This window comes from Plantactinospora sp. CNZ320 (assembly GCF_002846275.1).
In genome coordinates this window covers 4,464,504-4,694,234 of the sequence record NZ_PJMP01000001.1, presented here as the reverse complement: position 1 = coordinate 4,694,234, position 229,731 = coordinate 4,464,504, and the positions used below count along the sequence as shown (strand labels likewise).

The 229,731-nt window shown below is 71.3% G+C and carries 205 protein-coding genes, 2 tRNA genes, 3 pseudogenes and 1 riboswitch (2 of these 211 running past the window's edge); of the genes and pseudogenes, 125 read left to right on the top strand and 85 right to left on the bottom strand.

Features of this window, described 5'->3' with window-relative positions:
• Window positions 1–203: the 3' portion of a C39 family peptidase gene (locus tag CLT71_RS20865; RefSeq protein WP_101367426.1), read on the top strand. The gene continues 493 nt to the left of window position 1, outside the view; 203 of the gene's 696 nt are visible here — the last part of the coding sequence; the start codon falls outside the window, past its left edge; it ends in the stop codon at window positions 201–203.
• Between the two features lie 130 nt (window positions 204–333).
• On the opposite strand, the gene CLT71_RS20860 is transcribed toward CLT71_RS20865, so the two are convergent.
• On the bottom strand, window positions 334–1,050 hold the full coding sequence (locus tag CLT71_RS20860) for a phenylalanine--tRNA ligase beta subunit-related protein (RefSeq protein WP_101368587.1): 717 nt from the start codon (window positions 1,048–1,050) through the stop codon (window positions 334–336).
• A gap of 80 nt (window positions 1,051–1,130) precedes the next feature.
• Between CLT71_RS20860 and pdxR the strand changes: the two genes are divergently transcribed.
• Window positions 1,131–2,696, top strand: coding sequence for a MocR-like pyridoxine biosynthesis transcription factor PdxR (gene pdxR, locus CLT71_RS20855; RefSeq protein ID WP_101368586.1), 1,566 nt, complete (start codon window positions 1,131–1,133; stop codon window positions 2,694–2,696).
• A gap of 30 nt (window positions 2,697–2,726) precedes the next feature.
• Window positions 2,727–3,587: an SMP-30/gluconolactonase/LRE family protein gene (locus CLT71_RS20850; protein WP_199187669.1), complete on the top strand. Its 861-nt coding sequence runs from the start codon at window positions 2,727–2,729 to the stop codon at window positions 3,585–3,587.
• Between the two features lie 95 nt (window positions 3,588–3,682).
• Here CLT71_RS20850 and CLT71_RS20845 read toward each other — a convergent pair whose 3' ends face one another.
• Together CLT71_RS20845 and CLT71_RS20840 are read right to left on the bottom strand one after the other, a co-directional pair.
• Window positions 3,683–4,717 carry a hemolysin family protein gene (locus CLT71_RS20845; RefSeq protein ID WP_101368585.1) on the bottom strand — a complete coding sequence of 345 codons (1,035 nt, stop codon included), beginning with the start codon at window positions 4,715–4,717 and terminating at the stop codon, window positions 3,683–3,685.
• The gene (locus CLT71_RS20840; protein ID WP_101368584.1) at window positions 4,714–6,066 is read right to left on the bottom strand and encodes a hemolysin family protein; all 1,353 of its coding nucleotides are present in this window, start codon (window positions 6,064–6,066) and stop codon (window positions 4,714–4,716) included. Before CLT71_RS20840 ends, CLT71_RS20845 begins: the two co-directional genes overlap by 4 nt.
• A gap of 306 nt (window positions 6,067–6,372) precedes the next feature.
• Here CLT71_RS20840 and CLT71_RS20835 point away from each other — a divergent pair, with 306 nt between their 5' ends.
• Together CLT71_RS20835 and CLT71_RS20830 are read left to right on the top strand one after the other, a co-directional pair.
• Window positions 6,373–8,685 (top strand): excinuclease ABC subunit UvrA, encoded by a 2,313-nt coding sequence (locus CLT71_RS20835; protein WP_101368583.1) that lies wholly within the window; start codon window positions 6,373–6,375, stop codon window positions 8,683–8,685.
• Window positions 8,682–9,077 carry a hypothetical protein gene (locus tag CLT71_RS20830; protein ID WP_101368582.1) on the top strand — a complete coding sequence of 132 codons (396 nt, stop codon included), beginning with the start codon at window positions 8,682–8,684 and terminating at the stop codon, window positions 9,075–9,077. The genes CLT71_RS20835 and CLT71_RS20830 overlap by 4 nt, the downstream gene beginning before the upstream one ends.
• Window positions 9,078–9,148: 71 nt before the next feature.
• On the opposite strand, the gene CLT71_RS20825 is transcribed toward CLT71_RS20830, so the two are convergent.
• Window positions 9,149–10,318: a low temperature requirement protein A gene (locus tag CLT71_RS20825; RefSeq protein WP_158242273.1), complete on the bottom strand. Its 1,170-nt coding sequence runs from the start codon at window positions 10,316–10,318 to the stop codon at window positions 9,149–9,151.
• Window positions 10,319–10,655: 337 nt separating this feature from the next.
• Here CLT71_RS20825 and CLT71_RS20820 point away from each other — a divergent pair, with 337 nt between their 5' ends.
• The gene (locus tag CLT71_RS20820) at window positions 10,656–11,465 is read left to right on the top strand and encodes a SigB/SigF/SigG family RNA polymerase sigma factor (RefSeq protein ID WP_101366880.1); all 810 of its coding nucleotides are present in this window, start codon (window positions 10,656–10,658) and stop codon (window positions 11,463–11,465) included.
• A 146-nt stretch (window positions 11,466–11,611) separates the two neighbouring features.
• On the opposite strand, the gene CLT71_RS20815 is transcribed toward CLT71_RS20820, so the two are convergent.
• The 13 genes and pseudogenes from CLT71_RS20815 to CLT71_RS20755 all read right to left on the bottom strand — a co-directional run bounded on the left by CLT71_RS20815 (window position 11,612) and on the right by CLT71_RS20755 (window position 22,282).
• Window positions 11,612–12,199, bottom strand: coding sequence for a hypothetical protein (locus CLT71_RS20815; protein ID WP_101368580.1), 588 nt, complete (start codon window positions 12,197–12,199; stop codon window positions 11,612–11,614).
• Between the two features lie 474 nt (window positions 12,200–12,673).
• Window positions 12,674–12,868: pseudogene (locus CLT71_RS20810) on the bottom strand (type II toxin-antitoxin system YoeB family toxin); the annotation flags it as partial.
• A gap of 76 nt (window positions 12,869–12,944) precedes the next feature.
• Window positions 12,945–13,187 (bottom strand): type II toxin-antitoxin system prevent-host-death family antitoxin, encoded by a 243-nt coding sequence (locus CLT71_RS20805; protein ID WP_199187668.1) that lies wholly within the window; start codon window positions 13,185–13,187, stop codon window positions 12,945–12,947.
• A gap of 77 nt (window positions 13,188–13,264) precedes the next feature.
• Window positions 13,265–13,337 (bottom strand) — tRNA-Lys (locus tag CLT71_RS20800).
• Between the two features lie 252 nt (window positions 13,338–13,589).
• Window positions 13,590–14,387 carry an ABC transporter permease gene (locus CLT71_RS20795; protein ID WP_101368578.1) on the bottom strand — a complete coding sequence of 266 codons (798 nt, stop codon included), beginning with the start codon at window positions 14,385–14,387 and terminating at the stop codon, window positions 13,590–13,592.
• Complete coding sequence (locus CLT71_RS20790; RefSeq protein WP_101368577.1) at window positions 14,384–15,307, bottom strand: ATP-binding cassette domain-containing protein; 924 nt, start codon at window positions 15,305–15,307, stop codon at window positions 14,384–14,386. Before CLT71_RS20790 ends, CLT71_RS20795 begins: the two co-directional genes overlap by 4 nt.
• The gene (locus tag CLT71_RS20785; protein WP_101368576.1) at window positions 15,304–15,675 is read right to left on the bottom strand and encodes a hypothetical protein; all 372 of its coding nucleotides are present in this window, start codon (window positions 15,673–15,675) and stop codon (window positions 15,304–15,306) included. The genes CLT71_RS20790 and CLT71_RS20785 overlap by 4 nt, the downstream gene beginning before the upstream one ends.
• Window positions 15,663–16,322: a helix-turn-helix domain-containing protein gene (locus CLT71_RS20780; protein WP_486483370.1), complete on the bottom strand. Its 660-nt coding sequence runs from the start codon at window positions 16,320–16,322 to the stop codon at window positions 15,663–15,665. Before CLT71_RS20780 ends, CLT71_RS20785 begins: the two co-directional genes overlap by 13 nt.
• A 45-nt stretch (window positions 16,323–16,367) precedes the next feature.
• Window positions 16,368–18,470, bottom strand: coding sequence for a xanthine dehydrogenase family protein molybdopterin-binding subunit (locus CLT71_RS20775; RefSeq protein WP_101368575.1), 2,103 nt, complete (start codon window positions 18,468–18,470; stop codon window positions 16,368–16,370).
• Window positions 18,467–19,468 (bottom strand): FAD binding domain-containing protein, encoded by a 1,002-nt coding sequence (locus CLT71_RS20770; RefSeq protein ID WP_101368574.1) that lies wholly within the window; start codon window positions 19,466–19,468, stop codon window positions 18,467–18,469. The genes CLT71_RS20775 and CLT71_RS20770 overlap by 4 nt, the downstream gene beginning before the upstream one ends.
• Window positions 19,465–20,019, bottom strand: a complete 555-nt coding sequence (locus tag CLT71_RS20765; RefSeq protein ID WP_101368573.1) for a 2Fe-2S iron-sulfur cluster-binding protein — start codon at window positions 20,017–20,019, stop codon at window positions 19,465–19,467. Before CLT71_RS20765 ends, CLT71_RS20770 begins: the two co-directional genes overlap by 4 nt.
• Before the next feature lie 65 nt (window positions 20,020–20,084).
• Window positions 20,085–21,446, bottom strand: a complete 1,362-nt coding sequence (locus CLT71_RS20760) for an outer membrane protein assembly factor BamB family protein (RefSeq protein ID WP_101368572.1) — start codon at window positions 21,444–21,446, stop codon at window positions 20,085–20,087.
• A gap of 116 nt (window positions 21,447–21,562) precedes the next feature.
• The gene (locus CLT71_RS20755) at window positions 21,563–22,282 is read right to left on the bottom strand and encodes a protein phosphatase 2C domain-containing protein (RefSeq protein WP_101368571.1); all 720 of its coding nucleotides are present in this window, start codon (window positions 22,280–22,282) and stop codon (window positions 21,563–21,565) included.
• 63 nt (window positions 22,283–22,345) lie between these two features.
• Here CLT71_RS20755 and CLT71_RS20750 point away from each other — a divergent pair, with 63 nt between their 5' ends.
• The 4 genes from CLT71_RS20750 to CLT71_RS20735 all read left to right on the top strand — a co-directional run bounded on the left by CLT71_RS20750 (window position 22,346) and on the right by CLT71_RS20735 (window position 27,375).
• Window positions 22,346–23,326: an AAA family ATPase gene (locus tag CLT71_RS20750; protein ID WP_101368570.1), complete on the top strand. Its 981-nt coding sequence runs from the start codon at window positions 22,346–22,348 to the stop codon at window positions 23,324–23,326.
• Between the two features lie 338 nt (window positions 23,327–23,664).
• Entirely contained in the window at window positions 23,665–25,497 is a 1,833-nt protein-coding gene (locus tag CLT71_RS20745; protein ID WP_101368569.1) for an SCO2524 family protein, read from the top strand.
• Between the two features lies 1 nt (window position 25,498).
• Complete coding sequence (locus tag CLT71_RS20740) at window positions 25,499–26,416, top strand: SCO2523 family variant P-loop protein (RefSeq protein WP_101368568.1); 918 nt, start codon at window positions 25,499–25,501, stop codon at window positions 26,414–26,416.
• Window positions 26,416–27,375, top strand: a complete 960-nt coding sequence (locus CLT71_RS20735) for an SCO2522 family protein (protein ID WP_101368567.1) — start codon at window positions 26,416–26,418, stop codon at window positions 27,373–27,375. The genes CLT71_RS20740 and CLT71_RS20735 overlap by 1 nt, the downstream gene beginning before the upstream one ends.
• A 107-nt stretch (window positions 27,376–27,482) precedes the next feature.
• On the opposite strand, the gene CLT71_RS20730 is transcribed toward CLT71_RS20735, so the two are convergent.
• On the bottom strand, window positions 27,483–31,844 hold the full coding sequence (locus CLT71_RS20730) for a HEAT repeat domain-containing protein (protein WP_101368566.1): 4,362 nt from the start codon (window positions 31,842–31,844) through the stop codon (window positions 27,483–27,485).
• A 241-nt stretch (window positions 31,845–32,085) separates the two neighbouring features.
• Here CLT71_RS20730 and CLT71_RS20725 point away from each other — a divergent pair, with 241 nt between their 5' ends.
• A complete protein-coding gene (locus CLT71_RS20725; protein WP_101368565.1) occupies window positions 32,086–33,018 on the top strand; it encodes an SCO2521 family protein in 933 nt (310 codons plus the stop codon).
• Between the two features lie 23 nt (window positions 33,019–33,041).
• On the opposite strand, the gene CLT71_RS20720 is transcribed toward CLT71_RS20725, so the two are convergent.
• From CLT71_RS20720 to CLT71_RS20710, 3 genes are all read right to left on the bottom strand, one after another.
• Window positions 33,042–33,278: a hypothetical protein gene (locus tag CLT71_RS20720; protein ID WP_101368564.1), complete on the bottom strand. Its 237-nt coding sequence runs from the start codon at window positions 33,276–33,278 to the stop codon at window positions 33,042–33,044.
• 79 nt (window positions 33,279–33,357) lie between these two features.
• Window positions 33,358–33,819, bottom strand: coding sequence for a large conductance mechanosensitive channel protein MscL (gene mscL, locus CLT71_RS20715; protein WP_101368563.1), 462 nt, complete (start codon window positions 33,817–33,819; stop codon window positions 33,358–33,360).
• Window positions 33,820–33,922: 103 nt separating this feature from the next.
• A complete protein-coding gene (locus CLT71_RS20710; RefSeq protein ID WP_101368562.1) occupies window positions 33,923–34,276 on the bottom strand; it encodes an STAS domain-containing protein in 354 nt (117 codons plus the stop codon).
• A 169-nt stretch (window positions 34,277–34,445) separates the two neighbouring features.
• On the opposite strand from CLT71_RS20710, the gene CLT71_RS20705 reads away from it, so the two are divergent.
• On the top strand, window positions 34,446–35,438 hold the full coding sequence (locus tag CLT71_RS20705) for an NAD-dependent epimerase/dehydratase family protein (protein WP_101368561.1): 993 nt from the start codon (window positions 34,446–34,448) through the stop codon (window positions 35,436–35,438).
• 11 nt (window positions 35,439–35,449) lie between these two features.
• On the opposite strand, the gene CLT71_RS20700 is transcribed toward CLT71_RS20705, so the two are convergent.
• Entirely contained in the window at window positions 35,450–36,493 is a 1,044-nt protein-coding gene (locus tag CLT71_RS20700) for a DUF4352 domain-containing protein (RefSeq protein WP_101368560.1), read from the bottom strand.
• A gap of 158 nt (window positions 36,494–36,651) precedes the next feature.
• On the opposite strand from CLT71_RS20700, the gene CLT71_RS20695 reads away from it, so the two are divergent.
• Both CLT71_RS20695 and CLT71_RS20690 read left to right on the top strand, forming a co-directional pair.
• Entirely contained in the window at window positions 36,652–37,608 is a 957-nt protein-coding gene (locus tag CLT71_RS20695; RefSeq protein WP_101368559.1) for a threonine/serine dehydratase family protein, read from the top strand.
• A gap of 127 nt (window positions 37,609–37,735) precedes the next feature.
• A complete protein-coding gene (locus CLT71_RS20690) occupies window positions 37,736–38,164 on the top strand; it encodes a hypothetical protein (protein ID WP_101368558.1) in 429 nt (142 codons plus the stop codon).
• Between the two features lie 27 nt (window positions 38,165–38,191).
• Here the strand turns inward: CLT71_RS20690 and CLT71_RS20685 are convergent, their stop codons facing one another.
• A complete protein-coding gene (locus tag CLT71_RS20685) occupies window positions 38,192–38,647 on the bottom strand; it encodes a winged helix-turn-helix transcriptional regulator (RefSeq protein WP_101368557.1) in 456 nt (151 codons plus the stop codon).
• A 123-nt stretch (window positions 38,648–38,770) separates the two neighbouring features.
• Here CLT71_RS20685 and CLT71_RS20680 point away from each other — a divergent pair, with 123 nt between their 5' ends.
• Window positions 38,771–40,276 carry an MFS transporter gene (locus CLT71_RS20680; protein ID WP_486483369.1) on the top strand — a complete coding sequence of 502 codons (1,506 nt, stop codon included), beginning with the start codon at window positions 38,771–38,773 and terminating at the stop codon, window positions 40,274–40,276.
• Between the two features lie 88 nt (window positions 40,277–40,364).
• On the opposite strand, the gene CLT71_RS20675 is transcribed toward CLT71_RS20680, so the two are convergent.
• Window positions 40,365–41,582, bottom strand: coding sequence for a family 16 glycosylhydrolase (locus tag CLT71_RS20675; protein ID WP_101368556.1), 1,218 nt, complete (start codon window positions 41,580–41,582; stop codon window positions 40,365–40,367).
• A 113-nt stretch (window positions 41,583–41,695) separates the two neighbouring features.
• On the opposite strand from CLT71_RS20675, the gene CLT71_RS20670 reads away from it, so the two are divergent.
• Together CLT71_RS20670 and CLT71_RS20665 are read left to right on the top strand one after the other, a co-directional pair.
• A complete protein-coding gene (locus tag CLT71_RS20670; RefSeq protein WP_101368555.1) occupies window positions 41,696–42,364 on the top strand; it encodes a HEAT repeat domain-containing protein in 669 nt (222 codons plus the stop codon).
• A gap of 7 nt (window positions 42,365–42,371) precedes the next feature.
• Entirely contained in the window at window positions 42,372–43,373 is a 1,002-nt protein-coding gene (locus CLT71_RS20665; RefSeq protein WP_101371638.1) for a MerR family transcriptional regulator, read from the top strand.
• A gap of 15 nt (window positions 43,374–43,388) precedes the next feature.
• Here CLT71_RS20665 and CLT71_RS20660 read toward each other — a convergent pair whose 3' ends face one another.
• A complete protein-coding gene (locus CLT71_RS20660; RefSeq protein ID WP_101368554.1) occupies window positions 43,389–45,476 on the bottom strand; it encodes a S9 family peptidase in 2,088 nt (695 codons plus the stop codon).
• Window positions 45,477–45,556: 80 nt separating this feature from the next.
• On the opposite strand from CLT71_RS20660, the gene CLT71_RS20655 reads away from it, so the two are divergent.
• Complete coding sequence (locus tag CLT71_RS20655; RefSeq protein ID WP_486483707.1) at window positions 45,557–47,053, top strand: FAD-binding oxidoreductase; 1,497 nt, start codon at window positions 45,557–45,559, stop codon at window positions 47,051–47,053.
• A 115-nt stretch (window positions 47,054–47,168) separates the two neighbouring features.
• Here CLT71_RS20655 and CLT71_RS20650 read toward each other — a convergent pair whose 3' ends face one another.
• From CLT71_RS20650 to CLT71_RS20635, 4 genes and pseudogenes are all read right to left on the bottom strand, one after another.
• Entirely contained in the window at window positions 47,169–47,756 is a 588-nt protein-coding gene (locus CLT71_RS20650; protein ID WP_143743519.1) for a hypothetical protein, read from the bottom strand.
• Window positions 47,740–49,005 carry a hypothetical protein gene (locus CLT71_RS20645; RefSeq protein WP_101368551.1) on the bottom strand — a complete coding sequence of 422 codons (1,266 nt, stop codon included), beginning with the start codon at window positions 49,003–49,005 and terminating at the stop codon, window positions 47,740–47,742. Before CLT71_RS20645 ends, CLT71_RS20650 begins: the two co-directional genes overlap by 17 nt.
• 409 nt (window positions 49,006–49,414) lie before the next feature.
• Window positions 49,415–49,960, bottom strand: a pseudogene (locus tag CLT71_RS20640) (M23 family metallopeptidase); the annotation flags it as partial.
• A 224-nt stretch (window positions 49,961–50,184) separates the two neighbouring features.
• Entirely contained in the window at window positions 50,185–52,305 is a 2,121-nt protein-coding gene (locus CLT71_RS20635; protein ID WP_101368549.1) for a SpoIIE family protein phosphatase, read from the bottom strand.
• Between the two features lie 341 nt (window positions 52,306–52,646).
• Between CLT71_RS20635 and CLT71_RS20630 the strand changes: the two genes are divergently transcribed.
• Entirely contained in the window at window positions 52,647–57,026 is a 4,380-nt protein-coding gene (locus tag CLT71_RS20630) for a HAMP domain-containing protein (RefSeq protein ID WP_101368548.1), read from the top strand.
• Window positions 57,027–57,059: 33 nt separating this feature from the next.
• Complete coding sequence (locus CLT71_RS20625; protein WP_101368547.1) at window positions 57,060–57,614, top strand: response regulator; 555 nt, start codon at window positions 57,060–57,062, stop codon at window positions 57,612–57,614.
• Between the two features lie 33 nt (window positions 57,615–57,647).
• Here the strand turns inward: CLT71_RS20625 and CLT71_RS20620 are convergent, their stop codons facing one another.
• A complete protein-coding gene (locus CLT71_RS20620; RefSeq protein ID WP_101368546.1) occupies window positions 57,648–57,983 on the bottom strand; it encodes an STAS domain-containing protein in 336 nt (111 codons plus the stop codon).
• A 202-nt stretch (window positions 57,984–58,185) separates the two neighbouring features.
• On the opposite strand from CLT71_RS20620, the gene hemL reads away from it, so the two are divergent.
• The 8 genes from hemL to CLT71_RS20580 all read left to right on the top strand — a co-directional run bounded on the left by hemL (window position 58,186) and on the right by CLT71_RS20580 (window position 66,035).
• Complete coding sequence (hemL, locus tag CLT71_RS20615; protein WP_101368545.1) at window positions 58,186–59,523, top strand: glutamate-1-semialdehyde 2,1-aminomutase; 1,338 nt, start codon at window positions 58,186–58,188, stop codon at window positions 59,521–59,523.
• A 5-nt stretch (window positions 59,524–59,528) separates the two neighbouring features.
• Window positions 59,529–60,179, top strand: a complete 651-nt coding sequence (locus CLT71_RS20610) for a histidine phosphatase family protein (RefSeq protein ID WP_101368544.1) — start codon at window positions 59,529–59,531, stop codon at window positions 60,177–60,179.
• Window positions 60,179–60,787 carry a TlpA disulfide reductase family protein gene (locus tag CLT71_RS20605; protein WP_101368543.1) on the top strand — a complete coding sequence of 203 codons (609 nt, stop codon included), beginning with the start codon at window positions 60,179–60,181 and terminating at the stop codon, window positions 60,785–60,787. Before CLT71_RS20610 ends, CLT71_RS20605 begins: the two co-directional genes overlap by 1 nt.
• Before the next feature lie 70 nt (window positions 60,788–60,857).
• Window positions 60,858–61,703, top strand: coding sequence for a sulfite exporter TauE/SafE family protein (locus CLT71_RS20600; RefSeq protein ID WP_101368542.1), 846 nt, complete (start codon window positions 60,858–60,860; stop codon window positions 61,701–61,703).
• Window positions 61,704–61,876: 173 nt separating this feature from the next.
• Window positions 61,877–63,391, top strand: a complete 1,515-nt coding sequence (locus tag CLT71_RS20595; protein WP_486483706.1) for a cytochrome c biogenesis protein ResB — start codon at window positions 61,877–61,879, stop codon at window positions 63,389–63,391.
• Window positions 63,391–64,401, top strand: a complete 1,011-nt coding sequence (gene ccsB, locus CLT71_RS20590) for a c-type cytochrome biogenesis protein CcsB (protein ID WP_101368541.1) — start codon at window positions 63,391–63,393, stop codon at window positions 64,399–64,401. Before CLT71_RS20595 ends, ccsB begins: the two co-directional genes overlap by 1 nt.
• 131 nt (window positions 64,402–64,532) lie before the next feature.
• On the top strand, window positions 64,533–64,961 hold the full coding sequence (locus CLT71_RS20585) for a VOC family protein (protein WP_101368540.1): 429 nt from the start codon (window positions 64,533–64,535) through the stop codon (window positions 64,959–64,961).
• Between the two features lie 102 nt (window positions 64,962–65,063).
• Window positions 65,064–66,035 carry an IS481 family transposase gene (locus CLT71_RS20580; protein WP_101368539.1) on the top strand — a complete coding sequence of 324 codons (972 nt, stop codon included), beginning with the start codon at window positions 65,064–65,066 and terminating at the stop codon, window positions 66,033–66,035.
• Here CLT71_RS20580 and CLT71_RS20575 read toward each other — a convergent pair.
• The 3 genes from CLT71_RS20575 to CLT71_RS20565 all read right to left on the bottom strand — a co-directional run bounded on the left by CLT71_RS20575 (window position 66,032) and on the right by CLT71_RS20565 (window position 68,768).
• The gene (locus CLT71_RS20575) at window positions 66,032–67,348 is read right to left on the bottom strand and encodes an RNA polymerase sigma factor (protein ID WP_101368538.1); all 1,317 of its coding nucleotides are present in this window, start codon (window positions 67,346–67,348) and stop codon (window positions 66,032–66,034) included. The genes CLT71_RS20580 and CLT71_RS20575 overlap by 4 nt on opposite strands.
• A 146-nt stretch (window positions 67,349–67,494) precedes the next feature.
• Window positions 67,495–67,869: a YciI family protein gene (locus CLT71_RS20570; RefSeq protein ID WP_101368537.1), complete on the bottom strand. Its 375-nt coding sequence runs from the start codon at window positions 67,867–67,869 to the stop codon at window positions 67,495–67,497.
• A 146-nt stretch (window positions 67,870–68,015) separates the two neighbouring features.
• Complete coding sequence (locus CLT71_RS20565; RefSeq protein WP_486483368.1) at window positions 68,016–68,768, bottom strand: DUF998 domain-containing protein; 753 nt, start codon at window positions 68,766–68,768, stop codon at window positions 68,016–68,018.
• Between the two features lie 201 nt (window positions 68,769–68,969).
• Between CLT71_RS20565 and CLT71_RS20560 the strand changes: the two genes are divergently transcribed.
• The 5 genes from CLT71_RS20560 to CLT71_RS20540 all read left to right on the top strand — a co-directional run bounded on the left by CLT71_RS20560 (window position 68,970) and on the right by CLT71_RS20540 (window position 76,066).
• Window positions 68,970–69,599: a LysE family translocator gene (locus tag CLT71_RS20560; RefSeq protein WP_101368536.1), complete on the top strand. Its 630-nt coding sequence runs from the start codon at window positions 68,970–68,972 to the stop codon at window positions 69,597–69,599.
• Between the two features lie 177 nt (window positions 69,600–69,776).
• On the top strand, window positions 69,777–70,181 hold the full coding sequence (locus tag CLT71_RS20555) for a hypothetical protein (protein WP_101368535.1): 405 nt from the start codon (window positions 69,777–69,779) through the stop codon (window positions 70,179–70,181).
• Window positions 70,182–70,287: 106 nt separating this feature from the next.
• Window positions 70,288–71,751, top strand: a complete 1,464-nt coding sequence (locus CLT71_RS20550) for a menaquinone biosynthesis decarboxylase (protein WP_101368534.1) — start codon at window positions 70,288–70,290, stop codon at window positions 71,749–71,751.
• Entirely contained in the window at window positions 71,727–72,659 is a 933-nt protein-coding gene (mqnP, locus tag CLT71_RS20545; RefSeq protein ID WP_101371635.1) for a menaquinone biosynthesis prenyltransferase MqnP, read from the top strand. Before CLT71_RS20550 ends, mqnP begins: the two co-directional genes overlap by 25 nt.
• A gap of 170 nt (window positions 72,660–72,829) precedes the next feature.
• Entirely contained in the window at window positions 72,830–76,066 is a 3,237-nt protein-coding gene (locus CLT71_RS20540; protein ID WP_143743518.1) for a MalT transcriptional regulator family protein, read from the top strand.
• 58 nt (window positions 76,067–76,124) lie between these two features.
• On the opposite strand, the gene CLT71_RS20535 is transcribed toward CLT71_RS20540, so the two are convergent.
• The 4 genes from CLT71_RS20535 to CLT71_RS20520 form a co-directional block, all read right to left on the bottom strand.
• Window positions 76,125–76,772, bottom strand: a complete 648-nt coding sequence (locus CLT71_RS20535; RefSeq protein WP_101368532.1) for a hypothetical protein — start codon at window positions 76,770–76,772, stop codon at window positions 76,125–76,127.
• Window positions 76,769–76,993, bottom strand: coding sequence for a zf-HC2 domain-containing protein (locus CLT71_RS20530; RefSeq protein WP_101368531.1), 225 nt, complete (start codon window positions 76,991–76,993; stop codon window positions 76,769–76,771). Before CLT71_RS20530 ends, CLT71_RS20535 begins: the two co-directional genes overlap by 4 nt.
• Before the next feature lie 9 nt (window positions 76,994–77,002).
• Window positions 77,003–78,244 (bottom strand): GNAT family N-acetyltransferase, encoded by a 1,242-nt coding sequence (locus CLT71_RS20525; RefSeq protein ID WP_158242272.1) that lies wholly within the window; start codon window positions 78,242–78,244, stop codon window positions 77,003–77,005.
• 64 nt (window positions 78,245–78,308) lie between these two features.
• Window positions 78,309–79,511 (bottom strand): terpene synthase family protein, encoded by a 1,203-nt coding sequence (locus CLT71_RS20520; RefSeq protein ID WP_101368529.1) that lies wholly within the window; start codon window positions 79,509–79,511, stop codon window positions 78,309–78,311.
• A gap of 194 nt (window positions 79,512–79,705) precedes the next feature.
• Between CLT71_RS20520 and CLT71_RS20515 the strand changes: the two genes are divergently transcribed.
• The gene (locus CLT71_RS20515) at window positions 79,706–80,335 is read left to right on the top strand and encodes a UbiX family flavin prenyltransferase (protein ID WP_101368528.1); all 630 of its coding nucleotides are present in this window, start codon (window positions 79,706–79,708) and stop codon (window positions 80,333–80,335) included.
• Window positions 80,336–80,435: 100 nt separating this feature from the next.
• On the opposite strand, the gene CLT71_RS20510 is transcribed toward CLT71_RS20515, so the two are convergent.
• Window positions 80,436–80,717, bottom strand: coding sequence for a BldC family transcriptional regulator (locus tag CLT71_RS20510; RefSeq protein WP_101368527.1), 282 nt, complete (start codon window positions 80,715–80,717; stop codon window positions 80,436–80,438).
• 248 nt (window positions 80,718–80,965) lie between these two features.
• Here CLT71_RS20510 and CLT71_RS20505 point away from each other — a divergent pair, with 248 nt between their 5' ends.
• Window positions 80,966–81,418 (top strand): Lrp/AsnC family transcriptional regulator, encoded by a 453-nt coding sequence (locus CLT71_RS20505; RefSeq protein WP_101368526.1) that lies wholly within the window; start codon window positions 80,966–80,968, stop codon window positions 81,416–81,418.
• A gap of 39 nt (window positions 81,419–81,457) precedes the next feature.
• The gene (cds1, locus tag CLT71_RS20500; RefSeq protein WP_101368525.1) at window positions 81,458–82,549 is read left to right on the top strand and encodes an L-cysteine desulfhydrase Cds1; all 1,092 of its coding nucleotides are present in this window, start codon (window positions 81,458–81,460) and stop codon (window positions 82,547–82,549) included.
• A 24-nt stretch (window positions 82,550–82,573) separates the two neighbouring features.
• Here cds1 and CLT71_RS20495 read toward each other — a convergent pair whose 3' ends face one another.
• The 4 genes from CLT71_RS20495 to CLT71_RS20470 form a co-directional block, all read right to left on the bottom strand.
• The gene (locus CLT71_RS20495) at window positions 82,574–83,194 is read right to left on the bottom strand and encodes a putative glycolipid-binding domain-containing protein (protein ID WP_486483367.1); all 621 of its coding nucleotides are present in this window, start codon (window positions 83,192–83,194) and stop codon (window positions 82,574–82,576) included.
• Window positions 83,195–83,354: 160 nt separating this feature from the next.
• Window positions 83,355–85,079: a DEAD/DEAH box helicase gene (locus CLT71_RS20490; RefSeq protein WP_486483705.1), complete on the bottom strand. Its 1,725-nt coding sequence runs from the start codon at window positions 85,077–85,079 to the stop codon at window positions 83,355–83,357.
• A gap of 433 nt (window positions 85,080–85,512) precedes the next feature.
• Entirely contained in the window at window positions 85,513–88,086 is a 2,574-nt protein-coding gene (locus CLT71_RS20485) for a hypothetical protein (protein WP_158242271.1), read from the bottom strand.
• 196 nt (window positions 88,087–88,282) lie between these two features.
• A complete protein-coding gene (locus CLT71_RS20470) occupies window positions 88,283–89,767 on the bottom strand; it encodes an NlpC/P60 family protein (RefSeq protein ID WP_101368522.1) in 1,485 nt (494 codons plus the stop codon).
• A 253-nt stretch (window positions 89,768–90,020) separates the two neighbouring features.
• On the opposite strand from CLT71_RS20470, the gene CLT71_RS20465 reads away from it, so the two are divergent.
• The 3 genes from CLT71_RS20465 to CLT71_RS20455 all read left to right on the top strand — a co-directional run bounded on the left by CLT71_RS20465 (window position 90,021) and on the right by CLT71_RS20455 (window position 92,082).
• Window positions 90,021–91,241 carry a radical SAM protein gene (locus CLT71_RS20465; protein ID WP_101368521.1) on the top strand — a complete coding sequence of 407 codons (1,221 nt, stop codon included), beginning with the start codon at window positions 90,021–90,023 and terminating at the stop codon, window positions 91,239–91,241.
• Between the two features lie 118 nt (window positions 91,242–91,359).
• A complete protein-coding gene (locus CLT71_RS20460; protein ID WP_101368520.1) occupies window positions 91,360–91,788 on the top strand; it encodes a hypothetical protein in 429 nt (142 codons plus the stop codon).
• Between the two features lie 12 nt (window positions 91,789–91,800).
• On the top strand, window positions 91,801–92,082 hold the full coding sequence (locus CLT71_RS20455; protein ID WP_101368519.1) for a DUF4229 domain-containing protein: 282 nt from the start codon (window positions 91,801–91,803) through the stop codon (window positions 92,080–92,082).
• A 145-nt stretch (window positions 92,083–92,227) separates the two neighbouring features.
• Here CLT71_RS20455 and CLT71_RS20450 read toward each other — a convergent pair whose 3' ends face one another.
• Window positions 92,228–93,586, bottom strand: coding sequence for a C39 family peptidase (locus CLT71_RS20450; RefSeq protein WP_101368518.1), 1,359 nt, complete (start codon window positions 93,584–93,586; stop codon window positions 92,228–92,230).
• Between the two features lie 209 nt (window positions 93,587–93,795).
• On the opposite strand from CLT71_RS20450, the gene CLT71_RS20445 reads away from it, so the two are divergent.
• Together CLT71_RS20445 and CLT71_RS20440 are read left to right on the top strand one after the other, a co-directional pair.
• Window positions 93,796–95,706: a M14 family metallopeptidase gene (locus CLT71_RS20445; RefSeq protein WP_101368517.1), complete on the top strand. Its 1,911-nt coding sequence runs from the start codon at window positions 93,796–93,798 to the stop codon at window positions 95,704–95,706.
• 183 nt (window positions 95,707–95,889) lie between these two features.
• Window positions 95,890–97,371 (top strand): discoidin domain-containing protein, encoded by a 1,482-nt coding sequence (locus CLT71_RS20440; RefSeq protein WP_199187667.1) that lies wholly within the window; start codon window positions 95,890–95,892, stop codon window positions 97,369–97,371.
• A 52-nt stretch (window positions 97,372–97,423) separates the two neighbouring features.
• Here the strand turns inward: CLT71_RS20440 and recQ are convergent, their stop codons facing one another.
• Entirely contained in the window at window positions 97,424–99,304 is a 1,881-nt protein-coding gene (gene recQ / locus CLT71_RS20435) for a DNA helicase RecQ (RefSeq protein WP_101368515.1), read from the bottom strand.
• A gap of 102 nt (window positions 99,305–99,406) precedes the next feature.
• On the opposite strand from recQ, the gene CLT71_RS20430 reads away from it, so the two are divergent.
• The 5 genes from CLT71_RS20430 (at window position 99,407) to CLT71_RS20410 (ending at window position 103,848) form a co-directional block, all read left to right on the top strand.
• On the top strand, window positions 99,407–99,781 hold the full coding sequence (locus CLT71_RS20430; protein ID WP_101368514.1) for a metalloregulator ArsR/SmtB family transcription factor: 375 nt from the start codon (window positions 99,407–99,409) through the stop codon (window positions 99,779–99,781).
• The gene (locus tag CLT71_RS37520; protein WP_199187666.1) at window positions 99,781–100,695 is read left to right on the top strand and encodes an SRPBCC domain-containing protein; all 915 of its coding nucleotides are present in this window, start codon (window positions 99,781–99,783) and stop codon (window positions 100,693–100,695) included. Before CLT71_RS20430 ends, CLT71_RS37520 begins: the two co-directional genes overlap by 1 nt.
• An 88-nt stretch (window positions 100,696–100,783) precedes the next feature.
• Window positions 100,784–100,881: riboswitch (cobalamin riboswitch) on the top strand.
• Between the two features lie 104 nt (window positions 100,882–100,985).
• A complete protein-coding gene (locus CLT71_RS20420) occupies window positions 100,986–101,918 on the top strand; it encodes an ABC transporter substrate-binding protein (RefSeq protein WP_101368513.1) in 933 nt (310 codons plus the stop codon).
• A complete protein-coding gene (locus CLT71_RS20415) occupies window positions 101,915–103,039 on the top strand; it encodes an iron ABC transporter permease (RefSeq protein ID WP_101368512.1) in 1,125 nt (374 codons plus the stop codon). The genes CLT71_RS20420 and CLT71_RS20415 overlap by 4 nt, the downstream gene beginning before the upstream one ends.
• Window positions 103,036–103,848 (top strand): ABC transporter ATP-binding protein, encoded by an 813-nt coding sequence (locus tag CLT71_RS20410; protein ID WP_101368511.1) that lies wholly within the window; start codon window positions 103,036–103,038, stop codon window positions 103,846–103,848. The genes CLT71_RS20415 and CLT71_RS20410 overlap by 4 nt, the downstream gene beginning before the upstream one ends.
• A 123-nt stretch (window positions 103,849–103,971) precedes the next feature.
• Here CLT71_RS20410 and CLT71_RS20405 read toward each other — a convergent pair whose 3' ends face one another.
• The 6 genes from CLT71_RS20405 to CLT71_RS20380 all read right to left on the bottom strand — a co-directional run bounded on the left by CLT71_RS20405 (window position 103,972) and on the right by CLT71_RS20380 (window position 110,255).
• Window positions 103,972–104,709 (bottom strand): ABC transporter permease, encoded by a 738-nt coding sequence (locus tag CLT71_RS20405; protein WP_101371631.1) that lies wholly within the window; start codon window positions 104,707–104,709, stop codon window positions 103,972–103,974.
• A gap of 14 nt (window positions 104,710–104,723) precedes the next feature.
• Window positions 104,724–105,638, bottom strand: coding sequence for an ABC transporter ATP-binding protein (locus CLT71_RS20400; RefSeq protein WP_101368510.1), 915 nt, complete (start codon window positions 105,636–105,638; stop codon window positions 104,724–104,726).
• Complete coding sequence (locus CLT71_RS20395; RefSeq protein WP_101368509.1) at window positions 105,638–105,958, bottom strand: winged helix-turn-helix domain-containing protein; 321 nt, start codon at window positions 105,956–105,958, stop codon at window positions 105,638–105,640. The genes CLT71_RS20400 and CLT71_RS20395 overlap by 1 nt, the downstream gene beginning before the upstream one ends.
• On the bottom strand, window positions 105,955–106,638 hold the full coding sequence (locus CLT71_RS20390) for a transporter (protein WP_101368508.1): 684 nt from the start codon (window positions 106,636–106,638) through the stop codon (window positions 105,955–105,957). The genes CLT71_RS20395 and CLT71_RS20390 overlap by 4 nt, the downstream gene beginning before the upstream one ends.
• A gap of 122 nt (window positions 106,639–106,760) precedes the next feature.
• On the bottom strand, window positions 106,761–107,906 hold the full coding sequence (locus tag CLT71_RS20385; protein ID WP_486483704.1) for a serine hydrolase domain-containing protein: 1,146 nt from the start codon (window positions 107,904–107,906) through the stop codon (window positions 106,761–106,763).
• A 351-nt stretch (window positions 107,907–108,257) separates the two neighbouring features.
• Window positions 108,258–110,255 (bottom strand): helicase domain-containing protein, encoded by a 1,998-nt coding sequence (locus tag CLT71_RS20380; protein ID WP_101368506.1) that lies wholly within the window; start codon window positions 110,253–110,255, stop codon window positions 108,258–108,260.
• Window positions 110,256–110,620: 365 nt separating this feature from the next.
• Here CLT71_RS20380 and CLT71_RS20375 point away from each other — a divergent pair, with 365 nt between their 5' ends.
• From CLT71_RS20375 to CLT71_RS20365, 3 genes are read left to right on the top strand one after another with little or no spacing between them, the layout of a single operon-like run.
• Window positions 110,621–111,205, top strand: a complete 585-nt coding sequence (locus tag CLT71_RS20375; protein WP_101368505.1) for a helix-turn-helix domain-containing protein — start codon at window positions 110,621–110,623, stop codon at window positions 111,203–111,205.
• Window positions 111,206–111,255: 50 nt separating this feature from the next.
• Window positions 111,256–112,572: an MFS transporter gene (locus tag CLT71_RS20370; protein WP_101368504.1), complete on the top strand. Its 1,317-nt coding sequence runs from the start codon at window positions 111,256–111,258 to the stop codon at window positions 112,570–112,572.
• Entirely contained in the window at window positions 112,569–113,417 is an 849-nt protein-coding gene (locus CLT71_RS20365; RefSeq protein WP_101368503.1) for a menaquinone biosynthesis protein, read from the top strand. The genes CLT71_RS20370 and CLT71_RS20365 overlap by 4 nt, the downstream gene beginning before the upstream one ends.
• Window positions 113,418–113,467: 50 nt before the next feature.
• Here CLT71_RS20365 and CLT71_RS20360 read toward each other — a convergent pair whose 3' ends face one another.
• Entirely contained in the window at window positions 113,468–114,424 is a 957-nt protein-coding gene (locus tag CLT71_RS20360) for a serine hydrolase (RefSeq protein ID WP_101368502.1), read from the bottom strand.
• Window positions 114,424–115,383, bottom strand: a complete 960-nt coding sequence (locus CLT71_RS20355) for a hypothetical protein (RefSeq protein ID WP_101368501.1) — start codon at window positions 115,381–115,383, stop codon at window positions 114,424–114,426. The genes CLT71_RS20360 and CLT71_RS20355 overlap by 1 nt, the downstream gene beginning before the upstream one ends.
• A gap of 393 nt (window positions 115,384–115,776) precedes the next feature.
• On the opposite strand from CLT71_RS20355, the gene paaA reads away from it, so the two are divergent.
• The 7 genes from paaA (at window position 115,777) to CLT71_RS20320 (ending at window position 121,420) form a co-directional block, all read left to right on the top strand.
• Window positions 115,777–116,847 carry a 1,2-phenylacetyl-CoA epoxidase subunit PaaA gene (paaA, locus tag CLT71_RS20350; RefSeq protein WP_101368500.1) on the top strand — a complete coding sequence of 357 codons (1,071 nt, stop codon included), beginning with the start codon at window positions 115,777–115,779 and terminating at the stop codon, window positions 116,845–116,847.
• Window positions 116,844–117,146, top strand: coding sequence for a 1,2-phenylacetyl-CoA epoxidase subunit PaaB (gene paaB, locus CLT71_RS20345; protein ID WP_199187665.1), 303 nt, complete (start codon window positions 116,844–116,846; stop codon window positions 117,144–117,146). The genes paaA and paaB overlap by 4 nt, the downstream gene beginning before the upstream one ends.
• Entirely contained in the window at window positions 117,143–117,889 is a 747-nt protein-coding gene (gene paaC / locus CLT71_RS20340) for a 1,2-phenylacetyl-CoA epoxidase subunit PaaC (RefSeq protein ID WP_101368498.1), read from the top strand. The genes paaB and paaC overlap by 4 nt, the downstream gene beginning before the upstream one ends.
• The gene (gene paaD, locus CLT71_RS20335; RefSeq protein ID WP_486483366.1) at window positions 117,886–118,395 is read left to right on the top strand and encodes a 1,2-phenylacetyl-CoA epoxidase subunit PaaD; all 510 of its coding nucleotides are present in this window, start codon (window positions 117,886–117,888) and stop codon (window positions 118,393–118,395) included. The genes paaC and paaD overlap by 4 nt, the downstream gene beginning before the upstream one ends.
• Complete coding sequence (gene paaE / locus CLT71_RS20330) at window positions 118,392–119,504, top strand: 1,2-phenylacetyl-CoA epoxidase subunit PaaE (protein ID WP_101368496.1); 1,113 nt, start codon at window positions 118,392–118,394, stop codon at window positions 119,502–119,504. The genes paaD and paaE overlap by 4 nt, the downstream gene beginning before the upstream one ends.
• Before the next feature lie 183 nt (window positions 119,505–119,687).
• Window positions 119,688–119,963, top strand: coding sequence for a hypothetical protein (locus CLT71_RS20325; RefSeq protein ID WP_101368495.1), 276 nt, complete (start codon window positions 119,688–119,690; stop codon window positions 119,961–119,963).
• A 164-nt stretch (window positions 119,964–120,127) separates the two neighbouring features.
• Window positions 120,128–121,420, top strand: coding sequence for a phospholipase D-like domain-containing protein (locus tag CLT71_RS20320; protein WP_158242270.1), 1,293 nt, complete (start codon window positions 120,128–120,130; stop codon window positions 121,418–121,420).
• A 23-nt stretch (window positions 121,421–121,443) separates the two neighbouring features.
• On the opposite strand, the gene CLT71_RS20315 is transcribed toward CLT71_RS20320, so the two are convergent.
• Window positions 121,444–121,929 (bottom strand): hypothetical protein, encoded by a 486-nt coding sequence (locus CLT71_RS20315; protein ID WP_101368493.1) that lies wholly within the window; start codon window positions 121,927–121,929, stop codon window positions 121,444–121,446.
• Between the two features lie 50 nt (window positions 121,930–121,979).
• On the opposite strand from CLT71_RS20315, the gene mqnC reads away from it, so the two are divergent.
• From mqnC to CLT71_RS20220, 19 genes are all read left to right on the top strand, one after another.
• On the top strand, window positions 121,980–123,170 hold the full coding sequence (gene mqnC / locus CLT71_RS20310) for a cyclic dehypoxanthinyl futalosine synthase (protein ID WP_101368492.1): 1,191 nt from the start codon (window positions 121,980–121,982) through the stop codon (window positions 123,168–123,170).
• A 392-nt stretch (window positions 123,171–123,562) separates the two neighbouring features.
• The gene (locus tag CLT71_RS20305) at window positions 123,563–124,273 is read left to right on the top strand and encodes a demethylmenaquinone methyltransferase (RefSeq protein WP_101368491.1); all 711 of its coding nucleotides are present in this window, start codon (window positions 123,563–123,565) and stop codon (window positions 124,271–124,273) included.
• Window positions 124,274–124,342: 69 nt separating this feature from the next.
• Entirely contained in the window at window positions 124,343–125,137 is a 795-nt protein-coding gene (locus CLT71_RS20300) for a hypothetical protein (protein WP_101368490.1), read from the top strand.
• 236 nt (window positions 125,138–125,373) lie between these two features.
• Complete coding sequence (locus CLT71_RS20295; RefSeq protein WP_101368489.1) at window positions 125,374–126,651, top strand: geranylgeranyl reductase family protein; 1,278 nt, start codon at window positions 125,374–125,376, stop codon at window positions 126,649–126,651.
• Between the two features lie 120 nt (window positions 126,652–126,771).
• Entirely contained in the window at window positions 126,772–127,137 is a 366-nt protein-coding gene (locus CLT71_RS20290) for an NADH-quinone oxidoreductase subunit A (protein ID WP_101368488.1), read from the top strand.
• A gap of 13 nt (window positions 127,138–127,150) precedes the next feature.
• Window positions 127,151–127,825 carry a NuoB/complex I 20 kDa subunit family protein gene (locus CLT71_RS20285; RefSeq protein WP_101368487.1) on the top strand — a complete coding sequence of 225 codons (675 nt, stop codon included), beginning with the start codon at window positions 127,151–127,153 and terminating at the stop codon, window positions 127,823–127,825.
• The gene (locus tag CLT71_RS20280) at window positions 127,822–128,565 is read left to right on the top strand and encodes an NADH-quinone oxidoreductase subunit C (protein ID WP_101368486.1); all 744 of its coding nucleotides are present in this window, start codon (window positions 127,822–127,824) and stop codon (window positions 128,563–128,565) included. Before CLT71_RS20285 ends, CLT71_RS20280 begins: the two co-directional genes overlap by 4 nt.
• Window positions 128,562–129,896: an NADH-quinone oxidoreductase subunit D gene (locus tag CLT71_RS20275; RefSeq protein WP_101368485.1), complete on the top strand. Its 1,335-nt coding sequence runs from the start codon at window positions 128,562–128,564 to the stop codon at window positions 129,894–129,896. Before CLT71_RS20280 ends, CLT71_RS20275 begins: the two co-directional genes overlap by 4 nt.
• Entirely contained in the window at window positions 129,897–131,015 is a 1,119-nt protein-coding gene (gene nuoE / locus CLT71_RS20270) for an NADH-quinone oxidoreductase subunit NuoE (protein WP_101368484.1), read from the top strand.
• Window positions 131,012–132,331, top strand: coding sequence for an NADH-quinone oxidoreductase subunit NuoF (gene nuoF, locus CLT71_RS20265; RefSeq protein ID WP_101368483.1), 1,320 nt, complete (start codon window positions 131,012–131,014; stop codon window positions 132,329–132,331). The genes nuoE and nuoF overlap by 4 nt, the downstream gene beginning before the upstream one ends.
• Window positions 132,332–132,497: 166 nt before the next feature.
• Window positions 132,498–134,993, top strand: coding sequence for an NADH-quinone oxidoreductase subunit G (locus CLT71_RS20260; protein WP_101368482.1), 2,496 nt, complete (start codon window positions 132,498–132,500; stop codon window positions 134,991–134,993).
• A gap of 5 nt (window positions 134,994–134,998) precedes the next feature.
• Window positions 134,999–136,396: an NADH-quinone oxidoreductase subunit NuoH gene (gene nuoH / locus CLT71_RS20255; protein WP_101371630.1), complete on the top strand. Its 1,398-nt coding sequence runs from the start codon at window positions 134,999–135,001 to the stop codon at window positions 136,394–136,396.
• Window position 136,397: 1 nt separating this feature from the next.
• Window positions 136,398–136,988 carry a NuoI/complex I 23 kDa subunit family protein gene (nuoI, locus tag CLT71_RS20250; protein ID WP_486483365.1) on the top strand — a complete coding sequence of 197 codons (591 nt, stop codon included), beginning with the start codon at window positions 136,398–136,400 and terminating at the stop codon, window positions 136,986–136,988.
• Window positions 136,985–137,755: an NADH-quinone oxidoreductase subunit J gene (locus CLT71_RS20245; protein WP_101368480.1), complete on the top strand. Its 771-nt coding sequence runs from the start codon at window positions 136,985–136,987 to the stop codon at window positions 137,753–137,755. Before nuoI ends, CLT71_RS20245 begins: the two co-directional genes overlap by 4 nt.
• 2 nt (window positions 137,756–137,757) lie before the next feature.
• Entirely contained in the window at window positions 137,758–138,075 is a 318-nt protein-coding gene (gene nuoK / locus CLT71_RS20240) for an NADH-quinone oxidoreductase subunit NuoK (protein ID WP_199187664.1), read from the top strand.
• Between the two features lie 13 nt (window positions 138,076–138,088).
• Window positions 138,089–140,005 (top strand): NADH-quinone oxidoreductase subunit L, encoded by a 1,917-nt coding sequence (nuoL, locus tag CLT71_RS20235; protein ID WP_101368479.1) that lies wholly within the window; start codon window positions 138,089–138,091, stop codon window positions 140,003–140,005.
• A gap of 82 nt (window positions 140,006–140,087) precedes the next feature.
• Complete coding sequence (locus CLT71_RS20230) at window positions 140,088–141,623, top strand: NADH-quinone oxidoreductase subunit M (RefSeq protein WP_101368478.1); 1,536 nt, start codon at window positions 140,088–140,090, stop codon at window positions 141,621–141,623.
• 34 nt (window positions 141,624–141,657) lie between these two features.
• Window positions 141,658–143,217 (top strand): NADH-quinone oxidoreductase subunit NuoN, encoded by a 1,560-nt coding sequence (nuoN, locus tag CLT71_RS20225; RefSeq protein WP_101368477.1) that lies wholly within the window; start codon window positions 141,658–141,660, stop codon window positions 143,215–143,217.
• A gap of 66 nt (window positions 143,218–143,283) precedes the next feature.
• The gene (locus CLT71_RS20220; protein WP_101368476.1) at window positions 143,284–144,327 is read left to right on the top strand and encodes a polyprenyl synthetase family protein; all 1,044 of its coding nucleotides are present in this window, start codon (window positions 143,284–143,286) and stop codon (window positions 144,325–144,327) included.
• A gap of 137 nt (window positions 144,328–144,464) precedes the next feature.
• On the opposite strand, the gene CLT71_RS20215 is transcribed toward CLT71_RS20220, so the two are convergent.
• The gene (locus CLT71_RS20215; protein ID WP_101368475.1) at window positions 144,465–145,742 is read right to left on the bottom strand and encodes an MFS transporter; all 1,278 of its coding nucleotides are present in this window, start codon (window positions 145,740–145,742) and stop codon (window positions 144,465–144,467) included.
• Between the two features lie 152 nt (window positions 145,743–145,894).
• On the opposite strand from CLT71_RS20215, the gene CLT71_RS20210 reads away from it, so the two are divergent.
• The 4 genes from CLT71_RS20210 (at window position 145,895) to CLT71_RS20195 (ending at window position 149,005) form a co-directional block, all read left to right on the top strand.
• Window positions 145,895–146,677 (top strand): helix-turn-helix domain-containing protein, encoded by a 783-nt coding sequence (locus tag CLT71_RS20210; RefSeq protein ID WP_101368474.1) that lies wholly within the window; start codon window positions 145,895–145,897, stop codon window positions 146,675–146,677.
• A 288-nt stretch (window positions 146,678–146,965) separates the two neighbouring features.
• On the top strand, window positions 146,966–147,481 hold the full coding sequence (locus tag CLT71_RS20205; protein ID WP_101371628.1) for a sigma-70 family RNA polymerase sigma factor: 516 nt from the start codon (window positions 146,966–146,968) through the stop codon (window positions 147,479–147,481).
• On the top strand, window positions 147,478–148,173 hold the full coding sequence (locus tag CLT71_RS20200) for a zf-HC2 domain-containing protein (protein WP_101368473.1): 696 nt from the start codon (window positions 147,478–147,480) through the stop codon (window positions 148,171–148,173). The genes CLT71_RS20205 and CLT71_RS20200 overlap by 4 nt, the downstream gene beginning before the upstream one ends.
• Before the next feature lie 241 nt (window positions 148,174–148,414).
• Complete coding sequence (locus CLT71_RS20195; RefSeq protein ID WP_101368472.1) at window positions 148,415–149,005, top strand: DoxX family protein; 591 nt, start codon at window positions 148,415–148,417, stop codon at window positions 149,003–149,005.
• A 123-nt stretch (window positions 149,006–149,128) separates the two neighbouring features.
• On the opposite strand, the gene CLT71_RS20190 is transcribed toward CLT71_RS20195, so the two are convergent.
• A complete protein-coding gene (locus CLT71_RS20190) occupies window positions 149,129–150,739 on the bottom strand; it encodes an ATP-binding cassette domain-containing protein (RefSeq protein WP_101368471.1) in 1,611 nt (536 codons plus the stop codon).
• A gap of 89 nt (window positions 150,740–150,828) precedes the next feature.
• On the opposite strand from CLT71_RS20190, the gene CLT71_RS20185 reads away from it, so the two are divergent.
• The gene (locus CLT71_RS20185; protein ID WP_101368470.1) at window positions 150,829–151,506 is read left to right on the top strand and encodes a TetR/AcrR family transcriptional regulator C-terminal domain-containing protein; all 678 of its coding nucleotides are present in this window, start codon (window positions 150,829–150,831) and stop codon (window positions 151,504–151,506) included.
• A 27-nt stretch (window positions 151,507–151,533) separates the two neighbouring features.
• On the opposite strand, the gene CLT71_RS20180 is transcribed toward CLT71_RS20185, so the two are convergent.
• Window positions 151,534–153,198, bottom strand: a complete 1,665-nt coding sequence (locus CLT71_RS20180) for a glycosyltransferase (RefSeq protein ID WP_101368469.1) — start codon at window positions 153,196–153,198, stop codon at window positions 151,534–151,536.
• A gap of 282 nt (window positions 153,199–153,480) precedes the next feature.
• On the opposite strand from CLT71_RS20180, the gene CLT71_RS20175 reads away from it, so the two are divergent.
• Together CLT71_RS20175 and CLT71_RS20170 are read left to right on the top strand one after the other, a co-directional pair.
• The gene (locus CLT71_RS20175) at window positions 153,481–154,488 is read left to right on the top strand and encodes a glycosyltransferase family 2 protein (protein WP_101368468.1); all 1,008 of its coding nucleotides are present in this window, start codon (window positions 153,481–153,483) and stop codon (window positions 154,486–154,488) included.
• Window positions 154,485–155,669 (top strand): glycosyltransferase family protein, encoded by a 1,185-nt coding sequence (locus CLT71_RS20170; protein ID WP_486483364.1) that lies wholly within the window; start codon window positions 154,485–154,487, stop codon window positions 155,667–155,669. The genes CLT71_RS20175 and CLT71_RS20170 overlap by 4 nt, the downstream gene beginning before the upstream one ends.
• 79 nt (window positions 155,670–155,748) lie before the next feature.
• On the opposite strand, the gene rarD is transcribed toward CLT71_RS20170, so the two are convergent.
• The 3 genes from rarD to eccE all read right to left on the bottom strand — a co-directional run bounded on the left by rarD (window position 155,749) and on the right by eccE (window position 159,261).
• On the bottom strand, window positions 155,749–156,681 hold the full coding sequence (gene rarD / locus CLT71_RS20165) for an EamA family transporter RarD (RefSeq protein WP_101368467.1): 933 nt from the start codon (window positions 156,679–156,681) through the stop codon (window positions 155,749–155,751).
• Window positions 156,682–156,932: 251 nt separating this feature from the next.
• Window positions 156,933–157,319, bottom strand: a complete 387-nt coding sequence (locus tag CLT71_RS20160; RefSeq protein WP_101368466.1) for a phage holin family protein — start codon at window positions 157,317–157,319, stop codon at window positions 156,933–156,935.
• Window positions 157,320–157,386: 67 nt separating this feature from the next.
• Window positions 157,387–159,261 carry a type VII secretion protein EccE gene (gene eccE, locus CLT71_RS20155; RefSeq protein ID WP_486483363.1) on the bottom strand — a complete coding sequence of 625 codons (1,875 nt, stop codon included), beginning with the start codon at window positions 159,259–159,261 and terminating at the stop codon, window positions 157,387–157,389.
• A gap of 102 nt (window positions 159,262–159,363) precedes the next feature.
• Between eccE and eccB the strand changes: the two genes are divergently transcribed.
• From eccB to CLT71_RS20140, 3 genes are all read left to right on the top strand, one after another.
• Window positions 159,364–160,764 (top strand): type VII secretion protein EccB, encoded by a 1,401-nt coding sequence (gene eccB / locus CLT71_RS20150; RefSeq protein ID WP_101368464.1) that lies wholly within the window; start codon window positions 159,364–159,366, stop codon window positions 160,762–160,764.
• Between the two features lie 255 nt (window positions 160,765–161,019).
• On the top strand, window positions 161,020–161,340 hold the full coding sequence (locus tag CLT71_RS20145) for a WXG100 family type VII secretion target (RefSeq protein ID WP_101368463.1): 321 nt from the start codon (window positions 161,020–161,022) through the stop codon (window positions 161,338–161,340).
• 23 nt (window positions 161,341–161,363) lie between these two features.
• The gene (locus CLT71_RS20140; RefSeq protein ID WP_101368462.1) at window positions 161,364–161,657 is read left to right on the top strand and encodes a WXG100 family type VII secretion target; all 294 of its coding nucleotides are present in this window, start codon (window positions 161,364–161,366) and stop codon (window positions 161,655–161,657) included.
• A 110-nt stretch (window positions 161,658–161,767) separates the two neighbouring features.
• On the opposite strand, the gene mycP is transcribed toward CLT71_RS20140, so the two are convergent.
• Window positions 161,768–163,027: a type VII secretion-associated serine protease mycosin gene (gene mycP, locus CLT71_RS20135; RefSeq protein ID WP_101368461.1), complete on the bottom strand. Its 1,260-nt coding sequence runs from the start codon at window positions 163,025–163,027 to the stop codon at window positions 161,768–161,770.
• Window positions 163,028–163,213: 186 nt separating this feature from the next.
• Between mycP and CLT71_RS20125 the strand changes: the two genes are divergently transcribed.
• Window positions 163,214–166,525 (top strand): SseB family protein, encoded by a 3,312-nt coding sequence (locus CLT71_RS20125; protein WP_486483362.1) that lies wholly within the window; start codon window positions 163,214–163,216, stop codon window positions 166,523–166,525.
• Complete coding sequence (locus CLT71_RS20120; RefSeq protein ID WP_101368460.1) at window positions 166,522–166,887, top strand: hypothetical protein; 366 nt, start codon at window positions 166,522–166,524, stop codon at window positions 166,885–166,887. The genes CLT71_RS20125 and CLT71_RS20120 overlap by 4 nt, the downstream gene beginning before the upstream one ends.
• Before the next feature lie 29 nt (window positions 166,888–166,916).
• Here CLT71_RS20120 and CLT71_RS20115 read toward each other — a convergent pair whose 3' ends face one another.
• The gene (locus CLT71_RS20115) at window positions 166,917–167,858 is read right to left on the bottom strand and encodes an alpha/beta fold hydrolase (RefSeq protein ID WP_101368459.1); all 942 of its coding nucleotides are present in this window, start codon (window positions 167,856–167,858) and stop codon (window positions 166,917–166,919) included.
• Window positions 167,855–167,995 carry a hypothetical protein gene (locus CLT71_RS37075; protein ID WP_158242269.1) on the bottom strand — a complete coding sequence of 47 codons (141 nt, stop codon included), beginning with the start codon at window positions 167,993–167,995 and terminating at the stop codon, window positions 167,855–167,857. Before CLT71_RS37075 ends, CLT71_RS20115 begins: the two co-directional genes overlap by 4 nt.
• A 178-nt stretch (window positions 167,996–168,173) precedes the next feature.
• Between CLT71_RS37075 and CLT71_RS20110 the strand changes: the two genes are divergently transcribed.
• A complete protein-coding gene (locus CLT71_RS20110; protein WP_101368458.1) occupies window positions 168,174–169,340 on the top strand; it encodes a C45 family autoproteolytic acyltransferase/hydrolase in 1,167 nt (388 codons plus the stop codon).
• A gap of 141 nt (window positions 169,341–169,481) precedes the next feature.
• Here the strand turns inward: CLT71_RS20110 and CLT71_RS20105 are convergent, their stop codons facing one another.
• Together CLT71_RS20105 and acs are read right to left on the bottom strand one after the other, a co-directional pair.
• Window positions 169,482–171,794 (bottom strand): immune inhibitor A domain-containing protein, encoded by a 2,313-nt coding sequence (locus CLT71_RS20105; protein WP_199187663.1) that lies wholly within the window; start codon window positions 171,792–171,794, stop codon window positions 169,482–169,484.
• A gap of 451 nt (window positions 171,795–172,245) precedes the next feature.
• Window positions 172,246–174,213 carry an acetate--CoA ligase gene (gene acs / locus CLT71_RS20100; protein ID WP_101368457.1) on the bottom strand — a complete coding sequence of 656 codons (1,968 nt, stop codon included), beginning with the start codon at window positions 174,211–174,213 and terminating at the stop codon, window positions 172,246–172,248.
• A 255-nt stretch (window positions 174,214–174,468) separates the two neighbouring features.
• Between acs and CLT71_RS20095 the strand changes: the two genes are divergently transcribed.
• Entirely contained in the window at window positions 174,469–175,236 is a 768-nt protein-coding gene (locus CLT71_RS20095) for an oxidoreductase (RefSeq protein ID WP_101371624.1), read from the top strand.
• A 67-nt stretch (window positions 175,237–175,303) separates the two neighbouring features.
• On the opposite strand, the gene CLT71_RS20090 is transcribed toward CLT71_RS20095, so the two are convergent.
• The 4 genes from CLT71_RS20090 to CLT71_RS20075 form a co-directional block, all read right to left on the bottom strand.
• Complete coding sequence (locus CLT71_RS20090) at window positions 175,304–176,104, bottom strand: HAD-IB family hydrolase (RefSeq protein ID WP_101368456.1); 801 nt, start codon at window positions 176,102–176,104, stop codon at window positions 175,304–175,306.
• 597 nt (window positions 176,105–176,701) lie between these two features.
• Complete coding sequence (locus tag CLT71_RS20085; protein WP_101368455.1) at window positions 176,702–177,100, bottom strand: hypothetical protein; 399 nt, start codon at window positions 177,098–177,100, stop codon at window positions 176,702–176,704.
• Window positions 177,101–177,272: 172 nt separating this feature from the next.
• Window positions 177,273–177,686 carry a VOC family protein gene (locus CLT71_RS20080; RefSeq protein WP_101371623.1) on the bottom strand — a complete coding sequence of 138 codons (414 nt, stop codon included), beginning with the start codon at window positions 177,684–177,686 and terminating at the stop codon, window positions 177,273–177,275.
• Window positions 177,687–177,793: 107 nt separating this feature from the next.
• Window positions 177,794–178,846 (bottom strand): alpha/beta hydrolase, encoded by a 1,053-nt coding sequence (locus tag CLT71_RS20075; RefSeq protein WP_101368454.1) that lies wholly within the window; start codon window positions 178,844–178,846, stop codon window positions 177,794–177,796.
• Between the two features lie 442 nt (window positions 178,847–179,288).
• On the opposite strand from CLT71_RS20075, the gene ssd reads away from it, so the two are divergent.
• From ssd to CLT71_RS20030, 10 genes and pseudogenes are all read left to right on the top strand, one after another.
• The gene (ssd, locus tag CLT71_RS20070) at window positions 179,289–180,353 is read left to right on the top strand and encodes a septum site-determining protein Ssd (RefSeq protein ID WP_199187931.1); all 1,065 of its coding nucleotides are present in this window, start codon (window positions 179,289–179,291) and stop codon (window positions 180,351–180,353) included.
• Window positions 180,354–180,483: 130 nt separating this feature from the next.
• Entirely contained in the window at window positions 180,484–181,764 is a 1,281-nt protein-coding gene (locus tag CLT71_RS20065; RefSeq protein WP_101368452.1) for a TadA family conjugal transfer-associated ATPase, read from the top strand.
• 218 nt (window positions 181,765–181,982) lie between these two features.
• Window positions 181,983–182,624 (top strand): hypothetical protein, encoded by a 642-nt coding sequence (locus CLT71_RS20060; protein ID WP_101368451.1) that lies wholly within the window; start codon window positions 181,983–181,985, stop codon window positions 182,622–182,624.
• Window positions 182,625–182,956: 332 nt separating this feature from the next.
• Window positions 182,957–183,547: a type II secretion system F family protein gene (locus CLT71_RS38135; protein WP_486483703.1), complete on the top strand. Its 591-nt coding sequence runs from the start codon at window positions 182,957–182,959 to the stop codon at window positions 183,545–183,547.
• 21 nt (window positions 183,548–183,568) lie between these two features.
• Complete coding sequence (locus CLT71_RS20050; RefSeq protein WP_101368449.1) at window positions 183,569–183,739, top strand: DUF4244 domain-containing protein; 171 nt, start codon at window positions 183,569–183,571, stop codon at window positions 183,737–183,739.
• Window positions 183,736–184,104, top strand: a complete 369-nt coding sequence (locus CLT71_RS37515) for a TadE family type IV pilus minor pilin (RefSeq protein ID WP_199187662.1) — start codon at window positions 183,736–183,738, stop codon at window positions 184,102–184,104. The genes CLT71_RS20050 and CLT71_RS37515 overlap by 4 nt, the downstream gene beginning before the upstream one ends.
• A 161-nt stretch (window positions 184,105–184,265) precedes the next feature.
• Window positions 184,266–184,787, top strand: coding sequence for an Rv3654c family TadE-like protein (locus CLT71_RS20040; protein ID WP_486483702.1), 522 nt, complete (start codon window positions 184,266–184,268; stop codon window positions 184,785–184,787).
• 53 nt (window positions 184,788–184,840) lie between these two features.
• Window positions 184,841–185,212: pseudogene (locus tag CLT71_RS38130) on the top strand (transposase); the annotation flags it as partial.
• The gene (locus CLT71_RS36550; protein WP_486483701.1) at window positions 185,204–186,100 is read left to right on the top strand and encodes a DUF4253 domain-containing protein; all 897 of its coding nucleotides are present in this window, start codon (window positions 185,204–185,206) and stop codon (window positions 186,098–186,100) included. The pseudogene CLT71_RS38130 and the gene CLT71_RS36550, both read left to right, overlap by 9 nt.
• Before the next feature lie 27 nt (window positions 186,101–186,127).
• Window positions 186,128–186,352 carry a hypothetical protein gene (locus tag CLT71_RS20030; protein WP_101368447.1) on the top strand — a complete coding sequence of 75 codons (225 nt, stop codon included), beginning with the start codon at window positions 186,128–186,130 and terminating at the stop codon, window positions 186,350–186,352.
• 132 nt (window positions 186,353–186,484) lie between these two features.
• On the opposite strand, the gene CLT71_RS20025 is transcribed toward CLT71_RS20030, so the two are convergent.
• Complete coding sequence (locus CLT71_RS20025; RefSeq protein WP_101368446.1) at window positions 186,485–187,927, bottom strand: fibronectin type III domain-containing protein; 1,443 nt, start codon at window positions 187,925–187,927, stop codon at window positions 186,485–186,487.
• 374 nt (window positions 187,928–188,301) lie between these two features.
• On the opposite strand from CLT71_RS20025, the gene CLT71_RS20020 reads away from it, so the two are divergent.
• Complete coding sequence (locus CLT71_RS20020; RefSeq protein ID WP_486483361.1) at window positions 188,302–189,024, top strand: glycoside hydrolase family 12 protein; 723 nt, start codon at window positions 188,302–188,304, stop codon at window positions 189,022–189,024.
• A gap of 82 nt (window positions 189,025–189,106) precedes the next feature.
• On the opposite strand, the gene CLT71_RS20015 is transcribed toward CLT71_RS20020, so the two are convergent.
• Both CLT71_RS20015 and CLT71_RS20010 read right to left on the bottom strand, forming a co-directional pair.
• Window positions 189,107–189,466: a DoxX family protein gene (locus tag CLT71_RS20015; RefSeq protein ID WP_199187661.1), complete on the bottom strand. Its 360-nt coding sequence runs from the start codon at window positions 189,464–189,466 to the stop codon at window positions 189,107–189,109.
• Window positions 189,463–189,759: a hypothetical protein gene (locus tag CLT71_RS20010; protein WP_101368444.1), complete on the bottom strand. Its 297-nt coding sequence runs from the start codon at window positions 189,757–189,759 to the stop codon at window positions 189,463–189,465. The genes CLT71_RS20015 and CLT71_RS20010 overlap by 4 nt, the downstream gene beginning before the upstream one ends.
• A 90-nt stretch (window positions 189,760–189,849) precedes the next feature.
• On the opposite strand from CLT71_RS20010, the gene CLT71_RS20005 reads away from it, so the two are divergent.
• Window positions 189,850–190,689 (top strand): sigma-70 family RNA polymerase sigma factor, encoded by an 840-nt coding sequence (locus CLT71_RS20005; protein ID WP_199187660.1) that lies wholly within the window; start codon window positions 189,850–189,852, stop codon window positions 190,687–190,689.
• Window positions 190,690–190,795: 106 nt separating this feature from the next.
• Here the strand turns inward: CLT71_RS20005 and CLT71_RS20000 are convergent, their stop codons facing one another.
• Together CLT71_RS20000 and CLT71_RS19995 are read right to left on the bottom strand one after the other, a co-directional pair.
• Window positions 190,796–191,005, bottom strand: coding sequence for a hypothetical protein (locus tag CLT71_RS20000; protein WP_101368442.1), 210 nt, complete (start codon window positions 191,003–191,005; stop codon window positions 190,796–190,798).
• A gap of 83 nt (window positions 191,006–191,088) precedes the next feature.
• Window positions 191,089–193,527 (bottom strand): DEAD/DEAH box helicase, encoded by a 2,439-nt coding sequence (locus CLT71_RS19995; protein WP_486483700.1) that lies wholly within the window; start codon window positions 193,525–193,527, stop codon window positions 191,089–191,091.
• 204 nt (window positions 193,528–193,731) lie between these two features.
• Between CLT71_RS19995 and CLT71_RS19990 the strand changes: the two genes are divergently transcribed.
• The 6 genes from CLT71_RS19990 to topA all read left to right on the top strand — a co-directional run bounded on the left by CLT71_RS19990 (window position 193,732) and on the right by topA (window position 202,203).
• Complete coding sequence (locus tag CLT71_RS19990; protein ID WP_101368440.1) at window positions 193,732–194,088, top strand: STAS domain-containing protein; 357 nt, start codon at window positions 193,732–193,734, stop codon at window positions 194,086–194,088.
• Between the two features lie 37 nt (window positions 194,089–194,125).
• The gene (locus CLT71_RS19985; protein ID WP_101368439.1) at window positions 194,126–194,563 is read left to right on the top strand and encodes an ATP-binding protein; all 438 of its coding nucleotides are present in this window, start codon (window positions 194,126–194,128) and stop codon (window positions 194,561–194,563) included.
• Between the two features lie 309 nt (window positions 194,564–194,872).
• Window positions 194,873–197,257, top strand: coding sequence for a sodium-translocating pyrophosphatase (locus CLT71_RS19980; RefSeq protein WP_101368438.1), 2,385 nt, complete (start codon window positions 194,873–194,875; stop codon window positions 197,255–197,257).
• Window positions 197,258–197,460: 203 nt separating this feature from the next.
• The gene (locus CLT71_RS19975; protein ID WP_101368437.1) at window positions 197,461–198,003 is read left to right on the top strand and encodes a hypothetical protein; all 543 of its coding nucleotides are present in this window, start codon (window positions 197,461–197,463) and stop codon (window positions 198,001–198,003) included.
• Window positions 198,004–198,224: 221 nt separating this feature from the next.
• Complete coding sequence (locus tag CLT71_RS19965) at window positions 198,225–198,932, top strand: hypothetical protein (RefSeq protein WP_486483699.1); 708 nt, start codon at window positions 198,225–198,227, stop codon at window positions 198,930–198,932.
• A gap of 382 nt (window positions 198,933–199,314) precedes the next feature.
• Entirely contained in the window at window positions 199,315–202,203 is a 2,889-nt protein-coding gene (topA, locus tag CLT71_RS19960; protein WP_101368436.1) for a type I DNA topoisomerase, read from the top strand.
• Between the two features lie 79 nt (window positions 202,204–202,282).
• On the opposite strand, the gene CLT71_RS19955 is transcribed toward topA, so the two are convergent.
• Together CLT71_RS19955 and CLT71_RS19950 are read right to left on the bottom strand one after the other, a co-directional pair.
• On the bottom strand, window positions 202,283–203,206 hold the full coding sequence (locus CLT71_RS19955; RefSeq protein ID WP_158242267.1) for a GNAT family N-acetyltransferase: 924 nt from the start codon (window positions 203,204–203,206) through the stop codon (window positions 202,283–202,285).
• 51 nt (window positions 203,207–203,257) lie between these two features.
• Window positions 203,258–204,580: a D-arabinono-1,4-lactone oxidase gene (locus CLT71_RS19950; protein WP_101368434.1), complete on the bottom strand. Its 1,323-nt coding sequence runs from the start codon at window positions 204,578–204,580 to the stop codon at window positions 203,258–203,260.
• A 273-nt stretch (window positions 204,581–204,853) separates the two neighbouring features.
• On the opposite strand from CLT71_RS19950, the gene CLT71_RS19945 reads away from it, so the two are divergent.
• On the top strand, window positions 204,854–205,420 hold the full coding sequence (locus CLT71_RS19945) for a TetR family transcriptional regulator (protein ID WP_101371620.1): 567 nt from the start codon (window positions 204,854–204,856) through the stop codon (window positions 205,418–205,420).
• Window positions 205,421–205,448: 28 nt separating this feature from the next.
• Here the strand turns inward: CLT71_RS19945 and CLT71_RS19940 are convergent, their stop codons facing one another.
• Window positions 205,449–206,669 (bottom strand): amino acid deaminase/aldolase, encoded by a 1,221-nt coding sequence (locus CLT71_RS19940; RefSeq protein ID WP_101368433.1) that lies wholly within the window; start codon window positions 206,667–206,669, stop codon window positions 205,449–205,451.
• Between the two features lie 366 nt (window positions 206,670–207,035).
• Between CLT71_RS19940 and tmk the strand changes: the two genes are divergently transcribed.
• The 7 genes from tmk to CLT71_RS19905 all read left to right on the top strand — a co-directional run bounded on the left by tmk (window position 207,036) and on the right by CLT71_RS19905 (window position 214,098).
• Window positions 207,036–209,393, top strand: a complete 2,358-nt coding sequence (gene tmk / locus CLT71_RS19935) for a dTMP kinase (RefSeq protein WP_101371619.1) — start codon at window positions 207,036–207,038, stop codon at window positions 209,391–209,393.
• Window positions 209,393–210,676 (top strand): DNA polymerase III subunit delta', encoded by a 1,284-nt coding sequence (locus CLT71_RS19930; protein ID WP_101368432.1) that lies wholly within the window; start codon window positions 209,393–209,395, stop codon window positions 210,674–210,676. Before tmk ends, CLT71_RS19930 begins: the two co-directional genes overlap by 1 nt.
• Before the next feature lie 235 nt (window positions 210,677–210,911).
• The gene (locus tag CLT71_RS19925) at window positions 210,912–211,238 is read left to right on the top strand and encodes a YbaB/EbfC family nucleoid-associated protein (RefSeq protein WP_101368431.1); all 327 of its coding nucleotides are present in this window, start codon (window positions 210,912–210,914) and stop codon (window positions 211,236–211,238) included.
• Window positions 211,239–211,553, top strand: coding sequence for a hypothetical protein (locus CLT71_RS19920; protein ID WP_101368430.1), 315 nt, complete (start codon window positions 211,239–211,241; stop codon window positions 211,551–211,553).
• The gene (locus CLT71_RS19915) at window positions 211,553–212,251 is read left to right on the top strand and encodes a hypothetical protein (RefSeq protein ID WP_101368429.1); all 699 of its coding nucleotides are present in this window, start codon (window positions 211,553–211,555) and stop codon (window positions 212,249–212,251) included. Before CLT71_RS19920 ends, CLT71_RS19915 begins: the two co-directional genes overlap by 1 nt.
• A 55-nt stretch (window positions 212,252–212,306) precedes the next feature.
• Window positions 212,307–213,173 (top strand): hypothetical protein, encoded by an 867-nt coding sequence (locus CLT71_RS19910; protein ID WP_101368428.1) that lies wholly within the window; start codon window positions 212,307–212,309, stop codon window positions 213,171–213,173.
• 73 nt (window positions 213,174–213,246) lie between these two features.
• Entirely contained in the window at window positions 213,247–214,098 is an 852-nt protein-coding gene (locus CLT71_RS19905; RefSeq protein WP_101368427.1) for a regulatory iron-sulfur-containing complex subunit RicT, read from the top strand.
• Between the two features lie 83 nt (window positions 214,099–214,181).
• Here CLT71_RS19905 and CLT71_RS19900 read toward each other — a convergent pair whose 3' ends face one another.
• On the bottom strand, window positions 214,182–215,039 hold the full coding sequence (locus tag CLT71_RS19900) for a prenyltransferase/squalene oxidase repeat-containing protein (protein WP_101368426.1): 858 nt from the start codon (window positions 215,037–215,039) through the stop codon (window positions 214,182–214,184).
• Between the two features lie 9 nt (window positions 215,040–215,048).
• The gene (locus tag CLT71_RS19895) at window positions 215,049–215,768 is read right to left on the bottom strand and encodes a helix-turn-helix domain-containing protein (RefSeq protein ID WP_101368425.1); all 720 of its coding nucleotides are present in this window, start codon (window positions 215,766–215,768) and stop codon (window positions 215,049–215,051) included.
• 198 nt (window positions 215,769–215,966) lie between these two features.
• On the opposite strand from CLT71_RS19895, the gene CLT71_RS19890 reads away from it, so the two are divergent.
• Window positions 215,967–216,644, top strand: coding sequence for a hypothetical protein (locus CLT71_RS19890; protein ID WP_486483360.1), 678 nt, complete (start codon window positions 215,967–215,969; stop codon window positions 216,642–216,644).
• A gap of 207 nt (window positions 216,645–216,851) precedes the next feature.
• Here the strand turns inward: CLT71_RS19890 and CLT71_RS19885 are convergent, their stop codons facing one another.
• From CLT71_RS19885 to CLT71_RS19875, 3 genes are read right to left on the bottom strand one after another with little or no spacing between them, the layout of a single operon-like run.
• Window positions 216,852–217,256 (bottom strand): ester cyclase, encoded by a 405-nt coding sequence (locus tag CLT71_RS19885; RefSeq protein ID WP_101368424.1) that lies wholly within the window; start codon window positions 217,254–217,256, stop codon window positions 216,852–216,854.
• Window positions 217,257–217,309: 53 nt separating this feature from the next.
• Window positions 217,310–218,440: a Gfo/Idh/MocA family protein gene (locus CLT71_RS19880; protein ID WP_101371617.1), complete on the bottom strand. Its 1,131-nt coding sequence runs from the start codon at window positions 218,438–218,440 to the stop codon at window positions 217,310–217,312.
• Between the two features lie 19 nt (window positions 218,441–218,459).
• Window positions 218,460–219,065: a TetR/AcrR family transcriptional regulator gene (locus CLT71_RS19875; protein WP_101368423.1), complete on the bottom strand. Its 606-nt coding sequence runs from the start codon at window positions 219,063–219,065 to the stop codon at window positions 218,460–218,462.
• A gap of 165 nt (window positions 219,066–219,230) precedes the next feature.
• On the opposite strand from CLT71_RS19875, the gene CLT71_RS19870 reads away from it, so the two are divergent.
• The 3 genes from CLT71_RS19870 to CLT71_RS19860 all read left to right on the top strand — a co-directional run bounded on the left by CLT71_RS19870 (window position 219,231) and on the right by CLT71_RS19860 (window position 221,443).
• Complete coding sequence (locus CLT71_RS19870) at window positions 219,231–219,473, top strand: aldo/keto reductase (RefSeq protein ID WP_199187658.1); 243 nt, start codon at window positions 219,231–219,233, stop codon at window positions 219,471–219,473.
• Window positions 219,474–219,551: 78 nt separating this feature from the next.
• The gene (locus tag CLT71_RS19865; protein ID WP_486482994.1) at window positions 219,552–220,670 is read left to right on the top strand and encodes an IS630 family transposase; all 1,119 of its coding nucleotides are present in this window, start codon (window positions 219,552–219,554) and stop codon (window positions 220,668–220,670) included.
• Window positions 220,671–220,690: 20 nt separating this feature from the next.
• Complete coding sequence (locus tag CLT71_RS19860) at window positions 220,691–221,443, top strand: aldo-keto reductase family protein (protein WP_486483359.1); 753 nt, start codon at window positions 220,691–220,693, stop codon at window positions 221,441–221,443.
• 496 nt (window positions 221,444–221,939) lie between these two features.
• Here CLT71_RS19860 and ybiA read toward each other — a convergent pair whose 3' ends face one another.
• Window positions 221,940–222,506, bottom strand: coding sequence for a riboflavin biosynthesis intermediates N-glycosidase (gene ybiA, locus CLT71_RS19855; protein WP_486483358.1), 567 nt, complete (start codon window positions 222,504–222,506; stop codon window positions 221,940–221,942).
• A gap of 372 nt (window positions 222,507–222,878) precedes the next feature.
• On the opposite strand from ybiA, the gene CLT71_RS19850 reads away from it, so the two are divergent.
• Together CLT71_RS19850 and CLT71_RS19845 are read left to right on the top strand one after the other, a co-directional pair.
• The gene (locus CLT71_RS19850) at window positions 222,879–224,204 is read left to right on the top strand and encodes a hypothetical protein (RefSeq protein ID WP_486483357.1); all 1,326 of its coding nucleotides are present in this window, start codon (window positions 222,879–222,881) and stop codon (window positions 224,202–224,204) included.
• A gap of 4 nt (window positions 224,205–224,208) precedes the next feature.
• The gene (locus CLT71_RS19845) at window positions 224,209–224,817 is read left to right on the top strand and encodes a hypothetical protein (protein ID WP_101368422.1); all 609 of its coding nucleotides are present in this window, start codon (window positions 224,209–224,211) and stop codon (window positions 224,815–224,817) included.
• A 188-nt stretch (window positions 224,818–225,005) separates the two neighbouring features.
• On the opposite strand, the gene CLT71_RS19840 is transcribed toward CLT71_RS19845, so the two are convergent.
• Complete coding sequence (locus CLT71_RS19840) at window positions 225,006–225,263, bottom strand: flavin reductase (protein ID WP_101368421.1); 258 nt, start codon at window positions 225,261–225,263, stop codon at window positions 225,006–225,008.
• A gap of 603 nt (window positions 225,264–225,866) precedes the next feature.
• Here CLT71_RS19840 and CLT71_RS19835 point away from each other — a divergent pair.
• The 3 genes from CLT71_RS19835 to CLT71_RS19825 all read left to right on the top strand — a co-directional run bounded on the left by CLT71_RS19835 (window position 225,867) and on the right by CLT71_RS19825 (window position 227,120).
• Complete coding sequence (locus CLT71_RS19835) at window positions 225,867–226,652, top strand: Scr1 family TA system antitoxin-like transcriptional regulator (RefSeq protein ID WP_158242266.1); 786 nt, start codon at window positions 225,867–225,869, stop codon at window positions 226,650–226,652.
• Window positions 226,649–226,840 carry a DUF397 domain-containing protein gene (locus CLT71_RS19830; RefSeq protein WP_101368419.1) on the top strand — a complete coding sequence of 64 codons (192 nt, stop codon included), beginning with the start codon at window positions 226,649–226,651 and terminating at the stop codon, window positions 226,838–226,840. Before CLT71_RS19835 ends, CLT71_RS19830 begins: the two co-directional genes overlap by 4 nt.
• Before the next feature lie 88 nt (window positions 226,841–226,928).
• Complete coding sequence (locus CLT71_RS19825; protein WP_101368418.1) at window positions 226,929–227,120, top strand: DUF397 domain-containing protein; 192 nt, start codon at window positions 226,929–226,931, stop codon at window positions 227,118–227,120.
• 411 nt (window positions 227,121–227,531) lie between these two features.
• Here the strand turns inward: CLT71_RS19825 and CLT71_RS19820 are convergent, their stop codons facing one another.
• The gene (locus tag CLT71_RS19820; protein ID WP_101368417.1) at window positions 227,532–229,256 is read right to left on the bottom strand and encodes a metallophosphoesterase family protein; all 1,725 of its coding nucleotides are present in this window, start codon (window positions 229,254–229,256) and stop codon (window positions 227,532–227,534) included.
• 165 nt (window positions 229,257–229,421) lie between these two features.
• Here CLT71_RS19820 and CLT71_RS19815 point away from each other — a divergent pair.
• A tRNA-Thr gene (locus CLT71_RS19815) sits at window positions 229,422–229,495 on the top strand.
• A gap of 17 nt (window positions 229,496–229,512) precedes the next feature.
• On the opposite strand, the gene CLT71_RS19810 is transcribed toward CLT71_RS19815, so the two are convergent.
• Window positions 229,513–229,731, bottom strand: partial view of a hypothetical protein gene (locus CLT71_RS19810; RefSeq protein ID WP_101368416.1) — the 3' portion only. Its footprint extends 12 nt past the window's final position; 219 of the gene's 231 nt are visible here — the last part of the coding sequence; its start codon lies beyond the right edge, outside the window — the gene reads right to left on this strand; the stop codon is at window positions 229,513–229,515.

The window sequence follows — 229,731 nt, the reverse complement described above, 5'->3', positions numbered from 1 at the left end:
TGATGAACATCAAGGGCACCGCCACCGACACCGACGGCATGTCGCACTCCTACCCCGGCGGGCACTACCTGACCGTGGTCGGATACGACGACCACGGCCGCAAGGTCAAGATCGCCGACCCGGCCAACCCCAACCAGGGCGAGTACTGGATGAGCACCATCACCCTCGCCAACTGGGCCACCGAACGCGGCTACTCCGCATAACAACAACACAACACACACAGCACACGTGAGAGGGCCAACCCCACCCGGGGCTGGCCCTCTCACCATCTCCAGACCATCGGCACGTGCCGGCCCGGAGCTGAGAGCCCGCCACCCCCGTACCGGCGGGGTCTCAGGCGCCGAATTCGAATCGCGGACTGTCCCGGCTCAGGATCGCGGTCGTCGGTTCGACCGCCCAGAGCGCGGCGAGTTCGTCCGCGAGCGTGGCGGTGAGCTTCGGGACGTCGGCCGACGCGCTCTCGTGCAGTCCCTCGATCACGATCAGGATCTCGTCGGTGCCCTCCCGGACCGCCGAGTAGCCGCTCTGCCGGTTGGTCCAGCGCCGCGCGTGGGCCCGACCGTCGGCGTCGGCGAAGACGACCTCCCCGACGGCGGGATGCTCCGACTCACCCGAGAAGGTCAGGTAGGTCTCCGTGCCGTCGGCCGGCCGTACCTCCAGGTTTCCGGCGATCCGGGTCACGTCGAAGACGCCGACCGGGATCGCGTAGGCGAGCGAGGCGGCGTTGCAGAGGTCGATCAGCGGATGGATCCGGGGCAGCGAGCCCTCCCGGGCGAAGCGGCGCAGCAGCGCCTCCGCCGCGCACCGGTACTGCGTCGGCTTCAGCCCCATCCGGGTGAAGGCGCGGCGCCAGGCCCGGATCTCGGGCTGCTCGGCGGCCGGGCCTTCGGCGAGCCGGGTCGCGGCGGTGGCGGTGAACCTGGCGATCGCCGAGTCGACCGCGGAGTCGATGGCCGGTCCGGCGTTCCGGGTCAGGCCGGTGGCGGCGACCACCCCGGCGACCAACTCCGGATGGTCGGACCAGATCTCGGCCGAGTGCTGGAAGTACACGTGTCACCTCGTTGTCCGTGCGCGCTCCGCCGGCCCGCGGCGGCGTCGGTCCCGCTTACTCTGCCCGGCACAATGGTCTGATGGACAGGGCCAAACAGGAAGCAGCCGACAGGTCCATACCGTCCGGCTCGGACTTCCTCCAGCTCGACATCGGCGACGCGCCGGCCGGTGGCCGGGCCGACTGGCTCGCCGGCCGGCTGCGGTTGGCGATCTCGGACGGCCGGGTGCCGGTGGGCGGGCGGTTGCCGGCGACCCGGGTACTCGCCGCCGAGCTGGGCGTCTCCCGGGGCGTGGTCACCGAGGCGTACCAGCGGCTCGTCGAGGACGGGCACGTCGCCGGGCGGGGCCGGGGCGGTACCGTCGTCGTCTCCGCCCCGCTCGATGCACCGGCCGTGCCGTCCCGGACGACCCGCACCCCGACCGGGCCGCCCCCGGGCCGCGTGTCGAGGTCGGTTGCGCCGACCAGCACCCCGGCGTCCGGATCCAGCGGCACCCGGGCACCGGACCCCGGGCTTTTTGGTACCGACCCCCGCCCCGACATCTTCGACTCGCTCCGCGCGGCGCCGGCCCGGATCGACCTGACGCCCGGCGTACCCGATCTCGCCGCCTTTCCGCGCGCGGCCTGGCTGCGGGCCGAACGCGCCGTGCTGCACGACCTGACCCCCGGCGACTTCGGCTACGGCGACCCGAGAGGCACCCCGAGGCTGCGGCTCGCCGTCGCACACTGGCTGGCCCGCAGCCGGGGCATCGCGGTGGACCCGGACGACGTGCTCGTGGTGGCCGGGGTCGCGCAGGCGTTGACCCTGCTCGGCCAGGTGTTGCACGCCGACGGGGTGCGGACGGTAGCGGTGGAGGACCCGGGCTCGCTCGGGGTACGGCAGCAACTGCGCAGCTGGGGCCTGGCGACGCCGCCGATCCCGGTCGACGCCGGCGGGCTGCGCGTCGACGAGTTGGTCGCCGGCGGCGCTCCGGCGGTGATGCTGACCCCGGCACACCAGTTCCCGACCGGGGTGGTGCTGGACGGCGCCCGGCGGCGCGAGCTGATGCGCTGGGCGGCCGGCGGCGGGTTGATCGTGGAGGACGACTACGACGCCGAGCACAGGTACGACCGGCCACCCGTACCGGCGCTGCGCGCCGTATTACCCGAACAGGTCTGTTACGCCGGCAGCGTCTCCAAGCTGCTGGCCCCGGCCCTGCGGGTGGGCTGGCTGCTGGCGCCGAGCCGGTACCGGGCCGCCCTGGTCGACGCCAAGCGGACCGCTGATCTCGGCAACGCCGCGCTGCCGCAACTGGTACTCGCCGAGCTGATCGACTCGGGGGCGCTGGAGCGGCAACTGCGGTTCCTGCGCCGTCGGCACGTACGCCGCCGGGACGCGATGATCGCGGCGATCCGTACCCACCTGCCGGACGCGGTGGTGCACGGCGCGGCGGCGGGACTGCACCTCATGATCACCTTTCCGGAGGGTGCCGGCGCGGTCGACGACGTCGCACTGGCGACCGCGGCACTGGCCCGGGGAGTCAAGGTGCAGCCGCTCTCCTGGCACCGGCAGCGTCCCGGCCGGCCCGGACTGGTGCTCGGCTACGCCGCCAGCAGCACCGCCGAGATCTCCGACGGCATCGCCATCGTCGGTGCCGTACCGCGCTGACATGATCGGGGCTGTCGAAAGGAGCGCGACGTGGTGGACGCGACGCAGGTGACGGATCCGTGCTGCGAGCATGCCGAGGGACCGGTCTGGGACCCCCGGACGGAACGGCTGTTGTGGGTGGACATGCTGGCCGGCGACGTACTGACGATGGCGCCGGACAGCCCGCAGGTGCGGCGGCACCACGTCGACAGCGTCGCGGCGGTGGTCCGGCCCCGGGCCGGTGACGACGGCTACCTGGTCGCGGTCGAGCGCGGGTTCGTCCTCACCGACGGGCAACTCCGGCCGGTACGCCGGCTGCCCGACCTCTGGACCGATCCCGACGTACGGATGAACGAGGGCGGCTGTGACCCGGCCGGCCGGTTCTACTGCGGCTCGATGGCGTACGACAGCCGGCCGGGTGCGGGGACGCTCTACCGGCTGGACGCCGACCTGACGGCCCGGCCGGTCCTGGCCGACGTCACCATCTCCAACGGCATCGGCTGGTCGCCCGACGGCACCCGGGCGTACTACGTCGACACCCCGACCCAGCGCGTCGACGTCTTCGACTACGACCCGGAGCGCCCCGGCCTGACCGGACGACGGCCGTTCGCCCGGATCGAGTCCTCCGACGGCGCACCCGACGGGCTGACCGTGGACGCCGAGGGAGGGGTGTGGGTCGCGCTCTGGGGCGGCGGCGAGGTACGCCGCTACGCGCCGGACGGACGGCTCGACGTACGGCTGCCGGTGCCGGCCGGCCAGGTCACCGCCTGCACCTTCGGCGGGCCGGAGCTACGCGACCTCTACATCACCACCTCCCGGCTCGGCCTGACCGACCCGGAGCCGGGGGCCGGGGCGCTGTTCCGGGCAGATCCCGGGGTCGCCGGGCTACCGGTCACCCCGTTCCGGGACTGAACCGCCACCGGCCCTCCTCGCCGGCCGAGCCGCTCCACCGTGACCTCGTCACAGAACTGGTGTGCTGTGCCGGGTCGCCCCGGCGAGCGGCCCGGTCAGCGTGTGGTCGCGTCCTGGACCTCGCCGACCAACTCCTCGACGATGTCCTCAAGGAAGATCACCCCTGTGGCGCGTCCCGTGTCGTCGAGGACCCGGGCGATGTGGGCGCCGCCGCGCCTCATCGTGGCCAGGGCCTCCTCCAGCTCGCCGTCGCGCCGCACCGCGGCGAGTCGCCGTACCCGCTTGGCGGGTACGGCTTCGCCGTAGGCGCTGCCGGTGAGGTCCATGACGTCCTTGATGTGCAGATATCCGTTCGGCTCGCCGTTGTCGGTGAGGAGGTAGCGGGAGTAGCCGTGCGTGGCGACCGCCCGCTGGATCTCGGCCGGCGTGACCCTGGTGGACAGGACGACGAGCTCGTCGAGCGGAACCTCCACGTCGGCGACGGTCTTCCCGGTGAACTCGACGGCCGCGGTCAGGGTGCCCGAGCCGTCGACGAGTACCCCTTCCCGGGTCGACTGCGCCACGATCGTCGCGACCTGGTCCAGGGTGTAGGTGCTGGTGGCCTCGTCCTTGGGGGTGACCCGGAACAGCCGGAGGATGCCGTTCGCGATCCCGTTCAGGCTCCAGATGATCGGCTTGAGCACCCGGGCCACGAAGACCAGGGGAGGAGCGAGGAAAAGGACCGCCGCGGTGGGCACCGAGAACGAGATGTTCTTCGGCACCATCTCGCCGAACACCACGTGCAGGAACGTCACAAGCATCAGCGCGACGACGAAGGCGAGCACGGTGACCGATTCCGGCGACAGCGGGGTGTGCGCGAGCGGGATCTCCAGCAGGTGGTGGATCGCCGGCTCGGAGACGTTCAGGATGAGCAGCGAACAGACCGTGATGCCGAGCTGGCTGGTCGCCAGCATCAGGGTGGCGTGCTCCATCGCCCACAGGCTGGTCCGGGCCGCGCGGCTGCCCGCCTGGGCACGGGGCTCGATCTGGGAGCGCCGCGCGGAGATGACCGCGAACTCCGCACCCACGAAGAACGCGTTGACGACCAGCAGGACGCCGAGCCAGATGATGCCGGGCAGGTACTCGCTCATCGGGCAACCTCCGCAGCGCGGACGTCCGCCGGCCGATCGGCCTCCGGTCCGCCGCTGCCCCCGGTGGGGACGAACCGCAGCCGGTCGACCTGTCGGCCGTTGAGGTGTTCGACGCGGAGCACTCCGCCCTCGACGGCGATCTCGTCGCCGACCCGGGGGATCCGCCCGAGGCGCGCGGTGACGAACCCGGCGACCGTGTCGTAGTCGTCATCCTCGGGGATCATGATCTTGGCCCGTTCGAGCAGCTCGTCAGGGCGGAGCGAGGCGTCGAAGAGGATCGACCGGCCACGGCGTACCACAAGGGTCCGCGCCCGGTCGTGCTCGTCCTCGAGATCACCGACGATCTCCTCGACGAGGTCTTCGAGGGTGACGATGCCGGCCGTACCGCCATGCTCGTCGTAGACCACCGCGAACTGGAGGCCCTCGCCACGCAGGGCCGGCAACAGGGTGTCCAGGCCCATGGTCTCCGGGATCCGCAACGGCTCGACCATGAGATCTTCCGCCCGTACCTGCGACCGGCGCTCCGCCGCGACGGCGAAGGCGTGCTTGACGTGCAGGACGCCGATGATGTCGTCGACGCCCCGGCCGATCACCGGGAACCGGGACAGGCCGGTGGCGATCGAGCGTTCCAGGATCTCCGCGGCCGTGGCGGCGGAATTGACCGACGTCATGCGTACCCGGGGGGTCAGCACGTCGGAGGCGTCCCGACCGGAGAACCGCAGGGTACGGTCGAGCAGCGTGGCGTGGTCCGGATCGAGTACGCCGGCCCGCGCCGAGTGCCGCAGCAGCGAACTGAGTTCCTCGGCGCTGCGGGCGCCGGACAGTTCTTCCTTGGGTTCGATCCCGAAGGCGCGGATGACGGCGTTGGCCGTGTTGTTGAACAGCAGGATCAGCGGTTTGAACACGGTGGTGAAGGCGGACTGGAACGGCACCACGAGCTTCGCCGTGCGCAGCGGCACCGCGAGGGCGAAGTTCTTCGGCACCAGCTCGCCGATCACCATCGAGAACAGGGTCGCCAGCCCGATACCGGCCACCGCCCCCACCCCGGGCACCACGCGCTCCGGCACTCCGATCGTGCCGAGCGGGCCGGCGAGCAGGGCGCTGACCGCCGGTTCGAAGGTGTAGCCGGTGAGCAGGGTGGTCAGCGAGATGCCGAGCTGGGCGCTCGACAGGTGTGTTGACGTGATCTTCAACGCCGAGATGGTCGGACCCAGGCGCTTCTCGCCCCGGGCCCGGCGGGCCTCCAGATCTGCCCGGTCGAGATTGACCAGAGCGAACTCGGAAGCCACGAACAGGCCGGTCCCGACGGTGAGGATCAACCCGATCCCCAGCAGGACCCACTCATGCATCGGTCAGCCCCTCTCCCGCGACGGCCGGCACTCGGGCGGCCGGGGCGGAGAAGGGCCAGGGACTATGAGAAGGAATGTCGTCCATAACCCGGCGAGATTATCGGCCTGAGCTGGGAAAAAGCTGGAAGCCCGCGCCGAGCCTGTCAGGCACACCGACCAGCTGCGGCGCAGCCGGAAGGCGTGGGGAGTTCACGAGGTCCGGCGCTACCCGACGCCGGTCAACGACGAGTTGAGGCTTTTCGGCCCGCTGGCACTAGCCGTCCTTGTCAACCTTCAAATGGGTGATTCAACGATAAGGTTGAGGGAATGAGTGTCCTTGAATCTCCTGGTCAAGGTGCGCCGGTCACCGAGTGGATCCGGGTCACCGGAGCCCGCGAACACAACCTCGCGGCCGTCGACGTCGAGATCCCCAAGCGCCGCCTGACCGTTGTCACCGGAGTCTCCGGGTCGGGGAAGTCGTCGCTGGTCTTCGAGACGATCGCCGTCGAGGGCCAGCGGCAGATGACCGAGATGCTGCCGATGTTCGTCCGTACCTTCATGCCGAGTTCCGCCCGCCCGGCCGTCGACCTGATCGAGCACCTGCCGGCGACGGTCGCGATCGACCAGCGACCGCTGACCGGCGGACCCCGGTCCACCGTCGGCACCATCACCGACATCGCCCCGTTGCTGCGGCTGCTCTTCGCCCGGGTCGGCGAGCCGTTCGTCGGCTACCCCGACGCCTTCTCGTTCAACATGGCCGCCGGGATGTGCCCGGAGTGCGAGGGGCTCGGCGAGATCACCGACGTCGACCTGGCCGCCTTCCTCGACCCCACCCGGTCGCTCAACCAGGGGGCGCTGCTCGCCCCGACCTTCAAGGTGGGCAGCCGGGACTGGCACCTGCTCGCCGCGTCGGGCCGGCTCGATCCGGACAAACCGGTGTCGGCGTACTCGGAGCGGGAGCTTGACGACCTGCTCCACTCCACCGAGGGCACGGTGCCGCTTGAGGTGGCCGGGTCGACGCTCAACCTGAGTTACGAGGGCGCGGTGGTGAAGTTCCGCCGCCGCTACCTCGACCAGCCGGCGGACCCGGCGGAGCGGACCCGGCGGATGGTGGCGGAGTACACCACGACGGTCCCGTGCCGGGCCTGCGGCGGCAGCCGGCTGTCGCAGCTGGCGCTCTCCAGCCGGGTCGGCGGGCACAACATCGCCGAACTCTGCGCGATGGAGGTGGAGGAACTCCACGGCGTACTGGCCGGGCTGGAGGTGCCGGCCGCCAAACCGGTACTGGACGCCCTGGTCGCCCAGGTCGGGCACCTCGTGCAGATCGGGCTTGGCTACCTGAGCCTCGACCGGCGTACCGGCACCCTCTCCGGGGGCGAGTCGCAGCGGGTCAAGATCGTCCGCCACCTCTCCAGCAGCCTCAACGACCTGCTCTACGTCTTCGACGAGCCGAGCGTCGGGCTGCACCCCCGGGACGTGCACCGGCTCACCGACCTGCTCCGGGCGCTGCGGGACAAGGGCAACACCGTACTCGTGGTCGAACACGACCGGGACGTGATCGCGGCGGCCGACCACGTCCTCGACCTCGGCCCCGGTGCCGGTACCGCCGGCGGAAGGGTGGTCTACGCCGGTGGTGTCGAGGCGCTCGCCGACGCCGACACCCCGACGGGCCGGGCGATGACCCGGAGCACCCGGTTGAAGGAGACGGTACGCACCCCGACCGGCGTACTCCCGATCGTCGGCGCCCGCACCCACAACCTGCGCGACCTCAGCGTCGACATCCCGGCGGGTGTGCTCACCGTGATCGCCGGGGTGGCCGGCGCCGGCAAGTCGAGCCTGGTCGGGGGCGCGTTCCGGGCCCAGCACCCGGAGGCGGTGATCATCGACCAGTCGATGCCGCACGCCAACCGCCGCTCCACGGTCGTCACCTACACCGGGGTCGCCGACCAGATCCGGGCCGAGTACGCCCGGGCCAACCGGGTCAGTCCGGCCCTGTTCAGCGCCAACTCCTCCGGTGCCTGCGCCACCTGTGCCGGGCTGGGCGTGGTGCAGGTCGACTTCGGCGCGCTGGAGGGCGTCTCGCTGGTCTGCCAGACCTGCGACGGGCGCCGCTTCTCCGACGAGGTGCTGGAATACCGGCTGCGCGGGCGGACCATCAGCGACGTACTGGAGATGACAGTCGCGCAGGGGCGGGAGTTCTTCGCCGGCAACCGCCGCGTCGCACCGGTGCTCGCCGCGACCGCCGACGTCGGGCTGGACTACCTGCGGCTGGGCCAGCCGTTGACAAGCCTCTCCGGCGGGGAGTGTCAACGGATCAAACTCGCCACCGGACTGCACGGCGGCGCCCCGGCGTACGTGCTCGACGAGCCGACCACCGGGCTGCACATGGCGGACGTGGGCCGGCTGCTCGGCGTACTGGACCGGCTGGTCGACGAGTACGCGGCGACGGTACTCGTGATCGAGCACAACCTGGACGTCATCGCGCACGCCGACTGGGTGCTGGAGCTGGGGCCGGAGGGCGGCAGTCGAGGTGGTCGGCTGCTCTACCAGGGCGAGCCGCGTGGCCTGGTCGAGCTGGCCGGCTCGCCCACCGGCGTACACCTGCGCCGGGCCCTGGGGCTGGCGGAGGTGACGGCATGAGCCGGGTGGTCGACGAGGAGCGTCGCCGGTTCGCCGCCGCCGTCGCCGAGGCCGCCGGGGAGGTGGTGGAGCTGCTCGGCGCGCACCAGATCCGGCCCGGGGCGCCGTTCCCGGTCGCCGAGCTGCTGCCGCCGTTGACCGCGCGGCTACACACTCTTCAGGCGGCCGTCGACGGGTACGCCGGGCCGCTGGCCGTGGATCCGGCGGGTCGCCCCGACCCGCTGGGCGGGGAACTCGCCGGCCTGATGAGCTGGCTGCAACTGCTGCGGGTGCAGTACCGCGGGCTGGAGGACATCCCCGAGACGATGCGGATCACCGCCGGCCGGAGCTTCGCCGCCGCACACGTCGCCGCCCGCCGGTTGCGCGACCGGGCTCGCCGCCTGGCGAGCTGACTCCCGGCCGGCCTGCCGCCGCCCGACTGCCCGGGAGGGTGACCGGATGGCGGCAAGCCGGCCGGGTGCGGCTACGTCTCGATCCGGTCCCGGCCGAACCGGACGATGAGCCGGCTGACCACCCCGGCGTAGCCGATCATCAGCAGGGCGAGCAGCGGCATCAGCACCAGCGGCGGCGGCACCAGGGAGACGGCGCCGAGCAGCCCGACGGCGACCGCCGCGATCCCGATCCGCAGCGGCGGTACGGTGCCCAGCGCGATCCGTTGCAGGGCCAGTCCGCCGACCATCCAACCGGCCAGCGAGACGGCCATCAGCAGGCGCAGCATCTCCGGCAGGTCGTCCTGGCCGGCGCTGATCTCGCGGACCGCCTGTCCGAGGCACCAGCCGAGCAGCAGCAGCGTGGAGCCGATCGCACCGTGCACGGTCGCGTAGCCGAGGCCGGCGCTCAGCCGCGACGTGGTCAGCCCCATCGTCACGAAGGTGGTGTAGACCCACCACACCGACGCCGGGATCAGAAACCCGGTGATCGCCACCACGGTCACTGCCAGCGACGGCCGGGGCGGGACCGCGCCGATCAGGTCGGTCAGGCTGACCCCGAGCAGGATGATGGTGAACTGCCCGATCCGCTCCGGCAGGTGTGCCGGGTGGACGGGATGCCTGATCAGCCAGCGTCGGCCGAGCCACGGGGTCAGCAGTTCGACGGTCAACCCGATCAGCCAGAGCAGGGCACGGTTCTCCGCCGGTACGGCGAGGGAGGCGACCCAGAACGCCAGACCCGCGCCGAACCCGCTCAGGTAGACGGTGGTCAGTTGGCGCGCGGTGGCACCGGTGCCGCGTACCCGCAGGTAGAGCGCCAACAGGGTGCCCCGGACCACGAGGTAGCCGATCGGCAGTAGCAGGGTGTCCGGTGCGTCCCTGGCACCGACCGCCATGATGCCGGCACCGATCATGCCGACGAGTACGGCCAACCGGTGGCGGAGGTCGTCGGGATCGAACCGGGTGTCGTAGAACGCCTGCCCGACCCAGGCCCACCAGACGATCACGAAGAGGCCGGCGGTACGGAGGATCTCGCCGAGGTCGGGTACCGCGTCGGTGAGCCGGTTCTGCACGGCGGCGAGCGCGAGTACGAAGACAAGGTCGAAGAAGAGTTCGAGCCAGGAGGCGTGTCGGGCCTCCTCCTCGCCGGGCAGGGACTCCGGATCCAGCCCCCAGCGCTCGATGATCCGACGCGGCCGGATCATGCCGGGCTTCCGCCGGCCCAGCCGCCCCGGCTCGAAACGAGACGCAACCTCAAGCTCACAGCCGGTAATCATCCCGAGGAGTCGGGGCGGCTGTGCGGGATCGTCGATTCCCGTCTTGCCGACGGATCGTCGGCAAAATTAACGATCAGCTGGTGGATATGGTCGGTTTACGCTCGACACACACCTTTTATACATCAGCCGTTCGGCTAGCGTTTGCCGATACCAACGGGCTAAGGTGTTGGCTTAACAGCCACACAACACTCCACCACCTGAACACCACATAACCAACCTCCACCACCGCACAACTCGCCCCCGCCCACCAGCAGGGAGGACCACCATGACGACCACCACCACCGCGCCGACCACCACCACCGCGCCGGTCAGCACCCCCACCCCGAACGACACCGCCACCGAACTCCTGCACGCCATGACCGCGCTACCCGCCAACCACCCCTCCCGACCCGCCCTACGCGACAAAGCCATCGAAGCCTGGCTCCCCCTGGCCAACCACCTCGCCCACCGCTACAGCGGACGCGGCGAACCCACCGACGACCTCATCCAGACCGCCGCCGTCGGCCTCATCAAAGCCATCGACAAATGGGACCCCACCCGCGGCGTCGACTTCGCCGGCTACGCCATCCCCACCATCATCGGCGAACTCAAACGACACTTCCGCGACCGCACCTGGGACATCCGCGTCCCCCGCCGCCTCCAGGAACTCCGCCTCGCCATCAGCGAAGCCAACAGCAACCTCCTGCAAACCCTCGGCCGCTCCCCCACCATCACCGACATCGCCACCCACCTCAACCTCACCGAAGAAGAAGTCCTCGAAGGACTCGAAGGCGCCCGCGCCTACAACGCCGTCTCCCTGTCCACCCCCACCGGCGACGGCGACCGCACCACCGAACTCGGCGACCTCCTCGGCAGCGAAGACAACGAATACGAACTCGCCGAACTCCGCGTCGCCCTCGGCCCCGCCCTGGCCACCCTCGACGAACGCGAACAGAAAATCCTCACCCTCCGCTTCTACGGCAACCTCACCCAATCCCAGATCGCCGAACAAATCGGCGTCTCCCAGATGCACATCAGCCGCCTCCTCACCCGCGCCCTCACCAAACTCCGCGGCCAACTCGCCGACACGTACTGACCGGCGCAGAGTCTGGGGCACGTGCTCGGCGGTCGACACCGGCGTTCGGGTGCCGGTCACGTTCTCCCGCCTCCTCAGGCGACAGAGCCGGCAGGACCGGTCAGCCGCCCGTCGCCGCGTGGCGCTCCAGCGGTGCCGGGGAGCGGTCATGTCGAGATGTCGACGGTGCCGGTGGCGAGGAAATATGGCGACGGGACCGGTAGGCGCCGCGCGTGCGCCAGCCGGAAGCGCGCGGCCTGCCACCACGAGCTGGCTTCGTGGGTACCGGTGAGGAACACGACCCGCCGACCTTCGGGGAGTGGCACGACGGATGGGCCGCAGACGCCGTGTCCCATCCACGATGGGATACCCGGTGCATCGGTGTCGAGCACCCGCTCGGGCGGTGACCAGTCGGCCCGCTCCTGCGACGGCGTCGCGGCGCGCATGACCCAGAGACCCTGACCCGGGTAGGGGGTGGTGCCGTGCAGGTTGGTGCCTCGGGCCAGCAGCATCTCCCATCCTCGCGGCGTCGGGTAGACCGCGTTGTCGAAGAACCCCTCCTCGGTCGTGGCGAAGCGGCGGGCGGGCTGCCACTCGATCCCGTCGGTGCTGTCGGTGACATGCAGCTCGAAGTCGGGCTGTTCACTGGGGCCGACCTCGTGGGGAGTGGCGAGGAACCACATCCGGTAGCCGCCCTCGACGGCGATCACCAGTGGTTCGAGCACACTCACCCGCCCCGGCCAGCCGCGCAGCACCGGCGCCTCGTGCCGTAGCCACGTACCCCGGGCATCAAGGGTGAGGACACCGATCGCGTACGCGCTGCCGGGGCCGTAATGCCGTGCGCCCGCGCGGCCCGCGTAGTAGATCCGGGCCGCGTGACCGGCGTGGGGTGGGACGTAGCTACGGGGTGTGCATGCCGCCCGAGTCCCACGAGCCCTTGGGCGGGTCGGCGACGATCGGCTGCCGGTCGAGTACCCACCCAGCCTGCCCCGGTTCCGCCCCGGCGGGCAGGCGCGCCTGGTACAGGGCGGTTGCGGAAACTGGTTGAGAACCCGCCGATGAACATCACCCAGCGGCCATCGATCAGCCACACGTCCGGATCGCTCAACCCGAGGACGCCTCGCGGCATCCGGGAACCGAGCATGTCCCAGATCGGCTCGGCGATGACCGGACCCGGCGTGAACGACATGGTGACTCCCCAGGGACTCCCCTGAGCGCCAGGTAGGTCATCAGCAGTGTAACGAATCATCGGCCCGGCTCACGGCCACGGCAACAGCGGCCCGCGAAAGGCCGCTGACCTGGACGCGACGTTCCTGGTTCCAGTCCAGTCCGCTACCGGTCTCCGGCTTACCGATGCCCTCGTATCCGTTGCGCATCACGTCCGCGATGAGGTCGTTGATGCGCTTGACCAACTTGCGGTCGGTATGGCTGAGGTGCTGGCTTCACGCCGTCGCGGTGGAGACCAGCCTCATGCGACGTCTTGCACGGTGGCGGGGGCGATCAGATCCCTCTCGGCCGCTCGCCGTTCTCAAGCTCCTCCATCGATCGGCGCAGGGCCGCGGTGTTGCTCGGAGTGCGCAGAAGGTACTCGGTTTCCTTCATCGACTCGTACTCCGCGAGTGGCACGATCACCACGGGATCGTGGCCTGACCGGGTCACCACCACTTCCTCCGCGTCGTTGATCACGCTGTCGAGTTCGGCAGCCAGGTTCTGCCGTAGCTGGGTGAAGCTCACGGTACGCATGACCACATCCAAGGCAAGGACAGAAAACTGCACCTCACCTGGGTCGTCCGGGCAGGTTCGCACGAAAGATCAACAAGTGGGCCGCCGGGGACTCGAACCCCGAACCTAAGGATTAAAAGTCCTCAGCTCTGCCAATTGAGCTAGCGACCCGTGTCCGGCAAGGCTACCGGATCGCTCACCGTACGTGCCGGGGGTATCTGTCGCGGCGGCGGCCTGGTTGCGGCCACCGGTACGGCTCCGGCCGTGCCGATGGCCGGCGCCTGGGTGTCAGGAAATCCATGGGTGGTTCCGCATCCTCCTGGGCGTTGGGATGCCAGGCCCGCCCCTCTGGCTAACGGGAGAACAGGTCGACCTCGATCGGCGCGCTGTTCAGCCGCGCGAGCGGCAGGAGGCGTCGTCCGGTCAGGTGACGTCGCGGCGCATGGGGACGACCACGGCGATCGCCGAGGCGGTCAGCGCGTACGCGGTGAGCAGCAGAGCACCGGCCGCCGGGGAGAGGAGTTGGACGGCGGCGGTGCCGAGCTGCTCGGACATCGCGTCGGCGAGGTAGGTGAAGTCGGTGAGCGCGGCGGTGGCCCCGCCGGGCAGGACCGGATAGAGCGTGTTGACGCCGGGAATCATCATCAGCACCGGCTCGGCCAGGTACAGGTAGCCGATCACCACGCACAGGGCGGCAACCTGGTTGCGGATCAGGGCTCCCATGCCGACGCCTATCAACAGGTACACCACCATCGCGACGCCGATGCGGGCGAGCAGCGCCAGCACGGTCGCGGTCGGCAGCCCGAGCGGGATACCGCGAGCGGCGGCGACGGCGAAGAGCGCCACGGCGGCGGTGCCGGCGAGGAGGATCCCGTAGCCGAGGCCGACGACCGCGAAGGTGGCGAGTTTGGCGGCGAGCACCTGCCCGCGGCGCGGCGCGAACATGAAGGTGACGGCGGCGGTGCGGTGCCGGTACTCGGACGTGACCGCGAGGGTGCCGGCGGCGGCCGGCACGAACGCGGTGTAGCCGAGGATGCCGAGAATCGACCGGAGCCCGGCCTCGGTCTCCAGGCCGGGCATCGGTGGATCGAAGTTCTCCGGCCCCACCAGCGCCATGGCGCCGATCATGCCGCCGCCCAGCACGACGGCGGCGAGCAGCAGCCCGCCCCACATCCGGGTGGCCAGCAGCCTGCGGAACTCCGCTCTGATCAGGAACGTCATCGGGCGGCCCTCTCGGCTGTGGTCAGGTTGAGGAAGAGCTGTTCGAGGCTGGTGTTCTCGGTGGTCAACTCGTAGACCCGGAGCCGGTGGGTGGCCGCGAGGTCGGCGATGCCCGGTGCGTCCATCCCGGCTACCCGCAGCCGGTCGGGGCCAACAGGTTCGACGCGTGGCCCGGTGCCGTCGTCGGCGGGGCCGGCCATCAGGGCGGCGGCAAGCGCGTCGGCGTCGGGTGAGCTGACCAGCACCGCAGGCGGGCCGGTGAGCTGCGACAACGGCCCGGCGGCGACGAGTTCTCCGCGCCGGATCACCACCACGTCGTCCACGAGCTGCTGGACCTCGCTGAGCACGTGACTGGAGATCAGGACGGTACGGCCCTGGTCGGCGAGTCGGCGGAGCAACCCGCGCAGCCACGACACACCTTCCGGGTCGAGTCCGTTGCCGGGCTCGTCGAGCAGCAGGACGCGGGGGTCACCGAGCAGCGCCGTGGCGAGGTTCAGCCGTTGCCGCATTCCGGTGGAGAACCCGTGGGTGCGGCGGTCGGCAGCGTCGGTGAGGCCGAGCAGGTCCAGCAGTTCCGGCACCCGGCGGTCCGGATGGCCGCCCATCGCGGCGTAGATGCGCAGGTGGTCGCGGGCGGTGTGACCGGGGTGGAACGCGTTGGCGTCGAAGACCGCGCCGACGGTGCGCGACGGTCGGGCCAGCCGGGCGTACGGCAGCCCGCCGATGGTGGCGGTGCCACTGGTGGGTGACACCAGCCCGGTCATCATCCGCATCGTGGTGGTCTTGCCGGCGCCGTTCGGGCCGAGAAAGCCGGTGACCGCACCGGGTTCCACGGTGAAGCTCAGCTCGCGTACGGCGGTGACGTCGCCGTAGCACTTCGTCAGGCCGGACACCTCGACGGTCAGGCGGTCGCCGGTCATGCGCCGGCCGCCGTCGCACGCCGGATCGCCGCCGCCAGGTCCGACGCGGCGGACGTGGAGAGCAGCACCTCGTCGAACTCGCCGCCGGCGGCCGCCCGATCCAGCACCAGGTGCAGTCCCGACTCGCCCCGGCGGGCCGCCACGAGCTGCCGGGGGCCGCCGAACAGCCCCCAGACGCCGACCTTGGCGAAGCCGGAGACGGCGTACCCCCGTCGGGCGCCACGGGCCAGCCGGAGCGGGTTGTCCACCCGGGCGGCGTGCCGCACCGAGGTGAGAGGTGGTGCGAACCGCTCCCGCCCGGTCCAGATCCGCTCCCAGGTGGTGAACCGGATGTCGATCACATGGCCGGTGACCGTTATCGATGCCATCGGTCAGCTCCCTCTGTCGGGTCGGATCCTGCTGTCGGGTCGGAGTCGTCCACCAGCCCCGGTTCCTGCTCGTCGGTGGCGGTGGCGGTGGCGGTGGCAGTGGTGGCCGGCTGGTCGGCTGGCAGCAGGACTGTCGCGAAGAGTCGAGGTTTCCTTCCGTCGCCGGGCTCGTTGCCCAGCAACGGGCTGACCAGCGCGTTGAAGCCGGCGGCGAACTCGGCCAGCTCGGCGTCGGTCAGGTGCAGCACGATCTGCTGGTATCCGGCACCGTCGGCGGCGAAGTCGGCCCGGCCCCGGGCGAGATAGCGGGAGAACTCCGACAGCAGACTCGACACGAACGCCGTGAAGTAGCGCGCGTGGTCGGACGGGGCGGCCGTTGCCAGGGCGGCGGCGTCCAGCGTCGCGCCATGCGCGGGCAGCGCGTACACCCGTTCGACGGCGCCGCGTACCCTGCGCTGCTCGACCACGTCGAGCAGCCCTGCCTTGACCAGCGTCGCCAGGTGTCGGTAGAGGGTGGCCTGCGGGACGTCGGGCAGCAGCTCGATCAGGTCGTGCGTAGTCAGCCGGGATCCCGCGACCGCCCGCAGTATCCGGATCCGCACCGGGTGCAGCGCCAGCTCGGCCCAGCGCTCCGAGGCCATCTCCATGGCGACAACGGTATCACTATCGATAATGAGAACAAAGCGGCGTCGCTAACCGGTCGGTAGCCGGTCCACCAGCTTGTCGAGCTGGATCGGCAGGTCACGCAGCCGCAGCCCGGTCGCGTGGTACACCGCGTTGGCGACCGCCGCCGCCGAGCCGACGATGCCGATCTCGCCCAGCCCCTTGATGCCAAGCGGGTTCCCGTGATCCTCGTCCGGCACCCAGTACGCCTCGATCCGCGCCACGTCCGCGCAGGCGGTCACGTGATAGCCGGCGAGGTCCCGGTTCACCCAGTCGCCGAACCGCTGGTCGAGGATCCCCTCCTCGTGCAGCGCCATCGAGAGCCCCATGGTCATCCCGCCGATCAACTGGGACCGGGCGGTGGTCGGGTTCACCACCCGGCCGACGGCGAAGACCCCGAGCATCCGGGGGACCCGGATCTCACCGGAGTCGACGTTCACCCGGGCCTCGACGAAGTGCGCGCCGAAGGCGTACCGGGGGGCCGAGGGGAGTGCTTTGGCCTCCTGCGAGGTGTCGACCCGTACCGAGAGGCCGTCCGGCGGGACGCTGCCGGCGTACCGCTCGTCGAGCTGTCGACGCAGTTCCCGGCAGGCCCGGTCCACCGACAGGCCCCAACCGGCGGTACCCGTCGAGCCGCCGGCGACGTACGCCGGGGGAAGGTCGCTGTCGCCGATGCTGATCGTGACCCGCTCGCCGGGTACCCCGAGGGCGTCCACGGCAATCTGCCACAGCGCGGTCCGGGCGCCGGTACCGATGTCGGTGGCGTTGATCCGCACCCGGTACGTCCCGTCCGGCCCGGCCGCCGCCTCGGCGGAGGCGCCCGGGGTCCGGGCCGGGTAGATCGCGCTGGCCATGCCCGTGCCGACCAGCCACCGGCCCTGCCGGCGTACCCCGGAGGCGGGGTCGCGGTCCGCCCAGCCGAACCGCCGGGCACCGTCCCGCAGGCAGGCCGCCAGGTTGCGGCTGCTGAACGGGACGCCCTCCTCGGGATCGATCTCGGTGTCGTTGCGCAGCCGCAGCTCGACCGGGTCGACCCCGCAGGCGACCGCCAACTCGTCCATCGCGCACTCCAGCGCGAAGGATCCGGGGCATTCCCCGGGGGCGCGCATCCAGGACGGCGTCGGCACGTCGAGCCGGGCCAGCCGGTGTGTCGTCCGGCGGTGCGGTGCCGCGTAGAGCGCCCGGGTGAGCACGGCGGTCTGCTCGGCGAACTCGATGCTGGTCGAGGTCTGGCTGATCGCGTCGTGGCAGATCGCCGCCAGCCGCCCGTCGGCGTCGGCACCGAGCCGGACCCGCTGGATCACCGGAGTGCGGTACCCGACCGGGCCGAAGATCTGCTGGCGGGTCAGCGCGAGCCGTACCGGCCGGCCGACCTGCCGGGCGGCCATCGCGGCCAGCACGGGGGTGCACCGGGGCGTCCCCTTGCTGCCGAAGCCGCCACCGACGTGCTCGGCGGTGACCCGGATGGTCTCGGCGGGCAGCTCGAAGAGGCGGCCGAGAGCTGTCTGCACGTCGGTACTGCCCTGGCTGGAGTCGTGCACCAGCAGCCGGCCGTCGCTCCAGTACGCCGTCGCGGCGTGCGGCTCCATCGGGTTGTTGTGGTACGCCGGGGTCCGGTACGTCTGGTCGAGCCGTACCTCCGCCGCCTGGTAGCCGCTGTCGAAGTCGCCGACGCAGGTGTCGGTGGGGTAGCCCGGGTTGACCCGGTCCGGCTTGTAGAGGCTCGGGTGCCGCTCGGTCAGCACGCTGCTGTGCGGCTCGGTGTCGTAGTCGATCCGGACCAGTCCGGCACCCTCCCGGGCCGCCTCCAGCGACTCGGCCACCACAAGCGCCACGATCTCGCCCCGGTAGCGCACCCGGGGCTGCTGGAGCAGCAGCAGTTCCGGGCTCTGCGTCGGGTCCAGCCGGGGGGCCGTCTCGTAACTGAGCACCGCCAGCACCCCGGGCTCGCGCATCGCCGCCGTACCGTCGACCCGGATGATCCGTCCCTTCGCCACGGTGGCCTGCACCGCCCAGCCGTACGCCAGGCCGTCGGCCGGGTGCTCCACCGCGTACCGGGCGGTGCCGGTGACCTTGTCCCGGCCCTCCAGCCGGGGATGTGCCCGGCCGATGGCAGCGGCCGGCGCGCTCACCGGGGCCCGCCTTCCTGCTGGGCGACCAGTTCCACCAGGATCCGCACGGTCAGGTTGCGGATCAGCGGGATCTTGAAGGCGTTGTGCGCCAGCGGCCGGGCGGCGGCGAGTTCCTCCTCGGCGGCGAGCCGGAAGGTCTCCTCGGTCGCCGGCTGCCCGCGCAGCGCCGCCTCGGCCAGCCGGGGCCGCCAGGGCCGGTGCGCCACCGCGCCCCAGCCCAGCCGGACGTCCCGGACCAGCCCGTCGTCGACGTCGATCGCCGCCGCCACCGAGCCGGCGGCGAAGGCGAACGAGGCCCGGTCCCGCGCCTTCCGGTACGCCGAGCGGCGCGCGAACGGCAGCCCGGGGATCCGTACCGCGGTGACCAGCCCGCCCGGGGCCATCGTGGTCTCCTGGTCGGGCCGCTCGCCGGGCAGCCGGTGGAACTCGGCCAGCGGGATGTCCCGGGCGCCGGCCGGCTCCAGCACCTCCACCACGGCGTCGAGGGCGACCAGCGCGACAGCCATGTCCGAGGGGTGGGTGGCGACGCACTGCGGTGACCAGCCGAGGATGGCGAGTTCCCGGTTCTGGCCCTCCAGCGCCGAGCAGCCGGCGCCGGGCTCGCGCTTGTTGCACGGCCGGCTGACGTCCTGGAAGTAGAAGCAGCGGGTACGTTGCAGCAGGTTGCCGCCGACTGTCGCCATGTTGCGCAGTTGCCCGCTCGCCCCGGCCAGCAGCGCCCGGGCCAGCACCGGGAAGTCCCGCCGGACGGTCGGGTGCGCGGCCAGGTCGCTGTTGCGCACGGTGGCGCCGATCCGGAGCCCACCGTCGGGAAGCGACTCGACCGAGTCCAGCGGCAGCCGGGTGACGTCGACGAGCAGTCCGGGCCGGGTCACCCCGAGCTTCATCAGGTCGACCAGGTTGGTGCCGCCACCGAGGTACGCCGCGTCGGGCTCGCCGGCCACCAGCGCCATCGCCCGGCCGGGGTCGGTGCTCCGCTCGTACCGGAAGCTCCTCATCGGACCTCCTCGGCCGCCGCGGCCTCGCGGATCGCCGAGACGATGTGCGGGTACGCGGCGCAGCGGCAGATGTTGCCGCTCATCCGTTCCCGGATCTCCGGCTCGGTGAGCCCGGCCGGGCCGGCGGTCAGGTCTTCGGTGACCTCGCTCGGCCAGCCCCGGCGTATCTCGTCGAGCATGCCGAGGGCGGAGCAGAGCTGACCGGAGGTGCAGTACCCGCACTGGAAGGCGTCGTGCGCGACGAAGCAGCTCTGCAACGGGTGCAGTCGCCCGTCCCGGGCCAGCCCCTCGACGCTGAGCAGGTCGGCACCGTCGGCCGCGACGGCGAGGACCAGGCAGCTCTTCACCCGCCGGCCGTCGAGCAGCACGGTGCAGGAGCCGCACTGACCGTGGTCGCAGCCCTTCTTCGCCCCGGTCAGTCCCAGGTGCTCGCGGAGCGTGTCGAGCAGGCTGGTCCGGTTGTCGAGGTCGAGATCGTACGGTCTGCCGTTGACGGTGAGCCGTACCGGCGACCGGTGTGGCAGGTCAACACCCGGAGTGGTTTGCACCATATGTCGAAGATTACCGAGTGCAGCCGCCACTGCGGGACCAATCCGGGCCTTCCGATACCCGCCGCTCACCCCGGCAGGGTCGACCCCGGCGCGTACCGCCAGACCCGGATGACGCCGTCCCCGGTCCGGCAGGCGAGCAGCGCGGGGGTGGCCCGGCAGAAGGAGAGGGCGTACTCCAGCGGACCGAGCTGGCGGACCGCCGTACCCCCCGGATCCAGCAGACCCACCCAGGTCCGGCCCCCGGCGCTCCCGTGCCGGAGCAGCAGCATGGGCCCGGACTCGGTCAGGGTCGGGACCCTGGTCCAGCCGGCGAGGTCCACCACGGTACGCCCGGAGCGCGGGTCCACCGTCCGGCGGACGGCGCCGTTCTCGCCGAACTCCACCAGCTGCGCGCCGTGCCCCCGCAGCGACATCCGTTCGGTGCTGCGCCACGCCGTGTCGCCGGTGACCGGGTCGAGTACCTCGATGCCGGTCCGCCCCTCCAGGCAGATCATCGACCCGCAGGCCCCGACGTGCCCCTGGTCCGTCGACAGTGCCCGGACCCACCGGCGCTGCCAGCGGTCCGCCGAGTAGACGGCGAGGTGCGAGTCCGACCGCACCAGCACCGAATCCCCGGCCGGCTCCGCGTAGAGCGGCGGACCGCCCATCGGTTCGAGCGGCTGCCGGACCGCCCCGGTCCGGGGGTCACGCAGTTCGAGTCGGCCGTCCGGGTGCGCGGTCAGCAGCGCGGTGGGCCGCCCGTCGGCGGCCGGCACGGTGGCGATGCCGGCGAGCAGCGGAGAGGTCCAGAGCTCCCGGCCGGTGTCGAGGTCGAGCACCCGGACGGTCTGCCCGATCGGCGCGGCCGTGTACATCCCGGAACCCGACTGCGGGTGGTGGATCGGAGTGCCGACCGGCGGCGGGTCGTCGGGATCGATCCGCGATTCCGGTGGGAACACCTCCTCGACGACCAGCCCGACCCCCGCCCTGTGCAGCGTCGCGAACTGGCTCGACGTCGACCAGCGGGTCCGGCCGGTGCCGGGATCCAGCGCCGTGCTGCGAGACGGACCGTTCTGCGCACCCCCCTCCACCAGCAGCAGCAGGCCGTCCTCGCCGATCAGCGCCGCCTGCTGGTGCTCGGTCGGGTACGTCGTGCTCCAGAGCTGCCGCCGCAGCCCCACCTCGTGCGCGCTGACCCGGTGCCCGCCCCGCAACGGCTCGGCGACGAAGAGCCGGTCACCGGCCAGCACGAAGTACCCGGAGTCGTCCACCCGGTACGCCTCGACGATCTGCGGTACGGCCGGTGGCGCCGCCCCGCCGGTAGCGGCCACCAGCGCCCCGACCAGCACCAGCGCGGCCGTTCGGAGCCGGCGTCGGCGCGACCGCCGGGACGGGGCAGGGTCGGGCGGCGGGGCGTAGCGCTCCTCGCCGAGTTCGATCAACGCCACGGCCTCACCCTTCGCCGCCGGGGCCGGTCGGGTACCGGGGCAATTATCCGACCGCGCCGCCACGCGGCCGGACCGGGTCCGGGTCGGCGGCCGGCCGCCGACGCGACCGGCGGGGGCTATTCGGCGGTGACGTCGGCGACCACCAGCGTCACGTTGTCGGGGGCGCCCGCCTGGTGGGCGAGCTTCACCAACTGGCTCGCGCACTCCTCCCGGTCGGTGAAACTCGTCAGCGTCGCCGCGATGACATCGTCGTCGACCACGTCGGAGAGGCCGTCGCTGCACAGCAGCAGCCGGTCGCCGGGCTGGGCGATCAGCGCGATCGTGGCCGGCTCCAGCGGGCCGCCCTGCACCACCCGGGTGACCAGGGAGCGCTGCGGATGCCGCCGGGCCTCCTCCGGCGTCAGCCCACCCTGGTCGACCAGCGCCTGCACGAAGGTGTCGTCCCTGGTGAGCCGCGCGAGCCTGCCGCCGCGCAGCAGATAGCCCCGGGAGTCGCCGACGTGCGCCACCCCGAGCCGGCGGCCGGCGAGCAGCATCGCGGTGACAGTGGTACCCATCCCCTCGGTGGTCTGGTCGGCCTCGGTCACCTCCCGGATCCGGCCGTTGGCCGCACCGATCGCCTCCACCAGGGCGGTCACGGGGTCCCCGTCGGGCGTGGACCGCTCCACCGGGGCGAGCGTGCTGACCACGATCTCGCTGGCCACCTCACCGGCCGGTGCGCCACCCATCCCGTCGGCGACGGCGACCAGGTGGCTGCCGGCGAACGCCACGTCCTCGTTGTTCGGCCGGATCAGCCCCGGGTCGCTGACGGCCAGGCTGCGCAGCACAAAGGTCATACCGTGCAGCTTGCCCCGAGATCCACGGCAAAGTCACTACGCAGTACTGCGTAGGGTTGACTCATGATGCCGGTCTCCATGGTCGGTCGTGCCGGCGAGCTGACCGAGTTCGCCGCCGCCTGGGCCACGGTCACCGGTGGGCGCCCCCGGACCGGTGCCGTGGTGGTCACCGGTGCCGCCGGGGTGGGCAAGAGCCTGCTGATCAGTGCCGCTCTCGACGGCCTCTCGCCCCGACCGGCGACCATCCTCACCGGTACCGCCCGGGTGCACAGCCCGGCCCCGTACGACTGGCTCGCCGCCGTACTCAGCGGCCGGGACACCGCTGACCTGCCGTTGCCGCCCGACGCGCTGGCCTGGCTGGCCCAGCAACCGAACGCGCCCCGCGAGCGGTACGCCCCGGACGCGCTGCTGCGCCTCGCGGTACGTACCGTCCGGGCCCTGGTCGGTGCCGGTCCGGCGGTACTGGTGGTGGAGGACCTGCACGCGCTCGACCCGGCCAGCCTCAACCTGGTCGGCGAACTGGCCACCGCGCCGGACCTGCCGGCCCTGCTGCTGGTCGGCAGCCGGCCGGCGGAGGAGGCGGTGTCGCCCCGGCTGGTCGCGGCCACCCTGGCCCGGCTCTCCGGCGCGCCGGGCGCGATCCGGCAGCATCTCGGCCCGCTGGGCAGGCCGGACGTGGCGGCAGTGCTCGGTCAGGTCTATCCCGGACCGCCGGTACCGGCGACGGTGGTCGACGCGGTCTGGCGGCGCACCGGCGGCAACCCCTACCGGCTGGTGGAGCTGCTCGTCGCGGAGCGCGGCAGTCGGCCCGAGGAACTGGTCGCCCCGGCACCCACCGCCGAGCTGACCAGCCGGGAGATCGAGGTGCTCTCCTGTCTGGCCGCCGGAATGTCCAACAAGCAGGTGGCCCGGTCGCTCGGCATATCGGTACGGACGGTCACCGTGCACGTCTCCAATCTGCTCCGCAAGACCGGCTCGGCGTCGCGTACCGAGGCGGCGCTCTGGGCGGTACGCCAGCAGCTCACCGATCCGGCCCGGCACTGAACCGCCCCGGATTTCCCCTCCGGTACGACGGCGCTGGTGAGCGGCTCGGCGAGGTGTTCCGCCAGCCTTGACGCGTACGCCATCATTGATGGATAGGCCCAAGATGCGAAGGGGGTGGCCGCGATGAAACGTGGCACCACTGTGGAAAGGCCGAGCAATCCGGCGTTGACCAGCATCTTCCTTTGATCTTCCCCGGTCGTGGAGCCGGGGCTGCCGCGGCCGGTCGGTCACGTCTCTATCATCGAGGCGCGTACGGGAGCCGCCCGGGACTTCCCGACGCACAACATGAGTGCCGCTCGACCTAGCCGGTGTTTTTCGCGGATGGTGGTGCACGATAGATGAGGATCCAGCCCCGTCAGGAGCTCCTGGAGATCTGGGCGGCCACCGTCCGGACCAGCTGGCAGGACGGAAAGTGGCAGTGGGGCGGGCGGGACGGGCCCAATTCGATCAGTGACGCCGAGCAGTTGCTCTGCATCCTGCTGCCGGCCACCCAGGCGGACTTCGGACTGGACCGTCCGGACGAGACCGCCGATGAAATGCTCAGGGCGCTGCGCCCACTCGGCACCGCCACCCAGATTCCCCGGATCCTGATCCAGGTGCTCACCGATTATTACCAGCGTTACACCGACAAATCCGGGACACCGGTCTTCTCCGGCCGCACCTATTTCCAGACCGACGGTGGCGAGCCGTCCGAACAGCAACTCGATCTCGACATCGTCGACTCGTTCGCCATGTCGATCACACTCTCCCTGGCCGCAATCGGTTTCGCCCGGGTCTTCCGTACGGCGGTACGCCGCGAGGAAATTCTCCGCGAGATCGACGAGCTGGAGGGCATGGCGAGCGCACGGCTGACCGCCGCCATGGTGGGCCTGCTGCGCAGTTTCGCGGTGAACGTCTTCGACGTCGACTCCGAGGAGGGCCAGGCACTGGTCCGTACCCTCAACCAGAGCAACCTGCCGCAGCGGCAGATCGTCGCGCAACTGCGTCGCCGGCTCCGGCAGACCATCGCGAGCTTCCGCGAGGTCATGATCGGTTCCGGCCAGGTGGCCGACCTGGACAGTCCGAACCGGCTCTTCGAGTGCGGCTGGTCGTGGGGCATCGTCCGGGACGCGCCCGAGGTCGAGACGACCGAACCGGTCGGCCAGCAGCGCTCGGGCGTGGCGCCCGAGGAGCCCTACCTCTACTTCACTGTCATCGCGATCGACGCGATCGAGGAGCTCTTCACCGAGCGGACCCGGATCCTCGGTCTGCTCAACGAGGAGCAGCAGCGGCTCTCCCGGGCGCTGCAACTGCGCTGGGACCTGACCCGGGGCTACTGGGCCACCGTCGCCACCTTCGGCGACGGTCACCGCTGGCCGCTGGAGGACATTCCCTGGCGGACCACCGACCGGGACGCGACCGACTACTACACGCTGCTGGTGACCTCTCTGGCGGTCAAGGGTCTGGTGGTCGAGCGCGGCGCCGACGCCGAGCTGGGCCGGGTCGGGGCGGTGCTGGAGGAGCTGGCCAACCGGGCGCGGATCACCCGCCGGCCCTTCGACCAGGACGCGGCGCTCTCGCTGCACTCGCCGGGCGTACAGATGACGTTGGTGAACAGCGAGAAGCTGGGCGGCCCGACGCTGCGCTGGGCGGTGACCGAGTTCTCCGCACTGCTGTTGCAGCGCACCGTCTACATCGCCGGTCTGCTCAGCGACGCCGACCAGCGGGCCCGGATGCTGGATCTGGCTGACCTGATCTGGGACCATCTGGTGCTCCGCCGGCTCGAACGCGGCAGCGGCCGCAGCCTGTGGGACCAGCCGGCCCGGGTGTTCCGGCAGTTCGACGAATACCACGATTCCCCGTCGTGGTACTACACCGAGCGGGTGGTGCAGGGGCTGGTCACCACCGTTCGGGTCCTGCGTCGGCCGCCGCTGCGCAGTGAGCGGCTCACCTCGCACGCGCTGGACCTGCTCAACGAGGCCGAGCACCTCTACGACATGGAGCTGCTGGCCGGTGCGGCTGAGGCGGGTCCGAAGATGCAGCAGACCCTCCAGGTCGTCCGGGTGAACCTGCGGCGGGCCAGGGAGATCGTGCACGAGCGCCCCGGCACCGCTGCGGCGCTGACCAGTTCGGTGCTGCGCAGCCTGGACGAGTTGAACGCGGCCCGCCGCGACGTCGCGGAGGCGGGCTGAGATGCTGATCTTCGCGGCCTCCGACAAGGGCGGCACCGGGCGCTCGGTCACCAGCAGCAACATGCTGTACCGGAGCGCGTTGCAGGGCAGCGACGTCTGCTATCTCGACTTCGACTTCGGGTCGCCGACGGCCGGCGCGATCTTCAATATCGACTCCGCCGTGCACGGCACCACCAGGGGCGGTCTGCACGACTACCTCGACGGCGCACTCGCCGAGCCGCAGCGGATCGAGGTGTGGACCGAGTCCGACCGGCCCAGCCTGCGCAACCGGCCGCCCGGCGCCGGCCGGCTGGTGCTGCTTCCCGGTGACAGCGGCGGCGGGGAGTTCCCGGCCACCCGGGAGCGGATCGAACGCTGCGCCCGGCTTTTCCTGCGGCTGGAGGAGGAGTTCGACCTCAGCCTCGTCGACCTCAGCGCCGGTCGGTCGTACGCCACCCAGATGGTGCTGGCGGCCACCGCCATGCCGGAGTTGAAGTCGGTACGGTCGCGTTGGCTGATCTTCCACCGTTGGACCCGGCAGCACGTCCTCGCCGCCTCGGGCCTGGTCTACGGCACCCGGGGCATCCTGGACGCCGGCACCAGGGCCGGGCACAACTACGAGGAGCTGGTCAATCGGCTCCGGTTCGTGCGTACCGCCGTGGTCGACCCGGACTCGCCGGAGTTGGAGGGGCTGCGACCGGCGCAGGTCGCCTGGCTGCGCGAGTGCAACCAGGACCTGCTGGAGTTGGCCAGCAACAACCGGGTGGGCCGGACGATGCTGATCGGCTCCGTACCGCTCGACCCGGTGCTGCAATGGCGTGAGCAGCTCATCTCCGACAACGACGTGTACGCGCGCAAGATCGCAAACCTGGAGACCGTGGAGGCCTTCTCGGCACTGGCAAAGCTCATCGTGGACGACGCGGCCTGGGAGATGCTGTGATGAGACCGGATGTGACCTTCGAGGAGACGGCGGCCAGACGCAGTGTCGAGTCCGTACCGCTCTCGCATCTCTCCGTCGAGCTGGGGCACCTCTACATCGAGGAGTTCGCCGGCGGCATCGACCAGCTCCGCCGGCACTTCGCCCGGGTCGCGCCCTGGGCGGCGGCGGCCCGGCAGGCCTGCGCCGAGCGGTTGCCGGGTGGTCGGCCCCGGATCAGCACCTGCTTCCTGATCGACGACTACTTCACCCGGTTCAGCACGCCCCGGGTGGTGATGGAGCAGGTCCGCGAGGCCGCGCAGGACACCGGGCTGGTGATCGACTACTTCGCCCGGGAGGCCGGCTGCGCCCAGGCCGACGACATCCCGCTTGCCGAGCTGGTGCTCACCCAGCTCGTCTCCGATCCGGTCCCGGAGACCACCGGGGATCGTCCGCCGACCTCGGAGACCGGCTGGCTCTGCAACGGCAGGCGGTCGCCGGTCTCCGGACCGGGGCAGGCGATGAGCGCCGGCCGGGTTTGGCAGCCGCCGGTGCAGAACGCGGCGAACCGGCACTCCATCTTCATGGACGTCGAGCTCTGGGACTACGAGGACGACGGCCGCCGGCGCTGGTCCTGCCCCTTCCTGGCGGCGGTCTGGCAGCTCATGCGGCTGGGCCTGCTCCGGCACGAGGGCGAGGGCGTGACAAATCCCTACCAGCTCGACGACTGGCCGGACGACTGGGACGAGATGCCGGCGGTGGTGAAGCTCAACCCGCACGCCGCGCCGTTCAGCGCGTACCGGACCTTCTCGGTGCTCGGCTCGCGCTTCCTCCCCATCGAGCACGCCGTCCGGACGATCCTGAGCCAGGTCTCGATCAGCCCGGCCGTACTCGACCAGATCCAGACCCGCAGCCGCAACGAGCACATCGACCTGCCCAAGGACCTCGTCGAGCGCGCGGACTACGTCTTCGTCGGTGACTGAACCTTTTTCAACCTCCCCTTGCGGTCGGGAGGACCGCAAGGTTGGACGCGGTGCGCGCGCGCCGCGCGGTTCAGGTTGAAAAAGGTTCACTGACCGTACGCCGCCGCTCACCGGCGTACGTCCGGCAGGTGGTCGGGATCCGCATCCGGTAGCCAGGTGAGCACCTGACCGGCCCGGCGCCGGAAACCCGGATCCGGGTCGTCCCGGGCGAGTTCGGTGAGAAGTTCCCGGGTCTGGTGGTCGTTGCCGAAATGGGTGCCGAGGGCCTGCACCGTGGCGGCCCGCACCGACCAGTCCTGGTCACGCAGCCGCTCCACGAAGAGGGTACGCACCTCCGGATGCTCGGCGAGGCGTTCACCGAGTACCCGGAGCACCTCCCGGCGTACCTGCACGTCCCGGTCGTTGCCGGCCCGGTCGATCAGCAGCTCGCGTACCGCCCGGTCGGTGCCGAAGTGCTCGCCGAGGATGCGTACCGCCACGGTGCGGATCTGTGGGTCCTCGCCGGTGGCCCGGCCCATCAGCACCTCGCACTGCTCCACGTCGGTGCCGAGCCGGGTGGCGAGTTCGACGGCTGCCTCGTGCACGAGTTCGGCGTCGGGGTCGTGCCGGATCCGCTCCAGCAGCGCCTCCCGGACGTCGGCGTCGACGCCGACCCGCTGCACCAGCAGGCGTACGGCGGCCAGCCGGACCCGGGCGTTGCTGTCCCCGTGCACCCGACCGGCGAGCAGCTCGTGCACGTCGTCGCGGGAGCCGCCCCGCTCCACCACAGCGGTGGCGGCGAGCGCGAAGACGGCGGCGTCCGGGTCGTGGTGCGCCCGGTCGACGAGCACCTGGTGGACCTGGTCGGAGAGCTGCGGCTCCCGGGTCAGCGCCCGGAGCGCGGCGAGCCGGACCTCCGCGTCGGAGTCGGTGCGGGCCCGGTCGAGCACCACCTCCCGGGTGGCCGGATTCCGGCGTACGGTGTCGGCGAGCGCGTTGACGGCGGCGAGCCGTACGGTCGCGTCGGAGTCGTCCCGGGCGAGCCCGGCGAGCACCTCGGAGACGGCCGAGTCCATCCCAACCCGCTCGATCAGGGCCCGGGCGGCGACCAGCCGGATCCGGGCGTCCCGGTCCCGCAGCGCCAGTTCGCCGAGGGCCGCCCCGACCGACGCCTCGGCGCCGATCTCGTCGGTCAGCGCCCGGACGGCGAGCAGCCGTACGTCGGCGTCCCGGTCCTGGCGGGCGGTCGTGACCAGCAGGTCGATAAGTGCGGTGTCCCGCTCGAAGTGCTCGACGAGCATCCGCAGCGCGACCAGCCGGACCGCCTCGTCGGTGTCCCCGCCGGTCCGGCTGACCAGCAGGTCCCGGGTGGCGGTGTTCGGGCCGTGCTGGTCGATCAGCGCGCGGGCGGCGACCCGGAGCACTCCCGGGTCGCGGTCGGTCCGGACCCGCTCGACCAGCACCGCCCGGACCTTCGTGTCACCGGCCAGCCGCTCGCCGAGAACCCGCACGCTGGTGCGCCGGGTCACCGGGTCGGTGTCGTCCCGGGCACGCGCGATGAGCAGATCCCGGACGTGCCGGGTGGCGGCGAACCGCTCGACCAGTACGTGCGCGGCGGTCCGGGTCACCTCGGCGTCGGTGTCGGTGCGCAGGCACTCGACGAGTACGTCCCGCAACTCGTCGTCGCCGCCGTACCGGTCGCCGAGGGTCTGGATCGCGGTGCGCCGTACGCTGGCGTGCTCGTCGGCGTGCGCGCGTTCCCGGAGCAGTTCACGGACGTTCGGCTCGTCCCGGAACCGTTCACCGAGCGCCTGTACGGCGGCGAGCCGCACCCCGGCGTACCCGTCGGCGCGGACCCGTTCGATGAGCAGGTCGCGTGCCTCCGGGTCGGTGCCGAAGCGCTCACCGAGGGCCTGTACGGCGGCGAGCCGTACTCCGGCGTGGTTGTCCGCCCGGGCACGCTTGATCAGCCGGGTCCGGGCCCGAGCGGCGGCGGCCTGGTGGGCGGGACTGTCCACGGCGGTGGTGGCGAGCTGGGCCAGTTCGGCCAGGCCGGCGACCGAGGCGTACGAGGCGGGGCTGTCGTCCATGCTGGCGAGTACGTCGTCGAAGAGGTCGTCGATCCGCTCGGCCGGGGTGGAGAGCATCGCGGCCAGCCGGGCGGCGTGGGTGGAGACCGGGTTCCAGACGACCCGGACACCCCGGCGCCGGTACCAGGAGAGATAGATCTTGCGGCCCGGCCAGTTCGGGCCGATCGCCTTGGCGGCCGGCAGGATCTCCTCGTCGATCAGCCGGGCGGTCTCCCGGTCGTCGATCGAGACGCAGTGCTCCAGCAGCAGGATGAGCTGCCGCAGCAGCGTCTCCGCCGGCTTGGCGGCGGCGCTGTGCAGGTTGCGGACCTCGGCCAGGCACTGCACCGCCAGCGCCAGGTTCCACGGCGGCGGGGCGAAGTCGGCCGGTGGCCAGGGCTGGTTGACCTCGGTGGTGAGCAGCGCGATGAGCTGCGCGGTGTGGTTCTGGTGCAGCGCACCGGCGAGCAGCCGGAGCACCTCCCGCCAGGACAAGTCCGCCCAGTGCTGCCGGAAGAGGTCCTTGAGCTGCTCGAAGGAGAGCACCTGGTCGTGCTGGAACTTCGCCAGGATGGCGTCGGCGCAGAAGAACTCCAGGAAGGTGCGGTGCACGAAGCCGTACACCTGCGGGCCGTACCGGCTGAGGAGGAAGTTCCGCTCCCGGAACTGGTCGATCATCGCCAGCGCGATGCTCCGGGCGGTGGCGGCGTCCCGCCGGTAGCGCTCGACGAGATACTGCTCGAAGACGTCGCTGAGTTCCATCCGGTCGATGTAGTTGACCGTCAGCCCACGGTCGGCCGACTGCATCCGGTACGCCAGCCGGCGCAGCAGCTCCTTCTTGTCCTCCGGGTCGAGGAAGCCGGCGACCGAGGACTGCTCCCGCAGGTGCCGGTCGGTGTCCCACTGCGCCACCAGCACGGTCGCGGCGTGGTCGTAGAGCTTCCAGCGCTCCCGGGGCAGCGGCTGGTGCTTGCCGATGATCGCCAGGATGGTCAGCAGCAGCGGATTGCCGGCGAGTTCCCGGATCGCGTGCGAGTGCCGCATCGCGTCCAGCAGCCGGGCCCGCTGGGCGTGCGCGTCCTCCGGCCGGTCCCGGATCGCCAGCCGGTACCAGCTGGAGAGGAAGTCGCCGGTCTGCTCCTCGTCCAGGTCCTGCAACGTGTAGTGCACGAAGCCGACGCTGGTCAGGATGCGGCGGGAGTACCCGATGATCCGGGACGTGACGATCATGCGTACCTGCGGGTGGTTGGCGGCGAAACCGGCGATCTGCCGGGCCACCTCCTCCCGGCGGTGCCGGTCGAAGACCTCGTCCAGACCGTCCAGGATCATCACCGCCCGGCCGCCGATCCCGAGGTGCCGCAGCAGTACGGCCCGCTCGATGCCGAGCCCGTCGGTGGCGGCCCGGTGGTCGAGATAGTCGACGAAGTTGTCGCACCTGCCCTCGGCGGCCAGGGTGATGAAGGAGCGCAGCTCGATCAGCAGCGGCAGGTGGTCGGCGAGCGCGGTCAGCCGGTCGTCGACCGGACCGCCGGTGAGGCTGAGCGCGACGTACCGGGCCGCTGTCGACTTGCCCGAGCCGGGGTCGCCGAGCAGCACGATCGCCCGCTGGTCCGGCGCGCCGAGCACGTCGAAGAGCCGTTGCAACGGCTTCGCCCGGTACGACTCGTGCAACTGCACCAGCTCCCGGGGATCGACCTCCTCCGGTACGTCCTCGGTGCCGATCCGCCCCTCGGACTGCATCCGGCGCAGCCACTCCCGGGGCAGCTCGGCCGGGGGCGGATCCTCGCGTACCCACTGCTCGACGAAGACCGACATCAACTGGATCCGCAGGTAGTCCTCGGTCTGCTCCGGGGTCAGCGCGTCCAGGTCCAGTACCCCGTAGTGCTGCCGCAGCCGGATCAGGTACTGCTTGAGCGTGTCCCGGCTCAGCGAGTGCATGCCGTCGCCGATCGAGCCCCCGGAGTCGGTGAGACAGTTCGCCACCGCCGCGGTCACCATCGCGGCCAGGTCGGCCGGGTCCCGGAAGGTACTGCACATGTGCCGGTCGGCCAACTCCGTCCGGAGCGCCTCGATCTTCTCCGCGTCCCGTCCCCGGTCGACGAAGCTGCGCGGCCAGGGCGCCTCCTCGTCCAGCAGGAAGATCAGGCACGGCTTGCCGCCGGTGAGCGCCTCCCGGTATTCGAGTTCGGTGATCGAGCGGTCGTAGCCGGCCGGGACGAAGCCGTACCGCCAGGCGAAGATGCCGACGTAGACGTCACACTCGGCGACGTCGGCGAGGCAGCGTTCGAGGGGGCGCCGGTCCTCGGCGACGTACGACTCCATGGCCATGTCCTCGACCCGCAGCCGGCGCAGCGCCAGTTGGACGGCGGCCCGGCACTCCTGCAGATCCCGGAAAGTGGCCGAGACGTAGACCTTGGTCACGGCGGCTCCTAGGGGGCGGCGTGAGCGGCACGTAACGCAACCGTATCAATAGGACGCAACAGCCAGATCTGTGCTGGTGGGAGGGGGTGGCCACCGGGTACCTGACGCGCGCCGGGTGACAGTGGTGAAATGCCGCCGGCCGATCACCGTCCCCGGGGCGAACATCGGTTACCGTGACGCTGTCACGGCGACCCGGGCCCGGTGATGCGGTCACGGTGCCCACGAGGTTGCGGAGGAGCACATGCTGACCCTGGGCGAGGTCCACACCGGACTCCTACAGAACTCCAGTTCGCTCTCGCTGGAGAACACCGCCCAACTCCTCGACCTCCTGGTCGGCCAGCGGGTCCGCCGGTCCGAGCGGCCGATCGCGTACGCAGTCTCGCCGGACCAGCTCACCGGGGTGGACTGCCGGTTGCCGACCCGGTCCGGCAGCCGTACCCGGGGGGTGGGGACGGTGGTCTCGCACGCGGCGGTGACCGGCGGCCACGTCCTGCAGGGTTCCACCTACACCCGGCTGGACCGGGCGGCCAGCAACCGGCGGCTGATCTGGTCGCACTACCTGTCCCGGCCCGGCTGGGTGGAGACGATCGGCAAGGTCGACATCCGGGACGTCGCGCAGGGCTTCCTCGGCCCCGCCTACCAGCCGCAGACGCTCAACCTCGGCGCGATAAGCGCCCGGCTGATCGACGGGGTGCAGAGTTCCCCCCGGCTGGACCGGCGGCCACCGTTCCGGACCAAACGCACCCGGCTGCGCTGGGCGGTGCTGCCGGCCGCCGAGTCGGGATCCGAGGCGCACGGCAAGTTCCGGATCGAGTCCGACACGCTGCGTACCCTGGAGCTGACCGCGCCGCAGGAGGCGGTGCCGGCGCTCGTGGAGTTCTGCGAGGACCTCGCCCTGCACGACTGGCTGCTCACCACGCTGCTGTCGCTCATCGAGTTCAGCCTCACCGGGCCGGGCACCCGGACGCAGAAGATCGACCGGCTGCGACCGGCGATCGACTGCCTGCTGCACCTCTGGATGCCGGCCGCCCGGCTCGACGAGTCGGTACTGCCGGTGTGGCGGGACCTCGAACACCGGCCGGGGTTCACCCGCCAGTGGCAGACCTCGGTGACCCGGATCCGCGACCAGGTCACGCTCAGCACCATCGCGCTGCTGGAGGCGCCGTCCCGCTGACCGCCGTGCTCGTCCGCACCCGGTCATTCGGTGCCCGGTGGCCGGGCGGAGAGTTCCCGCCAGGTGTCCGGCCCGGTCAGCAGGGTCCGGACCACGTCGTACGCCGCGTCCTCGCTGTCGAACTCGTAGAACCGCGAGATCCCCTCGGCCCCGCCCGCGCGCTGCTCCACGTGCCACTGGTCGGCATCCGCCCGGAGGTAGACATCGCGCCGGGCCAGGCGCCCCCACTTGCCGTTCCACCAGTGCTTTCGCTGTTCCATGCGGGGACCTTATCGAACGTACGTTCGAGAAGATCACCGGGTGCCGGACCGCCACCCTGGCAGGTGACGGTCCGGGGGCTCAGGGACGGCGCTGCGTCGGCGGGTACTGCTGACCGAACCGGTCGTCCGGGCCCGCGGGGTGCCGGTTCGGCGCCTGGCCGGCGGCGACCAGCGCGTCCCGGATCTCGGTGAGCAGCCTGATCTCCTCGCTCGGCGCGGCGGGTTCCGGCTCCTCGCCCCGGCGGCGGCGCTCGGCGAGCTTGTTCAGCGGAAGGATCACCAGGAAGTAGAGCACCGCGGCGGTCATCAGGAAGGTGATGGTGGCGTTGATGAACCCGGCCCAGTCGATTACGGCCTTGTTCGGCAGCTTCCAGGTGCCCGCCGTGAGGCCCTTCCCGCCGCCGAGCATGGTGATCAGCGGCTTCAGGAACGAGTTGGTGAACTGGGTGACCAGGCCGGTGAAGGCCGCCCCGATCACCACGCCGACGGCGAGGTCGACGACGTTGCCGCGCATGATGAAGTCTTTGAAGCCCTTGAGCATTGGCGTCTCCAGGTTGCCGGATCCGTGTCGGTCGACAACCTAGTGCCCAGCGCGGGGCTGGCGGAAAGCGGCGGGTGGCAGCCGGGACCGGCGGGCGCCCCGGTCAGTCGGTGCCGACGGGGCCGCCGGCCACCGCCTCGTCCACCGTGGCGTGCGTCTGGAGCACCTCCACCAGGCCGCTCACCTCAAGGATGCGCAGCACCCCCCGGCGCGGCGCCGCCAGCCGGACCATCCCGCCGGCCTCGTCGGCGCTGTTGCGGGCGCGGACGAAGACGGAGAGTCCGGTGGAGTCGCAGAACGTCAGCTCGGCCAGGTCGAAGACCAGCCGGGTGCGCCCCTTCTCCAGCAGGTCCGTGATCTGATCCTGCAGTTGCGGCGCGGTGGCCATGTCGAGTTCGCCCGCTACCGACACGACGACGACGTCGGCCCGCTCCTCGGTGTGCACCGTCAGGGACATTCGCGACCTCCTGGGATATCGGTCGAACCGTACTCCACAACCGGCCCGGTATGCATGACGGGCGGCGGAAGTCGGCCGTCGGACCGCCGTACCGGGGCGGGGGCGGAGGTGGTCCGCTCTGCGCGAACAGGGGTTACCGGAGACCCTCCGACCCGGGCACCATCGCCGGATGCGAATTCTCGTTCTCGGCGGCACCGTCTTCCTCGGCCGGGCCGTCGCCCGACAGGCCCTCGCCGCCGGCCACGACGTCACCTGCGCCGCCCGGGGCTCGTCCGGGGAGCCGGTGCAGGGCGTCAGCTTCGTCCGGGTGGACCGCGACGACCCGGCCGGGCTGGCCGCGCTCACCGGCGAGTTCGACGCGGTCGTCGACGTGGCCCGGCACCCCGCCCACGTCCGGCACGCGGTGGCCGCGCTCGCCGGCCGAGTGGGGCATTTCACGTTCGTCTCCAGCGGCTCGGTGTACGCGGACACCGCCACCGCCGGCCAGCGGGTCGACACCGCTGCGGTACTGGCACCCGCGCCCCGGGACGCGGAGGACCCGACCCTCTCCGCCGAGTCGTACGGCGCCTGCAAGGTGAGCTGCGAGCAGATCGTCACGGAGGCGTTCGGTGCCGACCGGGTCTTCGTCTGCCGGGCCGGGCTGATCGTCGGGCCGGAGGATCCGATCGGGCGCTTCGAATACTGGGTCCGGCGGGCCGCCCGGGGCGGTGAGGTCCTCGCGCCCGGCTCGCCGGAGGACGCGGCGCAGCTCGTGGACGTACGCGACCTGGCGGCCTGGATCGTCGCGGCCGCCGAACGGGGGCTCACCGGCACGTACGACGGGACCGGCGCGCCGATCACCAGGGCGGAGCTGCTGGCCGGCGTACTCCCCGAGGGCGCAGCCGTGAGCTGGGTGTCGCAGGAGTTCCTGATCGAGCACGGGGTACAGCCCTGGTCCGGTCCCCGGTCGCTGCCGCTGTGGCTGCCGCTGCCGGAGTACGCCGGGTTCCTCAGCCGGGACGTCTCCCCGAGCCTGGCGGCCGGGCTGCGGACCCGGCCGCTGGCCGAGACCGCGCGGGACACCGCCGACTGGCTGGCCACCGCCGGTCCGGAGGCGGGCCAGCGGATCGGTCTCACCGAGGCCGAGGAGGCCGAGCTGCTCGCCGCCTGGCACGCTCGCTGACCCGGCCGGTGTCATCCGGTGCGTACCTGGATTCCGGGTGAGGTGGCGGCGGCGCGCAGCCGGAGCCGGACGATCCGGGCGTCGGGCGGGATGTCGTAGACCACCGCCCCGGTGACCCGGTTGCCGGGGTTGATCTCGCTGAGAAAACTGATCTGGTCGGCGTTGGCCAGCAGGCCGGCCGAGGTGTCCACCCCGAACCGCTGCCCCGCCGGCCCGTACGCGATCTGCAGGCTCTCCTGGAAGGTGACCGGTCGGGCGCCGAGGTTGCGTACCGCCAGGTCGACCAGGCAGAACTGCCCGACCGCGAGCTGGCTGACCAGCGGGTCGCCGACCTCGGTGAGTCCGCAGCGCACCCCGTGCACCTGGAACTCGAGGTCGCCGTCCCGGGCCGGCTGGTTCAGGCCGACGACCCGGGCGGGCCGGTCGCGCAGCCCGGTGTAGAAGTCCGGTCCCCAGGCCAGCGCGATCACCGCCGCGGCGACGCAACAGCAGGAGAGCACCGCGGCGACGAGGCCGAGTACGAACCACCACCGCCGGTCGGTGGGGCGCATGAACTCGGGAGCCCGGGTCACATCACCGGGCGGCGGTCGGCCCGCCTCCGGCCCGGTCCCGCCCTGCGTCGCCGGTTGGGGCGCCCAGATCGGCGGCTGCGAGGGCGGCGGGGGATATCCACCCAGCGGCGGGGTGCTGACCCGGGTCTCCGGCGTGGACCAGTCCGGTGGTGGCGGCGCCGCCCCGCCCGGGGGTGGTTCGGTGCCGGACGGGGCTGTTCCCGGTGTGGCGGGGCGCGGTGGGGAGGGTGGGCCGGCGCCGGGCGCGATCGTGTCGGGATGGCGGCCGGTCAGCGGTAGCGGATCCGGGACCTCGTCGACCGTCGACCCGGCCGCCGGATCAGCGGTCGGTTCCCGGGCCGGCCCCTCCGGCGGCGGAGGGTCGATCGCCCAGTCCCACGGCTGGGCGACCGGCTCGGCCGGATGCTCCCCGGCCGGCGGCTGCTCGCCGGAACCGCCGTCGGGGCGGTACGGCTGCTCGCCGGGCTGGTCGGGGCTGGTCATCACGATTCCCTCGTATCCTCCGGGGCCTTTGGAAGAAGGGTAGGCTTTATCCGTATTCGTCCCGGTAGGGATCGTCATCTTGCTACCCGACGGCGGGGCGGGACGGGGCAGCGGAACCGCTCCGGGCCACCGTCTAGCAGCGGTGGCAGGATGGTCCGGTGGATCTCGTTACGGTCGATGACGTACGGGCCGCGGCGGGGGACCTGACCGGTGTGGTGCTGCGTACGCCGCTGCTGCCCTGCCGCTGGGACGAGCAGCTCTGGCTGAAGCCGGAGAGCCTGCAACCGGTCGGCTCGTTCAAGCTGCGCGGCGCGACCCACGCGGTGTCCCGGCTCGACGCCGACCGGCGGGCCCGGGGCGTGGTCACGCACTCCTCCGGCAACCACGGGCAGGCGCTCGCCTACGCCGCCCGGTCCCGGGGCGTACCCTGCACGGTCGTGATCCCCGAGGGCGCCCCGGCGGCAAAGGTCGACCAGGTACGCGCCCTCGGTGCCGAGGTACGCATGGTCGCCCCGGCAGACCGGCTGCCGGTCGCCGAGGCGATCGCCGCCGAGCGGGGACTGACCCTGATCCCGCCCTTCGACGACCGACGGATCATCGCCGGTCAGGGCACCATCGGGCTGGAGGTGCTGGCCGACCTGCCGGAGCTGGACGTGCTGCTGGTGCCGGTCGGCGGGGGCGGGCTCGCCTCCGGGGTCGCCACCGCGGTCAAGGCGCTCCGCCCGGCGGTCCGGGTGATCGGGGTCGAGCCGGCGCTCGCCGCCGACGCGGCCGAGTCGCTGCGCAGTGGCGAGCTGCGGCAGTGGGAGCCGGCCCGGACCTATCGGACCAGCGCGGACGGGCTGCGGACCAACCTTTCGGCGCTGACCTTCGCGCATCTTCGCGCCCGGCTGGACGACATCGTGACGGTCAGCGAGGAGGAGATCGCCGCCGCGACGACCCGACTGGTCCGGGACGCCCGGCTGGTGGTGGAGCCGAGCGGTGCGGTGGCCACCGCCGCCCGGATGTTCCACGCCGCCGAGCTGCCCGCCGGGCGTACGGTGGCGGTGGTGAGCGGCGGCAACGTCGATCCGGCGGTACTGGCCGTCGCCGCCGGCCGCCCCGACCCGGCCTGACCCCGCGCCATCATGGAGCGGCCGGAGTAGGACGGCGGAGGTCGACGCGTCGACGCCGCCGATGGACCGGCCGGAGTAGAGTGCGCTGACCCTTCGAACGTGCTGACGGAGATCCTCGGGGGAGACGTTGAGCGAACGTCCAGCGGAGCGGCTCGCCGGCCGGCGGGTCCCGCCCCTGGTCATCGTGCTGCTCGTGCTGGCGGTGGTCGTCGCGGGGTTCGTCATGTCGCGGGCGTCCGGCCTCGACGGCTCGGCCGTGTACTCGGCGGCCCGGAACACCGCCGACGAGTTGCAGCGCACCCCGGTGCACGGTCTGACCGTGGACGTGCACGCGGCGGCCGCGGCCGGCAACCGTGGCGGCGAGGGGAAGTTCTCCAGCGATCCCCTCTCGGAGCTGCGGATCGAGGACGCCGGAGAGGACTCCCGGGGCGACCTCTACGAGTTCACGAACGCCGACGGCGACCACCCGGTCTGCCTGGCGGTACGGCTCGACGTCAACGTCGCCGACCAGTCGCCGTCGTTTCCCGCCGTCTCGGTGACCGAAGGCGCCTGCTGACCCGCCCGCCCGGCGGGGCCGGACAGCTCAGCCGACCAGAACCCGGGTGGCCGGGGGGACCTGGGTTGCGGCCCGCTCGTCGTACCTGGCACGGGCGGCGGCGATCTCGTCCAGGTGGCTCTCGGTCCACAGCACCAGGGACTGGATCGTGTGGTGCAGGGTGACGCCGAGCGGGGTGAGGGCGTAGTCCACCCTGGGCGGTACCACCGGGTGGACGGTGCGCTGGACGAGTCCGTCGCGTTCGAGTTGGCGCAGGGTGACGGTGAGCATCCGTTGGCTGATCCCGTCGATTTCCCGGCGCAGCTCGGTGAAGCGCAGGCTCTGCCTGTCGAGCAGGGCGATGACCAGCAACGACCACTTGTCGGCGATCCGGTCCAGGATCTGGCGGACCTCGCAGTCCTCGCGTCCGTCCCACTGCCGGGCCGTGTAGTCGCCCTCGGTTCCCGAGCAGTAACCGGGTGACTTTGAAGTGCCTTCTTCCATGATGGTCAAGCCTGACCGACGATCTCCTTGGTTACAAGAGGGAACTGACCAGCCGGGTAGTAACCACACGACGCGCCCCGGCGGTTTCCTCGCGCGGTCCCGTCCGTCCTGAGGAGCCGTCCCGTGTCCAGTCCACCGACAGTCCAGCAGTCCACCGGTACGCACCGGCCCGACGCACGCACCTGGGGCGTGCTCGTGGTGATGTGCGGGGCGATCTTCCTGGAGGGCATCGACGTGGCGATGCTCAACGTCGCCCTGCCGTCGATCCGCGCCGACCTCGACCTCTCCACCGGCACCCTGCAATGGGTGATGAGCGCCTATGTCCTCGGCTACGGCGGCTTCATGCTGCTCGGCGGTCGCGCCGCCGACCTGTACGGCCGGCGCCGGATGTTCCTCTGCTGGCTGCTCGTCTTCCTGGTCTTCTCCGGACTCGGCGGACTGGCGACGGAGAGCTGGATGCTCCTGCTGGCCCGGTTCGTCACCGGCGTCGCCGCCGCGTTCATGACACCCGCCGGCCTCTCGATCATCACCACCAGCATCCCGGAGGGTCCGCAGCGCAACCGCGCCCTGCTGGTCTACGCCGGGATCGCCTCCGGCGGGTACTCGCTGGGGCTCGTCGTCGGTGGCCTGCTGACCGCGATCGACTGGCGCTGGGTCTTCTTCGCCCCGGTACTCTTCGCGCTGGTCCTGCTGATCGCGGCGGTACCGCTGGTGCCGAGGTCGCCCCGGCCCGCGCCGACCGGTCAGGGAGTCGACCTGGCCGGCGCGGTCACCGTGACCGCCGCGCTGCTGCTGTTCGTGCTGACGGTCGAGCGGGCCACCCACACCAGCGCCGCGCAGACCATCGGTACAGGTGCCGTGTCGCTGGCCCTGCTCGGCGCGTTCGTCGCCATCGAGGCGCGGTCCCGTACCCCACTGGTCCGGCTCGGCATCCTCCGCTCCGGAGCGCTGGTCCGGGCGAACGTCACCGGGCTGCTCTTCCTCGCCGCCTTCGCGGGCTTCCAGTTCATCGCCGTGCTCTATCTCCAGGAACTGCGCGGCTGGTCCACCCTGGAGACGAGTCTCGCCCTGCTGGCCGTCAGTGTGGACGTCGTACTCGCTCCACTGTTGACACCCCGGCTGGTCGCCCGGTGGGGCAATCCCCGGGTGATCCTGGGCGGCCTGCTCCTCGCCGTCGTCTCGTACGCGCTCTTCCTGCGGATCGGTCCGGAAACCACGTACGCGGCGATGTTCCCGACGGTGATCATCCTTGGGGTGGCGTTCGCGCTGGTCTACGGGCCGCTGACCATCGCCGCCACCGACGGGATCGCCGAGCGGGAGCAGGGGCTGGCCGGCGGGCTGCTGTACACGTCCCTCCAGTTCGGCACCGCCCTCGGGCTCTCCGTGGTGACCGCCGTCAACGTCGCCGCCACCGCTCCCGACGGGGGCCCGGCGGCGATGCTTGACGGCTACCGGGCGGCCCTGCTGGTGCCGCTGGCCGCCGTCGTCGTCGCGGCCGTCGTCACAGCCCTCGGGGTACGCCGCAGCACGGGCTCGCCGGGTGCCGCCCCGGTCGACGGAACCGCCCCGGTCGACGGGGCCGGCCGGTCGGCTGCCGCCGTCGGGGCACCGGCGGAACCCGTGCGCTGACCATCGGGTACGGGCCAGTCCTGGTGCCGCGGCTGGCCCGTACCCGATGCCGTCGACCGTTCGGCGCACCGCCGCCGGTCCGAGGGGATCAGGCGCGGCGCCACTTCTGGTTGGCGCCGCCCGTGCACTCCCAGAGCTGGAGCTTGGCACCGTCGGCCGTACTCCAGTCGCGTACGTCGACGCACTTGTTCGCCTGCGGGTTGACCAGGTCACCGGCCGAACTCAGCACGAACTGCTGGGCCGGGTTGCCGTTGCAGCCGACGATCTGGATGTTGGCACCGTTGGCAGTGGAGCCGTTCGCCACGTCCATGCACTTGCCCATCGCCCGGACCGTACCGCCGGTGAAGGTCCAGTTCTGCGCGACGGTGCCGTTGCAGTCCCAGATCTGCAACTGGGTGCCGTCGGCCGGGTTGGCGCCGGGGATGTCGATGCACTTGTTGCCGATCCCGACGATCTGGTTGCCGGTGCCGGGATTGCCGCCACCGGTGTTCCACGCCCAGACCCGGACGTAGTCGACCAGCATCTGCTGCGGGAACGTGGTGCTGGCGTCGGGGTAGCCCGGCCAGTGGCCGCCGACAGCGACGTTCATGATCATGAAGAACGGGTGGTCGTAGACCCACCGGTTGCCGTTCAGGTCGGCCGGGGTCTTGCGGCCGTACTGGATGCCGTCGACGTACCAGGTGATCGAGTCCGGCGCCCAGTCCACCGTGAAGGTGTGGAAGGCGTCGGCGAACGCCTGGCCACCGGGGAGCGTGTAGCGGGAGCTGATCGCGCTGCCGCCGGAGTAGCCGGGGCCGTGCAGCGTGCCGTACACGTTGCCGGGCTCGCGGCCGATGTTCTCCATGATGTCGATCTCGCCCTGGTCCGGCCAGGGCATGCCGCCGAGCATCCAGAACGCCGGCCAGATGCCCTGGCCGCGCGGCAGCTTCATCCGGGCCTCGAACCGTCCGTAGGTCTGGGTGAAGCGGTCCGCGGTGAGCAACCGGGCCGAGGTGTACTGGCAGCGGCCGTAGTGGCACTGGTAGTTGGCCGGGTTCTCCCGACGGGCGGTGATCACCAGGTTGCCGTTGCCGTCGTGCGCGGCGTTGCTGGTGCTGTCGGTGTAGTACTGCTGCTCGTTGTTGCCCCAACCGCCGCCGCCGATGTCGTACTTCCACTTGCTGCCGTCGGGTGGGGTGCCGGCTGGCGCGTTGAACTCGTCGCTCCAGGTGAGCGCGCCCGGCTCAGCGACGGCCGGGCTCGGTGGGGTCGCCACCAGCGTCGCGGCCAGCAGGGCCAGGACGAGGGTGGCTCGGCGTGTACGCATGCAAATGTTTCTACGCCAGAGAGCGCTTTCTTGCAAGGTTGTTAACTAAACAGACTCCGCTTGACCTTGACACGGTGACAAGGGCTTCACTGTGTCAAGGGAGGTGGTCTGCGATGGCCAGGCCAGACAAGGACGCGGAGACGACTCGGGTTCTGCGCGGGCTGGAGCACAGCGACTCGTCGGTGCGGCTGCGGGCGGCGCTGGCGGTCGGCACGACCCCGGACCAGCGGTTCGTCGACAAGCTCGTCGAACGATGCGCAACCGAACCCGAATTCTACGTACGGGAAATGCTCACCTGGGCACTGATCCGCCACCCGGCGTCAACGACGGTCCCGAAGCTCGTCGACGAACTCCGCTCGCAGCGGGCACAGGCCCGGAGCCAGGCGTTGCACACGCTGTCCAAGATCGGTGACCGGCGAGCGTGGCCAGCGATGACCCGGGAGCTGCTGACCGATGCCGAAGACGAGGTGGCGCGGAGTGCCTGGCGAGCAGCGGTGGTACTCGTGCCCGACGGCGAGGAACCCGAACTGGCCGGAGTACTGGCGACACAGCTCGGTCGCGGCAACCGTGAGACGCAGTTGAGCCTCAGTCGGGCGCTCGTTGCACTCGGTGAGGGGGTGATGCCGATCCTGCGTGCCGCGACGACGCATCCCGACCATCGGGTACGTCAGCACGCGATCGCCACGGAACGGCTGTCGCGCGACCCGGACGCCGGATTCGAGTTCGCGGTCGAGGAGGCGAAGCGCGTCGTAGCCCTCGGCACAGCTCGTCAGGAGGGGTGAGGTGGCGGTGTTGATCGGTGATGTGGCCCGACGGTCCGGGGTGAGCGCCCGCATGCTCAGGCATTACGAGTCGCTCGGTCTGGTGCGGCCGACGGGTCGTACCGGGACCGGCTATCGCGAGTACTCCAACGAGGACATCCGGCGGATCTTCCATATCGAGAGCCTGCGGTCACTGGGTCTGTCGCTGCGAGACGTCAGGCGCGCGCTCGATGATCCCGACTTCGCGCCCACGGAACTCGTCGACGACCTCATCCGCCGGACGCGGGAGCGCATCGCGGCTGCGACGGAACTGCTCACCCGACTCCAGCGGATCGGTGCGGCGGAACCCGCAGACTGGGCGGAGGTGCTCCAGACGATCGCACTCCTACAGGACCTGGGCTCGGAGAGCGCCGGGACGCGCCTGCGCGCGGCGCTCTCCTCGGCCCAGGACGTACCGGCGCCAGCGGAAGCACTCGTCGAGGCGGCGCTGAACGAGACGGACCCGAACGTCGCCGGAGCCCTTCGATGGGCTCTGGCCCGATCTGGCGACGGTGGATTGGCACTGCTGGCGCAGGGACTCGGCTCACCAGTGGCCGAGGTGCGCAAACGCGCCGTACAGACCATCGCGGAGATTCCGGACGGTGCTGCGACCGCACTGCTGCGCGACGCCCTCACCAACCTCGACATCGTGGTCCGCAGGTATGCCGCTCTGGCGCTCGGGGCACGTGGCGTGGCCGACGCGGTTCCGACACTCATAGAAATGATCGCCGAGGCGGCGAACGACATCGACGCGGCCGACGCCCTGAGCGCGTTGGCGAGTGATCTCGGCCGCGCGGATCAGATTGCCAGCAGCCTGGTCGACCGCCTTGACCACACCACCGAGTCGGGCGCACGTCAACGGCTGACGCAGGCACTCGCGGACATCCCGGGGATCACCGCCGCTCGTGCCCTCGCAGATCTGTCACATGACGAAGACCGTGCCGTCGCGCTCACCGCGACCTACATTCTCAAACTTCGCGATGCCCGGTGACACCAACCGGTGCGGCTATGCCGTGACGCCCAGCCGGTCGAGGATCCAGGCCGCGACGAACGCCTCCTCGCGCCAGGAGTCGTAGCGTCCGCTCGGACCGCCGTGCCCGGCACCCATCTCCGTCTTGAGCAGGTACGACCCCTGCGGGGCGACCGCCCGGAGCCGGGCGATCCACTTCGCCGGCTCGTGGTAGAGCACCCGGGTGTCGTTCAGGCTGGTGACGGCGAGGATCGGCGGGTAGTCCTGCGCGGTGACGTTCTCGTACGGCGAATACGACCTCATGTACTCGTACACCTCGGGGTCGGCCAGCGGGTTGCCCCACTCCTCCCACTCGGTGACGGTCAGCGGCAGCGACGGGTCGAGGATCGAGTTGAGCGGATCGACGAACGGCACCTGCGCGACGATCCCGGCGAAGGCGTCCGGGGCGATGTTGGCCACCGCGCCCATCAGCAGCCCGCCGGCCGAGCCGCCCCGGGCCACCAGCCGGTCCGCCGAGGTCCAACCGGCCTTGACCAGGTGCCGGGCGGTCGCCACGAAGTCGGTGAAGGTGTTCTTCTTGGCCAGCAGCTTGCCGGTCTCGTACCACCGGCGGCCCAGCTCGCCGCCGCCACGCACGTGCGCGATCGCGAAGACGACGCCCCGGTCCAGCAGGGAGAGTCGGGGGATCGAGAACCACGGGTCCATGCTGGCCTCGTAGGAGCCGTACCCGTAGAGCACGCAGGGCGCCGAGCCGTCCCGGGGGGTGCCGACCCGGCAGACCAGCGAGACCGGCACCCGGGTCCCGTCGTCGGCCAGCGCCCAGTCCCGGTGCTGCTCGTAGTTCGCCGGGTCGAAGTCACCGAGCACCGGCTTGCGCTTGCGCAGCACCATCTCCCGGGTGACGAGGTCGTAGTCGTAGACCGAGTCGGGGGTGGTCAGCGAGGCGTAGTGCAGCCGTACGCTCGTGGTCTGGTATTCGGGGTTGCTGTCCAGCCCGACGTCGTAGAGCGGCTCCGGGAAGTCGATGTCGTACGACTCGGTGCTGCCCATCGGCAGCACCCGGATCCCGGTCAACCCGGCCGTACGCACCGACACCACGATGTGGTTGGCGAAGGCGTCGACCGCCTCCAGCCTGGTGCCCGGAGTGTGCTCGATCATCGGCACCCAGTCCCCGGGCGCGTCCGCCGAGGTGTACGCGAGCGCGAAGTCCTCCGCGCCGTCGTTGTGCAGGATCAGGAACCGGTGCCCGTGGTGTTCGACCGAGTATTCGACGCCCTGCCGCCGGGGCGCGACCACCGCGGGCTCGCCGGTCGGGTTGCTGGCCGGGATGACCCGTACCTCGCTGGTCACCTTGCTCTGCGAGTCGATGAGGACGAACTTCTCCGAGCGGGTCAGCCCGACGCCCACCCAGAACCGCTCGTCGTCCTCCTGGTAGACGATCTCGTCGGAGTCGGCGGCGGTGCCGACGGTGTGCCGCCAGACCCGGTAGGGCCGCCAGCTCTCGTCGACGGTCAGATAGAACAATGTGGAGCCGTCGGCCGACCAGGCGCTGCCGTAGAACGTGTTCGGCACCTCGTCGGTGAGCACCTCGCCGGTGCCCAGGTCCTTGACCCGCAGCGTGAACCGCTCGTCACCGGCGAAGTCGGTGGAGTAGGCGAGCCAGCGCCCGTCCGGGCTGACGTCGAAGGTGCCGAGGGCGAAGAAGTCGTGCCCCTGTGCCAGTGCGTTGCCGTCGAGCAGGATCTCCTCGCCGGGCAGCGGTGCGCCGTCGGACGGCATCGGCGGGTTCGGCTCGCCGTCGCGTACCGGTACGCGGCAGTGGATGCCGTACTGCTGGCCTTCGACCGTCCGGGTGTAGTACCAGTGGCCGTTCTTGCGGGTCGGCACCGATAGATCGGTCTCTTTGGTTCGCCGCTTCGTCTCGTTGAAGAGCGTCTCCCGCAGCACACCGAGCCGAGCCGTGGTCTGCTCGGTGTAGGTGTTCTCCGCGGTCAGGTAGCCGATCGTGTCCGGGTCGTCCTTGTCGGCGAGCCAGGCGTACTCGTCGATCACCGTGTCGCCGTGGTGGGTGCGTTCGGTCGGCACCCGCTTGGCGACGGGGGCGGCGGTCGTCTCAGTGGTCACCCGGCCACGTTACCCGTCCTGGCCGGCCGGAGGGGCTGACGACCGAGCCGGGCGTTGCCGAAAATTAGCACATGTGTACGATGACCAAGGTGGGGGAGATTTCGATAGAACGGCGCGGGGGCGCTGACATCGCGCGGCGGCTGGCGGGCATCTGTGGTGCCCACTTCGCCCGACCGGCGGGGGCGGCCGACGGGGTGGCCGGCACGGTGGCCCGCTGGGTCGCGGCGCCGGGCACGCCGGAGGCGGTCACCGAGGTGGTCCGGCTCGCCGCCGAACACGACCTCTCGGTGGTGCCCCGGGGGGCCGGCACCAAACTCGACTGGGGCATGCCCCCGTCACAGGTCGACATCGTGCTGGACACCGGGCGGCTCGCCGGGGTCTGGCACCAGCCGGAGGACGAGTTGGTCGCCGAGATCGGCGCCGGCACACCGGTCCGGGCCGCCGCGGCGATCCTCGAGCGGTCCGGCCGTCGACTGCCGATCGACGTGCCCTCGGTCGGCGCCACCGTCGGTGGCGTGGTCGCGGCCAACGAGAGCGGTCCACTCCGGCACCTGCACGGCCGGCCCTGCGACCAGCTCGTCGAGGTCAGCTATGTCGACGCCGCCGGGGTGCTCGCGCACGCCCGGGCCGGGGCGCCCGGCCGTTCCGGGCGGTCGTCCGGCTCGGTGCCGGCCGATCCGGACGTCGCCCGGCTGCTCTGCGGGTCGCAGGGTGCGCTCGGCGTGCTCGTCTCGGCGACCCTGCGGGTGCAGCCGATCCCGGCGAGCCGGGGCTGGGTGATCCGTTCGGTCTGGACCCCGCTGGAGGTGCACGACCTGGTCCGTGCCGTCCTCGACGCCGAGCTGCGGCCGACCGCGATCGAGGTCGACCTGCCGGGCGGCCGGGCGCAGCCGGCCGCTCGCGGCCTGCGGAGCCTCGCCTCCGGCGGCCACCTGCCACCGGACGGGCCGGGTGCCACGGGGGCACCCGGCCCGTCCGGCCGGTCGTCGGGACGAGGCTGGTTCGAGACGCCGGCCCGGCCGGCCGGTGAACGGCCGGGCCGGGCGGCCGGGGCGCGCGGCCGGCTCGGTGAGCCCGGTGCCGGCACCCTTGCCGTACTCCTCGAAGGCGGGCCGGCCGAGGTGGCCGAGCGGGCGGCCCGGTTGACGGCGTTGCTCGGTGGCGACGCCCGGGCGGTCGGCGCGGCACCGGGGTGGTGGCGCCGCTATCCGTTCCGGCCCGACGAGGTCGCGCTGCGCATCGAGGTGCCGATCGGTGACCTGCACGCCGCCGTCTACGCGCTGCGGGACGCCGCAGGGGCGCCGGTGCCGGTACGCGGCTCGGCCGGGCTCGGTGTCGTGCATGCCGCGCTGCCGTCCGACTCGGCGCCGGAGCGGGTCGCCACCATCCTCGACGGGGTACGCGCGGTGCTGCGTGCCCGCTCCGGCCGTTGCGTGGTGGTCGCCGCCCCGCCCCGGATCCGGGCGGCGGTGGACCTCTGGGGAGACCTACCCGACCTTCCGATGCTGCGCCGGGTCAAGGAGCGGTTCGACCCGGCCCGACGACTCGCCCCCGGACGTTATCCGGGCGGCATCTGACCCCTGGGCGGGGGTGCGCCCGGCCCGGTCGGTACGAACCGACCGGGCCGGGCAACGAACAACAGGGCGGTGGCCTGCCTCGTACGACCGAGCCGTGGCCCTCGTCGGGACACGGTCAGGAAAGCTGCCCCAGATAGTGGTCGAGCTGGTCGGCGTTCCGCGGGGAACAGGCCCGGGCATGGGTCAGGACCGCTCTCGCCCGCTGTCGCAGGGAGGTGGCGGCTGCCTCGAGAGCAGCCCGCCGTACTCCGGGGACGGGATGCTCCACGAGTCGGGTGAGTAACTCCACGTAGTCCGGGTCGTCCTCGGGTCGGGTGGTGTACCGCTCGTCGGAACTGTGCAGGTACGCCAGGCAGTTGATCGTCCGGATCAGCGTCCAGGCGTCCGCCGGATCGTGGAGCGAGGCCAGCAGGTCCGCCTCGTCGAGGAGCGCGAGCGCCTTGCCGAGCTCGTCGGCCAGCCCGGGAGTGTCCGTACTGAGCACGGCAACGCCGATCAGGTGGTCCTGGGTCAGTAGCACGCGACTGGCGGCACCGGATCCGGTCTCCCAGATGAGAAGTCGGGGATTGGCCAGCGTACGAGGATGGTCCGACACGAACCGCCAACCGCGTTCCTCGGCGAGCTTCCGGACGGCGGCCACTGGTGTCCGCTCGGGCAGGAACCGCAGGGTCATCCGTGGCGGCTGTTCAGTCGTCGTCGTCACCGTCGAACTCCCGGTCGTCGAACTCCTCATCGACCCCTTCCCCTTCGAACACGTTCGGATGGGCCCGGACGACACCGCCGTCGAGGGTCTCCTGCAGGTAGGCCAACAGCTCAGCGTCGCCTTCGACCAGCGCCGCCTGTTCCACCAGGAACTGGAGGTTGTATTCGAACGCGAGCCGGGCCACCCCTGCCCGGTAGGCCGGATCGGGATCGGCGAGGTGTTCGCGCAGCCGGGCGGCGCCGTCCAGGTCGCCGTAGTCAAGGGCGGCCAGCACGGCGAGGTAGCCGAGTCGGTCGCCGGGGTCGGCTGCCGCGGTGAGCCCCGCTGCCAATTCCTCGGCGGGGACGAACAAGAGGTTGATCAGGGCGCCCGCAACGTCTACCGGCAGGTCCACCGGCAGCCGCGTCTTGAGCAACTCGTTCAGTCCCGCGACGACATCGTGGTGCGGGCTGGGGCGGTAGCGCACCTCGATGACGTACAGGCTGCCACGGTGCGCCTCGAAGCTGAGGTACGACCTGGTGTGCGCGGTGCGGAACGTCAGCGACGGTACGCCGTCGTGCTGTCGTCGCGCCTGGCGGCCGAGCAGGCCCAGCGCCAGCATTCCGGCCCCGTTTCGGGCAGCCGGCAGGTAGGGGTCGTCCAGGACGGCCGATCCCCAGGACGGGCCGCCCACGAAGGTGTTCATGGTGAAGTAGCGGTCGAGTTCCAGGCCGTCGATCGGCCCGGGCTCCCCACTGTAGACATTCGGTAGGTACACGTCTCCGACGTAGCCGGCGAAGCCCCGGACCACCTTCGGCAGGTCGGCTCGGGACGGCGGTGGGTCCGGGAAGAACCCGGCGACCGCCCGGGCCATCCCCTCGGCGGTGCCCGGCACCGGGATCCACAGGTACGACGGGTACCCCAAGCCGGGGGCGAACAGTAGCCGCTCCGGTTGGCGGCTGTCGACGTACCAGTGGCCGACCGGCGGGACGGGGGAGCCGGATTCCGTTGCCTCCGGCCCCCGGCCGATCAGCACCATGTGCGGCTCGTGCTCCCGGCAGTGCGCCACCGAGGCGTCCGGGTGCCAGATCCCGCTGAACGTGTCCGGGTACGTCTCGGGGTCGTACTCGTCCGGGGCGTTCGCGCGAATCTCGTCGGCGTCGAGCCAGCGTACGCCGTGAGCGGCTGCGGCTCGATCGGCCCGGAGCGCGGTCAGCCAGGCAGGTGGGTCGGCCGCGACCCGATGCGCGGCCTGTCGTGGGAGGTTCATGGGGATCGGGAGCGCGACCTTTCGTCCAACCGCCGTCGGCGGTGCGCACCGGTGGGGCGCGGCTCGCCAGCATACTGGTGTCCAAAGTGGTCACTTCCTCGCCGGCTACACGTTGCGGGTCGCTGTCGGGCGCCGGTGCCGATCCGCGCCCGGCCCGGTCGGTACGAACCGACCGGGCCGGGCCTGGGGATCAACAGTTCGGCACTCCGGGCAGTTGTGCGGAGGGATGGTCGATGTAGATGTTGGTCATGTAGCCGTTCTGGTCGCGCAGCCGGGACCACCAGTTGTTGGTGTAGCCGTCGGCGGTCACCGTGTCGCCCTGCTTCTGGCAGAGCACGTAGACCAGGGTGGGCCCGGCCAGCGTGGTCACGGTCGGCGCGGAGAGCCGGACGTCGGAGCGTACCCGGATTCCGCTGCCCCAGGTCCAGAAGGCGGTACCGCCTCCGCTGCTGCACCCGTTGTCGCTGGTCAGATACCGCTGGCCGTACGAGCCGGGATAGGGCGCGAGCGAGCCGCCGTTGATCGTGATGGTCTGCCCGACTCCGTTGTAGAGCTGCTCGTAGTGGATGTGCGCCCCACTCGAGTTGCCGGTGCTGCCGGTGGTGCCGATCTGCTGGCCCTGGCCGACCGTGGCTCCGTCGGCCACCGAGAACGCGGCCAGGTGGAAGTAGTACGTCGTCCAGCCGCCACCGTGGTTGATGATGATGTAGTTGCCCGCCCCGCCGGCCTGGTAGTAGCGCCGGGCCGTGCCGGGGGCCGAGGCGAGGACCGGGGTGCCGGCGGTGCTGCCGCCGTCGGAGCGGATGAAGTCGAGCGCGAGGCGCACCTCGGCGCTGTGGTGGCTATAGGTCCAGCGCTGTCCACATGGGAACGGCGCCTTGAAGACCGGGGCGGCCTGTGCCGGGGTGGCTGCCACCAGCGTCGCGGTGAGAGTGGTGCAGACGGTTGCCAACAGGACGACGAGTAACCGGATTGATCGCAAAGGAGGTCCGTCCTTCCCGAGGGGGGGTGAGGGGGAACGGCCGGCCACTTGCGCGCAACGGAATGCTATCGAGTTGATCGGGGCGTGTAAATACTTGCCTTAACGGATGTTTGGGAGTGAAGGTTTCCTTCAGCCCTTCCCGACTGGGCCGGCGATGACGGTGGTGCTGTTGGTGGAGGTGGCGACGACGGTGGTGGTCAGCCGGCAGAGTCGTTGCGGAGTACCAGGATGGCGATGTCGTCCCGGGGCGACTCGACCGAGAAGTTGATCGCCGCCGCGCGCAGCCGGGCCGCCACCACGTCCGCCGAATAGCCGGCCAGCGGCGCCGCCGCGTCCCGCAGCCGCTCGGTGCCGAAGAGTTCCCGGCCGCGCCGCCGCTCGGTCACCCCGTCGGTGTAGAAGACAAGCGCGTCGCCGGGGTCGAGCCGCACCTCGGCGACCGGCGAGGCGATCGAGTCGAGCAGGCCGAGCGCCGTCCCCCCGGAACCGACGAACGACGCCCGCCCGTCGGCCCGGACCAGCACCGGCCGGTCGTGGCCGGCCAGATAGAGCGAGACGGTGAGCCGGCCGGCCCGGTCCCGGTCCACGGCGGCCAGCGCCAGCGTGCAGTACCGGCCACCGCCCCGCTCCACTAGCGTGTCGTTGAGCCGGTCCAGCGCCTCCGGCAGCGGTTTGCCGTCACCGACGAGTACCCGGATCACGTCCCGGACCAGCCCGGTCACCGCCGCCGCCTGCACACCCTTGCCGGAGACGTCCCCGACCACCACCAGCCAGCGGTCCTCGGTCAGCGGTACGACGTCGTAGAAGTCGCCGCCCACCTCGGCCGCGTCCCCGGTCGGCACGTACTCGGCGGCGAACCCGATGCCGTCCACCACCGGCAGCACCGGCGGCAGCAGCGACTGCTGGAGGGTCTGCGCCACCTTGCGCCGCTCGTCGTGGATCCGGGCGTTCTCGATGGCCAGTGCCGCCCGCCGGGCCACGTCCTCCAGTACGGCGATCTCGTCCGGGTCGTGCCGGTGCCGCTGGTGCCGACCGACCGCCAGGGTGCCGAGCCGCTGCCCCCGGGCGACCAGCGGGATCGCGAAGCCGTCCAGTGGAGCGCCGATCGGCACCTGCCCCTGGCTGCGCGACGCCTCGCGCAGCCGGGACTGCACCGAGTCCGGGCCGTCGTCGGAGAGCATCTTGTGCAACTGCGGCAGCACCGCCTCGTCGGCGTGGGTGGCGGCGGCCAGCTTCAACCGCCCCCACTCGTCGGTGACGTGCACCGCGCACCACTGCCCCAGCCGGGGCACCACGAGCTGCGGGATCAGTGCCATCGTCAACTCGACGTCGAGCGACTGGGCGAGCAGTTCGCTCGCCTCGGCGAGAAAGGTCAGCCAGGTCTGCCGGCGTACGTCGGCCCGGCGCAGCCGGTCGTTCTCCAGGTGCAGGGAGAGCCGCTCGGCGACCAGCGCGGCGAGCGGGCGGGCGTACCCGGAGGGCGCGGCGTCGAGTTCCAGCTCCCCGGCGTACGGCCGGTGCACTGTCAACGGCACCCGGATCAGCTCGTCGCCGGGGCGGGGCTGCCGGCCGTACCTGGCCAGCAGTTGCCAGCCGGCACCGTCGCCCCGGTCGAGGCGTACCGCACCGCCGGCCGCGCCGACCATGTCGCCGACCCGGACCAGCAGGTCGGCGGCGAAGGTGGGCAGCGGATCGTCGGCGTACGGGTCGGGCGCGGTCTGCATCAGCGCGCTCATCGCCCCGGCGGTCGGCGCCGACGGTCCGGGCGGTCCACCGACCCCGCTCATGGCGCCGGCACTCAGCCCGCTGGCGGCGACGGTGTTCGCCGCCGTCTCCGCCGGTTGCCGGGCCGGGTCGACCGGGCCCTTGCGGTCCAGCCGGAACCAGACGCCCTTGCCGGTGGCCTGGTGGGTGGTGCCCCACCGGCTGGCGAAGTGGTCGACCAGGAGCAGCCCGCGACCCCGCTCGGAGACCTGCGAGATGTCCGTCATGTCGTTTCTGGGCCGGGCTGTCACGTCGTCGATCGGTCCGGCGGCGAAGTCCGAGACCGTCACCGTCAGGCCGGAGGCGTCCGCGATGACCTCGACGTCCAGTTCGGTACGGGCGTGCTCGACCGCGTTTGTGGAGAGTTCCGTGGTGAGCAGCAGCGCTTCGTTGAGCAGTTCCTCGAGCGCCGCCTCGGCGAGTACCGACCGGACGAGGGCGCGCGCGGCCGCCGGCGTACGCCGGTCGGCGGGTAGCCGTACCCGGCGCAGTTGATCGCCCGTGCCCCCGCTGCCCGTCCCGCCGGTGCCCGTGCCGCTCGCCTCCGCTGACACCCTTTTGTATCCTCCAGCGATCCGAGATCCAGGCCACCCTATCCGGGGCTGGGCAGGTCTGCGCCCCGCTCGTGCCGGGCAGCCGGTCACACTGGGGCCGCGCTAGGCTGGACGCTGCCCTACTTGACCGTTCTGCCCGCTTTACCTCCTGGGCGCTCCGCCGGTCGCCGCTGGCGACGGCTGGCCTGCGCCGAGGGTGGCACTGGACGAACGAAAGGCACAATGATGGGGTGGCCGCCGCCCGTGCCGAACCGCCGGGTGCGGCGGAGCGGATGTGCCGACCACCTGGCGGTACGGGCCGGCGCACCGGCCCACCTCCTTCGGAACCTGAGCGAGGAACGATGACCACGGCGAAACAGATATCTGCCGAGGAACGGTCCACCGCCGAGGACGCGGTGCTGCTCACCGAGCTCGCCGAGGCGTTGCGGCGGGTCCGTCGCGGCGATCTGAAGGTACGGCTGCCGCGCCGGGCCGGCGTCGCGGGCGAGGTGGCGGACGCCTTCAACGAGGTCGTCTCCGTCCAGGAGCGGCAGCACCTCGACCTGCGCCGGATCAGCCGGATCGTCGGCCGCGACGGCCGGCTCACCGAGCGGCTGGACGAGGAGGGGCTGGACGGCGCCTGGGCCGAGGGGCAGCGGGCGATCAACCAGCTCATCGACGACCTCGGCCGGCCCACCACCGAGATCGCCCGGGTCATCGTGGCGGTCGCCGACGGTGACCTCTCCCAGCACATGGCACTGGAGATCGACGGTCGCCCGCTGCGCGGCGAGTACCTGCGGATCGGCCGCACGGTGAACACCATGGTCGACCAGCTCTCGTCCTTCTCCAACGAGGTGACCCGGGTGGCCCGGGAGGTCGGCACCGAGGGTGAGCTGGGCGGCCAGGCCGACGTACGCGGCGTCGCCGGCACCTGGAAGGACCTCACCGACTCGGTGAACACCATGGCGTCGAACCTGACCTACCAGGTGCGGTCGATCTCGCAGGTGACCACGGCGATGGCCCGGGGCGACCTGTCGCAGAAGATCACCGTTTCGGCGAAGGGCGAGGTCGCCGAGCTGGCGCACACCATCAACGGGCTGACCGACACGCTGCGGCTCTTCGCCGAGCAGGTGACCCGGGTGGCCCGGGAGGTCGGCACCGAGGGCAAGCTCGGCGGCCAGGCGGACGTGCCGAACGTCGCCGGCACCTGGAAGGACCTCACCGACAGCGTCAACTCGATGGCGTCGAACCTGACCGCCCAGGTCCGCAACATCGCCCAGGTGTCGACGGCGGTGGCCCGGGGCGACCTGAGCCAGAAGATCACGGTGGCTGCCCAGGGCGAGATCCTGGAGCTCAAGGACACCGTCAACACGATGGTGGACCAGCTCTCGTCGTTCGCCGACGAGGTGACCCGGGTGGCCCGGGAGGTCGGCATCGAGGGCAAGCTCGGCGGCCAGGCCCAGGTACGCGGCGTCTCCGGCACCTGGCGGGCACTCACCGAGAACGTCAACCAGCTCGCCGGCAACCTCACCTCACAGGTCCGGAACATCTCCCAGGTCTCCACCGCGGTGGCGAAGGGCGACCTGTCGCAGAAGATCACCGTCGACGCGCAGGGCGAGATCCTGGAGCTGAAGTCGACTGTGAACACGATGGTGGACCAGCTCTCGTCGTTCGCCGACGAGGTGACCCGGGTGGCCCGGGAGGTCGGCACCGAGGGCAAGCTCGGCGGTCAGGCCGAAGTGAAGGGGGTCTCCGGCACCTGGCGGGACCTGACCGACAACGTCAACTCGATGGCCTCGAACCTGACCGCCCAGGTCCGCAACATCGCCTCGGTCACCACCGCGGTGGCGAAGGGCGACCTGTCGCAGAAGATCACCGTCGACGCCCGGGGCGAGATCCTGGAGCTGAAGTCGACTGTGAACACGATGGTGGACCAGCTCTCGTCGTTCGCCGACGAGGTGACCCGGGTGGCCCGGGAGGTCGGCACGGAGGGCAAGCTCGGCGGTCAGGCCCAGGTGCGCGGTGTCGCCGGCACCTGGCGGGACCTGACCGACAACGTGAACTCGATGGCGTCGAACCTGACCGCCCAGGTCCGCAACATCGCCCAGGTGTCGACGGCGGTGGCCCGGGGTGACCTGAGCCAGAAGATCACTGTCGACGCACAGGGCGAGATCCTCGAACTCAAGCAGACCGTCAACACCATGGTCGACCAGCTCTCGTCGTTTGCCGACGAGGTGACCCGGGTGGCCCGGGAGGTGGGCACCGAGGGCAAGCTCGGCGGTCAGGCCCAGGTGAAGGGGGTCTCCGGCACCTGGCGGGACCTGACCGACAACGTCAACTCGATGGGCTCCAACCTGACCGCCCAGGTCCGCAACATCGCCTCGGTCACCACGGCGGTGGCCCGGGGCGACCTGTCGCAGAAGATCACCGTCGACGCGCAGGGCGAGATCCTGGAGCTGAAGGACACCGTCAACACGATGGTGGACCAGCTCTCCTCGTTCGCCCAGGAGCTGACCCGGGTCGGCCGGGAGGTCGGGGTCGAGGGCAAGCTCGGTGGTCAGGCCCAGGTCAAGGGCGTTTCGGGTACCTGGCGGGACATCACCGAGAACGTCAACCAGCTCGCCTCGACGCTCACCACCCAGCTCCGGGCGATCGCCCAGGTCTCCACGGCGGTGACCACCGGCGACCTGACCCAGCGGATCACCGTGCAGGCGCAGGGCGAGGTCGCGGAGCTGAAGGACAACATCAACCAGATGATCGTCACGCTCCGGGAGACCACCAAGAAGAACGCCGAGCAGGGCTGGCTCGACTCCAACCTGGCCCGGATCGGTGGCCTGCTCCAGGGGCAGCGCGACCTCGGCGAGGTCTGCCGCATGATCATGACCGAGGTGACCCCGCTGGTCGACGCGCAGCTCGGCGCCTTCTTCCTCGCCGACACCGACGAGGCGGTGATGCGGCTGCGGCTCACCGCGTCGTACGGCTACGTGGCCCGGCACCACGACGTGACGTTCGGCCCCGGTGAGGGGCTGGTCGGGCAGGCCGCGCTCTCCCGGCGGACGATCCGGGTCGGCGCCCCGCCGAACGGCAGCCTCACCGTCCGCTCCGGGCTCGCCGCCACCCCGCCGGCCGACCTGGTGGTGCTGCCGGTGCTCTTCGAGGGGGAACTGCTCGGCGTCATCGAGTTCGCCAGCGTCTCGCCCTTCTCCGACCTGCACCTGGCCTTCCTGGAGCGGCTGGTCCTCACCATCGGCATCGCGGTGAACACCATCCAGGCCAACCGGCGTACCGAGGAACTGCTCTCGCAGTCCCAGCGGCTCGCCCACGAACTCCAGGAACAGTCCGCCGAACTCCAGCGCACCAACGCCGAGCTGGAGGACAAGGCGCAGCTGCTCTCCGAGCAGAAGGGCAACATCGAGACCAAGAACCGGGAGATCGAACTGGCCCGGATCGGTCTGGAGGACAAGGCGCAGCAGTTGGCCCGGGCCTCGGCGTACAAGTCCGAGTTCCTGGCCAACATGAGCCACGAGCTGCGTACGCCGCTCAACTCGCTGCTGCTGCTGGCCCGGCTGCTCGCCGACAACTCGGAGCACAACCTCACCGAGAAGCAGATCGAGTTCGCCCGCACCATCCACAGTGCCGGCTCCGACCTGCTCTCGCTGATCGACGACATCCTCGACCTGTCCAAGATCGAGGCGGGCCGGATGGACGTCGAACCGACCGAGGTGCGCTTCTCCGAGATCCGCAGCTACGTCGAGCAGGCGTTCGCGCCGCAGGCCGAGGAGCAGGGCCTGGACTTCCAGGTACGCATCTCCAAGGAACTGCCGCCGACCCTGGTCACCGACGCACAGCGGTTGCAGCAGATCCTGCGCAACCTGCTCTCCAACGCGGTCAAGTTCACCGACAACGGGGCGGTGACGCTGCGGATCGGTCCGGCGCCGGAGGGGGCGTTCTTCGACGTACCGGCGCTGGCGACCGCGAACCAGGTGGTGGCGTTCACAGTCATCGACACCGGCATCGGCATCTCGGACGACAAACTCGGGTTGATCTTCGAGGCGTTCCAGCAGGCCGACGGGACCACCAGCCGGCGGTACGGCGGCACCGGGCTGGGGCTGTCGATCAGCCGCGACCTGGCCCGGCTGATCGGTGGCACGATCACGGTCTCCTCGGCGCCGGGGCAGGGCTCGACCTTCACGCTCTTCGTACCCGACGTGCTGGCTCCGGACGCGGTGGTCGCCCCGGTGCCGGTACCGCCGATGCAGACGCCCCGGGGCGCGCTGCCGGCGCTGCTGCGTACCCAGAACGAGCCGGACCGCCCGATGACCCCGGCGGCTCGGCAGCTCGACGGCGCCACCGTGTTGATCATCGACGACGACGTCCGTAACGTCTTCGCCCTGACCAGCGCGTTGGAGCTGCACGGCATGACAGTGCTCTACTCGGACAACGGGGTGGACGGGGTACGCCTGCTCGCCGAGCATCCGGAGGTGGACATCGTCCTGATGGACGCGATGATGCCCGACCAGGACGGCTACGAGACGACCCGGGCGATCCGGCGTAACCACCGCTTCGCCGACCTGCCGGTGGTCTTCCTGACCGCCAAGGCGATGCCGGGAGACCGCGAGTCGGCGCTCGGTGCCGGTGCGAGCGACTACATCACCAAGCCGGTGGACCTGGACGAGTTGATCGAGCTGATGGCCTCCTGGGTCAACGGGGGCGGACGGGAGGTCGAGGGTGAGCGACGGTGAGACCGCGATGAGCCGCGGCGAGGGGACGATCGGGTGAGCGAGCTGGCCAAAGCCCTGCTGGTCGACGACCGGCGGGAGAACCTGATGGCGCTCGAGGCGATCCTCCAGGGGCTTCCGGTCCAGGCTGTCGCGGTGGAGAGTGGCGAGGCGGCGCTGAAGCAACTCCTGGTGGAGGACTTCGCGGTGATCCTGCTGGACGCCCAGATGCCGGACATGGACGGGTTCGAGACCGCCAGCCACATCAAGCGGCGGGAGCGTACCCGGCACGTGCCGATCATCTTCCTCACCGCCGCCGACCGGGACGCCCAACTCGCGCTGCGCGGGTACGCCGTCGGTGCGGTCGACTACCTGACCAAGCCGTTCGACCCGTGGGTGCTCCGGGCCAAGGTCTCGGTCTTCGTCGAACTCTGGGTGAAGACCCGGCAACTCGCCGCACAGTCCGAGCTGGTCCGGGAACGGGACAACCAGTGGCGGACGATGACCGAGGCGGTGGACGACGCGGTGGCGCTGCTCCGCTCCGACGACCCGCAGGGTCGGGACCGGGCGGTGGAGATGCTGGAGCAGGCGCGTTGGGGTGCGGTGGCCTGACCAGCGGCGCGGCTGGCCCCCGACCTGGCGGGGTCAGCCGGTGGACTGTTCGTTGCGGATCATCAGGGCGGAACGCAGCCCGGTGATGTCCAACACCCGGAGCAGGAACTCGCCGACGTTCGTCAGCACCAGCAGGCTCTGCGCGTGACTGGCCTTGCGGCTGAGTACGACAAGGGTGCCGAGGCCCTGTGAGTCACAGAACGTGACATCCGCCAGATCCAGCACAATTCGGGACGGTGCATCACTGAGCACCTCGTTGACCACGCTGGACAACCTGGCGGCGGTGAGCATGTCGATCTCGCCGGCGAGGACGAGCGTCACCTCGTCGGTGCCGCGTCGCACGCCGATGGTCAGGTCCGCCCGGTTCACCCGATCAGCCTATCGCGACCTACCCGAACCGGCCTGTCGATGGCCATCCGCCCCGCCGGTCGGCGCCGGTGTCGAGGCGGCGAACGTGACGCCGGTGCCGACGCCGGTGAGGTGGTCGGGACGGCCCGGCGGGCGTGACGTGCGCGACGGCCCGAGGGGTGGGTGCCGGGCGCACAGGTACCGCTGACAGAATGGCGACACTGTGAGTGAGACGTACCCCGCCGGCCCCGGTCGCTATCCGGCCGCGGCACCGGCCTCCCAGGCCCTGTTCGACCGCGCCCGCACCCTCGTGCCGGGCGGGGTGAATTCTCCCGTGCGCGCGTTCCTGGCCGTCGGCGGCACGCCAAGGTTCATGGCCCGGGGCGAGGGAGCGTGGCTCTTCGACGCGGACGGGCGACGCTATGTCGACCTGGTCTGCTCGTGGGGACCACTGATCCACGGGCACGCCCACCCCGAGGTGGTGGCGGCGGTGCAGGCTGCCGCCGCGTACGGGACCAGTTTCGGCGCACCGACCGAGGCCGAGGTCGAGTTGGCCGCCGAGATCGTCGCGCGTACCCCGGTCGAGCAGGTCCGGCTGGTCAACTCGGGGACCGAGGCGACGATGTCGGCGATCCGGCTGGCCCGGGGCTTCACCGGTCGGGGCCGGATCGTCAAGTTCGCCGGCTGCTACCACGGGCACGTCGACGCCCTGCTCGCCTCGGCGGGGTCCGGGGTCGCCACGCTCGGCCTGCCGGACTCGCCCGGGGTGACGGGCGCGGCGGCGAGCGAGACGATCGTGCTGCCGTACAACGACGTGGCGGCGGTGGAGGCGGTGTTCGCGGCCCAGGGTTCCGAGATCGCGGCCGTCATCACCGAGGCAGCCCCGGGGAACATGGGCGTGCTGGCCCCCCGGGACGGATTCAACCAGGCGCTGGCCCGGATCGCGCACGCACACGGCGCGCTGCTGATCCTCGACGAGGTGATGACCGGCTTCCGGGTCTCGGCGGGTGGCTGGGCCGGGCTCGATCCGGTCGACGCCGACCTCTACACCTTCGGCAAGGTGATGGGCGGCGGGCTCCCGGCGGCGGCGTTCGGCGGCCGGGCCGAGGTGATGGGGCGGCTCGCCCCGGCCGGGCCGGTCTACCAGGCCGGCACGCTCTCCGGTAACCCGCTGGCCACCGCGGCCGGGCTGGCCTCGCTGCGGCTGGCCGACGCGTCGACGTACCGGCGGCTCGACGAGCTGGCCGCCACCGTGGGCAAGCTGGCGAGCGAGGCACTGGCCGCCGCCGGGGTGCCGCACCGGCTCTCGTACGCCGGGAGCATGTTCTCGATCTTCTTCACCGACGCGGACGTCTACGACTACGACACCGCGCGGACCCAGGACGTCGCGGCGTTCCGGGCGTTCTTCCACGCGATGCTGGCCGGCGGGGTCTACCTGCCGCCCAGCTCCTTCGAGTCGTGGTTCGTGTCGACGGCGCTGGATGACGCCGCGCTGGAGCAGGTCGCGGCGGTGTTGCCGGTCGCGGCGCGGGCTGCGGCGGCGGCCGGTCACGGGGGGTAGGGAACGTGGGCAGCACAACGGTCGTGCACGTGCTCCGGCACGGTGAGGTGTACAACCCGGAGAAGATCCTCTACGGCCGGCTGCCCGGCTACCGCCTCTCCGAGCTGGGTGTGCAGATGGCGAAGGCGGCGGCCCAGGCGCTCGCCGAGCGGAACGTCACGCACGTGGTGGCGAGTCCGCTGGAGCGGGCCCAGCAGACGGCGGAACCGATCGCCGCGCAGTTCGGGCTGCCGGTCGGGGTGGACGAGCGGCTGATCGAGAGCGCCAACTGGTTCGAGGGGAAGCGGGTCTCGCCCGGCGACGGCTCGTTCCGCGACCCGCGCAACTGGTGGGTGCTGCGGGACCCGGTCACCCCGTCCTGGGGCGAGGCGTACACGCTGATCGCCGAGCGGATGTTCGCGGCCCTGCACGCAGCCCGGATCGCCGCCGAGGGCCGGGAGGCGGTCTGCGTCTCGCACCAGCTCCCGATCTGGACCCTGCGCCGGTACGTCGAGCACAAGCGACTCTGGCACGACCCGCGTAAGCGGCAGTGCGGGTTGGCCAGCCTCACCTCGTTCCACTTCGACGGTGCCAAGATCGTCGGTATCGGCTACACCGAGCCGGCCGCGCACCTGGTCGCGATGTCGCCGACGGCCCGGACGGCCAAGGGGGCATGATGAGCCGCCCCCGCCGGGTCGCCGGCCTCGGCGCGTTGCTCGCGTTCGCGGTGACGCTGGCCCTGGCCGGCTGTTCCGGTGACGGCGACGGCGGCGGTGACCGCGACCGCAACTGGAGGGACGACTGCACGACGACGGGCGGCATCGTCGAGTGCGCCCCCGAGCACCGCCCGGCCGCCCCGGAGGTCTCCGGCGAGCTGCTGGACGGCGGGACGTACGACCTGGCCCGGGACCGGGGCCAGGTGGTGGTGGTCAACTTCTGGGGTTCCTGGTGCGCCCCGTGCCGGGCCGAGGCGGACGACCTGGAGGAGACCTCCCAGGCGACCAGGGAACGGGGCGTACGTTTCCTCGGCATCAACATCCAGGACGGGCGGGACAAGGCGAAGGCGTTCGAGGTGGCCTACAAGGTCAGCTATCCGAGCATCTTCGACCCGCCGAGCCGGCTCGCCCTGGCCTTCGACATCCCGCCGAACTCGATCCCGGCGACAGTAGTCCTCGACCGGGAGGGCCGGATCGCGGTGGTGATCCGTTCCGGCGTCACCCGGGACACGCTGGAGCCGATCGTCGCCCGGGTGGCCGACGAGAAGCCGCCGGGCGGGCCGAACTGATGGCCGGGCCGACGCGCAACCGGCGGGCCGAACTGACGACCGGGCCGACGCGCACGGGCGGGGCGCTCTGATGGGCGAGACCTTCGCCGAGCTGGCCGAGAGCGGGCCGCTGCTGCTGGCGTTCGGGGCGGCGGCGCTGGCCGGACTGGTCAGTTTCCTCTCCCCGTGCGTACTGCCGCTGGTGCCGGGCTACCTGTCGTACGTGACCGGGCTGGCCGGCAGCGACCTCGAACAGCGCCGGGCCGGCACCGACCGCACCCCCGACGAGCCGGGCGACGCCCCTTCGGGGAGCGGCGGGGTGGCGGTGGCCGTCCGACCGGTCCGGACGCCCCGGGCGGTCCGCGGCCGGGTGCTCGCCGGCACACTGCTGTTCATCGCCGGCTTCACCGCCGTCTTCACCCTGACCGCGGTGCTGGTCACCGCCGTCGGCCAGGCGCTCTTCGCGCAGCGGCGACCGCTGGAGATCGGCATCGGCATCGTGATCATGCTGCTGGGCCTCTCCTACCTCGGGCTGGTCCCCGGGATGCAGCGGGAGTTCCGGATCCGCCGGCTGCCCGCCGCCGGCCTGCTCGGCGCCCCGGTCTTCGGGGCGGTCTTCGCGCTCTCCTGGGTGCCGTGCGTCGGCCCGACCCTCGGCGCCGTGATCGGGATGGGCACCGCGAGCGGCCAGGCCGACCGGGCCGCGCTGCTCGCCGTCGCGTACTGCCTGGGGCTCGGATTGCCGTTCGTGGTCTTCGGGCTCGGTTTCTCCCGGCTGCTCGGGCTCTTCCGGGCGGTGCGCCGCAACAGCCGCTGGGTGACCCGGGTCGGCGGTGCGCTGCTGATCGCGATCGGGTTGGCCCTGGTCACCGGCGGCTGGTATGACCTGGTCATCTGGTTGCAGACCACGTTCGGGGTCGGCGAGGTGGGCATCTGATGTCGACCGAGGACCGCGAGACCATGACCGGCGGGGGTGCCGCGCCGGCCGGCGTCGCCCAGGCCGAGCCGCCGGCGACCGCCGACCCGACCGGGAGCGGTCAGCCGCACCGGGTACGCCGTACCCGGCGGCCGCTGGCCCTGTTGCGCAACTCGTGGCGGCAGCTGACCAGCATGCGTACGGCGTTGCTGCTGCTCTTCCTGCTGGCCCTGGCCGCGATCCCCGGGTCCGTGCTCCCGCAGCGCAACGTCAACATCGAGAACGTCAACCGGTACGCCGTCGAGCATCCCGACCTTTTTCCGATCCTGGACCGGATCGGCGGCTTCGACGTGTACGCCTCGCCGTGGTTCTCGGCGATCTACGTACTCCTGTTCACCTCGCTGGTCGGCTGCATCGTGCCCCGGCTGCGCGACCACGTCCGCGCGCTGCGTGCCGCCCCGCCGCCCGCACCGAAGCGGCTGGACCGGTTGCCCCGGCACGCCGTGCTGACCGACGCCGACGCGGACCCGACCCGGATCGCGGCGATGCTGCGCAAGCAGCGCTGGCGGGTGGTGGTGCGCGGCGACACCGTGTCGGCGGAGAAGGGCTTTCTCAAGGAAACCGGCAACCTGCTCTTCCACTTCTCGCTGATCGGGGTGCTGCTCGGCATCGGCCTCGGCTCCTGGTACGGCTGGCACGGCAACCGGCTGCTGGTCGCCGGCCCGGACAAGGCGTTCTGCAACACGCTCCAGCAGTACAGCGAGTCGAAGCTCGGGCACCGGATCGACGGCAGCGACCTGCCGCCGTTCTGCCTGGAGCTGACCGACTTCTCGGCGACGTTCCTGCCGACCGGGCAGCCGTCGTCGTTCCGGGCGACGACGCTGGTGGAGCAGGGCGACCGGGCGCCGTACCAGGCGAGTTTCTCGGTGAACGACCCGCTGCGGCTGGACGGCGCCAGCGTCTACCTGCTCGGGCACGGCTACGCGCCGGTTCTGCGCTACACCGACCGCAACGGCGAGACGCAGACCAGCAACGAGGCGTTCCTGACCATCGACGGCAACCTGACCAGCGAGGGCGTGGCGACGTTTCCGGACGTCAACCTCGATCCGGTGACCGGGGCGCGCAACCCCGACCTCCAGGTCGCCTTCGAGGGGCTGTACATGCCGACCGCGCCGGAGGCGCCGCCGTTCGTCCGCTCGACGTACCCGGCGGAGCGGTCTCCGGCGGTGATGCTCTTCGCGTACCGGGGCAACCTGGGGATGGACGCCGGGGTTCCGGGCTCGATCTACCGGCTCGACCAGGGGCAGGTGAACAGCGGCAGGCTCCAGCAGATCGGCGAGGGCAAGCTGCTGCGCCCGGGTGAGAAGTGGACGCTCGACGACGGCACGTCGGTGGAGTTCGTCGGCACCCGTCAGTACGTCACCATCTCGGTCCGCTCCGACCCGGGCGAACGGATCGTGCTGGTCAGCTCGGTACTGCTGCTGCTCGGGCTGATGCCTTCGCTGTTCGGCAGGCGGCGCCGGGTCTGGTTCCGGGTATCTCCGGCACCGACCGACGCGACCACGACGGGGCGTAGTAGTTTGGTGGAGATCGGCGGCCTGCCGCGTACCGAGTACGCGGGGTTCGCCGAGGAGTTCGACCGGCTCGTTGCCGCGACCCGGCCCGACAGGGCCCGGGACGACGGTGCGACGGAAGAGGAGACCGACTGATGGCCGCGCTGTCCGACCAACTTCTGGTGGTCGCGATCCTGGGCTACCTGCTGGCGATGATCTGCCACGCCGTCGAGTACGCCTTCGGTACCCGCAGTGTCGTCGGCCGGGCGGCGGCGCGACCGGAACGCGCGCGCGTGCTGGTCGGGGCCGGGGTCGGCGCTGCCGGCGGATCCGGTCCCGCCGACGAGCCGGTCAGCCCGGCCGTCGGGTCGAAGCTGCCGGGCTCGACCGGCAGGGCGCGGTCGCCCCGGGCGGCGCTGGCCGGGCAGGCCGCCGTCGTGGTCACCGTGCTCGCCGCCGTGGTCCACCTCGCGGTGCTGGTGACCCGGGGCATCGCGGCCGACCGCATGCCGTGGGGCAACATGTACGAGTACCTGCTCTCGATCACCTTCGTCGGGGTGGTCGGCTGGCTGGTGCTGCTCTACCGGCGTGCCACGCTGCGGCATCTCGGCCTCTTCGTGGCGCTGTCCATGGTGCTGCTGCTGGCCGTGGCCGGGCTGCTGCTCTACGTGCCCATCGTGCCGCTGGTGCCGGCGCTCAACTCGTACTGGTTCGTCGTGCACGTGGCGTCGATCGCGGTCTCCTCCGGCATCCTGCTGCTCGGTGCGGTGCCGGCGATCATGTACCTGATCCGGCACGGCTACGACCAGGGCAAGCGGAGCTTCCCGTACAGCCTGGGAGTCCGGGCGCCGGAGGCCGACACGCTGGAGCGGTTGACGTTCCGGCTGCACGCCTTCGCCTTCCCGATCTTCACCTTCGCGGTGATGGCGGGTGCGGTCTGGGCCGAGGCGGCCTGGGGACGGTACTGGGGCTGGGACCCGAAGGAGACCTGGGCCTTCGTCTCCTGGGTGGTCTACGCCGGTTACCTGCACGCCCGGGCGACGCCGAGCGTGAAGCGCCCGGTGGCGACCTGGATCGCGGTGCTCGGCTTCCTCACCATGCAGATGAACCTGTACGGCGTGAACATCTTCTTCGAGGGCCTGCACTCGTACGGCGGTCTCGACTGATCCCTTCCCGGCTCGGCACGGCGACGATCTTTAGCCTTGACTTATATAAGCGAGGTGTGAAAGATCGGGGGTACGCGCGACCGACGCGCGTATCAAGCCTTGCCACCCGTACCGGGAAGGAGCCCCGCGAAGTGTCTGCGATCGCGCCCCAGAAGGTCACCACGTTCCTGATGTTCCAGGATGGCAACGCCGAGGAGGCGATGACCTTCTACACCTCGCTCTTCGACGACGGTGAGGTGATCAACGTCGACCGGTACGGCCCCGGTGAGGACGGTCCCGAGGGTTCCGTCCGGCACGCGACGTTCGCCCTGGCCGGCCAGCGGTTCATGTGCATCGACAGCGCTGTCCGGCACGAGTTCGGCTTCACCCCGTCGGTCTCGCTCTACGTCACCTGCGAGTCGGAGAAGGAGATCGACCACCTCTACGGCGCGCTCGTCGAGGGCGGCAAGGAGCTGATGCCGCTCGGCTCGTACGGCTTCAGCGACAGGTTCGGCTGGGTCAACGACCGCTTCGGCGTCTCCTGGCAGCTCACCCTCCCCACCGGGACCGTCCCGGCCTAGCTGTAGTGACCATGAGCGTTGTTGACGGCGTGTCGGCTTGATTGATGGAGAGACCTCCGGCGAGGTGTGAGGTGCTGACGCCCATACCTACCGGAGGTCTCTATGGCCCACCGTAACGCCCGGCTGACCGTGTACGCCCGCCGCCTGCTCATCACGCGTGTCATCGACCAGGGCCGTCCGGTCGCGCACGTGGTCAAGGAGCTGGGCTGCTCACGCGCCACCGGCTACAAGTGGCTGGCCCGCTGGCGAGCCGAAGGCGACCCGGGTCTGCACGACCGGCCCAGCACCGCCCACCGGCTGCCTCGCAAAACCCCGCCCGAGGTCGAACATCTGGTCTGCCACCTGCGGACCACCCGCAAACTCGGCCCCCGCCGACTCGCCCCACTGCTCGGCCTTGCCGCCTCGACCGTGCACGCCGTCCTGACCCGCCACGGGCTGCACCGCCTGGCCTGGCTGGACCGGCCCACCGGCCAACCCGTACGCCGCTACGAACGCGACCACCCCGGCGAACTCATCCACGTCGACGTCAAGAAACTCGGCCGCCTCCGCGACGGCGGCGGCTGGCGAGCCCACGGCCGCGACAGCCTCGAACACCGCCGCACCCGCTACGGCACCCGAGTCGGCTTCGACTACGTCCACTGCGCCGTCGACGACCACACCCGCCTCGCCTACGCCGAAATCCACCCCGACGAGAAGACCACCACCTGCGCCGACTTCCTCCGCCGCGCCGCCAGACACTTCGCCGCCCTCGGCATCACCGGCATCGAACGAGTCATGACCGACAACGCCCTGGCCTACCGACGCGGCCGAGCATGGCACCAAGCCCTGACCGACCTCGGCGCCCAAGCCCGCTTCACCCGCCGCTACCGGCCACAGACCAACGGCAAAGCCGAACGCTTCAACCGCACCCTGCTCGACGAATGGGCCTACCAACAGCCCTACACCAGCAACCAACACCGCGCCGAGGCTCTACCCGCCTTCCTCCACACCTACAACTACCATCGCGGGCACACCTCACTCGGCGGCCAACCACCCATCAGCCGCGTCAACAACGGTGCTGGTCCCTACACCTAGCGCGCCCGCAACGGCGGGGTCGGGCACGACTGGCGGGCAAGCTGGGTTGCCGACTTGGCGGCGCGGTTCAGGAAGAGTGCGCGTTCCTGGGCGTTGCGGGTCAGCTCGGCGGCCCGGGTGAACTCGCGCCCGGCCTCGTCGTGCCGGCCCAACCGGTCCAGCAGGTCGCCCCGGACGGCGGGGAGCTGCGGATAGCCGGCCAGCGCGGGCTCGGCGACAAGCGTGTCGACGATGGCCAGACCGTCGGCCGGGCCGGTGGCGTTGGCGACCGCGACCGCCCGGTTCAGCTCGATGACCGGCGACGGCGACACGTGCACCAGTACCCGGTAGAGCGCGGCGATGCGTACCCAGTCGGTCTCGTCGGCGGTCCGGGCGCGCGCGTGGCAGGCCGCGATCGCCGCCTGCAGGGTGTACGGGCCGATGCCCAGCGACTCGGCCCGGTCCAGGGCGGCGAGGCCGCGCCGGATCAACAGCCGGTCCCAGCGCCGGCGGTCCTGATCGGGGAGCAGGATCGGTTCGCCGTCCGGCCCGGTCCGGGCCGGGATCCGGGATGCCTGCAACTCCAGCAGCGCCACCAGGCCGTGCACCTCGGCCTGCTCCGGCATCAGTCCGGCCAGGATCCGACCGAGCCGCAGCGCCTCCGCGCAGAGCGCCGGTCGGGTCCAGTCGTCCCCGGCGGTCGCCGAGTAGCCCTCGTTGAAGACGAGGTAGACCACCTCCAGCACCGAGCCGAGCCGGTCGGCCAGCTCGGCCCGGGGCGGCAGTTCGAACGGTACGCGCTTCGCCGCGAGGGTACGTTTCGCCCGGGTGATCCGCTGCCCGACCGTCGGCTCCGGCACCAGGAAGGCCCGGGCGATCTCGTCGGTACGCAGCCCGCCGAGCAACCGCAGCGTCAACGCCACCCGCCCCTCGGTCGGCAGCACCGGATGGCAGGCGGTGAAGATCAGCCGAAGCAGGTCGTCGTCGATCCGGTCGGGGTCCAGTGCGGCGGCCAGTTCCGCCTCGGTCGGGTCCGGTCGGCTGGACACCTCCCGCCCCAGCTCCTGGAGCTTGCGCTGGTACGCCGTACGCCGTCGCAGCAGGTCGACCGCCCGGTGCTTGGCGGTCGACATCAGCCAGCCGCCCGGGTTCGGCGGTATCCCCTGTCGGGGCCACTGCTCCAGCGCGACGACCAGCGCGTCCTGGGCGATCTCCTCGGCAAGCCCGACGTCCTGGACCAGCCGGGCGACCCCGGCGACGATCCGGGCAGACTCGATCCGCCAGACCGCCTCGACGGCCCGCCGGCCGGCCTCCCGATGTCCCGCCCCCGCCATGATCCCGATCCAAGCACGCCACGCGCCCGACGGGACAGACCCTGACGACCTGTTGCCGCTGACGACCTGTTGCCGCTGCGGAGCTGTTGCCGCAGCAGGCCGGCGATCGCCGCGAACGACACAGGTCGTCAGGGTCCGGCGCGGGCTCAGGCGGGTGGAGGTGTGAAGTCCTCCGGCCCGAAGACCCGGATCACCTCACCCTCGCCCTCCCAGCCCGGCCACATGTCGCGGTGCAGCTCCAGGAACCGGGAGACCCACTCGACAGCCTCCTCCTTCGAGCGCACCTCGTACACGGCGTAGCTGATCGTCTCCTTTGCCTCGGCGAACGGCCCGTCGGTCACGTTGAGCCTGCCGGCGGCGACCTGCAGCAGGGCCCCCTCCGCACTCGGGGCCAGTCCGCCCTGGTCGAGCAGGGCACCGGCGGCGGTCGCCTCCTCGCCGAGCTGCATGATCGCCTCCATCAGCCCGGGCGGCGGCGGGGTCGTGGTCCGGGTGGCCCGCAACAGTGCCAGGTAACGCATCTGTCCTTCTCCTTCGGTCGGTTCTGCAATTCATCGATTGGTTGGCAAATCGATTGGTTGGCAATTCGTGGGTCGGTTGTGCGATTCGTCGTCTGGACGTGTCGGCCGGGGCGGCTCGCGCCCAGCCGGTGGTGCCACCGGTCGGGTCAGGCGGCCCGGGCAGGGGCGGCCCGGCGGTAGAGATGGGCGGCCACCGCCGAGATCCAGGCCCAGGCCAGCACCACCGCCCCGGTGAAGGCGAGGTTCGACCAGGCCGCTCCGGCGCCGGAGGCCATCGCCAGGAAGCCGGCGAGGAACAGCACGCCGGTCGACCGGGAGAAGGCCGCCCAACCCCGCCGTCCCTCGGCCGAGAACCGCCGGCCGAGAACCAGGCAGGCCGCGACCAGGCAGGCGAAACCGATGCCACCGGCCAGGAAGTGCAGGGTGCCGTGCCACGTTACCGGCGTACCTGTCTGCGGGGTACCGACCGGAAAGCCGAGCGCCGGGTCCGCCCGGAACACCCCGGCCGCGACGAGGCTGAGCCCGTACACCCCGATCAGCCGGGGCGCCCAGCCCGCTCCGATGCCCCCGGCGAGGCTGCGCCGCAATCCGATCGCGAGTGCACAGGTCATCAGCCCGGCCAGCACCAGGTTGCCGATGTGGATCCAGCCGAGCCCACCGTTGGCCAACAGGCTCCAGGCGTGCCGGGTCAGGTCGAACCCGTCCCGGGTGAGCGCCTGGGCCAGCGACACCAGGACGTAGCTCGGCCCGGCGAGCACGCCGTACGCCAGCAGGGTCTTCGTGACGCTTGTCGCCCGGTCGCACCGCTGGCCGGCCGGTCGGGCAGCCGCCCCGGAACCGGTGCTGTGCCGCTGCGCGGTCGTACCGTACTGGTCCGCCATCGGGATGTGCTGGTTCATCGTCGTCCTCCTCGGTTCTGCCGGCCCGGGGTTCGGCACCCGGGCCGGCCTTTACCCCTGCCTCGAACGGGCGACGGCGGATCCGACAGGTCGGCCGGATTTTCTTCGAAAATTTTTTCGGTACCCGGCTGGTGTGCCGCTGACCTGGGCAGATCCGCTGGTCGCCAGCCGGGTGACAGGGCCGGTCGTAGGCTCGGAACCATGTCCTGGACGACCTATGGCAGCTTCCTGGTCTTCGCTGTGGTGCTGATCGTGGTGCCCGGACCGGACTTCGCGGTGGTCACCCGGAACACCCTCTCGGCGGGTCGCGGGCGTGGCTGGTGGAGCGTGATCGGTGTCGCCTGCTCCAACGCCGTACAGGGCAGTGCGGCTGCGGCCGGGCTGGGGGCGGTGATCGTACGGTCCCAGCCGCTCTTCCAGACGATCAAGTGGGTGGGGGTGGGCTACCTCGCCTTCCTCGGCCTCCAGGCGCTGCGATCGGCCTGGCTGGGCCGGTACGCCCCGATCGGCGGGGACCGGTCCGATCCGCCCGGAGCGGCGCTCGCCGGCTGGCGACAGGGCTTCCTGTCCAACATCACCAACCCCAAGGTGCTGGCCTTCTATCTCGCGGTGCTTCCGCAGTTCGTCGGGCATCGCGCCCCGCTGGCCGTACTGCTGCTCTTCGCGCTGAGCCACGCGGTGCTCTCGCTGCTCTATCTGCTGACCCTGGTCGGGTTGTTGCACCGGGCCCGCGGGGTGCTGTCCCGGCGCCGGGTACGGCGGGCGATGGACGCCGGCACCGGTCTCGCGATGCTCGGCTTCAGCGTCCGGCTCGCCACCGAGCGGTCCTGACCGGTTAATACGGGCTGATCGGCTGCCCACCTGGCTGACCGGCTGACCGCGCCCGGCCCTGTCCTGTCCTGGCCGACGACGCGGTAACAGAGTCTTGCTGTTGACAAGATGCCCTGTCGCGAGGCAATCTTGACGCTGCCAAGTTGCGTTTCCGTCGAATCGTTCGGGAGACCTGTGATGTCGTCCGCCACCCAGAACACCGCCGCCATCCTGCTGATCACCGTCTCGACCATCGCGTTCGGCGGGTTGTCCCTGCTCATGCACCTTGTCCGGCGGATACCCGGCTATCTGGACAACCCCGTCCGGCGGGCGCTCTGGACGGCCGGGCACGCCCATGCCGGCGTACTCGTGCTCTTCGCGCTCGTCGCGCTCCTCTATCTGGACCGGGTCGACTACGGCGAGGGCATGCGGACGCTGATCCGGGTCCTGCTGGTTGCCGCCCCGATCCTGATGCCGCTCGGCTTCTTCCTCTCCGTGGTGCGCCCCTCGGACACCCGGCCCAACAAGCTGATCTGGCTGGTCGGGCTCGGCGGGGCGAGCCTGACGGTCGGTACCCTGCTGCTCGGCGTCGGCCTGCTCTGATGCGCCGACGCCGATCTCGTCGACGGGATCGGCGTCGGCAGGGGCCAGGTCACCGCGAAGGGACCCGGCCGTGCCCTCCCGACCGGCGGTGCGACAGACTAGCCACATGGCGGCTCGTGGCTTCCCGTACACCGACCTCCGGGAGTTCCTCACCGCGCTGGAGGGCGCGGGGGAGTTGCGCCGGGTTCCGGTCCCCGTCGACCCGACGCTCGAGATCAGCGAAGTGGTCACCCGCACCGTCCGGGCGAACGGACCGGCCCTGCTCTTCGAACGCCCCACCCGGGGTGAGATGCCGGTCGCGATCAACCTGTTCGGCACCGAACGGCGGATGGCGATGGCGCTCGGCGTCGACCAGCTCGACGAGATCGGCGAGCGGATCGGTGCGCTGGCCAAGCCGGAGTTGCCGGTCGGCTGGTCCGGCATCCGCGAGGGCCTGGGCAAGGTGATGCAGCTCAAGTCCATACCGCCGAAGAAGGTCAAGACCGCCCCCTGCCAGCAGGTGGTCTACCGGGGCGCCGACGTCGACCTGAACCGGCTGCCCGGCCTCCAGGTCTGGCCCGGCGACGGCGGGATCTTCCACAACTACGGGCTGACCCACACCAAGCACCCGGAGACCGGCAAGCGGAATCTCGGGCTCTACCGGTTGCAGCAGCACTCGCACAACACCCTCGGCATGCACTGGCAGATCCACAAGGACTCCACCGCGCACCACGCCGTCGCCGAACGCCTCGGCCAGCGGCTGCCGGTGGCGATCGCCATCGGCTGTGACCCGGTGGTCAGCTACTCCGCCTCGGCACCGCTCCCCGGTGACATCGACGAGTACCTCTTCGCTGGTTTCCTGCGCGGCGAGCGGGTCGAGATGGTCGACTGCCTGACCGTGCCGCTTCAGGTGCCGGCGCACGCCCAGATCGTTCTGGAGGGCTACATCGAGCCCGGCGAGCGGCTGCCGGAGGGGCCGTTCGGCGACCACACCGGCTTCTACACGCCGGTCGAGCCCTTCCCGGTGCTGCACGTCGAGGCGATGACCACCCAGCGGGAGCCGGTCTACCACTCGATCATCACCTCCAAGCCGCCGCAGGAGGATCACGGGCTCGGCAAGGCCACCGAGCGGATCTTCCAACCGCTGCTCAAGCTGCTGATCCCGGACATCGTCGACTACGACCTGCCGGCCGCCGGGGTCTTCCACAACTGCGCGATCATCTCGATCCGCAAGCGCTATCCGAAGCATGCCCAGAAGGTGATGAACGCGATCTGGGGCGCCCACCTTATGTCGCTGACCAAGCTGATCGTGATCGTCGACGAGGACTGCGACGTGCACGACTACGCCGAGGTGGCCTGGCGGGCCTTCGGCAACGTCGACTACGCCCGGGACCTGCTGCTCACCGAGGGGCCGGTGGACCACCTCGACCACTCGTCGTACCAGCAGTTCTGGGGCGGCAAGGCCGGGGTGGACGCCACTCGGAAACTGCCGTCCGAGGGCTACACCCGGGGTTGGCCGGAGGAGATGACCATGTCGCCGGAGATCCGGTCGCTGGTGGACAAGCGCTGGAAGGAGTATGGAATCTCTTGAGCACGCGGAGTGAGGTTGCGGAGTCGCCGGGGCGGGTCAAGGCTTTCCTCCGGCTGGTGGCGATCGAGCACTCGGTCTTCGCGTTGCCGCTCGCCTATCTGTCGGCGCTCACCGCGATGCAGCGGTACGGCGGGCAGGTTCGTTGGCTCGACCTGCTCCTGATCACCATCGCCATGGTCGGGGCGCGGACCTTCGCCATGGCGGCGAACCGGATCATCGACCGGCACATCGATGCGCGCAATCCGCGTACCGCCGGGCGGGAGTTGGTGACCGGGGCGGTGAGCGTGCGGACGGCCTGGACCGGCGCGGTCATCGCGCTGGCGGTCTTCCTCGGTGCCGCGGCGGCGCTCAACCCGCTCTGCCTGGCCCTCGCCCCGCTCGCCGCGATCCCACTGGTGGTCTACCCCTACGGCAAGCGGTTCACCGACTGGCCGCACGCGATCCTGGCCCTGGCCCAGGCGGTCGGCCCGATCGGCGCATGGTTGGCGGTGACCGGCACCTTCGACGGCTCCGGCCCGGCCTGGTTGCTCGGCGCGGCGGTCGGACTCTGGATCGGCGGCTTCGACCTGATCTACGCCTGCCAGGACGTCGAGGTCGACCGCCGGATCGGGGTACGCAGCGTCCCCGCCCGCTACGGCCTCCGGTTCGCCCTGCACGCGTCGACCGTGGCCCACATCGTGACCTTCGGCCTCTTCCTCTGGTACGGCGAACTGGTCGGGCTCGGCTGGCTCTGGTGGCTCGGGTTGGCGTTGACAGCCCTCGCCTTCGGCTACCAGCACGTGGTGGTGACCCCTACCGACCTCTCCCGGGTCAATCGGGCCTTCTTCACCGCCAACGGCTTCGTCGGGATCGCCCTGTTCATCTTCGCCCTGCTCGACCTGGTGTTCCGGCTCCACCTGGCTGCCTAGGCGCGACCGCTCTGGAATGATTCGTGGCGGGCTCGGTACGTCCGGTCGACCCACCACATCGGACGGAGAGGCTACGGGCACAACGGTCGGTGTCCAGCGGCGTATCGGGCGGCGTCAACCACTCGCTAGGACTATCGACACCCCTCCCTTCACGAAACAACAATGACGCGGTGACGAGGAGTGAGCGCAGGCGCTGGGTCGTCGGTGGATTCGTACTTGCGGCGATACTGGTGGCGAGCGCCATCGTCTGGTGGTTGCGCGGTCGTGAGGTGGCCAGCGTGGTCGTCGGGATCGGCAGTCTGCTCGCGGCCATCGTCGGTCTCGTTCCACTGCTTGCCGGACGATCCGAGCCCGCCGCAGGTGGTGCACCGGAATCCGTCACCGTGATCCGGGCCGGCCTGTTCGGCCGGATACGGCGGGTGCTGGTCCGGGCCGTCGGCGGAAGCCGGAACGAGATCTCGACCAGAGCGGGCGGCATCGTCGAGGACACCGCCATCGATAACAACAGCATCGGAAACTCCTCCGCCGGGAACACGCACGTCGGGAACACCCCCGCCGGAAACACGGCCCTCGAGAACACCGGCAGCGGTGACACCCGTACCGGGAACCGGCCGGCACCGCCCCGACAGGCCCGGCCCACCGCGCCCGCCCCGGCGATGCCGCCGGCCGCCCCGGTGGTCCCGTCGGCCGGATCGGTGGTGCCGTCAGCCGGACCGGTGGTGCTGCCGGCCGCCCCGGTGGTGCCGTCGGCCGGACCGGTGGTCGGTCGACCGGTGCCGTCGGCCGGATCGGTGCCGGTGCCGGTGCCGGTTGGCGGTCGTGTCGGTGTCGGGTCGGGGGCCGGCGGCAACCCGGCCCGGGTGGAGCTGGTGGCCCGGGTGGTCGACGGGATGGTGAGCCGCGACGCCCAGCTCGACCGGATCATCGAGAAGATCCACAATGGCGAGACCGGGATCTTCGCGGTGCTCGGTGGGCACGGCATGGGCAAGTCGGCGTTCCTGCGGCAACTTCACGACCGGGTTGCCCGGGACGCGCCGGACGTGCTGCGGCTGCCCGCGGAGGGGGCGATGCTCGTCGACAGGTACGGCCTCTCCGAGTCGCTCAGTGGCCAGTACGGCGACGGCCTCACCCCGACCGCCGCCGGCCTGCTGCTGGAGCGGTCGTCGAACCTCCTCGGCAACCTGGTCAACGACCTCCTGCCGGAGTTCGGGCTGGCCGGGCCGGGCGGTGGGGGCCGGCGGTTCGAGAGGTTCGTCCTGGCGATCGCGGCGGCGAAGACGGCCGGCGACCGTCCGGTGCAGGTCAACAACGAGCTTTCGGCATTCGGCTTCGGGCGGATGGCGGACACCCGGATCGACGTCACCCTCACCGAGACCGCGGCAGCCGTCGTCGAACGGGCCCGCAAGGCGCAGTGGCGGATCGACGAGGCGTTCATCGCGGACTGGCAGGCCTGGCTGAACGGCCGGCGCGCCGTGGTGATCCTGGACGGGTTCGAGACGCTCATCGACGACGCGGTGGGACAGTGGTTGGTCGGGCTCGCCTGGCGGCTGCCGAACACCCTCGTCGTGGTACCGCTCATTCCCCGCGACTACGCCGAACACGTCCGCAGCCTGGTCGACCCGAACCGCTCGGAGGAGTTGCCGCTGCTCTCCACCGGCGAGGTGTGGGAGTACCTGCGGTACCACCTGGGCGGCGGCGCGACCACGGAACTGGCCGAGGCGGTGCACGACTTCACCGGCGGCCACCCGTCGGCGGTCGGCCTGGTCCACCAGCTCATCCAGGAGCGCGGCGAGGAGATTCGGCAACCCGACCAACTGCGTGGGGTGCTGGCGCGCCTCTCCGCCGACGGCGAGTTGAACGTCGCCGGTCTGGTCGAGGCGATTCTCGGCCGTCGACGCCCGGCGCTGCTGCGGGCGGTCGAGGTGGCCGCGCTGCTGAACTCCTTCGACCCGCCGCTGCTGCAACGACTCCTGGAGGCCGACGCGGAACTCGACGGGGAGTCGGGGCGGGCGACACCGGTCGCGAGCAGCGTGATCGCGGAGTTCCAGCGGCTCGGACTCCTCGACCAGGTCTCCGACGGGACCCGGTTCCGGGTGCACGAGTTCATCCGTCCGGCCCTCGCCGCCAGGATGGCCCGGCTCTATCCGCAGCGGTGGACCCCGATCCACCGGGCCGCCGCCACCCACTACTTCGAACTGATAAGCGAGTTCGAGGACAAGACCGACAAGGCGTACGGCTCCTGGTACAAGTACGAGGACCCGGTCTGGCAGGCGTACGAGACCGAGTGGCTCTACCACACCGCGCAGCTTCCCGACGAGCGCTACCTGACCCGTACCCGGTTCACGCTAATCTTCATGGAGGCGTTCTGGTGGTGGGGCCTCTACGTCGACTTCCCGTTCTGCCACCACCTGCTGGAGAGCTGGGAGTCGGCGGCCCAGGACGACGACGACCGGAAGCTGCTGCGTCAACTGCACCGGTTCCAGCTCAACTACCTGCCCGGCCCGGACAAGCCAGCCGGTCCACACTGGACCGAAGTGCACCGGGCGCTGCGCGCGGTCCGCGAGGTATGCGGGTTGCGCGGCGGCTGGCGGGACTCGCGGTTGCCGGCCGACATTCGCCAGAGCCAGTTCCGTACTTCGCTCTACCTGCGGCTGTTCGACGCGCACGCGCTCTGGTACGACGGCCGGCCCGGTCAGGCCGACGAGGAGTACCGCAAGCTCGAACCGGACTTCCTGGAGCTGGGCGACGACGTGATGACCGCCTGGTTCTACTACGAGTGGGGCGACATCGGCTTCGCCGCCGGTGATCCGGCAACGGCGGCGACCCGGGTCGGTCAGGCACTGCGGCTGACCCGCGAGATGGCCGACGGGCCGGAGGGCGAGGTCGACTCGGAGCTGTTGGCGAACCTGCACCGCTGCCTCGGCGACCTGTGCTGGTCGAACGATCCGGTCACCGCCGCCACCGAGTACGGGCTCGCGGTCCGGCACGCCTTCCTCTTCCAGCGCACCGACAACGCGCTCGACCACAGCGTCAACGCGCCCGACGAGTACACCCAGCGCTTCTACCAGGAGATCTCCGACCGGGCGACCGCCCGGGCCCGCGAGTCGGCGGACCGCGCCGAACGGGACGAGATCGTCGCCGCCCTGGTCGCGCCGACCGGCGGTGTGGCGCGAGGAGACCTCCGGCCGGCGGAGCTGGCCGGACTCTTCCCACGCAACGCACTCGACGCGGAGCTGCACCTGCGGGAGTCGGAGTTCGCGGACTACTGGGGCGACGTGGTGGAGGGGTGGGACCTCGACATCCCCGCCGAGCTGGAGCGGGCGATCGCCCTCGCCGACCGGATCAGCACGGACCAGCCGGCCGGATCAGCGCGGAACGGCCGGCCGGACAGCGGGCCGGCCGAATAGCGGAAGGCCGGCCGGCGGTTGGCCCTACGGTCGGGCGGTTGGCCGGAGGGTCGGGCGGTCAGGCGCTCGGCAGCCCCAGCCGGTCGCTGAGCCACCGCACCTGCCACTGCCGCTCCAGCTCGTACCGATCGAGGCCGACGGTCGGGGTGCGGGCCTCGCCGGCCCGCGCCGCGACGTAGCCGAGCGCGGCCACGGGATAGCTTTCCATCATCTCGATCGCGTCCGCCAGATAGCCGCAGGTTCGGGCGGCGGCGCTCCGGCCGCGCAACGCCGCGCGTTCCTGCCGGTCCAGGGCAAGGCCGGCGAGTTCCGCGAATTCGACCGGCCCGTCCCCGGCCAGCCGCTCGGCGGCGGAGGCTAGCGAACCGTCGTCCAGCTCGTCACCGCACTCCTGCGCGGCGTGTCCGGCGATCCGGGCCAGACAGCCACGGACGAACTCGCGCCGAGCCTGCGCGTTCCAGCGGTCGACCCGGGCACGGAGGCGGCCACGCCCGGCGACCACCTGGCGGGCCAGCTCCAGCACCGGCCCGTCGACCTCCACCTCCCAGAGCTCGTCGTGCAACCAGTACGGCAGATCCGTGACCCGGCAGACGTGCAGCCCCTGCCGGCAGGGCACGATCGCCGGCTCGGAACGCCACTCGGTCGACCAGGTCTGCCGGGAGAAGGGCCCGGACCGGCCGGCGGTGAGGAACTTGTAGTACGTCACGGCGCCTCCGCTCCCCGGGCCAGCAGATGTTCCGGGGAGGGCGGTCCCGTCAGGCTCAGCAGCGCGGCACGCAGGTCGTGCACCTTGCCGACGTACGCCAGGCAGGGCGGGCAGACCATCAGGTGCAGCTCGACCAGTTCCCGCTGCTCCGGGTCGAGCGCGCCGTCGAGCCAGCTTCCGACCAACCGTACGGTCTGGTCGCAGCGGAGGTAGCCGTCCATCCGCCGGCCCTACCTGGCGCTCTCGTCGAGGAAGGCGACCATCTCCATCCTGGCCGCCTCCAGGATCCCGAGGTAGTGCTCCGGTTCCTGCCCGGTGATCTCGACCGCTTCCGGCAACGTCAGCCCGACCACGTCGGAGAGGAGCAGCAGCAGCCGGGGCAGCGGCGGCAGCCGGCGTACCGCCCGTTCGAGCCGCTCCGGGGTCGTCACCTCGGTACCCCAGCTCGGGGGTGTGTCCCGCCACCAGCCCGCCCACGGATCCGCCTCGCCCGCGAACCAGTCGGCCAGCACCGAGGCGTCGGCCGGGTCGGCGGAGACGTGCACCAGCCCGTCGGCGGAGAGCCGCGGCAGGAACTCGGCCACGACGGTACGGCCTGGCCGGGGAAGCTCCTCACCGGCCACCATCCGGTCGAGTACCCGTTGCCACACCTCGTCCAGCAGCGCGACGCCCCGGTCGTCGACGGCGAGCAGCCGGGCGGCGACCGCCGTACCCGGATAGTCCCGGCGCAGCAGTGCGGCGTCGACCCGCAGTGGTGGCACCTGCGGGTACTCCTCCGGAGCCAGCAGGACCAGCGGGTCGGGCTCGTGGTCGAGCCGGGCCAGCAGTCCCGCGTACGCCATGTCCGTGGACTCGTCGACGCCCTCCGAGTCGGTGTAGTACTCGGTGACGAAGTCGCGCACGGCCTGTCGGGGGAGCGTCCCGTCCCCGGTCGCGGCGAGCAGCAGCATCCCGCCCACCCGTTCGGCACCCGGCCGGACCCGGGGCTGCACGAACGGGCTCGGAACCAGCCGGAAACCGGCCCGGTCGTAGAACCGGAGCCGCTTGACCGGATCGCCGTGCGGCCCGGCCGAGTGGAAGCGCGGGTCCTCGACCTCGGCGATCGTGACGACCGCACCGGCCCGCTCCTGCCAGGTCGGCAGCACACCCAGCAGGGTCGAGCCGATCCCGCCGCCGCGCTGGCCGGGACGGACCGCGAGGTAGCTCAGCAGCAGCACCCGGGAGCCCGGGAAGGAGTCGGCGATCATCACGCCGACCGGTACCCCCTCGGCGAGGGCGACCGCGGCGAACGTCGACGGGTCGCCGGAGGCCATCCGGCCGGAGAGGCTCTGCGCCGTCTCCAGTTCGTCGGCGGGGAAGTCCGGTTCGAGAACCTCCTCGTACGCCCGCCGGAAGAGATCGGGATCGTAGTCTGCCACGAGGTCGTGGACGTGGACGTGGCCACGGGGGGAGCCGACTGCCGGGGCGCTCACCCGGCCATCCTGCTTGCCGGCCGCGCCGAGCCACAAGCCCCCGAACGGTCCGACCCCGGTGAGCCTAGGAGCGGTAGCGGCCGCTCTCCAGCGACCAGTCCATGGTGCCGCGAACCGAGTTGGCCAGCCCGTCCAGGTACTCCCGCAGCGGCCCGTCCAGCGTCGGGCCGAACGAGGGTACGGCGTCGCGCAGCTCGACGAAGTGCCGCATGCTCCGCTGCCACCGCCGGACGACCGACTCGACGGCCCTCTCGACCGGGATCCCCTCCTCCCGGGCCACCGCCAGCACCAGGTTGTGCCCGCCGGAGGTGGCCGCGTCCCGCTCCAGCGACAGCAGGTCGTTGAACCAGGAGAGCAGGTCGTTGGCGGTGTCGGCGACGGCGCGTACCGCCGGGTGGTGGTAGACGGCGTCCGGCACCCGTTGCCCCGTGGCGAACTCGATCAGGGCGTACGAGACGTACGCGGCGGAGGTCGCCCGGCGCAGCGGCACGTACTCGGCGACGCCTGGCAGCCGCCCGGTCGCCTTGTTTGTCGCCTCGGTGACCACCCCGTCCAGGTGGTGCGCCACCGCGTCGACGAAACGGTCCCGCCAGGCCGCCGGCATCCGGTGGCTGGGCACCCGCCAGGCGTCGACCAGCATCCGCCGCAGTGGCCCGTCGAACGCCTCCGACCGGGGTGCCGGCCGGACCGCCGTCCGGGTCTGCGCCGGGGGCGCCGTCCGGGTCTGCGCCGGGGGCGCCGTCCGGGTCTGCGCCGGGTTCGTCGGCCGGTTCTGCGCCGGGGGAGTCAGCCGGGTCGCAAGCTGGTTGGCGGCCCGGGGACCCCCCGCCGGGGCCGACGGCTGTTGCCCAGCACGTGGCGGTTGGCCCGTGTGCGGCTGCTGGCCGCTACGCAGCGGCTGGCCCGTGTGCGGCGGCTGCCGGCTCGCCGGCGCGGCCCGGAGCAGCCGCAGCACCCCGTCGCAGAGCGCGGCGACCTCGGCCGGCCGGGGGCGCCGGGCCGCGTCGCAGGCGTCGTCGAGCAGGAAGAACCAGGTGAAGATCGCGGCGATGACCCGCAGGTCGGCCTCGCTGGCGCCCGGATAGAGCCGGCCGGCGTACCGGGCGACACCGCTGCGGGCGAACCGCTCCCGGCCCATGGCGTCGAGCGGGCCGATGAGCTGGTCGGCCCAGTCGACCAGCCACTCCTGCACCGCGTCGGCGTGCGGGCAGAGGCGTGCCGGTATCGGACACCTCAGCTCGGCCGCCCACGAGCTGATCCCGTACATGCCCGGCCCCCTTCGTGTCCGGCCCCCTCGGGCACAACGTGAGCAGCATTGCAGTTTCGGGCCGGTCTGTGATCGCCGTCGGGTACGTCCTATTTCGCAGTGGGTGATGACGCGATCGCTCATCCGGCCTCCCCGGCAGGTCAGGGCCGGGGGCGGTCGCCGGCGGCCTTCAGGCTTGCGGCAGGCTGGTGGGCATGAGAAGGCCGTGGGTGGTCGGAGTCTCCGGAGCATCGGGTACGCCGTATCCGGCCGCCGTGCTCGGCGCGCTCCTCGACGCGGGTGAGCCGGTGGACCTGGTCGTCTCCCGGGCGGCCCGGTTGACGATCCTGGACGAGACGGGCCGCCCGTTCCGGGACGCGCACTGGAAGGACGACCTCGCCGGGTGGCTCGGGCGGGACCTGTCCGACGCCGACGTGGCGTACTGGCCGGCCGGGGATCTCGCCGCCGGGCCGAGCAGCGGCTCGTACCCGACCCGGGGCATGGTGGTGGTGCCGGCGAGTACGGCGGCGTGCGCCGGGATCGCGATCGGCCTCTCCAAGGACCTGCTGCAACGGGCCGCGGAGGTGAACCTCAAGGAGCACCGGCCGGTGGTGGTGGTGCCCCGGGAGACCCCGGTCACCCGTAGCCACCTGGAGCACCTGATCACCCTGCACGATGCCGGTGCGGTGGTCCTGCCGGCGAGCCCCGGCTTCTACGCTGCCGGGGCAGCCGCCTCCGCCCAGCAGCTCGTCGACTTCGTGGCGGGAAAGGTGCTCGACGCGCTGGGTGTGCCGCACAACCTGTTCCGGCGCTGGTCCGGCGAGCTGGGGGCCGAGCGGGACTGAACCGCCCCGATCGGCCCGTACCCGACCGGAACCGGCGCGGTCGCGCCGGGTTCCGTGCGGATCAACCAACCAAAGCCGGCCCGTGCGGCTCAGTGCCCGGTCAGTGCAGGCCGACGTTTCCCGCGCCGGCCGGGCCCGGTCCACTCGGGGTGGCGGGTCCGGCGTTGCGGGGCCGGTTCGCGATGCCCTCGTCCACCTCGTCGAGCATCCCTTCACCCTCGAGCAGCGCGCGTACTTCCGACTCACGGAAGCGGCGATGCCCGCCCGGTGTTCGGATGCTGCCGATACGCCCGGCCGCGGCCCAGCGTGTGACGGTCTTCGGATCGACGCGGAAGAGCGCTGCCACCTCGCCCGGTGTCAGCAGACGATCTCCAGTGTCCACAGCCCCCTCCTCGCGTCTACGAAGCCCCCGGACTGGTAGGACCGCCCCCAGAACACATGCTTGCCAGAGCCTTCGTTTAAGGGACGTACGGCAATTACAACACCGCCGGAGTGCCGTGTCCGGCAAACGCGAAAACGTACTGTCTGTGAGGTTAGCCCGGACGATTTACGGCATTTAAGCGCTATGTCAGCAACAATGTAGCCCACCCCGGGAGCTGCCCGTTCCCACCCGGACTAGGGTCTGCGATCGTGGACGCGATCGACCTGAGCCTCGTCGAGCTGCTGCGCGGCAATGCCCGCCTTTCCTACGCCGAACTGGCCCGACAGGTCGGCCTCTCCGCTCCGGCCGTGCACGAGCGGGTCGGCAAGCTGGAGGCGGGCGGCGTTGTCCGGGGCTACCGGGCGGACGTCGAGCCGGAGGCGATCGGGCTCGGGGTCACCGCGCTGATCGGCATCGTGCAGGACTCCGGGGGCGACACCGACGACGTACTCGAGGCGATCCGGGGGATGCCGGAAATCGAATCCTGTTACTTCATGGCCGGGGTGGAATCGTTCCTGCTCAAGGCGCGAGTTGGCACAATTGCCGAGTTGGAACAGCTCATCCTGCGGCTGAACCGGACCGCCGGAGTCGCCTCGACCCGGACAGCTGTCGCACTCTCGACGAAATGGGAGAACCGTCCCCAGCCACTGCGCCCGTCCTGACCCGACCGGCTCAGAGGGCGACTTGCTACGTTCCTGGTCATGGAAGAGCTCGACCGGTGCGACGACGCCGAACGTGCCTGGGTCACCGAGGCGATCGCGGCGGTGGAGGCGGACGCGAACCGATCCGCCGACACCCACCTGCTCTGCTTCCCGCTGCCCCGCGACTGGGGGATCGACCTCTATCTCAAGGACGAGTCGGTGCACCCGACCGGGTCGCTGAAGCACCGGCTGGCCCGCTCGCTGTTCCTCTACGGGCTCTGCAACGGCTGGATCGGGCCGCGTACCACGATCGTGGAGGCGTCGTCGGGCTCGACAGCCGTCTCCGAGGCGTACTTCGCCCGCATGCTCGGGGTGCAGTTCATCGCCGTGATGCCGGCCAGCACCTCACCCGAGAAGATCGCGCTCATCGAGTTCCAGGGCGGCAAGTGCCACCTGGTGGACGATCCGGCCGCCGTCGTGGTCGAGGCCCGCTGGCTCGCCGAGGACCTGGGCGGGCACTTCATGGACCAGTTCACATACGCCGAACGCGCCACCGACTGGCGGGGCAACAACAACATCGCCGAGTCGATCTACGCACAGCTCGCCCTGGAGCGGCACCCCGTACCGGAGTGGATCGTTGTCGGGGCCGGCACCGGCGGCACCAGCGCCACCATCGGGCGCTACATCCGCTATCGGCGGCTGGCGAGCCGGCTCTGCGTGGTCGACCCGGAGAATTCCGCCTTCTATCCCGCGTGGACCTCGGCCGACTGGTCCCTCACCACAGACGTCGGATCCCGGATCGAGGGGATCGGCCGGCAACGGGTCGAGGCGTCCTTCCAGCCGAGAGTCGTCGACCGGATGGTGCAGGTACCGGACGCGGCCTCGCTGGCCGCCATGCGCGTCGCGTCGGCGGTGCTCGGCCGCCCGGTCGGCGGGTCGACCGGCACCAACCTGTGGGGCGCGTTCGGCCTGATCGCCCAGATGCGGGCCGCCGGCCGGACCGGATCGGTGGTGACGCTGCTCTGCGACGGCGGCGAACGCTACACCGACACGTACTACTCCGACGAGTGGGTGGCCGGCCGTGGGCTCGACCTGGCGCCGTACCGGTCCACAGTCGAACGTTTCCTGGTCACCGGTGAGTGGTCCGGCTGACGGGCCGGATGGTGGGCGCCCGGCTTACTGCCGGTGCGCCAGTCCTGGGTAGTGCGACGGGTAGCCGTCGGTGTCGAGGGTCAGGTCGGCGGTGAAACCCTCGCTGCTGAACCGGACGTTGCCGTCCTCCAGCACCGTGTAGGTCTGCTCGGCCGGCACCACCTGGAGGCTGGGCACCAGCACCCAGGCCACGACGATCCGGTGCGAGCTGCCCGGCGCGGCGTCGCGCAGCCCGAGGCGACGTACCGGAAGGGTGTTGAACAGCGGCGCGGCGCCCAGGTCGACGTCGACCGCGTCCGCGAGCCGCTCCGGCTCCTCGGTGCCCGGCAGCCCGACGCCTGGCCGGCCGGCGGCGGCCAGGGCGGCGTCGAGGTCGCCCTGCTCGGCCGTTGTCGCCCGCCAGCGCCCGGCGGCCCGCTCCAACCGCAGGGTACGCAGCCAGCCCGCTCCCTCGCAGCTCACCTCCAGCCCTTCCGTCGCCCAGCGTTCGTCGGTGCGGAGCTGGTAGCGGCAGGTGAAGGGGATCGGGTCGACGGCGAGCGCGGTGCCCCGGGCGGTCAGCCCACGGCCGTCGGCGACGAGCGCGTGATCCGCACCGGGAACGTCCGTGCGGCTCCAGAACAGCGATTTCGGCATGGTCGACATGCCATTGGACGTTACCGCCGCACGCCGGTCGGCAGGTCCGTCCGCGCGAATCATCCTCCGCCGGCCCGAGGCGCCACAGCCCGGCCAGGGTCGACGCCCACAGCCCGGCCAGGGTCGACGCCGTAGTGCGGCGCGGCCCTGGCCAGGAGCGGGTCAGAGGTCAGTGGGTCGGGGTCGGGCGGCGGCCGTCGAACCGGTGGTCGCGACGGCCCCGCCGGTCGTCGGACCGGTCCCCGGCGGGCCGGTCGTCGCGCGGGCGCTCGTCCCGGGACCGGTCCCAGACCGGCCGGTCGGTGTGCGGCCGGTCGGTGTGTGGCCGGCTCTCGTGCCGGAAACCGCCCTGCCGGGTACCGGCACGCCAGTCGCCGCCCCGCTCCGGGCGACCGCCCTGCGGCGTGCCACCACCGTCACCGAACCGACGGTCACCGTAGCGGCGCTCGCCCTGCGGCCGGTCACCGTAACGGCGCTCGCCCTGGAAGCGGTCACCGTAGCGGCGCTCGCCCTGCGTACCGTCGCCGTGCCGGCGCTCGTCCCGGGGCCGGTCACCGTACCGGCGGTCAGCCCGGGGCCGGTCACCGTAGCGGCGGTCGGGACGGTCGCCGGCCGAGCGGCGAGCTGCCGGCGGCTCGTCGACCACCGGTACGCCACTCGGCTCGCGGGCACCCGTCACCTCGGCCAGCGCGGGGTCGCCGGTGCGCACCCGGGTCTGCTCCGGCTCGACACCGGCCTTCTGCAACATCGCCAGGGTGGAGCGGCGCTGCTTCGGCAGTACCAGGGTGGCGACCGCGCCGGACTCGCCGGCCCGAGCCGTACGGCCGGCCCGGTGCAGGTAGTCCTTCGGGTCCTTCGGCGGGTCCACGTGCACCACGAGCGAGACACCGTCGACATGGATGCCCCGGGCCGCCACGTCGGTGGCGACAAGCACGTTCGTCCGGCCCTCCTTGAACTCGGCGAGCGTGCGGGTGCGTACCCGCTGGGTCTTGCCGCCGTGCAGCGCACCCGCCCGTACGCCGACCGCGGCCAACTGCTCGACCAGCCGGTCGACGCCCATCTGGGTCCGGGCGAACATCATGGTCCGGCCCTGCCGCGCCGCGATCGAGGCCGCCACCGCGAACTTGTCGTGCGGCGGGATCAGCAGCATGTGGTGGTCCATCGTCGACACGGTGGCGGTCGGCGGCGCCGTCGAGTGGGTGACCGGATCGGTCATGAACCGCTTGACCAGCGCGTCGACGTCGTTGTCCAGAGTGGCGGAGAAGAGCAGCCGCTGCGCGTTTCCCGGCGTCTTGGCGAGCAGTTCGGTGACGTCGGGCAGGAAGCCCATGTCGGCCATCTGGTCGGCCTCGTCCAGCACGGTCACCTCGATGTCGTCGAGGCGGCAGATCCCTCGGTCGATCAGGTCGGCCAACCGGCCCGGGGTGGCCACCACGATCTCCACGCCACGGCGCAGCGAGTCGATCTGGCGGTCGTACGGCACACCGCCGACGGCGGTCTTGAGGAAGACCCCGAGCGCCCGCCCGAGCGGCATGAGCGCGTCGTTGACCTGCATCGCGAGTTCCCGGGTCGGCACCAGGATCAGTGCCCTCGGATGGTGTGCCCGGGCGCGCGGACCGGCCGCCATCCGGGCCAGCAACGGCAGCCCGAACGCCAGCGTCTTGCCGGAGCCCGTCTGCCCACGGCCGAGTACGTCCCGCCCGGCGAGCGCGTCCGGCACGGTGGCCCGCTGGATCTCGAACGGCGTCTCGATGCCCTCCCGGTGCAGTGCCCGGACGAGCTGTCGGGGCAGCCCGAGCGCTGCGAAGTCCACCGGTTCGGCGACCTCGCCCACGGGCTCGGCAGTCGGGTCCGCGGAGGTTTCGGCGGGCGTGCCGGAATCACCGACGGTCATCGTGTCGACGGTCATCGTGTCGACGGAATCGCCGACAGCCATCGTGCCGACGGCACCGTTGACAGTCATCGGGTCGGCGGAATCGCCGGGTGCGTCGGCAACGGCCGGCGCGGTCGGAACTTCTTGTCCAGCAGACGCGGCAGCCCTGGTGGAAAGGGAGCCCGATTGTGCGTCGAATACGGACGGAAACATGCTGGGATCAGCAAAGGTCGTCAAGGATACCTCTCAAGCGGGGCGCATCTTCGCGATGGCCCGCCGCGACATAGGTCGCCGCCGATTCGCCCGCAAGATCGCCCAGAGGCGCGTGGCACGCGCCAGGTCAACAATCCACCCAAGTGTACGGGGACCAGCCGCAACCGCCACCTCGCCGCGCACGCCAGTGGGCAGGCTCACCACCGGTGATTTCCGACCCGGCCCCCGCCGGGCGGCTGCGTCAACTGCTCAGCAGACCGTCGAAGAGGCTGCTGAAGGCGTCCCCGGCCAGGAGCACCACAAGCAGTCCGATCGCCACCAGAATGCCGAGCCCGATCATCAGTACCAGCACCACCCTGGCGGTGTTCGTCTTCTGCGCGGGGCTGTCCGTCCAGCCCTGGGCCAGGATGTGCCCGGTCAGCGAGCCCGAGTTCTCGATCTGGTTGGCGGGCATCGAGATGGTGACGTGCCCCTCCGGGCCGCCGTACACGGTGCCCTCCGCCCGCTGGTCCCGAGCCCGGTCCCGATAGCCCGGGGAGTGTGGCGTCGTCGGGCCGGCGCCCGGCGGGGGCGGCGAGCCGGGGCCGGTGCCCGCTGGGCGTCCACCGGTCGGCGGCCGGCCGGCCGGTTCGGCGGCGACACCGGGGCCCGGGTCGGCGGTTGGAAGTGAGTAGCCCGGGGCGCCGCCACTGATCGGGCTCGCCGACGACATCGGGTTGGTGGGTGGGGGCCAGCTCGGCAGGGCGGGCGCCGGAACCACCAGCGGGGTCGGCGGCGAGGGCTCCGCCGGACGGCCGGCCGGACCGCCGGAGACCGGCATCGGCGGGTACGCCACCGAGGCTGCCGCCGATGTCGGCGGGTACGGCAGCGGACCCGGGGGCACCGGTCCGGGCGGCGCCGGCGGGTACGGCGCGGGCCCCGGCGGTACCGGGCTCGGCCCTGGCGGTACCGGGCTCGGCCCTGGCGGTACCGGGCTCGGCCCTGGCGGTACCGGGCTCGGCCCTGGCGGTACCGGGCTCGGCCCTGGCGGTACCGGGCTCGGGCCCGGCGGCGCCGGAGTGGGCCGGGGCGGTGTCGGCGGGTACGGCGACGGGGCCGGCTCGGGTTCCGGGCTGGGCGCCGGAGGCGCCGGTGCGGGGAACGGGGTGGGAGCGGGGCCCGGATCGGACGGTTCCGGCGCCGGTGGCGTCGGCGTGTGGGCCGGCTCGGGCGGTCCGACCGGATCCGAGGGACGGGACGGCGACGGCGGGCTGGCCGGATCCGGCTCGGTACTCCGGTAGACCTTCGCCACTCCCGGCACCGCGGCCACGGCGGCGGCCTCGGTCGGCAGCACCGGAGACAGTCCCGGCACCGAGGCACTGGCCCGGGTGGTGCCGGCCCTGCCGCGTGCGGCGCTGCGCTGCGGCGGCACGGTGTACGACGGAGTGCCGCCCCCGGCCGACCCGACGTCCCGGGACGCCTGGCCGGGAGTGGCTGGCGGTGTCGACACGCCGGCTGCCGGCGGGGCGGTGAAGTGCACCGCACCGGGCCGTTCCCGAGGCTGACCTGCCGGCGCGACCGGAGCCGACCCGGACAGACCGGCGCCGGCCGGCGAGACGGCAGCCGACCCGACCGGTGGGACGGATGCCGAGCCCACGGGCGGGACGGATGCCGAGCCGACCGTCGACCCTCCGGCCGGCCCGCTCGGCGGGGCCGACGGGGACTTGACGGCATTGGCGAACGCCGACCACGGGGAATCGAGTGACGGAGTCTGCGGACGTCGCCGCTGCAACGGCGGTACCGGCGTGCCCGGGGGCGCCGGGGTCACCACCGGTGCCGGTACCCGAGATGCGGCGCTCGGCGCGGAGCCGGCACCCGAGGGGGCGGGTGCCGGGGTGCCTGCCGCCGAGGCGGCCGGGTTGCCGAGCTCACCGGCCCGGTAGGTGCGGCTGCCCGAGGATGCGGCAGGCATCGCGGCGATCTCTGCTGCGGTGGGGGTGGTGACCGCGCTACTCACGGCCCGGCCGCGTACCGGCTCAGCCGTGGCACCGTCCCCGGCTGCCTTCGGTACGGCGACCGGCTCGGCCGCGTCGGCGATCTCCGCACCGCCGTCGGGTACCGGACTGGGCGCCGGCCCAACACTTTCCGACGACTCGGCACTTGGCGTCGACGCCATCTCGTCGACGTGATCCGCGTCGGTGTCCGTGCTGGTGTCGAGAGCGGTGTCGCTGTCGAGCGCGGTGTCGCTGTTGGCGGCGGGGGTGGTGTGGTCGGACGGGCCGTCAGCACTCGTCACGGCGCCCGGTTCGGCGGTTGGCGCCGGTTCGAGGCTTGGCGCCGGTTCGGCGGTTGGCTCCGGCTCGGTGGCGGGCTCCGGTTGGGTGGCAGGCTCCGGTTCGGCGCCCGAGGGATCGGCGTCAACGCTGGCGGTGGCGCTCGCCCCCGGCTCCGGGTCCACCACCCCCGAGCCCACGGCCTCCGCGTCCGGAACATCCGCGTCCGACCGGGAGTTGTCCACGGCCTCTGCGTTCGAGCGAGAGCTGTCCAGGGCGTCCACGTCCGACCGAGAGGCGTCCGGCACGTCCGGGTCCGGCCCGGAGGCGTCGGGGACTGGGCTGAAGGACTCCGGGACCGGCGCGGAATCCGTGGAATCCAACGTCTCGGCTGCCGGCGGGTCTGCCAGCGGGTCCTGCGGTGCGTCGACCCAGAGTGCTCCGGCGGCGGGCGGCGGAGGCGGCTCGTAGGGCTTGGGAAGCTCCTCTTCGGCCGAGGGTTCCGGCAACGCGGTGCCGACCGGCGGTGGCGGCGGCAGTGGGGACAGTTCGCTCTCGTCCACGGCGTCCGGCTCGGACCCGGTGGCCGCAGCCTGACCGTCAGAGTCCGGGCGTGCCTTCCCAGGCGGTCTGACCTGCGATTCGTCCATTGTTGCCTCCCGCGCCCACACCCGGGCCAGTAGTCCGGGTCGGAAGTACGTCAACCCTCACCGTGCCATATCTCGGCACGGGCGCACAGCCGGCCGGCTACCGGCACCCTCAGTCGCCGTCGGAGCTACTGTCCGCAGTCGGAGTCGTCCCGCTGGCACTTGGGGTACCGCCACTCGGCTGGGCTGCCGAGCTGGTGACCGGCGGCGCCTGCGGCTTGGTGGTCTCCGGGGCGTTCGGGGGTGCCGGCGTCACCGGCGGCGTCGCCGGAGGCGTGGTCGGCGTACTGGTGGGCGGAGTGGCCGGCGGCGTCGTGGGCGGCGGAGTGGTCGGTGGCGGGGTGGTCGGTGGCGGGGTGGTCGGCGGTGGGGTGGTCGGCGGTGGCGTGGTCGCGTTCGGCGCCGGCACGGCCGGGAAGACCCGGGTCGCGGCGTAGAACCGCGACCACCAGACGGTGGAGACCTTGACGACGTCGCCGGTGGTCGGTGAGTGGACCATCTTGCCGTTGCCGATGTACATGCCGACGTGGTGGATGCTGGTCCAGTTACTGCCGGAGGCGAAGAAGACCAGGTCGCCGGGGAGCAGGGCCTCCCGGGCCACGCTCTGGTTGCGGGTGCCGTTGTACTGGTCCCGGGATACCCGGGGGATCCGCTTGCCCACCGAGAGGTAGGAGGCGAGCATCAGGCCGGAGCAGTCGAACCGGTTCGGACCCTCAGCGCCCCACAGGTAGGGGTCGCCCCGCTGGGCGAGCGCGTAACGCATCGCGGCCAGCGCCTTGGGGTGCGCGACCATCCCGGCGACGCTGTCGCTGCCGATCGTCTCGCCGATGCGCTGCTCGGCGGCCTCCCGGGCGCGCTCGATCGCCTTGAGCTGGTCCGCGTTGTCCTTCTTGATCTTCACCAGGGCGGCGGAGCGATCCTTGTACCGGGTGTCCGCTGTCGTGAAGGCAGCGACCTTCTGCTGGTAGGTGCCGGACGCTGCCTGGTAGGCCGCCTCCGCCTGCTGCTCGGCCTGCTGTGCCCGGGCCACCTCGCTGGCGGCCAGTTCGGTGTCGCCGGTACGTTGCTCACCACGCTGGATCCGGCCGAGCAGGTCCAGCCCGTGCAGGTCGGAGCCGAACGCGCCAGGCGGCAACCCGGCGGCGTCCTTCAGCGCGCCCGCCGCCGCGTTGTCGGCCGCCGTACGCGCGTTCGCCAGTTCCAGCCGGGCCTTCTGCCGTAGGCCGTCGGCGTTGGTCATCTCGGTGGCGGCCGTGTCCCGTTCCTGCCGCAGTTGCAGCAACTGGTCGCCGAGCTGGGCGACCTCGACCTCCAGCGCCATGATCTGGCTCGCCAGCGGACCGTTCACGCTCGGCGGCAGCGGATAGGACGGCGTCGTCGGCGCACCGGTGCCGGTGGGCACGTTCGGCGCCCCGACCGGCTGCGGGCGTACCCCGGCGTCGGGGACGGTGTTCGGCAGTGGTGGGTCGGCGTAGACCGGGGTCGCCATCGCGCCCGCCACGATCGCGCCGACCAGGGCTGACCAGAGCAGTGGGCGTAACACCGGCGAAACCGCGTGGACTGCCCGATCCGGTCGTCCGCGCCTGTTGCTGGCCATGCCGCTCCCGTCCCCAGCACAGCAGCGCGCTCGGCGCGGCTGTGGTATCGCCAGTCGTGGTGTGTCGCGTCCCACTTTGTCTTACCTCAATGCGTCGTCGATGTCGATCCGATGACGGGTAACGAGACGCTGAGAAGCTGGTTAAGGCTACCTGGATCGGTGAAGTACGTCGCTGCCGCCGACCGCCTCGGCCGACCGCCTCGGCGCTCCACGTAGGCTCGTGCGGGGATCGTGCCTGGAGGGACGTGCTGCAATGGACGCCGGACACAAGCGTGAGCTGGAAGAGAAGGTCTACGCGGGAGTTCGGCTCAGCCGTGCCGACGGTGCGGCGCTGTACGCCAGCGACGACCTGGTCTGGCTCGGCCGGCTGGCGCACCACCGGCGTACCGGTGCGAACGGGGACGACCGGGTGCTCTTCGTCGTCAACCGGCAACTGCGACTGACCGACCACTGCGCGGCCGGTTGCGCGTACTGCTCCTTCGGCTCGCCACGGGGCGGGGAGAGCGGCGTACCGATGCCGGTCGAGGAGGCCGTACGGCAGGCCACCGAGTTGGCCGTCGACGGCGTCACCCAGCTGGATCTGGTCAACCCGCTGCATCCGGCGCTGCCGTGGCGGCACTACCCGGAACTGCTGCGCGCGTTGGCTGCGGCACTGCCGGACGTCCGGCTGACCGGGTTCGCCGCGACCGAGCTGCACTGGCTGGAGCAGAGCACCGGCCTGCCGGCCGACGAGATTCTCGACGAACTCGTCGCCGCCGGGCTGGCGTCGCTGAGCGGCGGTGGGGCCGAGATCTTCGACCCGGAGGTACGCCAGCGGCTGGGCCTGGCCGACTGCTCCTGGGAGGACTGGTCCCGGATCCACCGACTGGCCCACGCCAGGGGGATCGGTACCCCGGCGACCATGCGCTTCGGTCACGTCGAGGAACACCGGCACCGGGTCGACCACGTGCTGCGGCTGCGTGAGCTTCAGGACGAGACGGGCGGCTTCACCAGCTTCCTGCCGCTGCGTTACGAGCACGACCTCGTGGCAGCGGCCGGCGGTGGACCCGGGTCGCGGCAGCCGACCGAGGCACGGCAGTCGACCGGGGCGGCGTCACCGACCGGGGCGGCGTCACCGGCCGAGACGGCTTCACCGGCCGAGTCGCTGAGGACCTTCGCGGTTTCCCGGCTGCTCTTCGACAACGTGCCGCACCTGGGGTGCTGCTGGGCCACCCAGGGGCAGTCGGTGGCGCAGCTCGCCCTGAACTTCGGCGTGGACGACCTGGCCGGCGCGGCAGTCGCGGACCGGAGCGGCCACGGCGCCGACCCGGACGGTACGCCTGACGTGCTCACCCGGGAGGAGTTGCTCCAGCTCGTCTGGGACGCCGACTTCCGCCCGGTCGAACGGGACAGCCGGTACGCGGTGCTGCGCGAGTACGACCCCCCGCCGAGTCTGGCCGAGCGCCGGGCAGAGCCGCAGCAGGTCTGGGCCTGATCCGACCCGGCCCGGCAGGGGTGGTTGCGCGCCCGCTCACGTACCCTCGAAAGGTCATGAGCTGGCGGAGCGGGCGCGGATCGGCGCCGGCCGGCGTGGAGCGCAGCGGAGAGGCGGCATGACCGAGCGGAGCGAGCGGGCGCCCTTTCCCCGCCGGGACGAGCAGGGGCGGGTGGTGGTCCTGGCCGACCTGCTCGGTGTCGCCCTGGGCGGGGTGGTCGTCGGGCTGGTGGCGCTGCTCGTCATCGATCTTGTTGCCTCGCTGGTCGGGCTGGGTGAGTTCGGCCGGGCGAGCGGGTGGCTCGCGGTGGTGCTACCGGCCTGGATCTTCGTCGAGGAGTTCCGGGCCTGGCGGTTCGGCCCGGCCCGGGTCGCGGCGGCGCTGGTGGCTGCGGCTGTCGGGATCGCTGCCGGACTGCTCGCCGCCGGGCTGGCCGCCTCGGCCCCGCCACTGCTCTCCGGCGGGCTGGGCGCTGCGGTATTTACCATGGCGTACGCGTTGGTCTGGTTTGTCGGCGTCCGCTGGCTCGCCGGCCGGACGAGCTGATCGGAGATGCGCATGAGTCCCGCCGTGAAGTACACGCTGGGCCGGATCGGGTTGTTCCTGGTGGTCGCCCTGGCGCTCTGGCCGGTCGAGATGAACCTCTTCCTCAAGCTGATGCTGGCGGTGGCCTTCTCCGCCGCGCTGGCGTTCTTCCTGCTGCGCGGCTGGCGGGACGAGATGGCCCAGCAGTTGGCCGGGGCGGCGGAGAAGCGCCGGGCCGAGAAGGAGCGGCTGCGCGCCGCGCTGGCCGGCGACGACCGGCCCACCGACGAGAAGAAGCCGACCGACCGGCCCTGACCGACCGGCCCCTGAGTGACCGACGGCGGGTGCCCTGGGTCGCGGCGTGCGGACCGGGCACGGCACGGCACCGACCCCGCACCCGGACGTCGTTGGCCGGGTACGGGGCCGGTGATCCTCCCCAGGTGTGCCTGTTGCGGCGCGGCTACCAGTTGGTCGAGCCGGCCACCCTCGGCCAGGGCTTCCACCACGGCTTCATCAGGTACGCGATTCCGCCCGACCCGCCGGAGACCCCGCCGCTGGCGTTGACCCGCTTGGTCCGCAGCCAGACCTGCTCGAACTGGTCCCGCCGGTAGACGTTGCGCACCACGTCGTTGCTGGACGAGGCCGGGTCGTTGATCACCACGTCGCCGTCAGCGGTGAAGCCGACCACCACGAAGAGGTGTCCCGAGGTGCCGTAGTTTGCCCCCTCCAACTCCTCGGCCAGGAAGGACTGGCTGGTGACCACCGGAATCCCGGCGGCGATGAAGTGCTCCAGTTCGTCCAGCGAGTGCATCCGGGTCACCTTGGCGTCCAGCCCGTACGAGGCGGCGTACGCGGTGTTGAACGGCCAGTTGCCGCAGCCGGTGTACGCGTAGTCGTAGGTCATCCGGGCGGCGTGGTTGACCGCCGGATCGGGGTACGTGGGGTCGACCCAGGAGGTTTCCTCGGCGGTCGGCTTCTTCCCCCAGTACTCCAGCACCATTGTGGTGGAGGTCGGCGAGCACCAGGCCTGGCCGCCGCCGTCGTACTCGGGATAGTGGCCGGCGTGGATGTTCTGCGAGTAGCGGGGCACTGCCAGCTCCCGGCCCCAGGCGATCCGACCGGCGCTCGCCGGCACGGTGAACCGGTCCGGCACCAGCGAACTCATCGCGCCGAGCAGCCAGACCCGGGGCGAGCGGCGGCTCTCCGGGGCGCGGTAGAGGGTCAGCCGCAGCTGGTAGGCGCGCAGCAGCACCCCGGTCGCCACGTCGTCGATGGAGAAGGTGTCGGTCCAGATCGTCGAGTACGGGTCGCCCTGCCGGTTGACCGAGGTACGCCGGATGTCCTGGTCACCGGCGGCCCAGCGACCCATGACGTACCACGGGGTCAGCGCGCCGGTGTTGTAGGTGCCCTGGAGTTCGACCTGGATCCAGGTGCCGGCCGGGGTCTCGGCGTTCCACGAGGCGACCAGTTCGCTGGCGTCGAAGCCGACCGGGGTGACCGGCGAGGTCCAGGTGGCGTACGACCAGGTGCGGGTGGTGCCGGTGTGCGGGTCGGCGTATTCGGTGGTGCCGGCCGGGCGCAGCATGGTGATCCCGGTGCGTACGCCGGGGAGGGCGACGGTGCCCTGGTGGGTGCCGCGTCGCCAGTCGGGGTAGCTGGAGAACTCCTGCCAGGTGATCTGCTCGTCGTGCGTCACCGGGCGGGGGCGGCCGGGCGCCGAACCGGCCCGGGCCGGCACGCCGGTGCTGAGCAGGGCCAGGCCGGAGAGGCCGGCGAGGGTGAAGGTGCGTCGGCTGATCGGGTGCGGGGAACTGGCCATCGATGCTCCGCAGTGACGAAGGTCGGGGTCCTGCCGTCACTATTCCGCTTGGCAGGAACTTTCGCCAGATGTCGAAGCCAAGAAAATCTTTGCCGAGATAAGGGTGTATCTGGCATGGGACACCGAGTGATCCATATTGATATGACCATGGTACGGATGGTGCAGTGTGCACTACCGAGCGGAGTCCTCCCTACCCCCAGGAGGTTTACATGCCCTTCCGCACCTGGATCTCCGGGCCGTCGATCCGGCACCGGACCCGGCCCGGCGCCCTCGCCGGCACGGTCGTGCTCGCACTCGTCGTGGCCGGGATCGGTCCGGCCGGTACCGCCAGCGCCCAGCCGGACCCGACCGGCACCGAACCCGCCGCCAGCGCCGAGTACCGGGTGACCGGCCCGCGTACCCTGGCCGACCGCAACGCCGTGGCCGCCACCGGTACCAGCATCGACTACGCCGAACACGGCGCGCTCTACGTCACCGCCACTCCCGCCGAGGTGAAGGCGATCACCGCGCTCGGCTTCGAGGTGTCGGCCGTACCGGCACCGCCGGACCGGGGCCAGCACCAGCACGACGGTGACGTCGGAGTGCTCGACTTCCCGCCGGCCGACTCGGCGTACCACAACTACGCCGAACTGAACGCGGTGATCAACCAGGTCGTCGCCGACCACCCGACGATCGCCCGCCGGTCCAGCATGGGCACCTCCTACGAGGGACGCGACCTGCCGGTCATCAAGATCTCCGACAACGTCGGCACCGACGAGAACGAGCCGGAGATCCTCTTCAACTCGCAGCAGCACGCCCGCGAGCACCTGACTGTCGAGATGGCGATCTATCTGCTCAACCTCTTCACCGATAACTACGGCTCGGACTCCCGGATCACCAACATCGTCAACACCCGGGAGATCTGGATCGTCCCGACCGTCAACCCGGACGGCAGCGAGTACGACATCGCCACCGGCTCCTACCGGTCCTGGCGGAAGAACCGGCAGCCGAACAGCGGCTCGTCGTACGTCGGCACCGACCTGAACCGCAACTGGGGCTACAACTGGGGCTGCTGCGGCGGCTCGTCCGGCTCGACCTCCTCGGAGACCTACCGTGGCCCGTCAGCGTTCTCCGCCCCGGAGACCGCCCGACTGCGCGACTTCGTCAACAGCCGGGTCGTCGGCGGTACCCAGCAGATCAAGGTGAACATCGACTTCCACACGTACTCGCAGCTGGTGCTCTGGCCGTACGGCTACACCACCGCGAACACCGGGCCGGGGCTGAACGCCGACCAGGAGCGGACCTTCCGCACCCTCGGCCAGCAGATGGCCGCCACCAACGGTTACACCCCGGAACAGTCCAGTGACCTCTACATCACCGACGGGGACAGCCTGGACTGGATGTGGGCGGTGCACAACATCTTCGCGTACACCTTCGAGATGTACCCGGGCTCGGCCAGCGGCGGCGGCTTCTACCCGCCGGACGAGGTGATCCCGGCGCAGACCTCCCGCAACCGGGAGGCGGTGCTGATCCTGAGCGAGTACGCCGACTGCCCGTACCGGGTGGTCGGGCTCCAGGCGACGTACTGCGGCACCGGTGGCGGCACCACCGTCTGGTCGGACACCTTCGAGACCGCGACCGGCTGGACCACCAACCCGGCCGGTACCGACACCGCCACCTCGGGGGTGTGGGAACGGGGTACCGCCCAGCCGACCAGTTCCAGCGGCGCCAAGCAGCTCGCCCCGTACGCCGGCAGCAACGACCTGGTGACCGGCCGGCTCGCCGGTGCGGCTGCCGGTGACCACGACGTGGACGGCGGCGTGACGAGTGCCCAGTCACCGGCGATCACCCTGCCGGGCAGCGGCACGTTGACGCTCTCCCTGGCCTGGTATCTCGCGCACGGGTCGAACGCCTCGTCCGCGGACTACCTGCGGGTCAGCGTGGTGCACAGCGGCGGGACGACCCAGGTGTTCAACCAGGCCGGTGCGGCCAGCAACCGCAACGGCGCCTGGTCGACCGCCAGCGCCAACCTGTCGGCGTACGCCGGGCAGTCGGTATGGCTGCTGGTGCAGGCCGCCGACGCCTCCGGGGCCAGCCTGGTCGAGGCGGCGATCGACAACGTGACAATCACCAGCTCGTAGTCGTACGACAGGGGGCCGGTCCGGTGGGATGTCCGCCGGACCGGCCCTGCCGTGTCAACCGAGCCTGTCACCTCTATGTCCAGAGTGGACGCAAGAGTGACGTTGGCCATAAAGGACGGTCATCGCATCGGCACGCCACTAACGTAGCGCAAGATCAATATGGAACGACGCCGATGGAGAAGCATGTCCTCAACCAAGTGGAGAACCTTCGTCGCCGCCGCGCTGGTGGGGCTGGCGGTGGGCGGAACCCTCACCGTCACCTCCGCCCCCGCGCACGGGGCCGACCCGCTGCTCTCGGCCGGTCGCCCGACGGTGGCCAGCAGCACCGAGAGCGGTCCGTACGCCCCGGCCAACGTGGTGGACGGCAACACGACCACCCGCTGGGCCAGCATCACCCTCGTCGACCCCCAGTGGATCTACGTGGATCTGGGTCGGGTGTCGAAGCTGAGCCGGGTGCGCCTGGACTGGGAACGCGCGCACGCCACCGCGTACCGAATCGAGACCAGCACCAACGGGACGGCCTGGACCACGATCTGGTCGACAAGCACCGGTGACGGCGGTGTCGACGACATCAACCTCTCCGGCACCGGCCGGTACGTGCGGATGTACGCCACCGCGCGCGGCTGCACCGGATGTACCCAGAACTGGGGATACTCCCTCTGGGAGTTCCAGGTGTTCGGCACCACCCAAGAGTCGGTCAAGGGCGGCTACTACCTCAGGGGCAACGGCAACATCACCGCCGACACCGTCGACCGGGGCATGAACCTGAAGGCGTTGACCGCCTACCGCAGCCTGTACGACCTGAACGTCTTTCCCGGCTGGAACGCCCAGTGGATCAATTCCCTGATGACCGGTCACGGCGTGGAGCCGAACTTCGTCGTGGAACTCAAGCGGTACGGCGGAGGTGTCGGCAGCTCGATCACCTGTGACGGGCGGACCTACAGCCTCCCGTCGACCGGCACCATGACGGCCCGGTTCCACACCGAGGTGCTGAAGGAGAACGCCACCTTCTACGGGTACGACCAGGTCACCTCGGGCGCCCTGGACGGGCTGCTCTGCAACGCGGTCAACCAGCTCGACGCCATGCCACCCGGCCCGATCAACATCCAGTTCGCCTCGGAGCGGGACACCACCCACCAGCTCGGCATCACCCAGAACGGGGTCGACTACACCTGGGCGCAGGCGGACGCGATGGCGATCCCGGCCATGCAGTACCTGATCCGCTACTTCCGGCAGCACACCACCCGGGTGCCGAAGCCGACGTTCACCGCCGGCATGGGCGGCTGGGACCAGGCCAGCTTCCTGCGCTCGTACGTCGGCGGGGTGGACGGGGTGGACTACCTCCAGTGGAACCCCTACAACCACTCGGCCCCGTCCCGTACCCCGTTCCAGGTGTTCAACCGCAGCTACGCGTGGCTGCCCCAGCTACCCGCCGAGGCGGCGAACAAGCAGGTGATCATCGCCGAGTTCGGCACCAACTACAACTTCACCTCGCCGACCCAGGCGGAGTGGATCCGGGGCGTACCGGAGGCGGTCGCCCAACTGCCCCGGATCCGGATGACCAACTACTTCAACAGCGACGCCGACTGGGGCACGTTGAACCCCCTGCCAGCCGGCCTGGACGCGCTGAAGTACGCGTACAGCCAACCGCCGTACGCGCCGTAGTCCCTGCGCCGACGGTGTCCGCCCGGCCGGTCCAGCCGGCCGGGCGGACGCCTCACTCCGCGAGGGTGTCCAGGATCTGCTGGCCGTACTTGGCCAGCTTGTTCTCCCCGACGCCGTTGACCCGGGACAGTTCGGCCAGGCTCGCCGGTGGTTCGGCCGCGATCTGCCGCAGGGTCGCGTCGTGGAAGATGACGTACGCGGGTACGCCCTGCTCCTTGGCGGTCGCCGCCCGCCAGGCCCGGAGCCGTTCGAAGACCGGCTCGGCGGCCGGCGGCAGCTCGACGGCGGCGGTTCCGGTCGCACGCTGCTTCGCGGTCCGGCCGCTCGACCCGGCCCGGGGTGCCTCCCGGCGCATCCGGACCTCGCGCCGCTTGCCGAGGACGTCGGCGCTGGCCTCGGTGAGCACCAGCGTGCCGTAGTCGCCCTCCACCGCCAGCAGGCCCTGGGCGAGCAGTTGCCGGACCACCCCGCGCCACTCGGACTCGGTCAGCTCGGTGCCGATGCCGAAGACGCTCAGCGTGTCGTGCCGGTGCTGGGTGACCTTCTCGGTCTGCCGGCCGAGCAGGATGTCGATGGACTGGCCGGCGCCGAACCGCTGGTCGCGCTCGCGGTGCAGCCGCAGCACGGTGGAGAGCAGTTTCTGTGCCGCGATCGTGCCGTCCCAGGACTCGGGCGGGGTCAGGCAGGTGTCGCAGTTGCCGCACGGCCCGGCATGCTGGCCGAAGTAGTTGAGCAGTTGAATCCGCCGGCACTCGACCGTCTCGCAGAGCGCCAACATGGCGTCGAGGTGTGTGCCGAGCACCCGGCGTCGGGCCAGGTCGCCGTCGGAACCCTCGATCATCTTGCGCTGCTGCACCACGTCCTGCAGCCCGTACGCCAGCCAGGCGGTCGAGGGCAGCCCGTCCCGGCCGGCCCGACCGGTCTCCTGGTAGTAGCCCTCGATCGACTTCGGCAGGTCGAGGTGCGCGACGAAGCGTACGTCCGGCTTGTCGATCCCCATCCCGAAGGCGATCGTCGCGACCATCACCAGCCCGTCCTCGCGGAGGAACCGCTGCTGGTTGGCGGCTCGGGTCGACGCGTCCAGCCCGGCGTGGTAGGGCAGGGCCGGGACGCCGTTCTGCACGAGGAACTCGGCGGTCCTCTCCACCGAGGCCCGGGAGAGGCAGTAGACGATCCCGGCGTCGCCGGGATGCTCGGTGCGGAGCAGGTCGAGGAGCTGCTTCTTCGGCTCCCGCTTCGGCACGATCCGGTACTGGATGTTCGGCCGGTCGAAACTGGCGACGAAGTGCCGGGCGTCGGCGAGGTTGAGCCGGGCCGCGATCTCGGCGTGGGTCTCCGGGGTGGCGGTGGCGGTGAGCGCGATCCTGGGCACCGCAGGCCACCGCTCGTGCAGCATCGACAGGGCCAGGTAGTCGGGACGGAAGTCGTGGCCCCACTGGGCGACGCAGTGCGCCTCGTCGATCGCGAACAGCACGATCCTGCCCCGGTCGAGCAGCCGGAGCACGTACTCCGAGCGGAGCGCCTCGGGGGCGAGGTAGAGCAGGTCGAGGTCGCCACCGAGGAAGGCCGCCTCGACAAGCCGGCGGGCGTCGAGATCCTGTGTGGAGTTGAGGAAGCCGGCGCGTACCCCGAGGGTGGTCAGCGCGTCGACCTGGTCCTGCATCAGCGCGATCAGCGGCGAGATCACCACACCGACCCCGTCCCGGACGAGCGCGGGGATCTGGTAGCAGAGCGACTTGCCGCCGCCGGTAGGCATCAGCACCAGGGCGTCGCCGCCGTTCACCACCTGGTCGATGATCTCGCGCTGCTCACCCCGGAAGCTGTCGTAGCCGAAGACCCGGCGCAGCACGTCGAGGGCGGCATCGGTCCGCTGCGCAGTTTCGTCGGTCCGCTGCGCGGTCTCGTCGGTCCGCTGGTCGATGGAGAGGGCCATCCGGCGGATTCTACGAGGCCCGCCCGACGCAAACCCGTCGCTTGACCTGACGCCCGGTCGAGTCGTACGGTACCAACTGGTTCCGGAACTAGGAGGTACCGAATGACAGGCGACACCCTCACCGCGGCCTTCGCGGCGCTCGCCGACCCGACCCGACGGGCGATCCTGGATCGACTGCTGCACGGCGACGCCTCGGTGACCGAGCTCGGCGAGCCGTTCGCGATGACACCCCGGGCCGTCTCCAAGCACGTCGCCGTGCTGGAGGCCGCCGGCCTGGTCACCCGCGCCCGGGACGCGCAGCGCCGGCCCAGCCGGATCCGGGTCGAACCACTGGCCGACATCGACGAGTGGCTGGCGTCGTACCGGCGACTCTGGCAACACCGGTTCGACCAGCTCGACGAGCGGCTGGCCCAACTCCAGGACGGGCAGGCCGACAGGCAGGACATCGACAACCAGGCAGAGAGCAGGAAACCGTGATGGCACAGGAAACGCACCGCATCGCGATGGTCCGGATCTTCGACGCGCCCAGGGACCTCGTGTTCCGCACCTGGACCACGGCCAAGGAGGTCGGCACCTGGTTCGCCCCGCCGGGCTTCGAGGTGACCCACTGTGAGCTGGACGCCCGCCCCGGCGGACGGTGGCTCGTCGAGTACCGGTCCGCCGAGGGCGCCACGTACCGGGAGTACGGCGAGTTCCGCGAGGTCGTACCGCCCGAGCGGCTGGTCCTCACGCTGACCCAGGCCGACGGTGCCGGCAACACCGGGGCGGAAACGGTGGTGACGGTGGTCTTCGCCGACCACGCCGGCAAGACCGAGATGTCCTTCGAACAGACCGGCTTCGAGTCCGTCGCCGTACGCGACGGCAACGCCGAGGGTTGGCGGGGCTGCTTCGACAAGCTCGACGCGCACCTCGTCGACGTGTCCACCGGGGAGGATGTAGTGGCCGGCAGCGGTGCCGAGCAGGAGATCCGCCGCGAGTTCGCCGAGTGGTTCCGGGACTCGGCCGCCAAGGACCTCGACGCGGTGATGACGAAGATCGCTCCCGACGTGGTCTCGTACGAGCACGCGGCCCCGTTGGTCTACCGGGGCGCGGACGCGGTCCGGGACGTCTGCCGGCAGGGCTTCGAGCTGGCCGAGGGCGACTTCCGGTGGGACATCCCGGATCTGGAGGTCGTGGTCCGGGACGACGTCGCGGTCACCTGGGGGCTCAACCGGATGCGTGTCCAGGAACCGGGGCGGGGACCCGTCGAGACCTGGTCCCGGGGGACCAGGGTGTTCCAGAAGACGGACGGCCGGTGGCAGATGATCCACCAACACGTCTCCTTCCCGTTCGACCCGGCGACCGGTCAGATCACCACCGGACCCGAGGCGCCGGTCAGCGCACCATCCTGATCAGCGCGAACGGCGTACGGGTGGCGTTATGCCGCTGCCGGGTCACCGAGCGGATGCGCTACCGTTGCCCCGACCACCCCGCAGCGAAGCCGGTGTGAAACCGGCGCTGTCCCGCAACTGTGATGCCTTCCGCACCGCTGCCGCCGCTGGCGGCCCCGAACCCGGGCGTGCGGAGGATGAGCCAGGTCGCCTGCGGTGTGGTCACGGAAAGCGCCTTCGAGGAAGGGCGCCCCGTGGGCGGGGCAGAGTACCTGTCGGCGGAGCACCGGACCTCACCGACAGGAGGATCGATGACCCGACGTACGCCCCGACTGCTGGCCGCGCTGCTGGCCGCCGCGACACTGGCCCTGACCGGCTGCGCCACGGACGACCCCGGCCAGCCGGCGGCACCGAGTGCCGGCGGTGGCAGCTATCCGGTGACCGTCGGCACGCTCACCCTCGACGAGCGGCCCGAGAAGATCGTCGCACTCGGACCGACCGCCACCGAGATGCTCTTCGCGGTCGGAGCGGGCGGCCAGGTCGCCGCCGTCGACGACAACTCGAACTATCCGCCCGAGGCGCCGAAGACCGACTTGTCGGCCTTCACCCCGAACGCCGAGGCGATCGCGGCGAAGAACCCCGACCTGGTGGTACTCACAAACGATCTCAACAAGATCGTCGACCAGCTCACCCAGTTGAAGATCCCGTACTACCTCGCTTCGGCGGCGAAGACGCTCGACGACACGTACCGGCAGATCACCGATCTCGGCACGCTCACCGGGCATCCGACCGAGGCGGCCGACCTGGTCGGCCGGATGAAGGCCGACATCGGGAAGCTGGTCGCGCAGGTGCCGCAGCGGCCGGAGAAGCTGCGCTACTTCTACGAACTCGGCCCCGAGTACTACTCGATGACCAGCACGACGTTCGTCGGTTCGCTCTTCGGGATGGTCGGGCTGGAGAACATCGCCGACCCGGCCGACGCCGACGGCTCCAAGGGCGGCTATCCGCAGCTCGCCGAGGAGGCGATCATCAAGGCCGACCCGGATATGATCTTCCTGGCCGACACCAAGTGCTGCCAGCAGTCCGCGCAGACGGTCTCGGCCCGCAAGGGCTGGGCCGGGATGACGGCGGTGAAGAACAACCAGATCGTCGGGCTCGACGACGACATCGCGTCCCGGTGGGGTCCCCGGGTGGTCGACCTGCTCCGGACCATCGTGGACGCGGTCGCCAAGGTACCCGCTTGAGCACAACCGGCACTCCGGCCCGCCCCGCCGCGCCCGCCGTTTCCGGCAGTGGCGCCCGGGGCGGCCGGTCCGCCCGGCCCGCGGGGCTGCGAGGGCGGTGGCTGGCCGCCGGCTTCGCGGCGGTCCTGGTCGCCGCGCTGGCCGGCATCGCGTTCGGGCCGGTCAGCCTGCCGCCGGGCAGCGTCGCGATCGAGCTGCTCAATCTGGTACCCGGGGTGCACCTGCACAGCGGCCTGAACGAGCGCGAGGTCGCCATCGTCACCGAGCTGCGGCTGCCCCGGGTGGTGCTCGGCCTGCTCGTCGGCGCGATGCTGGCCCTGGCCGGCGGCTGCTACCAGGGCGTCTTCCGCAATCCGCTGGCCGACCCGCACCTGCTGGGCGTCGCCGCCGGAGCGGGGCTCGCGGTGACCGCCGTGATCGTGGTGCGCGGAGTCACCGGCGCGGACATCACGGTCGGGCTGCCGGTCACCGTGCCACTCGCCGCGTTCGTCGGCGCGCTCGGCGCGGTGCTGCTCACCTACCTGCTCGGCGCGGCCGGCGGCCGGGACCGCTCGCCGGCCACCCTGATCCTGGCCGGGGTGGCGGTCTCCGCCTTCCTCGCCGCCGGCCAGACCTACCTGCTGCAACGCAACGCCGAGAGCATCCAGGAGGTCTACTCGTGGATGCTCGGCCGGCTGGCCACCGCCGGCTGGCACGACGTACTCGTGGTGCTGCCGTACGCGGTGTTGACCACCGCCGTGGTGCTGGTGCACCGGCGCGAACTCGACGTACTCGCGCTCGGCGACGACGAGGCGAGCAGCCTCGGGTTGCATCCGCAGCGGTCCCGGCTGCTGCTGGTCGCCGCCGCCTCACTGGCCACCGCCACAGCGGTGTCGGTCTCCGGGCTGATCGGCTTCGTCGGGGTCATCGTCCCGCACGTCGTACGGATGCTGGCCGGGGCGAGCTACCGGGCCATCCTGCCGCTGTCGGTGCTCTTCGGCGGCGCCTTCCTGACCCTGACCGACCTGGCCGCGCGGACCGTCGCCGCGCCGGCCGAGATCCCGATCGGGGTGGTGACCGCGCTGCTCGGCGGCCCGTTCTTCGCGATCGTGCTGCGCACCACCCGACGGGTGGCGGAATGACCGCCCCGAGCGTCTCGACCGGCGTGGCCGTCGAGGTGACCGATCTCGGCGTCACCCTCGGCGGGGCGCGGATCCTGACCGGGGTCAGCCTCTCGGTCCGGACCGGGGAGTGGGTCACCGTGATCGGACCGAACGGCGCCGGCAAGTCCACGCTGCTCCGTGCGGTCGGTGGGCTGCTGCCGGCCGGCACCGGGTCCGTCTCCCTGTTCGGTACGCCGATCAGCCGGCTGTCCCGCCGGGAACGTGCCCGGACGGTGGCGACGGTGCCGCAGTCCCCGGTCGTACCGGCCGGGATGGCGGTACTCGACTACGTGCTGCTCGGCCGTACCCCGTACGTGCCGCCGCTGGGCCGGGAGTCCGCCGCCGACCTGGCGGCCGCGTACGACGTACTCGACCGGTTGGACCTGACCGGGTTCGCGGCCCGGCCGCTGGCGACGCTCTCCGGCGGTGAACGGCAGCGGGTCTTCCTGGCCCGGGCGCTGGCCCAGGGCGCGCCGCTGCTGCTGCTCGACGAGCCGACGAGTGCGCTGGACATCGGCCACCAGCAGGAGGTGCTGGAACTCGTCGACCAGCTCCGTGCCGACCACGGGTTGACCGTGCTGGCCACCATGCACGACCTGTCGGTCGCCGGGGAGTACGCCGACCGGATGGTGCTGGTCGCCGCCGGTGCGGTGGTCGCCGACGGCCCGCCCCGGGAGGTGCTCACCGACGACCTGCTGAGTACGCACTACCGGGCCCGGGTGCGGGTGATCGAGGGGGAACACGGTCCCCTCGTCGTCCCGGTCCGGGCCCGGCGCGTCGCCTCCTAGCGGCCACGGAGAGCTGGCCGGGCCGAGGCATGTGCTCTTCGAGCGTGGTGCCACGGTGTCACCCTGGTGACACCGTGGCACCACCGCAAAGCGGGAGGTGCCCGTCGACCGGGCGGCAGCGGGCTAGCTGAACCGCCGTCCCTCGTCGCGCCGGTAGGCCCAGCCGGCGATCGCGGCCAGCACCACGATCCAGACGCCGAGCATCGCCAGCGACAGTGTGTCGACCGGGAAGTCCCCGACGGCGGCCCACATCAGCTCGACCGCGCCCCGGGTCGGCAGGTACGGGGCGATCGTCTCGATGAAGCCGGGCGAGTTGCCGGGCGGGAAGAGCAGGCCGCCGCCGAAGGCCAGTGGGAAGAAGACCACCTGGGCGACGACGATCGCCGCCTTGCTGGGCAGTGCGTAGCCGATCGCGAGCCCCATCAGCGTGAACGGCACCGCGATCACGACGACGGTGCCGAGCGCGGCCAGGAACGCCGGGCCGGTCACCCGGGCCTCGGTGGCCACCGCCGCGATCACCACCACCGGGAGCAGCGAGATCAGGGTCAGCAGCAGGCCGGCGAGGATCCGGCCGGCGAACCGGGGTGCGGCTCCGGTCGGCAGCGTCCGCATGTACGGATCCCAGGGCTGTGCCCGGTCCTCGGCCACCCCGATGCCGTACTGGAAGATGTTGGTGCTCATCACCGAGAAGGTGACCATCGAGGCGGTGGCGTAGGTGGCGATCACCGGGTCGCCGCCGCTGAACGGAACGACGAAGAAGAGCATCGAGGCGGCCGGGAAGAAGGCACTGCCGACCAGCGCGATCGGGATCCGGACGGTCTCCAGCAGTTGGTATCTGGCGTGCACGAGCGAGAGTCGCACGTTCGGGTCCTCCGTCACACGTCGGCGGGTTGCGCGGGCTGGGGGTGGGACTGTGCCGGGGCGGGCCGCGTCTCGGTGATGGCCAGGAAGGCGTCCTCCAGGCTGCTCGGCCGGATCTCCAGGTCGGTGAAGGGGACGCCGCTGTGCACCAGGTCCCGGACGAGTTGGTCGGCGTCGGTGGTGAGCAGGTGGCTGACGCCGTCGACCCGCTCCACGGCCCGTACTCCGGGCAGGGGTGGCAGTTCCGGGGCGACCAGGCTGACCCGGCGTACCCCGACCAGGTCACGGATGGCGCTGACGCTGTCGTCGGCGAGTACCCGGCCGTGGCCGAGCACCACCACCCGGTGTGCCAGTGCCTCGATCTCCTCCAGGTAGTGGCTGCTCAACAGCACCGTGCCGCCGTCGGCGTGGAACTGGCGGATGCCGTCCCAGAGTTCTCGGCGGGCGGTCACGTCGAGCCCGGTGGTCGGCTCGTCCAGGAAGACCAGCCGGGGGCGCCCGACGAAGGCGAGCGCGACCGCCAGCCGGCGTTTCTGACCGCCGGAGAGGCCACCGGTCTGCCGCCGGACCAGGTCGTCGATGCCGAACCGGCCCAGCAGTTCGGCCCGGGGGACCGGGTCGGCGTAGTGCGCGGAGACGAAGTCGACCACCTCGCCGACCCGCAGGGTGGGAGGCAGCCCGGTCTCCTGCGGCGTCATCCCGATCTGTCGACGGCTGGCCGGATCGCGGGGGTCGCCGCCGAAGAGTTCGACCCGGCCTGAGCTGACCCGGCGCAACCCGACCAGCAGGCTCAGCAGGGTGCTCTTGCCGGCACCGTTCGGGCCGAGCAGGCCGACCAGTTCACCGGCCGGGAGTTCGAGGTCGACCCGGTCCAGGGCGGTGACGTCGCCGTACCGGCGGGTGGCCTGGACGGCACGGGCGAGAATCATCACTTCTCCTCGGTCTGGGTCGGTTGGTCGAGCAGGGCGCGGACCGCCAGCGTGTATTCCTCGAAGGCGAACCGGCCGCGTCGGGTGAGCGCGACGAGGGTGGTCGGGGTACGCCCCTGATGGGTCTTGACGATCTCGACGTAGCCGGCCTCTTCGAGCTTGCGCAGGTGCACCGAGAGGTTGCCGGCGGTCATCTGGAGGATGTCCTGGAGCCGGGGAAAGGTGATCCGGTCGTTGCCCCGCAGGGTGGCCAGCGTCGCGGTCACCCGCAGTCGGGCCTGCGCGTGGATCACGGGGTCGAGTTCGGGCAGTCCGGTCACGAGCCGCTCCGGACGCGACGGCGGTCGCGGAGCAGGAAGTGGAGGCCGGCGACCAGCATCCCGCCACCGCCGGCCACCGAGATCAGCAGTGCGTGCCAGCCGACACCGGCGATCACGCCGACGATGTTGATGACGCTGATCCAGACGCCGAGCCGGAACATGTTGCGGTCGAGCCAGATGGCGCCGCCGGCCATGTGCAGGGCGCCGGTGAGCCCGACGCTGACACCGGCCCAGAGCAGCCCGGCGAGGTCGTCGGGCAGGTGCTCGGAGACCTGGCTGAGCGTCGTCGAGAGGCCGGTGAAGCCGAGGCCCCAGGCCAGGCCGTACCACAGGCCGCGCCGGTTGGAGTCGCCGGTGACCTGCCCGTACGTCCGGCCGCCGACAATCCCGGAGGTGATCCCGGCGGCCAGCAGCAGGGTGAGCAGGGTGAGCAGCGGCAGCCAACTGGGCAGGTCGACGAAGACCCGGCCGCCCGGACCGAAGCGCAGGAAGAACAGCCCGAAGCCGATCAGCCAGGCCAGGCCCCAGGGCCAGTAGTACCAGAGTTGGTTGGGGCTGAGCATGCGGGCCGCCTCGGCCTGCTGCTCGGCGATCAGCCGGAGCGCGGCGGCCGGATCGGCGGGCGGCAGGTCGTCACGGTCGGTCGGCCCACCGGTGTGGTCGTTAAAGTTCCCAGTCACGTAAACGAGTTTACGAGACAAAGTCCATCACCGCACCAACTACTTTTTGCGATGACGATCACGCCGGCTTCGCCGAGCACCCGCCCTCCTGCCCGCAAGCGAGCCGGAGGGCGGGTGGCGCGTCAGCCGGCGACGCGAGCGCCGGACAGCGGCCGGTGCAGCAGGGTACTGCCCGGGGCGGCGGTCAGCGGTCCGTCCGCCAGCGGACTTGCCGGTACCCGGCCCCGGGTGGTCGCCGCCGACGGCGTACCGCCGAAGACGGTGGAGAGGAACCCCCAGAGCGCCTCGCCGATCGGGTCGGGCTGTCCCGGTACCCAGTAGTGGCTGGCGTTCAGCGCGACGGTGGCCTGGCGGCGGCCGTCCGGCGAGTGCAGCGAGACGGTCTGGTGGCCGAGTACCACACCGTCGTGTCCCCAGACGGGACCGCTCGGCAGCGGCACGCTGAGCAGGCCCAGCCCGTACTGCACACCGTCCGGCTGGGTCGGGTCGGCCGGTACCGTGCGACGCATCTGCGCCAGTTCGGCCGGCCGCAGCAGCCGGCCGCCGAGCAGAGCCCGGAAGAACCTGTTCACGTCGGCGGTGGTGGAGACGAGATCCCCGGCCATCCAGCCCCAGGACATGTTGAAGACGCTGAAGTCCCGCAGCGTCCCGTCGACCCAGGGCACGTACCCGGCCGAGTGCGGCCCGTCGATCGTGGGATCCGTACCCGGGAAACGGCTCCGGCGCAGCCCGAGCGGGCGCAGCACGCGGCGGGTGACCTCGACGGCGGCCGGCCGCCCGGTGACCCGCTCCAGCAGCAGCCCGGCGAGCACGTAGTTGGTGTTCGAGTAGGAGTGCCGCTCGCCCGGCGCGTTGGTCGGCTCCTGACCCAGCCCGATCGCGGCCAGCTCCAGCGGCCGGATGGTGCTGCGCTGGTACTTCTCGATGCTCTCCACCGAACCGAAGATCACGTGGTCGTAGTCGTTGATCCCGCTGGTCTGGTCGAGCAGCATCCGCACGGTCACTCCGGGCGGGGCGAGCCGGGGCAGATAGCGGCGCAGCGGCGCGTCCAGCCCGAGCCGCCGCTCGGCGACGAGTTGCAGCAGCGCTGTGGCGACGAAGGTCTTGGTGATGCTGCCGATCCGGTGCTGGAAGTCGGGTCGCACCGGCCGGCCGGTGGTCACGTCGGCGACGCCGCTGGCGCCCCGCCAGGTGGCGTGCCCGTCACGTACCTCGGCGAAGACGCCTGGCATCCCAGCGTCGGTGATCGCCCGCAGGGCGTCGCGCAGCGCCTCGTCCGGCAGCGTGCCGCCGGAGCCGGGCCGGGCCGCGCCGACCGGGGCGGCGAGCGCCGGGGAGACGCCGGCGGCGAGCGCGGTGGCGGCCAGGGCGGACCCGGTGACGGTACGCAGGAAGTCGCGGCGGGACTGGAGTGGACGGAACGCGGACAACTGGTCCTCCCCCGAGGGATGGTGTGTCGTGCTCTTCCCCTCGAATTCTGGCCCGGCCCGGCGGGCGGATCGTCCACTTCGGTGCCGAGATCGGACTCGCCACCGTGGACGAGCCGGTCCCCGCCCGGTCCGCCGGCCGGTTCCCTCGCGAGGTGGACCCGGGCCGCCGAATCTCACGGCCCGCCACGGTCACAGGGGTGCGGGCAGCGGCTCGCTGTGCAGCACGGCGAGCCGGGAGACCGCCCGGGTAAGCACCACGTAGAGCCGGTGCAGGCCGCGCGGTTCCGCCGCCACGATCCGGGCCGGTTCGACGACTATGACGTGGTCGTACTCCAGACCTTTGGCCAGGGTGGCCGGCACGACGGTGACCCGGGCGGCGGCCTCGACCTCGTCGGCGGTCGCGGTCGGGATGCCGGCGTCGGCCAGCGCCGCGCGCAGCCCGTCCGTCTCGGACTCGGCGGCGATGACCGCGATCGAACCCTCGTGGGCCAGCGCCGCCCGTACCTCGGTCACCGTCGCCGCCGCCAGGTCGGGCACGGTACGGATCTCCAGTGCACCGTCGGAGCGCAGCGACTCGGCCGGGGGTACGTCCACACCGAGCGCCGGCAGCAGCCGGTTCGCCAGCGCCAGCACCGCGGCGGGTACCCGGAAGCCCATGGTCAGCGGCACCACCGAGGCGTCCGGCTTGCCGAGGTGCCGCAGCGACTCCCGCCAGTCGGTGGCGGCCCACGGGGCGGTGCCCTGGGCGAGGTCGCCGAGCAGCGTGACCGAGCCGTGCTCGCTGCGCCGGGCGATCACCCGGCACTGCATCGGGGAGAGGTCCTGTGCCTCGTCGAGCACCACGTGCCCGAAGCTGGGCAGCCGTTCGACCAGCCCGGCCGCCTCGTCGACGAGTACGGCGTCGGCGGCGGTCCACCTCGCCGCCTTCGGGGTGCGGGGCGGCTTCGGCCAGGTCAGCAGCGCCTGTTCGGCCTCGGTGAGCAGCCCGTCGGCGGTGGACGCCAGCGCCTCGGGGTCGGCCAGCAGCCGGTGCAGCAGCCCGTCCGGGGTGACCGCCGGCCAGCAGTGGTCGAGGAACTCGGTGACCGGCCTGCACCGGCCCATCCGGCGCAGCCAGCTCTCGCCGGGCGAGTCGCCCCGACGGGCCTCCGACTGGCGTTGCAGCAGGCCGACGACCCGGGCCCGGACCCGTTCCCGGCCGGTGGCGTACGGCAGCCCCTCCCGGCGGGCCTCCTCGACGACCCGGCGCAGCGCCTCGGCCGTCACCCGCCACCGGTACGAGCCGTCGGAGACCACCAGCGGCTCCTCCGGGGTCCGCAGCTGCCCGGCCAGCGCCCGGCGTAGCACCTCGGCCATCCGGGGATCGTGCTTCAGCGCGGCGGTTTCCGGGGGGTCCACCGCCCGTACCGGGGTGTCGAGCAGGTCCTGCACTGTCGCCTGGGTCACCTCGACCTCGCCGAGCGCCGGCAGCACCGCCGAGATGTACGACAGGAACGCCCGGTTCGGCCCGACGACGAGTACCCCGGAGCGGCGCAGCCGTTCCCGGTGCAGATAGAGCAGGTACGCGGCCCGGTGCAGCCCGACCGCCGTCTTCCCGGTCCCCGGTGCACCCTGTACGCAGATTGAGTCGGCCAGGTCGGCCCGGACCAGTTCGTCCTGCTCGGGCTGGATGGTGGCGACGATGTCCCGCATCGGCCCGACCCGGGGGCGTTCGATCTCGGCGGTGAGGATCCGGCTGGCGGTGCCGTACTCCTCGCCCCGGTCGAGGTGCTCGTCCTCGAAGCTGGTGAGCTGGCCGGCGCCGAAGCCGAACCGCCGTCGGACCCGTACCCCCTGCGGGTCGCGGGCGGTGGCCCGGTAGAACGAGCGGGAGATCGGCGCCCGCCAGTCCAGCACCATCGGCTCGCCGGTCGGGTCGGTGACGTGCCGGCGCCCGATGTGGTGGCTGTCGTCGGCGAAGTCGAGGCGGCCGAAGAAGAGCGGGGTGGTCGGATCGTCGGCGAGTTCGGCGACCCGCCGGGAGAGGGTCCGGCCCAGCGTCTCGGCCGCGTACGCGTCACCGGCCACGTCCTGACCGGTCGCGAAGAGTGACTCGGCGTGTTCCCGCATCCGCCGCAGGGCGGCCCGGGAGGCGGCCAGGTGTGCGCGTTCGTGTTCCAGGTCGGTGTCGAGGTCCTGTGCGGGCATGCTGGTTTCCCATCGGCGCGTCACGCGCGTTGGCTGCTCGCTCGCGTGTCCGGGGGCGGATGGCCGGCACCCGGCGCGGGGACGTCCGCTGCGGTGCTTTCTCACCTCGGCCGTCAAGCGGTCAGCCAGCCTACCTGTGGCTCGGCTCCCGTTCCATCGAATTACCGGCCGCGCCGCCCGGACCGCCGGGGTGGGTCGGCCAGCATGTCGGCCGGAGTGAAGGTGCGAACCTCCGGGTGGCCGGTCGGCGTACTACAAACTGTTTGTAGTACCGGCAGCTTGCACTACAAACAGTTTGTAGCTCGGCGCCACCGTGTGGCGCGGGTGGGCGCCGGCTGGCCGGCCGGAGGCGGAATCATGTGCACATGACCGAGGAGCCCGTCGAGCAGCGACAAGTCATGATCAGTGATCCGCAGGTGATGCGGGCGCTGGCGCATCCGGCGCGGCTGGGGATCATGGAGCACCTGACCACCACCGGCGCGGCGGTCACCGCCACCGAGTGCGCCGAGATCGTCGGGCTCTCGCCGAGTGCGGTCAGCTATCACCTGCGTGAGCTGGCCAAGTTCGGCCTGGTCGAGCAGGCGCCGAGCCGGGGCGACGCCCGCGAGCGGCTCTGGCGCAGCAGCGTCGGCTCCTGGGGGGTCGATGTCGGCCAGGACGCGCCAGCGGAGGCGCGGGCCGCCGAGGAGACCCTGATCGAGGTGTACGCCGCCCGCGACATGGAGCGGGTACGCAACTGGGCGCGGCGATCCGGCGCGGAGCCGAGGGAGTGGTACGACGCGGCCCGGTACGGCGGTGCGGTGCTGATGCTCACCGCCGAGGAGTTGGTGGAGTTGAACGACCGGATCCGTGAGCTGATGCGGCCGTACCGGCGGCGGGAGCGGGTCGATCCGCCCGAGGGTTCCCGCCCGGTGATGGTCCACTACGCGGCGCTGCCGATGGAGAACTGACCGTCCCGCCGGGGTTGCGTACGGCAGTTGTGAAGGATTACTTTCGAAGTATGTCTTTCACAACTGCCGGCGCCGCCGTACCCGTCGACCCGACGGTCTCGCGCTGGCGGGACGTCTACCTGGCCGCCGGTGCCCGAGCCGTCTCGACCTGCGGTGACTTCCTCGCCGCGACCGCCCTGGCGCTCGCCCTGCAAACCGCCGGGGCGGGTGGGCTGGCGGTTTCCGGGGTGCTGCTGGCCGCCACCCTGCCGCTGGTGCTGCTCGCCCCGCTGACCGGTCGACTGGCCGACCGGGTGGACAGCCGCACCCTGCTGGTCTGGGCGGGTGCCGGCCAGGCGCTGGTCTGCGTCGCGCTCGCCCTGACCGAGAGCACCGCCGTGATCCTGCTGCTCGCCGCGCTGCTCGCCTGCGGGCTGGCGGTGACCCAGCCGACCCTGGCCGCCCTGCTCCCCGAGATGGTGCGTCGGGCCGACCTGCCCCGAGCCAGCGCGATCAACCAGACCGCCGGCTCGGTCGGCATGCTCCTCGCGCCGGCCCTGGCCGGGCTGCTGGTCGGGCAGTTCGGTGCCCGGGTACCGCTGCTGCTCGACGCCGGCAGCTATCTCGCACTGATCGCCGCCGGCCTGCTGCTGCGTACCCGCCGGGGCGGTCGACGGGCGACGGGGGTGACCGGCGGGGTGACCCCGGCACCGGTGGCTCCCGCCTGGCGGCTGCGCCGCGACCCGCTGCTCTGGACGATGGTGGCCGCGATCGCCGGTACGGTCGCCGGGGTGGGCGCGGTCAACGTGATCGAGGTCTTCTACGTACGCGAGACCCTGCACTCCTCGACCACGATGTTCGGCCTGGTCAGCGCGGCCTGGACCGCCGGCATGCTGGTCGGCGCCTGGCTGCTGGCCGGCACCGCCCGGCGGGCCCGGGACGACGGCGCCCTGGTCCAGTGGGTGCTCGGGATGCTCGGCGCGGCCTGCCTGCTCGTCGCGCTCGGTGCCACCGTGCCGGCCGCCGGCTGGCTGGTCCCGCTCTGGCTGGTCGGCGGCGCCGCCAACGGCGGGTTGAACGTCTTCAGCAATCTCGTGCTGGCCAACCGGGTGCCGCCGGCGGCGCGCGGCCGGGCCTTCGCCGCCCAGGGCGCCGCGATCCAGGGTGCTGGGATGTTCGGGTACCTGGCCGGCGGGCTCCTGCTCGCCGGCTTCCCGCCCCGGCCGCTGGTCGCGGTGACCGGTGTGGCCGGGCTGGCCGTGGTCGCCGCGGTGACCCCGGTGGTGGTGCGGGCCGCCCGACGGGAACGGGCGGCGATGCGTCCTGGGCCACTTCCGTCCCGGTCGGCCGAGCAGCCGGTCGAGCCGGCGGTTACCGTCGGATCATGACCGAGCTACGGCGACCCCGGGTAGGCCATATCCAGTTCCTCAACTGTCTGCCGATCTACTGGGGGCTGATGCGCTCCGGTGCCCTGATCGACGTCGAGCTGCACAAGGACTCGCCGGAGCGGCTCAGCGCCGCCCTGGTCGCCGGTGACCTCGACATCGGGCCGATCACCCTGGTGGAGTACCTCAAGCACGTCGACGAACTGCTGCTGCTGCCGGATCTCGCGGTCGGCAGCGACGGCCCGGTGCTCTCGGTCAACATCGTCTCCACCCGCCCGCTGGCCGAGCTGGACGACGCCAAGGTCGCCCTCGGCTCCACCTCCCGTACCGGTGTGCTGCTCGCCCAAATGCTGCTCGCGCAGAAGTACGGCGTGCACCCCGAGTACTTCAGCTGCCCGCCCGATCTGACCACCATGCTGCTGGAGGCCGAGGCAGGGGTGCTGATCGGTGACGTCGCGCTGCGCGCCCTCTACGAGGCGCCCGGACGTGGGCTCGCCGTGACCGACCTGGGTCAGGCCTGGCGGGACTGGACCGGGCTGCCGATGGTCTTCGCCGTCTGGGCGGTACGCCGGGACTTCGCGGCCAGCCACCCTGGGCAGGTCAAGGACGTGCACCAGGCGTTCCTGCGCTCCCGCGACCTCTGCCTGGCCGAACTCGACGAGGTCGCCGAGGCGGCGGCCCGGTGGGAGCCGTTCGACGCGGCGACCCTGGCGACGTACTTCCGGACGCTCGACTTCTCGCTCGGCGAGCGCCAGGTGGCGGGGCTTCGGGAGTTCGCCCGGCGGGCCGTCGAGCTGGCCGGCGTACCGCCGCTGCCGGCGGGCGGGCCGGTCTTCTTCTCCGCCTGACGAACGAACCGGGCGGGCCGGGTGGCACCCGGCCCGCTCCGGGTGGCGGCTCAGGTGGCGTCGGCGGCGGCTCGAAGCTGTCGGGCCACGTCCTCGCAGATCTTCGCCCCGTACGTGTAACCGAGGTCGAGCGCGTACCGGGTCTCCACCGCCATCGTCCAACCGTCGCCGATGGCCAGGCAGTTCACCGTGTACCTCTGCTCACGTTGCCGGTCGACCCAGCCGTTCTTGACCGCGATGGTCTTCTGCTCGGCGGCCGGGAACGCCTTGCGGATGCCGAAGTTGCCGACCCCGCGTACGGCGCGCATCTCGTCGAGCAGCCACTCGGTCCACTTCGGCCCGGCGGCCCGGCCGTCGGCGATGCAGGCGCCCATCCGGGCGGTGTCCCGGGCCGAGAGCGCGGTGCGGCTCCAACCGCCGTCGGCGGCGGGGCTGCTGTCGGTCAGGTCGCAGATGCTGATCAGGCGCTTGATCGACGCCGTGCCGCCGTTGACCTCGTAGAGGGTCTGCGCGGCGTTGTTGTCGCTGTCCCGGATCATGATCGAGACCTGGTTCATCCGGGTGTCGCTCGGGGTGTCGCCCTTCTCGTCGGCGCGACGCAGGTAGTCGGCACCGATCCACGCCTTGATCATCGAGGCGGTCGGGTTGGTCTCGTCCATGTTGGCTGAACCGGAGATCTTGCCGGTCCGGGTGTCCATCAGCGCCCAGTTCCACCAGCCGTCCTTGTCGAGCTTCACCCTGGCCGGCGCGACCGGCAGCGGCGGCAACTCGGGGCTCGGCGTCGGGGTGGGCGTGGCCGGCCGGCCCGGGGCGGTGGCGGACGGGCGGGCCGGACCGGACGGTTCGCCCCACTTGGCGGCGGCGGTACTCGCGAACGGGGAGCCCGGCATCAGTCGGAGCCCGACGAGCACCAGCGCCAGCAGTACGACGGAGATCAGGGTCAGCCGCAGCATGGTGGACCGGTTGGACCGGGCCCGTCGCTCGGCGGCACGTCGCTCGGAGTTCATCAGGACTTCTTCACGGTGAGTGGCTGCGGCACCCTGAGTACGGCACCCGGCTGGTCGGTGACCAGTTGACTGGCGACGCTGGCGCAGACGTCGGCGCCGAAGTCGAGCCCCTTCGAGCCGGAGTAGCGGGTCATCACGGAGAGCACCCAGTCGTCGTTGATGGCGAGGCAGTTCAGGTGCCACTTCCCGTCAGCGTTGATCAGGGTCCAGCCGTTTTTGATGCTGACCGGCCCCTGCGCGAGGATCCCCTTCGGCAGGCCGTCGATGATGCCCCAGCGGCCACCGCCCTGCCGAGCCTGCTGATCCTTGGCGGCGGTCGTACCGCGAACCTTGCTCATCTCGTCCAGCACCCACTCGGTCCACTTCGGTCCGGCTGCGGTGCCGTCCTTGACGCACTCTCCCATCCGGACCGCGTCCCGAGGGGACATACTGGTATAACTCCACCAAATGCTCTTCTCGCCGGGAGGAATCTCCTTGGCGGTATCGGTGAGTTCGCACATCTTGATCAAGCGGTCCAGGGTGCTCGCGCCGCCGGCAGCCTTGTAGATGGCGTTGGTGGAGTCGTCGTTGCTGTCCCGGATCGCCGTGCTCGCCATCTTGAGGTACGCCGAGGAGGGCTTCCTGTCCCCGAGCCTGCGGAGATAGTCGGAGACGATCCAGACCTTGATCATCGACTCGGTCGAGTTGGTCGAGGCCATGTTCTTGGAGCCGGAGATCTTTCCGCTCTCCCGGTCGAGCAGTGCCCAGCCGAGGAACCCGTCCACCCCCTTCACCGTGACCGGCGCGGCGGCCAGGGTCGGTGGCGGCGGTGCGGCGGGTTCGATCCCGACCGGCGCCTCCTCGGCGGAGGAGGTGCCTCCGTCGGAATCGACCAGCCGGGCGTATGCGGCGGGCACGAGCAACAGGCCGCCAAGCACGGCTGTCGTGATGGCGAGCACCAGGGCCACGCGGGGACGCATGAGGATGGGGCTCCAAGAGTGAAGGCCGGGGGGCCGCTGTATCCAGGGCGCTGTGCGGTGTGCTGTGGGTCGGCGGCGCCTCCGCCAGCCCCACACCGGCGGTCTGCTCCGCGTCCGCGCTGCCGGGGGAAGCGGCAGTACGGGAACGGGGAAAGTTTACGTGGCCGGGTCCAATCCGCCAGATGGTGAAGCCCCGGGAGTTCTCTGGTGTCGCCCCAAAATGATCGGATATAGGCGGATAGATGCTGAATATCTGGGTGACTGTGACCAGCCTCATTCAGTAATGAGTGCGGACATTTCGCGCCTGGTGCCCGGCCAGCTCGGCGCCGGGTCTGGGCGGCAGTTCTATTACACGTCTTGGTTACCGACCGGTTGGGCTGTAACACTTGCAACGTGTACGGACATGACTTCCCGGTCCCGGATGACGGACCCGCCGACGGCCTGCTCGGTCAGGTCGAGGCGGCGGAGGCGGCGCTGCGGGCAGCCGCCGACCGTGGCCGTCCCGGCACCGACCCCGCCGCCGACACCGACCCGCAGGACTACTTCACCGCGCTGATCGGCGCGGACCAGAAGATCGAACCCCGGGACTGGATGCCGGAGGCGTACCGGAAGACGCTGATCCGGCAGATCGCCCAGCACGCCCACTCCGAGATCATCGGTATGCAGCCGGAGGGGAACTGGATCAGCCGCGCCCCCTCGCTCAAGCGCAAGGCGATCCTGCTCGCCAAGGTGCAGGACGAGGCCGGGCACGGGCTCTACCTCTACGCCGCCGCCGAGACCCTCGGGGTGAGCCGGGACGAACTGGTCGAGCTGCTGCTCGCCGGCCGGCAGAAGTACAGCTCGATCTTCAACTACCCGACCCTGACCTGGGCCGACGTCGGCGCCATCGGCTGGCTGGTGGACGGCGCGGCGATCGTCAACCAGGTGCCGCTGTGCCGCTGCTCGTACGGGCCGTACGCCCGAGCCATGATCAGGATCTGCAAGGAGGAGTCCTTCCACCAGCGGCAGGGCTACGAGATCCTGCACACCCTGGCGAACGGCACCTCCGAGCAGCACGCGATGGCCCAGGACGCGGTCGACAGGTGGTGGTACCCGTCGCTGGCGATGTTCGGCCCGCCGGACGGTGACTCGACGCACTCCCAGCAGTCGATGGCCTGGAAGATCAAGCGGTTCTCCAACGACGAGCTGCGGCAGCGCTTCGTCGACATGTGCGTGCAGCAGGCAGGTGTGCTCGGCCTCACCCTGCCCGACCCCGACCTGCGGTGGAACGAGGACCGGCAGGCGCACGACTACACCCAGCCCGACTACGCCGAGCTGATGCGGGTGATCTCCGGCGACGGGCCGTGCAACAGGCAACGGATCGCACACCGCCGCCGGGCGGACGCCGACGGGGCCTGGGTACGCGAGGCAGCGCAGGCGTACGCGGCCAAGCGGGCCGCCGAGTGTACGGTGGTGCCGGCGTGACCGCCCCGAGCCAGGGCCGGGCCAACTGGCCGCTCTGGGAGGTCTTCGTCCGGGCCCGGCGCGGCCTGTCGCACACCCACGTCGGCAGCCTGCACGCCCCCGACGCCGAGCTGGCGCTGCGCAACGCCCGGGACCTCTACACCCGCCGGCAGGAGGGCGTCTCGATCTGGGTAGTGCCGGCACAGGCGATCACCGCCTCCAGCCCGGACGAGAAGGACGCGTTCTTCGAGCCCTCGGCCGACAAGGTCTACCGGCACCCGACGTTCTATCCGGTACCCGACGGGGCGGCGCACCTGTGAACCCCACCGGCGCACCCGCATCCACCACAGTGGAGTACCTGCTCGGCCTCGGCGACGACGCCCTGGTCGCCGCCCAGCGGCTCGGCGAGTGGGTCACCGCCGCACCGGAGCTGGAGGAGGACGTCGCGCTGGCCAACATCGCCCTGGACCAGCTCGGCGCCGCCCGGCTGCTGCTGAGCTACGCCGGGGAGCTGGAGGGGGCCGGCCGGGACGAGGACGCGCTGGCGTACCTGCGCACCGATCGGGAGTACCGCAACTGCCTGCTGGTCGAGCTGCCGAACGGCGACTTCGCGATGACCATGGCGAAGCTGCTCTTCCTGTCGGCGTACCAGCTTCCGCTCTACACCGCGTTGAGCGGGTGCGCCGACGAACGGCTCGCCGCGATCGCCGGCAAGGCCCGCAAGGAGGTGGCCTACCACCTCGACCACGCCAGCGCATGGACGGTACGCCTCGGTGACGGCACCGAGGAGTCGCACCGGCGGATGCGGGCGGCGGTGGAGGAGCTGTGGCCGTACACCGGTGAACTGTTCGTGGCCGACCCGGCGGCGCCGGTCGACCCGGCCGGGCTGCGCGCGGCCTTCCTGGGCAACGTCGAGCCGGTGCTGGAGGCGGCCACGCTGGAGCGCCCGGCGGACGGCTGGGGGCCGACCGGCGGCCGGTCCGGGCTGCACACCGAGCACCTCTCCTATCTGCTGGCCGAGATGCAGGTGCTGCACCGGGCGCACCCGGGAGCCCGATGGTGAGCGGGTCCACGGCGGCGCGCCGGGCCGCGGCGGCGGTGGTCGACCCCGAGCTGCGGGTGCTGACCATCGAGGACCTCGGGATCCTGCGGGAGGTGACCGAGGACCCGGCGACCGGCCGGGTCACCGTGACCATCACCCCCACCTACACCGGCTGCCCGGCGATGGACGTGATCCGGGCCGACATCCGGGCCGCGCTGGCCGCGGCCGGGTATCCGGACGCGGAGGTCGTCACCGTCCTCGCGCCGGCCTGGACCACCGACTGGATCTCCGAGGCCGGCCGGGCCAAACTCGCCGCCGCCGGGATCGCCCCGCCTGAGGCGTTAGGCGGGGGCCCTTCTACCACCGAAAGCGCTATGCGGGGGCCCTTCCTTACGTTGAGCGTGCGGTGCCCGCACTGCGGTGCCGGCGACACCGAACAGGTCAGCCGGTTCGGCTCCACCGCCTGCAAGTCGCTGTGGCGGTGCCGGGCCTGTCGGGAACCCTTCGACCATCTGAGGGCGTTTTGAGCGTAACCATCAACCGGCCGGTCCGGCGCCGGCCGGTCTTCCACCCGCTGCCGGTCCGGGAGGTCGACCGGCTCACCGAGGACGCGGTAGCGGTCACCTTCGAGGTACCGGCCGCGTTGCGGGAGACCTTCGCCTTCAGGGCCGGACAGCACCTCACGGTACGGCGGCTGCTGCCGGACGGGGCCGAGGTGCGGCGGTCGTACTCGATCTGCTCGACCCCGGCCGAGCTGGCCGCGACCGGACAGCTCCGGATCGGGGTACGGGAGGTGCCGGGCGGCGCCTTCTCCAGTTTCGCGGTCTCGGCGCTGCGGGCCGGCGACACGGTCGAGGTGCTGCCGCCGCTCGGGACGTTCGGCACGGCGTTCGCGCCGGACCGGGCCCGGCACTACGCCGGGGTGGTCGCCGGATCGGGCATCACACCGGTGCTGTCGCTGGTCGCCACCGCGCTCGCCGTCGAGCCGGCCAGCACCTTCACCCTGGTGTACGGCAACAGGTACGGCCGAACCGTCATGTTCGTGGAGGAGTTGGCCGACCTGAAGGACCGCTACCCGCAGCGGCTGCACCTGGTGCACGTGCTGTCCCGGGAGCCGGGCGAGTCGCCGTTGCTCTCCGGCCGGGTCGACGCCGAGCGGCTCGGCCGGCTGCTCGACACCATCGTGCCGGCCGAGCGGATCGACGAGTGGTTCCTCTGCGGCCCGTACGGGATGGTGCTCGACGCGCGGCGGGTGCTGGCCGAGCGGGGGGTGCCGGAGCGCGCCGTACACGCCGAACTGTTCCATGTGGACGCTCCGCCCGCGCCACCGGTACGCCCCGCCGGGACGGGGTCCGACGCCGGCACCGAGGTGACGATCCGGCTGGACGGCCGGACGTCGAGTTTCCGGATGGGGCGCGACGAGCGGGTACTCGACGCCGCCCTGCGGGTGCGGAGCGAGCTGCCGTACGCCTGCAAGGGCGGGGTCTGCTCGACCTGCCGGGCGAGGGTGGTCGCCGGTGAGGTGTCGATGGCCCGCAACTACGCGCTGGAGCCGGACGAGGTGGCCGCCGGGTACGTGCTGACCTGCCAGGCCAGCCCGGTCACCGACACGCTGGAGGTCGACTACGACGGCTGAGGCGGGTTGTCCCGGGTCCGTCTTGATGCAGGCGGACATGGATCGCCATCGGTGGGTTCGACGCGTTGCGCGGATGACGGAAACCTTGCCGCGCGCGGCTGGCAAGAGATAGATCGATCTCTATCTTGAGAGTCGGCAGCGCCACCGGTGGACGGGTGGTGGCGCCGATTCTGAGGAGAATCCATGCGTCGAGTTCGGACTGTCGCCGCCCTCGCCCTCACCGGCGCCGCGTTGCTGCTCGGGGCCGGTGCGCCGGCCCAGGCGGCTGTGTCGGTCGACCATCGGGCGGTGGCCGACAATCCCTCCCCGTACCCCTTCGGTTCCTACTACACCCTCGAGGCGTGTCGCTACTTCGGGGAGAGCCTGGTCGCGGGTGGCGCCTGGCGTTACTACAGCTGCGTCTACGAGTGGCGCACCGGTGAGCCGCAGGGGTACTACTACCTCACCATGTACAACTGACATCGTCGCGGCCGGCGGAGCCGGGTAGGCATCGCGGCGCAGCCTGTCGAGCTGCCCCGGCTCCGCGCCCACCTCGGGAGTGGCGGGTCCCGGCCGGCCAGGCGGTTGAAGAAATTCTTCGATGGCTGTTGCTCCATTGAAGGATGTGCACTAGCAAGGTATCCATGAGGATGCTCCGCACGCGTCGTGCCCGGGCCGGACTCGCCTCGCTCGCGGCGGTCGGCCTGCTCGCCACCGCGCTGCCCACCCCGCCCGCCGTGGCCGGTGACGCCACCCCGCCCGCCGTGGCTGGTGACGCCACCCCGGCCGACGCCGGAGACGGTGCGGTCACCGCCGTCGACCCCTTCCCGGCGTACACCCGGTTCAACGTCCCGGCCGAGGACGGCACCCGGGACCGGACCATCGAGGACGAGCTGGTCCGGCTGGCCGACGGCGCACCGGCCGGCGGCTACATCCGGGGCCTGATGTACAGCTGGAGTTCCCCGGTGGTGGCCGAGGCGCTGAAGCGGGCGGCGGCCCGGGGCGTGATCGTCCGGATCGTGCTGGACGAGACCGGCGGCGGGGTCAACACCGGCGCCGACAACGCCGCGATGGCGGTGCTCACCTCGGCCAACCTCGACGACCTGGTGATCTGCGGCAAGACCTCGTCGACGGTGGCCGGCTCCACCGCGTGCATCGGCAACAAGAGCAACTCGATCAACCACAACAAGGTCTTCACGTTCTCCACCAGCGGCACCATGAAGCGGGTCGTCTTCGTCAGCTCGCAGAACCTCACCTTCAGCCAGAACAACCTCTTCAACACCGCACTTGTGGTGCACGAGGACTACGACCTGTACGACCACTTCACCGCGTACTTCAACGACATGCGGGCGCAGCGGAAGAACAACGACTACTTCAACGCCGCCAACGGCTACTACAAGTCGCCGAACACCGCCGTCACCGTCTACCACTCGCCCCGGGCCGACAGCGACACCCTGGCGAACCGGCTGGCCGAGGTGAGTGCCTTCGAGAGCGGCTGCGCGGTGGACGTGGCGCACGCCCAGTTCACCGACGCCCGCCCGCAGGTCGCCAGCCAACTGCGCCGGATCGGCCGGATGGGCTGCAAGGTACGGGTCGTCTACGGCTCGATGGGCAGCACCGCGTACGCCACCCTGAACGGGCAGCCGAACGTCTCGCTGAAGAAGTACCACGACGCCGAGGCCAGCAACTACGACGGCCGGGTGGTGACCGTGCACTCGAAGAACATCATCATCCGGGGCACCTTCGCCGGGGTCGCCGGGCGCAGCGTCGTCTTCACCGGCTCACACAACGTCACCGACCCGGCGCTCACCGACCACGACGAGACCCTGGTGAAGATCGAGCACCCGACCGTCTGGAACGACTTCCACGACAACTTCGAGACGCTCTGGAGCCGCGCCAAGTGCGTCAACCCCGACAACGGCAGCTGCACCACCTGAACGGCCGTACCCGGTCCGGGTCACTACTCCCTGGACGTGGCGGCTTCCCCGGCGAGGGCGGACGCCTCCTCGTAGGTGGCGCGGGCGTCGGCGGTCCGGCCGGTCCGGTCCTGCCAGTGCGCCACCAGGCGGAGCAGTTCCGCGTACCAGGGTCGGGTGGGTGCCCCCGGCCTGCGGTTCAGCCGACGCAGGATCCGTAGCGGTCCGGCCGCCGCCGACAGCGCCTCGTCGTACCTGCCGGCGCCGCCGAGCGCCACCGCGAGCGGGTACTGCGTCCAGACGATCTCGTTCCGGTACCGGATCCAGCGGCCCGACCCCAGGTAGACGTCGACAGCCTCCTGGAAGGCGTCGACCGCCTCCGGGTAGCTGCCCGCCTCGACCAGTTCCGCCCCGCGCGCCCGGAGCGCCTCGGCTCGGTCCCGTACGGGGTCGACCCGGTGCCTGCCCCGGTGCGGTACGACTGCCGCGAGCCGCCGCCGCAGCCGCAGCCAGGGTTTGTCGGTGCTCACATCTGCGAGCGTGCCTGGGGCGCGCAAGTCGGGCGGCGTACCCTCGGGATGTGACGGCGAGCCGGGAAATCGACAGCATCCTGCAACGTGGCGCGGACGGCGGGCGGATCACGCCCGAGGAGGCGCTGCTGCTCTACACCGACGCGCCGCTGCACCCGCTGGGTGAGGCGGCCGACGCGGTACGGCGGCGGCGCTATCCGGACAACATCGTCACGTACCTGATCGACCGCAACATCAACTACACCAACGTCTGCGTGACCGCCTGCAAGTTCTGCGCCTTCTATCGGGCGCCGAAGCACCGGGAGGGCTGGACGCACCCGACCGAGGAGATCCTGCGCCGCTGCGCCGAGGCGGTCGAGCTGGGTGCGACCCAGGTGATGCTCCAGGGCGGCCACCACCCCGACTACGGGGTGGAGTACTACGAGGAGCTCTTCTCCTCGGTCAAGCGGGCGTACCCGCAGCTCGCCATCCACTCCATCGGGCCGAGCGAGATCCTGCACATGGCGAAGGTCTCCAAGGTCAGCCTGGACGAGGCGATCAGCCGGATCAAGGCGGCCGGGCTGGACTCGATCGCCGGTGCCGGCGCCGAGATGCTGCCCGAGCGGCCGCGCCGGGCGATCGCCCCGCTGAAGGAGTCCGGGGCGCGGTGGCTGGAGGTGATGGAACTCGCACACCGGCAGGGCATCGAGTCGACCGCCACCATGATGATGGGCACCGGCGAGACCAACGCCGAGCGGATCGAGCACATGCGGATGATCCGGGACGTGCAGGACCGTACCCGGGGCTTCCGGTCCTTCATCCCGTGGACGTACCAGCCGGAGAACAACCACCTCAAGGGGCGTACCCAGGCGACCACCCTGGAGTACCTGCGGCTGGTCGCGGTGGCCCGGCTCTTCTTCGACACCGTGCCGCACCTCCAGGCGTCCTGGCTGACCACCGGCAAGGACGCCGGTCAGCTCGCCCTGCACATGGGGGTGGACGACCTCGGCTCGATCATGCTGGAGGAGAACGTCATCTCCTCGGCGGGTGCCCGGCACCGCTCCAACCTGCACGAGCTGATCTGGATGATCCGCTCCGCCGGCCGGATACCCGCGCAGCGGGACACCCTCTACCGGCACCTGGCGGTGCACCACACCCCGGCCGACGACCCGACCGACGACCGGGTGGTGTCGCACTTCTCCTCGATCGCGCTGCCCGGCGGCGGCGCGGGCCGCAGTCTGCCGCTCGTGCAGGCCCGCTGAACCACCCTCGTCCATTCGGCCACCGCCGGCTGGGCGAGGGGTCGGTCCTTGGCTCCGATCCGGCGGCAGAGCGTCGAGTACGTCGGATAAATGGCCCGTGACCAGGACATTCTCGGATACCAGTCCTCTCGCGGCGGTCATAACGGTTGGATCAAGGGGAGCGCGACCGGGCCGGTCGAACCGATAACGTGCCGGCACACGCACCCGCTGACCGTCGTGGACGGACCGGCCTCCGGGGTCGGGACGCGGCGTACCGGGGTCGTCCTCTATCGGTCCAGCAGGGCCGTTCACATAACGCACGGCATCGCGGGCGGGGTGGGAGACCACCTCGCCCGCGGTGTGTTCCGCCCCGGACCGAGGGGCCGGGCCGGTGGCTGGCAGACTGTTCCGGCGTGAGCCGTACCCCGTCCGGACGCCGGGCCAGCCTGGACAAGCAGCCGCACGAGGTGGCGGCGATGTTCGACGAAGTCGCCTCCCGGTATGACCTGACCAACACAGTGATCTCGTTCGGCCAGGATCGGCGTTGGCGCCGGGCCACCCTGGCCGCCCTCGAACTGCGCCCCGGTGACCGGGTGCTGGACGTGGGCGCCGGCACCGGGGTCTCCACCGCCGAGTTGGCGACCTCCGGGGCGTACGCGGTGGGGTTGGATCTCTCCATCGGGATGCTCCGGGCCGGTCGACGGAGCCGGCCCGAGGTGCCGCTGCTGGCCGGCGACGCACTCCGGCTGCCCTTTCCGGACCAGACGTTCGACGCGGTCACCATCTCGCTGGCGCTGCGCAACGTCGTCGACACCGAGGCGGCGCTCCGGGAGATGGCCCGGGTCACCCGGCCCGGTGGCCGGCTGGTGGTCTGCGAGTTCAGCACCCCGACCAATCCGGTCTTCCGGACGGTCTACCTCTCCTACCTGATGCGGTCGCTGCCGGCGGTGGCCCGGGCGGTGGCGAGCAACCCGGACGCGTACGTCTACCTGGCCGAGTCGATCCGGGCCTGGCCGGACCAGGCCGGGCTGGCCGGGCAGATCGGCCGGTCCGGATGGCACCGGGTCGGCTGGCGGAACCTGACCGGCGGCATCGTCGCGCTGCACCGAGCGGTACGTTCCTGATCATCGGTTTCATGGTTCTTTAGTCGGTTTTGATGCTCGAAGCGGCTTTCCAGGCCGTAGGCTGCGCCCATGGCGGGGGCAGACCGGCAGGGAGACGGCGACGGGCAGCCGGCCGAGGAGACGCCGGGGGGCGCGGGCCCGCCGGGGGCACGGCACGGGGCGGACGACGCCGCGGCGGCCGAGCCGGCGTCGGGTCGTGGCGGTCCGGAGGCCGCGGCTTCCGACCCGGAGGCCGGACCCGCCGACCCGGAGGCCGAGGCGGCCGAGTTGATCGCGCAGATCCGGGAGCTGGCCGGTCCCGACCCGGTCGCGGTACGGACGGTGGTCGCCGAGGTACTGGCCGCGCTCGACCGGGTCAGCGGCGGCACCCTGCGAGAGCAGTTGCCGTACGAACACGAGCGTGCCCCGGACGACGACCCGGTGCCGACCGGCGATTACCCGATCGAGCCCGCGCCGGAGAACGGCGGGCACCCCACCGGTCGACTCTCCGGTAACGGTGCCGCACCGGGCGGCGGGCGTCCGGCCGCCGACGGTTATCCGGCCGTGGAGGGTTATCCGGCCGTGGATGGGAGTCCAGCGGCCGACGGTTATCCGGTCGAACCGCACCCGGTCGAGCCGAACCCGCCGGAGCCGCACCCGGCGCAGCCACAGCCGGGGCCAGCCCAGCCGGGTCGGCCCGGCCCGGCCGATCCGCACCCGCCGGCTCCGGGCCCGGGGGAGCCGCAGCCGGCCGAGCCGCACCCCACCGACCCGCATCCGGTGGGGCCCCACCCCGGCGACCCGCACCCGGCCGAACCGGGGCCGCTGACCCCGGGCCCGATCGAACGCCGTCCGGCGCAGCGCAGCGGCGAGGACCGCACCTGAGCCGGGCAGAGTGTCGAGCTGGGTGCACAGCCGGGGCGGCCTCGACAGGCTCGCCTACCCCATCAGTCCCGCCCGCCCCGCCAACCGGGCCGGAATGGGCCCCGAGCAGGTAGCCAACACGCCTACCTCGGCAACTTAGGTTCACCTAACCAGTTGCCGGCCACTTCGCGGTCTTAGACTCCCTCCCTGACGAGGCTTGTGAAGCATTTCACGAGCGATCGGGAGGGGAGGCGCCAATGACCACCGTCGACAACGACGCGGATGTCATCGTCGTCGGCGCCGGTCCAGGTGGATCGACGACCGCCTATCACCTGGCTCGACACGGCGTACGCGTGCTGCTGTTGGAGAAGACCGAGTTCCCCCGGGAGAAGGTCTGCGGTGACGGGCTCACCCCCCGGGCCGTCAAGCAGCTCGTCAAGCTCGGCATCGACACCTCGCCGGAGGCGGGCTGGCTGCACAACCGGGGACTGCGGGTCATCGGCGGCGGCGTACGGCTCGAACTCGACTGGCCCGAGCTGGCCAGCTTCCCCAACTACGGTCTGGTCCGGACCCGGCTCGACTTCGACGACCTGCTGGCCAAGCGTGCCGTCGAGGCCGGCGCGGAACTGCGTACCGGAATGAACGTGACCGGCCCGGTGCTCGGCACGGACGGCCGGGTGACCGGAGTCACCGCCGAGAGCGGCCCGGACAAGGAGCCGGTCAGCTTCTCCGCCCCGCTGGTGATCGCCGCCGACGGCGTCTCCGGGCGGCTCCCGCTCGCGCTCGGCCTCAACAAGCGGGAGGACCGGCCGATCGGCGTCGCGGTCCGCCGCTACTACCGCTCGCCGGCCAAGCACGACGACAACTACCTGGAGTCGTGGCTGGAGCTGCGCAGCAAGGAGCACCCCGACAAGCTGCTGCCCGGGTACGGCTGGATCTTCGGCATGGGGGACGGTCGGGTCAACGTCGGGCTCGGTGCGCTGAACTCGTCGGCGGCGTTCGGCAAGACCAACTACCGCCGGCTGCTCGTCGACTGGCTCGCCGGCACCCCGGCCGACTGGGGCATGACCGACGAGGCCAACGCGGACGGTCCGATCCTCGGCGCCGCCCTGCCGATGGGCTTCAACCGGGTGCCGCATTACACCAGGGGAGTCCTGCTCGTCGGCGACTCCGGCGGCATGGTCAACCCGTTCAACGGCGAGGGCATCGCGTACGCGATGGAGTCCGGTGAACTCGCCGCCGAGATCGTGGTGCAGGCGCTGGCCCGCCCGGCGGGTCCCGAGCGGGAGCGCGCGCTCGCCGGCTACCCGGCCGAACTGAAGGCCCGGTACGGCGGTTATTACCGGCTCGGCAACATCTTCGTGAAGATGATCGGCAATCCGCATGTGATGCGGATCGCCACCAAGCACGGCATGCCGCATCCGACCCTGATGCGGTTCGTGCTCAAGCTGCTGGCGAACCTCACCGATCCGCGCGGCGGGGACGCGATGGACCGGGTGATCAACGCGATGACGAAGGTGGCTCCGGCCGTGTGAACCGTCGCCGGCCCCGGCAGGGGACGCCAGTGGCACCCCGGGCAGCGTCGCCCGGAGGACTGTGAATAGTGTGAATTTGGAAATTGACCGAGGGCAGGGAAGGACGAGCAGGGGAAAACGATGTCGCTCTCGCCGTACGTACCCATCATCGGGCTGTTCGCCCTCGCCGCGGGGTTCGCGCTGTTCTCCGTCGCCGCGGCGCGCTTCGCCGGCCCCCGGCGCTACAACAAAGCCAAGCTCGAGGCGTACGAGTGTGGCATCGAGCCGAGCCCGCAGCCGGTCGGCGGCGGTCGGCTCCCGATCAAGTTCTACCTGACGGCGATGCTGTTCATCGTCTTCGACATCGAGATCATCTTCCTGTACCCGTGGGCGGTCAGCTTCGACATGCTCGGGCTCTTCGGCTTCGTGGAGATGGTGCTGTTCATCGTCGCGGTCTTCGTCGCGTACGCCTATGTCTGGCGGCGTGGCGGCCTGGACTGGGACTGAGGGAGGTCGTCAGATGGGTATCGAGGAGAAGCTCCCGTCCGGGATCCTGCTCACCTCGGTCGAGAAGCTGGTCAACTGGTCCCGGAAGTCGTCGTTCTGGGGCGCCACCTTCGGCCTGGCCTGCTGCGCGATCGAGATGATGGCGGCCGGTGGCTCCCACTACGACCTCGGTCGGTGGGGCATGGAGGTGTTCCGCGCCTCGCCGCGACAGGCGGACCTGATGATCGTGGCCGGCCGGGTCAGCCAGAAGATGGCCCCGGTGCTGCGCCAGATCTACGACCAGATGGCCGAGCCCCGCTGGGTGATCTCGATGGGCGTCTGCGCCAGCAGTGGCGGGATGTTCAACAACTACGCGATCGTGCAGGGCGTCGACCACGTCGTACCCGTCGACATGTACCTGCCGGGCTGCCCGCCGCGCCCGGAGATGCTTATCGACGCGATCCTCAAGCTGCGCGAGAAGATCGGCCACGAGCCGCTCGGCCCGAACGGCCGCAAGATGCTCGAGGCGCGCCAGGCACGCGGTGCCGTACCGCTGGTGGCGCCCGGTTCGATGCCCTCGTCCTACCGCAACGACAAGGCGCGGCGGGCCGAGTGGACCCGGGCGGTCGCCGAGGGGCGCGAGGAGCAGCTCCGGATCGAGAACTGGATGAAGGCACAGAACCACCTGGTCGGGGGGTCTGGTCGATGAGCGAGCCCAACAAGACCAGTGAGCAGCCGGGCGGTGGCGTGCCGGTGGCCCGGCCGCCGATCGGGGCGACCAGCGGGGCGCCTGCCGAGTTCCCGCCGGCCACGGCGGCCGGACGCGGCATGTTCGGCATCCACGGCAGCGGCGACACCTCCGGCTTCGGCGGGCTGGTCCGGCAGCGGGTCGCCGTGGTCAGCAGCCCCCGGCCGTACGGCGGCTACTTCGACGAGGTTGCCGACGCGCTGGAGGAGGCGTACCCGGGCTTCGCCGACGCGGTCGAGAAGGTCGTGGTCGACCGGGGCGAGCTGACCCTGCACATCCGCCCGGAGCGGATCGCCGAGGTCTGCCAGGTGCTCCGGGACGATCTGGCGCTTCGCTTCGAGCTCTGCTCCTCGGTCTCCGGGGTCGACTACCTCGGCTCCGACCAGCGCCGGCTGCACGTCGTCTACCAGCTCACCTCGATGACCTACCGCCGGCAGTTGCGGCTGGAGGTCGCGGTGACCGCCGAGGAGCCGAGGGTGCCGAGCGTCACCTCGGTCTACCCCACGGCGGACTGGCAGGAGCGGGAGACGTACGACATGTTCGGCGTCGTCTTCGACGGTCACCCCGGCATGACCCGGATCCTGATGCCGGACGACTGGGAGGGCCACCCGCAGCGCAAGGACTACCCGCTCGGCGGCGTGCCGGTCGAGTACAAGGGCGCCGTGATCCCACCGCCCGACCAGCGGAGGACGTACCAATGAGCACCTCGACGAACCCGAGCTACGCCGAGTCCCGGGAGACCACCGAGGGCCGGGTCTTCACCGTCACCGGTGGCGACTGGGACCAGGTGGTCAGCGGGCACGACCCGATCAACGACGAGCGGATCATCGTCAACATGGGTCCGCAGCACCCGTCGACGCACGGCGTGCTCCGGCTGATCCTGGAGCTGGAGGGCGAGACCGTCCGGGAGGCCCGGGCGGTGGTCGGCTACCTGCACACCGGGATCGAGAAGAACCTGGAGTACCGCAACTGGGTGCAGGGCACCACGTTCGTCACCCGGATGGACTACCTCTCGCCGCTGTTCAACGAGACGGCGTACAGCCTGGCGGTGGAGAAGCTGCTCGGCATCACCGACGAGGTGACCGAGCGGGCCAACACCATCCGGGTGCTGATGATGGAGCTGAACCGGATCTCCTCGCACCTGGTCTGGGTCGCCACCACGGCGATGGAGCTGGGCGCGGTCAACGTGATGCTCTACGGCTTCCGTGAGCGCGAGTACGTCCTGGAGATCTTCGAGCTGATCACCGGCCTGCGGATGAACCACGCGTACGTCCGGCCGGGCGGGGTCGCCCAGGACGTGCCGGACGAGGCGATCGTCAAGATCCGCGAGTTCATGGAGCTGCTGCCGAAGCGGCTGAAGGAATACGAGGACCTCCTCTCCGGCCAGCCGATCTGGCAGGAGCGGACCAAGGACGTCGGCGTGCTCGACGTGACCGGCTGCGTGGCGCTCGGCGTCACCGGCCCGGTGCTCCGCTCGGCCGGGCTGGCCTGGGACCTGCGCAAGACGATGCCGTACTGCGGCTACGAGGACTACGAGTTCGACGTGCCGACCACCGAGAGTGGTGACGTCTGGGGCCGGTACCTGGTCCGGATGGCCGAGATGCGGGAGTCGCTCAAGATCATCGAGCAGGCTCTCGACCGGCTCCGCCCCGGCCCGATCATGGTGGCCGACAAGAAGATCGCCTGGCCCGCGCAGCTCGCCATCGGCGTCGACGGGATGGGCAACTCGCTGGAGCACGTCGCCAAGATCATGGGTCAGTCGATGGAGTCGCTGATCCACCACTTCAAGCTGGTCACTGAGGGCTTCCGGGTGCCACCGGGCCAGGTCTACGTCGGGATCGAGTCGCCCCGTGGCGAGCTGGGCGTGCACGCGGTCTCCGACGGGGGCACCCGGCCGTACCGGGTGCACTACCGCGAGCCCAGCTTCGTCAACCTCCAGGCGCTGCCGGCGATGGCCGAGGGTGGCCTGATCGCGGACGTGATCGCGGGCGGCGCGTCGCTGGACCCGGTGATGGGTGGGTGTGATCGCTAAATGACTCAGTCTCAGTTTGGCAACGCGGCGTCCCGACTGGACGGTCTGGTGACCGGGCCAGGCGAGGTACCGGCGCAGCGCAACGGCGGCAGCGGGGCGCGCAGCGCCGACCTGCACGCGAAGCTCGACGAGCGGGCGCGGGAGATCGTCGCCCGCTATCCGGCCGACCGGTCCCGTTCGGCGCTGCTGCCGCTGCTGCACCTGGTGCAGTCCGAGGAGGGGTACGTCTCCCCGGCCGGCGTGGAGTTCTGCGCCGACGTCCTCGGACTGAACAAGGCACAGGTCGGTGCAGTGGCGACCTTCTACACCATGTACAAGCGCCGGCCCACCGGTGACTGGCTGGTGAGCGTCTGCACCAACACGATGTGCAACGTGCTCGGCGGGCAGCAGGTCTACGACACGCTCACCGAGCACCTCGGGGTCGGGCACGACGAGACCACGTCGGACGGCAAGATCACCCTGGAGCACGCCGAGTGCCTCGCGGCCTGCGACTACGGCCCGGTGATGACCGTCAACTACGACTTCTTCGACCAGGTCGACCCGGACTCCGCGGTCGCGGTCGTCAACGAGCTGCGCGCGGGCAATCGCCCGCAGCCCAGCCGGGGCGCCCGACTCTGCACCCTCAAGGAGATGTCGCTGCAGCTGGCCGGCTTCGCCGACCCGCGCGCCGAGGCGGTCGCCGACGGGGTGGCCGGTGACCCGACGCTGGCCGGGCTGCGGTTGGCCCAGCAGCACGGCATCTCGGTCGCCGGTTACGACCCGAACACCCCGATCAAGGGCAGCCAGACCGGTGACAAGCCGGCTCCGGCCACCACCCGGCCGGCCGCCGCCACCGGCAGCACCGCGCCGGACGTGAAGGCGCCGGACGACAAGTCCCCACAGGTCCGTACCGCCGAGACCCGCAACCCGGACGCGAAGACCGCTGTCCCGGACGCGCCGGGGACGACGCCGCCGGTCGACGGCGCACCGGCCGGGCCGGGCGACGCCAAGGCCGCGGAGGCGGCCGGCACCGCCGCCAACCAGCCGGCCAGCGACGCCAAGCCGGCCGGCGACGGCGGTACGGACGCCCAGGAGCGCTCGCTGCGGGCGGCTGCGAGCGAAGAGGAGGCTGACAAGTGAGCACGACGCCTCGACGGGAGACGCTGGAGAAGCTGACCCCGGTACTCACCAAGCGCTGGCTGTCGCCGGACGCCTGGCGGCTCGACGTCTACGAGCGGCTGGACGGTTACGCGGCCCTGCGCAAGGCGCTCGCCGCCCACCCGGACGACCTGATCCAACTCGTCAAGGACTCCGGTCTGCGCGGCCGGGGCGGTGCGGGCTTCCCGACCGGGCTCAAGTGGGGCTTCATCCCGCAGGGCGACGGCAAGCCGCACTACCTGGTGGTCAACGCCGACGAGGGCGAACCGGGCACCTGCAAGGACCTGCCGCTGATGACCCACGACCCGCACTCGCTGGTCGAAGGCGTGATCATCGCCTCGTACGCGATCCGGGCCAACCGCGCCTACATCTACATCCGGGGCGAGGCGGTGCACGCGGCCCGCCGGCTGCGCAACGCGGTCGACGAGGCGTACCGGGCCGGCTACCTCGGCAAGGACATCCTCGGTACCGGCTTCGACCTCGACCTGGTGGTGCACAGCGGGGCGGGGGCGTACATCTGCGGCGAGGAGACGGCGCTGCTGGACTCGCTGGAGGGGTTCCGCGGCCAGCCCCGGCTGCGCCCGCCGTTCCCGGCGACCCACGGCCTGTACGCCTGCCCGACCGTGGTCAACAACGTCGGCACCATCGCCAGCGTGCCGTACATCGTGCTGGGCGGGGCCGCTTGGTGGAAGAGCATGGGTACGGAGAAGTCCTCCGGGCCGATGATCTACTCCCTCTCCGGCCGGATCAACAACCCGGGGCAGTACGAGGCCGGGCTCGGCATCACGCTGCGCGAGCTGATCGAGCTGGCCGGCGGTATGCAGCCCGGTCACGAGCTGCGGTTCTGGACCCCGGGCGGGTCGTCGACCCCGCTGCTCACCGCCGAGCACCTCGACATACCGCTGGACTTCGAGGGGGTGGCGGCGGCCGGCTCGATCCTCGGCACCACCGCGACCCAGATCTTCTCCGACCAGGACTGCCCGGTCTACGCCACCTACCGGTGGCTGGAGTTCTACCACCACGAGTCGTGCGGAAAGTGCACGCCGTGCCGGGAGGGCAACTACTGGATGGTCCGCACCTACCGGCGGATCCTGGCCGGGCAGGGCACCCACGAGGACCTGGACACCCTGCTGGACACCTGCGACAACATCCTCGGCCGCTCGTTCTGCGGCCTCGGTGACGGCGCGACCAGCCCGGTGACCTCCTCGCTGCAGTACTTCAAGCAGGACTACCTCGACTACATCGAGGGCCGGACGGCTCCCAAGCTGTCGGAGAAGACCCTGGTAGGAGCGCACTGATGGTGAGCGCGAGGAGTGAGCTTGCGAGCCCCGCAGTCGTGAACGGAAGGCGCGCAGTGAGCGCGAGGAGTGAGCTTGCGAGCCCCGCAGTCGTGAACGGAAGGCGCGCAGTGAGCGCGAGGAGTGAGCTTGCGAGCCCCGCAGTCGTGAACGGAAGGCGGCTCTGATGACGGACGTTGCGAAGCAGACCGAGACCGTCACGCTCACCATCGACGGCATCGAGGTGACGGCGCCGAAGGGTGCGCTGCTGATCCGGGTCGCCGAACAGCTCGGCATCGAGATCCCCCGGTTCTGTGACCACCCGCTGCTCGCCCCGGCCGGCGCCTGCCGGCAGTGTCTGGTCGACGTCGAGGGGCAGCGCAAGCCGGTCGCCTCCTGCACCCAGACCGTCGCCGACGGCATGGTGGTACGCACCCAGCTCACCTCTCCGGTCGCCAAGAAGGCGCAGGAGGGGATCATGGAGCTGCTCCTGGTCAACCACCCGCTCGACTGCCCGATGTGCGACAAGGGCGGCGAGTGCCCGCTACAGAACCAGGCGATGTCCACCGGGCGTACCGACACCCGCTTCCACGAGCACAAGCGGGAGTACGAGAAGCCGGTCAACATCTCCACGCAGGTGCTGCTGGACCGGGAGCGCTGCGTACTCTGCCAGCGCTGCACCCGGTTCTCCGAGGAGATCGCCGGGGACAAGTTCATCGACCTGATGGGCCGGTCCAGCGCCGAGGAGATCAACGTCTACCGGGACGAGGTCTACGGTGGCGAGGAGGGCGACGAGGGTGACGTCCCGTTCAACTCGTACTTCTCCGGGAACACGGTGCAGATCTGCCCGGTCGGCGCCCTGACCGGTGCGCAGTACCGGTTCCGGGCCCGCCCGTTCGACCTGGTCTCCACCCCGAGCGTCTGCGAGCACTGCTCGGCCGGTTGCGCCCAGCGCACCGACCACCGGCGCGGCAAGGTCATGCGTCGGCTGGCCGGCGACGACCCGGCGGTGAACGAGGAGTGGAACTGCGACAAGGGCCGCTGGGGCTTCCGGTACGCCTTCGCCAACGAGCGGATCACCACCCCGATGGTCCGGGACGCCCGTAGCGGTGAACTGCGCGAGGCCTCCTGGAGCGAGGCGTTCGCGGTCGCCGCCGACGGGCTGCGCGCGGCCCGGGACGGTGGCTCCGGAGTCGGGGTACTCACCGGCGGCCGGCTCACCGTCGAGGACGCGTACGCGTACGCCAAGTTCGCCCGGGTGGCGTTGCAGACCAACGACATCGACTTCCGGGCCCGGCCGCTCTCCGCCGAGGAGGCCCAGTTCCTGGCCAGTACGGTCGCCGGGACGACCGAGGTGACCTACGCCGACGTCGAGCGGGCGCCGGCTGTGGTGATCGCCGGGCTGGAGCCGGAGGAGGAGTGCCCGATCCTCTTCCTGCGGCTGCGCAAGGCCTACAACAAGCGCGGCCTGAAGGTGCTGGCGCTGGCACCGTTCGTGACCCGGGGACTGGCCAAGATCGGCGCGACGGTGCTGACCGCCGCCCCCGGCGACGAGGCGGGGCTGCTGGCCGGGAACGCCTCGATCGCCGAGGCGCTGCGCCAGCCCGGCGCGGTGCTGCTGGTCGGCGAGCGGCTGGCGACGGTGCCGGGTGGGCTCTCCGCCGCCGCCGAGCTGGCTGAGCGTACCGGTGCCAAGCTGGCCTGGGTGCCCCGGCGAGCCGGGGACCGCGGCGCGGTGGACGCCGGCTGCCTGCCGAACCTGCTCCCCGGCGGACGCCCGGTGACCGACGCGGCCGGCCGGGCCGAACTCGCCGGCGCCTGGGAACTCGCCGCCGGGGTCATCCCGAGCCAGCCGGGTCGGGACACCGACGGCATCATCGCCGCCGCCGCGGACGGCTCGCTCGGTGCGCTCGTGGTCTCCGGGGTCGACCCGGCCGACCTGGCCGACCCGAAGCTCGCCGACGCGGCACTGGAGAAGGTGCCCTTCCTGGTCAGCCTGGAGCTGCGGCACAACGCGGTGACCCGCCGCGCCGACGTGGTCTTCCCGGTCGCCCCGGTGGTGGAGAAGGCCGGCAGCTTCCTCGACTGGGAGGGCCGGCTGCGCACCTTCGAGGCGGTGCTGGAGACCGTCGCGATGTCCGACGCCCGGGTGCTGGACGCGATCGCCGCCCAGCTCGACGTGCGGCTCGGCACCGGCGACGTGAACAGCATCCGCCGCGAGCTGGGCGGGCTGCCGGCGACCAAGGCCAACCGGACCGCCGCACCGGCAGTCGAGCCGGCCGCGCCGGTCCGGCCCGGCCCCGGCGAGGCGATCCTGGCAACCTGGCCCCAGCTGGTCGACGCGGGCACCCTGACCGAGGGCGACCCGGCGCTCGGTGGCACGGCCCGGCCGCCGGTGGTCCGGCTCGGCAAGGCCACCGCCGAGGCGCTGGGGGTGGCCGAGGGCGACCCGGTGACGGTCGGCACCGACCGGGGCGCGCTGACCCTGCCGGCGGCGATCACCGACCTGCCGGACGACGTGGTCTGGCTGCCGACCAACTCGCCCGGCGCGAATGTGCGGCGCAGCCTCGGCGTCACCTCCGGTGCGGTCGTTCGGCTCTCCGCCGGCCCGGCCACCCCGGTCGCCGCCGACGCCGCCGGTGTGCCGGGGCCGCTGCTGAACAGCGCTGGAGGTGTGCGATGAGCGGCCTGACCTACCTGGCCCAGGATCCGACGCTGCAGGACTTCGGCAAGGATCCGTGGTGGCTGGTTCTGATCAAGATCGTGGCGGCGTTCGTCTTCGCGGTCCTGGCGACCCTGCTCGGTGTCTGGTTCGAGCGCCGGGTGGTGGCCCGGATGGCCCAGCGGCCCGGCCTGAACCAGATCGGCCCGTTCGGCCTGCTCCAGACCCTCGCCGACGGTCTCAAGATGGCCTTCAAGGAGGACATCCTGCCGAAGGCGGCTGACAAGGTCGTCTACTTCTTCGCGCCGACCATCTCGGTGATCTGCGCGGTGACCGCTCTGTCGGTGGTGCCGTTCGGCCCGATGGTGAGCATCTTCGGCGAGCGGACCCCGCTCCAGGTCACCGACGTCTCGGTGGCCGTACTGGTGCTGCTGGCCTGCTCCTCGATGGGCGTCTACGGCATCGTGCTCGGCGGTTGGGCCTCCGGCTCGACGTACCCGCTGCTCGGCGGGCTGCGCTCGACCGCCCAGATGATCTCGTACGAGGTGGCGCTGGGCCTGAGCATCGTCGCGGTCTTCATGACCGCCGGCACGATGTCGACGAGTGGCATCGTCGCCGCGCAGGCCGACGGGACCCGGCTCAACCTCTTCGGCGTGGTCGACCTGCCCGCACCGGGCTGGTACGCCATCCTGCTGCTGCCGAGCTTCATCATCTTCTTCATCTCCACCGTCGGCGAGACCAACCGGGCGCCGTTCGACCTGCCCGAGGCGGAGTCGGAGCTGGTCGCCGGCTTCATGACGGAGTACAGCTCGCTGAAGTTCGCGCTCTTCATGCTCAGCGAGTACGTCGCCATGGTGACGATGTCGGCGGTCACCACGACGCTCTTCCTCGGCGGTTGGCGGGCACCCTGGCCGATCACCCTCTGGGAGGGCGCGAACTCCGGCTGGTGGCCGCTGCTCTGGTTCATGGGCAAGGTCATCGGTCTGGTCTTCATCTTCATCTGGCTGCGCGGCACGCTGCCCCGGCTCCGCTACGACCAGTTCATGCGGCTGGGCTGGAAGGTGCTGCTGCCGATCAACCTGGTCTGGATCCTGGTCCTGGCCGGCATCCGCACCCTCCAGAAGGAGGACCTCAGCGACTCCACCCGCTACTCGGTGATCGCCGGTGCGGTGCTGGTGGTGCTGCTGGTGACGCTCCTCTGGCCGAGCAAGAAGCGGCCGCCGCAGCGCAGCCTCCAGGAGAAGGTCAACCGTCGGCCCGCCGGCAGCTTCCCGCTGCCGCCGATGGATCTCCAGGTGCCACCGAGCCCCCGGATGAGACGGACGGTCGCCGAGCGGGAGCCGGCCAACGTGGGGGCCGGACAGCCCGCCGGTGCCGGAGAACCGGGCGACGCCGGTACCGGACACGACGAGAAGGAGGTGTGACGTGGGCGCGATCACCGGACCGTTCAAGGGTTTCGGGGTCACCTTCTCGCACATGTTCAAGAAGGTCGTCACCACCGACTACCCGTTCAAGCCGCCGGTCTCGGCGCCGCGCTACCACGGGCGGCACATCCTCAACCGGCACCCGGACGGGCTGGAGAAGTGCATCGGCTGTGAGCTGTGCGCCTGGGCCTGCCCGGCCGACGCGATCTACGTCGAGGGTGGCGACAACACCGAGGAGCAGCGCTTCTCGCCGGGCGAGCGGTATGCCAGCACGTACCAGATCAACTATGCCCGCTGCATCTTCTGCGGGCTCTGCATCGAGGCCTGCCCGACCCGTTCGCTGACCATGAGCAACGAGTACGAGCTGGCCCGGGACAACCGGCAGGACCTGATCTTCACCAAGGAGCAGTTGCTGGCGCCGCTGCTGCCGGGGATGGAGCAGCCGCCGCACCCGATGCGGCTCGGTGACACCGAGAAGGACTACTACGTCGGCGCGCTCACCAACCCGGGCACCTCGGCCGGTGCGGAGCGGGCGCCCTGGTCCGAGACCGCCACGGTCGACGGCTCCGGTACGACGGGAGAACAGCCGTGACGACATCAGCGGTGCTCGCCGCCGCCGGTGGGGTGACCGGCGGGGAACAGGTGACCTTCTGGATCCTGGCCCCGCTGGCCCTGATCGGCGCGATCGGCACGGTCTGGGCCCGCAACGCGGTGCACTCGGCGCTCTGGCTGGTGCTGACCATGCTCTGCCTGGGCGTCTTCTACGTGCTCCAGGCCGGACCGTTCATCGGCATGGTGCAGATCATCGTCTACACCGGCGCGATCATGATGCTCTTCCTCTTCGTGCTGATGCTGGTCGGCCGGGACGCCTCGGACTCGCTGATCGAGACGCTGCGCGGGCAGCGGGTCGCCGCGATCCTGCTCGGCCTCGGCTTCGGCGCCCTGCTCGCCACCGGGATGTGGCGGGCGCTCGGCCAGCCGGACGCGGCCGGTCTGGAGCAGGCGAACGCGAACGGCAACGTGCAGGGCATCGCCGCACTGCTCTTCACCAGGTACGTCTTCGCCTTCGAGATCACCTCCGCGCTGCTGATCACCGCGGCGGTCGGCGCGATGGTGCTGGCCCACGTGGAGCGGCGCCGCGAGGACCGGATGGACCAGATCGCCACGATGAAGGCCCGGTTCCGCCCCGGCAACTACCCGGGACCGAAGCCCGGCCCCGGCGTCTACGCCACCTCGTCCTCGGTCGCCACCCCGGCCCGGCTGCCGGACGGCAAGCTCACCGAGCGGAGCGTTCCGCAGATCCTGCCGCAGCGTGAACTCTCCGCCGAGGAGACGGCGCTGAAGGGGACGGAGAAATAGAGATGTCGGACTTCCTGTCGGTGTCGCCGAACCACTACCTGATCCTCGCCTGCCTGCTCTTCACGGTCGGCGCGGTCGGGGTGCTGATCCGGCGCAACGCGATCGTCCTCTTCATGTGCATCGAGCTGATGCTCAACGCGGCCAACCTCGCGCTTGTCACGTTCAGCCGGATCAACGGCGACCTGAACGGTCAGATCATGGCGTTCTTCGTCATGGTGGTGGCCGCCGCCGAGGTCGTGGTCGGGCTGGCCATCATCATGACGATCTTCCGGACTCGACGCTCGGCGAGCGTCGACGACGCCAACCTGTTGAAGTACTAAGAGGGGCCCACCAGTGGAACATTCTGTGGAGTACGCCCACGCCACGGGGTTGCTGGGCAGCGTGTGGCTGCTGGTGGCCATCCCGCTGGTCAGCGCGGCCATCCTGCTGCTGCTCGGCCGGCGTGCCGACCGGTGGGGACACTGGCTCGGCGTGGCCAGCGTCGGCGTCATCTTCGTGCTCGGCCTGACCTACTTCTTCTCGCTGCGGGGCCTTGCGAACCGCTCGGTCGAGCTGAGCCTCTGGGACTTCATCGCGGTCGGTGACCTGCACGTCGACTTCGGCCTGCTCTTCGACCCGCTGGCCGCGGTCTTCGTACTGCTGATCACCGGCGTGGGCTTCCTGATCCACGTGTACGCGGTCGGCTACATGGCGCACGACGCCGGGCGGCGGAAGTTCTTCGGGTACTTCAACCTCTTCGTCGCGGCGATGCTGCTGCTGGTACTCGGCAACAACTACGTGATGCTCTACGTCGGCTGGGAGGGCGTCGGTCTGGCGTCGTACCTGCTGATCTCGTTCTGGACCGACCGGCCGAGCGCGGCGACCGCCGGCAAGAAGGCGTTCCTGATGAACCGGGTCGGCGACGCCGGCCTGGCGATCGCGATCTTCATCATGTTCGCCACCCTGGGTAGCACCCAGTACGCCGACGTCTTCAACGGCGCCGGAGCGCTCGCCGGCGGCACGGTACTGGCGATCGGCCTGCTGCTGCTGCTCGGTGCGACCGGCAAGTCCGGCCAGTTCCCGCTCCAGGCCTGGCTGCCGGACGCGATGGAGGGCCCGACCCCGGTCTCCGCGCTGATCCACGCCGCCACGATGGTGACCGCCGGGGTCTACCTGATCGCCCGGTCCAACCCGATCTTCTCGCTCGACCCGACGTTGCAGACCGTGGTGGTCAGCGTCGGCGCGCTCACCCTGCTGATGGGCTGCATCATCGGCGCGGCCAAGGACGACATCAAGCGGGTCCTCGCCTGGTCGACGGTGAGCCAGATCGGCTACATGTTCCTCGGCGTCGGGCTCGGCGGCGGGGCGTACGCGCTGGCCATCATCCACCTGCTCGCGCACGGCTTCTTCAAGGCCAACATGTTCCTCGGGGCCGGTTCGGTGATGCACGGCATGAAGGACCAGGTGGACATCCGCCGGTTCGGCGGGCTGTCGAGGTACATGAAGATCACCTGGATCACCTTCGGCCTCGGCTGGCTGGCGATCATCGGCATGTGGCCGTTCTCCGGCTTCTTCACCAAGGAGCCGATCATCGTCGAGGCGTTCGCCCGGGACGACTGGACCGCCTGGCTCTACGGCGGTGCCGCACTGCTCGGCGCCGGCCTGACCGCCTTCTACATGACCCGGCTCTTCGTGCTGACCTTCCACGGCCCGAAGCGCTGGACCGAGGACATCGAGCACCCGCACGAGTCCCCGCCGATCATGACTGTGCCGCTGATCCTGCTCGGCATCGGCTCGGTGGCCGCCGGTGGGCTGATGGCGAGCCCGGTCGCCGACTGGCTGACCCCGGTGCTCGGGCACGGCGCGCACCACGAGCCGGTGCTCTCGCACACCGTGATCACCGTGCTCTCGCTCGGCCTGACCGTGCTCGGCGCCGGCCTGGCCTGGCTGCTGTTCCGCAACGGCACCGCGTTGCAGGAGCAGCCGGCCGGCCCGGTGGTCCGGGCCGCGCGGCGCAACCTCTACACCGACGCGTTCAACGAGGCGGTCTTCGAGAAGCCGGGCATCTTCCTGACCCGCGCACTCGTCTTCCTCGACAACCGGGGCATCGACGGACTGGTCAACGCGCTCGCCGCCGCGGTCGGCGGTGGATCGGGCCGGCTGCGCCGGATGCAGACCGGCTTCGTCCGGTCGTACGCGATGTCCATCATGACCGGCGCGGTCCTGGTGGTGGCGGCGTTCCTGGCGGTCCAACTGGGGTGGTTCGCGTGACCCACCACAACCCCCCGGCCGCACCGAACCGGCCGGGCGACCTCGACCGGCCGGGCACTGACGACGGAGGTAAGGCCGAATAATGTCCGACTTCCCCTTCCTCTCGGTGCTCACCGTCGCGCCGCTGGTCGGCGCGCTGGTGGTGGTCTTCCTGCCGGCCAGCCGGGGCGAGCTGGCCAAGCGGATCGCGCTCGGCTGGTCGCTGGGCGTACTGGTGCTCTCGATCTTCATGTGGATCGCCTTCGAGGCCGGCGGCGACCGGCTCCAGCTCCGCGAGTCGTACTCGTGGATCCCGCGCTGGGGGGTGAACTTCACCTTCGCCGCCGACGGCATCGCGCTTGTCATGCTGATGCTGATCGCCTTGCTGGTACCGCTGGTGATCCTCGCCTCCTGGCACGACGCGGAGAAGTCGAAGCGCTCGGTGCCGGTCTACTTCGCGCTGCTGCTCTTCCTCGAGTGCACGATGATCGGCGTCTTCGCCGCCGCCGACGTCTTCCTCTTCTACGTGTTCTTCGAGGTAATGCTCGTCCCGATGTACTTCCTGATCGGCAGCTACGGCGGCCACCAGCGGCAGTACGCGGCAGTGAAGTTCTTCCTCTACTCGCTCGTCGGCGGCCTCTTCATGCTCGCCGCGGTGATCGGGCTCTGGGTGGTCGGCGGCAAGACCTTCGACTGGCAGGCGCTGACCCAGATCGACATCTCCACCGGGACCGAGCGCTGGCTCTTCCTGGGCTTCTTCATCGCCTTCGCGATCAAGGCGCCGTTCTTCCCGTTCCACACCTGGCTGCCGGACGCCGGTGGCGCCGCCCCGGCGGGTGCCGCCGCGCTGCTGGTCGGGGTACTCGACAAGGTCGGCACCTTCGGCATCCTGCGGTACTGCCTGCCGCTCTTCCCCGAGGCGTCGAAGTGGTTCGCCCCGTACGCCATCGCGCTGGCGCTGATCGGCATCATCTACGCGGCACTGCTGGCGGTCGGGCAGAACGACCTGAAGCGGCTCGTCTCCTACACCTCGATCGCGCACTTCGGCTTCATCGGTGTCGGGCTCTTCGCCTTCACCACCCAGGCCGGCACCGGCGCGGTGCTCTACATGGTCAACCACGGCCTCGCCACCGGCCTGCTCTTCCTGGTGGTCGGCATGCTCGTCGCCCGGCGCGGCTCCGCGCTGATCACCGACTTCGGTGGTGCCGGCAAGCTGGTACCGCTGCTCGCCGGGGTGTTCTTCTTCGCCGGCCTCGCCTCGCTGGCCCTGCCCGGCACGGCACCGTTCATCTCCGAGTTCCTGGTGCTGATCGGCACCTACACGGTGAACAAGCCGGTCGCGATCATCGCCACCGTCGGGATCATCCTGGCCGCCGCGTACGTGCTCTGGATGATCCAGCGGACCACCCAGGGCACGCTCAACCCGGCGCTGACCGAGGTGGAGGGGATGAAGCGGGACCTGTCGATCCGGGAGAAGGTCGTGGTCGCCCCGCTGATCGCGTTGCTGCTGCTGCTCGGCTTCTACCCGAAGCCGGTCACCGACGTCATCAACCCCGCCGTCCAGGCCACCATGGAGCAGGACCTCGGCAAGCAGGACCCGGCGCCGACGGTGGGCACCGTCCAGGAGGCACACCGGTGAGCCGGCTGCCAGTCGCGTACGTAAGGAAGGTCCGATAATGGATCTCAAGCTGCCGGACATCGACTACGCGGCTCTGGCACCGATCCTGGTGCTGTTCGGAGCCTCCGTGCTCGGCGTACTGGTCGAGGCGTTCGTACCCCGGAAGAGCCGGAACCTGACCCAGCTCATCCTCGGCCTGCTCGCCGTGACCGGCGCGCTGGTCGCGGTGGTGCGCAACGCGCACGACCGGCTGGTCACCGCTGGCGGGGCGATCGCGGTCGACGGCCCGACGCTCTTCCTCCAGGGTTCGATCCTGGTGCTCGCCGGGATGTCGCTGCTGCTGATCGGCGAGCGCACGGTGCAGCGCGGCGGCGCGTTCGTGGCGCACGCCGCGGTCACCGTCGGCTCGCCGGAGGACCAGCGGCAGGCGGCCGACTCCGACGGTGCGACCGAGGTCTACCCGCTGACCCTCTTCGCCATCTCCGGCATGCTGCTCTTCGTCGCCGCGAACGACCTGCTGACGATGTTCATCGCGCTTGAGGCGTTCTCGCTGCCGCTCTACCTGCTCTGCGCGCTGGCCCGGCGCCGGCGGCTGCTGAGCCAGGAGGCGGCGCTGAAGTACTTCCTGCTCGGCTCGTACGCCTCGGCGTTCTTCCTCTTCGGCATGGCCCTGGTCTACGGCTTCACGGTCGGTGCCGGCGGCGCCGGCTCCGGTGGTGGGGTCGACTTCGGCACCATCCGGACTGCGGTCACCGACTCGGCCGCCAGTGAGATTCTTCTCTTCGCCGGGCTCGCGCTGCTCTCCATCGGGCTGCTGTTCAAGATCGCGGCGGCGCCGTTCCACGTCTGGACCCCTGACGTCTACCAGGGCGCTCCGACCCCGATCACCGGCTTCATGGCCGCCTGCACCAAGGTCGCCGCGTTCGGCGGTCTGCTCCGGGTGCTGCACGTGGCGTTCTCCGGGGCGAGCTGGGACTTCACCCCGGTGCTCGGCGTCATCGCGGTGCTGACCATGCTGGTCGGGGCGGTACTGGCGGTCACCCAGACCGACATCAAGCGGCTGCTCGCGTACTCCTCGGTGGCGAACGCCGGGTACCTGCTGGTCGGCGCCCTGGTGCTCTCCAAGGACGGCCTGTCCAGCACGATGTTCTACCTCGTCGCGTACGGCTTCACGGTGCTCGCCGCGTTCGGCGTGGTGACCCTGGTCCGGGACGCGGACGGCGAGGCGACCCACCTGTCCCGGTGGGCCGGGCTGGGCCGGCGTTCCCCGCTGTATGCCGGACTCTTCACCTTCCTGCTGCTCGCCTTTGCCGGTATCCCACTGACAAGCGGGTTCACCAGCAAGTTCGCGGTCTTCGGGGCGGCTCTCGACGCCGGCCAGGTCTGGCTGGTGATCGCGGGCGTGCTGACCAGCATGATCCTCGCCTTCCCGTACCTGCGGGTGGTCGTGATGATGTGGCTCTCCGAGCCGGGCGAGTCGACTCCGACGGTGTCGTTGCCCGGTGGGCTGACCGCCGCGGCCCTGATGATCGGGGTCGTCGCCACGCTGGTGCTCGGGGTAGCCCCGGCACCGCTGCTGGATCTCGCCAACGGCGCCGCCGAATTCGTCCGATGAACGGTGACCCCCACGCCCCTGCCGAGCGCGACCGCCCCCGACCAGGGGTTGGCCGGCGGGTGTGGCATGGTTGAAGGCGTGGGGGGAACGGCTGGCGGCATGGCGGACTTGCGGCTCGACACTATCGGGCTCGAGTTCGCGGATGCCCGCGTGGAAGCATCGGTGGCCGGCGTGCTGGCCAAGGTCGAGTCGGCGCTGCGGGAAAACGTCGCCAGCGCCGACCCGATGGTGGACGAGGCTGCCCGGCACCTGATGGATGCCGGCGGCAAGCGGTTCCGTCCCCTGCTGGTGGCGCTCGGCGCCCAGTTCGGTGACCCGCTCGCCCCGCACGTCGTACCGGCGGCGGTGGTGATGGAACTCACCCATCTCGCCACGCTCTACCACGACGACGTGATGGACGAGGCGCCGGTGCGCCGGGGTGCGCCGAGTGCGAACTCCCGGTGGGGCAACTCGGTGGCGATCCTGGTCGGCGACTATCTCTTCGCCCGGGCCGCCGACATCGCCGCCGATCTCGGTACCGAGGCGGTCCGGTTGCAGGCCCGGACGTTCGCCCGGCTGGTGCACGGGCAGATCGCCGAGACCGTCGGCCCGCGCGACGCCGACCCGGTCACGCACTACCTGAACGTGATCGCCGAGAAGACCGGTTCCCTGATCGCCACCTCGGCCCGGTTCGGCGGTATGTTCGGCGGTGCTCCGGCCCCGCACATCGAGGCACTCGCCGGGTACGGCGAGACCATCGGGACCGCCTTCCAGCTCTCCGACGACCTGCTCGACATCTCCTCCGAGTCGGTGCAGTCCGGCAAGACCCCCGGCACCGACCTGCGGGAGGGCGTGCCGACCCTGCCGGTGCTCTACGCGCTCGGCATGGACGACGGCGACGCGGCCTCGGTACGGCTGCGCGAGATCCTCTCGCTCGGCCCGATCACCGACGACGCGCTGCACGCCGAGGCGCTCGGCCTGCTCCGCGAGTCTCCGGCGATGAAGCGGGCCCGGGAGACGGTCCGCAGCTATGCCGAGGAGGCCCGCTCCCGCCTCGCCCCGCTGCCCGACAGCGCGCCCCGGCAGGCGCTCGAATCGCTCTGCGACTTCATCGCCGACCGCACCGGCTGAGACCGTCATCCGCCCGGCCCAGAGCGTCGCTCGCCGGCCAGATCACCAATCCTGACCCCGAGGGGTAGGACGACCCGTTGCCGGGCCACCCGAACGGCCCTGCGGCGTTGCCGAGCTACCCGAACCGTCCTGCGGCGTTACCCCGCCACCCGAATCGCCCTGCGGCGTTGCCGGGGCACCCGGACCTGCGGGGCCGGCGGGGCCGGCGGCGGGACGGTGTCGTCCGCCCGGTGGCGCAGACCGGCCAGCAGCATCCTCCGGCCGGCCAGCATCAGGGCGGCGGCGACCAGCATCGCCGCCGCCGCGACCAGCCACATCGTCGGGTACCCGAGATGCTCGGCGAGGGTGCCGAGGCCGAGCGGGCCGAGGCAGCCGCCCGCGTACACCCCGGTCTGGGTGATCGAGGTGGCCGTGGTCGGCGCCTGCGGGTGCAGCCGGACCACCGCGAAGTTGAGCAGCCCGGGCCAGGCCCAGCCGAGGCCGAAGCCGAGTACCACGCCGGCCACCAGTGCCGGCGGGGCGGCCAGGTGCAGCAGGCCCAGCCCGCCCGCACCGACAGTCAGCATCGCGGCGACGGTGTTGAGGTGGCCTCCGGAGCGGCGGTCGGCCAGCGCGCCCATCAGGATCCGGGAGAGCAGGCAGACGGTGCCGCCGAGGGTGAGCACCAGGCCGGCGAGTCCCGGCGAGAGGCCACGGACCGCCGCCGAGTCGACCAGGAAGGTGCCGAGGGCGTTCGCCGAGCCCGCGGCCAGGGTGCCGGCCACGCCGAGGACGACGAGCGGTCCGTTCGCCCGGCCGCCGCGCCCCCGCGCCTGGTGCGCCGACCGCCCGGCACCGGCGGGTACGACCGGCAGGATCGCCAGCGCGAGTACGGCGGCGGCGACGAACGCCCAGCGCCAGCCGACGGTAAGCGCCACGGCCGGTACGGCGGCTCCGGCCAGCAGGGTTCCGGCCGGGATGGCGGCCTGCTTGACCCCGAAGGAGAGTCCCTGCCGGCCCGGCGGGACCTGGTGCGCCAGGGTGGCGTTGCTGGCCATCTGGCTGAGCGGGTTGGCCAGGGCGACCACGGCCAGCAGGACGAGGAGTACCGGATAGGAGCGGGCGACGGCGGCGACCGCCAGCATGGTGGCGGCGACCAGCAGCAGGCTGGCCCGGGCGACGACGGTCGGGCCGTACCGCTCGACGAGGGCGCCGGACGGGACGGAGGCGAGCGCGCTCACGCCGAAGTAGACGGCGACGGCCAGCCCCAGGCCGGCGGGGGAGAGATCCAGCTCGACACCGAGCTGTACGGCGAGCCCGCCGACGAGGAAGACCGGGAGTACCCCGGCGACGGTGATGACGGCGGCGGCGAGCACCGTACGGGTCGGCGAGGCGAAGGTACCGGCCGCTTGGGTGTCATCGGTTAGATCGGCCATTTGGGACGAGCCTACGCGAGCCGCCCGTATGAACCGTTCGTGTCTATGGCAGTACGCACGGTCGCTGTAGATCTGGCATCCTCAATCCGATCGGGCATTTCGCAGGCGCCCGGTTTTTCATATTCTGTAAGTCCCCGGCGGCGGAGGTGGTTGTGCGCGACCCCTTGGCGGAACCTTCGGACCTGATCCGCAGCGTGTCGCGTGCCCTGCGCGTGCTCGAAGCGGTCGGACGGGCCCCGAAGGGCCTGACCGTGAAACAGATTGCCCGGCGTTGCGAGTTGACTGTGGCCACCACGTACCACCTGGTGCGCACGCTCGCCTACGAGGGCTATGTGATCAGGCGCGAAGATGGCACGTACATCGTCGGATTGGAGGTGGCGGACCGGTACCGCGAACTCGTCACCGCGTTCCGCGGACCACCCGCGGTGGGCGAGTCGCTGCGCCGGGCCGCCTCGGACACCGGCTACAGCCACTACCTGGGGCGGTTCGTCGGCGGGCAGGTGGCGGTCACCGCGGTCGCCGAGGGGCCCCGGTCGCCGTACCTGGAGGATCTGGTCCCCGGCTTCGACGAGGGCGCCCACGCCACCGCACTCGGCAAGGCGTTGCTCGCCACCCTCACCCCGGAGCAGCGCTTCCGCTACCTGCGCGAGTACGGGATGCGGCCGTTCACCTCGGCCACCCTGGTCGCCGCCGACGCGTTCGAGGCGGACCTGGCGGCCGGCGACCGGCGTGGCATGCACCTGGAGCTGGGCCAGTTCCGGCACGGTGTCGCCTGTGCGGCCGTGCTGATCAGCCCGGACAAGGACATGGAGCGGCGGGTGGTGCTCGCCTGCGCGCTGCCGGCGGCCGAGATGATGACGTCGGCCCGGGTGGTCCGGGCCAAGCTGCTGGCGGTGGCCCGTGCCGTCGCCGACGGCCTCGCCTCCGAGAACTGACCGGTCCCCGGACCGGAACGTGGTCTCCTGCTACCCCGGGCAGGGGAGCAGGAGACCACGAGGGACGCCGGCGCTCGGTCAGCTGCCGCGCTCCGCAGCGCCGCCGTCTGTCGGGTCGCCCTCCGCAGCGCCGCCGTCCGTCGGGCCGGGTTCGGGTGGCCACCGTCACCGCTGTTGAACCGTCCGGGCACCGGATGCGTGGAACCAGGAGCCGGGGTGGAACCAGCAGCCGAGGTGGAACCAGGAGCCGGGGTCGGTCGGAGCCCAGCGGGCGGGAGGCGACGGGACATCAGCGACGAGGACGCCGAACTGCTGCGCGCCATGCACGACGAACACGCTGACGCGCTGCTCGCGCACGCCCTGCGACTGACCGACGGCGACCGGCAGCGGGCCGAGGACCTGGTGCAGGAGACGCTGCTGCGGGCGTGGCGACATCCGGAGGCGCTCGACCCGGATCGGGGTCCGGTGCGGGCCTGGCTCTTCACCATCGCCCGCAACCTCGCCATCGACGCCTGGCGGCGGCGCAGCGTCCGGATCGGCGAGGTGATCACCGACGAGCTGCCCGAGCCGCCGCAGGTGGTCGACGAGACGGACCGGGCGGTGGAGGCGTGGACGGTGGCGGAGGCGCTCAACCGGCTCTCGCCACAACACCGGGAGGTACTGGTGGAGTGCTTCTACCAGGGCCGGTCGGTGACCGAGGCGGCCGCCCGGCTGGGCGTACCGCCGGGGACTGTGAAGTCGCGGACGCACTACGCGCTGCGCTCGCTGCGGCTGGTACTGGCGGAGATGGGGGTGACCGGGTGACGAATTGCGAGTACGCCCACGACGACGGGGCGTACGTGCTGGGTGCCCTGTCTCCCGCCGAGCGGGCCGAGTACGAACGGCACCTGGCCGGCTGCCCGACGTGCCGGGAGGCGGTGGCCGAGATTGCCGTACTGCCCGGACTGCTGGGGCGGCTCGATCCGGCCGGGTTGGAGGAGATCGCCCCGGTGCCGAGCACCGGTGAACGGCTGCCGAAACTGCTCGACGAGGCCCGGTCCCGCCGACGTCGGGAGCGGCGTCGCGGCCGGCTCCGTACCGGTGGGTTCGCCCTGGTCGCCGCCGCTCTGGCCGCAGTGCTCGGGTTCGGCGTCGCCGTACCGGTGCTGGACGGCGGTGACACCGGCACCGATCTCGAGGTGCGGATGGTCGCCATGCAGCCGGTGGCCGGCAACGTGCCGGTCAGCGCCGAGATCGGCTTCGACGGTACGCGCTGGGGCACGCTGATCACGATGCGCTGCCAGTACGAGAAGACCAGGGACTACACCAAGGCGTACACGTTCCGGCTGGTGGCGCACGGCCCGAACGGTGCGACGGAGCAGATCGGCTCCTGGCTCGCCGCGCCCGGCGACGACGCCACCTTCACCGGCGTCACCCGTTTCACCAGGTCCGAGCTGATCCGCCTCGAACTCCTCAGGTACGACAACACCCCGCTGCTCGCCTACGACGTGCCGTAGGCCGGCGCACTGCCGTAGGCCGACCCAGTGCCAGTGCCGTAGGCCGGCGCACTGCCGTCGGCCGGCGCGCTCGACTGTGGACGCCGGCCGGGTCCGGGGTCCCGGGACCCGACGGGTCTTTGGTCCCGGGACCCGGGCGGGCCGTTGGTCCCGGGCATTGGGGCGCTCGGGCCCGGGTGCGCGGGCGCCGCACCGAGCAGAGTGATGGGTGTCAGGACAAGGGTCGACCTCGGAGGTCACGATGACCACCCGCCACGCTATCCGCCCGATCACCACCCCGCTGGAGCGGGCCGACTCGCCCGGCGCGATGTTGACCAAGACCGGCGCCAAGGCACTCGCCGTGCTGCGCATCTCGACCGGCTTCGTCTTCCTCTGGGCCTTCCTGGACAAGACCTTCGGTCTCGGCTACTCGACGCCGACCGAGCGGGCCTGGATCAACGGCGGCTCGCCGACCAAGGGCTTCCTCGCGAACGTCTCGGTGGGGCCGTTCGAGTCGGTCGCGCACAGCATCGCCGGCACCTGGTGGGCGAACTGGCTCTTCATGCTCGGCATGCTCGCGGTCGGTGTCGCGTTGATCGCCGGGATCGGCCTGCGGGTGGCCGCCGCCTCGGGCGCACTGATCATGGTGCTGATGTGGTTCGCCGAGTTCCCCCTCGCCCAGCACAACAGCGCTGGTGAGCCGACCGGCTCCACCAACCCGTTCATGGACTACCACCTGATCTACGCCATCGTGCTGATCGTCCTGGCGGCGACGTACGCCGGGCACACCTGGGGGCTGGGCCGGATCTGGGCACGACTGCCCTTCGTGCAGCGGAACCGCTGGATGATCTGACCCCATCGGGGCACCCTCCCCGGGGCGCCCACCCCCCACCAGTCTCGCGGACCGTTCCCCCCACGGTCCGCGAGACTCGTGTGTGCGCAGGTGCCACCAAGAATCTTGGGTTTCCCGGGGAGCTCAGCGGGGGCGGTCGACCCGGCCCTCGGTCCAGACCGGTTCGGCGGTCTCGGTCACCCGGCCGTCCGCACCGAAGAGCAGACAGCGGTCAGTGTGCGCGGCGAACCAACGGTCGTGGGTGACGGTGAGGACCGTACCGGCAAAGCCCTCCAGCCCTCGTTGCAGCGCGTCGGCGCTGGCCAGGTCGAGGTTGTCGGTCGGTTCGTCGAGCAGCAGCAGGGTCGCCCCGGCCAGTTCGAGCAGCAGGATCTGCAACCGGGCCTGCTCGCCGCCGGACAGGCTCTGGAACGGCTGGTCCCAGGCGGGCGCGATCTCGTAACGGGCCAGCGCCGCCATCGCGTCGTTGCGGAGCAGGGCGTGCCCGGTCATCAGGATCTCGGCCGGGGTGCGGTCGTACAGGTCGGGGCGGGCGTGGGTCTGGGCGAAGTGTCCGGGTACGACCCGGGCGCCGAGCCGTACCGTACCCCGGTGCGGCACCTGGTCCGCCCCGGCCAGCAGCCGGAGGAACTGGGACTTGCCGGAGCCGTTGGAGCCGAGTACGGCGACCCGTTCGCCGTACCAGACCTCCAGGTCGAAGGGGCGCATCAGGCCGGTCAGTTCGAGTTGCCGGCAGACGAGGGCCTGTTTGCCGGTACGTCCGCCGCGCAGCCGGATCCGCACGTTCTGCTCCTTCGGCGGCCGGGTCGGCGGACCGGCGGACTCGAAGCGGGCCAGTCGACTCCGTGCCGCCCGGTACGCCGAGGCGAGCGCGTCGTTGCGGGCCGCGCCCTGCCGGGCGAGGTGCACCAGCTGCCGGAGCCGGGCGTGCTCGGACTCCCAGTGTCGGCGGCGCTCGTCGAGCCGGTCGATCCGGTCCCGCCGGGCCGCCGGATAGCTGGCGAAACCCCCGCCATGCACCCAGACCTGCCGGTTCTCGACGCTGACGATCCGGTCGGCCGCCTCGGCGAGCAGTTGCCGGTCGTGCGAGACCAGCAGCACGGTCTTGGTGCTGGCCCGAAGCTGCCGCTCCAGCCACTGCTTGCCTGGTACGTCGAGGTAGTTGTCGGGCTCGTCGAGCAGCAGCAGCCGGTCGGGGCCGCGCAGCAGGGCCTCCAGCACGAGTCGCTTCTGTTCGCCGCCGGAGAGGCTGTGCACGTCCCGCCCGGCGGCCCGCTCGTACGGCAGCCCGAGCGCCTCCGTAGTCACCGCCTCCCAGACGACTTCGAGGTCGTAGCCGCCGGCCTCGACGTACTCGGTGACGGTGTGCGCGTAGCGGAGCTGGGCCGGCTCGTCGTCGCGTTCCCGTAACGCGCGCTCGGCCTCGGCGAGTGCGGCGGCGGCCTGCCGGATCCGGTCGGGTGCCACCGACAGCAGCAGGTCGCCGACGCTGCGGTGGTCGCGGATCGTGCCGATGAACTGGCGCATCACGCCGAGCCCGCCGGAGGTGACGATCTCGCCGGCGGTCGGCGTCAGGTCGCCGGCGACCAACCGGAGCAGGGTGGTCTTGCCGGCGCCGTTCGGCCCGACGAGTGCGGCGGTGACTCCGTCGGCGACCCGGAACGACACGTCGTCGAGCAGCGGGCGCCCGTCGGGCAGCCGGTAGTGCAGGTGTCGGATCTCGACGTGTGCCACGGGGAACCTCCCGGCCGGTACTCTAGACCAACGTTCTAGAGTCTAGAACAACGTTCTAGAGCCGGAACGCCGGACTAGACTCCCGGGACATGACAGGAGTCTGGCTACGCCCCCCGCGTTCCCCGGGCCGCAGCGGGCCGCCGCTGCACCGGGACCGGATCGTCGACGCGGCGATCGAACTGCTCGACCGGGAGGGCGTCGGCGGGCTCACCATGCGGCGACTGGCCGAGCGACTGGGCGCCGGCTCCACCACCCTCTACTGGCACGTCACGAACAAGGACGACGTACTCGACCTGGCCCTGGACCAGATCTTCGGCGAGGTCGTCCTCCCCGAACCGTCGACAACCGACGACTGGCGGGCCGACGTCGAGACGCTGCTGCTCGGCTGGCGGGCGGCGATGCTCCGGCACCCGTGGTCGGCGGCGCTGGTCGGCCGACCGTTGCTCGGACCGAACGTGCTGACCCGAACCGAGTTCCTCCAGTCCACCCTGCGCCGGGCCGGGCTGGTGGAGCCGGACCTGAGCGCCGCCACGCACGCGCTGGCCAACTACGTCATCGGGGCGGCCGTCACGCTCTCGTCCTGGCAGCGTCTCGACGATCCCGAGTCGCGACAGGCCGCCCGGGTGCACCTCGCCGGCCAGCGGGAGCGCTATCCCACCCTTGTCGAGACCGGGCACCTGGACGACCGGGACGAGGACGGCACCTTCCGGCGCGGGCTGGGGTACCTGCTCGACGGACTTCCGGCGACGGGGGCTGCCGGCCAGTGACGACGGGCGGCCCCCGTCCGGGGACGGTCAGCGGCGGCGGAGCTTCTGGCGGAACCTCTGGCGCAGCCGGGCGGTGACCCGGCCGGGGGTGACCGGCACGACGGAGATCATCAGGCGGCCGGACTCGTCCCGGACCGGGGTCAGCAGGCAGAGCCGGGCGCCCCGGCGGCGTACCAGCGGGACCGTCCGGTCCAGCCGGGGCGCCCGCAGCGCCGCCGCGCCACCAGCACCCGCCGCGCTGTTCGCGCCCAGCGCGCGATCGGGGTCGAAGGGGCCGGCCTGGGCCGAGACGATCCGGCGCCGGCCGGTCGCGCCGGTACCGGCGAGCAGGTCGGCGGCACGGAACCTGATCCGTACCGTGCTGCCCGCCGGGCCGCTGTCCAGCACCACCGTCTCGGCCGGGACCTCCTCCGCGCTCACCGTCAGCGGATCGGCACCCTGCGCCGCCAGGTCCGGCAGCGGCGAGTACGCCGTGATCGTCAACACCCGCTCGCCCCGCTCGTCGTGCTCCCAGCCGAAACCCGTGGCGTCGAGCTTCGCCGGCCACTCCGGCACCGCCGTCACGTCGAAACAGGAGTCCGGCAGGCGAGGCACCGAACCCCGGAAACCCAGGCGAGGTGCCGGATCCCGGGAACCCAGGCGAGGCGCCGGATCCCGGAACCCGGGGTACGCCGCGTACCGCCGGGACCCCTCGACCACCGTGCCCGGTACCCCGACCTCGGCGTCCTGCCGGATCACCGCGAGCAGGTCGTCGAGGCTGCCGTCCCGGGTCAGCGCGAACCGGATCCGGGTCTCCGCCCCCAACCGCTCGGTGATCCGCCCGGTCAGGTGCTCCGCCACCAGCCGCCCGACGCCGTCGTGCACCGCCTGCTGGCTCTCCCGGTCGAGCCGGAGCAGATCGTCCTCGACCAGTTTGGCGACCTCGTGGTCGAACCGGCGCAGCATGATCGCGTCGCGCCGCTCGCCCGGCTCGATCAGGTCAGCCACGAACGCCAGGTTCGCCTCGACGACCCGCAGCCGATCCAGGTGCCGGCTCAGATAGGTGATGTTGGTGGCGCTCAACCGGCGTACGGCGTAGTAGAACTCGTAGTCGGCGAGCACCGAAATGCGCCGGGCCCGGAAACACGCCTCCAGGGTGAACGGCAGGTCACTGGCGATCCGCAACTCCTCGCGGTAGCGGATGCCGTACCGGTCGAGCAGTTCCCTGCGGAACAGTTTGGTGTTGGCCAGCGAGCGGGGCAGCGGTGAGTCGAAGAGGTCCACGTCGACCGCGTTGCAGGCGAATATGTCCTGGTAGATGTGCCGGCTGTTCACCCCGACCACCCTGCCGAGCAGCACGTCCGACCCCCAGGCGTCGGCGGCGGTCACCATCCGCTCCAGCGCCTCCACTCCGAGGTGGTCGTCGGCGCCGACGAAGAAGACGTACCGGCCGGTGGCGGCGTCGAGGCCCCGGTTGCACGGGCCGGCCGGACCGCCCGAGTTCGGCTGGTGGATGACGGTGAAGGTGCCGGGATGGCGGGCGGCGTACCTGTCCAGCTCGACGCCGCTGCAGTCGGTCGAGCCGTCGTCGACCGCGATCACCTGCATCCGGGACAGCCCGATGGTCTGCCGGACCAACGACTCCAGGCACCGGGTCAGGTAGGGCATGGTGTTGTAGACCGGCACCACCACGCTGATGTCCGGCGCGCTCATCCGGCGTTGTATCTCCATTTTCGACAGGTTCACCTGCCCGATTCTCCGAATTCACCGAATCGATTTTCCGAGCCTCGGCACAATTGCCGGCGAGTGTACGTCACCAACCCGCTCCGCCGCTCCGAAGCCCTGCCTGGCGGCCCGACACCGTTCGGTCGGGTACCGCCCAACCAATGTACGCGCATTCTCCGCCTTGAATTAACCCGCGCCCGCCGCACGGCCAATAGCGTTCACGTCCGGTATTGCCCGACAGGGATTCCCCAGACGAGTTGGCGGGTTTTCATGTCCTCCACACCAGACGTCAGCGTCGTTATTCCCACCCGTGGTCGGCCGGACCTGGTGACCCGGGCGGTGCGCAGCGTACTGGCGCAGACCGTGACCGACCTTGAGGTAGTCGTCGTGGTCGACGGCCCGGACGAGCAGACCGGCCGGGCCCTGGCGGCGCTCGGCGACGACCGGCTCCGGGTGCTGGTGCTGCCCTCCTCCGGTGGCGCACCGAACGCCCGCAACGTCGGCGTCGGCGCGGCGCGGGCGCGCTGGACGGCCCTGCTCGACGACGACGACGAGTGGCTGCCGAACAAGCTCGCCGTGCAGCTCGACCTGGCCGGGCGCGCCCGGGTGGCGATGCCGATCGTCGCCTGCCGGCTGCGCAACCGGACGCCCCGGGCCGAGTTCGTGATGCCGCGCCGGCTGCCGGCGGCCGGCGAGCCGCTCACCGAGTACCTCACCGTCCGGCGAGGGCTGTTCCACGGTGACGGCTTCATCCAGACCTCGACCATCCTCGCCCCGACCGAGTTGCTGCGCCGGGTGCCGTTCACAGTCGGATTGCGCCGCCTCCAGGAACTCGACTGGACGTTCCGGGCGCTCGACCACGCCGACGTCGACCTCGTCTACGCGGCCGAGCCGCTGGTGATCTGGCACCAGGACGAGGACCGTCCCCGGATCACCTTCGACACCGACTGGACGGAGCAGTTCGAGTGGCTCCAGCGGATCCGCCCGCTGCTGACCCGCCGGGCGTACGCCGCGCTGACGATGAGCGTGATCAGCTCGATGGCGGCACCGACCAGGAGTACGACGGCGTTCCGTACCCTGCTCGGCGAGGCGCGCCGGCACGGGCAGCCGGGCATCTTCGACTATCTCGCGTACGGGCTGATCTGGCTGATCCCGCCGCAGCTGCGGCGTACCCTCCGGGACCGGATCCTGCGCCGGCCCGGCGCCGGCCGCACGGCCTCCCGGCAGGTCGGGGTGGTCCGGCGAAAGGCCGGCCGACCAAGCGAGATCGGCGCGTGAGCACCCCGCCCCGGCCCGGTGCGGCACCCGCGGTGGTGATCTGGCGCAGCGGCCTGCTCGCCGGCTCCGAGACGTTCATCCGCAACCAGGGCCTGGCGCTCTCCCGCTGGCAGCCGACGTTCCTCGGCGCCACCCGGGTCGACTCGCCGCTGGCCGCCGAGACCGACGTGATCGCCTATCCGGACGGCGGCCGGGACCGGCGGGCCTTCCTGCGGCTCCGGCTGACCGGCGAGTCGCCGAGGCTGCGGCGGCTGCTGGCCGAGCTGCGCCCGGCGGTGGTGCACGCGCACTTCGGCAACGACGGTTGGCTGATCAGTCGGACGGCCGGGCAGCTCGGGGTACCGCTGGTGGTGACCGTGCACGGCTACGACGTGACGCGGCAGCCGCACGCGCCCGGCCTGCGCGGCCTGCGGTACCGGCGCAACCTGCGCCAGGTGTTCGACCGGGCCGCGCTGATCCTGGCCGTCAGCGGCTTCATCCGGGAGCGGGCGATCGCGGCCGGCGCCGACCCGGCGAAGGTCCGGGTGCACCACACCGGGGTACCGGTCCCGGCCGAGGTGCCGGACGTGCCGAAGCGCTGGGACGTGGTCTTCGTCGGCCGATTCGTCGAGAAGAAGGGCGTCGACGATCTCGTCGAGGCGCTCGGCACCCTGGCCGACCGGCGACCCCGGGCGCTGCTGATCGGCTCCGGGCCGCTGGATTGGCCGGTCCGGGAGCGGGCTGCCGCGCTCGGCCTGGACGCGACGTTCCTGGGCGTGCAGCGGCCGTCGGAGGTCGCCCGCCACCTGGCGGAGTCGAAGATCTTCGTCTCGCCGTCCAGGACGGCCGCGGACGGGGACGCCGAAGGGCTGCCCACGACGATCCTGGAGGCGGCCAGCCTGGGGCTGCCCACGGTTTCGACGTACCACAGTGGAATCCCGGAGGCGGTGCTGCACGGCGAGACGGGTCTGCTCGGCCCGGAGGGCGACCGGGCGGCGCTGGCTGGCAACATCCGGCAGCTCCTCGCCGACGACAACCTGCGGACCCGACTCGGCGCGCACGCCCGCCGGCACGTGGCCGAGCACTTCGACCTGCACCGGCAGACCCGGCTGCTGGAGGAGCTGTACGAGTCGGTGGCCGCCGGGCGTACCCCCGAACCTGCCACGGCCTCCCCGGACCGGGCCTTCCCCAGCCGGGCCTGACCGGCAAGCCTTCCTCGGTCGGGCCTGACCGACCGGCCTGACCGGCCGGGCCGGAGCGCGACGCGGCGGCGGTCCGCGCTCAGCGGGCGGCGGTTGCCGCCGCCGGCTCCGGGGTGGCGGAGAGCAGCGCGGTACGGGACCGCCGCACGTTCCGGATCGCGTCCGCCGTGAAGATCACCAGCGCCAGCCAGACCAGCGCGAAGCCGCCCAGCCGGGCCGGTGGCATCGGCTCGTGGAAGACGAGTACGCCGAAACCGAACTGGAGGATCGGCGCCAGGTACTGCAACATGCCGAGCGCGGTCAGGGACAGGCGGTTCGCCGCACCCGCGAACAGCAGCAGCGGGATGGCGGTGGCCGCACCGGCCAGCAGCAGCAGGGCGGTGTGCCCGGCGGAGACGTGCCCGAAGGTGGACTCGGAGTGCCAGACGAGCCAGCCGAGATAGCCGAGCGCGGGCAGGGTGAGCGCCGCCGACTCGATGAACATGCCCTCGGCGGCGGGCAGCCCGAGCCGCTTCTTCACCAGGCTGTAGCCGCCGAAGGACGCCGCCAGGGTGAGCGCCAGGTACGGCAGCCGGCCGTAGTCGACGGTGAGTACCGCCACCGCGAGGCCGCCGACGCTGAGTGCCACCCACTGGGCGACCCGCAGCCGCTCGCGCAGCACGGTGACCCCGAGCAGGACGACGACCAGCGGGTTGATGAAGTAGCCGAGTGCCGTCTCGACGACCCGTTCCGAGTTGATGCCGTAGATGTAGGTGCCCCAGTTGACCGCGATCAGCGCGGCGGCGAGCCCGATCCCGGCGAGCGTGCCCGGGCGGTGCCGCAGCTCACGCAGGAAGCCCCAGTTGCGGACCACCGCGAGCAGCAGCGCGACGAAGACCACCGACCAGACCACCCGGTGGGCCAGGATCTCGATCGGCCCGGCCGGCTCCAGCATCCGGATGTAGAGGGGGAAGAAGCCCCACATGGTGTAGGCGCCGATCCCGTAGAGGTATCCGCGACGCGCCTGGCTCATCGCTTCACCGTAAGGGGCAGACTCGGATTTGAGTCCTTTCCAGTGATCGGTATCACCGGGGCCGGTACCCGCCGGTGGCCAGCCCGGACCCCGTTACCGGCGCAGCACCCGTACCCGTCGTCTTCTCCTGTAGCGGTCAGCACCCTGTGACGCTATCCCCGCCCGGCCCGGCCGCCCCGAACCAATTCCCGATTAGTGGTCGGCGTCGCTTCCGAGCCGAGGACCGGCCGGTGCCAGGCGGAGCGGAGGGGTCAGTCGCGGTCCATCAGCAGGCCGAGCAGCCAGGTGACCACGCTCACGAAGAGCGCACCGAGTACCGCCGCCGGCCAGAACCCGTCGACCTCGAACGGCAGCCCGAGCCCGCCGGCGATGGCGCTGGTGAGCATGAACAGCAGCGCGTTCACCACCAGCGCGATCAGGCCGAGGGTGAGCAGGTAGAGCCCGCAGCCGAGAGTCTTGATGATCGGCTGGAGAACGCCGTTGACCACCCCGAAGATGATCGCGACCAGGATCAGCGTGCTCACCGCCTCGCCGGCCGAGTCGGTGTCCAGGGTGATCCCCGGGATGATCAGTGTGGCGAGCCAAAAGGCCAGGGCGGTGCCGGCGAGCCGGACGAGAAGCCCTTTCAGGAAACCCATGCCCGCAGATGGTGCCATGTGATCCCAAGTCCGCCCAGGTCCGGCCGGGCGGACCTGGGCCGCGGGCCTACCGGGCCGGTGGGCCGATCAGTTGAGCCTCGATCGGGGTGGCCGAGAGCAGCGCCCAGCGCAGCACCCGACGGTTGATCACCCCGACCATGTCGGACCGGATCCGGGTCAGCCAGTCCGCCGAGTCGCCGAGGCCGAGCGCCAGACCGGCAAGCTGCGCCTCGTGCGGTCGCAGCGGCTGCAACACCACCAGGTCGGCGCGGGAGACGGCGTCGACGTCGACCGGGGCGAGTTCGTCGCGTACGACCAGGCTGGTCTGCCAGCCCGGCCCCGGCTGCGAGTCGGCGGCCACCGGGCCGACGTCGACCACCACCAGCAGCGGGTGCAGTTGGGTGCCGGGCGGGCCGCCCACCGGCCGCCCCGGCGGGATCATCGCGATCGGCGAGCCGGGCCCGCTGGCACCACGGACGAAGGGCTCCCAGGCGCGTGGCCGGGCCGTCTGCACCACGATCCGGGCGCCGAGCGCCATCGCCCGCAGCGCGATGAGCTGCGCGGCGCGTACCCCGCCGATCAGCACCACCCGGGTGGTCTCGGCCCGGAACAGCCGGGCGACCACCGCCGCGCCGTGCCGGTTGGCGCCGAGCATCAACCCGGCCAGGCCGATCGGCAGGTCGAGTGCGTCCACAGAGGAGGATGGCAGGGTGGTGGCCGGTGCCGGGGCGGTCGGGCCGGCGCCCAGCACCCCCAGCGGCAGCGTGGCGGCGACGCCGTCGAGCTGCTCGCCGTCCAGCCGCCGGGCCACCGCGTGCTCGGCGGAGAGCAGCCGGCGCAGCGCCTGGACGGCGTTACCGAGCGCCTGGGCACTGTCGGCGGCCAGCCGTACCGTGACGTCCACCCGAATGTTGTCGGTGCCGCTGCCCGCCCACGGCCCGGCGCTCACCGAGACCGTGGTCGCGGTCGCCGGCAGCGCCAGCAGCCGGGGCACGAAGCGGCGGCCCGCCTCGGTCCGCAGATCCGGCCAGCGACGCAGCCGGAAGGTCGTCTGCACCAGGCCGCCGAGGCTGACGCCCTGCCAGTTCTCCCGGGCCGGTTGCGCGCCGTCGTGGTGCACCGTCTCCGCGAGTACGCCGAGCGCGGCGCGCTCGCCGAGCACCCGGGTCGGTACCGGGGCGAGCCGGCGGCGCACCTTGCGTACGGCGCTGGAGAGCGCTCGGCGCAGGTCGTCGTCGGACCAGCCGTCGGCGCGTAGCACCCGGACGGCGAGCAGTGCCCGCTCGTGCCCGAGCAGCCGCCCCTCGGTCAGTTGCCGGTACGACGTCGCCGGGGTGCCGCCGCCGGCGCCCAGCGTCGGCGCCGGAGCACCGGTGAGCACCAGTTGCACCCGCATCGGCGGAGTCTCCGCGCTGGCCGCCGGCAGCAGGCCGGCCGGGGAGAGCAGCGACTGCGGGCTGTCGGCGAGCATGCCGACCTGGTCGCCGAGTTCGAGGACGGCGGTGAGGCCGTAGGCGTCGCTGACCATGCAGGCGGCGTCACCGGCGAGGTCGACCGGCAGCACCACCGCGCCGGGGTTGACCAGGTCCAGCAGGGCCTCCGGCGGCGCGGCCTGCGGAAGCGTCCGCTGCCGGGAGGAGTAGCGCAGCCCGATGGCGATCCACTCGAAGAGCCAGCGCCGGCGCATCCGGATCCAGGTCAGCAGCACCAGGGCGACGGCGAGCAGCGCGGCCCCGGCGAGCAGCAGTGGGCCCTGACTGGCGGCGGCGAGCACGAGGGCCAGCGCCACCTGGAGGGCCACGATCTGCCCGGCCCGTACCCCGAACAGGCCGGATCGGGACGGAGTGGACGATGCCGGCAGTGGCGCCGGTGGCGACCGGTCGATCCGGCTGCCCGGGGTGCCGGTTGGCCGGGTCCGGTTGTCTGCGGCAGTTAGCGTCACCGCGATAGCCTCCCCTCCGATGGGCGTCGGCGGTGGGCCCGCCCCCCGCGATCCGCTCAGGGGCCTATCGTATGGGCCGGACCAACCGGAGAGGGGGCCCGCATGCCATCGCGGCAGGACCAGTTGCATTCCTACCAGTTCATGGTCCAGCGGGTGGTGGGCGCGCTGGTGATGCGGGAGACCGATCCCGCGCAGTCGCCGTTCCGGCGGGCGGCCGGTGCCACCCTGGCCAGTGTGCTGATCGCGCTGATCGGGATCGGCGGCTCGGTGGTCTACGGGGTCTTCGTCGGCGGCGGTGCGACGAAGTGGAAGGACTCGGCGGTGGTCATCGTCGAGAAGGAGTCCGGCGCGCAGTACGTCTACGTCGACAACACCCTGCATCCGGTGCTCAACTACGCCTCTGCGCTGCTCATCGTCGGCCAGCCCGCGCCGAAGACGGTGTCGGTGTCGCGCAAGTCGTTGGAGGGCCAGCCGCGCGGCGTGACGCTGGGCATCCGCGACCTTCCGGAGTCGCTGGCGCCGAGCAACCGGCTGCTCTCCGGGGGCTGGACGATCTGCTCCGAGCCGCGTACCGGTGGTGCCGGCGGGCAGCCACAGTCGACGCTGCTGATCGGCAAGGTGGCGCCCGGTGGCCGGGAGCTGGGCGAGGAAGGGCTGCTGGCGGAGCACCCCAACGGCCAGCTCTTCCTGATCTGGCACAACCGCCGGCACCTGATCCAGAATCCTGACCTGATCATCAGCGCGCTGACCTGGGGCAGCCAGCGGCGGGTGCCGGTGGCGCCGGCCCTGCTCAACGCCCTGCCGGCCGGTGCCGACCTGGACGAGATCCGGATTCCCGACGCGGGTGAGCCGTCCGAGGCGGTGCAGGGCGCGAAAATCGGTGAGGTCTTCCTGGTCGAGCGGCAGGGCGGCGGCGGCCAGTACGCGGTCGCCAAGCGCGACGGCCTCTACAACATCACCGAGGTGCAGGCCAACATCCTGCTGACCAGGGACGCGGTGAAGCAGGGCGAGGAAACCAAGCTCTCCCAGGGTGAGTACGGCGCGATGCCGAAGAAGGGCGACCTGGTGCCGGGCAACGACGCGGCGGCACCGGCGACCACGCCGAAGATCGCCCCGGCCGAGGGTGGTGTGGTCTGCGGCGACGTCCCGGACGACCGTGGGGTGCAGAACATCCGGATCGGCGCTGACATGTCAGCGATTCCCGACCCGCCGGCCACGTCGGCGCAGTCGGCCCGTGGCGGTGCCCTCGCCGACCAGGTGGTGCTGGAGCCGGGCCGCGGCGTGGTGGTCGAGGCGACCGCGTCGCCCGGTGCCACCGGCGGGGCCATCTCGGTCGTCACCGACCAGGGTCGGCGGCATCCGGTGACCAGCGGCGAGGTGCTGGGCAACCTCGGCTACGGGGCCGCCAAACGGGTACGGATGCCGAGTACCCTGGTCACGCTCATCCCGGACGGGCCGGCGCTCGACCCCGAGAAGGCCCGCGACCGGGCCGGCGTGCAGTAGGGCGAGCGGAAAAGTGCGCTGATGGGGGAGAATATCGGTGACCGCCCGTAGCTGTCGGTCCGGTTCATTGCGGTACGGGTTTGTCCACACGGTGCCCAGAAGGGGTATCCAAGTCTTGCTCCGGCCCGCTACCGTCGGCTACGGAAGTTAATTGCAAGTTGTGCCGTTACCCGCGGGGGTGGCGGACACGAGCCCGGGAGTCCACAGTGGGCGCCCGGGTTGACGACGAGTTAAGGGAGCGGGGTGACTTCGGGGGTGTCCCAGACGCAGGCAGAAGCCGCGGTGATGGAACAGACCGCCACGAAGTTCGAGAACGTCGACCAGTCGCTGCAGAGCATGCTCAGCAGCATGATGGGTCAGCTCGAGGTGCTGCAGAGCGCGTGGCGTGGTGCTGGTGGCCGCTCGTTCGAGCAGGTCAAGCAGCAGTGGGCGCAGAACCAGGAGCAGATCCACCGCGCGCTGCGTGAGACGGCGACTGCGATCCGTACCTCCGGCCAGCAGTACGACGCGTCCGACACCGAGGCGTCGAGCCGGATGAACGCCACCAACGCCGGCGGCATGACGCTGCCGCTCTGATTTGACCGGGGAGGGAAAATCCGATGAGTGACGGCCTTCTTGTCGTCAATTTTGCCGCGCTGCAGCAGGCCAGCGCGGACATCCAGAAGGCGTTGAACACGCTCGACTCGCAGCTGGACCAGCTCGAGTCGGACGCCGCGCCGCTGGTGAGCACCTGGGAGGGTGAGGCGCAGCAGGCGTACTTCCAGCGCCAGACCAGGTGGCGTCAGGGTGCGACGGAGATGTCCAACATGCTGCGTGACATCAAGATGGCGCTGGACGAGTCCGCCGCGGACTACCTCAGCACCGAGAAGAAGAACACCGGCCTGTTCCAGTAGGCCTTCCGTACCACCCAGACTGCCCCGGGCTGCCCGCGATCCGCGCCGCACCCGGGGCATCTGCTTGTGCGCCGTACCGCCCCGTCCCCGGCTGCTTGTGGTGGCGAGGGTCAGGGCGCCTGCCGGGAGGGTTGCTGGGACCCCGGGCCGGCGGGTCGCCAGCCGCGTCGCGCACCCCGGGGCAGTACGACGGCGAGGATCAGCGCCACCAGTGCGACGGTACCGGCGAGGCCGGCGACCCAGAGCGCCCGCTCCTGGCTCTCCGAGCGCCGCTCGGCACGGGCCACCTCCACCGGGTCGACCTGGTGCGGTGGCAGCCCGCCGGCCTCCGGTCGCCGGGCCGGTGCCGCCGTCTCGGTGACCGCCCGGTACGGGTTGAGCATCCCGGCGCCGTAGGCGTCCCGGTCGGAGCCCGGCACCGGATCGGTGGCGGCGAGCAGCCGCTGTGCCACCTGCCGCGCGTTCAGTTCGGGCCAGTACTGCCGGATCAGCGCCACGGTGGCGGTCACGAACGGGGTGGCGAAACTGGTGCCGTTCTCCACTATGTGCCCGCGTTCCGGTGCCGCGATCACGACGCTGCCGCCGGGGGCGACCAGGTCCACGTAGTCGCCGCGCTGCGAGAACGGGGAGACCAGCCCGTCCTCGCCGACCGAGCCCACCCCGATCACCCCGTCGTACGACGTCGGGTACGGCCTCGGGTTCTTGTCGGCGTACAGGTTACCGGCGGCGGCGACGATCACGACGTCCTTCTCCAGGGCGTACTCCACCGCTCGCTTGAGCGTTGGGTTGTCCTGGTAGTAGACGATCGAGAGGTTGATCACGGTTGCCCCGTTGTCGACCGCCCAGCGGATCGACTCGGCGAACTTCTCGACCGTTACGCTTTCGCCCGATTCCTTACCCTCGATGACCTTCTTCTCGGAGACCCGTACCGGAAGGATCTTGACCTGCGGGGCCAGCCCCCGGAACGGGACGCCCTCCCGGGGAGTGGCCGCGATGATGCTGGCCGCGCCGGTGCCGTGCCGTACGCAGTCCCGCGTCCCGTCGAGGCCCGGGTCGAGGTAGTCCCGGCCCGGCAGTACCCGACCCTTCATCTGCGGATGCGTCTTGTCGACGCCGGAGTCGATCACGGCGACCGTCACGCCGGCTCCGGTGGCCAGCGGTGCGAGCCGTTCCGGGGCGTACCGCTGTTGCGCCCACGGCATCGTGGTGATGGGCTGGGCGGGTGGGTTGTTGTTGTCGCAGCCGGGCAGGGCCCGCTGGGCGATCGGCGGGGCGAGCGGCGCCGCCGTGGCCGGACCGGCCGCGATCGGCGGGACCACCAGCGCGGTGATCGCACCGATCAGCGTGAGTCGTATTGTCCGGCCAGGCATCGGTCGCCTCCGAAATTGGTTCGGTCCGCCATCGGGCCGGATCGTCGACGCAACGGACCCGCCCACCGGATGCTATCGGTGGAGTGTCGTCGTCGGCATCCACCGCCAGCCAACCATTGTGATCCGGTCCCCACCTTGTAGGTTGTACGCGATGCTTGTGGCCTGTTCGGCGAGAGGGAGGTGGCCGTGACCGAATGGGAGCCGGCCACCGAGACCGAGGCCGCGATGCGGGACGCACTGCGCGCGGGTGACCAGGAACTCTATTTCCGCATTCTCGCCCGTACCGATCTGCTGCTGCCGGTCTCCGCCGAGGCGCTCGCCGGCCGTGCGCCGATGGGTTGGGGCACCTGGACCACCGGCGGCCGGACGCACGTACTCGCATTCACCTCCACCGCCGCCCTGCGCGCGTGCCTCGCCGAGAACGCCGGATCGACCCGCCGGGCAGCCTATCCGGAGTTGGCGGCCGGCTGGCCCAACCCGGAGTGGTGGCTCGCGGTCAACCCGGGTCTGCCGATCGAGGGTTACCTGCCCGCCTGGTTCGTCTCCCAGCTTTCCCGGGGCGACGTACGACTCCCCGGCCGCAGCATGGGCGCCCGGGCGCGGCTGGAGCAGGTCGAGCGGGCCCGGGCCCGGGCCACCGCGGCGGTGCCGCGTCGCCTGCCGGACGGGCCGCCCAGGGCCGAGCCCGAGCCGGCCGGAGCGTTCCGGTCGGTCGAGCCGGAGGGGTTGCCGTTCCGGCCGGCCGAGCCCGCTGAGTCGCCCTGGCCTGCGCAGCCGGCCCGGGAGGCGGTCGAGTCGTCCTGGCCTGCGCAGCCGGCGCGGGGTGCGGTCGAGCCGTTCCGTGAGCCGCTCGACACCTTCCGTGAGCCGATCGAGCCGTTCCGTGAGCCCGTCGAGTCGTTCCGTGGGCCGACCGAGGCGTTCCGTGAGCCGGTCGGGTCGTTCCGTGAGTCGTTCCGCGAGCCGGTCGGGTCGTTCCGTGAGCCGGCCGAGGGGTTCCGTGAGCCGGCCGAGGTGTCCGGACCGGTGGAGTCGGCGCGGGATCCGGTCGAGTCGCTCCGCGAGCCGGCCGAGCAGTCCCGACCTGCCGAGGCGGCGGGCGATGCTGCCCGGACGACATTTCCGATCCGCGAACCAGCCACGGCGGCCCAGGCCCCGGGCGATCCGACCGTGTCCCTGTCGGGACCGGCACCGACCCCGTCACCGGCGCCGACGAGCGGCGCTCCGGCCACGGTGCCGGTGATCGCACCGACACCGGCCCGGGACGGACTGGGCGGGGAGTTCGGCAGCCAGATCTCCGAAGACACCTCTGCGGGCTGGATGACGCCGGCAGGACCGACCCGACCCGCCTCGGCGCCCATGGCGAACGGAAGCCCCGGCGCGGGAACATCGGCCGTTCCCTCGTCGGTGTCCGCGCCGCCGTCGTCGGTGTCCGCACCCCCCTCGTCGGTGTCCGCGCCGCCGTCGAACGGCACACCGGCTGCGCCGCCGCCAGCCTGGCACGGACCCGCTGGCCAGCAGTTCGACCGGCCCACCGAGCGGATCGAGATCCCCGAGGAGCGGACGGCCGGTCCGGTTGCCCAGCGGACGCCGCCGTCACAGGCTCCGGCACCGGAGGCACGGACGCCATCGCCCGCGCCCGCCGAACCGTCGCTGTTCACCCCGGTATCCCGGCGTCCGGCCGGCGAGGAACCGTCCGGGGACGGTGCGCTGTGGTCCGGTACGACCGCTGACGATCCGACGGTCGTCCACGAGGCAGCCGCCACCCGGCCCGCCGCTGACCCGCCTCCGGTGAACTGGCCCGCCGTCGATCCGCTCCCGGTGGGCCGGCCCAGCGCCGATGCCGAAGCCGCCGGCCCGGAAACCGCCGCAGCCGTACGCTCCGAAACCACCGCAGCCGCCGGCCGGGAGACCACCGGCTCGGAACCGGCCGCAGCGGCCGAAGCCGGTCCCACCGAGCCGATCCGTACCGGCACCGGGCTCAGCCAGTCGTTCGACGGCCGTTCGTTCATGACGGACTCCCTGACGATGGGCTCGCTGCCCACCGAGAGCTTCACCGCCGGCCCGACCGGCACCGGAGAGGCTGCCGCCGGTCGATCGGCGCGCGAGCAGGTCTCCGCCGGCCGAGTTGCCGAGCAGTTCTCCGCCGGTCGATCGGCGCGTGCACAGTTCGCCGCTGGTTCTCAGGTCACCGAGCAGTTTGGCGCCGGCTCTCAGGCCACGGAGCAGTTTGGCGCCGGCTCTCAGGCCACCGAGCAGTTTGCCGTCGGCTCCCAGGTGACCGAGCAGTTCGCCGCCGGCCCTCAGGTCACCGAGCGGCTTGGCGGCGGCCCGCCGGCCAGCGAGCAGTTCGGCTCGGCAACGGCCACGACCGAACCGATTCGGGCCGGGAACGCCACGACCGCACCGATCCCGGCCGGGGTGGCCGGTGGCCACCTGCCGGACTCCGCTCCGGGTACGACCGAACCCGTTGCCGCCGAGTCAGCACCGGTCGGCGCCGATCCGGCTTCCGTCCGGCGGCTACCGTCGGATTTCGCCCCCGCCAACGAGGTCGAGCAGAGCCTGCTCGACGCGGCCGGCGACGGCAGTACCGACACGTTCCTCTCCACCCTGCTGTTGGCCAGGGTGCTGTTGCCGGTGGCGTTCAACTCGGCCCCCGGCAGCCGGCCCGGTGACGACGGCTTCGAGTGGCGTACCGAGCTGTTGGACGGGGAGCGCTACGTCGTGGTGTTCACCTCGCCGGAGCGGCTCGGTGACCACCTGCCGGAGACCATCGACACGGTCGAGGTCAAGTTCGCCCAGTTGATCCGGCGGTGGCCGGACGACAACTACTCCTTCGCGGTCAACCCGGGCACCCCGGTCGGGGCGAAGCTGCCGGGTGGGCAGATCGTCGCGCTGGCGAACTGGGCCGCCGAGGTGGGACTCGGCGACGACACGGGCGAGCCGGCGCCGCAGGCCCCGGCCGAGGAGGAGGCGCCACGGCCGACGTACGAGCCGGCTCGGGAGGACCCGGGGCGGCCGACGATGATGCAGAAGACCATCGCCCCCAGCCAGCTCTCCTACTATCTCGACCGGGGCTACGACCGGGTGTCAGGCTTCGTGCACCGGGCGTCCGAGGTCGCCCATCTGCGTACCCCGGCGAAGCTCTACGCCGCGCTCGGCCTCAACCACCCCGGTTCGGCCTTCGACCGGGACGCCGAGGAGATCTACGTACTCCGGTGGCCGGCGCACCGGCCCAGCCTCTACCGCATCCCGTACGGCGGGCAGAACGAGGCCGCCATGCGGGCGATGGAGGGCTGGGTGATCGAGCGGCCGCCGTTCCGGGGCAACGGGTTCGCGCCAGGGGAGAGCAGCGACGTGGTGGCCGAGTTCAAAGTGGACAGTGTACGGCTGCCGCACGGCGCGCAGCTCTACCGGATCGGTCTCGACGGCACCGAGCGACTGGTGGCGACGCTGGACTGTGACGTACCCGTCTGGCGTCGGGTCGAGGAGGACTGATGCGCGACGGTTACGTTGCCCAGTGGCGTGGCCGGGAGTACGAGGCCAGCCCGGCCGGTGACGACGTACGCCTCTACCAGGCGGAACCGGGCGAGGGCTTCGAGGAGGTCCGCCCCGGGCGGTACGTCCGGGTGGTGGCCGCGGCCGAGGTCGGCGAGCTGGTCTACGTCCGCACCAGGTGTTCGTGGCAGGGCCAGCCGTTCATCGTGCTCGCCCAGCACGACAACTGGCTGCGGGTGGAGTACACCGGTGGGCGCTGGCCGGTCGCCGAGGCGATGGGGCTGGAGGCGTTCGACTTCGGGGTCTACCAGGGCTGGGCGCCGGCAGCCGAGGTCACCGACCTGCGCGAGAACCGCGCCTGACGCGTTCTCGTGACGACCGGCGTACCCGGTCAGGACTTGGCCCAGCGCAGTACCTCGCCCAGCACCAGGTCGGTCGCCTCGACGTGCGGGAAGTGACCGACGCCGTCGAGCAGCCTCCACTCGTACGGGGCCACCACGTAGCGGCTGGAGCCCTGGGCGGTACGCGGCAGCGACGCCTCGTCCAGCGCGCCGTGCAGTTGCAGGGTCGGGGTGACCAGCGGCTTCTGCATCAGCTTGACGAACCGGTAGCCGTGCAGCCGGAGTACCGACCGGAACGCCCACCGGTAGCCCTCCATCGCACAGAACGCTGCCTGTGGGATCCGCATCGCCTGCCGGCAGCGCTCCGCATAGTCGGCGAAACCGGGGCTCTCGACCCAGCGCGGGCCGCCCCAGCGTTGCAGGAAGTAGCCGACCAGCGCCGCGTCGTCCCGGGTCAGCACGTGCTCGTACCGGGGAATCTGGAACTTCAGCGTGGGGGTGGCCGCCGCGAACTGGCCACGCGGGTCGGCGAAGATTCCGGCTCGCAGCCGCAGCGGATGCGGTGCCGCGAGCACCACCAGCCGGCGTACCAGGCTCGGGTGGAAGGAGGCGGCGGTCCAGCCGATCATGCCGCCGGCGCCCGAGCCGACCAGCACCGCCGAGCGTTCGCCGAGTGCCCGGATCAGTCCGGCCACGTCGGCGGCGAGGGTGTAGCCGTCGTACCCCCGGGGTGGCTTGTCGCTGGCGCCGTAGCCGCGCAGGTCGACCGCGACGGCCCGGTAGCCGGCGTCAGCGACCGCCGGAAGCATCTCGTGCCAGGCCCACCAGAACTCGGGGAAGCCGTGCAGGAAGAGTACCAGCGGCCCGCTGCCGGCCTCGACGACGTGGAACCGGCTGCCGTTGGCGCCGACGAAGCGGTGCGTCCACGGCCCCTCCACCAGTACGCAGGACTCGTCGACGACTGACCTGCGGCCGGCGCCGCGCTTGCTCATCCGGCCCTCCCCGGTGCGTCGGCGGTCCCGGGCGCCGCTGCCGGTCGAGCACGCCGCTCGGCGTTCCGGACGTCGGGACACGGCCGGCTGCCCGCGCCGCGCCGCTCCTCGCTGACCTGGCCGGTTCGCTCCGTCATGTCGACAGCCTAGGGCCACCGGGCCGGGACTGATCCGCCGCAACCTAGGGATCAGGGGATCGTCCGGGGATTTCCCCGGGCTCGGGAGCGGCCCCTGACGACAGGACCGTCCGGCTCGCTGACTAGGGGATCAGTAACGGCGGTGACGTCGACCGGGTCGGACGGTTAGCGTGCTGGCATGACTTCCGCGCGTCGGCTCGACCATTCCGACCTGCCGGTACCGCTGATCCGGGTGCAGGGCACCCCGGCCGAGTGCGGTGCCGGGTACGGTGCCGCGGCCCGTGACCTGATCACTGCCAACCTGGAGTTCTACCTGCGGCGGTTCCGCGAGGAGGGCGGGTTGGACAGCGCGGCGGTGACCGCCGCCGGCCGGGCCTTCCGGGAGGCGACCCGCCGGCACCACCCCCGGGTCGCCGAGCTGCTCGACGGGGTGGCCGAGGGGGCCGGGGCCGAGGTCGAGCGGATCTACGCGTTGAACGCGCGTACCGAGCTGATCTACGGCCGGCACCGGGGCGGCGGGTCCGCCGTGCCACCGGACGCGGGTGCCGGTGGGTGTACCGCCGTCGGGGTGCTCGGCACCCACACCGGAAACGGTCACCTGCTGCTCGGGCAGAACTGGGACTGGCATCCCGACCAGCGGGACGTGATGCTGCTGCTGGCCACCCGGGACGAGCGCGGGTTGAGCGTACTGACCCTGACCGAGGCGGGCATGGTCGCCAAGACCGGGCTGAACTCGGCGGGGGTCGGCGTCTGCGTCAACATGCTCGGCTGTGACCGGGACGGGTTGCCCGAGCCCGGGGTCGAGCCGGGTGTGCCGTACCACGTGCTGCTGCGGGCGGCACTGGAGGCGGAGAACCTGACCGAGGCACTGAAGGTCACCTTCCGGGGCAACCGGAACAGCTCGATCAACCTGCTGCTCGGGCAGGCGGCGGAGGCCGGTGGCGAGCTGATCGACCTGGAGCTGGTACCCGGGGACGCCGGCTGGCTGCACCCGGTGGACGGGTATCTCACCCACGCCAACCATCTGGAGACGGGGCTGCCGGTCCACGACACGGTCAAGGACTTCGGCGGCTCGTCGCTGTTCCGGTCCGCCCGGGCCAGGCGGCTGCTGGCAGCGAAGGCGGCGGTCGGCAAGGTCGGCGAGGGCGACCTCGCCGGGCTCTTCCGGGACCACGCGAGTTTTCCGCACGCCATCTGCCGGCACGTGGACGAGCGGATGCCGCCGGCCGAGCGCTCCGAAACGGTCTACTCGGTGCTGCTGGACCTGGACGACCGCCGGTTCGGCATCGCGGCCGGGCCGCCCTGCGAGCACCGGTACGGCTGGCTCGACCTGGCCGCCGGCTGACCGTACCTGCCTGGACACGGCCGCCGGCCGGGTGGCCCGGGTACCGGCGCTGACCTCGTCGGGCGCGGACGCGAGCGGGGCCGGAAGCGCTCTGTGCGCTTCCGGCCCCGGCCGTGGTACGTCAAATCAGCCGTAGATCCCTCAGTTGGTGATCTTGATGATCGCCAGGTCACTGATGAGGCGGTTCTCCAACAGCAGCTCGATCTTGGTGCCGGTACCGGCCACCTTCACCGAGTTCATCGGGTTCTGCGCCGACCAGTACTGGTTCGGGTCCGAGTCGTTGAAGACCGTCACCGGGTTCAGCTTCGGCACCGTGGTCGCCACCCCGTTGAGGTGGAACGTCTGCGCCGGCTTGGCGAACCGGCTGAACGTGGCGTCGTAGCTGCTGCGCCGGTTGGTGACGTTGCCGACCCCGGGCACCGTGATCGGGCCGGGCCGGACGTCGACCGGCAGGTTCAGGCCGAAGCCCGGGTGGTCGATGGTGTCGTTGTCCTCGTACGCGTAGTTCACGTACCAGATGAGCAGACCCTGCGGGTTCTTGAACCGCTCCACCCAGTCCGGCTTCGAGTTCTGCCAGCCGAAGTTGTACGGACCGGTCTCCAGGACCTTGTCGTACCCGTAGTAGGTCCGGTATTCGGCGATGTAGAAGCGCGGACGCAGCTCGGTGACCGAACCGACCGACCGGGTGAAGCCGCGGACGGTCCACTCCGGCTGCTCGGTCTCCGCCCCGTCGGTCCAGACCGGCGTACCGTCCTTGACCAGCGAGATGTTGTCGAGGAACGCGCCGGCGAAGTTGGTGCCGGTGTCGCTCTGGTAGCGGTAGCGGAACTGCACCGACTTGCCCAGGTACGCCGAGAGGTCGAAGTTCAGGTCGATCCACTCGCCGCTCGTGGAACCGTCGATGCCGCTCTCGCCCGGCTCGATCAGCGGGTGGCTCAGCTTGGCCCAGGTGGCCCCGCCGTCCGCCGACACCTCCGCGAAGAGGTAGTCGAAGTTCTCCTCGATCTGGTACCACGCCTTGGCGTTGACCGAGGCACTGGTGGCGCCGGTGAGGTCGAGGGTCCGGGTCATCGTGTTGTTCAGGTTGTCACCGGTACCGCCCCACCACTCGCGCTCGCCAGCGAACGGAGTGTTGAACGGGATGGTGACCTCCTGGCCGGGCAGGTTCACCACTGTCGCCTGGGCGAGGCCGTCGGTGTCGCCGGCCGCCCCGAGGGTGGCGTACGTGGTGCCGCTGTCCCAATCCACTGTGGAGTAGTTCAGCCAGCCCAGGTAGAGCTTGGACCACGGGTCCATGTAACCGGGCTTGGTGCCGATCTCCTGCTTGCCCTCGTTGAGCCAGGAGCCCGAGGCCATCAGGCTCCAGAACCCGACACCGTTGTCGCCGCCCTGGGTGTCGTACAGGTCGGGCAGGCCGAGGTCGTGGCCGTACTCGTGGGCGAAGACGCCCAGGCCACCGTTCTCCGGCTCCGTGGTGTAGTCACGGATCCAGATCCCGCTGTCACCGATCTGCACCCCGCCGGCCTTGTTGAACTCCGGCCCGGCCGAGCCGGCGAGGTCGGTGAAGGCGGCCCAGCGGTGCGACCAGATCGCGTCCGCGCCCTGCGCGCCGCCGCCGGCCTCCTCGCCCTCACCGGCGTGCACCGCCTGGAAGTGGTCGATGTAGCCGTCGGCCTCGTTGAAGTTGCCGTCGCCGTCGTGGTCGTAACGGTCCCAGACGTCGAACTGGGCGAGGTACTGCTTGATCTGCGCCTGGGTCTTGCCCGCCGCGACCTGCGACTCGTACCAGGCGGTGGCGGTGTCCTTGACGAAGTTCCAGTAGCCGTCGCGCTCGGCGATCTCGTTGCTGCCGTACCGGGCCTCGTTGAACGGGACCTTGACCCAGTCGCTGACGTCACCGCCGACGGTGTACCGGCCGCCCGACTGCTTCAGGTAGAAGTCGGCCATCGACTCCTTACCCTTGGCGTAGAAGAGGTCCAGGTACGACTGGCGGTTGTAGTCGGCGCGCCAGATGGTGCTGTTGTCGTCGGTCGCGCCGCCGTCGTAGACGCGGTCCGGCTGCTTGATCTGGTTGTGCAGCGGGCCGTCGGTGCCGCCGGTGCGCGGGTCCTTCTGGTTGCCGAACTCGACCAGGATGCTGAAGATCGGGTCGCTCTTCGGCGGCTGCTGGTACTCGACGAACCGGTCAGCCTTGATCTGGATGACCTTCGACCCGTTGCGGGTCTGAAGCTTGGCCTTGCCGGAGAGCAGGTCGGCGATCGCCTCCCTGCGGACCTGCTGGTGCTCCTCCGCGAGCGGGTCGGGCAGGTTGTCGGCCCGGTGGGCCGCGCCCTGAGGCTCCCGGTCGACCGGGGCAGGCGCCGCCGGAGCGGCGGACGCCGGCACAGCGACCGCGCCGGCGGCCAGCAGCGCGGCCGTGGCACCCGCCAGACCGGCTGTGACTCGTCTCCTCAAAGGTCCTCCTCCTTTGTGGAAGTGTTACAGGACAGGCCGGCTCTTGGCGGGCGCTGTCATCAGAAGCGACCACCACCATTGCAGATCGATCGAACCCTGTCACGGGTTGGAGACGGCTCGTCGGAGTGGCCCGATCTATGTCTAATCAGGGCGAAAACATTCTAACGGGCAGCCATTTTTGAACATGGGAATGTCACGATTCGGCCACGGCGGGAACCGTAGGCGCTCGTACCACGTCCCGCGGGGCGGCAACCGGTGTGTGATGCCGGTGTCGGGCGGTGGCCGTACCCCCTGAGCAGGCCGAGCGTCCCCGGCCCGCACGACGATGGGCGGACCCGGAGCGGGTCCGCCCATCGTGCGGATCTGGTGTTGCCACCGGTCCCGGCGACAGTTTGTCCTCGCCGGCTCGGTCCTCGTCGGTCCGGTCCTTGCGGGCTCAGTCCTTGCGGGCTCAGTCCTCGTCGGACTTGCCGGAGTGCATGCCGGTCGAGATCATGTCCATCACCGAGGAGTCCTGCAACGTGGTGACGTCGCCGAGCGAGCGGTTCTCGGCCACGTCGCGGAGCAACCGGCGCATGATCTTCCCGGAGCGGGTCTTCGGCAGCTCCGACACCAACATGATCTGCCGGGGCTTGGCGATCGGGCCGAGGGTCTTGGAGACGTGCTCGCGCAGCTCGGCGATGAGCGCCTCGCCCGCGTTCCCCTCGCTGTCGACCGAGCCGCGCGGAATGGTGAAGGCGACGATCGCCTGCCCGGTGGTCGGGTCGGTCGCGCCGACCACCGCCGCCTCGGCGACCGACGGGTGCGAGACCAGCGCCGACTCCACCTCGGTGGTCGAGATGTTGTGCCCGGACACCAGCATCACGTCGTCGACCCGACCGAGCAGCCACAGGTCGCCGTCGTCGTCCTTCTTCGCTCCGTCACCGGCGAAATAGAGCCCCTCGAAACGGGACCAGTAGGTGTCGATGAACCGCTGGTCGTCGCCCCAGATGGTGCGCAGCATCGACGGCCACGGCTCGGTCAGCACCAGGAAGCCGCCGCCACCGTTCGGCACCGGCTGCGCCTGGTCGTCGACCACCTCGGCACTGACTCCCGGCAGCGGACGCATCGCACTGCCCGGCTTGGTCGAGGTCACCCCGGGCAACGGGGAGATCATGATGCCGCCGGTCTCGGTCTGCCACCAGGTGTCGACGATCGGGCAGCCGCCCCGGCCGATGTTCTCCCGGTACCAGATCCAGGCTTCCGGGTTGATCGGCTCGCCGACGCTGCCGAGCAGGCGCAGCGAGGAGAGGTCGTACTCGCGGGGGATGTCGTCGCCCCACTTCATCATCGTGCGGATCAGGGTGGGCGCGGTGTAGAGGATCGTCACCCTGTGCTTCTGCACCAGTTCCCAGAAGCGGCCCTTGTGCGGGGTGTCCGGGGTGCCCTCGTACATCAACTGGGTGGCACCGTTGGCCAGCGGGCCGTACACGATGTAGGAGTGCCCGGTCACCCAGCCGATGTCGGCGCTGCACCAGTAGACGTCGGTCTCGGGCTTCAGGTCGAAGACCGCGTGGTGGGTGTACGCGACCTGGGTCAGGTAGCCGCCGGAGGTGTGCAGGATGCCCTTCGGCTTCGCCGTCGTACCGCTGGTGTAGAGAATGAAGAGCGGGTGCTCGGCGTCGAACGCCTCCGGTGTGTGCTCGGTCGAGGCGGTCTCCACCGCCTCGTGCCACCACAGGTCCTTCTCGTCGTTCCAGGCCACCTCCTGCCCGGTACGCCGGACCACCAGCACCCGCTCGATCGTCGGGCACTTGGCGACCGCCTCGTCGACGGTCGGCTTCAGCGCCGACGGCTTACCCCGGCGGAACCCGCCGTCGGCGGTGATCACCACCTTGGCGCTGGCATCCTGGATCCGGTTGGTGAGCGCGTCGGCGGAGAAGCCGCCGAAGACCACGCTGTGGGTGGCGCCGATCCGGGCGCAGGCGAGCATCGCGGCCGCCGCCTCCGGGATCATCGGCAGGTAGATCGCCACCCGGTCCCCGGCGGTGACCCCGAGGTCGGTCAGCGCGTTCGCCGCCTGGCTGGTCAGGGCCAGCAGGTCGGCGTAGGTGAGGGTACGGGTGTCGCCGGGCTCGCCCTCCCAGTGGATGGCCACCCGGTCGCCGTGCCCGGCGGCGACGTGCCGGTCCAGGCAGTTGTAGGCGACGTTGAGCTTCCCGCCGACGAACCACTTCGCGAACGGCGGGTTCGACCAGTCGAGGACCTGGTCCCACTCCTTGGACCAGTCCAGCCGGCCCGCCTGCCGCGCCCAGAACGCCAACCGGTCGCCGGCGGCATCCTCGTAGGCGTCCGCGGTGACGTTGGCGGCGGCGGCAAGATCGGCCGGCGGCGGGAACTGCCGGGTCTCCTGCAAAAGGTTTGCCAGAGTCTCGCTCATGGTGGGTGGCTCCTCAGGCATCGCGTCAGTGTCGTTCGGTAGGAGGTTAATCGGGCCTGGTAGCCGGGGCGAGGGGTCCGTGCCACTCGCGCGACCAGACGCGCCGAATGGCCGCGCTGCGGCGCTCGCCGGTCACGGCGCTGTCCGACCGCCGACGGCGTGGCGGGAGTCCGGCGCTGGGTCGGATGGCGGCGGGGTGGCGTGGGTTCCGGCGCCGGGCGCTGGCCTGCGCCGACCGGCAACTACGGTGACAGCATGGCCGCCGACCCGCTCGCCCCGCTGCTGGACCTCGCCGACGTCGCACCCGCCGTCGACCGGGCCCGCGAGCGGGTCGACCAGGCGTTGCGGCACCGCGCGTTGCGCCGGCAGGGCGGCCAGGTCGCGGCCGAGGTCAGCCTGCGGTCCGCGGTGGCCAGCTCCGCGCTGGAGGGGTACGCCCACGAGCGCGAGACGGTTCGCGCCGGGACCGTGACCGACCCGGTGCTGCAGGGCGCCCTCCGGGTCGCCGGTGCGCTGCCCGGGCTGGCCGACCTGTGGCCGAAGGCACCCCGGCAGGTGCTCGCCCGGCTGCACACCCTGGCCGCCCGTGCGGCGGTACCGGAGGAGGCGCTCGGCCGCCCCGCCCCGGAGTACGCCGCCGAAGGGCCTGCCGTGCCGCACGCGCTCGGCGCTCGGCTGGACGGGTTGGCCGGACTGGTCGCCGGTGGCACGTCGGTCCCGCCGGTGGTGCTGGCTGCCGTCGTACACGGGGAACTGCTGGCGCTGCGCCCCTTCGCCGGCCCGTCCGGGGTGGTGGCCAGGGCCGCCGCCCGGCTCACCCTCATCTCCACCGGTTTCGACCCGCGCGGCCTGATCGCCGTCGACCTGGGGCATCTGGAACGTGAACCGGAGTACGTCGGCGCGGCCGGCGCCTTCGCCACGGGTACTCCGGACGGGCTCCGCTCCTGGCTCCGGCACTACACGACGGCGGTCGAACTCGGCGCCGAGCGGCTCACCGAGATCGCCGACGAGGTTCTGCTGTAAGGACTGCTGTAAGGAAGGGCCCCTCCTTAGCGCATTCTGTATATAAAGGGGCCCTTCCTAACACCTGTCAGGCGGTGGTGGCGCGGGCCCGGCGGTGCCGGCCGTACCAGGCGATGCCGATGGCGACCCCGACGCCGACCCCGATCGCCGCAGCCGCGACTGGCACGGCGGGACGCTCCCGGAGCCGGCGACCGAGCGGCACCGGGTGCCGGAACTCCAGCACCGGCCAGCCGTTCTCCATGGCGAGCTTGCGTAGCGCCCGGTCCGGGTTGACCACGCTCGGATGCCCGACACACTCCAGCAGCGGACGGTCGCTGACCGAGTCTGAGTAGGCGTACGAGGCGGCGAGGTCGTACCCGCGCTCCTTGGCCAACTCGCCGACCGCGTCGACCTTGCTCGGGCCGGCGGCGTAGAACTCCACCTCGCCGCTGTACCGCCCGTCCACCACGGTCATCCGGGTGGCGATCACGTCGGCGACACCGAGGAGTTCACCGATCGGCCGGACCATCTCCTCGCCGGAGGCGGAGACGAGTACGACGTCACGACCGGCAGCCTGGTGCTCCTCGATCAGTGCGGCGGCCTCGGCGTACACGTAGGGGTTGATCAGCTCGTGCAGCGTCTCGGCCACGATCTGCCGGACCTGCTCCACCCGCCAGCCCTTGCACAGCGTCGCCAGATAGTCGCGGGTACGCGCCATCGTCTGCTCGTCGGTGCCACCCAGCCGGAACATCAGCTGGGCGTACGCGGACTTGACCACGTCGCGGCGTGTGATCAGGCCGTCCCGGTAGAACGGCCGACCGAACGCCAACGCGCTCGACTTGGCGATGACGGTCTTGTCCAGATCGAAGAAAGCGGCGCTTCGGCCCACGGCGCGAAAGTCTATCCGGATGGTCTATGGTCAGCGGGTGCGCGGGGTCACGTTTGGCACCTGCCGACCGGTTACCCCCTGATCGGCCGATCAGCCTTGGCGTGATCACGGTCACAGGGCGAAGGTGGGCTTTCGCAGGGAGTGGAAGTCAACGCCACTCGACGTATACGGGTCACCTCAGGCATGCTTGTAGTTGCGACACACTTTCATATCCTCTGTGCTCGGTAGACCTCGGCGGTCGCACCCCCCGTGACCGCCGGGCGGGTTCGGCTCGACCCCCCCGGAGCCGAACCCCAGACGACCCCCGTCTCCCCCCGACGGGGGTCGTCGCTTTTGGTGGTGAAGCGTATTCATGCTGGTCAAACCTCATCTGTTCCTGCGTTTGCTCGACTTTTGGGGTGGCTCTGGAGGTTCGAAGTCAGCGGCGAGACAGCCGGACGCGGCGCCGGGGGACGAACGGCTTCTGGTCAGATGGCGAGGCGTAGGGCTCCCCGCTACCCCTCCGCGTCCCGCTACCCCTCCGTGCCCCGCTACCCCTCCGTTGAGCAGGCACAGCGGACACATCCGGGCAGACGGTAACGAGCCTTCAAAATGACGTTACCTGTCTGATTTTGTGCCGCGTCGCGAGCGGACGAAATCTGCGTAATCCTCGCCTGCGACCCCATGGTTGACCCACCGCTCAGGCACGGCGTTGGCGAGCGTCTCCGCCTGTGCGATCGCCGTCTCCGGGTCGGGCACCAGTGCGAGTTCGCGGCCCTGTCCGACGTACTGCTCCTCCACCGGGTCGAGCGGCAGCAGGTTGGCCAGGTCGCGGAAGTCCTCGTCGTCAGGGTCACGCACCAGGTGTTTCGAGACCCGGTAATGGCCGTCCCAGGGGTCGATGGAGACCCAACGGATCGCAGGCTCGCCCGCGACGTCGGCCGGGCCAAGGAACTGCTCGATCCCTTTGCCCCGCCGCAAGGCCCCGACAGCGAATGACCGCGTCAAGTACCGCACCAGCGGATGCTATCCCTGCTCGTTGGCTCCGTGGGACCCGACTCGGACGGCCCGCCGACCCTCAGCAGAGACTCAGCGAACGCCGGGGCGTGTGTTTCGGGTACGTCGTGTCGGCCGTTCGGCGTCCCCGACGGCGCCCGGCCAACCCGGGTCGACCGGCCCAGGCCAGGTGCTATCGGAAGTCGGCGGCGGTGATTCCGGCGGCGTGCCCCGGTGGCCACTGCACCAACTCGATCCGGTACCCGTCCGGGTCGGTGAGCCACGAGGTCTGCGGACCGTACGAGCCGGCGGGTCGTTCGATCGGCCCCGGCCAGAGGCCGGCCCTGATCAGGGCGTCCACCGTGCTGGCCAGGTCGTCGACCTGGACGACGAGGTGGCTGAACCCGGTGCCCAGGTCCACCGGCCCGTCGGCCGGCCGGTGCACCAGCTCCAGCGACACGACATCCTCGTCCGGAAACTTGAGAACGCTCAGGCTCGCGCCGTCCCCGATGTCGACCCGGCCGACCTGGACGTACCCGAGCGCGGTGTAGAAGGCGAGCGACGCGGCGAGGTCCGAGACGCGGTACGCCGTGTGGAGGGTCTTCACCAGGCCAACCATACGAGGACGAGGCCGATCTGGCTCGGTTCCAGTCGCTCGTTCCGGGTGGTCCTCGGCCGACGTACGCCCAGACGCCCCCGCGCCCAGACGGGCGGCTACTCGTGGTGCAGGGCCCGGGCGAGCGTCGACGCGGCCTGGGCGGTGACCGCCTGCGCGGCCTGGGTGGTGGCCAGCGGGTCCAGCATCGCCACGTCGTGGATGCTGCCCTGGTAGCGCACCTGGGTCACCGGTACGCCGGCTTGGCGCAGCTTCGCCGCGTACGCCTCGGCCTCGTCGCGCAGCACGTCCACCTCGTTCGTGGTGATCAGGGTCGGCGGCATCTCCCGGAGCTGCTCCGGACCGGCCCGCAGCGGTGACGCCGTCGGGTTGGACCGTTCGGCCCGGTCCGGCAGGTACTGGTCCCAGAACCACATCATCTGCTCCCGGGACAGGTAGTAACCGCTGCCGAACTCCTGATAGGACGGGGTGTCGAAGTCGGCGTCGGTGACCGGATAGAGGAGTACCTGCTGGGCGAAGCGCGGCCCGTCCCGCCGGATGGCCAGCATCGTCACCACCGTCGCCAGGTTGCCGCCCACCGAGTCGCCCGCGATGGCGATCCGGGTCGGGTCCAGGCCGTAGTTGTCGCCCTGGCTGACCAACCACTGCGCTACCGCGTAACACTCCTCGACCGCGATCGGATACCGCGCCTCCGGCGCCCGGCTGTACTCCGGAAAGACGACCGCCGAGTTGGACCGGACCGCGAGTTCTCGGATCAGCCGGTCGTGGGTGAGCGAGTCGCCGAAGACCCAGCCCCCGCCGTGCAGGTAGAGCACCGCCGGCAGCATGCCACCGATGCCGCGCGGTCGCATCATCTCCTGGGCGGCGGCGCGGAGGCGCTCGCCCAGCCCCGCGCCCGTGCCGCCGAGCCGGCCGGCGCCCTGGGGCTTGACGATTCGGACCGGTACCTGCCCGCCCGGGCCACCCGGCACCACGATGTCCTCGATGTCGACCTCTGGGCGGGGGATGCTGCCCGACTGCATCTCGACCAGTTTCGCCCGACCCTTCTCCGGCGCCAGCTGGAACGGATACGGCGGACTCGCCGTCATCCGGACCACCTCCTGCGCGGCGGGTTCCAGCACCACCGAGGTCATCCGCACGGACTGCGCCATCACGGCTCCCTTTCCCGATCCCTGCACGACTTGCGTGGCTTGCACGGCTTGCGTTGGCTTGCACGGCTTGCCACGGCTGGCGTGCTTGCTTCCTTGCGTTGGCGCGGCAGCGGCCCGCTGGGCTCGGGTACCCCCGCCGTCGGCGGATATGACCTGGTCGCCGCAGTCCGGCGAGCTTCCTCGGGTACCCGGACGCCCCGTCCGTACCCGTTGCCGGGATCACGTCGGCCTCGTGGCGCGCATACCAGATCCACTGACTCGACGGGCGTTGTCCACAGCCACTCCAGTTATCCACAGGACGGATTTCCGTGTCGGTGGACGGAGGTGCGGGACGCCAGGGTGTGGCGGTAGCCGGACCGCCCGTTGGAGCCGGATCCCACCGCTGGAGGACGTGATGCCACCGCGTACCCCGGTCCGTTCCGGACCGCGCCTGCCCCTGGTCGTGACCTCGGACCACGAGCTACTTGACGAGCTGCTCCGGTTGGCGGCGGCCGCTGGCGGCGAGGTGGAGGTGGCCGCCGACCCGGCATCGGCCCGATCCCGGTGGGCCGCCGCGCCGCTGGTGCTGGTCGGCACCGACCAGGCACAGGCCTGCCTGCGGGCGAGGTTGCCCAGGCGACCCCGGGTGATCCTGGTCGGCCGCGCGGGGGAGGGCGACGGCGGTTGGGAGGTCGCCGAGCTGCTCGGCGCCGAACACGTCGCCGTGCTGCCAGCGGCCGAGCCCTGGCTCGTCGACCGGTTCGGCGAATGCGTCACCGGTCGGGGCGCGGTGGGTGGCCCGGCCCGGATCGTCGCGGTGATCGGTGGGCGCGGCGGGGCCGGTGCGAGCGTACTGGCCGGAGGGCTCGCCATCACGGCCGCCCGCTGCGGCCTGCGCACGCTGCTGGTCGACGCCGACCCGCTCGGTGGTGGCCTCGACCTGGTCCTCGGCTGGGAACAGTTGGAAGGGCTGCGCTGGCCCGCGCTCACCGAGGCGGACGGTCGCGTCGACGCACCCGCGCTGGTCCGGGCGCTGCCCAGCCGGGGTGACCTGGTGATGCTCTCCTGGGATCGCGGCGATCTGCTGGCGTTGCCGGTCGAGGCGATGGCGGCCACCATGGATGCCGGCCGGCGTGGCCGTGACCTGGTCGTCGTCGACCTTCCCCGGCAGCTCGACGACGCGGCGGTGATCGCACTCCAGGCGGCCGACCAGGGGTTCGTGCTGGTCCCCGCCGAGTTGCGGGCCACCGCGTCGGCGGCCCGGGTGGTCGCGGTCGCGGGGCTGCACTGCGCCAACCTCTCGGTCATCGTGCGTGGCCCCGCCCCGGGCCGGCTCAAGGCCCGCGAGGTGGCTCGGGCGCTCGACCTACCACTGGTCGGCACGCTGCGACCCGAGCCGGGACTCTGCCGCAGCCTGGAACGCGGCGAGGCGCCGGCGGCGGGCGGGCGCGGCCCGCTGGCAGCGCTCTGCCAGCGCATCATCACCGACCTCACCGGTGCGGCCGGCGTTCCGGCCGAGGCGCGATGAGCATCCGGAACCGGGCACCCCGCCCTCACCCGACTCGTGTGCAGGCTGTCCGCCCTCACGCGACCCAGCGGCGGGTTGTCCGCCCTCACGCCATCCCTGGTCGGGCCGTCCGCATCGAGGAGGCCCGGCCATGAGGCAGGATCTCGCCGCGCGGGTCCGACGCCGGTTCGCCGCCGACGGGACGACGGTGACTCCGGCCGCCGTCGTCGCGGCGGTACGTGCCGATCCCGGGGCGGCCGTCCTCGGTGACACCACGGTGTTACGGATGGCCACCCGGGTGCACCACGACCTCGTCGGGGCTGGCCCGCTGACTCCGCTCCTCGCCGACGAGCAGGTCACCGACGTACTGGTGAACGGGACCAAGGTCTGGGTCGACCGGGGAGCCGGGCTGTCGCCGGTGTCGGTTCCGCTCGGCGGCCCCGAGGAGGTACGCCGGCTCGCGCAACGGCTCGCCGCCGCCTGTGGCCGACGGCTGGACGAGGGCAGCCCGTACGTCGACGCCCGGCTGCCGGACGGTACCCGCCTGCACGCCGTACTGCCGCCGGTGGCGACGAGCGGGCCCTACCTGTCGTTGCGTACCTTCCGGCAGCGTCCGTTCACCCTCGACGACCTGGTACGCCACGGCACCCTGCCCGGTGCCGCCGCCACGCTGCTCGCGGCGGTGGTCGCCGCCCGGCTCGCCTACCTGGTGGTCGGCGGGACCGGCTCGGGCAAGACGACGCTGCTGAACACCCTGCTCGGGCTGGTGCCGCCGACCGAGCGGATCGTGCTGGTCGAGGACGCCTCCGAACTGCGGCCGGTGCATCCACACGTGGTCGGCCTTCAGGCCCGAACCTCGAATGTGGAGGGTGCGGGGTCGGTCGGGCTGAGTGACCTGGTGCGACAGGCCCTACGGATGCGTCCCGACCGACTGGTCGTGGGTGAGTGCCGGGGCGCCGAGGTCGTCGACCTACTCTCCGCCCTCAACACCGGGCACGACGGCGGGGCGGGCACCCTGCACGCCAACGCCCCGGCGGACGTACCGGCCCGGCTGGAGGCACTCGGCCTGCTCGGCGGGCTGCCCCGGCCGGCCCTGCACGCCCAGGTGGCCGCCGCACTCCAGGTGCTGCTCCAGGTCCGCCGCGCGTCGACGGGACGGGTGCTGGAGGCGGTCTGCCTGTTGCTGCCGGCGGGTCCGGAGCGGCTGGTCACCGTCGTACCGGCCTGGCGTCGGGACCGGGGTCTCGGGCCGGCCGCTCCGGCGCTGGCGGCGCTGCTCGCCGAGCGGGGAGTACCGGTGCCGCCCCTGCTGGAGGCAGTCGGCACAGGTCGGACCGGCTGCTCCGGTGTCACTGCCGGCTCCGCCGCTACCGGTTCCCGGTCCTGGCCGCAGCCCTCCGCCCGCCGCGAAATCACCTGGGGTAAGCCGTGACGAGATGGTGGCTGGCGGCTGCCTGCCTGGCGGGTGCGGCGCTCCTGGTCGGCTGGCCGGCGAGCGCTCGGGCGCGGCGCCACAGGGTGATCGGCCAGCGTGCCGGCACGCGCCTCGGCCCCGGGTGGCGCCACCAGCGAGGTGACGGGCCGGCAGGGGCCAGCCCGACAGGCCCACGAAGCTCCTGGTCGACGGCACTGGATCGGCTGCTCGCCTCTGTGCCGCCCTGGCGGGTCGTGGTCGTCGGTGTCGTGCTGGGCGGCCTCGGGGGAGCGCTGGCCGGTGGTTCGGTCGCGGCGCTCGCCGTGGCCGCCTACACCGGGATGGCGGTGCGCGGTCTGTTGCGCAGCCGGGCCGGCCGATCGGCCGAACGGGCCCGTCGCGGCCAACTCGATGCACTCTGCGGCCTCGCCGCCGAGCTGCGAGCCGGGCTGCCGCCGTCGACGGTCATGCTGGCTGCCGACGGGGCCGACCGACTCGCCGGTCTCGCCCGGGCGGCGGTACGCCTCGCCGAGCAGACCGGCGCACCCCTGGCCGAGTTGCTGGAGCGGGTCGAGGCCGACGCGCGGGCAATGGACCGAGGGCTGGCCGCCGCCGAGGCGCAGGCGGCCGGTGCACGTGCCACCGCCTGGCTGCTGGCGGGGTTGCCGGCCGGAGGCATCGCTCTGGGCTACGGCATCGGCGTCGACCCGCTGGCGATCCTGTTGCACACCCCGATCGGTGCCGCCTGTGCGATCGGTGCCGTCATCCTGCAACTCGTCGGCCTCCTCTGGGCGGGACGGCTCAGCGGCACCGGCCGTAGCGACGCAACCGGCCGGGAAGCAGGCCAGTTCGCCTCGGTCACCAACCTGGGGAGCTGACGGCGATGCGGACCCTGGTTCCGGTGGTACTGGTCGGTCTCGCCCTGCTGCTGGCGCTGGTCGGGGTCTCCGCCCGCCGGTCGTCGCGAAGGCGGCTCTCCGCACTCGGCGCCGTCGGGCCGTCCACCCGGGCAGCGGGGCCGACAGATCGCCGAGCACTCCATACCAGCAGCCTCCAAACCAGCAGCCTCCATCCAGGGAAGCGTCATCCGGGCGACCGTCTCGACGAGCGCGGCGACCGAGCGTCGGGGCACCGGTCGGAAAGTGGCAGGCACGGTGCGGAGACTGGCTGGCACGGGTCGGGCGGGAGTCGGGCAGGTTGGTCGGGACGGATCGACCTCGTCCGGCTGGTCGCCGGGTTCGCCGGGCTGGCGGCCGGAGTTCTGCTCGGCGGGTGGCTCGGCGTACTGCTCGCCGTGGCCACGGCGGTCTGCCTCGACCGGTTGCTCCGCCGGCTCGAACCAGCTTCCGTGCGACGGCGTCGGCTGCGTGAGTCGGCCGACCTGCCGCTCGCGGCCGACCTGCTCGCGGCGGCACTACGGGCCGGTGCACCGGTCGAACGGGCCGTCTGCGCGGTCGCGGAGGCGCTCGCCGGCCCGCTCGGCGAGCGCCTCACCGAGGTCGGTCGGACCCTCCGGCTCGGCGGTACTCCGGAGGAGGCGTGGGCGCGCCTCGCTCCTGTGCCGGGCGCGGAGCGGCTGACGTCGGCAGCGGTCCGCTCCTCGGCGAGTGGGGCGGCGCTGGCCGGTGCGTTGACCCGGCTCGCCGACGACCTGCGGGCCGACCGGGTGACCGGGGCCGAGGCGGCGGCCCGACGGGCCGGTGTGCTGATCGTGTTGCCGCTCGGCCTGTGTTTCCTGCCCGCCTTCATTCTCGCCGGCCTGGTGCCGGTGATCGTCGCCGTGCTCGGCGACGTGTTGTGACCGATCCGAGAAGGGAACTCCATGCTTCGCAAGCTGATCGCCCGGCTCCGTGGCGACGCCGGGATGAACACCGCCGAGTACGCCGTCGGCACCCTCGCCGCCGTCGCGTTCGCCGGGATCCTGCTGAAGGTGCTCACCTCCGGCCGGGTGCAGGCCGCACTGGCGAGCGTGATCGACCGGGCCCTGTCGTGAGCCGGCGCCGGCCGGTCGACCGCGACCGGGGCTCGTTCACCGCCGAGTTGGCGGCCGGCCTGCCGGCGCTGCTGTTGCTGCTGCTCGCCGGGCTCACGGCGGTGAGCGCGGTGACCACCAAGGGGCAGTGCGTGGACGCGGCGCGGGAGGCGGCCCTGGCTGCCTCCCGCGGTGCCTCCGGGGTACCCGCCGGGGCGCGGGCGGCACCGCCGGGTGCGACGGTGTCGGTCTCGGTGCAGGGTGACGAGGTGGTGGCCACCGTACGGGCACCGGTGCGGGCACTTGGTGCGCGGTTGCCCCGGCTGACGGTGAGCGCGATCGCCGTGGCGGCGGTGGAACCGGGCGCACCGGAGCCGCTCTCATGACGACGGCAGACCGGATCTCGCCCCGGGCCCGTCACAGCCTCGACTGGAGTTGGAGCGACCGGATTCGGCGCCGGTCAACTGCGCGGCGACCCGTCACCACCGAGCACGACGATCCGACGCACGACGATCCGACGCACGACGAAGCCGTGCACGACAAAACGGTGCACGGCGAACCGGTCGAGCGCGGACCCGGATCCGTCACCGCGTCAGTCGTCGATCCGTTCGAGCGGGCTGGCCGGGCCGGGGCGCGGTACGGCGGATCCGATGATCAGCGCTCTGTCGACCGAGGATGCCGTCCACTGCCACGATGCGTCGGGTCCGATCGGGGCAGTGCCACCCTCTGGCTGCTCACCGCCGGGCTGGTACTTGTGGTGTTCAGCCTCGGCGCGGCGGCGATCGGCGCCGCCCGGGTGGCCCGGCACCAGGCTCGGGTCGCGGCGGACCTCGGCGCGCTCGCCGGTGCCACCCACGTGCTGGCGGGCGCGGATCGGGCCTGTGCCCGGGCAGCGGCCGTCGCCGCCGCGAACAGCGCCAGGGTCACCGACTGCACGCTGGACGGGCTCGATCTCCTGGTCACCACCGAGGTGACGGTGGAACCGCTGCCGGGGATGACCAGGGTCGCCAGTGCGACAGCGCGAGCCGGGCCGGTCCGCGGCGAGGAGCCCAGCCCGGCCGGCGCCTAATACTGCAACGGCACTGAGCATGTCGAGTGGTGCTCGCGTTCGTCGAACTCCGCGTGACGGATGTCGATGTTGAGCGATGGTCTGCGGAGCTGGACCGGCTGCATGGTCGGATCGGCCTGCGGTTCCGTCGGGTCCAGCCGAGGCGGAGGGCGCGGCAGTACCTGTGTGGGCTGGTCTCGGGCCTGGGCCGTAAGAACGGCTGGACCTTGGCTGAGCAGGCCGGGGGCGTGTCGCCGGATGGGATGCAGCGGTTGTTGCGGTGGGCGGACTGGGACGTCGTTGATGACACCGGCTTCCTGAGGAAGGGCATCCGATCGGCTGGGGTGGCCCGGCAGTACTCCGGCGCCGCCGGTCGGATCGAGAACTGCCAGGTGGGAGTCTTCCTGGCCTACCGATCCGCCAAGGGACACGCCCTTATGCGACGGAGTTCAGGTATCAACATTCTTCGGTGTCTGTCCGCTACCGTTTCGTCCATGACCGAGGTGCTGGAGCACCCCGAGGATGTCGCCGATGTGCTACACGGGACCGAGTTGGACGGCCTTCCGGTCGAGGAGGGCCTCGGCGACACGCTGGTGATCACGGGTCTCGACCCGGGCCGGCTGCTTCCTGCCTGGCAAGTCGCCCGGGCCGCGCTAGGCCGCACCGGCCGGTGGCCCGTTCTCACCCGGATCGACGAGCAGTGGCAGGACGTCGATGCGGAACAGGCTTCGTCTGATATGGACGGCATCGATCCCTGGACGATCTACCGCTGGACGGGGCTCAATTCGCGAATTCAACCCGAAGAGGCGCATCTGTGGCTGCCCGACTTTCTCCATTCTCCCGACCCGTCTTTGGAACTTTCGCTCGCCGCTGTGGAGCGCTCGACGTGGGAGCGGTTGCTGGCCGACCCGGTCGCCCTCGATCAGGCGCAGCGCCGGGCGGACCACCTCGTCGGGACCGGTCGATGGTTCACCCCGCCCGGCGGCGCCCAGCTGGTGCTGCTGCCGACCCCGGTCCAGTGGCTGGCGCCGGCCTGGCTCGACTACCACGGTGCGATGGAGAAGGCGGCCCGCCCCGACCTGGGCGATGACCCGGGCCGCCGGGCTCTGGCAGCGGCGATCCGTGAGTGGGAACGCGAGTGGGGCGCCGAGCTGGTGGCCTCCTGGGGCACCATGTTGCAGTTCGTCACCACCCGCCGGCCGGCGTTGGGTGAACCGGCGTGGCAGCTGGCTCTGCAGCACCTGGCGGTCGGCCGCAGCCTGGAGTCCCCGCCCTGGGAACTGGCCCTGGCCCTGACCCGATCCGACGCCTGGTTCCTGCACGATCGCCCCTGAAGCCCTGCGCCTGCCCGCTCACCGCCGGTGGCCGAGGCGGCCCGGCCCGCGCGGGTGGCCATCCGCCGAGCCGCCGGGTCGGCGCGGGGGGTACGCCGCCTTCGGGACCACCGCCAGGCCACGATCACCGCGGTGGTCAGCGGCGCCAGGACGGCGACCTCACCGATCACCACGAGCGTGCACGAGGTGGTCCAGGTGATCTCGCCGTCGAGCACCGCGAGCGCGACCCGGATCGGGCCACCGCCGGTGTAGTCGGGCGACCGGGTGAGCATTACCGGCAGCCACGCCGGACTGGCCAGGACCAGGGCCAGGGCCAGGGCGGCGATCCCTCCGACGAACGGGCCGGCATCGTCGCGGCCGCCGCTGGGCGCCGACGGGCTGGCGCTACCGGGCAGCCGGTGGCGTCGGTGGTGGAAGGAGTTGCACGGTGGGACTGATGCTGATGTTCCACGACGCGTCGTACGCGACGATGTAGATCGTCTCGTAACCGCCACGCGGCGCGATCACGGCGGTGTTGGTGCTGACCTTGGCCTCGACCCGGATCTCGTCCACCGCGAACACGTGGTAGACGTGGTATTCGACCACGCCGATGTCGTCCGTCGCCGGTTCCCAGGTGACCAGGTATCCGCCCGAGGTCACGGCGGTGACCACGGGGGCGCCTGGCGGACTCGGCGCGACGGTGTCGTCACCGCTGCGTGGGAAGGTCGGCGGCTGCCGGACGAAGGCGCGGGCAGAGAAGGCCGAGGTGTTGCCGGCCGCGTCGCGAGCGGCGACCGAGAAGTGGGTCTGTGCTGCCGTCGGCGCCAGTTGCAGGGTCAGCGGGGTGTTGTCCGGTACGACCCGGGCCAGGTACTGCGAGTAGAACTGGTCGCCCTGGTAGACGTAGTACTGCGTCACCCCGACGTCGTCGATCGAGGCTGGCCAGGTGATGGTGACCGCACCCGGTACGACGGAGAGCACCTGCGGTCGGCCGGGGGCGGTCGGCGGCTGGATGTCCGGCGCCGACGGCTCCACCAGTACGTCGTCGAACCATCCGGTGGCGTAGCTGGTGGTCAGACCGATCCGGCCCCTGGCGTACTGGGCGTCGATGGCGGTGACCGAGGCGGATCCGAGTTGCCCGACGAGTCGGTCACCCCGGAGGGCGAGTCGCAGCGTCTGCCAGCCGCCGATCGCTGCCGTCACCGGGGCGGTGGCGAGCACGGTGGGTCGCCCGGAGACGAGTTTGCCGAGTTCGAGTTGGCTGTTGCCGCGCAGGTTCAGGTAGTAGTGGCTGGTGTTGGACTGGACCCGCGCCAGCAGCCCGATCGAGGAGCGAGCGCTGTCCAGCGCGGTTGGCATGACCTGTGCGCTGACCGTGTAGTCGGTCCAGTTCGCGTCGCCGCTGCGGGCAGTGGCCCGGGCGCTGCCGGACCGCTGCCGGTACGCCCGGGTGGTGCTGCTGTCGCCGGTCAACTGCCCGCCGACGGACCACTGCCCGCCGACTGTGGACCAGCCGATCGCGTTGCCGTCTTCGAAGTCGTCCTCGAAGAGCGGCGTCGCCGCCTCGACGGCGGGGACTTGGCGGACGGCGGCACCGATCCGTCCCGGCCCGGCGGCGGTGTCTGCGCCCGATTCGGTGGTGGCCGGGACCGTCCCGCCGTGGGTGGCGGCCGCCCGGACGGCGGTCGAGGGCAGCACGATCGCGAGGGCGACGGTGGCGACCAGTACCAGCCCAGCCGGGACCAGGGTTGTCGGGGCGTACGACGCCGAACCGGTCGAGAAGGTCGCGTACCGGGGACGGCGGCCGGGGCGGTCGTGGCTGACCACGGTGGGGACGGGGATGGGCACGGCGGCGACCTGCCTTCGGGACGGGTACCGGGCGGGGCCACAGCCGCCGGTCGTACGGAGCGGCGGACGCCAGGACGGCGACGGAACCGGCACGGACCAGCGACCATGACTGAGCGTGAGTGAGGTCAACTGTATGCGTGCAGATTTGGATGCGTCAATGCAATCGCAGGGGGCGCGGCTTCACCCGAATGTGATCGGTAACCATCTATTGACTTAGTTTGGAAATCAAACTAACTTTCCGATCAGCGATGTCGCGCGCGCCATCTCCACGCCGCAGTCGAGCCGGTTCGGCTGCCCGCAGTCGAGTCGTTCGGCCGCTCCGGCCATCCCCGGCGTCCGCCCCGTCGGCGCCGGGGGAGACAAAGGAGGTCATCGTGTTGCGCACCGCACGTCCGACGATCGGCCCGCTCGCGTTCGCCGTCGCGTTCGCGTTCACCGTCGTGCTGGCCGTCACCACCGCACCCGCGCCCGCCCAGGCCGCCGTCTGGAGTTCCACCGACCGCTGGGGCACCTGGTCCAGCGGCGGTTACACGCTCTACAACAACATCTGGGGATCCGGCCACGGCCCGCAGACCATCTGGGCCAACTCGCCGAGCAACTGGGGCGTCTGGGCCAACCACCCGAACACCGGCGGAATCAAGTCGTACCCGAACGCGACCCGGTACATCGGGCGTCGGGTGAGCGCCCTCGGCAACGTCACCAGCAGCTTCAACGTGACGGTGCCGACCAGCGGCAGCGGCCTCGCCTACACCACGGCGTACGACATCTGGAGCAGCGACCACGCCCACGAGATCATGCTCTGGATGAACAGGTACGGGCCGGTCGGGCCGCTCGGCAGCTTCCAGGTCAGGGCCTCGGTCGGCGGGCACTCGTGGGACGTCTACCGGGGTTCGAACGGGTCCAACCAGGTCTACTCGTTCATCCGGACCAGTAACACCAACTCCGGCACGGTCGACATCCGGGCCGTCGCGACCTGGATCCGCGACCGCGGCTGGTTCGGTGACGTGACGATCGGGGACGTGCAACTCGGCTACGAGATCACCTCGTCCGCCGGGGGCCGGGACTTCGTCACCAACAGCTTCTCGGTCTCCGGCTGACACCGCTGGGTGTGGCGTCGGAAGGAGCCGACGGGCCCCGCCAGCGCGGGGCCCGTCGGGGAATCACCCGGTAGCGCTGCGCCTACCCCGCGAAGTGCGCCGTGGCGGCGACCGCGAGCAGCAGGAAGGTTCCGGGGAACGCGATGTTGTGGAACACCCGAGCGCGGACGTGGGCGAGCACCGCGCCGACGAAGAACACGACGAGCCCGACCGCGGCGGCCAGTCCGATCAGGCGCAGTCCGAAGAGGCCGAGCAGCAGACCGAGGACGCCCGCTCCCTCAAGCATCGCGAGGTACGGGATCCACCGTGGTGCCACGCCGACCTCGGCGGCGTTCCGCATCATGAACTGCGCCCTGACCATTTTCGCCACTACCTCGAACCCGTTGGCGAGGATGCAGAGGACGGTTGCGACGAGCGTCGCGCCGTCGAGTACGGCAATCACGCCACGTACCGTCCCAACAGCGTGAGGGTCTGCGGCGGAACCGGACCACCCGCCCAATCCGCGATCCTGTTTCGGAACTCCCCGGCTGCCTGGATTCCGAGGAGTGGATTGGCCTGGTCGTCGGAGAGGCGGAGGGTCAACAGGAAGTCGCCGCTGTGCCCCACCCGGGCCGCGGTGTACTCCAGACCGGTCGGTGCCGCCTCCTCGACTGCGGCGAACAGATGCCGGATGGCCTCTTCGACCTCCGGAATCCGCTCGGCGTCTGTGCTGAATCGGACGATCTGTATCCTCATAGCAGCCTTCCATGCAGGCGTTGTTCGTCAGGGTCTTCTGGTCCCGCTCGCCCTCCTGACGCTCGACCCGCACGAAAGGTGACCAGCCCTGTGACCAGCCCTGTGGATCTCGTCGAACACTTCGAGGCTTCGCGGCCACGCCTGCTGTCGCTTGCCCATCGCATCGTCGGTTCCCATCACGATGCCGAGGACGCGGTGCAGGCCGCCTGGCTGCGCGCGCAATCAGTGGAGCCGGACGAGTTGGTAAATCCGGACGGGTGGTTCACGACGGTGATCGCACGTCTCTGTCTCGACCAGCTTCGGGCCCGACACCGCCGGGGCGAGGTCCCGCTCATGGCCGATGACGTTCCCGGCGAGCAGATCGCGGCCGACGAGGCGTTTCTGCGTCGCGAGGACGTCTCCCGGGCGCTGCTCGTCGTCCTCGACGAACTCTCACCCAGAGAGCGGGTGGCCTATGTTCTGCACGATCTGTTCGCCATCCCGTTCGACGAGATCGCGACCGTGCTCGACACGAGCATCGCTGCGGCGAAGAAGCTCGCCAGCCGGGCGCGGCTCCGGCTTCGGGACGCCGATCCGGTCAGTTCACGGAAGTTCACCCACGAGATCGAGATTATCGACGCCTTCCTCGCCGCCGCGCGTGGCGGCGACATCGCGCGACTCGTCACGCTGCTGGCACCCGATGCCGTCCGTACGGCCGACCCCAGGCTCCTCACCGAAGGCGCGGAGACCATCGTCCGAGGCGCCACGGCGATCGCGACGGAGACCAGGAGGTTCGTGGACCGCATCGCCGCCGCCGTCCCCGCCCTCGTCGAGGGCCGCCCGGGGGCGATCATCGCTCCTGGTGGTCACCCCTACGCGCTGATCCGGATCCGCGTCCACGACGGCCTGGTCACCCACATCGACATCACGCGCTACCGAGATCGGCGGTAGGTTGGCTCGCGGTAGTGGCAGGCCAGGGCGGGAACCTCCTGACTGTCGCCGTCGCACCCGACCAGTTCGCACTCGTTGCCGATACCGGCGATTCTCGGCGCTGTGGTCAGCGGAGACTGCCCTCGGTGGCCCGGCGTACCACCCAGCTGTTCAGCACCTGGTGGATGCTGTGCAGCATCTGGTGGATCTGGTCCAGGCGTTCTGCCTGGGCCAGTGCCGCGTACGCCTGGGAGAGCGCGATCTGCTGGTCGACGGTCAGATGTGCCTGGTCGATGGTGTACAGCAGTTCGACGGTCTCGGCGATGGTGTCGGCCACGACGTCCTCCTCAGGCGGATCCGTGGAAGCGCTCCCAGCGTAACTTAACCGAATCCCCATAGATCCATGCGTGCGAATACCGACTATCCGCGATCAGTCTGCGGGGCCGGGCCGCCGGGCTCCGCCGGAGCCACCCTGGCCAGGTTGGACAGCACCACGTCGAGGACCCGGACCGCCTCCGGCTTGGCCAGCGGGTTGTTGCCGTTTCCACACTTCGGGGACTGCACGCAGGACGGGCAGCCGGCCTCGCAGCCGCACTCGGCGATCGCGTCCCGGGTCGCCGACAGCCACTGCGACGCCGCCCGGTACGCCCGCTCGGCGAAACCCGCGCCGCCCGGGTGCCCGTCGTAGACGAAGACCGTCGGCGCCTCAGTGTCCGGATGGTTCGCCGTCGACAGCCCGCCGATGTCCCAGCGGTCACAGGTGGCGACCAGCGGCAGCAGCCCGATCGCGGCGTGCTCGGCCGCGTGCAGTGCGCCCGGCACCTCGGCCGCCTCCACCCCGGCCGCCGCCAGCGACTCGGGCGAGACGGTGAACCAGACCGCGACCGTACGCAGTTCGCGGGCGGGCAGGTCCAGCGGCAGGGTGGCCAGCACCTCGCCGGAGGCGAGCCGCCGGCGCTGGTACGACACCACCTGGCTGGTCACGTCGACCTCGCCGAGGAACATCCCGACCGGACCGGCGTCGAGGTAGGAGCGGACCGAGACGACGGAGAGCGAGGTGACGTCCCTGGGATGGGTGGACCAGTCCGGCTCCTCGGCGTGCACCAGCGCGCAGCCGTCGTCGAGATCGAGGGCGTCGACCACGTACGACACGCCCTGGTGCAGGTAGACGGCGCCGGGGTGGACCTGGAAGTGCGCCGACGCCGGGTCGACGGTGCCGAGCAGCCGGCCGGTGGACGACTCGACCACGTCCACCGGGGTGCCGCCGGTGCCGCGCAGGTCCACCTCGGGCCGCCCGACGTGCCGCCAGTACCAGCCGGTCGGGCGGTGCCGGAGCGCGCCGGTGGCCACCAGTGCCTCGACCGCCTCCTTCGCCCCCTCCCCGAAGAGTTCCAGGTCGGCCGGGGTGAGCGGGGACTCAGCGGCGGCGCAGGCCAGTTGCGGCCCCAGCACGTACGGGTTGGCCGGGTCGAGCACGGTCGCCTCGACCGGCCGGCCGAACAGCGCCTCCGGGTGGTGCACCAGATAGGTGTCCAGCGGGTCGTCCCGGGCCACCAGCACGGCCAGCGCCTCCCGGCCGGAGCGCCCGGCCCGGCCGGCCTGCTGCCAGAGCGAGGCCCGGGTGCCGGGGTAGCCGCAGATCAGCACGGCGTCCAGCCCGACCAGGTCGACGCCGAGTTCCAGCGCGCTCGTGGAGGCGAGCCCGAGCAGTTCGCCGCCGAGCAGCGCCTGCTCCAGGGAGCGGCGTTCCTCGCGCAGGTAGCCCGACCGGTAGGCGGCGACCCGGGCGCCGAGCCCCGGCACCGCCTCGTCCAGCGAGCGCCGGGCGGTGGTCGCGATCACCTCGGCCCCGCGCCGGGAGCGGACGAAGGCCAGCGTCCGGACCCCGGCCGCGACCGTGTCGCTGAGCAGGTCGGCGGTCTCCCGCAACGCGGAGCGGCGTACCGGGGCGGCGTCGACCCCGGCGCCCGCCGCCGCCTCCCCGGCGGGGTGGGCCGGATCCGCGGCGCCCGAGGGCGGCGGCAGCAGCGGCGGCTCCCAGAGCGCGAAGGTCAGCCCGCCGCGTGGCGCGGTGTCCTCGGTGACCGCCGTGACCGGCAGCCCGGTCAGCCGCTCGGCCGCCGCGGCCGGGTCGCCGGAGGTCGCCGAGGCCAGCACGAAGACCGGTCCGTCCGGTGCCGACCCGGGGCCGCCGGTCGCGCTCCGCTGCCCCGGCACCGACCTTCGGGTACCCGGATAGCGCGCCGCCTGCCGCCGCAGCCGGCGCAGTACGTGTGCCACGTGCGACCCGAAGACGCCCCGGTAGGTGTGGCACTCGTCGACCACCACGAACGCCAGCCGGCGCAGGAAGGCGGACCACCTGGCGTGCCCGGGCAGGATGCCGTGGTGCAGCATGTCCGGGTTGGTCAGCACGAACCGGGAGTGCTGCCGGATCCAGTCCCGTTCGGTGCGCGGGGTGTCGCCGTCGTAACACGCCGGGCGTACCCCGTCGAGGTCGAGCGCGGCGACGGCCCGGAGCTGGTCGGCGGCGAGCGCCTTGGTCGGGGCGAGGTAGAGCACGGTGGCCCGGGGGTCGGTGAGCAGCGTGGCAAGCGCCGGGAGCTGGTACGCGAGTGACTTTCCCGACGCGGTGCCGGTGGCGATCACCACGTGCCGGCCGGCGTACGCGTGCCCGGCCGCCTCGGCCTGGTGCCGCCACGGCGCGACCACGCCCTGCCCGGCGAGGGCGGCGCGCAGTTCTCCCGGTACCCACTGCGGCCAGTCGACGGCGGTGCCGGCGCGGGCCGGTACCCGTTCCACGTGTGTGACAGGGCTGCCGCCCGCACCGCCCGGTGTGCGGGCACGCAGCAGGTCCAGCAGCTCACCCGCGCCGGGGTGACCGGCCGGGCGGGAGTCCCCGCCCCCGGCGCCGGCCGATACTGTTGCGGGAAACGTCACGCCCTGCACTCTCGCACTCTCGTACGTGCGTCGGAAGGCCGGGTGCCGGCCGGCCGCCCTCGATGCGCGGTCCGCTGGTCGATGGTTAGATGCCCAGGAGCGTTCCTGGCGGTCAGAGGAGGACTGATGGATCTGTCGCTGACGACCCGCACCATCGGTGATCACACCGTGTTGGAGGTCGGCGGCGAGGTCGACGTCTACACCGCGCCGCGGCTGCGGGAGCGGCTGGTCGAGCTGATCGACGGCGGGGCCCGGGCGATAGTGGTGGACCTGGGCCGGGTGGATTTCCTCGACTCGACCGGCCTGGGCGTGCTGGTGGGGGCGCTCAAGCGGCTGCGTCCGGTCGGCGGGACCTTCGGGCTGATCTGCGACAAGGAGCCGTTGCTCAAGATCTTCCGGATCACCGCTCTCGACCAGGTCTTCCCGATCTATCCCACGCTGGACGCCGCCACGTCGGCCGACTCCCCCGGTGCCGATGCGTGATGTCGACGCACGGATGCCTGATGTCGACGGTCGACGCGTGATGTCGAGGGTCAGACTCTCCTTCACCCCGGCCCCGGTCCACGTCCGTACCGCCCGGTTGGTCGGCGTCGCGGTGGCCCGGCGGGCCGGCGTGCCCGAGGAACTGCTCGACGAGGTACGGCTGGCGATCGGTGAGGCGTGCGCCCGGGCGGTCGCCCTGCACCGCCAGTACGGGCTGAGCGATCTTGTGCTGGTCGAGATGTCCGACGGTCCGGCGTACACGGTACGGGTGATCGACCGGGCGCCGATCGAGGCCGGCCTGGGGCTGGCCGCGCTGCCGCCGGACGAGCTGGCCGACGAGTCGCTCACCGACGAGGCGCTGACGGTGGGTGTCGGGTTTGCCCTGCTCGCAGGCTTTGTGGAGGACCTCCAGGTGCGCCCGGTGGACGAGGGCATCGGCACCGAGGTCCGGATGGCCTGGCCGCTCGGGCGCTAGCCCCCTCCTCGCCGGTACCCCCGCGTCACCAGAGGCCGATACCCGCATTACCAGAGCCGCGCGGCTAACACAGCGACGAAGATCATCGCGATGGGGCGGGTCCTAGTTGTGACCCTCAACACCACGGGCGACTAGAGTACCCGGGGTTATCAGCAAGTGTGCTGGTCCCGTTCCTGTGGGTGGGGGAGCATCGCCGGTCCCGGGAGCCGTGGGTCGGCGGAACGCTTGCGAGTTGGCGCTCCACGCGTGGAGACGTCGGGCCGGTTCGTCCGCCGGCCCGGCGCGAGTGTTCGGTACAGGAGGACATAGATGTCCGTACATATGGCCGCCGACGGTGGCGGGCTGTCCCTCGGCGGTGAGAACCTGTCGTACGTCGTCGTCGCGGCGGTTGTCGCCCTGGTGGCGCTCGGCTTCGCCGGCGCGCTGACCAAGGCCGTGCTGTCGACCGGCAGGGGCACCGAGAAGATGCAGGAGATCGCCGGGGCCGTGCAGGAGGGCGCCTCGGCATACCTGCTCCGGCAGTTCCGCACCCTCGCGATCTTCGTCGTGGTCGCGGTGATCCTGCTCTTCCTGCTGCCGGTGCACGACACCGACGGCAACGAGACGCTTGTGAAGATCGGCCGCTCGGGCTTCTTCGTGGTCGGTGCCCTGTTCAGCGCGTTCATCGGCGGCGCCGGCATGGCGCTGGCCACCCGCGCCAACCTGCGGGTCGCGGCCGCCGCCCGCGAGCACCAGGGCGGTCGGGAAGCGGCGATGCAGATCGCGTTCCGCACAGGTGGCGTCGTCGGCTTCCTCACCGTCGGCCTCGGCCTGGTCGGTGCGGCGGCGGTCGTCCTGATCTACAAGGGTGACGCGCCGACCGTGCTGGAGGGCTTCGGCTTCGGTGCCGCGCTGCTCGCCATGTTCATGCGGGTCGGCGGCGGCATCTTCACCAAGGCCGCCGACGTCGGCGCCGACCTGGTCGGCAAGGTCGAGCAGGGCATCCCGGAGGACGACCCGCGCAACGCGGCGACAATCGCCGACAACGTGGGCGACAACGTCGGTGACTGCGCAGGCATGGCCGCCGACCTGTTCGAGTCGTACGCCGTCACCCTGGTCGCCGCGCTGATCCTCGGCCGGGCCGCCTTCGGCGAGCAGGGGCTGGTCTTCCCGCTCATCGTCTCCACCATCGGTGTGCTGATCGCCATCCTCGGCGTCTTCATCACCCGGCTGCGGGCCGGCGACCGGTCCGGGCTCACCGCGATCAACCGGGCGTTCTACGCCTCGGCGGTGGTCTCGGCGATCCTGGTCGCGGTGATGTCCTTCGTCTACCTGCCGGCCACCTGGGCCGAGCTGCTCGGTGACGACTGGCGGACCAGGCTCGGCCTCGCCGAGGGCGCCGGCGACCCGATCGACCCGCGGATCCTCGCCATCGGCGCCGTGGTGATCGGCATCGTGCTGGCCGCCGCCATCCAGGCGCTGACCGGCTACTTCACCGAGACCAACCGGCGGCCGGTGCAGGACATCGGCAAGTCGTCGCTCACCGGTCCGGCCACCGTCGTGCTGGCCGGGATCAGCGTCGGCCTGGAGTCGGCGGTCTACTCCGCGCTGCTGATCGGTGCCGGGGTCTTCGGCGCCTTCCTGCTCGGTGGCGGGTCGCTCACCCTCTCGCTCTTCGCGGTGGCGCTGGCCGGTACCGGCCTGCTCACCACGGTCGGCGTGATCGTCGCGATGGACACCTTCGGGCCGATCTCCGACAACGCGCAGGGCATCGCCGAGATGTCCGGCGACATCGACGAGCAGGGCGCGCGTACCCTCACCGAGCTGGACGCGGTCGGCAACACCACCAAGGCGATCACCAAGGGCATCGCGATCGCCACGGCGGTACTCGCCGCCACCGCGCTCTTCGGGTCGTACACCGACACGCTGGGTACGGCACTGCGGGACGCGGGTTCCGACCTGTCGATCGACGCGCTGTTCAACGTGGCCAACCCGCGCAACCTGGTCGGCCTGATCATCGGTGCCGCGGTGGTCTTCCTCTTCTCCGGCCTGGCCATCAACGCGGTCTCCCGCTCGGCCGGTGCCGTGGTGATGGAGGTACGCCGGCAGTTCCGCGAGCTGCCCGGGATCATGGATTACAGCCAGCGGCCGGAGTACGGCAAGGTGGTCGACATCTGCACCCGGGACGCGCAGCGCGAACTGATCACCCCGGGGCTGCTCGCCATCCTGGCGCCGATCGCGGTCGGCTTCGGGCTCGGCCCGGGTGCGCTGGCCGCGTACCTGGCCGGTGCCATCGGGGCCGGCACCCTGATGGCGGTCTTCCTGGCCAACTCGGGCGGCGCCTGGGACAACGCCAAGAAGCTCGTCGAGGACGGCGCGTACGGCGGCAAGGGCTCGGACGCGCACGCGGCCACGGTGATCGGCGACACGGTCGGTGACCCGTTCAAGGACACCGCCGGGCCGGCGATCAACCCGCTGATCAAGGTGATGAACCTGGTCTCGCTGCTGATCGCCCCGGCCGTGGTGGCCTGGAGCGTCGGCGAGGACGCCAACACCGCGCTGCGGATCGGGGTCGCGGTCGTCGCGGCGCTGATCATCGCCGCCGCGGTGGTCTTCAGCAAGCGCAAGCCGGTGGCCATGTCCGACGGCGACTCCGACGCCGGAGGTGCCGGCAGCGGCAGCTCCGACCAGCAGCCGGCGACGGTGAACGTCTGAGGCAGCGCAGCTACCCGAACCGGGCCCGTCGCGTACGCGCGGCGGGCCCGGACCCGTTTTCCCGAGCCAGCACAGCCCGCCCCGGCACCGTTGCCTGCACCGGCGCCGCAGCCCACCCCGGTGCCCGGTCCGGCGGGGGTCGGGAGGCGGCTCAGCCGATTACCCCCCTCGCGAAGCCGACCCCAACCCGTACGCTGCAACGCATGCGTACCCCCCGCACGGCATCCGCCGGAAGGTTCACGGCGGCCCTGTGCACGATCGCCCTGCTCCTCGGGGGCTGCGCCGGGGGACCCTCCCCGCAGGCCTGGGCCGCCGCCGTCTGCGCGGCACTGGACCCCTGGCGGGCCGAGATCGGGACGCTGACCCGGAGCACCCAGCAGCAGATGACCGCGCAGACCAGTCCGGCGCAGGCCAAGGAGAACCTGGTCCGGCTGCTCCGGGGCGCCGAACAGGCCAGCGAGACGGCTCGGCAGAAGGTGGCGGCGGCCGGCGTACCGGACACCGACAAGGGTGAGGCGGTCTCCCAGGGCTTCGTCGCCTCGCTGACCGCGGTCCGGGACGCCTACGGGCGGGCCGGCGCGGCGATCGAGGCACTCGGCACCGGGGAGCCCAGCGAGTTCTACGACGGCGTCAAGGCCGCGGTCGACACCCTCAACAAGGAGTACGACGCCAGTTCGCTCGACACCAGCGAGCTGGACTCGGTGGAGTTGAAGCGGGCCTTCGACGAGGTTCCGGAGTGTCGCTGACGCCGCCCGTCCCGCCCGTACCGGCCGAGTCGCCCGACCCGGCCGGCGCGGTCGCCGAGCCGCCCGACCCGCCGCCGGAACGACGTCACCCGGGCGTTCCGGGTCGACGGCCCGCTCCGGAAGCGGCGCCCCCGGAGCCGGCCGCGCTGATTCCGGCCCAGCCGGAACCCGCTCCGGAGGCAGCGGCCCCGGCGCCGGCCGGAGCGGTGGCGGCCGGGGCGGTGGCGGCCGGGGCGGCGGCGGCCGGAGCGGTGGCGGAGGGGTCCGAGCCGGATTCCGCTCCGGCCGGCGCCGGCCGGGAACGCTCAGGTTCGCCCGCCGGGCCGGCTGCCCCGGCGGTGCCGCCGGTACGGCAGCTCTCGCTGTTCGGGGTGGAGGCGGCCGATCCCTCCGTCGGTGATCTCGCCGGGCTGCTGGCCGGGCCGGGGGAGTTGGTCCGGATGGGTGGGACGGCCCGGATCACCGTCATGGTGGACGCCGCCTGGCGGGTGCACGTACTCGTCGCCGAACTGGCCCGCCGGGGGTTGACCGCCAGTTGGCTGGGGCGGGTGGCGGAGCAGCACGGGGTGCAGACCTCCTACAGCACCCTGCTCGCCCCGCTGGCGGCGAGTTGGCTGCGCGGCACGGTGAAGCGGCCGCCCGGCGCCTTCTTCCTGACCGGTCCCCGGCTGCGGCTCTGGGCGGCGGCGGCCGGCACTCCCGAGCCGCTCGGGTTCCTGCTCCGGCTCGGTGCCGCCGACGAGGCGTGCTGGGAGCCCGTCGGTGCGGCGCTGGCCGCGATCGGCCTGCCGGCGGTGCTGCTCGACGCCGGGGCGGGCGGTCCGGCGTACCGGATCACCGGGCGGCGTCGGCTGGCCCGGCTGGCGGAGTTGGTGGGTGACCGCCCGCCGGCGGCGCCGCCCAGCCAGTGGCCGGGCGGTGGGCCGTGAGCCCCGGTCGGGCCGAATTTCGGTCGGTAGCCCTGGCCACGGCCGCAAGGGATCGACAGCTGTCGTATCCCGGACAGCAGGAAGTCAGCTTTGTTCGGATAATCCGGTTAACGGCCCATCAAGTGCGGCATGATCCGTCCGGTTGGTCCCGCGCGGATCCCCGGTGGGTGTACGGTGTCGCCGTCCGGCATGACCGCCCGTCCCGTCCTGTTGCACCCGGCGTCACCGCAGCGTAGCGGTGCTCTTCGCGGGCCGCGCAACTCGGCGGTCGGGCAGCGCGTTACGTTGGACGTCTGGCCTCCGGGCGGCCGATCGGCCCCGGTGGCGAGCGCGGACAGGGCGGTCCGCAGGGGGAAAGATCGTGATTGAGGTCAGGAGAGACGTGCCGAGCAACGCCAGGAGCACCCGTCTGGTCATCGTCGAGTCACCGGCGAAGGCCAAGACGATCTCGGGCTATCTCGGCCCGGGGTACGTCGTCGAGGCCAGCCTGGGTCACGTCCGTGACCTGCCACGCAACGCCGACGACGTGCCCGCGAAGTACAAGGGTGAGTCGTGGGCCCGGCTCGGCGTCGACGTCGACAACGGGTTCGCCGCCCTCTACGTCGTGTCGCCCGACCGCAAGCAGCAGATCACCAAGCTGACCCGGCTGGCCAAGGAGGTGGACGAGGTCTTCCTCGCCACCGACGAGGACCGGGAGGGCGAGGCCATCGCCTGGCACCTGGTCGAGACGCTCAAGCCCAAGGTGCCGGTCAAGCGGATGGTCTTCCACGAGATCACCCGGCAGGCCATCCAGGCGGCGGTGGCCAACCCGCGCGAAATCGACCGCGACCTGGTCGACGCCCAGGAGGCGCGGCGGATCCTGGACCGGCTCTACGGCTACGAGGTCTCCCCGGTGCTCTGGCGGAAGGTCCGCTCCGGACTCTCCGCCGGCCGGGTCCAGTCGGTGGCCACCCGGATCGTGGTCGAGCGGGAACGGCAGCGGATGGCGTTCCGCAGCGCCGAATACTGGGACATCCTGGCCACCCTGGCCGTGCGGGGCAGCACCGACGGGCCGCGCACCTTCTCCGCCACCCTGATCGCGCTGAACGGCGACCGGATCGCCACCGGCAAGGACTTCGAGCCGACCACCGGCCAGGTGAAGCCGGGCGCCGGGGTGACGCACCTCGACGAGGCGGGAGCGCGTGGCCTGGCCGCCCGCCTCGACGGGCGCCCCTTCACGGTGACCCGGGTCGACGAGAAGCCCTACCGGCGCCGGCCGTACGCGCCGTTCATCACCTCGACACTCCAGCAGGAGGCGGCCCGGAAGCTGCGCTTCTCCTCGCAGCAGACGATGCGCACCGCCCAGCGGCTCTACGAGAACGGCTACATCACCTACATGCGTACCGACTCGGTGAACCTGTCGGAGACGGCCATCGCGGCCGCCCGCCGGCAGATCGCCGAGCTGTACGGCGAGCGGAACGTGCCGCCGGAGCCGCGCCGCTACACCGGCAAGGTGAAGAACGCCCAGGAGGCGCACGAGGCGATCCGCCCCGCCGGTGACCACTTCCGCACCCCGGGTGAGCTGGCGAACGAACTTTCCGCCGAGGAGTTCCGGCTCTACGAGCTGATCTGGCGCCGGACGATCGCGTCCCAGATGACCGACGCGGTCGGCTCCAGCGTCTCGGTGCGGATCCGGGCGGTCTCCGGCGCTGGCGAGGAGGCCGACTTCGGCGCGACCGGCAAGACCATCACCGAGCCGGGCTTCCTGCGGGCGTACGTGGAGTCGTCCGACGACGAGAACGCCGAGGCCGAGGACGCCGAACGGCGACTGCCGAACCTGGTCAAGGACCAGCCGCTGACCGCCGACGAACTGGCCGCGACCGGGCACCACACCCAGCCGCCGTCCCGGTACACCGAGGCGTCGCTGGTCAAGTCGCTGGAGGAGCTGGGCATCGGCCGCCCCTCCACGTACGCCTCGATCATGGCGACGATCCAGGACCGGGGGTACGTCTTCAAGCGCGGCCAGGCCCTCATCCCGTCCTTCCTGGCGTTCGCCGTCGTCGGCCTGTTGGAGCGGCACTACCCGAGGCTCGTCGACTACAACTTCACCGCCGCGATGGAGAACGAGCTGGACGAGATCGCCGGTGGTGACCACGCGGCGGTGGACTTCCTCACCTCGTTCTACTTCGGCAGCGACAACGGCGGCGACCAGTCGGTGGCCCGGTCCGGCGGGCTGAAGAAGATGGTCACCGAGAACCTGAGCGAGATCGACGCGCGCAGCGTCAACTCCATCCCGCTGTTCCGGGACGACGAGGGGCGCGACGTCGTGGTCCGGGTCGGCCGCTACGGGCCGTACCTGCAACGGAGCCTGCCCGGCGCGGAGCCGACGGCCCGGGACACCGGCGACGGCGGCCCGCCCGAGGACGCCACCCCCGCCGGCGACCGGGCGCCGATCCCGGAGGGGGTGGCCCCGGACGAGCTGACCCCGGAGAAGGTGCACGAACTCTTCCTCGGCGGTGGCGGCGAGCGCAAGCTCGGCGAGCACCCGGAGACCGGCGAGCCGATCGTGCTCAAGTCCGGCCGGTTCGGCCCGTACGTCTCCAGTGGCGAGCGCAAGTCCTCGCTGCTGCGCTCCCAGTCGCCGGACTCGTTGACGATGACCGAGGCGCTGCGACTGCTCAGCCTGCCTCGGGTCGTCGGGGTGGCCCCGGACGGCGCCGAGGTGCTGGCCAACAACGGCCGCTACGGCCCGTACGTGAAGCGTGGCGACGAGTTCCGTTCGCTGGAGTCGGAGGAGCAGCTCTTCACGGTCACCCTGGAGCAGGCGCTGGCCCTGCTGGCGGCGCCGAAGACCCGGCAGCGCCGGGCGGCGGCCCCGCCGCTGCGGGAGATGGGTGCCGATCCGCTGACCGAGAAGCCGCTGGTGATCAAGGACGGCCGGTTCGGGCCGTACGTCACCGACGGCGAGACGAACGCGTCGCTGCGGCGCGGCCAGACTCCGGAGGCGCTGACCCTGGAGGAGGCGTCGGAGATGCTTGCCGAGAAGCGGGCCAAGGGCCCGGCGCCGCGCAAGCGGGCGGCGAAGAAGGCGACCGCGAAGAAGACCGCGGCGAAGGCCACCAGCGACGGAACCGCCGCCAAGAAGACGGCCGCCAAGAAGACCACGGCTGCGAAGAAGACGGCCGCTGCGAAGAAGACGGCCGCTGCGAAGAAGACGGCGGCGAAGAAGACCACCGCCGCCAAGAAGGCCGCCCCCCGGAAGGCGGCGGCCACCGCCGAGCCGACCGAGTGAGGATTGCCAGGATTCTTGGCGAGTTGCGGCTCACCGCGAACCACAACTCGCCAAGAATCCTGGACCTGTCTTTGATCGGTCAGTTGGGGCGGGGGCGGCGGAAGCCGTACGTCTGGTACTCGCGGCGGAAGCCGAGGCCGGCGTAGAGCCGCTGCGCCGGCAGGTTGTCCGCGTTGTAGTTGACGGTCACCGTCGCCATCCCGGCGGCCCGCATCCGGTGCATCGCGTCCAGCATCACCGCCCTGGCCAGCCCGCGCCGGTGGAAGTCCCGGTGCGTACCGACCGGCTCGAAGTGGCCGACCCGGTTCTGCTCGTCGATCCAGTAGACGGCGAAGGCGGCGATCCGCCCGTCCGGCGCCTCGGCGACGATCTCCCGTTCCGGTGTGTAGCCGGGCCGGGTCATCACCGCCGACCGGTACTGCTCGCCCGCCCAGTCCGCCTCGAAGGCGGAGTTGCGGGCCTGGGCGAGTCCGTCGGCGTCGGCCAGTTCGGCGCTACGCACCGTGAAGCCCTCGGGTGCCACCGCCTCGTCGAGCGGGTCGGCGAGATCCCGGACAGTCACGTCGTCCCAGGTGCGGAACCGGGTGAACCCGAGTTCGGTGAGCAGTCGGATCCGGGTCGTGTCGCGGTCGAAGACGTCGGTCAGCACGTACGGCTCGGCGTCGCGGTCGGCGGTCATCGCCCGGGCGGTGGTCTCGTACGCCGTCTGGAGCATCGCCCGCTCGGCGGCGGTGCCGCGCAGCGCGGGCGCGCAGAAGACGTCGAACGCGGCGCCGAAGCGCAGGTTGATCGCCAGTCCGACGATCTCCTCGCCAGCCTTCCAGAGTTGGACCAGTTCACCGACCGGTCGTCCCCGGAGGTTCTCGTAGATCCGGTGCGGCACCTCGCCGACGTGGTCGTATCCGCACCGGCCGGCCTCGGCGATCCAGGTGGCGAAGGTCCGGGACAGCCGGGGCAGGTCGGCGTCGGAGTAGGGGTGCGGTTGTGGCAGATGGTTCGTCACCGGCCCTGTATACGACATTGCCCGCCCCGGAGCCGAGCAATTTTCGCCCGGTCAGGGCCCGAGCACCTGTTCGGTGTAGGCGTTGGCGAAGATCCGGTCCGGGTCGAGCCGGTCCCGCACGGCGAGGAAGTCGGCGAACCGGGGGTACGCCGGGCGCAGCGACTCGGCGTCCCGGTAGTGCTGCTTGCCCCAGTGCGGCCGGCCGCCCAGCTCGGTGGCGATTCGCTCGAAGGCCCGGAAGTACGCCTCGGCGGGCATCCCGGCGTACTGGTGGATCGCCACGTACGCCGACTCGCGCCCGTGACCGTGCGAGAGCCAGATGTCGTCCGGGGCGGTGAACCTGACCTCGACCGGGAAGAGCACCCGGAACGGCAGTTCTTCGATGACCCGGCGCAGCCCGGCCAGCGCCTCCGGCAGGGCGGCTCTCGGCAGGGCGTACTCCATCTCCTCGAACCGGACCCGACGCGGGGTGCAGAAGACCCGGTCGGAGCGGGCGGTGTAGCTGCGGGCGGTGAGCGCCCGGGCGGAGACGGCGGAGATGGTGGGTACCAGGCCCGGGGCGGCCCGGCCGAGCCGGCAGGCTCCGGCGAAGACGGAGTTGGCCAGGAAGTCGTCGTCGAGCCAGCTCCGGAACCGGGGCAGTGGACGGTCGTCGACGGGTACCCGGTTGTTGACCTTCACCTGCACCCGGTCGGTGTACGGGAACCAGTAGAACTCGAAGTGGTCGTTTCCGGTTACCAGTTCGGGCAGTTCGGCGAGGACCTCGGGCAGTGGTGCCGGGCGCTCGTCGGCGCGGAGTACGAAGGCGTCGACGCAGTTCAGGGTGACCTCGGTGATCACGCCGAGGGCGCCGAGCCCGACCCGGGCCGCCGCGAAGACGTCGGGGTGCCGGTCGGCGGAGCATTCCAGCAGCTCACCGGTGCCGGTGACCAGGGTCAGCCCGGCGACGAAGGTGGAGAGGCAGCCGTATCCGGCGCCGGTGCCGTGGGTACCGGTGGAGATCGCCCCGGCGATCGTCTGCGCGTCGATGTCGCCGAGATTGGCCAGCGCCAGATCGTGTCCGGCGAGCACCTCGTTGAGCGCGTGCAGGGTGACCCCACCAGGTACCGTGATCTGCCGGTGGCCGGGATCGACCCGGACCGCTCCGTCCAGCGCGGTGAGATCGACCCGCTGGTCGTCGGGGCGGGCGATCGCGGTGAACGAATGGCCGCTGCCGACCGGCTTGATCCGCCGGCCGGCGGCCCGGGTGGCCCGGACCGTGGCGACGATCTCGTCCACGGTCGACGGTCGCAGCGCGTCGCCGCTGGCGTGCTGGTTGCCGGCCCAGTTCGACCATGAGGAGGCGGCTCCGGGTGGTGCGGTACGTCCGCGCATCTGACCTCCGCCAGCTCTGACCAGGTCGCCAATGGATAAAGATGAATTAGGCTCGCGTCAAGGTGTACCAGGGCGAGTAAATCAGGATCGTCACGGCGAGTAAATACCGATATCCGTTCGGCTCGTTAGTACGGATAGCGTTTCGAAACCGTGACGCCTAGTAACCTTCACCCCGTCGAAAGGGAGTGGCGACGAGTGTCCACGTCAACCGCCACATCCGGTCCACTGCGCCGCGTACCGGTGCAGGGCCGCAGCGTCGCCCGGGTCCAGCGCATGCTCGACGCCTGTGCCGAGATAGTCGACGAGGTCGGCTACGAGGGGCTGACCACGACCCTGCTCGCCGAGCGCGCCGGAGTGGCCATCGGGTCGGTGTACCAGTTCTTCCCCGACAAGCGAGCGATCGTGCAGGCACTGACCCTGCGCAACATGGAGGCGTACCTGGAGCGGCTCAGTGACCGCTTCTCCCGGGGCGACCTGACCCACTGGTGGGACGGGGTCGACGCCGCGATCGACGAGTACATCACAATGCACCGGCGGGTACCCGGCTTCCGTACCCTGCACTTCGGCGACGTCGTCGACGTGCACCTGCTCGACGAGGACCGGGACAACAACGGCGTCATCGCCGAACAGTTGGCCCGGGTGCTGGTCGAGCAGTTCGGCACCACCGACGCACCCCGGCTGCGCTTCGCACTGGAGATCGCGGTCGAGGCGGCCGACGCGTTGATCAAACTGGCCTTCCGGCGCGATCCGGAGGGCGACGAGAAGGTACTGGGCGAGGCGACCGCGCTGATCCGGGAGTACCTGCACCGGCACGTCGACGCCGCGCCCGCGGCGAGCTGACGGGGTGGCCGGCCAGCCGCGTACACACTCAGAGGAAGGCTCGGCCCTCGCCGCGATAGGTCGGAACCGTGCCCACGACCCGGTCCGACTCCACCAGGTGCAGTTCGCCGACGTGTTCGGCCAGCTCGCCGGCCTTGGCGTGCCGGAACCAGACCCGGTCGCCGACCTGTAACGACTCGGCGGCGACACCTGTCACCGGGGTCTGCACCTCCCCGGCGCCCTCGGTGCCGGTAAGCCGCAGACCCGGCGGCAACCACGGGGTGGGCAGCCGGGTCGGCTCGGCCGGCCCGGACGCCACCCAACCACCGCCGTGCAGGGTCACCACCCGGGCGGCGGGACGGCGGACCACCGACAGCGCGAAGAACGCCGCCGGTCGGGGCTGCCAACTCCGGTACGCGTCGAAGAGCATCGGCCCGTACAGGCCCGACCCGGCGGTGATCTCGGTTACCGCCGGGTCCGCCGCGGTCAGCGCGACGCTGCCGGTGCCGCCGCCGTTCACGAACTCCAGGTCGGCGTGCTCGCGTACCGCCGCGACGGCCGCCGCTCGGCGTCGCAGCAACTCCCGGTACGACCGCCGTTGCAGCAGCCGGATGGTGGCGCCCCGGACCGCCTGCCGGGGCGGTGCGTCGCCGAGCCCGGCGATCTGTGCCTCGTACGCCATCAGGCCGACCAGCCGGAAGCCCGGCCGCTGGGCGATCGTCCGGGCCAGGGTGCCGGCCTCGTCCGCCGAGTGCACGGGTGAGCGGCGGATACCGATGTGCAGCCGGCCGCCGAAGGTGTCGGCCAGTGGGCGCCACGAGGCGTCCAGGTCGAGGCAGGTCCGGATCTCCGCCCGGGAGCCGGCGGCGGCGACCGTGTCGACCAGGTCGAGCTGGGCCGGGCTGTCCACCATCAGACAGATCCTGGCGGCCAGTTCCGGGTCGGCGGCGAGTTGCGCCAGCGCCTGCCGGTCGGTGGTCGGGTAGCCGAGCAGTGCGTCGTCGGTCACGCCGCTGCGGACCAGCCAGATCGCCTCGGCCAGCGTGTACGTCATCACGCCGCCCCAGCCGGATCCGGCCAGGGCCCGGCCGAGCAGATTCCGGCAGCGTAGCGACTTGCTGGCGACCCGTAACGGCTTGCCGCCGGCCCGCCCGGTCAGCGCGCGGGCGTTGGCGTCGAACGCGTCGAGGTCGACCACCGCGAAGGGGGGTTCGAGGTGCGCGGTCGCCCGGTCCAGACGGCGACGCAGCAGGTCGCGTTCGGTGGCCATTCGAGCACGCTAACCCCCGGAGGGTTAATGCGAAACAGTCTCGTGTCTCTCGGGCGTGGCGTGGTCCATCCCAGGGGGCGTGACCCGGGCCGCCGGAGATGCGCGGCCGACCCCTAGGCCCTGGTTCCGGGGAATGTCGGGGTCGGGGCGGATCCGTACCGCGATTAGAGTGTGCTCGGGGGAGCCCAGCCATGGGCCGGGGCGCGGAGGGGTACGACCATCGACGACAACGACAGGAGCGCGGAGCGCACAGCGCAGTCGCCGCCCGGTACACCCACGCCACCCGCCGCCAGCCCGGTCGACCGGACCGGCTACCAGGCACTCCGCTCGGTCATGCGGATCCGCCCGTTCCGCCGGCTCTGGCTGGTGCTCGGCGCCGCCTCGTTCGGTGACTGGCTCGGTCTGCTGGCCACCTCGCTCTTCGCCGCATCCCAGGTCAGCGGCGACACCGCCAAGGGCCTCGCCTTCGGTGGCGTGATCGCGGTCCGGCTGCTCCCGGCGCTGGTTCTCGGCCCGATCGCCGGGGTGCTGGCCGACCGGTTCGACCGGCGTCTCACCATGGTCATCTGCGATCTGCTGCGGTTCGTGCTCTTCGCCTCGATCCCGCTGGCCGCCCTGCTGGACGTCGGCGGCGGGCTGGTGGTCGGCTGGGCGGCGGTCGCCACCTTCCTGATCGAGGCGATCACCCTGATCTGGATCCCGGCCAAGGAGGCCGCGGTCCCGAACCTGATCCCGCGGACCCGGCTGGAGGTGGCCAACCAGCTCACGCTGATCACCACCTACGGGATCACCCCGGTGCTGGCCGCCATCGTCGCCGCGGTGTTGGACCGCAGCGTGCGGGCCGCCGCCGGTGGACCGCCGCCGGACTGGGCCGAGCCGGCCCAGTTGGCCCTCTACGTCAACTCGTTGAGCCGGCTGGCCACCGCGCTCGTGGTCTTCTTCGGGATCCGGGAGATCAGCGGCCGGGGCGCTCGCCGGAGCGTCCAGCAGGTCGAGCAGAGCGCGTTGCGCCAGTTCGTCGAGGGCTGGCGGTTCATCGGCAAGACCCCGCTGGTCCGGGGACTGGTGCTCGGCATCTTCGGCGCCTTCGCCGGCGGCGGCGTGGTGATCGGTACGGCGAACTTCTTCACCAAGTCACTTGCCGCCGGTGAGGCGGCGTTCTCCCTGCTCTTCGGCGCGATCTTCCTCGGCCTGTCGCTCGGCATCGGGCTCGGGCCGATGATCGTCCGGGAGATGTCCCGGCGCCGCTGGTTCGGCATGAGCATCGTGCTGGCCAGCGCCTCGGTGCTGGTACTCGCCGGCTCCATCCACCTCTCCATGGCCATCCTCGGCGCGGTACTCGTCGGTGCCGGTGCCGGGATGGCCTTCCTCGCCGGTACCACCCTGCTGGGCGGGGAGATCGCCGACGAGGTACGCGGCCGGGTTTTCGCCGTCGTGCAGACCGGTACCCGGCTGGTGCTGATCCTGGCCATCTCGGTGAGCAGCCTGCTGGTCGGCGTCGGCGGCTCCTGGCAGCTGCGCATCGCCGATCTGGGCATCTCGGTCTCCTCGACCCGACTGCTGCTGCTCGTCGCCGGGGTGGCCGGCATCCTCACCGGGATCAAGGCGTTCCGCCAGATGGACGACAAGCCGGGCGTACCGGTGCTCCCCGACCTCTGGGGCTCGATCCGGGGACGTCCGCTCTTCCCGGCCGAGCCGTTCGCCTCGACCGGAGCCTTCGTGGTCTTCGAGGGCGGCGAGGGCGCCGGCAAGTCGACCCAGGTGGCCAGGCTGGCCGAGGCGCTGCGCCGGCAGCAGCGTGAGGTGGTGGTGACCCGGGAGCCGGGCGCGACCGGGGTCGGGGAGCAGATCCGCGGCCTCGTGCTCGGCCGGACCAGCGGCCCGGACGCGCTCGCCCCCCGGGCGGAGGCGCTGCTCTACGCCGCCGACCGGGCACACCACGTCGCCACGGTGGTACGCCCGGCACTGGCCCGGGGAGCGGTGGTGATCAGCGACCGGTACGTCGACTCGTCCCTCGCCTACCAGGGCGCCGGCCGTACCCTGCCGGTCGAGGAGGTCTCCTGGCTCTCCTCCTGGGCCACCGGCGGCCTCAAGCCCGACCTGGTGGTACTGCTCGACATCGAGCCCCGGACCGGGCTGGCCCGGGTGACCGCCCGGGGTGGCGACCCCGACGTGGTGGAGACCGAGTCGATGGACTTCCACGACCGGGTCCGGTACGCCTTCCTCGACCTGGCCGCCGCCGATCCCAAGCGCTACCTGGTGCTCGACGCCTCCCGGCCGGCCGACGAACTGGCGGCGGCGGTGGCCGAGCGGGTCACCGGGATGCTCGCCGACCCGGACTCGAACGGCCATCCCGAACCGGCGAACCCACCGGACACCTCGACCCGACCGGAGTTATCCGACGCCGAGCTGCGGGCACTGGCGGAATCGCAGGCCGAGACCAAGGCGGAATCCCGGCCTGTGCCTGAGGCGGAATCGCAGAGCGAGACGCTGGCGGAATCGCGGACTGTGCCCGAGGCGGAGTCGCAGAGCGAGGGCAAGGCGGAATCGCGGACCAGGACCGAGGGCGAGGGCGAGGCCGGGGCCGGGACGCGGGCCCGGCCTGACCGGCCGGACCTGCCGGTCGCCACCGGATCGGGCCGGGTCGGGCCGGGCCAGGTCGGGCCGGACCGCGACCGCACCGGTGACACGACGGGTGGCTTCGAGCTCGAACGGCGCCCCTGATGCCGGAGGTCTTCGCCGACCTGGTGGGCCAGCCCGAGGCGGTCGACCTGCTCCGCCGGGCCGCCGCCGCAGCGGAGACGATCCGGGCCGCCGCGGTCGCCGAGGCGGTCTCCGCCACCGCTGGCCTGGACCCGGCCGCCGATCCGCCGGTCGGCGGTGCGGACCGGGCCGCCGGTACCGAGGAGCCGGCCGGTGCCGGAAGCGCGATGACGCACGCCTGGATCTTCACCGGGCCACCCGGCTCCGGGCGGTCGGTCGCGGCCCGGGCGTTCGCGGCCGCTCTGCAATGTCTCCGGGGCACCGGCTGCGGCGAGTGCGCCGGCTGCCACACGACGCTCACCGGAACGCACGCCGACGTACGGTTCGTGGTGCCCGAAGGGCTCTCCATCGGGGTCGGCGAGATGCGGGCCCTGGTGCTCCGGGCGGCCAGCACCCCGAGCGGCGGGCGCTGGCAGATCCTCGTCATCGAAGACGCCGACCGGCTCACCGAGGCGGCCGGCAACGCGCTGCTCAAGGCGATCGAGGAGCCGCCACCGCGTACCGTCTTCCTGCTCTGCACCCCGTCGACGCACCCGGACGACATCTCGGTGACCATCCGCTCCCGGTGCCGGGTGGTGGCGCTGCGCCAGCCGCCGGCCGAGGCGGTGGCGGCGGTACTCACGGATCGGGACGGCATCGCGCCCGACGTGGCGGCCTGGGCGGCAGCGGCGGCCCAGGGGCACGTCGGCCGGGCCCGCCGGCTGGCCCGGGACCCGGAGGCGCGCAGGCGCCGGGAGGCCGTACTGGCCCTGCCGCGCAAACTGACCGGCGTCGGAGCCTGCTTCGACGCCGCCTCCGCGTTGATCGAGGCGGCCGAGGCCGAGGCGGCGGCAGCGGTGGCCGAGGCCGATGTCACCGAGCGGGCCGCGCTGGAGACCGCGCTCGGCGCCGGGGGGACCGGGCGGGGCGCGGCGGGCGCGATCCGGGGCGCCGCCGGGCAGCTCAAGGACCTCGAACGCCGGCAGAAGTCCCGGGCCACCCGGGCCCAGCGGGACGCGCTGGACCGGGCACTTGTCGACCTGGCCGGGTTCTATCGGGACGTGCTGACCGTCTCGCTGCGTGCCCCGGTCCAGCCGGTGCACACCGATGTCGCCGGGATGGCCAGCACGGCCGCCGGGAAGTGGAGCGCCGAAGCCACCCTGCGCAGGCTGGAGGCGGTACTCGGCTGCCGTACGGCGATCGAGACCAACGTCAAGCCACGGATCGCCGTCGAGGCGATGATGCTCGCCCTCTGGCGCGGCTGACCCGGGTCGTCCGCGACCGGCGGCTGGCCGCCGTACCGATGGAACTTCTGTCCTGATCAGGGAGATCTTGGGGCGAAGGGTTCCCTTCGGGCGGGTCGCCCGGTACGGTTCGGTGCCGTAACGCAGCGAAGGTGGTACATACGGTGAGCCGATCTGCGCGGCTTCCTCGGTCAGGCCGAGGCGGCGGAGGCGGCGGCCATGGCCAGCGGGCATCGGGAAGCGGGAGGACCTGCCGGTGGCGCGGGAGATCGACCAGTCGTGGGTCGAGGAGGCGATCGAGCGCTACCGGCGCATCGAGGCGCTGCAGGCCGAGTTCGACGAGGCGGTCCGGCGGGTCAAGGTCACCGTCCGGTCCCCGGACGGGCTGGTCGAGCTGGTCGTCACCGCCGACGGGTCGATAAGCGACCTGCGGTTTCCGGGCGCGCCGCAGCTGCGTACCGGGCCGGACGTGGCCCGGTCGGTCCGGGCCGCCATCACGGCCGCCGACGACGCCGCCCGGTGGGCCCGGGAGAAGCTCTACACCGAGACGTTCGGCGGGTACCGCCGACTGACGGAGGTCTGAGTGGACGCCCTCCGGGACCTGGCCGGGCGGCTCGACACCGCCGGCGGCGGGCTCACCGACCTCGCCCGGCGGCTGCCGTACGCCGGGCCGGAGGGTGGTGCCTTCGGTGCCGACGCGCCGGGGCGACTCGGCGAGGTCGGCGCGACGCTGCACCGGCAGTGGACGGCTGCCCTCGACAACCGGGCCCGGGAACTGCTGGCCACGGCCGAGCGGCTGACCGACACCGGCACGGCGCTGCGCATCGCCGCCAGCGGGTACGCCGACAGCGACGCGGCGGCCCACCAGCGCGCTGCTCCTCGGTCGGGGGAGGCGTGATGGACGTACTCGACCAGCTCGCCGAGCCCGCCGTCGCGCTCTCCGGGCGGGTCGACGACGTACTCGCGGTCGCCGGTGCGCCGGACGGGCACCGGATCTGGCCACTGCTGCGCCGGCTCCGGGTGCTGCCCGGCGATGCCGTGCGGGCGGTACTCGCGCTGCGGCCCGGTGCGCTCGCCGTTGCCGGTGAGGTGAGCCTGGACCTGTGCCGGGGCTACCGCGAGGTCGAGGCGGTACTGGCCGACGGTGGCTCGTGGCAGGGCCCGGCCGCCGAGGCGTACGCGGCACAGCGCGGTGGACTGGCGGGGCACCTGACCGAGCTGACGGGCCGGGCGAACGCCACGGCGGCGTACGCCGAGGCGGTGGCCGGCTGGATCGCCGAGAGCCGGTACGCGCTGGCCCGTACCCTCGCCGGCGTGCTCGGCTCGGCGGAGGCCGTGGCAGTGGTGACCGCCCGGACCGGCGGAAGCATCGGGGCGTCCGGGATGGGGTCGCCGCCGCCCGGCGTCACGGCAGGAGGGCTGCCGGTCGGGTCGGCCGCGGCCGAGATCGGCGCCCGGATCCTGGCCACGGTCGACGAGGCGTACGACCGGGCGGAGGCGCTGCCTCTGAGCTGGGCAGCAGAGCTGGACCTCCTCGGTTACCGCCCACCGGAGCTGCCGACCGTACGCGTCGACGACGGACGCATCTTCCTGTAATCGGAAACAAGCTCATATACCTCTTTTTGTCGTACGCTCTTCGTATTCTGCCGCCATGCCGAGTGGAGAGCACGAGTCGCCGATCGCGTTGGCCAGGCTGGACCCGGGCCTGGTGACCTGGCTGCTGACGAACCTGTTCGACGTGAAGGTGCCCGACTACCACCACGCCCGACCCCAGCCCACCGATGTCCGGGTGCTGGTTCCGCGCACCTACCATGCCGACGGCATGCTGCTGTTCTGCGACGCGGCCGACAAACCGGTGCTCGCGGTGGTGCTGGAGGTCCAGCGTGGCTGGGATTCCCGCAAGCGGTGGACATGGAAGCTGTATGTGGCTCAGCTGGAGGCCGAGCTGACGGTCAACGCCGCGCTTGTCGTCTACTGCCCCGACCCCGCGATCGCCCGTCGATACCGGGGCATGTTCGAGTTCGAAGGGCTCAGCCTTCCGCTGCGGCCGTTCATCTTCACGCCCCGCGATGTGCCGCTGGTCATCGACGTGGGGCTGGCCCGGGCCAACCCGGCGCTGGCGGTGTTCTCGGTGATCTGTCACGGCGGGGCCGCAGACGTGGACGCCGTCTTTCCGGCGCTGGCGGAGGCGCTGCGAACCCTCGGCCCGAAAAAGGCAATCTCGTACTATGACATAGTGCTGGCAGGGCTGCCGCAGGCGCCCCGGGCACGTTGGGAGGCTTTTATGAGCACCACCGTCGGCTCCGAGTTCCGGAGCGAGCTGCTGCGCGAGGTCAACGCTCACGGAGAGGCCCGTGGGGAAGGTCAAGCGGTGCTGACCGTACTCGACACCCGAGGCGTACCCGTTCCAGACGCTGTCCGCGAGCAGATCCTTTCGTGCACGGACCTGGCGCAACTCGACACCTGGCTACGCCGCTCCGTCACCGCCGCCACCGCCGAGGATGTCGTAAACGGATAGTTCGACGGCGCGGCTGAGTCGTCGCATCTCCGGGCGGCTCGGCGCAGACTCGGATCCGTCGTAGGGTGAGCGCATGGGCATGCTGTGCGCCGTCAGCTTCAACCGTTACGGCCGCCTCTACTACCTCGACCCGGGCGAGCTGCGGCCGGCGGTCGGCGACCGGGTGCTGGTCCCCACCGACGAGGGGACCGAGGTGGCCGAGTGCGTCTGGGCCGCGCAGTGGGTCTCCGACGACACCAGCGGCTTTCCTCGGCTGGCCGGGCTGGCCGACGAGGAGGACCTGCGCCGCGACGAGATGCTGCGCAAACGGAAGGCCGAGGCGAAGGTCGCCGCGAAGCGGCTGATCCGGGAACACGGACTGCCGATGAAGGTGGTCGCCGTCGACCACATCATCGAGTCGACGCCGGCCGGAGGGTCGAGCGGGTCCCGGACCACCATCTACTTCACCGCGCCGCACCGGGTCGACTTCCGGTCGCTGGTCCGCGACTTGGGCGCCACCCTGCACTGCCGGGTCGAGCTGCGTCAGCTCTCCGCCCGGGACTCGGCACGGGTGCAGGGGGGCATCGGCTCCTGCGGGCGCGACCTCTGCTGTGCCACCTTCCTGAACGACTTCGAGCCGGTGACCATCCGGATGGCGAAGGACCAGGAGTTGCCGCTCAACCCGCTGCGCATCTCCGGCGCCTGCGGCCGGCTGATGTGCTGCCTGAAATACGAGCATCCGCTCTACGCCGACAGCGGCAGCTATCCGAGCCCCGGGCAGCGGGTCGAGACGCCGGCGGGCCAGGCGAAGGTCGTGTCCCGGCACGTCCCGAGCGAGACGGTGACCGTGCGGCAGCTCTCCGACGGCTCGGTCAGCCGGTGTGCCCTGTCCGAGGTGTGCGGGCCACGCCGGGCCTACGACTCGCGCCCTGCGACGGCCGAGTAGGCCGTACTGCGGCAACCGGTCCGGCAGTAGCCGTCCCTACCGGACCTGCCGGAGTCCACGATCTGCCGGGAGTCCGCGTGTCATCATCCGGCGCGTCCATGTGCAGCGAGGGTGGCGAGGGCGCGCAGTGTCACGGCGCCGCGCCACTCCACGCGCTGCCCCGGGGACCAGTCGAGCCAGTCGAACATCCAGCCGCCGTCCGCGTGCTGTTCCTCCTCGAGCTGGTCCAGCTCTGCCTGGATGTGCTCCTCGGTGAACAGAGTCCGGCTGCGCAGGCCCGGGCGTGGTGAGAGCACGAGGGCGGTGAGGCGCTCATCCTCGGTGCCACCAGGAACGGGAATCGTGCCATCGGCCCCGATCCTGGGCCGGAGCGACTCGATCGCGGCGCGGGCGCGGTCCTCGTCCGATTCGTGGTCGAGGAAGTCGAGGGCGAACTTGACCCAGTAGGCGTCGAGGTCGTCGGGCTTGTCGATCCGGGACCAACTCCAGGATCTCGCGACATCCAGCCAGGGGGTCTGGACGCCGGCCCGGGTCAGGACGGACACGACTCCGAACGTGATGAACGAACCGTCCGGGTTGGGAGTCATCCACGGTGCGTGCGGATATTCGGCCGCACTGGGGAGGACGAAGGGCAGGGCCCCGTCGGCTCGGGCGATCCGGGCCGCCCAGCTCGCAGCCTGGGTGACCATGGGGTCGCCCAGAGCGCCGACCTCAGCGAGTACCTCCAGTGCGTGCAGAGTGGCGGTCGGCTGACTCGCCGGGTCCCGGACGTCGGGTTCCAGGGCATGACCGAAGCCATGGTCGGGGTTCTGATACGCGCGCAGCGCGGTGAGAACCGGTTCCACCGAGGCGTCGTGGAGTAGCACCGCGAGCCGGTGCCGGTCCAGCACGCGGGCGGTGTTGTGGATGAACTGTTCGGCAGCTGCGATGTCGGCGGGCACGGGCCCACGCTAGGCGGATGCGCCGCCGAGTTCTTCCAGAAATCGGACCGGCGTCATACCGGTGAGCCGCCGTACCTCGTCGTTCATGTGCGCCTGGCTGGCATAGCCCGCCAGGAGTGCTCTGCCTGACAGGTCAGGGGCGGGTAGCCGCACGAACCGGCGGAGCCGGCCGACGCGGGCCAGCATCTTCGGTCCGTACCCCACCGCCGCCACCGTCCGCCGGTGCAGCTGCCGTTCGCTGACCCCCAACTCTGCCGCCACCGCCGCGACCCGAGCATGCGGACGCGCCAGACACGGTGCCGCTGCCTGGACCAGCGGATCGGGGGTGGCGCCGCGAGAGGACACCGCCTTGAGCAGGTGACGACCTCGACATTGGGTGGGTACTCCGGCGAGCGTCTCGGCGAGCCGTACCGCCTCCTGACCCCACAGGTCGGCGGCATCGACCTGGCGGTCGCGCAGCTCCGCGGCGTGCCAGCCCAGCACGGCACCCGCAGCGCCGGGACGGAGGCGGACCCCCGCCACCTCGGCGTTCGGCGGCAGGTCAGCCAGCCGCGGACCAGTATCACCACCCGCGACCGTCAACTCCCCGTCGCCGAACCAGATCAGATCGAGGCAGCCGTCGGGCACTACCAGCTGGCTGTGCCGATGGCTGACGCGCTGCTCCCAGACGCATGCCACGAGCGAGGCCGCCGGCCCGGAGACCACGTCCTCCCGGTACTGCGAGGTCACAACCTCACCCTACGGAACAAGATGCCGGGCCTCGCGAGGCGCGGGAGCAGCCCCGGCGATGACAGTCGAACGAACGATCATGCCGCCGAGCGGAAGCCTGGCCCTGGCAGCAGAAGCCGCCAGAGAACCGCATGACGTTGTGAAGGTGATCGACGCCGAGGTGCGCGGTCGGAGGCAGTGGCGTACGCCTGCGGGACGATGTTCTCGATCGGTTATGTTGCCGGCGTGGATATTCAGGTGCTGGAGGGTGCGCTCGTCGAGGTGCCGACGGTCGACGTCACAGGCATGGATCGGCGTGCGTTCGGCGAGTTCGTGGGGCCGCGTGGTGAGCTGGCCTCGTACGCGTTCGGCTGGACCACCGGCTCGGACCCGCACGTCGCCCGCCTGTCCGTTGGAATCGGTGCGGGCAATCCTGGCGGTGGCACGTTCCACGCCGTCATCTTCGCGCACGAGGATGGTCACGCGTTTTCGCTCACCGACGAGCCGTTCGAGCGGGTCCCGCAGGGCGGTCCGGACCTGACCGCAGACCAGTCGCGCGTCCACGAGGACCTGCCGTTCGTCTGGTGGGTCACCGACCAAGTCATGCAACACGATCGGCGAGCCTGGTGGATGCGGCACTGGCTGCTGGGTACCACCTGTATCCAGACCCCTGAGGTCTTCGAACGCCACGAGCCTGTTCTGCTGATCAGTCACGACGCGGACGACGGAGTCTGGCAGCTGATCGGAGCCACTGACGCGGTCGACAACACCGGCAAACTCGGGCACCTACACCATGCCGTCGACGGGGACCCCAGCCTGATCGACGTTCTTGACCTGCGGCCAGGGCGCAGCGCGGCACGGGCGGGCGTCGGGCAACCCTGGACCGTCGACGTCTAACCCGCTCCGACCGTGATCCGTGTGGAAGAAGTGGTCTCTCGTCAGGGTGCCCACGCTGCCGTACTCATGTGCCGCAGGACACGCGCGTCGCCAGCCTGTCTGCGAACGACGCAGCGTGATGACCCAGCAAGCGTGTGGTGTGCGCTCATGGGCCACGGTCACAGGTCAATGAAACAAGTAGCCGATGACAGCGCACCGGAATTGGAGCTAGCCGTGCTCTCGGGCGGTCAGCTGACGGAAAATCGCGGCCGAGTCGTGCAGGTTTGTCATGTGGATAAACCTGCCGTCACGGACCTTGTAGATGGCATACTCGGTGATTTTGAATGAGGCGCCGGACGGCTTGACGCCGAGCCATTCCTTGGCTGGGGTGCCGGTGTTCGTCAAGCGGACGGCGATCCCGTCGCGGTCGAACAGCATCTCCTCGACCTCCCAATGGATGTCCGGAACCGCGTCGACAATGCCCTTCAGGACTTCCACGACAGCGTCTCGGGTGCTCGGCTCGCCGCTGAGCAGGACTTCCTCGGAGACAAACTCGTCCATGCCGTCGAACTCGTGAGCGTTGAGTGCCGCTATGTATCGCATGTACCACTCGCGTGCACCACTATCGACCATCGATCCCGCTCCTTCGTGTTCCGTTTCATGGGTGTGTTTCAGTGGCTTGCTCGTCAATGGCCCGCAAGGCGCACCCGTCGTCCTTCAGCGGCCGACCGGCCGATCGCGTCCAGGAGCCGGTGTCGTTTGACGGCGTGGGTGAAATCCGGGGCGGTCGTGGTGCCGTCGACCAGGTCGTTCCGGATCGCCGCGTACGCGTGCGCCAGGGTGTGAATCGGGGTTCCGGCCAAATGGGGATAGTTGTCGTATCCGTCGGGCAGGGTCAGTTCCGTGAGTTGGGCCCGACCTCGTGCGCCGCGTATCGTGACGGGACCGAGGTGCGGATACCCGTTGGCGGAGGTGACCTCGAGGGTTCCCTCGGTGCCGTCGATGAGCAGGGAGAATCCAGGTCCCGACAGCGTTCCGCCACGGTGGTGGATGGAGAGAATCGCTCCACCGGGCAATGTGCCGGAGACGGCGATCTGGTCCTCGGCGGTCATCGAAACCGTCTGACCGGTGCGACCGAGAGGAACGTAAGGGCGCCGGGTCGCTGTCGAAGCGGTCACGTCTTGCAGTTCGCCGACGACCATCGATACAAGGTCGATGGCGTGCCCGAAAGCGATGGTGAGCATCGTGGCCCCGAGCGTGCGGTCGAGGGTGTATCGCATCCGCTCGGAGATCGGGGTTCCCCATTCGATCGACGAGGCCAGCACCGTCGCGGACAACATCTCGCCTAGGTATCCGTCGGCGACGAGGTCGGCCAGCCAACGGAAGCTAGGCGAGGAACGTCCTTGAAGACCGATGAAATTACGTGTCCCGCAGGTAGCGGCTTCCATCTCCCTGGCCTCGGCCAGATCGACGGCGAACGGCCACTCGGTCAGTACCGGCACTCCCGCGTGCAGCACGGGCAGCGTAAGTTCACGATGGCGGGGAACCTTGACCGCGATGACCACAAGGTCGACGTTCTCGTCCTCCGCGAGCTGCTCGACCGATGCGTATTCGGGCACCCCGAACGTGGCGCCGGCGGCGGTGGCCGATGCGGGTGAGCTTGTCGCCAGAGCTGTGAGGGCCATGCCGTCGATTGCCGACAGCGCGGGCAAATGCGCCCCGGCCGCCCACCCTCCCGCCGCGCTTAGCCCGACGATTCCGACGCCGACCGGGCGTCTCGCGTCTGGCGGCTTGGTCGCGATCCCGGGTCCGTCCATCACTTCTTCCCCTTTCGCGCTACGTCGGCCACGCGAGCAGCGCTGTGTCGACGATCTCGTCGAGTTCGTCGGCCCTCAGCCCGTTCGCGGCTTGGACGGCGATGCCGAACGCGGTCGTCATGATGAAGCGGGCGAGGCGCCCTGGGTCGGCGTCACGCGATAGATCACCCTCCTCGATGGCACGCCGGAAGCGCTCCTCCAGTCGGACGCCCGCATCGTTGCGCCAGTCGACGAGCGTGTCGTGCGCGGGCCGGCTCTGCTCGGTCAGCGCCAGCGCGCCCTGAACGGACAGGCACCCGGTGGGGCAGCCAGGGGATGTCGTGGTCCGGACGCATCCACGCAGGAACGCCTCGGCCACGGAGCGTGCGGTTGGCTCTCGCAAGGCGCGAGTCGCGTAGGAGGCCGGGCCCTCGGCGTAGCGCTCCACGGACTTGCGGAAGAGCTGCTCCTTGTTGCCGAACGCGGCATACATGCTCGACTTGGTGATTCCCATGGCGCCGGTCAGGTCGGTGAGGCTCGTGCCGTCGTATCCCCGCGCCCAGAACACCTGCATGGCGCGCTCCAGCGCCTCGTCGATGTCGAACTCCCGGGGGCGGCCGAACGCCGTGCTCCGGGAACCACTCATGGGGGCATCCTCCTCGAGTCGGGCCCGATAGCGGCCGGCCGATGGCTTGGTCAGCTGGTTCTCTGCTCACACGGACTTTACTACCGACCGGTCCATATGTGCTAGCGTTCTGGACCGATCGGAACTTAAAGCGGTCGGACTCACGTCAAGGAAGAGGACCACCAGATGAGAACCACGTCGTTCGGCGGGCTGAAGATCTCCCGCATCGGGTTGGGCGCCATGGGAATGTCAGCCTTCTATACCGGAGCCGGCCGGCTCGACGATCAGTCGATCCGCACGATCCGGCACGCCCTGGACTTGGGCGTCACCCACGTTGACACCGCTGAGGCTTACGGCCCTTACACCAATGAGGAGCTGGTGGGGCGCGCCGTCAAGGGGCGCCGGGACGCGGTCGTGCTAGTGCCGTGACCACGAACGTTCACGGTGTTGCATGACACGCCGTGGGGCCTGTCGGCTGGGCGGCGTCGGGGCGGTCAGGCTGTAGCGGTGGCAGATCCTGTACGCGTGCGGCGGCTGAGTGATCAGGAAGGTCAGCAGCTGCTCAGAATCACCCGCCGGGGTACCGGTTCCCCGATCCGACTGCGACGGGCGATGGTCGTGCTCGCCTCGGCCGGTGGGAACACGGTGCCGGCGATCGCCCGCCTCGTCCAGGCCGATGAGGACACGATCCGGCAGGTCATCCACCGGTTCAACGAGATGGGGATGGCCTGCCTGGACCCTCAGTGGGCGGGTGGCCGTCCCCGCCAGATCAGTCCTGACGAGGAACAGTTCATCGTCGAGACGGCCAATACCCGCCCCGAGAAGCTGGGACGCCCGTTCACCCGCTGGAGCGTACGCAAGCTCGCCGAGCACCTGAGCTCGGGTACCGCCCGCCGGATCCGTATCGGTCGAGAACGGCTGCGGCAGATTCTGCACCAGCACAAGATCACCTTTCAACGGACGAAGACGTGGAAGGAGTCCACCGACCCTGACCGGGACGTCAAGCTCGCCCGGATCGAGTACGTGAGCAGCCGCTTCCCGCAGCGAGTGTTCGCGTTCGACGAGTTCGGGCCTCTGGTGATCCGGCCGCAGGCCGGTGCTGGTTGGGCTCCGGCAGGGCATCCCCACCGGCTGCCCGCGAACTATCACAAGCTGCACGGGGTCCGGCAGTTCCACGGCTGCTACTCCGTTGGTGACGACCAGCTCTGGGGCGTCGTCCGGCGGCGCAAGAGCGCGGCGAACACCCTCGCCGCGCTCAAGTCGATCCGCGCCGCCCGCCCGGACGGTGCACCGATCTACGTGATCCTGGACAACTTGTCGGCTCACAAGGGCTCGAAGATCCGCAGGTGGGCGGCCCGCAACAAGGTCGAGCTGTGCTTCACTCCGACCTACGCCTCCTGGGCCAACCCGATCGAGGCCCAGTTCGGGCCGCTACGCACCTTCGTCATCGCCGGCTCGAACCACCCCAACCACCCCGCACTGACCCGAAAGCTGCAGGCATACCTGCGCTGGCGCAACGCCAACGCCCGCCACCCCGACGTCCTGGCCGCCCAACGCCGCGAACGCGCCCGCGTCCGCAGCGAACGACAACGACGCTGGGGCCAACCCGCCACCCGAGCAGCCTGACCCCAACACCCCGAACGTTCGTGGTCACGGCACTAGCCACCAAGTTCGGTCTCGTCTCGCACACCGGCCGGCCGAGCTCGGACAGTACCCCAGCTAACATCCGGCTCGCGGTGGAGGGATCGCTTCGACGCCTCGGAACTGACTACATCGACCTCTACTACCAGCACCGCGTGGACCAGGACACCCCGATCGAGGAAACCGTCGGAGCGCTGGCCGAACTGGTGGCGCAGGGCAAGATCCGCTACGTCGGCCTGTCGGAGGCCGGGACCGCGACGATCCGGCGGGCGCATGCCGTTCATCCGATCGCCGCGGTGCAGTCGGAGTACTCGTTGTGGGCCCGCGATCCCGAGGCGGAGGTTCTGCCGGTCCTGCGCGAACTGGGGATAGGCCTGGTGCCGTACTCCCCGCTCGGCCGCGGATTCCTCACCGGCAACATCCGCACGCTGGATGATCTCGACGCCGACGACTGGCGCCGCACCAACCCACGCTTCGCCGGCGGCAATCTGGAACGCAATATGCGCATCGTCGACGAGGTCCGCGCCGTCGCCGCCGAAGCCGGAGCAACACCCGCACAGGTCGCCCTTGCCTGGTTGCTCGCCCAAGGTGACGACATCGTGCCCATCCCCGGCACCACGCGCATCGACCGGCTGGAAGAGAATGCCGCCGCTGACCGCGTCCAACTCACGGACAGGCACGTGGCCCGGTTGAACAACCTGGCGTCGGCCTCCGGCGACCGCTACGACGAAGCCAACATGGCCGCCATCGACCTCTGAACCGATTGCGAACTCGGACCCCGGGCCTTCTGATAGACGAAGTGCAGACTGCGCTGAGGCGCAGCACTGACCAGCTCGCTCGGCCAACGGCAGCTGGAGATTCCGCCGTCCGGAAGACGCCCAACCAAGGTTCGCTGCGCCCCTCGGGAAGGTGCCACGGCCGACCGTCAGCGGCCGGCCGTGGTCCGGTCAAACAACGAACTTTCACGAGCGTTACGTCATGTCCGGTCAGCGCGGTGAGCAGGTCCGTAACACGCCGACGCTCGCTGCGCGTAGGAGCCAGCAACAGAACCACTGGCGGGAAGAAGTGAGACTCGGCCAGTTCACCGAACGTCGCGCGCGCCCTGCCAGAAAGGGTCGACGACTCTGGCGATCTCGGCCTGCCGATCCTCGTCGAAATCCCAGCAGGCACGCTGACTGCCCGCACGGAACTTCCGGCGAACCGTCACAGCCGCCCCAGGATCTGCCGCGGACAGCGCGTTCGCGATGGTCGCGCTCAGTGCTGTCGCCGCTGTCGGCGGCCCTGGGTGTTGGCGTTCTGGGTGAGGTCGAGGCGTAGTTGGGTGCGGGTGCGCATCAAGATCCGTCCGAGCATGTTCTTGCCCGTGCCGCTCCGGCCGCGTCCCCAGTAGTGGTCGGTGCTGGTGTCCTCGATGATCTCCTCGTCGCCGGTGTCCAACAGGATGACGCGGATGTCGGCGTGGGCGGTGAACTTGGCCGTCACGGCCCGGCGCATCACGTCGTCTTTGACCCGTTCCCAGTCGCGGCGCAGTGGCCGGGACCGGTCGCGGCCCAGCTCGGCGGCCCGCAGCGGGGTCGCCGTCCGCCGGATGAGTTCGGCGTGGCGGGTACCGGGGAACTTCTGGGCCTGGAAATAGTGCTCGGAGGTCGTCCACCAGTGGCCGTCGAGGTCGAAGCCGTGGCCGGAGAAGTTGGAGAAGCAGCCGTACGGAGCCTCGTCGGCACCGTAGAAGTAGATCGTCATCTGGGCCTCGGAGCGGGGGTCGGGGATCTGCACCGTGTCACAGGCATCGACAAAGCGGCAACCGAGTTCGCTGGCCACCCATCTGGACCTGCCGCAGAGCATGCGCGTCGCCGGACTGCCTGCGGACAACGCAGCGTGATGACCCAGCAAGCGTGTGGTGTGCGCTCATGTCGATGACCGGATGCTGATGGGTCGTGCGGTGGCGCTAGCCTTCGTTGCGTGATCGGGGATGCGTCGACGGGACGTACGCCGTCCTCAGCTCCGCTGTTGCGCGGCCTGGCCCGGAATCCGACGACACCGGTGGATGCGCTACTCCAACTGATTCGGGTGTGGCCGGAGCAGGCCTGCGACGGGCTACGGCACCGGGCCCGGTTACCGATGCCGGTGCAGGATGCGATGGCACGCCATCCGTCCCGCCTGGTTCGTATCACGCTGGCCGAACATCCCACAGTGGCGGCGCGAACCCGCGCTCGGCTGTTGGACGACCCGGAGTGGCCGGTGTGGACTCGGGCGTTCGGGCGTCCCGAACAGGAGCCCCTCCCCGACGAGGTGCTGGTCCGGTTGCTGACCATGCTCGACGAGCCACCTGCCGACGTACCGTTGAGCAGCACCGAGCTGATCATCGAGCTGTTCCACGCGATGCGCTATGAGCGGCGTCTGTTCCTGCTGGCTGCCGGACATCCGCGGCCAGGGATTCGCCGCTTCGCTGCTGGCTCTCCCGCCTGGTTGGACGATTCGTCGAGGGAAGCACTGTTGCGGGACCCGGTTCCCGAGGTCCGAGCCGCACTGGTGAATGCCCAGGCGGACGAGCGGCGGATCATGCAGCCCGCCGACCTGCCCCCCAGACCCGGCCACGCGATGTGGCGGGTTCTGCAGCAGCCCCTCTCCCGAGCCCTGGTCGACCAGGTACTGGCCAGCGGCGACGTGGACGCCCTGTACTTCGTCGCCACCAACCCGTCGGCCCCGCCCGACGTCGTCGAGACGCTAGTCGGCCACCCCGACGCCCAGGTCCGCCAGAGAGTCGCCACCCGGCCCGACCTGTCCAGCGAGCAGTTGCTCAGGCTCGCCGCCGACCCGATGGTCGAGGTACGTACCGCCGTCTCCATCCATCCCGGCCTCAGCGAATCGCAGCGTGCCGGCATCAACATCGACATCACCACGGCGACAGGTGACGGGCACTACGGCACCAGGGACGGATGCGACGCCCTGGTCCACCACCTCATGGACGAGTCGTTACCACCACTGACCGATGCGCTGCGGTGGGCGAGTTCGGTCAACCCGCTACTGCGTCGCCGCGCGGCTCGCCACCCGGGGCTGCCGGCGCACCTGGTCACCGCCCTTGCCGAGGACAGCGACCTCGGCACCAGGATGCTGCTCGCCCTGAACCACCCCGAGGCGCCGCCGCCGCTGTTGGTGCGCTGCTTCGTCGAGTACGACGGCTGTGGCCGGGAGCGCCTCAGCTCGTTGCCGCATTTCCCCGTCGTGGGACTCGCCCGATTCGCTCCTCACCCCGATTCGGCGGTACGACGCCTGGTCGCCCTCGACCCACACGCTGACCCGCTACTCGTCGACGCCATGACCAACGATCCGGAAATCGTTGTACGTCAGGCGATGGCAAGCTGCCCGCGCCTTCCACCCGCACGGATCGTGGCATTATTCGAAGACAGCGAGCTGGCCGAATACGCCGCAGCCAACCCGGCCCTGCCAGTTCAACGACTGCTCCAGATTCTGCACAGCCACCTGCGCCGTCAGGAGAGTGGTCGTCTGCCATCATGACCGAATGTTCGAACCGGGGTCGCGATCCAAGCAGGTGAGCCTCTTCATGCTGCCTGCGGACGAGTCAGCGTTCGACGATGCGCTGGCACCCGTGATCGCCGACCTCGCGCGATGGGAGACCCACGACCAGCGAGCCCGGACCATCAGGCCGCACGACTCGTTGCCGGCTGCGCTGCACCACGACCGTACGCAGGCGTTCCTGCGACTGCTCGGCCGTGACGGCGGCACCGTGGGACCTCTTATCCAGTATCTGCACACCTCGGTGGTGACCACGGACGAGGCTGTGCTCGCCGCCACCGGAGGTCGGTACCGGGCGACGGCGCAACGGCCCGAAGCGATGTCGCCGGGCCGGCTGGCGTTCAAATGGTTCCCCGAGGACGAGGCTGACTGTGTGCGGCGGGACTTCGTCGTGCTGGTCGACGCGGCATGGAAGGCATTGCATGCGGTCACGTCGCCGCACATCGAAATTGCCGACGGCAGACCCTCACGGCGGTACCGGATCGGCCCGGCGGCGAAGGCGTGGGCGCTCGACCGACCGGACCTCCTTCTGCACGACCACGCGTTACGCCTGAGGATCCGTCCGGCCCGCCGCGTCCCTGACATGGGCACGTAGGGCGGCTGTCGAAGCGGTGCTGGTCCCGGAACGCCGAGACCCCCGGCCGGGGGGAGGGCCGGGGGTCTCGCGGGCGGTCACCGCTGCAACGGTTTCCGCCACCCCGGCACCGCTGGACCGGCGTGCCAGGGCTGGATGGGTGATGAGGCGAGTCAGGCGGTGAAGCCCGTCACGGGTGATGCGGCCGGTCACCTCTGGCGGCGGGGGACCCAGTAGAGGATCTGCGCGGCGACCAGCGCCGGATGCGTGTCCGGCATGGCTTGTAGCGCGCGGGTGAGGTGCGCGCCGAGGTACATCATCAGGCCGACCCGATCGCCCTTGAAGCCGATCAAGAGAGCCAGGCGGGCCGGCGCGCAGGGCCAGGGGTCGGTGCAGGTCTGGCAGCGGTACTCCCGGGCCGGGAGGTGCCGGCCGGCCGGGTAGCGACGCTGGGCGAGCCGTCGCATGTGTCGGTACCAGCGTTCCTGTGGCCCGATCACGGCTAAGTCCGGCCGACTCGCCCGGTTGGGGCGGACCGCCGTTCGCCGTAGCGGCCCCGGTAGGTCTGGGCTGGTGTCAGGGCGCCGACCCGGCCGATCTGGTGCCGTCCGGACGGCGAGTTCCAGAGCGGATACCTGATATCCGCGCCCTGTGGCGTCCAGCGCGGGGCCGGTGGCGGCGGGACACTCGGACTGCGATAGACAATTCTGGGTACGGGCGACGACGCCGCCATACCGGCCCGGTACTCCGCTTCGGTCATCGGCCGGACATAGGGCTGGAACGGTTTCGGGTCCCGCTCCGGGGAATCGGGGCAGATCCAGCGATGCCCGCACCGGCAGTACAGCCAGAGCCGCCGCCAGTCTCGTCGGTGTCGTCCACGCCTTTCAAGCGCCATTGGCATCGCCTCTCTCGTATTGAATCTTGAAGCGGAATCCTCGTTTTTCCAGCGGGCTCCTGTCTCCTTCCGCCTGCCATCCACTCTGGACGAGAGACCCAGGGTGGTGAAAGATTGACGGCGCGCATCAATGAACAGTCCGAGTTCGAGAATCAGTGAGAAGGATCGAGAAGACATGAGTCAGAATGGTGTACCGCGAATCCTGAAGTTCCTACGTGCGATCAACGGTGGGATGACGCAAGAGCAGGTCGCCGAGCGCCTGCGCGTCAGCGCGTCGTTGATCGCCAAGTTCGAGACCGCCCGGCTGGTGCCGATGCCGGACACAGCCAGGCAGCTTGACAACCTCTTTGGTAGCGGGGACCTGGTGCAGGGTGCGGCAGCCGACGCGCGGAAGGCCGCGCCTCCCGAGTGGTTCCGAGCCTGGCCGGACCTTGAGCGTGAGGCAACCGCGCTCCGATGGCACGAGTCAGCGATCATTCCTGGTCTGTTGCAGACCGAGGCGTACGCGCGGGAGATCCTCACCAGCGGTCTGCTGACCGAGGCACAGGCTGAGGAACACACATCACTCAGACTTGAGCGCCAGGCAGCGGTTTTCGATCGAGCGGATCCTCCGGTCTGTCAGTTCACGATCGACCAGAACGCACTTGGACAGCGCGGCGACCGGACGGTTCTCAAGGAACAGTTGCACCACCTCGTGGAGATGGGCGATCGCAGCCGGTTGTTCCTGCATGTGATCCCTTACTCTGCCGGGCATTACCCGGGCGAGAACGGGCCGTTCATGCTCGCAAGTCTCTCCAACGAAACGACTGTGGGATATGTCGACGATCAGGTGGAGGGTCGGTTGATCACCGAGCCAGGACGTGTTGCCGCCCTCGAACGCTCCTGGCAGGCTGTAACCGCGGTCGCCCTGCCGCGCGGCCAATCCCGAGACCTGATCATGAAGTTGGTGAACGAGCTATGAGCACCGTTGGCCCGACTTGGCGCAAGAGCACCCGAAGCAACTCGAACGGGTCGGCCTGCGTGGAGGTGGCTGACAATCTTGCGGATCGCGTACTCGTCCGGGACAGCAAGGACCCGGACGGGCCGGTCCTGACCTTCGGCCCTGCGCGGTGGCGCAGTTTCGTCAGCCTGGCGAAGCGGCCCGCCTGACGCCGCTTGCTGGATCGGCGGTGGGAAGGTTTTAGTGGCCTCGCGCTGCCGTGTGGCCAGTCCAGAGACCTGATCCTGAGGATGATCGATGAGTACAGCTGAGCCGATCTGGCGGAAGTCCAGTCGTAGCAGTTCAAACGGTGGAGCATGCGTCGAGGTGGCCGACAACCTTCCTGGCCGCGTACTCGTCCGGGACAGCAAGGACCCGGACGGGCCGGCCCTGACCTTCGGCCCTGCGCCGTGGCAGCGTTTTCTCGGCCTGACGAGGTCGCAGGGCTGACCATCCGCCGCAACCGTTTTTGTCCCCCTGGTCCCGGCACCTGCCGGATGCGCCGGACGTCAGGAAATCGCCTGCCCGGGTATCCCGGGGCGGACGGCCGGGTGGAGGTGGTTGGTACGCGGGACTGTCGAGCTGGGTGCGCAGACGGGGCGCGGGGAACAGGTGTTGCCGGACGGCTGGCGGTAACGCGCTGTGCCGCCGGTGGTGGCGTCATGGTGTGCGGGCCGGCCGCCCACTGGGGATCGGGGGCCGACAGCCCGGGACGATGGGCGCGCAAGCGGGGCAGCTCGACAGTCCGGAGTGGACTACACCGACCCCGACAGCATCCACCCCGACAGCACCCGACCCGATGTCAGACCCCCTCCTCCCACCCTCGTCGCCGTCGGGCGGGATGGGAAGGGACGGGACGGGTCAGCGAAGCGTGAACGGAGCCTCGGCGAGCCGGTACGCCAGCGGCTGCTCCGGGGTCAGCCAGGCGTCGTCCGGGCCACCGTCCGGCGCGGCCTGCCAGCGCCGGCAGATCCGGTCCACCGCCACCGGATAGCCGGTGAGGGTACCGTCGGCGGCGATGTGCAGCCGGAGGAAGCACTTCGCGTCCTCGATGCCCTGGCCAGCGAATAGCTCGTTGAGATTGACCCCGAACGAGCCGGCGACCAGCAGATACAGCGCGGTGAGCTGGGTGCCGACCAGCCCGGCGATCGGACCGTAGACCACCGCCGCCGCAGCCACCGACAGCGGCCATGGCCAGGCGTGGAAGAAGAGCTGGAGCCAGATCCAGGTGCCGGCGGCGGCCAGCCCGACGTGCGCGAAGCCGTGACAGAGGCCGAGGATCCAGTGCCGGGCGTGCCGCTTGCCGCTCGCACTGGGCGGCTTGGCGAAGAAGACCGCCCCGATCAGCGTGATGACGAGCATGATGGCCAGCGGAATGCTGAACAGCCGCTGGGCCGCCGCCTCCGAACGCGGGGCCACCACGCCGGCCATGGCCAGCATCAGCAGCGTGTGCAGGCCGCCGAGCAGGGTGGCGAAGCCCGGGTTGCGCAGCGGGAGCCGGCCGAAGATGCCCCAGCCGTACCGCCGGGAGCGGGCGGCGTCCGGATAGCGGCCGGCCAGCTCATACGACTGGCTGACGCTGGCCCGCCGGACCAGGGTGTCCTTCGGCGGCACCTCGATGCGGCGCGGCAGCTTGTGGGTGGGGTAGAGGTAGGCGCCGCCACCACCACAGGTCACCAGGTCGCGGTCCGGTCCGGTGTACCGCGCGTAGTGGTGCAGGTCGCCGGAGAGCAGCAGCCGCACCTGGGCGCCGGTCGGCGCGATCACGGTACGGATGAAATAGTCGATGGTGTCGTACTCCTGGGGTCTGTCGACGGCCTTCACCCAGGACGGCTCCGGCACGGCGATGATCACCCGTGACTCGGGGGTGAGCTGCTTCGCCGCCTCCTCGAAGTAGCGCAGTTGCGGGTCGTCGAGGTAGACCCCGGACTGCCCGTCCAGCCCGAACAGCCACCAGCCGGCCGGCAACTCGACGGCGAAGTAGGAGCGGCTCTGCGGGGTACGCCAGCCGCCGACGTTGTCGTCCCGGGAGCGGACGAAGAGCCGGAGGAAGGCGGTCAGCCCGTCGTACCAGTCGTGGTTGCCGGGGACGGCGTAGAGCACCGGAGCCGGGCCGTCGGCCGGCGGCTGCGGCATGGCCGCCTGGTAGGGGCCCTTGCACCTGTTCTCGTACGCCTCGCCACTCGCCGTCGGATAGACCTGGTCGCCGCCCATCAGCAGCATCTGGCCACGCGGCAGGCGGTGCCCGTCGAGCTCCAACTCCGGGCGGGTCAGCAGGTAGGCGACCGAGTAGGTGGCGTTGAACCCGTCGCCCAGGTCGGCGACGAAATCCAGCCAAAGATCGCCGTCCGGGCCGACCTGCCGGGTGACGGTGCCGGGCAGCGAGTTCTGTAACTCCCGCTTGTCCAGGTACGCCCCGAAGAGCAGCGCCAGCAGGGTACGCAGCCCGGTGCTGATCAGCAGGAACGGCGCCAGCCACGGCACCGGGCGCTGTGGGGTGAAACCGAGTTCGCGCGGATCGAGGCTGCCCGGCCGGGGTGGGGCCGCCGGCTGCGCCGGGATCGGCGGCGCCTGGTGATCGGTCATCGACGAAAGCCTAGTCGGGGCGCCGAGCGCACCACTGTCCGCCTGCCTGCCGACCGTTCCGGGGCGGTGCCGGGTTTGCGCCCAGCTGAGCTGTCCTGTCCCGGTACCGCCGCCGGGAAACCCCCGAGCCGGGCCTGCGCTCGGTGTCGTACACTTGCCGACGTTGCCGCCTTAGCTCAGTCGGTCAGAGCGACGCACTCGTAATGCGTAGGTCGACGGTTCGATTCCGTCAGGCGGCTCGGTGCAGAAGCCCAGGTCATCGGCCTGGGCTTCGCCGTTTCCCAAGGTCCACGACACCGCAGCCGGACGTGCCAGTCCGCAGATAGTCCGCATCCCGCGCCGCCACCGCTTCGTCCAGCCGGTTGGCAACCGCGTCCAGGTCGTCACCGAACAGCCCGGCGTACACGTCCAGCGTCATCTCGTCAGCCGGAAAGCGTGCCGCCAGCTCACCACGGATCAGCGTCTCGACGGCGGG

Bases quoted from the DNA above. Each gene is read 5' to 3' on its own strand.
- pdxR (WP_101368586.1), top strand. From the start codon at position 1,131: ATGGACAGGGCCAAACAGGAAGCAGCCGACAGGTCCATACCGTCCGGC.
- CLT71_RS20845 (WP_101368585.1), bottom strand. From the start codon at position 4,717: ATGAGCGAGTACCTGCCCGGCATCATCTGGCTCGGCGTCCTGCTGGTC.
- CLT71_RS20840 (WP_101368584.1), bottom strand. From the start codon at position 6,066: ATGCATGAGTGGGTCCTGCTGGGGATCGGGTTGATCCTCACCGTCGGG.
- CLT71_RS20835 (WP_101368583.1), top strand. From the start codon at position 6,373: ATGAGTGTCCTTGAATCTCCTGGTCAAGGTGCGCCGGTCACCGAGTGG.
- CLT71_RS20830 (WP_101368582.1), top strand. From the start codon at position 8,682: ATGAGCCGGGTGGTCGACGAGGAGCGTCGCCGGTTCGCCGCCGCCGTC.
- CLT71_RS20825 (WP_158242273.1), bottom strand. From the start codon at position 10,318: ATGATCCGGCCGCGTCGGATCATCGAGCGCTGGGGGCTGGATCCGGAG.
- CLT71_RS20820 (WP_101366880.1), top strand. From the start codon at position 10,656: ATGACGACCACCACCACCGCGCCGACCACCACCACCGCGCCGGTCAGC.
- CLT71_RS20805 (WP_199187668.1), bottom strand. From the start codon at position 13,187: ATGCGTACCGTGAGCTTCACCCAGCTACGGCAGAACCTGGCTGCCGAA.
- CLT71_RS20795 (WP_101368578.1), bottom strand. From the start codon at position 14,387: ATGACGTTCCTGATCAGAGCGGAGTTCCGCAGGCTGCTGGCCACCCGG.
- CLT71_RS20790 (WP_101368577.1), bottom strand. From the start codon at position 15,307: ATGACCGGCGACCGCCTGACCGTCGAGGTGTCCGGCCTGACGAAGTGC.
- CLT71_RS20785 (WP_101368576.1), bottom strand. From the start codon at position 15,675: ATGGCATCGATAACGGTCACCGGCCATGTGATCGACATCCGGTTCACC.
- CLT71_RS20780 (WP_486483370.1), bottom strand. From the start codon at position 16,322: ATGGAGATGGCCTCGGAGCGCTGGGCCGAGCTGGCGCTGCACCCGGTG.
- CLT71_RS20770 (WP_101368574.1), bottom strand. From the start codon at position 19,468: ATGAGGAGCTTCCGGTACGAGCGGAGCACCGACCCCGGCCGGGCGATG.
- CLT71_RS20765 (WP_101368573.1), bottom strand. From the start codon at position 20,019: ATGGTGCAAACCACTCCGGGTGTTGACCTGCCACACCGGTCGCCGGTA.
- CLT71_RS20755 (WP_101368571.1), bottom strand. From the start codon at position 22,282: ATGACCTTTGTGCTGCGCAGCCTGGCCGTCAGCGACCCGGGGCTGATC.
- CLT71_RS20750 (WP_101368570.1), top strand. From the start codon at position 22,346: ATGATGCCGGTCTCCATGGTCGGTCGTGCCGGCGAGCTGACCGAGTTC.
- CLT71_RS20745 (WP_101368569.1), top strand. From the start codon at position 23,665: ATGAGGATCCAGCCCCGTCAGGAGCTCCTGGAGATCTGGGCGGCCACC.
- CLT71_RS20740 (WP_101368568.1), top strand. From the start codon at position 25,499: ATGCTGATCTTCGCGGCCTCCGACAAGGGCGGCACCGGGCGCTCGGTC.
- CLT71_RS20735 (WP_101368567.1), top strand. From the start codon at position 26,416: ATGAGACCGGATGTGACCTTCGAGGAGACGGCGGCCAGACGCAGTGTC.
- CLT71_RS20725 (WP_101368565.1), top strand. From the start codon at position 32,086: ATGCTGACCCTGGGCGAGGTCCACACCGGACTCCTACAGAACTCCAGT.
- CLT71_RS20720 (WP_101368564.1), bottom strand. From the start codon at position 33,278: ATGGAACAGCGAAAGCACTGGTGGAACGGCAAGTGGGGGCGCCTGGCC.
- mscL (WP_101368563.1), bottom strand. From the start codon at position 33,819: ATGCTCAAGGGCTTCAAAGACTTCATCATGCGCGGCAACGTCGTCGAC.
- CLT71_RS20710 (WP_101368562.1), bottom strand. From the start codon at position 34,276: ATGTCCCTGACGGTGCACACCGAGGAGCGGGCCGACGTCGTCGTCGTG.
- CLT71_RS20705 (WP_101368561.1), top strand. From the start codon at position 34,446: ATGCGAATTCTCGTTCTCGGCGGCACCGTCTTCCTCGGCCGGGCCGTC.
- CLT71_RS20700 (WP_101368560.1), bottom strand. From the start codon at position 36,493: ATGACCAGCCCCGACCAGCCCGGCGAGCAGCCGTACCGCCCCGACGGC.
- CLT71_RS20685 (WP_101368557.1), bottom strand. From the start codon at position 38,647: ATGGAAGAAGGCACTTCAAAGTCACCCGGTTACTGCTCGGGAACCGAG.
- CLT71_RS20675 (WP_101368556.1), bottom strand. From the start codon at position 41,582: ATGCGTACACGCCGAGCCACCCTCGTCCTGGCCCTGCTGGCCGCGACG.
- CLT71_RS20670 (WP_101368555.1), top strand. From the start codon at position 41,696: ATGGCCAGGCCAGACAAGGACGCGGAGACGACTCGGGTTCTGCGCGGG.
- CLT71_RS20655 (WP_486483707.1), top strand. From the start codon at position 45,557: ATGACCAAGGTGGGGGAGATTTCGATAGAACGGCGCGGGGGCGCTGAC.
- CLT71_RS20645 (WP_101368551.1), bottom strand. From the start codon at position 49,005: ATGAACCTCCCACGACAGGCCGCGCATCGGGTCGCGGCCGACCCACCT.
- CLT71_RS20630 (WP_101368548.1), top strand. From the start codon at position 52,647: ATGACCACGGCGAAACAGATATCTGCCGAGGAACGGTCCACCGCCGAG.
- CLT71_RS20605 (WP_101368543.1), top strand. From the start codon at position 60,179: ATGAGCCGCCCCCGCCGGGTCGCCGGCCTCGGCGCGTTGCTCGCGTTC.
- CLT71_RS20600 (WP_101368542.1), top strand. From the start codon at position 60,858: ATGGGCGAGACCTTCGCCGAGCTGGCCGAGAGCGGGCCGCTGCTGCTG.
- CLT71_RS20595 (WP_486483706.1), top strand. From the start codon at position 61,877: ATGCGTACGGCGTTGCTGCTGCTCTTCCTGCTGGCCCTGGCCGCGATC.
- ccsB (WP_101368541.1), top strand. From the start codon at position 63,391: ATGGCCGCGCTGTCCGACCAACTTCTGGTGGTCGCGATCCTGGGCTAC.
- CLT71_RS20580 (WP_101368539.1), top strand. From the start codon at position 65,064: ATGGCCCACCGTAACGCCCGGCTGACCGTGTACGCCCGCCGCCTGCTC.
- CLT71_RS20575 (WP_101368538.1), bottom strand. From the start codon at position 67,348: ATGGCGGGGGCGGGACATCGGGAGGCCGGCCGGCGGGCCGTCGAGGCG.
- CLT71_RS20570 (WP_101368537.1), bottom strand. From the start codon at position 67,869: ATGCGTTACCTGGCACTGTTGCGGGCCACCCGGACCACGACCCCGCCG.
- CLT71_RS20565 (WP_486483368.1), bottom strand. From the start codon at position 68,768: ATGAACCAGCACATCCCGATGGCGGACCAGTACGGTACGACCGCGCAG.
- CLT71_RS20560 (WP_101368536.1), top strand. From the start codon at position 68,970: ATGTCCTGGACGACCTATGGCAGCTTCCTGGTCTTCGCTGTGGTGCTG.
- CLT71_RS20555 (WP_101368535.1), top strand. From the start codon at position 69,777: ATGTCGTCCGCCACCCAGAACACCGCCGCCATCCTGCTGATCACCGTC.
- CLT71_RS20550 (WP_101368534.1), top strand. From the start codon at position 70,288: ATGGCGGCTCGTGGCTTCCCGTACACCGACCTCCGGGAGTTCCTCACC.
- CLT71_RS20530 (WP_101368531.1), bottom strand. From the start codon at position 76,993: ATGGACGGCTACCTCCGCTGCGACCAGACCGTACGGTTGGTCGGAAGC.
- CLT71_RS20520 (WP_101368529.1), bottom strand. From the start codon at position 79,511: ATGTACGGGATCAGCTCGTGGGCGGCCGAGCTGAGGTGTCCGATACCG.
- CLT71_RS20515 (WP_101368528.1), top strand. From the start codon at position 79,706: ATGAGAAGGCCGTGGGTGGTCGGAGTCTCCGGAGCATCGGGTACGCCG.
- cds1 (WP_101368525.1), top strand. From the start codon at position 81,458: ATGGAAGAGCTCGACCGGTGCGACGACGCCGAACGTGCCTGGGTCACC.
- CLT71_RS20495 (WP_486483367.1), bottom strand. From the start codon at position 83,194: ATGTCGACCATGCCGAAATCGCTGTTCTGGAGCCGCACGGACGTTCCC.
- CLT71_RS20490 (WP_486483705.1), bottom strand. From the start codon at position 85,079: ATGACCGTCGGTGATTCCGGCACGCCCGCCGAAACCTCCGCGGACCCG.
- CLT71_RS20470 (WP_101368522.1), bottom strand. From the start codon at position 89,767: ATGGCCAGCAACAGGCGCGGACGACCGGATCGGGCAGTCCACGCGGTT.
- CLT71_RS20465 (WP_101368521.1), top strand. From the start codon at position 90,021: ATGGACGCCGGACACAAGCGTGAGCTGGAAGAGAAGGTCTACGCGGGA.
- CLT71_RS20460 (WP_101368520.1), top strand. From the start codon at position 91,360: ATGACCGAGCGGAGCGAGCGGGCGCCCTTTCCCCGCCGGGACGAGCAG.
- CLT71_RS20455 (WP_101368519.1), top strand. From the start codon at position 91,801: ATGAGTCCCGCCGTGAAGTACACGCTGGGCCGGATCGGGTTGTTCCTG.
- CLT71_RS20450 (WP_101368518.1), bottom strand. From the start codon at position 93,586: ATGGCCAGTTCCCCGCACCCGATCAGCCGACGCACCTTCACCCTCGCC.
- CLT71_RS20445 (WP_101368517.1), top strand. From the start codon at position 93,796: ATGCCCTTCCGCACCTGGATCTCCGGGCCGTCGATCCGGCACCGGACC.
- CLT71_RS20440 (WP_199187667.1), top strand. From the start codon at position 95,890: ATGTCCTCAACCAAGTGGAGAACCTTCGTCGCCGCCGCGCTGGTGGGG.
- recQ (WP_101368515.1), bottom strand. From the start codon at position 99,304: ATGGCCCTCTCCATCGACCAGCGGACCGACGAGACCGCGCAGCGGACC.
- CLT71_RS20430 (WP_101368514.1), top strand. From the start codon at position 99,407: ATGACAGGCGACACCCTCACCGCGGCCTTCGCGGCGCTCGCCGACCCG.
- CLT71_RS37520 (WP_199187666.1), top strand. From the start codon at position 99,781: ATGGCACAGGAAACGCACCGCATCGCGATGGTCCGGATCTTCGACGCG.
- CLT71_RS20420 (WP_101368513.1), top strand. From the start codon at position 100,986: ATGACCCGACGTACGCCCCGACTGCTGGCCGCGCTGCTGGCCGCCGCG.
- CLT71_RS20410 (WP_101368511.1), top strand. From the start codon at position 103,036: ATGACCGCCCCGAGCGTCTCGACCGGCGTGGCCGTCGAGGTGACCGAT.
- CLT71_RS20400 (WP_101368510.1), bottom strand. From the start codon at position 105,638: ATGATTCTCGCCCGTGCCGTCCAGGCCACCCGCCGGTACGGCGACGTC.
- CLT71_RS20380 (WP_101368506.1), bottom strand. From the start codon at position 110,255: ATGCCCGCACAGGACCTCGACACCGACCTGGAACACGAACGCGCACAC.
- CLT71_RS20375 (WP_101368505.1), top strand. From the start codon at position 110,621: ATGACCGAGGAGCCCGTCGAGCAGCGACAAGTCATGATCAGTGATCCG.
- CLT71_RS20370 (WP_101368504.1), top strand. From the start codon at position 111,256: ATGTCTTTCACAACTGCCGGCGCCGCCGTACCCGTCGACCCGACGGTC.
- CLT71_RS20365 (WP_101368503.1), top strand. From the start codon at position 112,569: ATGACCGAGCTACGGCGACCCCGGGTAGGCCATATCCAGTTCCTCAAC.
- CLT71_RS20360 (WP_101368502.1), bottom strand. From the start codon at position 114,424: ATGAACTCCGAGCGACGTGCCGCCGAGCGACGGGCCCGGTCCAACCGG.
- CLT71_RS20355 (WP_101368501.1), bottom strand. From the start codon at position 115,383: ATGCGTCCCCGCGTGGCCCTGGTGCTCGCCATCACGACAGCCGTGCTT.
- CLT71_RS20325 (WP_101368495.1), top strand. From the start codon at position 119,688: ATGCGTCGAGTTCGGACTGTCGCCGCCCTCGCCCTCACCGGCGCCGCG.
- CLT71_RS20320 (WP_158242270.1), top strand. From the start codon at position 120,128: ATGAGGATGCTCCGCACGCGTCGTGCCCGGGCCGGACTCGCCTCGCTC.
- CLT71_RS20300 (WP_101368490.1), top strand. From the start codon at position 124,343: ATGGCGGGGGCAGACCGGCAGGGAGACGGCGACGGGCAGCCGGCCGAG.
- CLT71_RS20295 (WP_101368489.1), top strand. From the start codon at position 125,374: ATGACCACCGTCGACAACGACGCGGATGTCATCGTCGTCGGCGCCGGT.
- CLT71_RS20290 (WP_101368488.1), top strand. From the start codon at position 126,772: ATGTCGCTCTCGCCGTACGTACCCATCATCGGGCTGTTCGCCCTCGCC.
- CLT71_RS20285 (WP_101368487.1), top strand. From the start codon at position 127,151: ATGGGTATCGAGGAGAAGCTCCCGTCCGGGATCCTGCTCACCTCGGTC.
- CLT71_RS20280 (WP_101368486.1), top strand. From the start codon at position 127,822: ATGAGCGAGCCCAACAAGACCAGTGAGCAGCCGGGCGGTGGCGTGCCG.
- CLT71_RS20275 (WP_101368485.1), top strand. From the start codon at position 128,562: ATGAGCACCTCGACGAACCCGAGCTACGCCGAGTCCCGGGAGACCACC.
- nuoE (WP_101368484.1), top strand. From the start codon at position 129,897: ATGACTCAGTCTCAGTTTGGCAACGCGGCGTCCCGACTGGACGGTCTG.
- CLT71_RS20260 (WP_101368482.1), top strand. From the start codon at position 132,498: ATGACGGACGTTGCGAAGCAGACCGAGACCGTCACGCTCACCATCGAC.
- nuoK (WP_199187664.1), top strand. From the start codon at position 137,758: ATGTCGGACTTCCTGTCGGTGTCGCCGAACCACTACCTGATCCTCGCC.
- CLT71_RS20230 (WP_101368478.1), top strand. From the start codon at position 140,088: ATGTCCGACTTCCCCTTCCTCTCGGTGCTCACCGTCGCGCCGCTGGTC.
- CLT71_RS20220 (WP_101368476.1), top strand. From the start codon at position 143,284: ATGGTTGAAGGCGTGGGGGGAACGGCTGGCGGCATGGCGGACTTGCGG.
- CLT71_RS20215 (WP_101368475.1), bottom strand. From the start codon at position 145,742: ATGGCCGATCTAACCGATGACACCCAAGCGGCCGGTACCTTCGCCTCG.
- CLT71_RS20195 (WP_101368472.1), top strand. From the start codon at position 148,415: ATGACCACCCGCCACGCTATCCGCCCGATCACCACCCCGCTGGAGCGG.
- CLT71_RS20185 (WP_101368470.1), top strand. From the start codon at position 150,829: ATGACAGGAGTCTGGCTACGCCCCCCGCGTTCCCCGGGCCGCAGCGGG.
- CLT71_RS20180 (WP_101368469.1), bottom strand. From the start codon at position 153,198: ATGAGCGCGCCGGACATCAGCGTGGTGGTGCCGGTCTACAACACCATG.
- CLT71_RS20175 (WP_101368468.1), top strand. From the start codon at position 153,481: ATGTCCTCCACACCAGACGTCAGCGTCGTTATTCCCACCCGTGGTCGG.
- rarD (WP_101368467.1), bottom strand. From the start codon at position 156,681: ATGAGCCAGGCGCGTCGCGGATACCTCTACGGGATCGGCGCCTACACC.
- CLT71_RS20160 (WP_101368466.1), bottom strand. From the start codon at position 157,319: ATGGGTTTCCTGAAAGGGCTTCTCGTCCGGCTCGCCGGCACCGCCCTG.
- eccB (WP_101368464.1), top strand. From the start codon at position 159,364: ATGCCATCGCGGCAGGACCAGTTGCATTCCTACCAGTTCATGGTCCAG.
- CLT71_RS20140 (WP_101368462.1), top strand. From the start codon at position 161,364: ATGAGTGACGGCCTTCTTGTCGTCAATTTTGCCGCGCTGCAGCAGGCC.
- mycP (WP_101368461.1), bottom strand. From the start codon at position 163,027: ATGCCTGGCCGGACAATACGACTCACGCTGATCGGTGCGATCACCGCG.
- CLT71_RS20115 (WP_101368459.1), bottom strand. From the start codon at position 167,858: ATGAGCAAGCGCGGCGCCGGCCGCAGGTCAGTCGTCGACGAGTCCTGC.
- CLT71_RS37075 (WP_158242269.1), bottom strand. From the start codon at position 167,995: ATGACGGAGCGAACCGGCCAGGTCAGCGAGGAGCGGCGCGGCGCGGGC.
- CLT71_RS20110 (WP_101368458.1), top strand. From the start codon at position 168,174: ATGACTTCCGCGCGTCGGCTCGACCATTCCGACCTGCCGGTACCGCTG.
- acs (WP_101368457.1), bottom strand. From the start codon at position 174,213: ATGAGCGAGACTCTGGCAAACCTTTTGCAGGAGACCCGGCAGTTCCCG.
- CLT71_RS20095 (WP_101371624.1), top strand. From the start codon at position 174,469: ATGGCCGCCGACCCGCTCGCCCCGCTGCTGGACCTCGCCGACGTCGCA.
- CLT71_RS20075 (WP_101368454.1), bottom strand. From the start codon at position 178,846: ATGGCGCAGTCCGTGCGGATGACCTCGGTGGTGCTGGAACCCGCCGCG.
- CLT71_RS20065 (WP_101368452.1), top strand. From the start codon at position 180,484: ATGAGGCAGGATCTCGCCGCGCGGGTCCGACGCCGGTTCGCCGCCGAC.
- CLT71_RS20050 (WP_101368449.1), top strand. From the start codon at position 183,569: ATGCTTCGCAAGCTGATCGCCCGGCTCCGTGGCGACGCCGGGATGAAC.
- CLT71_RS36550 (WP_486483701.1), top strand. From the start codon at position 185,204: ATGCGACGGAGTTCAGGTATCAACATTCTTCGGTGTCTGTCCGCTACC.
- CLT71_RS20010 (WP_101368444.1), bottom strand. From the start codon at position 189,759: ATGAGGATACAGATCGTCCGATTCAGCACAGACGCCGAGCGGATTCCG.
- CLT71_RS19990 (WP_101368440.1), top strand. From the start codon at position 193,732: ATGGATCTGTCGCTGACGACCCGCACCATCGGTGATCACACCGTGTTG.
- CLT71_RS19980 (WP_101368438.1), top strand. From the start codon at position 194,873: ATGTCCGTACATATGGCCGCCGACGGTGGCGGGCTGTCCCTCGGCGGT.
- CLT71_RS19975 (WP_101368437.1), top strand. From the start codon at position 197,461: ATGCGTACCCCCCGCACGGCATCCGCCGGAAGGTTCACGGCGGCCCTG.
- CLT71_RS19950 (WP_101368434.1), bottom strand. From the start codon at position 204,580: ATGCGCGGACGTACCGCACCACCCGGAGCCGCCTCCTCATGGTCGAAC.
- CLT71_RS19945 (WP_101371620.1), top strand. From the start codon at position 204,854: ATGCTCGACGCCTGTGCCGAGATAGTCGACGAGGTCGGCTACGAGGGG.
- CLT71_RS19940 (WP_101368433.1), bottom strand. From the start codon at position 206,669: ATGGCCACCGAACGCGACCTGCTGCGTCGCCGTCTGGACCGGGCGACC.
- CLT71_RS19930 (WP_101368432.1), top strand. From the start codon at position 209,393: ATGCCGGAGGTCTTCGCCGACCTGGTGGGCCAGCCCGAGGCGGTCGAC.
- CLT71_RS19915 (WP_101368429.1), top strand. From the start codon at position 211,553: ATGGACGTACTCGACCAGCTCGCCGAGCCCGCCGTCGCGCTCTCCGGG.
- CLT71_RS19910 (WP_101368428.1), top strand. From the start codon at position 212,307: ATGCCGAGTGGAGAGCACGAGTCGCCGATCGCGTTGGCCAGGCTGGAC.
- CLT71_RS19905 (WP_101368427.1), top strand. From the start codon at position 213,247: ATGGGCATGCTGTGCGCCGTCAGCTTCAACCGTTACGGCCGCCTCTAC.
- CLT71_RS19890 (WP_486483360.1), top strand. From the start codon at position 215,967: ATGTTCTCGATCGGTTATGTTGCCGGCGTGGATATTCAGGTGCTGGAG.
- CLT71_RS19885 (WP_101368424.1), bottom strand. From the start codon at position 217,256: ATGGTCGATAGTGGTGCACGCGAGTGGTACATGCGATACATAGCGGCA.
- CLT71_RS19880 (WP_101371617.1), bottom strand. From the start codon at position 218,440: ATGGACGGACCCGGGATCGCGACCAAGCCGCCAGACGCGAGACGCCCG.
- CLT71_RS19875 (WP_101368423.1), bottom strand. From the start codon at position 219,065: ATGAGTGGTTCCCGGAGCACGGCGTTCGGCCGCCCCCGGGAGTTCGAC.
- CLT71_RS19870 (WP_199187658.1), top strand. From the start codon at position 219,231: ATGAGAACCACGTCGTTCGGCGGGCTGAAGATCTCCCGCATCGGGTTG.
- CLT71_RS19845 (WP_101368422.1), top strand. From the start codon at position 224,209: ATGTTCGAACCGGGGTCGCGATCCAAGCAGGTGAGCCTCTTCATGCTG.
- CLT71_RS19840 (WP_101368421.1), bottom strand. From the start codon at position 225,263: ATGCGACGGCTCGCCCAGCGTCGCTACCCGGCCGGCCGGCACCTCCCG.
- CLT71_RS19835 (WP_158242266.1), top strand. From the start codon at position 225,867: ATGAGTCAGAATGGTGTACCGCGAATCCTGAAGTTCCTACGTGCGATC.
- CLT71_RS19830 (WP_101368419.1), top strand. From the start codon at position 226,649: ATGAGCACCGTTGGCCCGACTTGGCGCAAGAGCACCCGAAGCAACTCG.
- CLT71_RS19825 (WP_101368418.1), top strand. From the start codon at position 226,929: ATGAGTACAGCTGAGCCGATCTGGCGGAAGTCCAGTCGTAGCAGTTCA.
- CLT71_RS19820 (WP_101368417.1), bottom strand. From the start codon at position 229,256: ATGACCGATCACCAGGCGCCGCCGATCCCGGCGCAGCCGGCGGCCCCA.